Annotated in this window: 203 protein-coding genes and 1 tRNA gene (2 of these 204 cut by a window edge); 142 read left to right on the top strand and 62 right to left on the bottom strand. The window is 50.8% G+C overall.

Annotated features, from left to right (window positions below; all coding sequences use genetic code 11):
• Positions 1 to 1,258, top strand: the 3' portion of a protein-coding gene (locus tag H6624_06015; protein MCB9083878.1) for a PilZ domain-containing protein. 80 nt of this gene lie to the left of the window's left edge; the window shows 1,258 of its 1,338 coding nt (coding positions 81-1,338); its start codon lies beyond the left edge, outside the window; it ends in the stop codon at positions 1,256 to 1,258.
• Positions 1,259 to 1,400: 142 nt separating this feature from the next.
• Positions 1,401 to 2,336 carry a CBS domain-containing protein gene (locus H6624_06010; protein ID MCB9083877.1) on the top strand — a complete coding sequence of 312 codons (936 nt, stop codon included), beginning with the start codon at positions 1,401 to 1,403 and terminating at the stop codon, positions 2,334 to 2,336.
• Here the strand turns inward: H6624_06010 and H6624_06005 are convergent.
• The gene (locus H6624_06005; protein ID MCB9083876.1) at positions 2,333 to 3,226 is read right to left on the bottom strand and encodes a hypothetical protein; all 894 of its coding nucleotides are present in this window, start codon (positions 3,224 to 3,226) and stop codon (positions 2,333 to 2,335) included. The genes H6624_06010 and H6624_06005 overlap by 4 nt on opposite strands.
• A 342-nt stretch (positions 3,227 to 3,568) precedes the next feature.
• Here H6624_06005 and H6624_06000 point away from each other — a divergent pair, with 342 nt between their 5' ends.
• The 7 genes from H6624_06000 (at position 3,569) to H6624_05970 (ending at position 12,005) form a co-directional block, all read left to right on the top strand.
• Entirely contained in the window at positions 3,569 to 4,054 is a 486-nt protein-coding gene (locus tag H6624_06000; protein MCB9083875.1) for a hypothetical protein, read from the top strand.
• Between the two features lie 262 nt (positions 4,055 to 4,316).
• A complete protein-coding gene (locus H6624_05995; GenBank protein MCB9083874.1) occupies positions 4,317 to 5,234 on the top strand; it encodes a LysR family transcriptional regulator in 918 nt (305 codons plus the stop codon).
• Positions 5,235 to 5,470: 236 nt separating this feature from the next.
• The gene (gene mutS, locus H6624_05990; protein MCB9083873.1) at positions 5,471 to 7,957 is read left to right on the top strand and encodes a DNA mismatch repair protein MutS; all 2,487 of its coding nucleotides are present in this window, start codon (positions 5,471 to 5,473) and stop codon (positions 7,955 to 7,957) included.
• A 152-nt stretch (positions 7,958 to 8,109) separates the two neighbouring features.
• Positions 8,110 to 8,382, top strand: coding sequence for a hypothetical protein (locus H6624_05985; protein ID MCB9083872.1), 273 nt, complete (start codon positions 8,110 to 8,112; stop codon positions 8,380 to 8,382).
• Between the two features lie 72 nt (positions 8,383 to 8,454).
• Entirely contained in the window at positions 8,455 to 10,773 is a 2,319-nt protein-coding gene (locus H6624_05980; protein ID MCB9083871.1) for an HD domain-containing protein, read from the top strand.
• Between the two features lie 337 nt (positions 10,774 to 11,110).
• Positions 11,111 to 11,494, top strand: a complete 384-nt coding sequence (locus H6624_05975) for a helix-turn-helix transcriptional regulator (GenBank protein ID MCB9083870.1) — start codon at positions 11,111 to 11,113, stop codon at positions 11,492 to 11,494.
• Between the two features lie 79 nt (positions 11,495 to 11,573).
• A complete protein-coding gene (locus H6624_05970; protein MCB9083869.1) occupies positions 11,574 to 12,005 on the top strand; it encodes an acyl-CoA thioesterase in 432 nt (143 codons plus the stop codon).
• 11 nt (positions 12,006 to 12,016) lie between these two features.
• Here the strand turns inward: H6624_05970 and H6624_05965 are convergent, their stop codons facing one another.
• Positions 12,017 to 13,258: a hypothetical protein gene (locus tag H6624_05965; GenBank protein MCB9083868.1), complete on the bottom strand. Its 1,242-nt coding sequence runs from the start codon at positions 13,256 to 13,258 to the stop codon at positions 12,017 to 12,019.
• 306 nt (positions 13,259 to 13,564) lie between these two features.
• On the opposite strand from H6624_05965, the gene H6624_05960 reads away from it, so the two are divergent.
• From H6624_05960 to H6624_05920, 9 genes are all read left to right on the top strand, one after another.
• Positions 13,565 to 14,074, top strand: coding sequence for a TlpA family protein disulfide reductase (locus H6624_05960; protein ID MCB9083867.1), 510 nt, complete (start codon positions 13,565 to 13,567; stop codon positions 14,072 to 14,074).
• Between the two features lie 181 nt (positions 14,075 to 14,255).
• Positions 14,256 to 15,299: a hypothetical protein gene (locus H6624_05955; protein ID MCB9083866.1), complete on the top strand. Its 1,044-nt coding sequence runs from the start codon at positions 14,256 to 14,258 to the stop codon at positions 15,297 to 15,299.
• Complete coding sequence (locus tag H6624_05950) at positions 15,287 to 15,817, top strand: hypothetical protein (GenBank protein MCB9083865.1); 531 nt, start codon at positions 15,287 to 15,289, stop codon at positions 15,815 to 15,817. The genes H6624_05955 and H6624_05950 overlap by 13 nt, the downstream gene beginning before the upstream one ends.
• A complete protein-coding gene (locus tag H6624_05945; GenBank protein MCB9083864.1) occupies positions 15,805 to 16,287 on the top strand; it encodes a TlpA family protein disulfide reductase in 483 nt (160 codons plus the stop codon). Before H6624_05950 ends, H6624_05945 begins: the two co-directional genes overlap by 13 nt.
• Positions 16,284 to 16,952, top strand: a complete 669-nt coding sequence (locus H6624_05940; protein MCB9083863.1) for a sulfite exporter TauE/SafE family protein — start codon at positions 16,284 to 16,286, stop codon at positions 16,950 to 16,952. Before H6624_05945 ends, H6624_05940 begins: the two co-directional genes overlap by 4 nt.
• A 207-nt stretch (positions 16,953 to 17,159) precedes the next feature.
• Positions 17,160 to 19,238 carry a hypothetical protein gene (locus H6624_05935; protein MCB9083862.1) on the top strand — a complete coding sequence of 693 codons (2,079 nt, stop codon included), beginning with the start codon at positions 17,160 to 17,162 and terminating at the stop codon, positions 19,236 to 19,238.
• 230 nt (positions 19,239 to 19,468) lie between these two features.
• Entirely contained in the window at positions 19,469 to 20,152 is a 684-nt protein-coding gene (locus tag H6624_05930) for a hypothetical protein (protein ID MCB9083861.1), read from the top strand.
• Between the two features lie 117 nt (positions 20,153 to 20,269).
• Entirely contained in the window at positions 20,270 to 21,973 is a 1,704-nt protein-coding gene (locus H6624_05925) for an FAD-binding oxidoreductase (protein ID MCB9083860.1), read from the top strand.
• Positions 21,970 to 22,875: a hypothetical protein gene (locus H6624_05920; GenBank protein MCB9083859.1), complete on the top strand. Its 906-nt coding sequence runs from the start codon at positions 21,970 to 21,972 to the stop codon at positions 22,873 to 22,875. Before H6624_05925 ends, H6624_05920 begins: the two co-directional genes overlap by 4 nt.
• 5 nt (positions 22,876 to 22,880) lie before the next feature.
• Here H6624_05920 and H6624_05915 read toward each other — a convergent pair whose 3' ends face one another.
• The 5 genes from H6624_05915 to H6624_05895 all read right to left on the bottom strand — a co-directional run bounded on the left by H6624_05915 (position 22,881) and on the right by H6624_05895 (position 33,927).
• Complete coding sequence (locus H6624_05915) at positions 22,881 to 26,762, bottom strand: VCBS repeat-containing protein (GenBank protein MCB9083858.1); 3,882 nt, start codon at positions 26,760 to 26,762, stop codon at positions 22,881 to 22,883.
• 97 nt (positions 26,763 to 26,859) lie between these two features.
• Positions 26,860 to 28,416 (bottom strand): sigma-54-dependent Fis family transcriptional regulator, encoded by a 1,557-nt coding sequence (locus H6624_05910; GenBank protein MCB9083857.1) that lies wholly within the window; start codon positions 28,414 to 28,416, stop codon positions 26,860 to 26,862.
• A gap of 306 nt (positions 28,417 to 28,722) precedes the next feature.
• Positions 28,723 to 30,087 carry a hypothetical protein gene (locus H6624_05905; protein ID MCB9083856.1) on the bottom strand — a complete coding sequence of 455 codons (1,365 nt, stop codon included), beginning with the start codon at positions 30,085 to 30,087 and terminating at the stop codon, positions 28,723 to 28,725.
• 225 nt (positions 30,088 to 30,312) lie between these two features.
• Entirely contained in the window at positions 30,313 to 31,638 is a 1,326-nt protein-coding gene (hflX, locus tag H6624_05900) for a GTPase HflX (protein ID MCB9083855.1), read from the bottom strand.
• 12 nt (positions 31,639 to 31,650) lie between these two features.
• Positions 31,651 to 33,927, bottom strand: a complete 2,277-nt coding sequence (locus H6624_05895) for an NADP-dependent malic enzyme (GenBank protein ID MCB9083854.1) — start codon at positions 33,925 to 33,927, stop codon at positions 31,651 to 31,653.
• A 248-nt stretch (positions 33,928 to 34,175) separates the two neighbouring features.
• Between H6624_05895 and H6624_05890 the strand changes: the two genes are divergently transcribed.
• The 3 genes from H6624_05890 (at position 34,176) to H6624_05880 (ending at position 37,714) form a co-directional block, all read left to right on the top strand.
• A complete protein-coding gene (locus H6624_05890; protein ID MCB9083853.1) occupies positions 34,176 to 36,323 on the top strand; it encodes an enoyl-CoA hydratase/isomerase family protein in 2,148 nt (715 codons plus the stop codon).
• A gap of 150 nt (positions 36,324 to 36,473) precedes the next feature.
• Positions 36,474 to 36,965: a hypothetical protein gene (locus H6624_05885; protein ID MCB9083852.1), complete on the top strand. Its 492-nt coding sequence runs from the start codon at positions 36,474 to 36,476 to the stop codon at positions 36,963 to 36,965.
• Between the two features lie 32 nt (positions 36,966 to 36,997).
• Positions 36,998 to 37,714: a lytic polysaccharide monooxygenase gene (locus tag H6624_05880; protein MCB9083851.1), complete on the top strand. Its 717-nt coding sequence runs from the start codon at positions 36,998 to 37,000 to the stop codon at positions 37,712 to 37,714.
• Between the two features lie 94 nt (positions 37,715 to 37,808).
• Here the strand turns inward: H6624_05880 and H6624_05875 are convergent, their stop codons facing one another.
• The 3 genes from H6624_05875 to H6624_05865 form a co-directional block, all read right to left on the bottom strand.
• The gene (locus H6624_05875) at positions 37,809 to 38,822 is read right to left on the bottom strand and encodes an SPFH/Band 7/PHB domain protein (protein ID MCB9083850.1); all 1,014 of its coding nucleotides are present in this window, start codon (positions 38,820 to 38,822) and stop codon (positions 37,809 to 37,811) included.
• A 42-nt stretch (positions 38,823 to 38,864) separates the two neighbouring features.
• Positions 38,865 to 39,317: an NfeD family protein gene (locus H6624_05870; GenBank protein ID MCB9083849.1), complete on the bottom strand. Its 453-nt coding sequence runs from the start codon at positions 39,315 to 39,317 to the stop codon at positions 38,865 to 38,867.
• Between the two features lie 405 nt (positions 39,318 to 39,722).
• Positions 39,723 to 40,796, bottom strand: a complete 1,074-nt coding sequence (locus tag H6624_05865) for an amidohydrolase family protein (GenBank protein ID MCB9083848.1) — start codon at positions 40,794 to 40,796, stop codon at positions 39,723 to 39,725.
• Between the two features lie 224 nt (positions 40,797 to 41,020).
• Here H6624_05865 and H6624_05860 point away from each other — a divergent pair, with 224 nt between their 5' ends.
• The 4 genes from H6624_05860 to H6624_05845 all read left to right on the top strand — a co-directional run bounded on the left by H6624_05860 (position 41,021) and on the right by H6624_05845 (position 45,076).
• The gene (locus tag H6624_05860) at positions 41,021 to 41,887 is read left to right on the top strand and encodes a hypothetical protein (GenBank protein ID MCB9083847.1); all 867 of its coding nucleotides are present in this window, start codon (positions 41,021 to 41,023) and stop codon (positions 41,885 to 41,887) included.
• 354 nt (positions 41,888 to 42,241) lie between these two features.
• Complete coding sequence (locus tag H6624_05855) at positions 42,242 to 42,937, top strand: hypothetical protein (GenBank protein MCB9083846.1); 696 nt, start codon at positions 42,242 to 42,244, stop codon at positions 42,935 to 42,937.
• Positions 42,938 to 43,115: 178 nt separating this feature from the next.
• On the top strand, positions 43,116 to 44,210 hold the full coding sequence (locus tag H6624_05850; protein MCB9083845.1) for a TIGR04552 family protein: 1,095 nt from the start codon (positions 43,116 to 43,118) through the stop codon (positions 44,208 to 44,210).
• Positions 44,211 to 44,284: 74 nt separating this feature from the next.
• Positions 44,285 to 45,076 (top strand): 1-acyl-sn-glycerol-3-phosphate acyltransferase, encoded by a 792-nt coding sequence (locus H6624_05845; GenBank protein ID MCB9083844.1) that lies wholly within the window; start codon positions 44,285 to 44,287, stop codon positions 45,074 to 45,076.
• Positions 45,077 to 45,102: 26 nt separating this feature from the next.
• On the opposite strand, the gene H6624_05840 is transcribed toward H6624_05845, so the two are convergent.
• Positions 45,103 to 45,891 (bottom strand): hypothetical protein, encoded by a 789-nt coding sequence (locus H6624_05840; protein MCB9083843.1) that lies wholly within the window; start codon positions 45,889 to 45,891, stop codon positions 45,103 to 45,105.
• Between the two features lie 72 nt (positions 45,892 to 45,963).
• Here H6624_05840 and H6624_05835 point away from each other — a divergent pair, with 72 nt between their 5' ends.
• The 3 genes from H6624_05835 to H6624_05825 all read left to right on the top strand — a co-directional run bounded on the left by H6624_05835 (position 45,964) and on the right by H6624_05825 (position 49,405).
• A complete protein-coding gene (locus H6624_05835; protein MCB9083842.1) occupies positions 45,964 to 47,454 on the top strand; it encodes a hypothetical protein in 1,491 nt (496 codons plus the stop codon).
• A 148-nt stretch (positions 47,455 to 47,602) separates the two neighbouring features.
• Positions 47,603 to 48,205: a hypothetical protein gene (locus H6624_05830; GenBank protein MCB9083841.1), complete on the top strand. Its 603-nt coding sequence runs from the start codon at positions 47,603 to 47,605 to the stop codon at positions 48,203 to 48,205.
• Positions 48,206 to 48,412: 207 nt separating this feature from the next.
• Positions 48,413 to 49,405: an outer membrane beta-barrel protein gene (locus H6624_05825; GenBank protein ID MCB9083840.1), complete on the top strand. Its 993-nt coding sequence runs from the start codon at positions 48,413 to 48,415 to the stop codon at positions 49,403 to 49,405.
• On the opposite strand, the gene H6624_05820 is transcribed toward H6624_05825, so the two are convergent.
• On the bottom strand, positions 49,406 to 50,644 hold the full coding sequence (locus tag H6624_05820) for a hypothetical protein (GenBank protein ID MCB9083839.1): 1,239 nt from the start codon (positions 50,642 to 50,644) through the stop codon (positions 49,406 to 49,408). It lies immediately after the preceding gene.
• A gap of 312 nt (positions 50,645 to 50,956) precedes the next feature.
• On the opposite strand from H6624_05820, the gene H6624_05815 reads away from it, so the two are divergent.
• The 8 genes from H6624_05815 to H6624_05780 all read left to right on the top strand — a co-directional run bounded on the left by H6624_05815 (position 50,957) and on the right by H6624_05780 (position 62,976).
• Positions 50,957 to 51,814 carry a 3-hydroxybutyryl-CoA dehydrogenase gene (locus tag H6624_05815; GenBank protein ID MCB9083838.1) on the top strand — a complete coding sequence of 286 codons (858 nt, stop codon included), beginning with the start codon at positions 50,957 to 50,959 and terminating at the stop codon, positions 51,812 to 51,814.
• Between the two features lie 21 nt (positions 51,815 to 51,835).
• Positions 51,836 to 52,606, top strand: coding sequence for an enoyl-CoA hydratase/isomerase family protein (locus H6624_05810; protein ID MCB9083837.1), 771 nt, complete (start codon positions 51,836 to 51,838; stop codon positions 52,604 to 52,606).
• Positions 52,607 to 52,612: 6 nt separating this feature from the next.
• The gene (locus tag H6624_05805; protein MCB9083836.1) at positions 52,613 to 55,852 is read left to right on the top strand and encodes a cobalamin B12-binding domain-containing protein; all 3,240 of its coding nucleotides are present in this window, start codon (positions 52,613 to 52,615) and stop codon (positions 55,850 to 55,852) included.
• Between the two features lie 255 nt (positions 55,853 to 56,107).
• Positions 56,108 to 57,538 (top strand): hypothetical protein, encoded by a 1,431-nt coding sequence (locus H6624_05800; protein MCB9083835.1) that lies wholly within the window; start codon positions 56,108 to 56,110, stop codon positions 57,536 to 57,538.
• A gap of 357 nt (positions 57,539 to 57,895) precedes the next feature.
• The gene (locus tag H6624_05795) at positions 57,896 to 58,327 is read left to right on the top strand and encodes a hypothetical protein (protein ID MCB9083834.1); all 432 of its coding nucleotides are present in this window, start codon (positions 57,896 to 57,898) and stop codon (positions 58,325 to 58,327) included.
• A gap of 127 nt (positions 58,328 to 58,454) precedes the next feature.
• A complete protein-coding gene (locus H6624_05790; protein ID MCB9083833.1) occupies positions 58,455 to 59,303 on the top strand; it encodes an alpha/beta hydrolase in 849 nt (282 codons plus the stop codon).
• A gap of 172 nt (positions 59,304 to 59,475) precedes the next feature.
• The gene (locus H6624_05785; GenBank protein ID MCB9083832.1) at positions 59,476 to 62,163 is read left to right on the top strand and encodes a hypothetical protein; all 2,688 of its coding nucleotides are present in this window, start codon (positions 59,476 to 59,478) and stop codon (positions 62,161 to 62,163) included.
• Between the two features lie 129 nt (positions 62,164 to 62,292).
• Positions 62,293 to 62,976, top strand: coding sequence for a hypothetical protein (locus H6624_05780; protein ID MCB9083831.1), 684 nt, complete (start codon positions 62,293 to 62,295; stop codon positions 62,974 to 62,976).
• A 58-nt stretch (positions 62,977 to 63,034) separates the two neighbouring features.
• On the opposite strand, the gene H6624_05775 is transcribed toward H6624_05780, so the two are convergent.
• Complete coding sequence (locus tag H6624_05775) at positions 63,035 to 64,354, bottom strand: hypothetical protein (GenBank protein MCB9083830.1); 1,320 nt, start codon at positions 64,352 to 64,354, stop codon at positions 63,035 to 63,037.
• A 378-nt stretch (positions 64,355 to 64,732) separates the two neighbouring features.
• Between H6624_05775 and H6624_05770 the strand changes: the two genes are divergently transcribed.
• Both H6624_05770 and H6624_05765 read left to right on the top strand, forming a co-directional pair.
• Entirely contained in the window at positions 64,733 to 65,479 is a 747-nt protein-coding gene (locus tag H6624_05770; protein ID MCB9083829.1) for a glycosyltransferase family 39 protein, read from the top strand.
• A gap of 307 nt (positions 65,480 to 65,786) precedes the next feature.
• Complete coding sequence (locus H6624_05765) at positions 65,787 to 66,281, top strand: hypothetical protein (GenBank protein ID MCB9083828.1); 495 nt, start codon at positions 65,787 to 65,789, stop codon at positions 66,279 to 66,281.
• A 20-nt stretch (positions 66,282 to 66,301) separates the two neighbouring features.
• Here H6624_05765 and H6624_05760 read toward each other — a convergent pair whose 3' ends face one another.
• Genes H6624_05760 through H6624_05740 form a run of 5 tightly spaced genes read right to left on the bottom strand, consistent with a single transcriptional unit; the run spans position 66,302 to position 70,004 of the window.
• Positions 66,302 to 66,787 carry a hypothetical protein gene (locus tag H6624_05760; GenBank protein ID MCB9083827.1) on the bottom strand — a complete coding sequence of 162 codons (486 nt, stop codon included), beginning with the start codon at positions 66,785 to 66,787 and terminating at the stop codon, positions 66,302 to 66,304.
• A gap of 40 nt (positions 66,788 to 66,827) precedes the next feature.
• On the bottom strand, positions 66,828 to 67,274 hold the full coding sequence (locus H6624_05755) for a DUF2889 domain-containing protein (protein ID MCB9083826.1): 447 nt from the start codon (positions 67,272 to 67,274) through the stop codon (positions 66,828 to 66,830).
• Positions 67,271 to 68,059: an ATPase gene (locus tag H6624_05750; GenBank protein MCB9083825.1), complete on the bottom strand. Its 789-nt coding sequence runs from the start codon at positions 68,057 to 68,059 to the stop codon at positions 67,271 to 67,273. The genes H6624_05755 and H6624_05750 overlap by 4 nt, the downstream gene beginning before the upstream one ends.
• Positions 68,060 to 68,064: 5 nt before the next feature.
• Positions 68,065 to 69,288 carry a 2-hydroxyacyl-CoA dehydratase gene (locus H6624_05745; GenBank protein MCB9083824.1) on the bottom strand — a complete coding sequence of 408 codons (1,224 nt, stop codon included), beginning with the start codon at positions 69,286 to 69,288 and terminating at the stop codon, positions 68,065 to 68,067.
• Between the two features lie 41 nt (positions 69,289 to 69,329).
• Positions 69,330 to 70,004 carry an NTP transferase domain-containing protein gene (locus H6624_05740; protein ID MCB9083823.1) on the bottom strand — a complete coding sequence of 225 codons (675 nt, stop codon included), beginning with the start codon at positions 70,002 to 70,004 and terminating at the stop codon, positions 69,330 to 69,332.
• A gap of 224 nt (positions 70,005 to 70,228) precedes the next feature.
• Between H6624_05740 and had the strand changes: the two genes are divergently transcribed.
• From had to H6624_05565, 35 genes are all read left to right on the top strand, one after another.
• Positions 70,229 to 71,290 (top strand): 6-hydroxycyclohex-1-ene-1-carbonyl-CoA dehydrogenase, encoded by a 1,062-nt coding sequence (had, locus tag H6624_05735; protein ID MCB9083822.1) that lies wholly within the window; start codon positions 70,229 to 70,231, stop codon positions 71,288 to 71,290.
• Positions 71,291 to 71,320: 30 nt separating this feature from the next.
• Positions 71,321 to 72,400, top strand: a complete 1,080-nt coding sequence (oah, locus tag H6624_05730) for a 6-oxocyclohex-1-ene-1-carbonyl-CoA hydratase (protein ID MCB9083821.1) — start codon at positions 71,321 to 71,323, stop codon at positions 72,398 to 72,400.
• Between the two features lie 14 nt (positions 72,401 to 72,414).
• Entirely contained in the window at positions 72,415 to 73,194 is a 780-nt protein-coding gene (locus tag H6624_05725) for an enoyl-CoA hydratase/isomerase family protein (protein MCB9083820.1), read from the top strand.
• A complete protein-coding gene (locus H6624_05720; protein MCB9083819.1) occupies positions 73,191 to 73,850 on the top strand; it encodes a TetR/AcrR family transcriptional regulator in 660 nt (219 codons plus the stop codon). Before H6624_05725 ends, H6624_05720 begins: the two co-directional genes overlap by 4 nt.
• A gap of 14 nt (positions 73,851 to 73,864) precedes the next feature.
• Positions 73,865 to 75,022, top strand: coding sequence for a benzoyl-CoA reductase subunit C (gene bcrC, locus H6624_05715; protein MCB9083818.1), 1,158 nt, complete (start codon positions 73,865 to 73,867; stop codon positions 75,020 to 75,022).
• Positions 75,022 to 76,332, top strand: coding sequence for a benzoyl-CoA reductase subunit B (gene bcrB / locus H6624_05710; protein MCB9083817.1), 1,311 nt, complete (start codon positions 75,022 to 75,024; stop codon positions 76,330 to 76,332). The genes bcrC and bcrB overlap by 1 nt, the downstream gene beginning before the upstream one ends.
• 14 nt (positions 76,333 to 76,346) lie before the next feature.
• Complete coding sequence (locus tag H6624_05705; protein ID MCB9083816.1) at positions 76,347 to 77,708, top strand: benzoyl-CoA reductase subunit A; 1,362 nt, start codon at positions 76,347 to 76,349, stop codon at positions 77,706 to 77,708.
• A 19-nt stretch (positions 77,709 to 77,727) separates the two neighbouring features.
• Positions 77,728 to 78,564 (top strand): benzoyl-CoA reductase subunit D, encoded by an 837-nt coding sequence (gene bcrD / locus H6624_05700; GenBank protein MCB9083815.1) that lies wholly within the window; start codon positions 77,728 to 77,730, stop codon positions 78,562 to 78,564.
• Positions 78,564 to 80,324, top strand: coding sequence for an AMP-binding protein (locus H6624_05695; protein ID MCB9083814.1), 1,761 nt, complete (start codon positions 78,564 to 78,566; stop codon positions 80,322 to 80,324). The genes bcrD and H6624_05695 overlap by 1 nt, the downstream gene beginning before the upstream one ends.
• Before the next feature lie 13 nt (positions 80,325 to 80,337).
• Positions 80,338 to 81,294 carry a 2-dehydropantoate 2-reductase gene (locus tag H6624_05690; GenBank protein ID MCB9083813.1) on the top strand — a complete coding sequence of 319 codons (957 nt, stop codon included), beginning with the start codon at positions 80,338 to 80,340 and terminating at the stop codon, positions 81,292 to 81,294.
• 8 nt (positions 81,295 to 81,302) lie between these two features.
• Positions 81,303 to 83,309 (top strand): enoyl-CoA hydratase/isomerase family protein, encoded by a 2,007-nt coding sequence (locus H6624_05685; GenBank protein MCB9083812.1) that lies wholly within the window; start codon positions 81,303 to 81,305, stop codon positions 83,307 to 83,309.
• An 11-nt stretch (positions 83,310 to 83,320) separates the two neighbouring features.
• Complete coding sequence (locus H6624_05680; GenBank protein ID MCB9083811.1) at positions 83,321 to 84,580, top strand: thiolase family protein; 1,260 nt, start codon at positions 83,321 to 83,323, stop codon at positions 84,578 to 84,580.
• Positions 84,577 to 85,332 (top strand): SDR family oxidoreductase, encoded by a 756-nt coding sequence (locus H6624_05675; protein ID MCB9083810.1) that lies wholly within the window; start codon positions 84,577 to 84,579, stop codon positions 85,330 to 85,332. Before H6624_05680 ends, H6624_05675 begins: the two co-directional genes overlap by 4 nt.
• Positions 85,333 to 85,342: 10 nt before the next feature.
• On the top strand, positions 85,343 to 86,485 hold the full coding sequence (locus tag H6624_05670) for a thiolase family protein (protein ID MCB9083809.1): 1,143 nt from the start codon (positions 85,343 to 85,345) through the stop codon (positions 86,483 to 86,485).
• 16 nt (positions 86,486 to 86,501) lie between these two features.
• Positions 86,502 to 87,014 carry a (2Fe-2S)-binding protein gene (locus H6624_05665; GenBank protein ID MCB9083808.1) on the top strand — a complete coding sequence of 171 codons (513 nt, stop codon included), beginning with the start codon at positions 86,502 to 86,504 and terminating at the stop codon, positions 87,012 to 87,014.
• Entirely contained in the window at positions 87,011 to 89,392 is a 2,382-nt protein-coding gene (locus H6624_05660) for a molybdopterin-dependent oxidoreductase (GenBank protein ID MCB9083807.1), read from the top strand. The genes H6624_05665 and H6624_05660 overlap by 4 nt, the downstream gene beginning before the upstream one ends.
• The gene (locus H6624_05655) at positions 89,389 to 90,366 is read left to right on the top strand and encodes an FAD binding domain-containing protein (protein ID MCB9083806.1); all 978 of its coding nucleotides are present in this window, start codon (positions 89,389 to 89,391) and stop codon (positions 90,364 to 90,366) included. Before H6624_05660 ends, H6624_05655 begins: the two co-directional genes overlap by 4 nt.
• Positions 90,367 to 90,373: 7 nt before the next feature.
• Positions 90,374 to 91,147, top strand: a complete 774-nt coding sequence (xdhC, locus tag H6624_05650; GenBank protein ID MCB9083805.1) for a xanthine dehydrogenase accessory protein XdhC — start codon at positions 90,374 to 90,376, stop codon at positions 91,145 to 91,147.
• Entirely contained in the window at positions 91,131 to 91,571 is a 441-nt protein-coding gene (locus H6624_05645) for a hemerythrin domain-containing protein (GenBank protein MCB9083804.1), read from the top strand. Before xdhC ends, H6624_05645 begins: the two co-directional genes overlap by 17 nt.
• A gap of 18 nt (positions 91,572 to 91,589) precedes the next feature.
• Positions 91,590 to 91,883, top strand: coding sequence for a DUF2249 domain-containing protein (locus H6624_05640; GenBank protein MCB9083803.1), 294 nt, complete (start codon positions 91,590 to 91,592; stop codon positions 91,881 to 91,883).
• A gap of 3 nt (positions 91,884 to 91,886) precedes the next feature.
• The gene (locus H6624_05635; protein MCB9083802.1) at positions 91,887 to 93,224 is read left to right on the top strand and encodes a hypothetical protein; all 1,338 of its coding nucleotides are present in this window, start codon (positions 91,887 to 91,889) and stop codon (positions 93,222 to 93,224) included.
• Between the two features lie 172 nt (positions 93,225 to 93,396).
• Positions 93,397 to 93,681, top strand: coding sequence for a YfhL family 4Fe-4S dicluster ferredoxin (locus tag H6624_05630; protein MCB9083801.1), 285 nt, complete (start codon positions 93,397 to 93,399; stop codon positions 93,679 to 93,681).
• A 127-nt stretch (positions 93,682 to 93,808) separates the two neighbouring features.
• The gene (gene ndhC, locus H6624_05625; protein MCB9083800.1) at positions 93,809 to 94,159 is read left to right on the top strand and encodes an NADH-quinone oxidoreductase subunit A; all 351 of its coding nucleotides are present in this window, start codon (positions 93,809 to 93,811) and stop codon (positions 94,157 to 94,159) included.
• Positions 94,150 to 94,782: an NADH-quinone oxidoreductase subunit B gene (locus H6624_05620; protein MCB9083799.1), complete on the top strand. Its 633-nt coding sequence runs from the start codon at positions 94,150 to 94,152 to the stop codon at positions 94,780 to 94,782. The genes ndhC and H6624_05620 overlap by 10 nt, the downstream gene beginning before the upstream one ends.
• A gap of 2 nt (positions 94,783 to 94,784) precedes the next feature.
• Complete coding sequence (locus H6624_05615) at positions 94,785 to 95,249, top strand: NADH-quinone oxidoreductase subunit C (protein MCB9083798.1); 465 nt, start codon at positions 94,785 to 94,787, stop codon at positions 95,247 to 95,249.
• Positions 95,246 to 96,406 carry an NADH-quinone oxidoreductase subunit D gene (locus H6624_05610; GenBank protein MCB9083797.1) on the top strand — a complete coding sequence of 387 codons (1,161 nt, stop codon included), beginning with the start codon at positions 95,246 to 95,248 and terminating at the stop codon, positions 96,404 to 96,406. The genes H6624_05615 and H6624_05610 overlap by 4 nt, the downstream gene beginning before the upstream one ends.
• Before the next feature lie 12 nt (positions 96,407 to 96,418).
• A complete protein-coding gene (gene nuoH, locus H6624_05605; GenBank protein MCB9083796.1) occupies positions 96,419 to 97,501 on the top strand; it encodes an NADH-quinone oxidoreductase subunit NuoH in 1,083 nt (360 codons plus the stop codon).
• The gene (locus H6624_05600; GenBank protein MCB9083795.1) at positions 97,470 to 98,186 is read left to right on the top strand and encodes a 4Fe-4S binding protein; all 717 of its coding nucleotides are present in this window, start codon (positions 97,470 to 97,472) and stop codon (positions 98,184 to 98,186) included. Before nuoH ends, H6624_05600 begins: the two co-directional genes overlap by 32 nt.
• Positions 98,183 to 98,716 carry an NADH-quinone oxidoreductase subunit J gene (locus tag H6624_05595; protein ID MCB9083794.1) on the top strand — a complete coding sequence of 178 codons (534 nt, stop codon included), beginning with the start codon at positions 98,183 to 98,185 and terminating at the stop codon, positions 98,714 to 98,716. Before H6624_05600 ends, H6624_05595 begins: the two co-directional genes overlap by 4 nt.
• Positions 98,716 to 99,045 carry an NADH-quinone oxidoreductase subunit NuoK gene (nuoK, locus tag H6624_05590; protein MCB9083793.1) on the top strand — a complete coding sequence of 110 codons (330 nt, stop codon included), beginning with the start codon at positions 98,716 to 98,718 and terminating at the stop codon, positions 99,043 to 99,045. Before H6624_05595 ends, nuoK begins: the two co-directional genes overlap by 1 nt.
• Positions 99,046 to 99,049: 4 nt before the next feature.
• Positions 99,050 to 101,032, top strand: coding sequence for an NADH-quinone oxidoreductase subunit L (nuoL, locus tag H6624_05585; protein ID MCB9083792.1), 1,983 nt, complete (start codon positions 99,050 to 99,052; stop codon positions 101,030 to 101,032).
• A 10-nt stretch (positions 101,033 to 101,042) separates the two neighbouring features.
• On the top strand, positions 101,043 to 102,587 hold the full coding sequence (locus H6624_05580) for an NADH-quinone oxidoreductase subunit M (protein MCB9083791.1): 1,545 nt from the start codon (positions 101,043 to 101,045) through the stop codon (positions 102,585 to 102,587).
• A gap of 15 nt (positions 102,588 to 102,602) precedes the next feature.
• On the top strand, positions 102,603 to 103,991 hold the full coding sequence (locus tag H6624_05575; protein MCB9083790.1) for an NADH-quinone oxidoreductase subunit N: 1,389 nt from the start codon (positions 102,603 to 102,605) through the stop codon (positions 103,989 to 103,991).
• A 362-nt stretch (positions 103,992 to 104,353) separates the two neighbouring features.
• Entirely contained in the window at positions 104,354 to 105,895 is a 1,542-nt protein-coding gene (locus H6624_05570) for a hypothetical protein (GenBank protein ID MCB9083789.1), read from the top strand.
• Between the two features lie 464 nt (positions 105,896 to 106,359).
• Positions 106,360 to 107,136 (top strand): uracil phosphoribosyltransferase, encoded by a 777-nt coding sequence (locus H6624_05565; GenBank protein ID MCB9083788.1) that lies wholly within the window; start codon positions 106,360 to 106,362, stop codon positions 107,134 to 107,136.
• 15 nt (positions 107,137 to 107,151) lie between these two features.
• Here the strand turns inward: H6624_05565 and H6624_05560 are convergent, their stop codons facing one another.
• Positions 107,152 to 107,592, bottom strand: coding sequence for a helix-turn-helix domain-containing protein (locus H6624_05560; GenBank protein ID MCB9083787.1), 441 nt, complete (start codon positions 107,590 to 107,592; stop codon positions 107,152 to 107,154).
• A gap of 3 nt (positions 107,593 to 107,595) precedes the next feature.
• Complete coding sequence (locus H6624_05555) at positions 107,596 to 107,808, bottom strand: type II toxin-antitoxin system HigB family toxin (GenBank protein MCB9083786.1); 213 nt, start codon at positions 107,806 to 107,808, stop codon at positions 107,596 to 107,598.
• Between the two features lie 690 nt (positions 107,809 to 108,498).
• Here H6624_05555 and H6624_05550 point away from each other — a divergent pair.
• Together H6624_05550 and H6624_05545 are read left to right on the top strand one after the other, a co-directional pair.
• Positions 108,499 to 112,281 (top strand): hypothetical protein, encoded by a 3,783-nt coding sequence (locus tag H6624_05550; protein ID MCB9083785.1) that lies wholly within the window; start codon positions 108,499 to 108,501, stop codon positions 112,279 to 112,281.
• A gap of 287 nt (positions 112,282 to 112,568) precedes the next feature.
• The gene (locus H6624_05545) at positions 112,569 to 113,132 is read left to right on the top strand and encodes a hypothetical protein (protein MCB9083784.1); all 564 of its coding nucleotides are present in this window, start codon (positions 112,569 to 112,571) and stop codon (positions 113,130 to 113,132) included.
• 31 nt (positions 113,133 to 113,163) lie between these two features.
• Here H6624_05545 and H6624_05540 read toward each other — a convergent pair whose 3' ends face one another.
• Complete coding sequence (locus tag H6624_05540) at positions 113,164 to 113,973, bottom strand: TIGR02147 family protein (protein MCB9083783.1); 810 nt, start codon at positions 113,971 to 113,973, stop codon at positions 113,164 to 113,166.
• Between the two features lie 606 nt (positions 113,974 to 114,579).
• Positions 114,580 to 115,734 carry an acyl-CoA dehydrogenase gene (locus H6624_05535; protein ID MCB9083782.1) on the bottom strand — a complete coding sequence of 385 codons (1,155 nt, stop codon included), beginning with the start codon at positions 115,732 to 115,734 and terminating at the stop codon, positions 114,580 to 114,582.
• A gap of 117 nt (positions 115,735 to 115,851) precedes the next feature.
• On the opposite strand from H6624_05535, the gene H6624_05530 reads away from it, so the two are divergent.
• Positions 115,852 to 116,238: a cobalamin B12-binding domain-containing protein gene (locus H6624_05530; GenBank protein MCB9083781.1), complete on the top strand. Its 387-nt coding sequence runs from the start codon at positions 115,852 to 115,854 to the stop codon at positions 116,236 to 116,238.
• Between the two features lie 91 nt (positions 116,239 to 116,329).
• Here the strand turns inward: H6624_05530 and H6624_05525 are convergent, their stop codons facing one another.
• From H6624_05525 to H6624_05515, 3 genes are all read right to left on the bottom strand, one after another.
• Entirely contained in the window at positions 116,330 to 117,673 is a 1,344-nt protein-coding gene (locus H6624_05525) for an HNH endonuclease (protein MCB9083780.1), read from the bottom strand.
• Between the two features lie 351 nt (positions 117,674 to 118,024).
• The gene (locus H6624_05520) at positions 118,025 to 118,417 is read right to left on the bottom strand and encodes a hypothetical protein (GenBank protein MCB9083779.1); all 393 of its coding nucleotides are present in this window, start codon (positions 118,415 to 118,417) and stop codon (positions 118,025 to 118,027) included.
• Positions 118,418 to 118,890: 473 nt separating this feature from the next.
• The gene (locus H6624_05515) at positions 118,891 to 119,763 is read right to left on the bottom strand and encodes an RHS repeat-associated core domain-containing protein (protein MCB9083778.1); all 873 of its coding nucleotides are present in this window, start codon (positions 119,761 to 119,763) and stop codon (positions 118,891 to 118,893) included.
• 125 nt (positions 119,764 to 119,888) lie between these two features.
• On the opposite strand from H6624_05515, the gene H6624_05510 reads away from it, so the two are divergent.
• Genes H6624_05510 through H6624_05500 form a run of 3 tightly spaced genes read left to right on the top strand, consistent with a single transcriptional unit; the run spans position 119,889 to position 120,838 of the window.
• A complete protein-coding gene (locus tag H6624_05510) occupies positions 119,889 to 120,182 on the top strand; it encodes a hypothetical protein (protein ID MCB9083777.1) in 294 nt (97 codons plus the stop codon).
• Between the two features lie 3 nt (positions 120,183 to 120,185).
• Entirely contained in the window at positions 120,186 to 120,491 is a 306-nt protein-coding gene (locus H6624_05505) for an XRE family transcriptional regulator (GenBank protein ID MCB9083776.1), read from the top strand.
• 23 nt (positions 120,492 to 120,514) lie between these two features.
• Entirely contained in the window at positions 120,515 to 120,838 is a 324-nt protein-coding gene (locus H6624_05500) for a hypothetical protein (GenBank protein ID MCB9083775.1), read from the top strand.
• A 203-nt stretch (positions 120,839 to 121,041) separates the two neighbouring features.
• Here H6624_05500 and H6624_05495 read toward each other — a convergent pair whose 3' ends face one another.
• Entirely contained in the window at positions 121,042 to 122,391 is a 1,350-nt protein-coding gene (locus H6624_05495) for a hypothetical protein (GenBank protein ID MCB9083774.1), read from the bottom strand.
• Between the two features lie 131 nt (positions 122,392 to 122,522).
• Here H6624_05495 and H6624_05490 point away from each other — a divergent pair, with 131 nt between their 5' ends.
• Together H6624_05490 and H6624_05485 are read left to right on the top strand one after the other, a co-directional pair.
• Entirely contained in the window at positions 122,523 to 123,392 is an 870-nt protein-coding gene (locus H6624_05490) for a TIGR02147 family protein (GenBank protein MCB9083773.1), read from the top strand.
• A gap of 78 nt (positions 123,393 to 123,470) precedes the next feature.
• Positions 123,471 to 123,851: a hypothetical protein gene (locus H6624_05485; GenBank protein ID MCB9083772.1), complete on the top strand. Its 381-nt coding sequence runs from the start codon at positions 123,471 to 123,473 to the stop codon at positions 123,849 to 123,851.
• A 24-nt stretch (positions 123,852 to 123,875) separates the two neighbouring features.
• On the opposite strand, the gene H6624_05480 is transcribed toward H6624_05485, so the two are convergent.
• Together H6624_05480 and H6624_05475 are read right to left on the bottom strand one after the other, a co-directional pair.
• Positions 123,876 to 125,069, bottom strand: coding sequence for a hypothetical protein (locus H6624_05480; protein ID MCB9083771.1), 1,194 nt, complete (start codon positions 125,067 to 125,069; stop codon positions 123,876 to 123,878).
• 3 nt (positions 125,070 to 125,072) lie between these two features.
• Entirely contained in the window at positions 125,073 to 126,524 is a 1,452-nt protein-coding gene (locus H6624_05475; GenBank protein ID MCB9083770.1) for an HD domain-containing protein, read from the bottom strand.
• 177 nt (positions 126,525 to 126,701) lie between these two features.
• Between H6624_05475 and H6624_05470 the strand changes: the two genes are divergently transcribed.
• From H6624_05470 to H6624_05460, 3 genes are all read left to right on the top strand, one after another.
• The gene (locus H6624_05470; GenBank protein MCB9083769.1) at positions 126,702 to 127,340 is read left to right on the top strand and encodes a hypothetical protein; all 639 of its coding nucleotides are present in this window, start codon (positions 126,702 to 126,704) and stop codon (positions 127,338 to 127,340) included.
• Between the two features lie 12 nt (positions 127,341 to 127,352).
• On the top strand, positions 127,353 to 127,901 hold the full coding sequence (locus H6624_05465; GenBank protein MCB9083768.1) for a hypothetical protein: 549 nt from the start codon (positions 127,353 to 127,355) through the stop codon (positions 127,899 to 127,901).
• Positions 127,902 to 127,977: 76 nt separating this feature from the next.
• Complete coding sequence (locus H6624_05460; protein ID MCB9083767.1) at positions 127,978 to 129,378, top strand: cyclic nucleotide-binding domain-containing protein; 1,401 nt, start codon at positions 127,978 to 127,980, stop codon at positions 129,376 to 129,378.
• Positions 129,379 to 129,636: 258 nt separating this feature from the next.
• Here H6624_05460 and H6624_05455 read toward each other — a convergent pair whose 3' ends face one another.
• Positions 129,637 to 130,203 (bottom strand): hypothetical protein, encoded by a 567-nt coding sequence (locus H6624_05455; protein MCB9083766.1) that lies wholly within the window; start codon positions 130,201 to 130,203, stop codon positions 129,637 to 129,639.
• A gap of 157 nt (positions 130,204 to 130,360) precedes the next feature.
• Entirely contained in the window at positions 130,361 to 131,407 is a 1,047-nt protein-coding gene (locus H6624_05450; protein ID MCB9083765.1) for a DUF3592 domain-containing protein, read from the bottom strand.
• Positions 131,408 to 131,677: 270 nt separating this feature from the next.
• On the opposite strand from H6624_05450, the gene arsC reads away from it, so the two are divergent.
• The 3 genes from arsC to H6624_05435 all read left to right on the top strand — a co-directional run bounded on the left by arsC (position 131,678) and on the right by H6624_05435 (position 134,353).
• Positions 131,678 to 132,025, top strand: a complete 348-nt coding sequence (gene arsC, locus H6624_05445) for an arsenate reductase (glutaredoxin) (protein MCB9083764.1) — start codon at positions 131,678 to 131,680, stop codon at positions 132,023 to 132,025.
• Positions 132,022 to 133,476, top strand: a complete 1,455-nt coding sequence (locus H6624_05440) for a deoxyribodipyrimidine photo-lyase (protein MCB9083763.1) — start codon at positions 132,022 to 132,024, stop codon at positions 133,474 to 133,476. The genes arsC and H6624_05440 overlap by 4 nt, the downstream gene beginning before the upstream one ends.
• A gap of 73 nt (positions 133,477 to 133,549) precedes the next feature.
• Positions 133,550 to 134,353, top strand: a complete 804-nt coding sequence (locus tag H6624_05435) for an ion transporter (protein MCB9083762.1) — start codon at positions 133,550 to 133,552, stop codon at positions 134,351 to 134,353.
• Positions 134,354 to 134,440: 87 nt separating this feature from the next.
• Here H6624_05435 and H6624_05430 read toward each other — a convergent pair whose 3' ends face one another.
• Entirely contained in the window at positions 134,441 to 134,923 is a 483-nt protein-coding gene (locus H6624_05430; GenBank protein ID MCB9083761.1) for a hypothetical protein, read from the bottom strand.
• Positions 134,924 to 135,186: 263 nt separating this feature from the next.
• On the opposite strand from H6624_05430, the gene H6624_05425 reads away from it, so the two are divergent.
• The 3 genes from H6624_05425 to H6624_05415 all read left to right on the top strand — a co-directional run bounded on the left by H6624_05425 (position 135,187) and on the right by H6624_05415 (position 137,329).
• A complete protein-coding gene (locus H6624_05425) occupies positions 135,187 to 136,176 on the top strand; it encodes an IS30 family transposase (GenBank protein MCB9083760.1) in 990 nt (329 codons plus the stop codon).
• Between the two features lie 92 nt (positions 136,177 to 136,268).
• The gene (locus H6624_05420) at positions 136,269 to 136,856 is read left to right on the top strand and encodes an SCO family protein (protein ID MCB9083759.1); all 588 of its coding nucleotides are present in this window, start codon (positions 136,269 to 136,271) and stop codon (positions 136,854 to 136,856) included.
• The gene (locus H6624_05415) at positions 136,853 to 137,329 is read left to right on the top strand and encodes a copper chaperone PCu(A)C (GenBank protein MCB9083758.1); all 477 of its coding nucleotides are present in this window, start codon (positions 136,853 to 136,855) and stop codon (positions 137,327 to 137,329) included. The genes H6624_05420 and H6624_05415 overlap by 4 nt, the downstream gene beginning before the upstream one ends.
• Before the next feature lie 18 nt (positions 137,330 to 137,347).
• Here the strand turns inward: H6624_05415 and H6624_05410 are convergent, their stop codons facing one another.
• From H6624_05410 to H6624_05400, 3 genes are all read right to left on the bottom strand, one after another.
• Positions 137,348 to 139,744, bottom strand: a complete 2,397-nt coding sequence (locus tag H6624_05410) for a sodium:proton antiporter (GenBank protein MCB9083757.1) — start codon at positions 139,742 to 139,744, stop codon at positions 137,348 to 137,350.
• Between the two features lie 8 nt (positions 139,745 to 139,752).
• Positions 139,753 to 140,757: a potassium channel protein gene (locus H6624_05405; GenBank protein MCB9083756.1), complete on the bottom strand. Its 1,005-nt coding sequence runs from the start codon at positions 140,755 to 140,757 to the stop codon at positions 139,753 to 139,755.
• 249 nt (positions 140,758 to 141,006) lie between these two features.
• The gene (locus tag H6624_05400; protein MCB9083755.1) at positions 141,007 to 142,533 is read right to left on the bottom strand and encodes a radical SAM protein; all 1,527 of its coding nucleotides are present in this window, start codon (positions 142,531 to 142,533) and stop codon (positions 141,007 to 141,009) included.
• A 311-nt stretch (positions 142,534 to 142,844) separates the two neighbouring features.
• Between H6624_05400 and H6624_05395 the strand changes: the two genes are divergently transcribed.
• On the top strand, positions 142,845 to 143,669 hold the full coding sequence (locus H6624_05395; GenBank protein MCB9083754.1) for a hypothetical protein: 825 nt from the start codon (positions 142,845 to 142,847) through the stop codon (positions 143,667 to 143,669).
• A gap of 70 nt (positions 143,670 to 143,739) precedes the next feature.
• Here the strand turns inward: H6624_05395 and H6624_05390 are convergent, their stop codons facing one another.
• The gene (locus H6624_05390) at positions 143,740 to 144,981 is read right to left on the bottom strand and encodes a hypothetical protein (protein MCB9083753.1); all 1,242 of its coding nucleotides are present in this window, start codon (positions 144,979 to 144,981) and stop codon (positions 143,740 to 143,742) included.
• A 28-nt stretch (positions 144,982 to 145,009) separates the two neighbouring features.
• Here H6624_05390 and H6624_05385 point away from each other — a divergent pair, with 28 nt between their 5' ends.
• The 3 genes from H6624_05385 to scpB all read left to right on the top strand — a co-directional run bounded on the left by H6624_05385 (position 145,010) and on the right by scpB (position 148,594).
• Positions 145,010 to 145,681 (top strand): site-2 protease family protein, encoded by a 672-nt coding sequence (locus H6624_05385; GenBank protein ID MCB9083752.1) that lies wholly within the window; start codon positions 145,010 to 145,012, stop codon positions 145,679 to 145,681.
• A gap of 238 nt (positions 145,682 to 145,919) precedes the next feature.
• Positions 145,920 to 146,981 carry a segregation/condensation protein A gene (locus H6624_05380; GenBank protein MCB9083751.1) on the top strand — a complete coding sequence of 354 codons (1,062 nt, stop codon included), beginning with the start codon at positions 145,920 to 145,922 and terminating at the stop codon, positions 146,979 to 146,981.
• A 35-nt stretch (positions 146,982 to 147,016) separates the two neighbouring features.
• Positions 147,017 to 148,594 carry an SMC-Scp complex subunit ScpB gene (gene scpB / locus H6624_05375; GenBank protein ID MCB9083750.1) on the top strand — a complete coding sequence of 526 codons (1,578 nt, stop codon included), beginning with the start codon at positions 147,017 to 147,019 and terminating at the stop codon, positions 148,592 to 148,594.
• Here the strand turns inward: scpB and H6624_05370 are convergent.
• Together H6624_05370 and H6624_05365 are read right to left on the bottom strand one after the other, a co-directional pair.
• Positions 148,591 to 149,595 carry a hypothetical protein gene (locus tag H6624_05370; GenBank protein MCB9083749.1) on the bottom strand — a complete coding sequence of 335 codons (1,005 nt, stop codon included), beginning with the start codon at positions 149,593 to 149,595 and terminating at the stop codon, positions 148,591 to 148,593. The two genes, scpB and H6624_05370, sit on opposite strands and share 4 nt — an antisense overlap.
• Positions 149,592 to 151,148 carry a hypothetical protein gene (locus H6624_05365; protein MCB9083748.1) on the bottom strand — a complete coding sequence of 519 codons (1,557 nt, stop codon included), beginning with the start codon at positions 151,146 to 151,148 and terminating at the stop codon, positions 149,592 to 149,594. Before H6624_05365 ends, H6624_05370 begins: the two co-directional genes overlap by 4 nt.
• 92 nt (positions 151,149 to 151,240) lie before the next feature.
• Here H6624_05365 and psd point away from each other — a divergent pair, with 92 nt between their 5' ends.
• Positions 151,241 to 152,092: a phosphatidylserine decarboxylase gene (psd, locus tag H6624_05360; GenBank protein MCB9083747.1), complete on the top strand. Its 852-nt coding sequence runs from the start codon at positions 151,241 to 151,243 to the stop codon at positions 152,090 to 152,092.
• Here the strand turns inward: psd and H6624_05355 are convergent, their stop codons facing one another.
• Together H6624_05355 and H6624_05350 are read right to left on the bottom strand one after the other, a co-directional pair.
• Positions 152,093 to 152,329, bottom strand: coding sequence for a ferredoxin (locus H6624_05355; protein ID MCB9083746.1), 237 nt, complete (start codon positions 152,327 to 152,329; stop codon positions 152,093 to 152,095).
• A 130-nt stretch (positions 152,330 to 152,459) separates the two neighbouring features.
• Complete coding sequence (locus H6624_05350; protein ID MCB9083745.1) at positions 152,460 to 153,833, bottom strand: hypothetical protein; 1,374 nt, start codon at positions 153,831 to 153,833, stop codon at positions 152,460 to 152,462.
• A gap of 233 nt (positions 153,834 to 154,066) precedes the next feature.
• Here H6624_05350 and H6624_05345 point away from each other — a divergent pair, with 233 nt between their 5' ends.
• The 6 genes from H6624_05345 (at position 154,067) to udk (ending at position 160,329) form a co-directional block, all read left to right on the top strand.
• Positions 154,067 to 155,647, top strand: a complete 1,581-nt coding sequence (locus tag H6624_05345) for a peptide chain release factor 3 (GenBank protein ID MCB9083744.1) — start codon at positions 154,067 to 154,069, stop codon at positions 155,645 to 155,647.
• Between the two features lie 220 nt (positions 155,648 to 155,867).
• Entirely contained in the window at positions 155,868 to 156,452 is a 585-nt protein-coding gene (locus H6624_05340) for a PilZ domain-containing protein (protein ID MCB9083743.1), read from the top strand.
• A 110-nt stretch (positions 156,453 to 156,562) separates the two neighbouring features.
• Positions 156,563 to 157,819 (top strand): GTP cyclohydrolase II, encoded by a 1,257-nt coding sequence (locus H6624_05335; protein ID MCB9083742.1) that lies wholly within the window; start codon positions 156,563 to 156,565, stop codon positions 157,817 to 157,819.
• Positions 157,812 to 159,056, top strand: a complete 1,245-nt coding sequence (locus H6624_05330) for a DUF1688 family protein (protein ID MCB9083741.1) — start codon at positions 157,812 to 157,814, stop codon at positions 159,054 to 159,056. Before H6624_05335 ends, H6624_05330 begins: the two co-directional genes overlap by 8 nt.
• Before the next feature lie 8 nt (positions 159,057 to 159,064).
• On the top strand, positions 159,065 to 159,718 hold the full coding sequence (upp, locus tag H6624_05325) for a uracil phosphoribosyltransferase (protein ID MCB9083740.1): 654 nt from the start codon (positions 159,065 to 159,067) through the stop codon (positions 159,716 to 159,718).
• Entirely contained in the window at positions 159,718 to 160,329 is a 612-nt protein-coding gene (gene udk, locus H6624_05320; protein ID MCB9083739.1) for a uridine kinase, read from the top strand. Before upp ends, udk begins: the two co-directional genes overlap by 1 nt.
• Here the strand turns inward: udk and H6624_05315 are convergent.
• From H6624_05315 to H6624_05305, 3 genes are all read right to left on the bottom strand, one after another.
• On the bottom strand, positions 160,298 to 161,215 hold the full coding sequence (locus H6624_05315) for a hypothetical protein (protein ID MCB9083738.1): 918 nt from the start codon (positions 161,213 to 161,215) through the stop codon (positions 160,298 to 160,300). The genes udk and H6624_05315 overlap by 32 nt on opposite strands.
• A gap of 12 nt (positions 161,216 to 161,227) precedes the next feature.
• On the bottom strand, positions 161,228 to 161,890 hold the full coding sequence (locus H6624_05310; GenBank protein ID MCB9083737.1) for a hypothetical protein: 663 nt from the start codon (positions 161,888 to 161,890) through the stop codon (positions 161,228 to 161,230).
• Between the two features lie 62 nt (positions 161,891 to 161,952).
• A complete protein-coding gene (locus H6624_05305) occupies positions 161,953 to 163,011 on the bottom strand; it encodes a DUF3179 domain-containing protein (protein ID MCB9083736.1) in 1,059 nt (352 codons plus the stop codon).
• Between the two features lie 256 nt (positions 163,012 to 163,267).
• Here H6624_05305 and H6624_05300 point away from each other — a divergent pair, with 256 nt between their 5' ends.
• The 5 genes from H6624_05300 to H6624_05280 all read left to right on the top strand — a co-directional run bounded on the left by H6624_05300 (position 163,268) and on the right by H6624_05280 (position 168,007).
• Complete coding sequence (locus tag H6624_05300) at positions 163,268 to 164,098, top strand: flagellin FliC (GenBank protein ID MCB9083735.1); 831 nt, start codon at positions 163,268 to 163,270, stop codon at positions 164,096 to 164,098.
• Between the two features lie 112 nt (positions 164,099 to 164,210).
• Positions 164,211 to 165,404 carry a hypothetical protein gene (locus H6624_05295; GenBank protein ID MCB9083734.1) on the top strand — a complete coding sequence of 398 codons (1,194 nt, stop codon included), beginning with the start codon at positions 164,211 to 164,213 and terminating at the stop codon, positions 165,402 to 165,404.
• A gap of 178 nt (positions 165,405 to 165,582) precedes the next feature.
• A complete protein-coding gene (locus tag H6624_05290; protein ID MCB9083733.1) occupies positions 165,583 to 166,752 on the top strand; it encodes a hypothetical protein in 1,170 nt (389 codons plus the stop codon).
• A gap of 29 nt (positions 166,753 to 166,781) precedes the next feature.
• Positions 166,782 to 167,729, top strand: coding sequence for an aminotransferase class IV (locus H6624_05285; GenBank protein ID MCB9083732.1), 948 nt, complete (start codon positions 166,782 to 166,784; stop codon positions 167,727 to 167,729).
• Positions 167,730 to 167,752: 23 nt separating this feature from the next.
• Positions 167,753 to 168,007, top strand: coding sequence for a hypothetical protein (locus tag H6624_05280; GenBank protein ID MCB9083731.1), 255 nt, complete (start codon positions 167,753 to 167,755; stop codon positions 168,005 to 168,007).
• A 7-nt stretch (positions 168,008 to 168,014) separates the two neighbouring features.
• Here the strand turns inward: H6624_05280 and H6624_05275 are convergent, their stop codons facing one another.
• The 4 genes from H6624_05275 to H6624_05260 form a co-directional block, all read right to left on the bottom strand.
• Positions 168,015 to 168,482 carry a hypothetical protein gene (locus H6624_05275; GenBank protein ID MCB9083730.1) on the bottom strand — a complete coding sequence of 156 codons (468 nt, stop codon included), beginning with the start codon at positions 168,480 to 168,482 and terminating at the stop codon, positions 168,015 to 168,017.
• A gap of 76 nt (positions 168,483 to 168,558) precedes the next feature.
• Positions 168,559 to 169,080 (bottom strand): Hsp20/alpha crystallin family protein, encoded by a 522-nt coding sequence (locus tag H6624_05270; GenBank protein MCB9083729.1) that lies wholly within the window; start codon positions 169,078 to 169,080, stop codon positions 168,559 to 168,561.
• Between the two features lie 232 nt (positions 169,081 to 169,312).
• Positions 169,313 to 172,552: an efflux RND transporter permease subunit gene (locus tag H6624_05265; GenBank protein MCB9083728.1), complete on the bottom strand. Its 3,240-nt coding sequence runs from the start codon at positions 172,550 to 172,552 to the stop codon at positions 169,313 to 169,315.
• Positions 172,549 to 173,994, bottom strand: a complete 1,446-nt coding sequence (locus H6624_05260; protein ID MCB9083727.1) for a TolC family protein — start codon at positions 173,992 to 173,994, stop codon at positions 172,549 to 172,551. The genes H6624_05265 and H6624_05260 overlap by 4 nt, the downstream gene beginning before the upstream one ends.
• A 248-nt stretch (positions 173,995 to 174,242) precedes the next feature.
• Here H6624_05260 and H6624_05255 point away from each other — a divergent pair, with 248 nt between their 5' ends.
• The 8 genes from H6624_05255 to H6624_05220 all read left to right on the top strand — a co-directional run bounded on the left by H6624_05255 (position 174,243) and on the right by H6624_05220 (position 186,205).
• Positions 174,243 to 175,538 (top strand): hypothetical protein, encoded by a 1,296-nt coding sequence (locus H6624_05255; GenBank protein ID MCB9083726.1) that lies wholly within the window; start codon positions 174,243 to 174,245, stop codon positions 175,536 to 175,538.
• Positions 175,538 to 176,884: a Trk system potassium transporter TrkA gene (gene trkA, locus H6624_05250; GenBank protein MCB9083725.1), complete on the top strand. Its 1,347-nt coding sequence runs from the start codon at positions 175,538 to 175,540 to the stop codon at positions 176,882 to 176,884. Before H6624_05255 ends, trkA begins: the two co-directional genes overlap by 1 nt.
• A gap of 10 nt (positions 176,885 to 176,894) precedes the next feature.
• Positions 176,895 to 178,340 carry a TrkH family potassium uptake protein gene (locus H6624_05245; protein ID MCB9083724.1) on the top strand — a complete coding sequence of 482 codons (1,446 nt, stop codon included), beginning with the start codon at positions 176,895 to 176,897 and terminating at the stop codon, positions 178,338 to 178,340.
• 9 nt (positions 178,341 to 178,349) lie between these two features.
• Positions 178,350 to 182,540, top strand: coding sequence for a cation:proton antiporter (locus H6624_05240; GenBank protein ID MCB9083723.1), 4,191 nt, complete (start codon positions 178,350 to 178,352; stop codon positions 182,538 to 182,540).
• An 8-nt stretch (positions 182,541 to 182,548) separates the two neighbouring features.
• The gene (locus H6624_05235) at positions 182,549 to 183,322 is read left to right on the top strand and encodes a mechanosensitive ion channel (protein MCB9083722.1); all 774 of its coding nucleotides are present in this window, start codon (positions 182,549 to 182,551) and stop codon (positions 183,320 to 183,322) included.
• A 131-nt stretch (positions 183,323 to 183,453) separates the two neighbouring features.
• Positions 183,454 to 183,804 (top strand): hypothetical protein, encoded by a 351-nt coding sequence (locus H6624_05230; protein ID MCB9083721.1) that lies wholly within the window; start codon positions 183,454 to 183,456, stop codon positions 183,802 to 183,804.
• A gap of 192 nt (positions 183,805 to 183,996) precedes the next feature.
• On the top strand, positions 183,997 to 184,500 hold the full coding sequence (locus H6624_05225; GenBank protein MCB9083720.1) for a hypothetical protein: 504 nt from the start codon (positions 183,997 to 183,999) through the stop codon (positions 184,498 to 184,500).
• A 64-nt stretch (positions 184,501 to 184,564) separates the two neighbouring features.
• Positions 184,565 to 186,205, top strand: a complete 1,641-nt coding sequence (locus H6624_05220) for a hypothetical protein (GenBank protein ID MCB9083719.1) — start codon at positions 184,565 to 184,567, stop codon at positions 186,203 to 186,205.
• A 6-nt stretch (positions 186,206 to 186,211) separates the two neighbouring features.
• Here the strand turns inward: H6624_05220 and H6624_05215 are convergent, their stop codons facing one another.
• Both H6624_05215 and H6624_05210 read right to left on the bottom strand, forming a co-directional pair.
• A complete protein-coding gene (locus tag H6624_05215) occupies positions 186,212 to 187,240 on the bottom strand; it encodes an Ig-like domain-containing protein (GenBank protein ID MCB9083718.1) in 1,029 nt (342 codons plus the stop codon).
• 134 nt (positions 187,241 to 187,374) lie between these two features.
• Positions 187,375 to 187,989: a hypothetical protein gene (locus tag H6624_05210; GenBank protein MCB9083717.1), complete on the bottom strand. Its 615-nt coding sequence runs from the start codon at positions 187,987 to 187,989 to the stop codon at positions 187,375 to 187,377.
• An 83-nt stretch (positions 187,990 to 188,072) separates the two neighbouring features.
• Here H6624_05210 and H6624_05205 point away from each other — a divergent pair, with 83 nt between their 5' ends.
• Positions 188,073 to 188,450, top strand: a complete 378-nt coding sequence (locus H6624_05205; GenBank protein ID MCB9083716.1) for a hypothetical protein — start codon at positions 188,073 to 188,075, stop codon at positions 188,448 to 188,450.
• A 68-nt stretch (positions 188,451 to 188,518) separates the two neighbouring features.
• Here the strand turns inward: H6624_05205 and H6624_05200 are convergent, their stop codons facing one another.
• Positions 188,519 to 189,175: a hypothetical protein gene (locus H6624_05200; GenBank protein MCB9083715.1), complete on the bottom strand. Its 657-nt coding sequence runs from the start codon at positions 189,173 to 189,175 to the stop codon at positions 188,519 to 188,521.
• A gap of 79 nt (positions 189,176 to 189,254) precedes the next feature.
• The gene (locus H6624_05195; GenBank protein ID MCB9083714.1) at positions 189,255 to 190,046 is read right to left on the bottom strand and encodes an SDR family oxidoreductase; all 792 of its coding nucleotides are present in this window, start codon (positions 190,044 to 190,046) and stop codon (positions 189,255 to 189,257) included.
• A 62-nt stretch (positions 190,047 to 190,108) separates the two neighbouring features.
• On the opposite strand from H6624_05195, the gene H6624_05190 reads away from it, so the two are divergent.
• A complete protein-coding gene (locus H6624_05190; protein MCB9083713.1) occupies positions 190,109 to 191,296 on the top strand; it encodes a glycosyltransferase in 1,188 nt (395 codons plus the stop codon).
• Positions 191,297 to 191,580: 284 nt separating this feature from the next.
• Positions 191,581 to 192,186, top strand: a complete 606-nt coding sequence (locus H6624_05185; GenBank protein MCB9083712.1) for a hypothetical protein — start codon at positions 191,581 to 191,583, stop codon at positions 192,184 to 192,186.
• 30 nt (positions 192,187 to 192,216) lie between these two features.
• Here the strand turns inward: H6624_05185 and H6624_05180 are convergent.
• Positions 192,217 to 192,293, bottom strand: a tRNA-Met gene (locus H6624_05180).
• Positions 192,294 to 192,503: 210 nt separating this feature from the next.
• Between H6624_05180 and H6624_05175 the strand changes: the two genes are divergently transcribed.
• From H6624_05175 to H6624_05150, 6 genes are all read left to right on the top strand, one after another.
• Complete coding sequence (locus H6624_05175; protein MCB9083711.1) at positions 192,504 to 194,273, top strand: FHA domain-containing protein; 1,770 nt, start codon at positions 192,504 to 192,506, stop codon at positions 194,271 to 194,273.
• A 479-nt stretch (positions 194,274 to 194,752) separates the two neighbouring features.
• Positions 194,753 to 195,532: a DUF4382 domain-containing protein gene (locus tag H6624_05170; protein MCB9083710.1), complete on the top strand. Its 780-nt coding sequence runs from the start codon at positions 194,753 to 194,755 to the stop codon at positions 195,530 to 195,532.
• Positions 195,533 to 195,636: 104 nt separating this feature from the next.
• The gene (locus H6624_05165; GenBank protein ID MCB9083709.1) at positions 195,637 to 198,510 is read left to right on the top strand and encodes an alkaline phosphatase family protein; all 2,874 of its coding nucleotides are present in this window, start codon (positions 195,637 to 195,639) and stop codon (positions 198,508 to 198,510) included.
• A 139-nt stretch (positions 198,511 to 198,649) separates the two neighbouring features.
• The gene (locus H6624_05160) at positions 198,650 to 198,844 is read left to right on the top strand and encodes a hypothetical protein (protein ID MCB9083708.1); all 195 of its coding nucleotides are present in this window, start codon (positions 198,650 to 198,652) and stop codon (positions 198,842 to 198,844) included.
• Between the two features lie 784 nt (positions 198,845 to 199,628).
• Positions 199,629 to 200,189, top strand: a complete 561-nt coding sequence (locus H6624_05155) for a hypothetical protein (protein MCB9083707.1) — start codon at positions 199,629 to 199,631, stop codon at positions 200,187 to 200,189.
• 336 nt (positions 200,190 to 200,525) lie between these two features.
• The gene (locus tag H6624_05150; GenBank protein ID MCB9083706.1) at positions 200,526 to 202,145 is read left to right on the top strand and encodes a hypothetical protein; all 1,620 of its coding nucleotides are present in this window, start codon (positions 200,526 to 200,528) and stop codon (positions 202,143 to 202,145) included.
• A 42-nt stretch (positions 202,146 to 202,187) separates the two neighbouring features.
• On the opposite strand, the gene H6624_05145 is transcribed toward H6624_05150, so the two are convergent.
• Positions 202,188 to 204,005, bottom strand: coding sequence for a hypothetical protein (locus H6624_05145; GenBank protein ID MCB9083705.1), 1,818 nt, complete (start codon positions 204,003 to 204,005; stop codon positions 202,188 to 202,190).
• 31 nt (positions 204,006 to 204,036) lie between these two features.
• Positions 204,037 to 205,014 (bottom strand): HD domain-containing protein, encoded by a 978-nt coding sequence (locus H6624_05140; GenBank protein ID MCB9083704.1) that lies wholly within the window; start codon positions 205,012 to 205,014, stop codon positions 204,037 to 204,039.
• Positions 205,015 to 205,144: 130 nt separating this feature from the next.
• On the opposite strand from H6624_05140, the gene H6624_05135 reads away from it, so the two are divergent.
• From H6624_05135 to H6624_05070, 14 genes are all read left to right on the top strand, one after another.
• Positions 205,145 to 206,047, top strand: a complete 903-nt coding sequence (locus tag H6624_05135; protein MCB9083703.1) for an ABC transporter ATP-binding protein — start codon at positions 205,145 to 205,147, stop codon at positions 206,045 to 206,047.
• Positions 206,044 to 206,847 (top strand): ABC transporter permease, encoded by an 804-nt coding sequence (locus H6624_05130; GenBank protein MCB9083702.1) that lies wholly within the window; start codon positions 206,044 to 206,046, stop codon positions 206,845 to 206,847. The genes H6624_05135 and H6624_05130 overlap by 4 nt, the downstream gene beginning before the upstream one ends.
• 19 nt (positions 206,848 to 206,866) lie before the next feature.
• Positions 206,867 to 208,207: a signal recognition particle protein gene (gene ffh, locus H6624_05125; protein MCB9083701.1), complete on the top strand. Its 1,341-nt coding sequence runs from the start codon at positions 206,867 to 206,869 to the stop codon at positions 208,205 to 208,207.
• Between the two features lie 228 nt (positions 208,208 to 208,435).
• A complete protein-coding gene (gene rpsP, locus H6624_05120) occupies positions 208,436 to 208,687 on the top strand; it encodes a 30S ribosomal protein S16 (GenBank protein ID MCB9083700.1) in 252 nt (83 codons plus the stop codon).
• Between the two features lie 75 nt (positions 208,688 to 208,762).
• Positions 208,763 to 209,008 (top strand): KH domain-containing protein, encoded by a 246-nt coding sequence (locus H6624_05115; protein ID MCB9083699.1) that lies wholly within the window; start codon positions 208,763 to 208,765, stop codon positions 209,006 to 209,008.
• 80 nt (positions 209,009 to 209,088) lie between these two features.
• Positions 209,089 to 209,652, top strand: coding sequence for a 16S rRNA processing protein RimM (rimM, locus tag H6624_05110; protein ID MCB9083698.1), 564 nt, complete (start codon positions 209,089 to 209,091; stop codon positions 209,650 to 209,652).
• A complete protein-coding gene (gene trmD / locus H6624_05105; protein ID MCB9083697.1) occupies positions 209,652 to 210,470 on the top strand; it encodes a tRNA (guanosine(37)-N1)-methyltransferase TrmD in 819 nt (272 codons plus the stop codon). The genes rimM and trmD overlap by 1 nt, the downstream gene beginning before the upstream one ends.
• Positions 210,471 to 210,506: 36 nt before the next feature.
• The gene (locus H6624_05100; protein MCB9083696.1) at positions 210,507 to 211,085 is read left to right on the top strand and encodes an RNA methyltransferase; all 579 of its coding nucleotides are present in this window, start codon (positions 210,507 to 210,509) and stop codon (positions 211,083 to 211,085) included.
• Between the two features lie 35 nt (positions 211,086 to 211,120).
• On the top strand, positions 211,121 to 211,543 hold the full coding sequence (rplS, locus tag H6624_05095; protein ID MCB9083695.1) for a 50S ribosomal protein L19: 423 nt from the start codon (positions 211,121 to 211,123) through the stop codon (positions 211,541 to 211,543).
• Between the two features lie 102 nt (positions 211,544 to 211,645).
• The gene (locus H6624_05090) at positions 211,646 to 212,302 is read left to right on the top strand and encodes a ribonuclease HII (GenBank protein MCB9083694.1); all 657 of its coding nucleotides are present in this window, start codon (positions 211,646 to 211,648) and stop codon (positions 212,300 to 212,302) included.
• Positions 212,303 to 212,369: 67 nt separating this feature from the next.
• Entirely contained in the window at positions 212,370 to 212,708 is a 339-nt protein-coding gene (locus tag H6624_05085) for a YraN family protein (protein ID MCB9083693.1), read from the top strand.
• 67 nt (positions 212,709 to 212,775) lie between these two features.
• Complete coding sequence (locus H6624_05080; protein ID MCB9083692.1) at positions 212,776 to 213,219, top strand: hypothetical protein; 444 nt, start codon at positions 212,776 to 212,778, stop codon at positions 213,217 to 213,219.
• 104 nt (positions 213,220 to 213,323) lie between these two features.
• Positions 213,324 to 213,635: a hypothetical protein gene (locus tag H6624_05075; GenBank protein MCB9083691.1), complete on the top strand. Its 312-nt coding sequence runs from the start codon at positions 213,324 to 213,326 to the stop codon at positions 213,633 to 213,635.
• 125 nt (positions 213,636 to 213,760) lie between these two features.
• Positions 213,761 to 214,747 (top strand): M28 family peptidase, encoded by a 987-nt coding sequence (locus H6624_05070; protein ID MCB9083690.1) that lies wholly within the window; start codon positions 213,761 to 213,763, stop codon positions 214,745 to 214,747.
• Positions 214,748 to 214,788: 41 nt separating this feature from the next.
• Here H6624_05070 and H6624_05065 read toward each other — a convergent pair whose 3' ends face one another.
• The 7 genes from H6624_05065 to H6624_05035 form a co-directional block, all read right to left on the bottom strand.
• Positions 214,789 to 215,304: a hypothetical protein gene (locus tag H6624_05065; GenBank protein ID MCB9083689.1), complete on the bottom strand. Its 516-nt coding sequence runs from the start codon at positions 215,302 to 215,304 to the stop codon at positions 214,789 to 214,791.
• A gap of 195 nt (positions 215,305 to 215,499) precedes the next feature.
• Positions 215,500 to 216,564 (bottom strand): hypothetical protein, encoded by a 1,065-nt coding sequence (locus tag H6624_05060; GenBank protein ID MCB9083688.1) that lies wholly within the window; start codon positions 216,562 to 216,564, stop codon positions 215,500 to 215,502.
• A 110-nt stretch (positions 216,565 to 216,674) separates the two neighbouring features.
• Positions 216,675 to 218,063 (bottom strand): tetratricopeptide repeat protein, encoded by a 1,389-nt coding sequence (locus H6624_05055; protein MCB9083687.1) that lies wholly within the window; start codon positions 218,061 to 218,063, stop codon positions 216,675 to 216,677.
• Positions 218,060 to 219,748: a hypothetical protein gene (locus tag H6624_05050; GenBank protein MCB9083686.1), complete on the bottom strand. Its 1,689-nt coding sequence runs from the start codon at positions 219,746 to 219,748 to the stop codon at positions 218,060 to 218,062. Before H6624_05050 ends, H6624_05055 begins: the two co-directional genes overlap by 4 nt.
• 168 nt (positions 219,749 to 219,916) lie before the next feature.
• Complete coding sequence (locus tag H6624_05045) at positions 219,917 to 220,744, bottom strand: DUF4360 domain-containing protein (GenBank protein MCB9083685.1); 828 nt, start codon at positions 220,742 to 220,744, stop codon at positions 219,917 to 219,919.
• A gap of 84 nt (positions 220,745 to 220,828) precedes the next feature.
• On the bottom strand, positions 220,829 to 221,422 hold the full coding sequence (locus tag H6624_05040) for a DUF4360 domain-containing protein (protein ID MCB9083684.1): 594 nt from the start codon (positions 221,420 to 221,422) through the stop codon (positions 220,829 to 220,831).
• A gap of 334 nt (positions 221,423 to 221,756) precedes the next feature.
• Positions 221,757 to 224,153, bottom strand: coding sequence for an LPS-assembly protein LptD (locus tag H6624_05035; GenBank protein MCB9083683.1), 2,397 nt, complete (start codon positions 224,151 to 224,153; stop codon positions 221,757 to 221,759).
• Positions 224,154 to 224,446: 293 nt separating this feature from the next.
• Here H6624_05035 and H6624_05030 point away from each other — a divergent pair, with 293 nt between their 5' ends.
• From H6624_05030 to H6624_05015, 4 genes are read left to right on the top strand one after another with little or no spacing between them, the layout of a single operon-like run.
• Positions 224,447 to 225,061 carry a hypothetical protein gene (locus H6624_05030; GenBank protein MCB9083682.1) on the top strand — a complete coding sequence of 205 codons (615 nt, stop codon included), beginning with the start codon at positions 224,447 to 224,449 and terminating at the stop codon, positions 225,059 to 225,061.
• Positions 225,058 to 225,531, top strand: a complete 474-nt coding sequence (locus tag H6624_05025) for a hypothetical protein (GenBank protein ID MCB9083681.1) — start codon at positions 225,058 to 225,060, stop codon at positions 225,529 to 225,531. Before H6624_05030 ends, H6624_05025 begins: the two co-directional genes overlap by 4 nt.
• Before the next feature lie 13 nt (positions 225,532 to 225,544).
• Positions 225,545 to 226,069 carry a hypothetical protein gene (locus tag H6624_05020; protein MCB9083680.1) on the top strand — a complete coding sequence of 175 codons (525 nt, stop codon included), beginning with the start codon at positions 225,545 to 225,547 and terminating at the stop codon, positions 226,067 to 226,069.
• Between the two features lie 47 nt (positions 226,070 to 226,116).
• Positions 226,117 to 226,899 (top strand): hypothetical protein, encoded by a 783-nt coding sequence (locus H6624_05015; protein ID MCB9083679.1) that lies wholly within the window; start codon positions 226,117 to 226,119, stop codon positions 226,897 to 226,899.
• Between the two features lie 7 nt (positions 226,900 to 226,906).
• On the opposite strand, the gene H6624_05010 is transcribed toward H6624_05015, so the two are convergent.
• Positions 226,907 to 229,621, bottom strand: coding sequence for an adenylate/guanylate cyclase domain-containing protein (locus H6624_05010; protein MCB9083678.1), 2,715 nt, complete (start codon positions 229,619 to 229,621; stop codon positions 226,907 to 226,909).
• Positions 229,622 to 229,801: 180 nt separating this feature from the next.
• Between H6624_05010 and H6624_05005 the strand changes: the two genes are divergently transcribed.
• Positions 229,802 to 230,428 carry an STAS domain-containing protein gene (locus tag H6624_05005; protein MCB9083677.1) on the top strand — a complete coding sequence of 209 codons (627 nt, stop codon included), beginning with the start codon at positions 229,802 to 229,804 and terminating at the stop codon, positions 230,426 to 230,428.
• Here H6624_05005 and H6624_05000 read toward each other — a convergent pair.
• Positions 230,335 to 230,686 carry the 3' end of a hypothetical protein gene (locus tag H6624_05000; protein MCB9083676.1) on the bottom strand. It continues 1,142 nt past the right edge of the window, so 352 of the gene's 1,494 nt are visible here — the last part of the coding sequence; the start codon falls outside the window, past its right edge; it ends in the stop codon at positions 230,335 to 230,337. The two genes, H6624_05005 and H6624_05000, sit on opposite strands and share 94 nt — an antisense overlap.

Raw genomic sequence — 230,686 nt, 5'->3', positions numbered from 1 at the left:
CAAGCGCCTACCCGATGCGATTCAAGGAAAACTTATTCGCCGTCAGCTTCATCTACCCTTGGTCCTGCCAGGGGATATGGTGTTTAAGATTGCTGATACCAAGGAGGAGTTTGCCCAAGCCCTCGCTTTGGTCTACGAGGCCTACCTAGAGCAGGGGCTGATCTCCTGTAACCAACACGCCCAACGTTTCACCAAATATCATGCCTCACCCTTTTCCACGGTGATTGTCGGGAAGTGGCAGGATGAAGTGGTGGCAACGTTAACAGTGATTGTGGATAGTCCTTTAGGGCTACCCGCCGATGCGGGTTGGGATCTGGATGACTTAAGGCGCTGGGGCGATCGGGTGGCGGAGATTTCTTCCTTGGCCATCAAACGCGGCTGGCGACGGAAACGGGGATTCATTCTCATGCCGCTGGTGAAGTTTCTCTATGAGTACGCTATCAAGTACGCGGGCGTGGATCGCTTTGTTGCTGTTACTAACGAATCGGCACGCTTTTTCTACCGGCATATTCTTCTGTTTGAGGACCTGGAACCAAAATCCACCGGCAAGAGCTACCAGTTTGTCAAAACCAATTGCCCTTGGGGTATGACCTTGAATCTGCGTCGAGCGAGAGGGGACTTCCGCCGGGTCTCTGTTGGTAAAGGGGAGGGGCAAAACATATTTCGCTTCTTTTGCGAGCGACAGTTTGCAGGCTTTCACTATCCCGAGAGGAGCTTTTTTAAATCGCTCGACCCCGTACTGGCTCCTCATGACTTGCGTGAGCTTCTCAAGTGTGGAGTGCTTGGAGGCTTGGAGATTTCAGATCCGGATCGAGAGTTCTTGCGATCGGCTTACCACTTTCAAGAATTCAAACAATTGATTCCTATGGAGTCTCCTTCGGTGCAAAAGGATCGGCAACACCCAAGGTTTCCCGTTCGCATTAAAGGTCAGGTGAATAAATCTGGCTCGCAAAGACCAATTCCCATAGAGATCTTTGAGGTGAGCGAGAAAGGCCTGATGATTCGTCTTTCCGGAGAGTCTCTTCTCCTCTCCAATATGACTTTGCGCTTTTTAGTTTCACCCTGGCAATCCGTCGAAGTGGAGGCCCAGCCTGTTTGGTGTAAACCTGGAGGGATTATGGGCTTGCGGATTCATAAGGTGAACCGGTCCATCTGGGGAGCCTACATGCAATACCTGGAGGGTGATCTGAAAAGAGAAGCCTCACTTATTCCCAAACCTCGAAAGTCGGCGGAGAATAAATTGAAAAAGGCCGCATAGGAGAATCCACTCCCCCCAAAAATTGTGATTGAAAACAGTCGCCTGATGTCTTGTCGGCCGGCGCTTCTGTCGCCGTTTTGCCATAAAAGACACAGGGAGTTAGGACTCACGATTGGGTGCCATTTGGAACTAGAATTGGGGGATGAAAACAGCGAAAGACCTGATGACCAAAGATGTATTCACCATTGATGCGGCCGAGGAGTTGGCGGACGTGGTGAAAGACTTTGTTGAACATGGAGTTTCCACCGTCCCCGTTCTGGATCACATGGGCGATGTTCTTGGACTTATGTCTGAAATGTCCTTAGTCAGTGCCTTTATCAGGCAGAACTTGGGCGATGAAAAACACCGACGGGTGGGGCACCATTCAGAACAATTGGCGGACCCGGTTTTTGTAGTCGAAGAAACCCCGGTGGCCGAGGTGGTTAAGCAACTCATTCACTCGCCTGTTCATCGGGTGCTGGTCAAAAATAAAGCGGAAAAGCTTTGTGGCATCATTAGCCCCAAGGATTTGTTGTCCTTTCTCGCCGGCGAAGGCGATCGCATGAAGGACCTGCGTGATCAGCTAGATGAGGCCAACGAGAAGCTCCTCGAAATGATGAGTGAGTTGGAAGACGTGAAGAGTGTATTGGGCCAATACCAAAAACTCTATGAAAACACCCCGATCATGATGCACTCCGTGGACCAGGCCGGAAAAATCATCATGGCTAATAAGTTCATTCACAATGTTCTCGGCTATGACGAAGGGGAGATGTTGGGGAAAACCCTTGATGATCTCTACGTTAAGAGTTGCCTCCACGAAGCCCGCCAGGGCCTCAAGTGGATCATGGACAAGGGTTACCATCACAACACCTATACTTCGATGGTGGGTAAAGATGGCAAGAAGGTCCGGGTGGACATTGCCTCCTCGGCCCTGCGCTCACCCAAAGGTGAATTCATTGGCACGATCTCGGTGTCACGGGTGATTGATTCGGACAATCTTTTGCGTGCCTTACATGGGCTCCTTAATCGCGACAAGTTGGGCGAAGAGGAACTGGAAGAATTCTTGGCTGAAATCGGCGATCAAAAACGCAAGGCTTAAAACGGGATCAAGTCTCGGTAGTCGTTTTCGATATCAATGGCATTCCACAGAGTCTCGGAGATCAACTCCTGCCCCTCTTGACTGGGGTGAAAACAATCCACTGAGGAAACATGGCTGGCAGAGAAGGTTTGCCCAGCCAAGGCTCCATTGTCATAGACGATATGGCGATGATTGATTCGGGTGACCACCCGGGAAATCGCCTGGTTCATGGAAGCCCAGGTGGAGGCAAGCATGGCTCCCTGCCAATTGGGGCAGCCTAAATTCCAGGCCACCTGGCACTGGCTGTTGTCACGAAGAGCGGGAAGAGAAAACAGCTGGGAAACATCGGGGAGGGAGCTGACCAGCACCAAAGGTGGTGTGGGAAAGTGCTGAGGGTCCAAAAACAGTCTCAGCGAAGCCTCCATGCGTCCTTCAAAATCAGTTAAAAACTGCGCCTCAGTGATGTCGTCTTGGCAAAGATTGTTAATACCCATGAGAACCGTCGCATAGACCATGCGCGGTTGGCTTTTAAGCGAGAGAACTTGTTGCGGCAGGCTCTGAATTCTCGCCCCGGAAACCGCCACATTGGCAGCACGAATGTGAAAGTTGTTGGATGTAGCCAGATCAATCAGGCGGTTGAGATGGCTTTCCTTGTTGGTTTTGGCCAAGTCAATGCCGCTACTCCAGTTGAGCAGGGGCGCATCGGCGAGTCGGCCGTCAGCTAAAAAGGCCCGACTGATGGAGTCCCCCACGGTGCCCACGGAATAGGTCGGAGTGTCGTCGATACAAAGGGTCGCCGCCTGCAGAGACAAGGGCGAGCCCTCTTCCCAGTCCATGAGTTTTTTGTTGTGACAAAGGGGAACGGGGCCTGAGTTTTGCTTTTGTTCGAATGAATTTTGACAGGATGACAATAGGACGAGCCCTAGAAATGCGGCCCACAGTCTTCTCAAAATAAGACAGTTTAGCAGCTTAACCACCTAATCAGAGCCCTCCCCTGAGATTGAAGACTGCAACCTCAGAGCCAAAAATGAGGTTGTAATTTCAGCTACTTACAATAGTAGTATTGTTCACTCAGGTGACAGGTGGCAGGCCTTGTTCAGTTCTCTTGGTTCCAGCCTGGAACCAAGATTCATGAGTAAAACTAATGAATGTAATTAATATCAGATAATTTTTACTGAAGGGGCAAAGTGGTTATAACTCCTCTTGTTCCAAGCACTGGAACAAACGAACTCAAACTCAAAGGGGACAGGATCATGAAACAACTTATCGCCACAATCGCCGTACTTTTTACCTTTCAAGCTTTTGCCATCTCTCTTCCTGGCTGGAATCGCCCCGTTGAATCCGCCAAAATGGAAGTGCAAATGGCCAATGGAATGTTTGCCGAAGTTCAGCGCGTGGAAGTTGTTCTCACTAAGCTTGATGGTCAAATGAAGCCCTCCCAGATCAAGCTAAACCTCAACGGCATTTTCAAGCAGTACCAAATTATTGAAGACACTCTCAATATTGAAGGTGCTCGCGTGATCACCGCCGTCAATCCTGCCCACCTGACAGCTGAAGGCCCACTTCCGGAAACCACATTCATCACCATCGTCGACTACCGCAGCCACCTGGAGCAGCCAGAACTTCTGTGGGAAGTCCGTGTTGAGACTGTCACAGCCAACGACGCCATCATTGGTGAGTTGGTTCTTCAGGGATCTCCTGAGCCTGTTTTTACCATCCAGATTGAGCAGATCCTCTGATCCTTTGAGAGAATAAAAGAGACCCAATCCAGTTTGTTGCTTGTTTGAGTTCATTTAAAGCGCGATCCCGAGGGATCGCGTTTTCTTTTTTTCGGACGGTTTTTCCTTCCTTCAGGGGCCTTGTCACAATTCTGGCAAATCTGACAAGGGTAGAGCTTTGCCTCTTGGGGAATCCGCAGTAAAAATTATAGGAAATTGGTGGCTTCCATCAGTTTCACTAATTCTTTAACATTCGAAATACTGATTGTGATAGAAGGGGCCTATGCAAATCGACAGTATTAATCTCAATAACTTGCGTGTGTTTGAATGTGTGTACAAGACCCGTTGTATGACAACGGCCTCGAAAGAGCTTCACCTTACCCAAAGCGGTGTGAGCCAGCACATTAAAACCTTGGAAGAAACCCTTGAGGTCAAACTCTTCGACCGCATCAACAAGAAGATCTATCCCACGACCGAAGGGGACGAGCTCTACAAAGTGATCCAGCCGGCCTTATTCAACATTGAAGACGTTTTGAATGCGGTGACCAACCGTGAAGCGGAAATGAAGGGTGTGGTTAATATTGGGATGCCCATTGAGTTTGGCAACAACCGCATTGTGCCGATTCTAGGCCAATTAGGGCAGGAGTTTCCGGAGCTGCAGTTCCATTTGACCATGGATTTTGCAAACAAGATCAATGAGGAGCTGTTGAGCGGGCACTTGGACTTTGCATTTGTCGATGACTTTAATATGGACAAGCGCATCCACGTGGAAGAAGTCTCAGAAGAAATCCACGATTTGGTGGCAACTGAGAAATTCCTCAAGCGCTTTGGCAAACCGGGTAACACCAAGTCCTACTTTGAGTCTCTCGAGTATTTGGCCTACCAAGAGGGAGAGCCGGTGCTGCGCTCCTGGTTTAGCCACCACCTTAAGCGCAAAAACCTCATGCTCAATGTGCGCGCCCAGGTGATGGACGTTCAGGCCATCGCTCGCCTTGTGTTGTCGGATTTGGGTGTGGGTGTATTGCCTGATCACCTGGTACAAAAACTTCGGGATGAAGGCCACAAGCTTCATGTGTTTAAGGGCTGCGGAAGGCCGTTAAAGAATGGACTTTCCTTAGCTTACCTCAAAAACCGCAGTCGGCCGGCCCACGTGGGTCGAATTCTTGAGGAACTCAAAAGGGCCCTTGCTCCACAGTCCTAAATTGCACCCCATGTTTTCTCATGGGGTAGGCTCACCCTCCTCATATTTACGGAAGCATTGCATTAAGTCGACCCTACAGGTGCCGCAGTGTGCGCCTGACGGAGGTCGAGTGAGGTTGCCATTGACCCCAAATGGGGCTTGGGGTTTGGTGGGGCTCCAGTCTTAGGTTTGATGAAATCACGTTGTTTCGGGGGATTCCGGTGGCCACAAAAAAGGGCAAAAAACTCACGCCGTTGATGGAGCAGTATTGGTCGGTCAAAGAAGACCATCCGGACAAGGTGGTGCTGTTTCGCATGGGCGACTTTTTCGAAATGTTTCATGAAGATGCCTTGATTGCGGCTCCGATTTTGAACATTGCTTTGACCCAAAGAAACAAAAAATCAGCAGACGATACTCCCATGTGCGGAGTGCCCCATCACAGTATTGCCGGGCCCATTGGCAAGCTTTTGGCGGCAGGTAAAAAAATTGCCATTTGCGATCAAATTGAAGACCCGAGAGAGGCCAAGGGCATTGTTAAAAGGGCGGTCACACGTTGTTTAAGCCCCGGAATGGTCTATGACCCGGACACTCTGGATCAAATTGAGGCCAACTACATAGCCTCTTATGACGAGGACACGGTGGCCTTTTTGGAAGCCACCACGGGTGAGGCCTTTTACTACCGGGAGGCCAAGCCAGAAGAACAGCAAAGATTGATAAAGCTTTTATCTCCGGTGGAGCTGATCCTGGCCCCTCAGCAAAAGAGGGAGTGGTTTGATCGCCAGGCTCTTGAGGGCTTGGCCCTCAGTAGCCACGTGATCAACCCAGAGCTTCTGTCTGGTGAACAGGGTGCTTTGCCCGAGTCCGCGCACAGGCTTTTGAGTTACGCTCTCACTATGCAGGGCGTGGAACTTCGGACCACCCTTGGTCAATTTGAAGAGCGCCGCTTGCAAAAGCGCCTAGTGCTGTCGCCGACGGTGACAAGGCATCTGGAGATATTTGAATCCTATAAGGGTGAAGCCAGGGGCAGTCTTTTTCACGCTCTTAATCGCACCAAGACGTCGGCCGGTGCCCGCATGCTGAAGCAATGGCTGCAGTTTCCCTTGCTCGACGTGGAGGAGATCAACGCTCGGCAAATTCGGGTGGACCGCTGGCAATCAAAGCCAGGGGAGCTGGAGTCCCTGCGCAAAGTTCTCATGGGCATGGGAGATGTGGAGCGCCGTTTGGGTAAGATCTCGAACCCGAACTGTTCCCCGCGAGATATGGAGTCACTCAAGAATTCCCTGATGGTGGGCTTAAGACTTCGCGAATGGTGTGATGGCAAGGGTGATCCCACCAGTTGGCAAACATGTGTTGAGCTTGTCGGCCGAATTGATAACACCTTAGTTGAGGAGCCGCCAGTTTCCACCAAAGACGGTGGAGTGATCCGTCGTGGATTTCACCCACAGCTCGATGAGTGGATTCAACTGAGTGAGGACAGCCAAAGTCTTTTGCTGGCTTTGGAAGCGCGAGAAAAAGAAACCACCGGAATTCCGTCTCTCAAAGTGCGCTACAACAATGTATTTGGCTACTACATCGAAGTGACCAACACCCATAAGGACAAAGTCCCAGGTCATTATTTGCGCAAGCAAACTCTCACCAATGCCGAACGCTACACCACCGATGAGTTGCAGGAGCTGGAGCGCAAGGTCTTGGCCGCCCGGACCAAGCGGGTGGATTTGGAAAAGGAACTATTTGCCGATCTCCGCCAAGCTATTTTAGCAACCACAGCTGATCTGATGGCCCTGGCCAAAGAGTGGTCGGAGCTCGATGTGGTGAGCTCCCTTGCCTGGCTGGCCATTGAGTACAAATACCGCAGGCCGAGCTTTAGTCATGCAGGAGGGCTGCAAATCAAAGCCAGTCGTCATCCGGTGGTGGAGCAAGAGGTCAATAAACGCTTTGTCCCCAATGACATTCGGATCAACCAAAGTGAGTGTCTTTTGCTCACCGGACCCAACATGGCCGGTAAGTCGACGATTATGAGGCAAGTGGCGATCACGGCGATCTTAGCTCAGATTGGGTCTTTTGTTCCTGCTGAAAGTGCCATTCTGCCTTTGTTTGATCGGATTTTCACGCGCATTGGTGCCAGCGATTTCTTGAGTGAAGGCCTTTCAACTTTTATGGTGGAGATGCAGGAAACTGCTGAGATGCTCAAAGAGGCGGGCCATCATTCTCTGGTGATTCTCGACGAAGTGGGGCGGGGAACATCTACCTATGATGGTATGAGCCTGGCCCAATCCATACTTGAGTACCTGGTGGAGAAAAAGCAGGCCATGACTTTGTTTGCCACCCATTATCATGAGTTGACTCAATTGGAGGCTCGGCTTCCCCGCGTGAAGAACGCCCATATGACGATCACCGAGAAATCAGGTGAGATTCAGTTCCTGCACACTCTAGTGGGTGGTCCAGCCAACAAATCCTACGGGATTCAAGTGGCGCGCCTGGCGGGGCTACCCCGCGAGGTCACCCATCGTGCCGGTCAGTTGCTCAAAAAGCTAGAGTCCTTTCAGGCCAGCGGATCGGGACAAATGAGCTTTATGGAAATGGACACTTCGCCTGAAGATGTGGCTTCAGATCCTGTCTTTGAGCCATCCTTGAATCCTGAGGAAGTCGAGCTACTGAGAGAACTCAAAGACCTTTCAGTCACCGGCATGACTCCTCTTGAAGCCCTCAACCACATAGCCAAATGGCAAAAGAGTCTTTCGTAAGGTACCAAGTCCCTTTTTCAGATGCGGTGGAACAAATAACTGAAGAACCCTATCTTCAGTCATTTGTTCCACCGCATCTGAAAAAGGGACTTGGTACCTTACTGCCTTAGGTTTACCATGGATTCAATTGCGGGACACAAATAGGGGGTATAATGAGAGAGCTTCTGGCGGTTGGAGTGTGTTTCGCTGTTTGGTTTGTTCTCTACAAGCCATGGTTCAAAGATCACCAAGGTTTTGTCGATAGCCTCAGGTATTCTCTTCGCCCAGATATCATTTCTTTGATCAAAGGGGATTGGAGTAAAGATATGCTTGAGGAGTTTCGCTTGTGGTCCTTCTTTTTTATAGGCCTGGGAGCTGGCATTCTAGTTTACTGGAAAATCGGCGGAGACATGACTCTCGTGGCCCCATTATTTCAAAAGAAATAGCGGCCGACCTTGGCCAAATTGCTCCAGTTGGGATAGTCTGCAGAGGACGTCTTAACCTGGAATTCGGCAAACATGGCAAGTAAGTCCTTTCTCACTTCAGCAGAATTGGAAGAAGGCCTAAAAGGTCTTCAGCCCTCAGGGCTCATCGTGCCGCCCGAAAGGACGTTAATGGGTGCGGCCATTCCTTTTTCTCAGTGGCTTGAAGACAAGCTCATGGCCCGACTCTCTTCTCACCCCGAATGGGCCGAGGTGGGAGCTGTGGCTTTAGGCTCCTGGGCTCGAGGGGAGTTGAGTCCACGGTCCGACGTGGACATTCTCCTCACCGGAGACGAACAGAAGGTCTTTTCATTTGCCAGCAGACTCAATGAAGAAGGGGTCAAACTCAGGTATAGGGTACCGGAAGATCCTGAGGATTGGACAGTAGGTGTAGAGCCCTTTGATGTCCTGGCTGTTCTCCATGCCCGGTCTCTTCATCCCAAGGTTGAGAAAGCCCTTGCCGAGCAAAAAGCCAAGATCAAGGCCCGGGGGCGCAAGTTCTCAGCCCGCCTGATGCAGGCTATGCGCGAAGAAAGGCGGGCCCGGAACAAGCGCTATGACTCCATTTCCAACTATCTGGAGCCCAATCTCAAATATGGGCCTGGTGGACTCAGGGATTTGCAGCAGGCTCTTTATGTCCATGAGCTTTATCCACACAAATTTGACACCCAGGTGAGTGATCACTCCCTTGAGACCTTCGCCAAGTACCGACAGTTTTTCCTGACATTGCGTTGGCGTCTGCACCTGATGGGTCGAGGGGACGCGGTTCCCGCCGGAGATCAAATTGAGTTGGCCCAGTGGTTTGGCTACGAAAGTCTGCGCGAGTTTATGCGTGAGATCCAGCTGGGTTTGGGGCGAGTCAGTTTTTACGCCGATTGGATGGTGGAGAGGGCCCGGGCAACCAAAGCTAAGATTTCTTTGGTCGAAGAAGCGAAGCTCAACAAGCTTCTGGATGGATTTTCGGTATTGGAGAAAAACCCTTCCCGTCTCATGCAAGGGCGATTGCGGGCCCTGGTGGAGCCCTTTTCCAAGGAGATGCCGACCCGGGTGCAGATTGGCAAGGCCCTCAGTCGTTACCTGAACCTGGAGCAGTCTGAAGAATTCCTCGTGGCCTTATTCAAATCCCGACTATTGGAGTTTTGTGTTCCTGAGCTGAGCAAAGTGGCAGGATTGGTCCAACATGATCAATACCACCGCTACACGGTGAATGCCCATTTGCTTCAGGCCATTCGGGTTCTCCACCGAATTTACCGCAAGCCAGCCAGCTTGGGCCGACTTAAGGCCTTGGGTAAAGAACTGACATCCCAGGATTGGCAGATCCTCATATGGACGGCCCTTTATCATGATTTGGCTAAGGGCCGAGGAGGGAATCACTCCATCAAAGGAGCGGCCCTGGTCAAAAAAGATCTGGTGGCGATGAAGGTGCCTCTGCGATTGACCGTGGAGACGGCCTGGATGGTGGAGCACCACCTGGATATTTCCACCGCGGCTTTCCGTATGAATCCTCACTCCAAGGCGACCTGGCAAAGACTTCACGAGAAGGGCATCAAGGGGGATCGGCTGCGCAGACTGGTGATCTTTACCGCCGTCGATATTCAAGCCACCAATCCTGAGGCCTGGTCCGAGTGGAAGGAAAGACTTTTGATGGATCTCTATGATGTGGCCACATCCAAGAGGGCCAGTCAGTTTATGGAGCTATTGGAGTCGGCCGAATCAGAAAAGGTGAAACTCAGTGAGGAGTTTATTCGCGGCCTTGATCCGGCTCTGATTGAAGAAGTGCCAGTGCGGTTGCTTATTCAGGATTACCAAAAGCTCAAGCGTAAGAAAAAGAGCGACCTGGAAGTATTGGTGTGGCGCTCGCGAAAAAAAGAAACCTGGGTGCGCATGCACACCCGCAACGATAGGCCAGGACTGTTTTTGGAGTGGACAGGTCTTTTGTTTGCCTCCGGCTGCCAGATCCAGCAGTGCGCAGTGCAGACCTATGATGAGTTTGGGGCCTATGACTGGTTCAAGGTCAAAACCTCCCGCACGCCGGCCCAGTTGAAAAAATGGATGTCCTTAGTTGATCTCTCAAAGATCAATCGCCCTGAAGTGTATTTTGATCAGGTGACTTTGGTCAGCCAGGATGAAAAGGAAGATGAAGTGACTCTCAGTTTTCGTGGCAAAGACCGGCCGGGACTGCTGATGGCCGCGGCAGCTGCACTTGCCGAAGAAGGTTTTACGATCAAATGGGCGCGCGCTTTCACCTGGGGTCGACAAGTGGACGATGTTTTTGGTGTTAAAAGCCTTCCTGATCTCCAGGCAAAAGTAGAGAGCATAGCCAAAAGGCTGACAAAAAATCTGCTCAAAAACTAAGCAGGAATTTTCTCACTTGCGTCGAGGCCCGTCTAGAGTCCAGGTCACAAAATTTCCTATTCCAAAGGGCTGATTTTGAATTTTTGAGGGTTTTTAGAGACTTAAATTGACCTAGATTTTCGGTTAATAAAATCTTGGTCCAGTGAAAAATAAATATTGAGTCTGACAGAAACTAACAAAGGTCGGTCCAGTTTCAAAAATTCTGTCAAAAGAGGCTTGCGATATTAAAAAATCCTGGGCAGACTTTAATACAGGTGGTCAGTGAAAGACCGCTCGTTGATCTAGGAAGAGGATCTTAAAACTATACTAACAACCTATTTTGGGGGAGGGAGCAAGGATGCTCAGAGATGTCCTGATACAAAAAGGTTTGTCCAACCGCGAAGCCGAAGTTGCTGAGTTGGTGACAAAGGGCCTGTCCAACAAGGAAGTTGCGAACCAGCTTTTCGTCACTGAGAAGACGGTGAAGTTTCACCTGACCAACATCTATAAAAAGATGAACGTCAAGTCTCGTGCTCAGTTGATCGTGTGGTGTTTGCCACATCTTGGATTCGTGGAAAAGGAAGAACGCCAAGCCGCAGCCGAGAACCAGCAAATTATTGGTGGGTCTCAGAACAATGCCGATACAATTCCTGCAGGAAATCAGACCGTCGCGTCTGGAATGACTATTCCTACTGGAATCAATCGCGGACCTGGTGCTGACTCCTTTGGCGGCAACAACTGAGATATTGATAGTACTCGTCAATTTTTAACGGTGGGTTTGTGTGGTGGAAGGCCGTCCCGTATGTGACTCTTCCGTTGTCATGACGGAAATGGTTCTTCCAACTCACACAAATTCACTGAATAGTGTGTTTGGCGGCGTGATCATGTCTTGGATCGATATCTGCGCCGCCATTTCTGCCCAGCGCCACTGTTCCCGCCCTGTTGTCACCGCAAGCATAGACGCCCTTGATTTCCACCGTCCCGCCTATCAGGGCTGGGTTATTACCTTAAAGTCCTGCGTGAACTTTGTGGCCAAATCCTCAATGGAAGTGGGTGTTTCCGTCGAAGCCGAGCACCTGGTCAAAAAGCAAAAGTACAAAATTGCCTCAGCCTACCTCACGTTTGTCGCTCTTGATGACCATGGTAAGCCCATGGCTGCTCCTCCTGTGATTCCCCAGACCGAAGAGGAAAAGCGCCGCTTCGAGGCCGCCAAGAAGCGCCGCGAGCTCCGCCTCAAGCACCGCCAGCTGTAAGCTGCCTAACTCTAAAACTCTGCCTTGCACATGTCCCAGGTCAGTGCCGGATTACCCTGAATGGACTGAGGCTTTTGGGTGCTGCAGGCGAAGAATAAGGTTTTGGGGCTACGGTCGACCAGAGCACCATAGGAGTCGGTCAAAAAGCCTGGCTCCGTCTGCATATGATAGCCCACAACTGATGAAGTCTGAGCGACCTTTTGCCAAGTGTACTTGGAGTTGGTCAGACCAGCATGGGGAATGCGAAAAATGGAGATGGTTTGGTACTGATTGCTCACCTTTGCCAGGTAGTAATAGCCGTCATGTCCAGGGGCAATGGCAATGGCGGGGTAGGGGAGTGAGACTTGATCGAGGCCCTTGCTGTTGAGTAAGACGCGAGATCCAAAGTTAACTCCATCCTTTGAGTGGCGGACCCAATGGCGATAAACACCGGTATTGGTCACTTCAAAAAACACCATACGAACGCCAGATCCGGCATCGGTTGACATAGCCACCTGGGTGCCCACGCCATATTCCTCACGCCCGGGCGTAAAGCTCCCTTCGGGTTCAATGATGCGGCCATTGCGCCGGGGGCCGCAGTCGGAACATTTGTGCCAGTTAAATCCATCTTTTGAAAATGCCACCCGAACCACGTTCATCGCCCCGAGCCTATTCTCCACAGATCGCTCATTATTGGTGTAGTAGAGAGCGTAGCCAAAGGGACCTTGCTGAAGGCGCCCCTGGGGATCTTGAAAGGAGAAATTCCAGTACCCACGGATCACCGATGGGTCACATATATATTTGCCCTCGTCATAGCTGTATCCATTTTGTCCTGAATCAAGTTGACGGTTGGACAGGGCTCTGGTTTTGGGAGTCCATCCAATCTGGGACAAAGAGGAAGCCTGTCGGGTTGAGACCTGATCCCAGTCTGTCCCTCCACCGAGCTGGTAGTCACAGTACCAAAGCTTCACTTTGTTGTGATCCCATTGATCCACCATAATGCTCGGGGAGTATTGGGCGCTGGGCTCCGCGAATACCGCAGATGGGACCACTCCGGTGCTGTTGATCTGATTCTGGCTTTGTCCCGAATGTTGGTGATTCTGGGGATCTGCTTCCTTGCCACCCTCAGATGGCTGCGATTCAGATGATTGGAGTTCATTTGCTCCATCAATCGAATCGGCGCGAAAGGAATCACCACAAGAGATCAACAAGGTCGACAGAGCTATTGCGAGGATCAAGCTTTCAAATTGGTGAAGAAATGAATGACGGGGCATATACTTACCTCTCTTCCATAAGGTAATTTGTCTTCCGGAATTGTATTTGTGCAATCCCTGTTCCCAGTGGGAAAGCGGGGATCTGGTTACAAGGGACTCTTCTGTATCGGAACATCCCGTTCGACAACTGAGTGGGCGCAGTGGAAAGATATTTGGCATATTGTCAATTTGATCGACAAGGCTTGCTCATCTGGTGCAGGCGGGCGCCTTGCTGCTTTGCGATAAGTGGCGAAACTTGATACCTAACAGGGGTGATTATCGAGTATGGTTTCTCCAGAAAATTAGCCCCCAACAAGGAGACTCTTTATGCGTCAGTTTCTGGCAATGTGCCTGTTACTCGTTGTGGCCCCTTTGACCGCTTCAGCTCTTGAGGTGGGAGAAGCAGCCCCTAGTGTGGTTCTCACTCAGATTTCGGCGACTGGCATGGAAGCCCCCAATGACATTATTGCCAGGGAAGCCGGAACAACGACCGACTATAAGGTCCTGGAGTTTTTCTCCACCACTTGTCCTGCTTGTCATGAGAGTCTGCCGATATTTTCGGCTCTGGCCACAGAATTTGCTGGAAAGGTGACTTTCCGTCAGGTGGGCCTTGATCGTGATCCACAAAAAGTCAGAGACTACATCACCGAGAAAAAGGCACTGATCCATTACGATGTGGCTCTCGACAACAGCCGTGAGGCCGCACGCGCTTATAAGATTCGCTACACTCCCACTTTGTTTGTTGTCGATGGTAACAGCCAGATCGTGGTGAAAATTATTGGTGTACCATCTCCTGAACAGTTGGATGAACTCCGCCAACTTTTTAACGGCAACTAATCATGCAGAAGCTTTGGGCTGCTTTATTTTTCGTGGTCTTAGGAGGTTGCGCCTCCATGCAGGGGACGGATTTAAGTCTCTTGAATGCGCCCATGATGGATGTGGATAAGCAGTCTGATTTAAGGTCGGTGCCTCAACACACCGGCCTAAGATCCTTCACTCAGTCTTCAGGAGGCTCCGGATGCGGAACTTGCGCCCACTAGGCCTCCTTCTTTTTTTGACCACGGTGTTCGTAGTGAGTATCCCGTCTTGGGGAGAAGCTCCCAGTGTTGGCATGGTGGTTAGCAGTTTCTCCCAGACCGGGGCGACCCACCTGAACCTGTTGGAAAACGCCCAGGCTAGCGGAGGGCAACAGACCTCCATCAAGGCTTCAAGCGGATTGATGAAGCAGGGCTTGCGCTTGAATCTTTCAGCGATTCATCTGTCTCGGGACTTGGGCGATTATAGTTTGATGGAGCGCAATGGTTCCATCACAAGCCTTGGTGACCGTTTTGACGGTGAAGAGCAAATGGCGAGTTTCGGAGTCGACTATGTCAAAGGCCCTTGGACGGTTAATTCAGAAATCCGCCAGACCCTGAGCCAAAGCCCCTTGAGTCAGCGCCAGGGCTCCCTGAAGGTCATCTACCAAATGCCAAGGTGGGGGTCCCAGCTGAGCCTCTCCCACGTGCGGGCCATCCAGGATCAACCGGCCAGTTTTTATATTGATCCCGAGAGTTTTGCCACCAAGGCTCGGGCCACTCAGTTGAGGCCGGCGATCACTCGTTTGACCTACGATCAAATTCACAGTGAGCGGTGGAAGTCCCAGCTGACCCTGATGGGCGGTGAGCGGCCCGAAGATCGCCCTCGTCACTTGGGAGCTGGCTATCGGCTGGCCTATGCCATGGGCGATACTTGGGCTCTTCATGCTGGTGCCGAGGCCATCCGTGAGAGTCGTAGTGACCAGCTCAAAGACTCCCGTGGCTATTTTGATTTGGATGAGTTTGACATCGGTGTGGCGATTGAGCCCACTTATAATCTGATTATTCGAGCCTTAGTGGGAACTGCCATCGAGCGGGAAAGCAAAAGGGGCTCGGTTCCCAAACAAACAGTGGGGACGGACAAGATTGATTTACAGGTGGAATACCGCAAGGCCCGACTGTCCTTGTTTTTGCAGGGTAATCTCCAGGAGACCAATACCAAACTTAAGGCTTCGCAGCTGAGCGGAGGGGCCACATGGGAAATTTAATCTCTGCTCTGTGTGTCTCATTGATCTTAATTGCCTCCTTTGCTTGTGGGCGCTCCATTCCGGTCGCCCAATTGCCGCCGACCAAACCCGTGGAGAAAGTCAAAGGCGATATCTTGAAGGGTGTGTTTACCCTCATCGGTGGACAAAAGGTGGATTTGGAGGCTGAAACCCAGCCGGTGGTGTTGATTTTTGCTTCTGACACCTGTCTGACCTGTGCTGAAGAGACCGAAGTACTCGTTGCTCTGTTTAAAGACAAAGGCTCCCTCCCGACCAATGTGAAGCTCTACACCATTTTGGTAGGAGCTATTGAAGAAGACGCTGTGTTTTGGCGTGAGATGTTTGAGGTAACATGGCAAGTGGGGCTCGATCCCGGGGACTCCTTGTTTCGTCAGTATTGCCCTGAGGGCAAAACCCCCTGCACTTTGGCCTATCACCCAGACAACAAGAGTCTGGTGAAGTTTGTCGGGGCCAGCACCCCTGAAGGTTTGCAAAAGGAGACTGGAACATGGTTGTACTAAAATCCTTCATCGTGTCTTTATTCTTACTTGGCGCCACATTGGCGAGTGCCGCGGAGCTGACCAATAGTGAGCTGGATAGTCTTAAGCCCTTTGCCAACGCCGAAGCGGCTGAGGGCAAAGACGTTCGCTTTTTATATTTGTGGGCAACCTGGTGTCCAGACTGCCGCGAAAAACTTCGCGGGGACATCCCCAACTTTAAAAAGGAATTTCCCCAGGTCAGTGTGCAGACGGTGAACATGGACCGGCGGGCCGATAAGGCCACAGGCTTTATCACCGATGAAAAGGTCTCTCTTACCGTTCTGCGGGACGAGGAAAAACTGCTCACCAAAAAGCTGCAGCTCTACTCCGTTCCTGCCTGGGTGGTCATTAAAAGGGACGGGGAGAAGTGGACCGTTGTCGGCAAGGCCATGGGCTCAGACCTTCAGGATATTCGCACTTCCCTGGCTCAGGCCACAGGGGGCAAGCTTTGAACGTCATTCTTGTTCAAGCAGCCAGCGTCTTTGGCGCCGGACTCCTGACCAGCCTCACTCCTTGTATCTACCCCATGATACCTATCACTGTAGGTTACTTGGGAAGTGCTCAGCACCAGGATCATCGCAAGAAAACAGTGTTGGGCTTTTTTCTCGGTCAAGTGCTGACCTTTACCGCCTTGGGTGTACTCGCCGTTTCCTTGGGTGAGATCTTAGGTTTTTCTTCGGAGTACCAGTCGGTTCAGCTGGGTACAGCCGCCTTCCTTTTTGTCTTTGGTTACTTTTCCTGGAGGGGACGACTGCCCGGAATTGTAGAAAGGCTTAACAACCTACCAATACTTAAAACCAAAAACTCGGCCACCCTTTTGGGTGCTGTTGTTGTCGGTGCGATTTCAGCTTTGGTGGCCTCTCCCTGTGCGAGCCCCATTCTTGGTGGTGTGTTGGCCACCATTGCCCAGTCCGGAAGTCTCACTACGGGCATTTTCTTAATGTTGTTTTACTCCATCGGTGTGTCCATGATCTTTCTTGTCCTGGGATTGGGACTTCTTTCCGTCGGCAAGCTGCCTAAAGCCGGTCGGTGGATGATCTATGTCCACAAGCTCAGCGCTTTGCTCTTACTCGGCGCGGGTGTTTATTATCTCTTGCGTGGGATTGAATTGGTATAGGCGCCTCATCTGGGCTCACTACCAGGATGATCCTCCATCCGCTGCTGTGCCGACTGAGATCCTGGTAGAGGCTTCAGGGATTTGAAGACCATTTAGGATTTGAAATCCTAATTGGGTGGAAAATCTACCAAGAACACCAGGAGGTTGGTGACGGCCAACCTCCTGACATAGAACCCACCCAAAGGATTATTCTAAAAGGTGGTCGCAATGCTAAAGGGGTTCTTAACCTTCGTTTGTCTGGGGTTGTGTTTTGGGTTTTCTTCATGGGCCGAGGCTGCAAGTCCTCCAGATGCGGAAAAAGAGGGCATCCAGGCCGTAAAATCTTGGGCCAAAAACCTGGTGAGAGAGGGGGAGAAGAAGTTCAAAAGCTCAGGCTTTAAACGCCAGGGATCTCCCGACTTTTGGGGCCAGCAGATCATCTATCAAATCCAAGTGGATCGCTTTAATAACGGCGATCTGACTAATGACGATCAGAACCTTGAAGATCACCAAAAAAGAGAACTCGGTGGCACGGACCTTTGGAACGTTCTTTCCTATCGGCATGGTGGCGACTTAAAGGGAATCCTTCAACGATTGGATTACATTGTAGACCTTGGAGTGACTACTCTTTGGCTCACGCCAGTGTTTAAACACAATGGTTCCTACCACGGTTATTGCACAACGGACTTCACCCAAGTGGACCCGGGTTTTGGCACCAATGAAGAACTGAGACATTTAGTGGCAGAGGCCCATAAAAGAGGCCTTAAAGTGGTTCTTGATGTGGTGGTCAATCATATGTGTGATCCCAAGACCACCTACCGTCGCCCCGCCCGTCACCATCAGTGCGCTCAAGATCTTGCAGGTAAAAACTGGAGTGGCGCTGCGGGAGGCTCATCTAACCAAGGGGAGTTGGCGTTTTCTCAAGGGTATTTCGGCCCCCTCAAGTCCCAGCACTTCTTTAACCGCTGCGGAGCCAACAGCACGGAGGATATGCAGGGGACGGGGCCAGCCGCCGTTTATGGGGACTTTGTGGCCACCATGTTTGACTTTGATACCCGCAATCATGATTTCCAGGAGATCTTCACAGACCTCCACAAATATTGGATTGCCTATGCCGATGTGGATGGCTTTCGCATGGATGCCGCCAAGCACATCACCGAAGACTTTGTGGCCTACTTTAATACCCACATTCGCGCTTACGCCAACAGCATTGGGAAACATAATTTTTTTATCATCGGTGAAGTGGCCGGTCCCAGCGATTGGATTGGCCGGCGCCTAGGGAAGATGTTCTCAAATCCGCAGAATCCCAATGACCATGGCAATGTTCCTGCCACTTTGACTCAAAGACTGTGGGATCTGAAAGATGTTTATCTCAAGACGCCGGTAAACAAGTATCCGGGGCTCAATGCGGCCTATGACTTTGCCCACTCAGGTACAGCTCGGGCGGTATTGGCCGGCGAAAGACCTCCCTCTGCGGTGGAGGACTATTTTGGCAGCCAATACTTCAACGACATTGCTGCCCAGAATGACTATCGTTTGAGTTGGATTCTTTTGGAGATTCACGATTGGCCAAGGTTTGCAGCGAAACATAAGACTTCTATGGCCAAATCCATTGTTGGCATGTCCTATTTGGCTTTTGCCCAAGGGTCACCCGTTGTCTACTACGGTCAGGAGCAGGGCTTTAATGGTGACTGCCATTTTGACAAGATTCACGCGGGAAAAGCAGAACATCACATTCAAGATGAATGTAAAGGTGGTTACTCCCACGAGTTGTTCCGCCAGGATATGTTCATGGGCGGCATGACTCGCTTGGGTTCAACAGTGAAAGAGATTAATGATCTGGCCTATATTGGCAAGAGCCAGGGACAGCACCAGGGAGACTGGAAGTCGGATCCCTTTCTGGGGCGCGGACATGATCTGTATCGTTCAGCTCGCAAATTCTTTAGGATTCGCAAGTCCTGCGCTGCACTTTCCTATGGGCGTACTCAATTTCGTTGGCTGGAAGCCAACAAGCAAGATGGTATTCTCGCGTTTTCGCGTATAGATGAGTTTGGCAACGAAGCACTCGTGGTGCTCAATACTTCTTGGCATTCTCAAGGCCTTCCTGAGATGAATGTCGGTGATAGCTCCGACGCCCACAAGTGGGTGAATCTTTTAAACTCAGCTGAGGGGGCGTGGACCACCGGAAGAGGATCTCTTCACTTTGGTCCTCTGCAAATCCCAGCCAATTCGGCGATGGTCTTTGTTCCTGAGGAGAATGTGGGATCCTACAACTCGTACTTGGGCACGCATCTTTGCAGTCACTAACCGCACCGTGACACCCCAAAGGTACCGGTTTTCTTTTTGTATTGCTCTGCAATACAAAAAGAAAACCGGTACCTATTGCGAACTCACCATATTTCCCGGCCCGAAACGAATTACAGCTCTAATCGCATCAATCGGGAGAAAATTTGACAACCGGGGCGGGTGCCCTCGTGGTCGCTATGGGCCTTTGATAAACCAAGGGGTAATCAACAACCTAAGTGAGGAGGGTGTGAATGAAAGGTCTAATTAAACTATTGGTTCCTGTTGCAACATTGGCTCTGGTGTTTCAAGCCCAGGCGGCCACTTACAAAATCAGTCTGACGAAAGAAGTGACGGAGAGCAAATCCGTTTATCAAAAGCAAGATGTGACATCTGATGAGTATGATCTCATTTCTTCCTATCAGGAATCCAACACTAAGCTCCGTGGTGAGGGTCCTTTTTCGCGAATCAACCAAACCAAGTACGGCGAAGTGGATGAGGATGTGATTGGACTGGACATCAAGGGACATTCCAAGATCAAATTATCCATGGTTGGCGGTCAGCTCTATGTCACAGCCGATATGTTGGTGGACGATGTACTTGAAGGCGTTCACTTCTACTTGCCAGTCAAATTTAGCGCTCCAGCTAAGTTCGTAAAGGGCAACTGGGATGAGTTCAAGGCAGGTCAGGACGTGGAAGTTGAGTACACAGCCGAAGGCAAGAAGCTTGCCATGGAAGCAGTGGTGGAAAAGGTCAAGTATGCCTTTCGCATCGTCAACAAGGCTCTTAAGACCCAATTAGCCGATGCGGATTTCACTGATGTGACTTTGGACAAGATGGAGTTCACAGGATCAGGAAAGATCAAAGCCAACTCTCATCGTGTCGAAGTTATCAGTGCTCCCGTAACGATCAAAGTTAGCTTTGGCGTGAGTATGTAAGAGATCGGCACGGAACCGTGCTAAGGGCTAGGAGAGGTCCCACTTTTCTAGCCCTTTTGCTTTTTGGCCAAGGGGTCAAAAGGTATGATAGGAATGATCAATAAGAAAGGAGAGGGGATGGAAGCAGATAATCCTCCGAGTGGGCTCGTTCCGACCGCCATGAAATGGTGGGGATGGGGTGATCCCCAAATTCGTTTCCCCTTTGCTGAAAGGCCGGGTTTTCAGGACTATTTGCGTGAGCACCTGGCCTGCAGTGACTTCAGCCAGAGTTGGAGTCCCAATCCGGAAGAGTTTCAACTTCCTGAACCGCGAATTTCCACAGCCGTCCTCCATGAGTTGGCGGAGCATATTGGCCCTGGAAATGTATCAACCGATCACTTGGAACGTTTGCGTCATTGTTTTGGTCGCAGTTATTTGGATCTGGTTCACATTCGGCGTCACGAGGTCCCTCATGCCACGGATGCCGTGATCTTCCCCGAAACAGAAGACCACCTGTTGGAAACTCTCCAATGGGCGGATAGCCACAATATTGCCGTGGTTCCCTTTGGTGGGGGCACCAGTGTAGTGGGCGGAGTGTCTCCGGAAGCTGGAGGCAAACTGGCCGTCGTCACCGTGAGTTTGCGCAAGCTCAATCGGGTGGTTTACTTTGATCGGGTTTCACAAACCGTTACTGCGGAGGCGGGGATTCTTGGGCCCAATCTGGAAGCCCAATTGGCCGACTATGGCTACTGCCTCGGGCATTATCCCCAAAGTTTTGAGTTTTCCACTGTCGGGGGGTGGGTTGCAGCTCGCTCCAGTGGGCAGAACTCGGTTCTCTATGGAGGAATTGAGAAGTTGGTGTCGGCACTCAGGGTGGTTTCTGCCAAAGGAATTACCGCTATCGACCTTCAGCCCCGTCATGCGGTGGGGCCAGATCTACGCGAGATGTTCGTTGGATCTGAGGGAAGTCTTGGGATTATTAGTCAGGTGACATTGAATGTCTCACCTGCTCCAAAGTGGAAAAGCTACAAGCTTCTCATGTTTGATGGATTTGATTCAGCAACCACGGCTGCCCGTCAGTTGGTTCAAGAGCATATCCCTGTGGCCATGGTTCGGGTTTCAGATGAGTCCGAAACTGAGGTTCTCTTGAGTATGGCATTGGGGAAGAAGGGCTTCAAAAACAAGCTGGCCAAAAAGTGGGTCACCCGCTATCTGAACTGGAAGAAGCTGCCGACGGGTATTTGTTCCGCCATGTTGGTGGGCTTTGAAGGTGAGAAGAGCGAAATTCGCAGTGGTTGGCGGCAACTGAGAAAGTGTTTGAAGCACTTCAAGTATGCTTCATTGGGTAAAGGCCCAGGTCGCCATTGGCTTAAGGATCGGTTCTTCCTGCCCTATTTGCGCGATGAATTGTTGGATCAAAAAATCCTCATTGAGACTTTTGAAACCGCGGGGACTTGGACCAACTATCTTCCTCTGTATCAGGCCATTCAAGAGTGCATCAAAAATAGCCTCCCAGAACGCCATGTGCTTCTTTGTCATCTCTCCCACCTTTACTCTAACGGGGCCTCACTCTACTTTTCCGTGATTGGCAATCAGCGTGGCGACGGTGGAGAGGTGAGGCAATGGGAAGAGGTTAAGAAAAACCTAAACAAGGTGATCATGGAAGCCGGTGGAGTCATCAGTCATCACCACGGCGTGGGAGTGGATCATCGGGATTTTACTCGCCGCAGTCCATTGGAGAAGGAAATCCTTCTCGATCTTAAAACCACAGTCGACCCCAAAAATATCCTCAACCCAGGAAAGCTGTTTGAAGTTCCGGGTGCACGGGAGCTCCAGCCGTGAAGCGCCTGGTGATTCTCAACACCGCCTCCGGGCGACTGGGCTCTCTTGGGACTCGGCAAAAACTTGCCGATCATCTTCACCGCTGGGGACGGGTTGTGGCGCCGGCCTCCTGGATTGACTCTCGCGATCAGGTGAGGGAGTTTCTTCGTGCTGGTGGCGAACAAGTGGTCGTCTTGGGCGGGGACGGCACTCTAAATTCCGTGGTCAATGGTTTTTGGGACTCAAGTGGCAATCAAATCAACTCTGAGGCCTCACTTACCGTCACCAAACTGGGTACCGGCTGTGATTACTTTCGTACCCTGGCCCGCACCTATGAACGCCATGACTGGTGGAATTGGGTGGAGTCAGGACATGTGACCAATGTGGATATCGGACGTATTGAGTTTCTTGAGCCGGATTATGAGCCCCGTTATTTCATCAACGTAGGAAGCGTGGGATTTAATGCTCGGGTGGCGAGGCTTAAGGGACAAAATCCCAAATGGTTGCCTCGCCAACTGGCCTACGTATGGCCGACTTTGCGGGAAATGATTCGCCGGGAGCCGGTTCGTACAGAAATCAAGGCTACAGATTTTGAGTGGGATGGGGAGCTATTAGCTGCGACTCTGGCTCTAGGGCGCTTCGCCGGTGGCGGGATGAAATTTGGTCGCCATGAATTTCCAGATCGAGGTTCTTTTGATGTTCGCCTCATTCCTGAAGTGAATGCAAAAGAACTTCTACGACACTTGCCAAAATTATATCGCGGAGGTCTGGAGGCTGTGCCTGAGGTGGAAGCTTTTTACTCGGATCAAGTGGAGATAAAAACCAGAAAACCCATGGAAGTGGAGTTCGACGGTGAGGTCTATGGGACAACCGGGGTTTATTTCCGTGTTCTCAAACAGGCCCTGCGGGTGACCGTTCCCTAAGTATGTCAGGGGTTTCTGGTGATCGTATACCGAGTCCCGACTCCGAACTGTTCGTTGATCTCAGTCGTTTCTCCTGTCGACCATTGGACAGTTACTCGATCGACAATATTAGTTCCGCCCAATCCGAAGTAGGCCACGGGCTCATCAAAGGAGCCGTAACCTCCTCCGGCCTTGATCTCCCGAATTTGCTTGGCCGGTTGCCCCTTTGGATCTTTGTACTCGATGGTGATTTTGCTGCCAATGCCAAATCGATTGCCCTTCATGTCCCTGAGAGTAAATGAGATATTTGCACCATAGGTGGCACTCTGACTAAAAAACACTTGAGGTGGAGCGAGAGCACCGGTGGAAACCAAATCCAGATCCCCATCCAGATCCAAATCTACAAATGTGAAGGATGAGGAGTGGAGGAAATTCCCTAGGCCCATGTTGTGCTGCTCTTCGCGAAACTCTTTGCCGTCCTTACTATGAAAGAGCACATTGCTTTGGATGTCCTTCATAATGTTAGCCCCATTGGCCACGTAAATATCCTGCCAGCCGTCGTTGTCAATATCCGCGAACCGGGCATTCCACGCCCAAAAGCTGGAGCCAACGCCCATTTGTTTGGTCTGATCCTCAAATTGCCCTTGGCCTTTGTTGACGAGCATAATATTGGAATCCGTCTTTTGAGGAATTCCTTCATACCGAGGAGGTGTACCCATGTTCACATTGCGTGAAAACATCTCACACCGTTTTTTATGGCCATAGAGTTGGTCAGGGATTTTGGAGCAGTAACTCGAGTCGCGCATCCTTCCGGCGATCCGAATCAAGATAGCAATAGAACAGCCAATCTGCAATTCTCCACTTTCAAGAGCGAGACACCCGGGCATATCCAGGTCATTGACGGCCTTGTAGCCTCGCATGAATTCTTGGCAGACGGTCTTTGCGTTTCGGTCAGCAATGGGTTCACAGTAGTTCCGGTCCGGGCTCGGCGCAAAAGTCATTTCAGATATAAAAATATCCAGCAAGCCATCGTTATTCACATCGGCCGTATCAAAGCTCATGGATGCCTGAGGAGAAATAGGAATCCCTGAGCCAGGTCCGTGGGACATTTTGAGGGGCGACCTTAAGGGTCCCCAATAGACTGAATCGGGAGTGGTGAAATCATTGGCAGCAAACAGATCAAGATGTCCATCCATATTAGCGTCGGAAAGGAGAATGCTCAGAGTTTCTCCCAAATAGTCCTCTATTTCGAGAGACTTAAACTGGTTTGGACTTGTCTGCAGGAAAACTTCATTTCGAGATTCTGGATTCCAAAATGGGTAGGCATCACTAAACATGTTGCCTAGGACCACGTCCAAGAGGCCATTGCGGTCAATGTCTCCAAAAGTGGTACCAATAGTGTTCACGCGAATCCCGTCAGGCATAAATGGGTCGAGCGCAACTGAGCGAAAGAGATTTTTATCATTATAGATCGTAAAATCCTGGCCTCCCATGGTGGTGAAAAAGACATCCAACCAGCCATCATTGTTAAGATCGACGAGTCCGATGCTGAGAACCTGTATAGAGTGAATTCGCTTTAAATCGTCATCTTTGATGCCTAGAAACAGGCGGCGGAATCGACTACCACCCATATTCATGTAGATTTCCGGGCCATGCCAACCACCCAAAACCAGGTCGGGCCAGCCATCATTGTTGAGATCGCCAGAGGCAATTGGCTTTCCGGCCGATGGGAACATTATGTATAGAGTAAGTCCGTTAGGGTGGTTGTCGAGACCAATGGACCTGCCATCCACCAACTCAAAAGCTGTCTTTTGTTTGTTCTGAGCGGTCGACTGGGGATAGAGGTGGACGGCTGACACTTCGACTCCCTCGGCTTGAGCATAAGGTTCGACTTTGAGTTGAGGCAAGGCGGACAGCTCTTGGGACAGATCTTCTGGATCTTGTTTCTCTAAGGTTCCCGGGGAATCCGCTAACTTGAATTGATCCAATGAGGCCATAAGGCTGAGTCGTTGAATAATCTGTCCGACGATATTACCGTTGGTTAGGGCAAAGCAGTCGTCTTCCACCTCTGGATCGGTGTGGGCGAGGCACTCAGAGGGATTCATGGTGGTCATCGCCTTGACAATGGTTTTCCGCCTTAAGCATCCCAAGCGAACCTGCCGGTGATCTAGGGAGTCACAGCCTTTTGCTCCGGGAACGTCCAGCTCCCCCGTAGAGGCGACCTTTACGTAGCAATTGCTTTTGATCTTGTTGTTTTTGATGAGGTCACAAAGGTGTATGGCGTCAGGGTTGTAAAAGGAGCGAATTTGATCGTAAGCCCTGTGAAACAAACAGTTGTCCCGCCACTCATCTTCCTGTGGGATGGCCTCACACTCCTTAGGGTTGTCACTACGAATTGCGGCAGACAACTTGATGGCCTTGTTGCAATACTCATTGAGATCCGGGTCTCCGCTATCCCGACACTCCCAAATGACGGCACGGGTACCACTGGCGTAGCGAAGATAGATTTCTTTCTTGCACCTTTTGGGATTTGGGAACTGTTCGCAGCGACTGATATCATCAAATGCCAAGTTATAGGCAACTTTGGACTCGCATTCTTTCACATCCTCTGGCTTCTGCTGTAGCTGGCAAATTTCAATTTTGCCGGACTTCATCGCTGCCTCAAGAATGCCAACGACCTCACACTTGGCTTTCACATCGGAAGAAAAAGAGCGTGTTTTGGAGCCTAGGCATTCCCTTTCAACAATTGAACGGGTGGTTTCTTTTGGATCTTTTTGAAAATCTGCAATGCGATCAAGGAGAGTGGCATCATACAGAGAGAGAGCCCGATCCGTTTGCCGGACCTCCACCTCGTGGACAAAAGCTCCACCCAAAGAACCCATGGCCACGACAACGAGAAACAGGGTCAGGGCCACCTTGCGGGAAATATAGGTCCAAAACAGCATCAAAGGATAGATGCTGAAAATCCCCAATGTGAAGAGCAAAGTCATGGTCAAACCACTTGGCAGGCCCGAACTCATCAGTGAGCTCGCCATGACCACATCAAAGGCAATGGGTACGGGGAGGAGAGTGCCAAAGAGTGCGATAGCGACAAGCGACCAAGGAGTGGTTTCCACCTCGGTAAAAAAATCAAAGGGGAGACTCTCAATCAAGGCTGACCCCAGAAATCCAGCTAACAACATAAAGGGAACCGTTCGCACGGAGACGAAAACCAATTTGCGCAAGCTGTCCTTGAGAACATGATAGAGCGCAGTGACCCACGACTCCTCAATCACGGGCAGTGGTTCTGTAGGGATGGCCGTGGGAAGATCAAACAGATCTTGGGCAACAGGAGATTTGGCTAAAAAGTACTTTGTGATGACAGGAATGATAGCAAACAGAATAACAAATGTGAGAATCAATTTAGTAAGAGCAAAGTGGAAAGGGAAAAGGGTAAAGGCCATGGACAAGACAACCACATTTAGGGTGGGCGAACTGATTGCAGTGGCCAAGGTGGTTTCAGTGGAAGCCCCACTGTCCTTAAGACTCTGGGCAATGGGAGCCACGCAGTTAGCGCACACCCCCAAAGGTGCTCCAAAAAAAACACCAATCACCGAGTTGAGAAAGACGGATTTTGTGCGACGAAAGGAAAACAGGCCCAGCATCGTCAAAGTCACAGCGGCAAAGAGAAGACCAAAGGTCATACCCTTCCAATTTGTGTAGCACCAGTTACCCGTGGCGGCCAGAATCCGCTGCCAAAGTGGAGACGTGGCATCGTAATTCCAAATGATATCAAAGGCGATACCAAGGGCGGTTGTGCGATCGCCCATGGCGGCCTTGGTTCCCAAAGCTGGATACCGTGACTGAGTCCAGAAATAGATGGCGATCCCAGAGAAAAGAATGATGCCCCAAACAAGACGTTTTTTCACAGATGCTCCCCTTAGATTTATGGGGGGATTATACCGAATCTACGGGGATATGAAATGAAGAATTCTGGGTTATTCAGGTCACCCTGGATAAGGAGATTTAGGACGCGACATTTAATCTTTTGAGGATCTTGCGCAAGGCTTCTCGGGTGATTCCCAACTTGTGGGCGGTGTGGGTCTTGTTGAAGTCGCAAGACTTCAGGACTTCCATGACAAACTGCCTCTCAAACTCCTCTCGTGCATCTCTCAAGGTGCGATCGAAGGGAATGACGTTGGCCAGGGCTCCCACCCGGGGAACGGGTGTGGTTTCCTCCGGAAGATAGTTTTCCTCGACAGGGAAGGCCTCGGGGCCAATCAGGGAAGATTTATGGGCCAGGATGTACGCACCTTCGATGCGGTTTTGCAGTTCCCGGATGTTGCCCGGCCAGGAATAGTGTTTGAGTTTATTAATGGCTTGAGGAGTAAGCTGCTTAGATTTCCAACCGCGGTTCTGTTCCAAGTGGCGGCAGATGTTCTGGCAAATGAGCGGCAAGTCCTCTAACCGATCTCGGAGTGGAGGTAGAGTGATGTTCAGGACGCTTAAGCGGTAAAAGAGATCTTCCCGGAAGGTATTCTCACCAATCATTTCCTTAAGGTTACGGTTTGTTGCAGCAACCAGGCGAAAGTTCACTTCATGGGGGTGGTCGGGGCTGCCCACCGGCGTAATAGTCTTCTCCTGCAAGGCACGAAGAATTTTGGCCTGAACGGCCATAGGTAATTCGCCAATCTCGTCCAAGAAGAGGGTACCTCCGTCTGCCATGTCTAGTTTGCCCTTTCGAGCCTCTGTGCCCGTCGCCGCCCCCTTGGCCACCCCAAACAGCTCGGCCTCAAAGAGGGATTCCGGAATTGCGGCGCAATTGATGGCCACAAAAGGCCCGTCAGCCCTGGGGCTGTGACGATGGAGGTAGTGCGCGACGAGTTCTTTGCCCGTTCCGCTTTCACCTGAAATCAAAACCGTGCTTTCACTAGCAGCGAAGTGGGGGAGTTGCTGGTAGACCTCTCTTAAATCTGCGTACTGGGTAGTGAGGAATTGCTCTTCCTCTATCAGGCGGTAGCGTTGACGCTTTTCCTCAATCAAGAATCGCTTTTGCTCCTTTAAGGAGCGAAGTTCCAGGTTTTTCTCGAGAGCAACAGCAGCAAAAAGCCCCAGAACCTGCAGAACCTCAACGTCACTTTGATCAAATTTGTCCTGAGACTGTTTCTTGTTAAGAATCTCCAAGGCGCCCAACTTCTTCCCTGCCATTGTCTGCAGGGGCACACAAGCCAGACTCTTGGTAATGTAACCAAAGGTTTCGTCCACATCCTTACAGAAGCGATCGTCCTTGCTAACATCGTTGACCATTAGCGGAGTCTGTGTTGTATAACAGTGACCAGCCACTCCTCTATTGTCAGGCAGGGTGATGGACTTCCCGTCCAAGCCAGTGGCAACCAGAGTGGTGAGGACGTGAGCGTGTCTCTTGCCTTCTGAGATTGGCGATAGAAACAGACTGCCTCGGTCAGCACCTGTGACTTCAATCGCGGTTTCCAATATTTCGCGGATAAGATCCTCTCGGTTCTCATGGCGAAAAAATCGGCTGACGACACCTGCTAATACGTGCAATTTTTTGGCTTCATTCATGTCAAGATCAGTTTAGCTTATTGCTGGTTCAACCGCCAATTTCAGTTGGCTAGCCAACTCAAGTTGGCGCACATAGGGGACCAGAAGTTGGCGATTCATAATGGGAATTGAGGAATTCCAAGCGGTTGTTGTGCTGGCATCTGACTTGCTCTCTCAGAGTCGTAGATACCTCGGGCTAGAGAAGAGAGAGTTCCTTATCTCAAACGGTGACACCCCAAAAAAAGGCCCCGGCAGTGAAGACCGGGGCCTTGGGATTTTGAAGAAATTGATCCGTACATCCTCTGTCAGATGACATTGACATTCAAATCAGCGTAACTCCCATCCTTGTGCCCAGGCCTCTAAACTTTGGCTGGCCACCGGAAGGGATGAACTAATTGGATATCCCATCGGAATTCTCCATAATCCCATGTTACGTTTGATCATTGCCAGTTGTTTGATCAGGCCATTTGTATCCTGGGGGTTGGCCGTATCTCCTGGCATCTTATTCCAGATTGGTTCATAGTCGATGGCAGTGGACCAATTGACTAAAAGGTAGTTTTGCTTTTTTGCCTCCGAAATCAGGTCCTCAATCCATTGTTTTTGACTGATTTCCGATCCAACTATTGTCATGTCTTGGTAAAAGGGAGCCAGGTCTACGGGCAGGGTGGAGTAGCCGGTCTCAAGAATTGCGACCTGTTTGGTCTTGTTCAAGCTGGAAGCAAGGTCGTGGAGATATTTGAGCATGTCAAGCCAACCTTGACGTCCGTCCCCATAGGGGTCCGAAGTGTAAAAGCCCTGTGACATTTGACCGGAGTCGGGGAAGTAGCTGACACCCAGAAAATCCGTATAATCCTCGAGAAAGGGCTTGATGAGTTCTCCGTGGGACGGGCCACCTTGGCTTTTAGATCGCAGAACATAGGCATTTGTTGAAAACGTCAGCTGCACTTCCGGGTGGCTGACCTTGAGTTTGTCAAAGACATGGGTGTGAATGGCAACGTAGCGTTGCCAAATGTAAGGATCTTTTGCCAAATCAAATCCCATTTTGTAGCCCAGGTCGACATACTGAGGGCCAAAATATTCAATCATGCGTACGACATATTTATAGTAAAGATCCATGACCATGGGATCGTCGATCATCTTGGCTGAGAACCCGGGAGAAGCCTTCTCCAGCTCACTATAGCTGTTGCCCATAGCCTGACTTTGACAATCATTATTGAGCGCAACGCGGTTACCTTTCGTAGGAGTCAGAGTCAGCATTAAGGCGCCTTTAAACCCCGAAGTATCGAGGGCCGCTTTGATGGATGCCCACTCGGCGAGAGTGGCCGGGTTGGTCTCTGCATCCATTAACTCCTCCAACCAGGTGACGCAGGAGATGGCATGGTGAAAGTAAATAGTTGAGTGACTAAGACTTAGGGAAAGACCTTTGCCCAAGGTATTAGTCTCGGTATTCCCGGTCGCATCCTCGGTGTCGTCGTAGAGGAAGTTGGTAAAGCCATAGAGAACTTTGTGACTAGGTCCACTGGGTGGGCCACCTGTAGCATTTGGCTGCTCCCCAGTAGAGACTTTGCTTTGATAACCACTTTCACAGCCCAAGAGGGAGCCTGATATGATGATTGTCAGGGCAGATGTAACTAAAGATTTGAGGTTATACTTTTGAGATTGGAGACAGTCCTGTCCATCTTGTCGACTCATCCTGAGCCCCCCGTGATTACATGTTTTGGTATCGCCCAAGCATTGCCCCTGGAGGGGAATAGCTTCCCTGGTTTTTTGGACATTCAAATTCTGTGCTCAATCAAATCCAGGATTTTTTGTCTAAACTGATCAACCAACCATGGGTGGTGAGGGACTAGTCGAATTAGAGCGACTTTGTTTGTGGAAATTTGATACAATCAGGCCGCACTGACCTCGTGCCTCAGTCTACTCATCATCGGGAGTGTCTTCCGTCAGGTTGGGCTGTGGATGATGCTTGTTGTTAATTGACTCCTTTTTGACTAAAAAGTTTTGCCAACGGTGGAGTTGGTCAGGAGTCAAGTTGGCAAAACAAACAGTGCCGGCACTGTTTGGTTCGGTGCGGTTGATACTTGTTTCCCTGCCCAGTTCGTAGATGAGGTACTCTTCTGATTTGGGAAAAAATAACTCTGTCTCTTTGTGCAGGGCGCGTACCTGCTCCACCATTTGATTGCGGAGCTTTTCAACTCCTTCACCTGTCAAGGCACTTAAGAACACTCGAGGATGTTCCTTGACTTGGAACTGGCGTTCAAATGGTGCCTTATCCACCTTGTTGAACACATGAATGATTGGTTTGGATTGCCAACCAAACTCGTTGATCAGGTTATGAACGGTTTGCATTTGGCTTTGCATCTGATCGCTGCTGAGGTCTACCACATGGATCAAAACATCCGCATCGACGGACTCCTCTAGAGTGGCCTTAAAGGCTTCAATGAGCTCTGTCGGCAGTCGGCGGATAAAACCCACCGTGTCGGTGACGACAGCGTTTTTTACCTCAGGCAAAAACACCTTTCGGGTGGCCGGGTCCAAAGTGGCAAAGGGTTGGTCCTTGGTGAGAACTCGGGCATTGCACAACTGGTTAAGCAGGGTGCTCTTGCCAGAATTGGTGTAGCCAATCAAGGCGAAGCTGGGGATTTCGTACCTCTGGCGGGCCGCCCGATACTGGGCTCGGTTCTTTGTTACCGTAGCTAGCTTTTTCTTGAGCACCTTAATACGGCTGTGAATTCGGCGGCGGTCAATTTCCAAGGCCGTCTCACCAGGACCTCGGGTGCCAATGCCCCCAGCTTGTCTTGAGAGAGAGCCCTGCCAGGCACCCACCATACGTGGGAGCTGATCCAACATTTGCGCCAATTCCACCTGAAGCTTTCCCTCGTAAGTCTTCGCTCTCTGAGCAAAAATATCCAGAATCAACTGGGTACGGTCCAAAACCTTAACGCCAATCTCCTTTTCCAGATTTCGCCCTTGAACTCCCGAAAGATGGCGGTCGATCACGACTAGAGAGGCTCCCGCATTTTCTACCAATTCCCGGATTTCACTGACCTTGCCCGAGCCCAAGAGTGTTGCAGGATTGTATTGATGGAGTGTTTGCGCGACCGTTCCGACAACGTCCCCTCCGGCGGCGTAGACCAGCTCTTCAAGCTCGGCCAAGCTGTCCTTTAGCTCCACAAAAGAGTCTGTTTTGAGGCCTACGCCAACGACGATGGCCTTATCTTGAGTCTTCGCCTGCATTTGCATAGAGGGGTCGTATTACTCCTTTAGCACCTGGGCTTCAACTGCAGTCATAACAATCGTATTTACTACATCGTCAACTGAGCAGGTTCTCTGAAGCACATTTGCGGCCTTTTTGAGACCCATGATAAAGGGGCCTAAAACCTCGCCCCCCCCGAGCTGTTGGACAAGCTTGTAGCCGATGTTTCCAGCATCCAGGTTGGGGAATACTAAGACATTGGCTCCACCTTTGATATCGCCGAAGGGAAAGATTCTTTCCATAATCTGGGGATTCACGGCGGTATCAGCCTGCATTTCGCCGTCAACGATCAGGCGTGGATAGCGTTCCCGTACTAGTTCAGCTGCGCGCCTCATCTTTTTTGGACTCTCTTTTTCCGCGGTGAAGTTGGTGTAGGAAAGCATGGCTATTTTGGGATCGATCTTAAAGAACTTAGCCACCTGAGCCGCATGTACAGCAATGTTAGCCAGCTGCTCGGAGGTGGGGTCAATGTTGATTGTAGTGTCAGCAAAGAGAAGGATACGATCCTGCCAAAGAACAATATTGAGACCTGATGCGGTTCTTCTTCGTCCCGTGCCAATGAGTTCTAGGATGGGGCGTACACACTCTGAGTAGGGGTGAGTGGCTCCGGAAACAAGGCCATCTGCATCCCCTTCGGCCACGGCCATGGCAGAAAAATAATAGGGATCAGACATGAGGCGCTCTGCTTCGGCAAGCATCACACCCTTGCGTTTGCGTTTGTCGTAGAATTTCTCCACGTACTCGCTGAATCTAGGGTGCTTGGCCGGCTGCCAAATTTCGATTCCCTTTAGATCACTCAACTCCAACTCATCCATCCGTGCATGGACCGCGTCTTCGTAGCCGAGTAGAACGGGGCGGATGACTCTTTCCTGATGGACGGACTGGAGAGCTTTGAGGATTTTTGAACTGCGGCCCTCTGGAAAAACGATCAATGGAACCGCCTCTTGCTTGCGCCGGGCATTGTTTTTGACCTGGTTTATGTGAGAGCGGATAAACCCGCGTCGGTAGCTCTGCATCCCTTCCAGTTCTTCAATATACTTCTTGAAATCCTGAATTGGTCTTTTCGCCACACCCGAGTCCATGGCGGCCCTGGCCACTGCGGGAGCCACATGGATCAATACCCGAGAGTCAAAAGGCTTGGGAATAATATATTCCGGACCATAGTGAAAGGCCTGGTTCGAGTAGGCAGCTGAAACGCTTTCTGGCACATCCTGCCGGGCCAGTTCAGCCAGAGCATTAACCGCAGCGATCTTCATTTCCTCATTGATCGTGGTGGCCTGAACATCCAGGGCCCCGCGAAAAATAGAAGGGAAGCCGAGAACGTTGTTGACCTGGTTGGGATAGTCACTGCGGCCAGTGGCAACAATGACATCTGGTCGCACCTTTTTGGCTTTATGAGGGTCGATCTCGGGAACGGGATTGGCCATGGCGAAAACGAGGGGGTTTTTAGCCATGGATGTCAGCATTTCCGGAGTTACAGCGCCGGCTACACTCAAGCCAATAAAACAATCGGCTCCTTCCAGGGCTTCAGCCAAAGTTTTGCGTTCCGTCTCAACGGCAAACTCCTCTTTGTAACTGTTCATTCCGTCAGTTCGCCCCTTACGAATCACGCCTTTTGAGTCACACAGGAGAACGTTCTTTGCTTGGGCACCCATGCTGATGAGGAGTTTGGCACAGGCGATAGCGGCAGCTCCAGCGCCATTAAAGACCACTCGCGCGTCCGCGAGCTTGCGACCGGTCAAATGGCAGCCATTGATAAAAGCAGCGGCGGTGATAATGGCTGTTCCGTGCTGGTCATCATGAAACACCGGGATGGACATTTCTTCTTTGAGACGTTCTTCGATTTCAAAGCACTCAGGCGCTTTAATATCCTCTAAATTGATGCCGCCGAAGGTCGGCTCAAGAGCTTTAACGGCAGCAATAAACTCTTCGTTGGTTTTTGTATTTAGCTCAATATCAAACACGTTGATGTTGGCGAATTGCTTGAAGAGAATGCCCTTGCCTTCCATGACCGGCTTTCCGGCCAGGGGTCCGATATCCCCCAGTCCGAGGACAGCTGTACCGTTGGTGACCACCGCCACCAAATTCCCTCGGATCGTGTATTTGTAAACATCCTCAGGGTTTTTGGCGATCTCCTTACAAGGGGCGGCAACTCCTGGTGAGTAAGCAAGTGAGAGTGCGTACTCCGTCCCAACTTCTTTGCTGGCCACGACTTCGATTTTTCCGGGACTTCCTTTGGTGTGGTACTCAAGGGCTTCTTTGTCGACGTTCTTCATGTCATCTCTTTTCTTGGCAAATGGGCTGACAAAGGCACATCATAAACCTTCAACCCATTCTTTAGCCTTGTCAATGTGGAGAGATCACCCGGCATTGGGAAAAACTTTCTGCTCCCGGGCGTTTGATGCGCAACAACATTCGAGTCTCCTAGGGCCTTCATTGACAAAGGAGGTGCTTCGGAGAGAATCTCATACAATCTGCCGTCATAACATAGAGGGCTTTTTTCACGAAACCAGGAGTGAATCGGATGAGCATCGAGGAGAGTCTTAAGCTAGTAGCAAAGGGCGATATTGCTTATGTGGAATGGGATCTTATTGGCGAGAAGGTGAACAAGCTATCCTCTCCCGTCATGGCTCGGCTCAAGGAAATCGTCGATGAACTAAAGGGGTCTAAGTACAAGGCTGTGATTTTAATTTCGCGCAAGCCCGGTATTTTTATTGCGGGTGCGGATATTGACGAGATCAAAAAGCTCACTTCGCGTGAAGATTTTTTGGAGAAACTGGGTCCGGCCCATGAGATTCTCAATAGTTTGGAAGATCTGCCCATGCCGGTCATTGCTGCAGTAAATGGAGCCTGTATGGGTGGCGGCTGTGAATTGATCATGGCCTGTGATTATCGCATTGCTAGTGACGACAAAAGTACTCGCATTGGGCTTCCAGAAGTCAAACTGGGAATTATTCCGGGCTTTGGTGGCTGTGTGCGTATGCCAAGAATAATAGGTATTCAGGCGGCCTTGGATATTATCCTGGCAGGTAAGGCGGTGATCCCTGAAAAGGCCAGAAAAATCGGTCTGGTTGATCAGGTCGTGCCTGCGGACCAGCTGGAGTCGGCGGCCGAAGCCCTGGCTCAAGAGATCATTGCTGGCAAAAAAGGCAAACGTCAAAAGCGCTTTAAGCCCCGCGGTATTATGAACAAGATGCTCGAGGGTCCACTGAAGTCAGTGGTGTTTAGCCAGGCAAAGAAGATGGTATTAAAGCAGTCCAAAGGGTTTTATCCCGCTCCTCTTAAGGCTCTGGAGGTCATTAGGAAAACCATCGGCTACTCCAATCGTGACAAAGCCCTCAAAATTGAAGCCGAAGGTTTTTGTGAGGTGGCTGTCACTGAGATTAGCAAAAACCTCATCGATCTTTTCTACATCATGGAAGCTGTCAAAAAACAGACCGGCACTAGTCCTGAAATCAAAGGCCATAAGGTCAAGAAAATGGCGGTTCTCGGCGCTGGCGTTATGGGTGGAGGAATTGCCCAGGTGGCGGCTGATAAGGATATTGAAGTCCACATGAAGGATATCAATCACGATGCCATTGCCAAGGGATACAAACAGGCCAAGTCCATTTGGGACAAGAGGGTCCAGCGCCGCCGCATGGATAAGTATGAATTGGAAAAGCGCATGTCTTTTATCAGTGGCACTCTGGACTACCAGGGCTTCCAAAATATGGACGTGGTGGTGGAGGCCATCGTTGAAGACATGGGAATCAAAAAGAGTGTATTGGGTGAGACCGCCAAACACTGCAGCTCCGACGTGGTCATGGCCACCAATACTTCATCCTTGTCGGTCACTGAGATGGGAGCTGATTTGCCCCACCCGGAAAACTTTGTTGGGATGCACTTTTTTAATCCGGTGGATAAAATGCCTTTGGTGGAAGTAATTCGCGGGGAAAAAACCAACGATGAAGCCACGGCGACCATTTTTGAGTTGGCCAAGAAAATGGGGAAGACCCCCGTTGTGGTCAAAGACGGCCCGGGTTTTTTGGTCAACCGTTTGCTCTTGCCGTGGATGAGTGAGGCCCTGTTTTTACTCGAAGACGGGATGTCGGTTGAAACTTTGGACCGGATTTACACTCACAAGTTTGGTATGCCCATGGGTCCATGTCGGTTGATGGACGAGGTTGGTCTTGATGTGGGAATGAAGGTCTTAAAGATCTTCAAAAACGCCTTTGGTGATCGCATTCACGTTTCCAAACTGGTCGCCAACGTAGAAGGCTCCAAGCGATTAGGCCGCAAAGGTGGCAAGGGATTTTATCTCTACGATGAAAAAGGCAAGGAGACCGAAGTGGACCAGTCGATCTATAAGGAACTGGGTCTCGACACTCCCACGGACAAATTGGATGAAAAGGAAGTGATCGAGCGGGGCATGTTCGCCATGATTAATGAGGCCGCCTTGGCTCTGATCGAGGACCGTATTGTGGAAAAACCGGAAGACGTGGACCTGGCCATGATTATGGGAACGGGATTTCCCCCTTTTCGTGGCGGATTATTGCGTTATGCGGATTCTCTCGGCACTCCCTACATTGTCCAAGAGCTGGAGCTGCTGGCCACTCGCTACGGCAAGCGCTTTGCCCCGACGACACCCTTGCTGAATATGGCTAAGACAGATCGGAAGTTCTACGCCAAGTAGTGCGCCTGGTATTGTGGTACCAAAATACCAAAATCCCGGGAACCTGTCTCAGGTTGGAACAACAACATTGCGAATAAACTAGCCTCTTTATATTCTCGTTGTCGGTATCACCCGACCATGTGAGAATTGAATTGAAGGGGCGTAGCGTTTATGCGAAGGGCAATAGTGGGTGTCGGAGGACTAACGGTCCTTGCGATCCTCGTTTTATTTTTTCAAAACTGTTCTCAACAGGGGCAGCCCGGTTCTGGAGCTGGCTTTGAGGACGGTCTCAAGTACCACCGAAGTCAATCTGGAAAGCTCACTGCAAGTGCCTGTGTTGAGGCCTACCAATGTCGCGTCTATCGGTATGCTCCAGATCTAGATGACGGCAGCTCTTCCTACCAATCGTGTGTTTTGTTGTCCACGGGTGAAGAGGTTTGTGCCGATGTTGAGGAGATGAACTACGATTCCTCCAGGGCCCTACAACTATGTCCCGACTGTGTTGCCGCAGATGGGCGCCCCGGGGGTAAGTATAACTATGCTGAAATTCAGTGCGGACCAAAGCAGTCTCGGTCCAACGCTGTGTTGCGGGCTCAGGACGCCCGAGTGGAGCTGGGGACCTATTTGGAAGAATCCATTCATCATTGTCAAAGCACCTTGTAAGCGGGCTTGGATAAGCAATAGGGAGATCAAGGATGTTCATCAGAGGAAAATTTCTATTGGCAACTCTTGTTCTGTTCCTGGCTGTGGAAAGTCAGGCACACATTCGCTTGAACACGCCTCGTCCCCGTACGGGAACCACTGATGGAACCAAGTCTAATAGTGGAGATCAGGATCCTTGTGGGGGAGTCGCAAGGGGAGCAAATCCGCTGCAGTTAACTGCGGGAAGCACGATTAACTTCACCTGGGATGAGACCATCAACCACCCTGGACGCTTTTTGGTCCAATTCTCTCTGCAAAACGATCAGGGTTTTTCTTTGGCGCAAAACGAACTTTTACGCAAGGAAGACACTCAAAACCGTGGGTCGCACAACGAGAGTGTGCGCTTACCCAATGTGACCTGTGATCGCTGTACGCTGCGATTGGTACAGGTGATGAGTGATCAACCGGGTCAACTTTATGTTCAATGCGTGGATATTCGACTAGTGGCCGCGACTGGTCCTACGCCGCCGCCGACAGGCGGCGGTGGTGGAGATGGTGGTGGGCAGTCCTCTCAGGGGTCTCAGGAGGCCCAAAAGGACAACAAAGTTGAAATGCCTTCCGGGTGCTTGTTTGCCTCGGGAATGATCAAGGGACCCGGAAGTGGTTCTGGCCCTGGTGCTTCAGGCGGTCTCGCTTTAATTTCCTTGCTTATGCCACTGGGCTTATTGCTCTTCATGCGGCGCCGGCTGTTGAAAACGCCGATCGGGTAAAGTATTTTGTTACCAAAATACGGCAATAAAAAAGGAGAGCGATTGCTCTCCCTTTCTGTTACTGTGGATCCAAAAAATACGCCTGGCACTTTACCTACTGCGGGTTCACCGTACGGCTCATCTTGGTGTTGGGGCTTCCGCCGTTTCCAGAGAAGATTCTGCCACCAGACACCAGCTCGCTGATGGAGCCCAGCGTTCCCAAGGCTGTGGAGGCTTCGTAGGGAATGAAAACCTTGTCCCCCCCTTTTTGGGTGAACTGGCCGAACTTCTCCAGATAGGTGGAGGCAATCAAATACTGGGCGGTGAGATCTGAGGTCCCCAGAGCTGATTTGATTTTTTCAATGGCTTCGCGCTCGGCCTCAGCCACCTCTATGATAGCCTGGGCCTCACCCTGGGCTCTGCGAATGGCTGCTTCTCGTTCACCGTCGGCGAAGTTGATGTTCTCCTGGCGTTTACCTTCAGAGCGGGCAATCAAGGCCTGTTTGTCACCTTCGGCTTCCAAAACCTGGGCGCGACGCTCTCGCTCGGCCTGCATCTGCTTTTCCATGGCCAGTTGGATTTCTTTGGGAGGAGTGATGTTTTTCAGCTCCACCCGGTTGACCTTGGTGCCCCACTTATCGGTGGCTTCATCCAAAATGGTCTTTAACTTGGTGTTGATCACATCCCGCGAAGCCAGGGTTTCATCCAGATCCATTTCGCCGATCACGTTACGTAAGGAGGTCTGGGCCAACTGTCCAACCGCCATTGGAAGGTTGGCGATCTCGTAAGAGGCCTTCACCGGGTCGGTAATCTGAATGTACAACAGGGCATCGATGTTGATCGAGACGTTATCCTTAGTAATCACCGTTTGTTCGGGCACATCGAGTACTGTTTCTCGCAGGTCAATGCGGTTATCGAGAACCATTTGCCCATTGTGGACCCAGTAAACATCCAAAGTCTGTTCAATAAATGGGACGACAATATGAAAGCCGCTCTTCATGGTGCGGGAGTAGCTTCCCAGTCGCTCGACAATCATACATTCACTTTGTTGGACGATCTTAAAGCCGCGACTGATAATGGTCAGACCAACCACTGCCATCACCACAGCTAAGACAATTGAAATTTCCATGTTCTCTCCTTCGCTATGAGGGACAATATTATTTTCTATATCTCAAATCTTGCGGACTAGGACTTTGTTTCCGTCCAGCTGTTCAATTTTGACCTTTGAGCCTTTGCCGATTGTTCCATCTTCCAAATTTACCGCCCGCCAGCTGTCGCCGTAGAGTTTGACGTAACCGGCATTGGCATCGTTGTCGATGTCCACTTCTACGGTAGCCGTTTTGCCAATCATGTCGTCCACATTTGACAGCCGTTCATGGGGCTGGGTGCGGGGGATGAGTTTGTGAAAGATCACAAAGGTGACAATGAGCAAGCCTGCGAGGACTGCGATTTGCCCGGCAAAGCTATCCACCCATAGGGTGATCGGTGCTGTCGCCATAAAAGCCAGGCCGATGGGAAACATGACAAAGCCAGGAACAAAGACTTCGGCAATCATGAACAATAGGCCAATCGTCACAGCGACCTGCCAAGCCGTCATGTGAAAATCAAAAACATGGATGTCCATAGGTCCTCCTTTGTAGGTGCCAGGTTCCGAATATGCGTCTTTGTGCAACAAACTAATTGATTCTTGAATCAACAGGTTTGTTGCACAAAGACGCATATTCGGAACCTGGCACCTACCAGATGCTAACAACATCTGGATGGTTTGAAACACACATTCAACTTTTGTGGTGAAAACTGGGCGATTCCTCGATCTCTATCAGAGACCTGATCTGAGGTTGCATCCAGAATCATCACAAGACTAAGTGTATATATCGATATATATAAAATCAACAATAATACATATAATCGGAAAAACGACGTAAAGTCAGTTGGTTATATCGTGCCGGTTTGAGGCTAAATGGGTCCTTTGCCAGATTAAAACTCTAAGAGTGGGATTTATCCGCCCGGCTGGTGGGAAAGAGTGCTGCTATTTTTGGGGGAAAAGGCTTCTGGCATTTTCACGGAGAATCAGGGCCTTTTCACTGTCGTTCAGGTGAGGGTTGTGAAGAAGGTATTGAATGCTCTCCAGTTCCATGGCCGGAGCCGGACCGTCGGTGCCGAACAGCACACGGTCCAGACCGAGGGTTTTCCATGAGTTAACAATGGTTAGGCTGTCGGGCGACTTGAGAGGGGATTCAAGATTGGTCAGGCATTCTTGTGAATCTGTGAGTGGTGCCCACTCTTCATCTGCGAATACGAAGAAGGGCCTTTCCTTACTGGCGCACAGGCCAAAACCGAATCCGTGGACACCAATAGCAGAAGTTTCCAAATACACATTTCGCTGTTTGATTTGTCGAGCAAGCCACTCAATGTTGGCTGGGTTGAGCGAGGAGCCTACCCCTCCATGGGCGATGACAAACCGAGCCTGAGGATTTTCGTTGGCCACCTGAGCGAGAAATAGAGTCTCCTTGCGTTCCTCTTCCCACCCCGTGCCGTTAACATAATAGCCCTGTTGGGCGATGGGGAGAAACTCGGTGAAGTGGACAAAGTGGATGAGGATAAGGCCTTTTTTGGAGGCTACGACTTCAGCCACTTTTTTAAAGGTTTCGCCGTAGCCCTGAGCAATGTGGGGAGGGCAGTGACGTGGCTGACAAGCCTCATTGGAAAGCCGTGAGGAGCTGCCGTGGAGGTGGAGTTTCACTCCCACCATATGAGGAAGATCCAAGCAGCGCTCGACCTGTTCAGCGGCAATAGGGCTTCTTAGGCTGACGCCGCAAAGACCGTAGAGCTTCATACCAGTCCTGTCTCGAGCAATTGACTGTGAAACCATTTGCTGAAGGGAAAACAAGGCCTCTGGATTGTCTTCGTTGTAGTCGGATAAGAGTAGGGCCCCTTCGCGTAGGAAGAACTCTCCAGGCTTCCGCAGGCGACCCACGAATTCCAGGGTGGCGTCATCGGGGAAATGGTAGTGGGCATCGAAAAAGCGTAGGGGCTCCTGACCGGCGAGGGCCAACGTGCTGGTCAATAGACTGAGGACAATAAAGACAAGGGTCTTAGGCATTTTCATCTCCTGGTGCCAGGAGCAGATTCGATGCCAGGGTCTTCGGGGACTGGATAGGCTTTGAGGGAGAACTTGCAAGGCCCTTTGACAGTTGATGTCCCAAAATTGTCCATCCCGGGTGGCATTCGCTGAAACCCTGCCTATTGGCTTCTCAAGTCTCAAAATGAGACAAAATCTCGGCATCAAGCTTGTTATAGAAGGGTGTAAGGAATCTGGAGGAGATCATGAAGAGACTCGTTACCATCTATATTTTATTCGCCCTAGGTGGGGTGGCTCAGGGAGCCGAACCACCTAAGACCTTTTATGTCCTGGAAAAAGGAACATCAAATGTTCAGCTAGTTGTTGAGCAGGAAGATGGCTCTTGGGGCAAAACGGGAAAGCTTGAGTCTTTGGGTGCCCTTGCTGGCCGAACTCGGACTCCGGTGAATAAGTCTCAGCACACGAAATCGATCAAATGCCACCGGGAAGTCTGTGCCGGACATTATTTTAAGTCGACCACAGGCGTCCTGTGGAAAGCCCTGGCTGTCTTTCCGGACGGAAGCATCTACGCTTGGCACCCTGACAGCGGAAGGAAAGTTGTCGGGTCTTATGAGGCCGTCCAGGTCGTCCAAACAATGGATTGTCCTGAAAAGGGCAGACCATTTCATCGCGCCGACCTGGAGCACTCCTCGGAAACGATTGAGGCAATTAAAGGCCAGAGCGGAGACTATCAGCTCAATATCTACAATAATGGCCCTCTATCGAAACCGAAATACGCCATTGGAGCCGATTGTCTGAGTAACGGCCAGGTGGTGGTAGAGTACCATTCCAACTCCGGTTATATGGGAGCCTCCCTGATTCCTCATGCGGATGTATTGGATCGCGATGATGGCAGTCAATGGCGTGCCTTTGATGATTACGTGCACGTCAACGACAACTGCCAGAGTTGCAAGACTAAACACTACCAGTATCAAGCCGGCAGTGCCCGTCCCAAAAATGACGTTCTCACTGGCGGTGGGAGTGTGGGCGACAAAGTCCAAGTTCTTAAAGAGCGGACGGCGCCCCCCTGGACGCCCACAGGTCCCATTAAAGGAGGCCAGGGCGCCCAATAGAATTTGCCCAACCCAACCCAACGAGACCTTGACCCAACCCGAGGTCCAGCCCTCTCCCGCACACGGAGAGGGCTTTTTTTATGAGGTGCCAGGTTCCGAATATGCGTCCTCATGCAACAAACTCGCTGATTGCGAATCAGATAGTTTGTTGCATGAGGACGCATATTCGGAACCTGGCACCTCTTGTCCACTTCCTTGTCAGTCGTTGGCGCAAAAGCGGCAAAAGCCCCTTTGGACCGTGCCAAGGGGTCTCATCTCGAAATGGGAAGGGGAAGAACCCTGATTTTTCGGCATTGGCCTTGCCTTTAAGAAAGGTAAGCGAATCGACCAACAGAGGTCGAAGGAGAAGGACCGATGAAGCAGTTGTTGAATATATTCTTGATTGCCTGTCTATCAGTTGCGGTAAGCGGCTGTGGCAAAAAGGATAAAAGACAATCTATCCGTAGCGGACGAAATGCTCGTGGTCCCAGTGAAATCGTCAATCGTGGTGCCGTTGATCAGCATGGACAGCCTGTGAAATTCAATCCCGTTTCTGGAACCACATGGGGCGAGATTGTTGGGAGTCCCGAAGATGCCTTTCGTGATGCTGTCTATTATTTTGTGAGCGCCACCGTTGATCCGGCTGAATTTGGCTATGTCAGCGGTCAACCTGGTCAAGATACAGGTGTGCGCTTTTGGGGACGAGTGGAAACGGAGTCCTCATTCACCACTGGCCCGAGTAATCAGCGGATTCGCGGAGAAACAGCTGAGTTACGGGTGTCTATTTGGGACAGCTTTGCAGGCCAAACTGATGGTGCTGGCAATGTGATCCCTGAGTATCCCATCCATATTCGTGGTGCAGCTGACGGTTATGTCAATGGCAATCAGGCGGTGATCACCTTCTCGGATGCTTATGGAAGCATCACTTTGGAAGGTACCATCGGCAACGATTACTTCCATGGAGTGGTGAAGTTTGACAACAAACAGTACTGGGACGGAGTGGCTCCTGGTGCGACCGGCACACTCGGTAACTTTTATGTCGCCACTTGCGGCTTTTTCAATTGCAACTAAGAGGAGAGTCAACAGGAAAAGCTCATTGTAACTAACAAATGAACCCCCCCTTAAGCCCCCGGAGAGACCCTTAACCCAAAATACCCACCCTCTCCGGGGGTTTTTTATTGCTCCTCCCAATTCTGCCAGTTAGCCTTACACCGAGATGAGTTACAATTTTCATTTTGACCCGGGAGTCTTGCAGACTCTAGTGGGCGGAACACCATCCCTTGATATTCAGCGCCTCAACATCCGTGGATTGGATGAGGCCCATCATTTTGTCAAAGCCTACGGCTATGATTTGTCTTCAGAGAAAGACCTGGATCTTTTGTGGCGGTACTATCGCCGGGCGGTGAATTACATTCGCACCCATCTTCTCCAGGAAGGAGAGGAAATTCCCGAGATGCTGGCGGATCCCAATCAGCTCAAAAACCTCGCCTACCTGTTGATTTATGCCAGCACCCGCGAGGTGAAACAAAACTCGGTGCAGAATTGGGCCTGCGCGATTTTGCGGGTGATGCACGTTTTGGTACATTTGGAAAACGATTTGTTTTTTCAGTTTTCTTCCGACATTCAGGAGCAGATTCTCGAACCCTTCAGGCGTGAGATCTACAAGGACCCGGTTACAGGCATTTGGCTGGGCGGCCCCTCCGATCCGGGGCGAATCCGTCTGGAAAAATTCGTCGTTAAATCTTTTAAGAGTTCAGATTCCTCAGTGAACAAACTCTTAGCCAAACCCAGTGCCGTGGCTTTCACGATCTTGGATAAACTAGGTGTACGTTTTGTCACTCGCCATCTCTTTGATGTTTTTCGCGTCTTACGTTTTTTGGAGCAAAAGAATCTGGTGAGCTTTCCCCACGGAATATCGGATGAGTCCAACAACACCATCTACCCTTTGGATATCTTCTTAGAGGTTATGGAGAGTTTTACGAAAGGGCGTGAATACACCTTAGACGAGGTTGATCAAAAGCTTCATGAAAAGCTCCTGCAGGCAGGGGAAGGGGCTCATTACCTGAAGAAGCTCAATATGTTTTCCAGTGGCGAGTACCGCTTTCTCAAATTCATCACTCGGCGCCTCATCCATGTGGATATTCCAGGGGTTGAGAAGTCCAGGCGCCTGAATTTCTTTTATCCTTACGAGGTGCAAATCATGGATTATGAGACCTACACGCAAAATTTGAGTGGACCCTCTTCCCATGAGCAGTATAAATTGCGGCAGAAGAAATTCGCCCGGCGACGGATATTGGGCTTTTTGGACTCTGACAAGGGGTCCGAAGGTGACTCGGCAGAGTAGGGCGAATGGCAGTCGGTGAGGAGGCCCTATTCCGGGGTTGGTCCTCTGGTCACTAACTGAGGAGAATATAATCAATGGAGTCTGCGGAGACCTTGAAAGAGTCGCCCTTTTTTGTTTTCTTAAGCTATTTGAGATCGATCGTCGCAACGCCTTTGGCGGCCATTTGGACCCTGACCTATGGGTCGGTGGCGATCGTTACCCTCCTTCTCTTTCCATCCAATCGCATCCGTGATGTGATCTTTCACACCTGGGGCAAAGGCCTCTGTACCTTGTTTGGTTTGGATATTGAGGTCAGAGGCCTTGAGAACTTCCCCAAGCCTGGAACGCCAGGTGGAGTCTGTCTGTTTAATCACTCCAGCAATTTTGACATCCCCATCATCAATTCGGCAATCTTTGGGTCCATCCGCTGGGGAGCAAAGGTGGAGTTGTTTAAAATTCCGATTTTTGGTCCCACCCTCAAGAGCATGGGTGTTTTGCCCATTGCCCGCGCGAATCGGGAAGAAGTGCTGAAGGTTTATGAACAGAGTATCCCTCGGGTGAAAAAGGGCGAGTGTTTTGCTCTCGCTCCAGAGGGGACGCGCAAAGATGGAACCAAAATCTACCCATTTAAAACCGGCCCCTTTGTCTTCGCCACCCAGGCCCAGTGCCCATTGATCCCCATCGTAGTTCACGGTGCCTGGCGGGTGCAGAGCAAAGGCCAGGTCTTTGCCTGTTGGGGGCGTTGGAACAATAAGGTCATTATTGAAGTCCTGCCTCAGATCTCAACTCAAGGCTATGATTTGGAGAGGCGTCCTGAGCTACAGGACAAAGCCTATCATGTCATGTCTGAAACCTTTGAGAGGCTTTGTCGCGAAAACGGCCGCTAGCCTTGGAATTCGTTTTCGAGCCAGTTCTACGGCAAGATGTTGTTCATGATGCACACATCGGTGCGAAAAGTGCGTCGTTCGCCGTCGAGATCCAGCTCCATATTGCCCGAACGTAAGGGGTTGAGGATGATAGGCTTGTTGAGAGAGAGTAAAAAGTGAGGGTTGCTGGAACTATAAGAGTCCTGAGTGACACCGCTGCCGTCAAACAAACTCAGGAACTGAGGCAGTAAGCCGGTGAACAAAGTGAAATTGGTCTCAAATCGAGAGAAGAAAACTTGGGTGGGGTGCTCCTGGGTGTTGGGCATGGCCTCACGCAAAACCACTTGCAGATCCACGTATTCCCCAGGCAAGGCCCCGCCTGGGAAGAAGTAACAGACTTCGTGGATGTATTTGATAGTGTCGGTAACCAGAGGGATCTCTTCAGCCTTCTCAAAGCTTGAGGTGCCGGTGAGATAACTAAAGACCTGATTGTTGGCCTCGGACATCTTGAGTTCATCAGCGGTGACAGCTTGCGGGTTGTCGCCGTTACAGCCCTCTGAATAAGTCACAGTCTCATCTTTTTTGATTTCCATCATACCGCGAACAGGAGTGATTTTGCCGGTGTTTCTCTCAGTGCACTGGTGGCCTCGCTCGGTCCAGTAGTACTTACCCGGCCCTGGCTTACCGCCATAGCCCGCACCATTACCACTTCCGCCTCCGGCTTTGGAATTTTGTGGGCTGCTACCACTCTTGCCGGAACAAGCTTGGAAAGCGGTGGTTAAAATAAATGTGGTGGCCACCAAAATGGTGATGAGCCAAATGCGCCAGGCTTTCAAGGTCACTTCTCCCAAAGATGTTACCAGTATAATTGGTCCCCAGATAATTTAAAATCTGATATATTTGGAGAGATGGCAAAGAACTGGGGCCAACTCATTCAATATATGGAGACCGCCAGCCAGGCGGGGAGAGGAGACACAGTCCGCAAGGACTTGAAATCCCTCAATACATCCAAGGTCCCCAGGGCCTACCGCTCAACCTTGGCCAACCTGGCCCGCCGGAGTGGTCTTCCTTTGATTGGTATTCGGCTCCTTAATCCCATAATCAGAAGCGATAAACCCATGGATGAGAAGCCTCGTGCGGAGGAAATCAGTGAGTACGCTGTCTCATTATTAAACATTGGCGCTGTCGATGAGGCGCAAATTCTTCTTGAGAATCTGGATAGTCAAAAGTTTCCCAGTGTTCTTCTCTATCGAAGTTTTATTCGCTTTTCCCGCTGGCAGTACCATCTGACTCTCAATGATTTGGCCACCTATTGTCATTTGGTCGAAGATCCTTATCAGGTCCAAGTCGGAAAAGTAAATTGGGCGGCGGCATTGGTCTTTGCCGCGGAGTTTGCACAGGCAGAAGGGATTCTCAGTCAGCTGCGTGAGGAATTAAAACAAAGCGAGAAGTGGCGCCTATTAGGGAACGCTCTAGAGCTGTCGGCGCAAGTCGCACTGGGCCTTCGGCAGTGGGTTTTGGCAAAAAGCTATTTGGAGCAAGCAAGGTCCCTTCTCGGACAGGGCGAAGGTCTGAATGATTTTTTTGTGCGAAAGTGGGAGGCGCTGCTGCAGCTTCATGAACAGCCTCAATCCGTTCCTGCCAGATTCCTTGTTCACCAACTTAAGGACGAGGCCAAACGCCTTTATCATTGGGAGAGTGTGCGGGACTTTGATTTCTATCTGGCCACTTTGGGTGGAGATGAGGAGTTGTTTTTAAGGGTCTACTTTGGTACTCCCCATGCAATATACAGAGAACATATCCTGGCTAAGACCAAGGGACGATGGCAGTTGCCCGACAATTACCGGGTGCAACCAATAGCTGGCGACTGCACTTCGTTTCCAGTTTGGGACCTTGTTGAGGGCAAGTTAGTTGGTGGATCTAAGCCAAGACGAGTGAAGCCCGGTCAGTTGTTTCATCGCTCTCTTGGCCTCTTAGGCCAGGATCTTTATCACCCCAAACCCATGGCCACCTTGTTTGCGGAGCTCTTCCCCGGGGAATACTTTAATCCCAACACCTCACCTGATCGAGTTTACCAAGTTATTCGCCGATTGAAGGCTTGGCTGTCGAGATCCAAAATGGGGATTGCCATCGGCAGTCGTCACGGGGGTTATCATCTTATATTGAGAGGTCCGACCGGCCTTCTTCTTCGCAATTGCAACACCACTCAATCGGCGGAAGAGATTTTCTGTTCTCGCCTGAAGCAGCGGTGTCCTGAGGGCTTTAACTCGCGCCAGGCCAGTGAGGTTTTGGGCATCAGCCGTACCGCCTTTCAACGATGGTTGGACTGGGCCCATCGGGAAAGGCTCCTGGTCCGACAGTCGGCTGGGCCACACACCAACTATAAGTGGTTGAATTAGCACCATTTTTTTAAAATCCATATCTCTCCAATTTTGTCAGTTTAAGTAAAGGACCAGGGCCCGTAGGATGGAATCATCAGGAATTCGGGACGGCCATTAAGCAGCACGTTTTCATCTAGGCCCAAAAACAAATCAGAACGAGGAGGAGATGATGAAAGCGACAAACAAGGTTCAAGCAATGGTATTGGTGGTTTTGGCAGCGATTGCCAGTGGCTGTAATGAAACCAAATCAAAGCCAAATCTGTGTCATGATCTGAGCTTTAAACCGGTGGCCTTTTCATTCGACTACAACGGTGGTGCCTCAGGCGGACAAATCGTCATGAAGGTGGACCTACAAACAGACAAGGTGCAGATGGAAAAAAATGATGGTGCAGCCAATGTCTGCAGCTACACTTTGACTCGTGCTGAGTCTGATGAGCTTCGTGAGTTTTTTGTTGATCCTATCACGGTCTGTCAGGCCTATGCCGACCACAATAGTGCCACGCAAAGGGTGTTGGGCCTTGTCGGAGAACAACAAAATCAATCAGAGTCCGTTGCCCAGCCGGACAACAACGTTCTTAAAATCAAAGATGGCTATGACAAGTTAGAGGGAATACTAATTCAGTTGTCTGACAAGATTAAGAGAGAAGGTGACTGCACATCTTCCAGCTCAGTGCCCAGTAGCCCCAATGGAGGCCCTGACCAAAGTCCCGGCGGGTCCGAAATTCCTGGCGGCACTGATGGTGGAGGGGATTGGGAGCAGCACCTCTAAGTGCGCCCAAGAGGGAAGTACCCGTACCAAAGAGAGTCGTGACCAGAAAGACCTCGTCCCTAAGCCCCGGAGCCTACTCCGGGGCTTTTTTTGCGGCACTACTAACGCCCAGCCCGTGGTGCAATTTCTCCCCTCAGCGCCTAGAATAAAGGAGTGAACGGGCGCTTTTTTTGTCGAATAATCCTCTTGCTCTTAGGGCTGTGGTTGATGCCATTGGCTCAGGCTGAACAGTTGGGTGCGCTCGAATTAGATGAGTTGAGTTTAAGGGCGGCAGGTCTGGTCCGCGAAGGGCAGTATGCCGAGTTTGACTTGCGCGAATCCCTATTAGGTTTTCGTTGGTCCCTGGATCAAACCCTCGGGGCTAAAATCGCCCTTGGTTCACTCAGTTTGCTGAATGTTCCCGTTCACTTCCAGTCGACACCTTCCGATGAATTGGGAATTGTCGAGGCCTACGGGGAGTACAGCTCGCCCTATGGGGCCTTCCGTTTTGGTTTGATTCCATTAGAATATGGTGTTGAAGGCAAAACCCGCGAAGGGGATTTGCAGTTGCCGCGCAGTCTGATGTACTCGAACCGTGTTGTTGGCCTTCGAGACTACGGCATGAGGTTTCTCACCGAGCACAAGGGCTATTATACGCGCATGGCAGTTCACAATGGTGAAGGCGGTGAAAATCTGGATGGACGGGTGTGGTTCACCGCCAGCTGGGGTTGGACGGATCATGAAAAAGTCGACTTTGGATTTAGCGGCCGAACCGGAACAACCAAGCCAGCTTCGACGTCACTCAGTGGTGATACCTTGGCGGGTGTGGATCCCACCTTAGAGGCTAAGTGGCGCATGGGCACCACCTACATTCACTGGGCTCCCCACCGCTGGACCGTGACTCTGTCAGGAACCTGGGGCGAGGTGGAGCAGGACAAGAAGAAGGGCAAGAAGTTCTTAACCGGATTCTTTGATTTGGGATATGACCTGACCCCAAACTTTGGTGTGCTTGGCCGATTTGACTACTTTGATCCCAATGACAAGGTCAAAAAGGACGGCCAAAGGGAAATCAGCCTGGCCTGGGTGTGGCGCAGTCGCGAGGGCAATTCCCGTCTGTATTTTATTGGCACAAAAGTGGAAGAAGAAGGCGTGAAGGTCAACAATGACGAGTTCAGACTCATCTGGCAGCTGACCCCCCAATCCTTGAACAAGGTTCGCTAATCACTCCAGACAGGTGTAATCGACACGGACGCTGGTTCCCTCGGCGAGAGGCGGATCAAAGTGGACTTTGTTGCCCGAGACAGTCGGTACCGATCCACTGCTGTTAGGAGAAATACTGATGCCCTCGACGGAATGGGGAGAACACCTGAGAGTGACCGACTTTAGTGAGCGCACCGTTCTTTGTCCGATGGCCGTCAACTGACTGGCATAATCCCCGGCGCAAATGTTGCCCTTTTCTCCGTCGGTGATATCGCTCAATGTTTGAATCACATGACCATAAAAGGCCGGATGGATGCTGTCCTGGCTATCATAGCAGGCCCGGTCGTTACGCAAAATGGAAATGGAGTGGCCTGTAAATGCCTTGCCCGGCCACTTCTGGTGAATGCGAGTTGCCAGAGTGAGTGGATTGTTTTCCTGAGTCAAAGGCTGATACTGTTCTGTGTAGTCCTTTAACTTGTGATTCGGGTGAGGCGCGCCAATATCAGTTTCCGTTTGGCAACGAGATCCGCAGCTCCTTTCGTCTTCATCCGAGAGTACAACCATGGCCAAGGCGGCGTCAGGACGAAAGCACTCCTGATTGCTGGGAAGATCCACGGCCAGGAGGCCCGCTCTCACCGGTTGCTCGTAGCCACTGCCCGAGCCAAAGTCCCATAGGGCCAAAGTTAAAAGCGTATCTGAGAAGTACTTTTTAGCATTGGGATTGTCCTTGCGCAAAACTTTGGAACCGGTGGGGCGGAAATTGAGGAGATGGTCGTTATCGTACCACTCGCGAATGGCGCCCGCGTCGGTCTTTAGGGTGCCATCGGCCTTTTCCACATGGGTGAGAGTGTAGCAGATCTGCCAGTCCACTTGATTGGTCTCCAAAACATCCAACAAGCTGCTTAAGCGTTGAGAGAGCTTTTGATGTTCAGGTGACATGGACTGACTGTTGTCGAGAATCATCAGGATGTCGACCTTGTTCGGCGTGATCGGCAAGGTGAAATTGGAAGAGTAGGCGACAGGATTGAGCGGGTTGTTGCAGCTATCTCCATAACAAGGCTGACAACGCGAGCCTTCGCAGAATTCAGGGCAGTCAGGTCCCGAACAGCCAGGCGGAATACCGAAACCCTGGCGGGCCGCATTTGGATCTGCTTCTTTGGAAAACCGTGCTGGAGCACAAGAGTTAAAAGCCAGACCCAGAACAAATACACTAGATATGAGAAGGCCAATAATGACCTTCCAGTTCTTATATAATCCCATTTCGAAGTCCCCTATACCCTCTACATCCCAATATTGATGCCAAGACCAATGGAAATATAGCCAGTGGGGAGTGGGTCCTGGCGTCCAAAGATTTAGGAAACGAAAAAAAGTTGAACACCCGAGTGTCTCAAGTTGGGGCAGTGGCAAAAGGTACCGGGTTTCTTTGGCTGCGGCTGTGCGCCAAAGTCTCTCCCGATTCGGGTAATTTTGGCGCACAGCCGCAGCCAAAGAAACCCGGTACCTTTTGCCATTTGATACTCGTGCGGGTTATAAATCTCACTTTAAAAAGCAGTTTTAACGCAGGAGGCAATCGTGTCTTTCAAGAAAGTGGGAGTCATTGGTGCGGGACAAATGGGTAACGGCATTGCCCAGGTTGTTGCTGCCCACAAAGTGGAAGTGGTGATGATGGATGTTTCGGATGCGGCCCTTGAAAGAGGAGTGCAGACCATCGCCAAAAGCTGTGACCGCCTGATCAAAAAAGAAAAGATGACTGAAGGGGAGAAGTCAGAACTCCTGGGCCGTATTCAAACCACCACAGAAATGACGAATCTAAAGGCCTGTGACTTCGTGGTTGAAGCGGCGACTGAAAATGTAGACTTAAAGTTGAAGATCTTTAAGCAGCTGGATGAAATTTGCTCGCCCGAGACTTTATTGGCGACCAACACTTCGTCGATCTCCATTACCAAAATTGCCTCGGTGACCCGCCGGCCTGAAAAAGTCTGCGGTATGCACTTTATGAACCCTGTTCCCTTGATGGTTTTGGTTGAAGGGATTTCTGGTTTGCAGACTTCCCCCGAGACCTTTTCAAAAGTGAAGTCTTTTGCTGAGTATTTGGGAAAGACTTTTGTGGAAGCCAAGGACATGCCCGGCTTTGCGGTCAACCGCATTCTCATGCCCATGATCAACGAGGCGGTTTACACTCTTCATGAGGGAATTGCCTCCGTTGAAGACATTGATGCCGCCATGAAGCTGGGAACCAATCAGCCCATGGGACCTCTCACTCTGGCGGATTTTATTGGTTTGGACACCTGCCTGGCGATTATGAACGTTCTCCATGACGGATTGGGTGATACCAAGTACAGACCTTGTCCACTGTTGGTGAAATACGTTGAAGCCGGATGGCTGGGACGCAAGTCGGGTCGTGGGTTTTACAACTACGCTGCGCAATAGGCGGTAAAGGGGAATTTCAAGATGGAAACAATTCAGTTTGAACAACAGGGTGCCATTGGCATTCTTAAGATCAATCGTCCCAAAGCTCTGAATGCTCTAAATAACCAAATGTTGACAGAGTTGGAGGAGTTTTTTGACTCTTTCCCCAAGGGTATCCGTTGCTTGGTGCTTACAGGTGAAGGCGACAAAGCCTTCGTTGCTGGAGCGGACATCAAGGAAATGGAAGTCAACGATCCAGTAAAGGCACTGAAAAAAGCCCAGCGGGGACAGGCCCTCTTTGACCGCATCGAGACCTGCCGCACCCCCATTATTGCGGCGGTGAATGGCTTTGCTTTGGGCGGTGGATTTGAGTTGGCATTGGCCTGTGATTTTATCATTGCCAGCGAGAAGGCGAAGTTTGGATTGCCTGAAGTCACCTTGGGATTGATTCCGGGTTATGGTGGGACCCAGCGATTGGCAAGGGCGATTGGCAAGGGCAAGGCCAGTATGATCACCCTGACGGGCGATATCTATTCGGCTCAGGAAGCCTATAGCTGGGGAATTGCCACTCGTGTGGTGGCGCCTGATCAATTGATGCCCGAGTGTCTGCAGTTGGCTGAGAAGATCGCTTCCCGTTCTCCGGCAGCTCTGGGGCTGGCTAAACGCTCGATCCATGAGGGATTTGATTTGATCCAGTGGGAAGGTATGAAGCTCGAGGCCGAGCTTTTTTCTGAAACCTTCAAAACGAAGGATCATGCTGAAGGCATTTCCGCTTTTGTCGAAAAGCGACCCGCCCGGTTTACAGGAGAGTAAAAGTTCATGAGTCAGGCCACCCGTCATCCGGTTCGAATCGTCACCGCCGCTTCTTTGTTTGATGGTCACGACGCCAGCATTAATATCATGAGACGCGTGCTTCAAGAAAAGGGGGCTGAGGTGATTCACCTGGGCCACAACCGATCCGTGCGCGATGTGGTGGTGTCGGCTCTTCAGGAAGGGGCTCAGGGGATTGCCGTGAGCTCCTACCAGGGTGGCCACATGGAGTACTTCAAGTACATGAAGGACTTGCTTAATGGTGCCGGAGCTTCTGAAGTGAAAATTTACGGAGGCGGCGGCGGAGTTATTATCCATGAGGAGAAGGCGGAGCTGGAGAAGTACGGGATCGCCCAGATATTTCATCCCGACGACGGTCGTCGCCTTGGTTTGGAAGGAATGATCGGTGAGATCATCAAGGGCTGTGATTTCTCTCTGACTGAAAGGAGTCAGGGGAAGTCGGGCCAGAGCCCCGAACCGACCAATCCGATTCCTCACCGGGAGTTGGGGTTGGCGCTTAATGCATTGGAAAACGGAGAGGATCTTAAGCCCTACGAGGGTGCTTTGGCTGGATTTAAGAATCAATCGGGCCAGGCCCCTTTGGTGCTCGGGATCACTGGAACGGGCGGAGCAGGTAAAAGCAGCCTGATTGATGAGCTCTTGCAGAGGTTTCTCAACGCCTATCCTGGAATCAAGATTGGGGTGATTTGTGTCGACCCAACCAAACGGAAGACCGGTGGAGCTCTGCTTGGTGACCGTATCCGTATGAACTCCCTCAGCCGTCCGGGTGCCTTTATGCGCTCGGTGGCCTCCCGCGGCTCGGGAAATGAAATCTCCAAGGCCTTGCCGGTGTTCCTCGACTATTGTAAGGGCCTTGATTTTGACTTGCTCATTGCCGAGAGCTCGGGCATCGGGCAGGCGTCAACGGCCATTACCGAAGTGTCAGACATCACTCTTTACGTCATGACCTCAGAATTCGGCGCCCAGAGCCAACTGGAAAAAATCGACATGATCGATTATGCTGATTTGATTGCCATTAACAAAGCGGACCACCGTGGTTCTCAGGATGCTCTTCGCGATGTGGAAAAACAGTACCGTCGCTCGCGTAAACTCTTTGATTTCAAAGGTGAGCTGCCTGTCTATTTGACCCAGGCCTCTAATTTTAACGATCAGGGCGTGAACCAACTCTTCTTCGGCATTGCCGATGTTTTGGCCGACAAGTGTCCTCGTGGCGGATTCTGGAAGCTAACCGACAAGGAGAAGAATGAGCACCGGGGTGCCGACAAACAAACACTGGTGCCCGTGGAAAGACAGAATTATTTGGCTGAAATCACCTCTACCGTTCGCAAGTACAAAGCAAGAACAGAGGAAGCAGCCGGATGGGCCGCAAAGCTTGGGGCTCTCGAGCGACTAGGGAATGTTCTGTCAGGTGATGAAAGAACTCGCCTGGAAAAGGAATTTCGTGGTCACCTAAATCAAACCGAGCAGGAGCTACTGGCCTGCTGGGACGATCTTGCCAACACCTACAGTAAGTCAGAGTTGACCTATCAGGTTCGGGGCAAGGAGATTCGTTTGCCCATGACCCGGGAAAGTCTGTGTGGGTTGCAAATTCCCAGGGTGATATTTCCACAGTTGTCTGACTGGGGAGACCGTCTCAGGTTTTTGCGTTCCGAAAATCTACCCGGGTATTTTCCCTACACAGCTGGAGTGTTTCCGTTAAAGCGTGAAGGGGAGGACCCTATTCGCCAATTTGCCGGCGAAGGGCCACCTGAGCGCACCAATCGGCGCTTTCATTTTCTAAGTAAGGACTCGGAAGTTAAACGCCTATCGACGGCCTTTGACAGCGTGACTCTCTACGGTCAGGACCCTGATCCTCGCCCCGATATTTATGGCAAGGTTGGTGAAAGCGGTGTGAGTATTGCCACTCTCGACGACATGAAAAAGCTGTATGCCGGGTTCGACCTCTGCGACCCCAAGACCAGTGTGAGTATGACCATCAATGGTCCAGCGCCCATGATGTTGGCCTTCTTTTTCAATACTGCCTTCGACCAGCAGGTCGCCAAGAAAGAACAAGAGTTGGGACGCAAGCTTTCCGACCAAGAGAGGTCTCAGGTAAGAGCCCAGACTCTGCAAACGGTGAGAGGGACAGTACAGGCCGATATCTTAAAGGAGGATCAAGGACAGAACACCTGTATCTTCTCCATCGACTTTGCTCTAAAAATGATGGGCGATATTCAGGAGTATTTTACTGAAAATGGGGTTCGTAATTTCTATTCGGTGAGTATTTCCGGTTACCATATCGCTGAAGCGGGTGCCAACCCCATCACCCAGACAGCTCTGACCTTAAGTAACGCCTTCACCTACGTGGAGTACTACTTGAGTCGCGGCATGAAGATCGATGATTTTGCGCCCAATTTGTCCTTCTTTTTCTCTAATGGGCTGGATCCCGAGTACACAGTGATTGGCCGGGTGGCTCGCAGGATTTGGGCAGTCGCCATGCGCGACCTCTATGGGGCCAATGAACGCTCGCAGAAGCTTAAGTATCACATTCAAACCAGTGGTCGCTCCCTTCATGCTCAGGAAATTGCCTTCAACGATATTCGCACCACTCTTCAGGCATTGTTGGCCATCAATGACAACTGCAATTCCTTACACACCAATGCCTATGATGAGGCCATCACCACGCCCACTGAGGAATCGGTCCGCCGTGCACAAGCGATTCAGCTCATCATTAATCGTGAGTTTGGATTGGCCAAAAACGAAAACCCCAATCAGGGAAGTTACTTTGTGGAATGGCTCACCGATCAGGTGGAAGAGGCAGTTCTGGAGGAATTCCTACGTCTCAGCGAAAGGGGAGGTGTCTTGGGTGCCATGGAGACCCAATACCAGAGATCCAAGATCCAGGAAGAGTCCTTGTATTACGAACACCTCAAGCACTCAGGACAATTTCCCATCGTCGGGGTCAATACCTTTATCGATCCTGAGACATTGAAGGACGGTTACCTCCCACCCAAGATAGAAATGGCTCGGGCCACTCCCGAGGAGAAAAAACAGCAGCTTGATAATGTAGAAAAATATAAAGCTGACCATGAAAAGGAAGCGGCCCTGGCCCTTGAAAACCTTCGTCAGGGAGCTCTTGACGGCAAAAATATTTTTGCGGCTCTGATGGAAGCAGCTCGCCACTGTAGCCTCTACCAGATGAGTCAGGCCCTGTTCGAGGTTGGTGGGCAGTACCGTCGGAACATTTAACAAGGGCTCGCAACACTATCGGAACCGACTGTCAAATCAATGGTCTAAATGATGTCAGAAATCTAACATCACCCCCATTTGCCGGTTTTTTTGTTTCACCTTGAGACATTCAGTGTTCGCAAAAGTGTCACTTCGGCAAAACATTGGGCATACTGGTTGAGTCGTGATGGATTTTTCGCTCATGTTGCCGGTACGTCCAGAATAACTTTCAAACAATTGAATAGCATTAAGCATGCACGGATATAGGGGGATACTATGAGTAACCGTGACTGCCGGACTACCGCTAACTGGGGTCAGCGTCTTACATTTTTTTCTATAATCACTGCTTTGGTTTGCACCATTGGTGTTTTCCAAAACTGTAGCAAAAAAGGTTCAAACAACAGTGGCTCCAACACTCCTCTGGGAGGGTATGCTCCAAAGAATTTTAAATCCGAGGGATTTGGTTTTGGTGACCGAGCCCCTGCGAGTGTACAGTTTTTGCGCTCCTCGCATCGCGTGGTTGCCTCAGGTCTGTCGGACCTCGATGGTGACTCTCTTATAACTGGAACCTTTGAAGCCGGTGGCGATAAAGATGTCGCCGTCGTCCGTGTGGGACGAGATGGTTTAATCCAATCTGCTCACACAGTGGGTGGTGACGGACAGGAAGAGATCCGAGCTCAGGCATTGGCGGCCGGTGGTCGCCTCTTGGCAGTAGGTAATGTCCGTCAGAATTCAGCACAGGGTGGATTTAGCCGTGATGGCCTAGTCGTTGTTGGTGATGGCAGTGGACTTTCAATGAAGTCCCTGTCGGCAGGTGTGGTGACGGGATTGTCAGCTATCACCAGTGATAATGGAACCTTTGTTGCCGGTTTTACGTCGGACAGCCCTCGTGGCGATATCAAATCTCCTTTGATTGCTCAATTAGATGATAATCAAAATGTTGCTTGGAGCCGTCGCTTGAAGGGCGTGGAGTCAGGTGAATTCCTGGCTATCACAGACTCAGGTGATCAGGTGGTCGCAGTTGGTTACAGCAATCGTTCTAACTTTGGGCGAGTATCGGCATTGATTGCCCGATTTGCCAAAGACGGAGAGTTCCTGAGTGCAACGGAGATGAGTTTGGGTGATACCACTCAGGCATTGGCCGTTGCCGGAACCGACGATGGCGGACTTGTTATTGGTGGCTCAGTGACTGCCAGCGGAAACGAGCGCGGATTCATCGCCAAGATTTCGGCCGACAACCGTCTCCAGTGGGCTCGCTTGGCTCAAGAGGAGTCCCGCATTCAGTCAGTGAAATCTGCCGGTGGTGATATTGTAGCGGTTGGCAGTGGCACTCTTGCTAATGGTAACCGCAATGTGGTGGCCATCCGGTTAGCAACCAACGGTGTCCCCAAGAGTCAGTCGATTTTGGGTGGTGAGCTTTCCAGCTTTTTCTCTGGCCAGGCCTTGGCTATTGGAGCCGATGGTCAGGCGAGAGTCGCCTTTAACTCAACGGCGGCTGGTGGTTCTTACAACCCACTTGGTCTCGCCCGTTTGGGTTCAGCCAGTGATGATTGTGGATTGATTTCGTCGTCAGATAGTCGCCTTCTTGGATCAAACGCGAAAGTTGCCGCCTTCTCCGCAAATGCAACTCGCGGTGGTCTTCATGCGGTCGCGCAAGACGCCCGTTCGGCCGACATGAATCTCTCTAGCGAAGATCAGTGTTTCTAACCGCAGAATGTACGCAGTTGTTAGAGAGGTTTTGATTAGTTGAGACTTTGCAACAAAACAGAGCACACACACAGAGGATTTAGCAGCTAAGAGAACACACACTTAACAGAAGAAAGAATTCGCAAATGGATTCCGCAAGACCTTCACCTCCACGGGTGAGGGTTTTGTGTTTTGAGATGTTAAAACCTTAAACAGCAAAAATCAGTTAGACAGGTCGAGATCCAAGGCGCCAGGGAGACATCTCTAAGGCCCCAATATTTGGTAAGAAATTTCGCTTCATTCTGATGCACAGTGAGCCTGACTCAGGCCTACATCTTGCTTTTGTAAGTAGTGGGTATTTTAGACAGGGGTTTGATTGTGCTGAATTTGCGTTGCGCCTTAGCCGGGGCACTCTTTTTGTATCTTTGCGGATGTGATTCTGCCGCTCACTACCATTCTGGATCCGATATCAATTCGCTGGAGAATGTGGAGATCTGGGGAACTTGTGATCACACCAAACACGCTGACCCTGACAGTCGAACCTGTCGCGAATGGACGGGAATCTTTTGGGGGGCTGAGGACCTAGAGCAGAGCTGCACCAAGATCTCCAATGGTGCATTTAGCAAATCACCTTGCACAAAAAACCAGCTCATTGGTGTCTGTGTCGTCGATGGAGGTCTCTCCAGTGAGATTATTTTTTACTACTATGCCGGCGATTGGACTTTGAGCAAAGCCGCCGACAACTGTGCCGACAAGAACCTCAAGCAAAGAGAGCTTGGTGACACGGTTTCTGAGTGGTTTCCGAATTAGACAGTCCGGTGACAATCTTCCGCTTTTGGCACCTTGGCCTGCAGCGGGACTCTCGTCATATCAAGTACTTGCAGTGGTTTTGGAATTGCTCTCTTGATGGGTAACAGACCCATCTGAGGAGGTTCCAATGACAGCAGCACCTAAACTCAACCCCACCTACCTCTATTTCCACGGAGGCCCAGGGCTATCCAGTTTTCCTGATCAGGCTCTGATGAAGCATCTGTGTGGAGAATTTCATGTGGAGTATTGGAATGAACCCTCCAATCTCCGACCTCAGGTGGCCGATCACTTTGAAGTCGATCAGGCCTTCCGCAATTGGATGGCCTCGGCTGAGAATTTTGTTCTCAAACAGTGGATGAAGGAAACAGGACCCATCTACCTCGTTGCCCATTCCTTTTCCTGCCTTCCTATACTGCAAATTGCCAAGCGCCATGAAACAAAGATTAATGGCGTTCTCCTGATTTCACCGATTTTGGATTTAGCACGAACCTTTCGGCGCGCCATTCGCTGGGCACAGATTGACCTGGCAAAGTCCAAATCCCCTGTGGTGCGCGAGGTGGAGGATCATCTGAAGGCTTCAAAAGAGCCTTTTGACCCGGCCATGATTCAGGCTCTCGAATATGCCCTTGCCGATGGGGAGATGCTTCTTCATTACTGGAAAAATCGCGAGACCATGGAGAGTTGGCAGTCGGTACTTGTCTCCGACGCCCGAGCTGGTGTTGATCTTAGAGCATGGAAAGCGGTTCTGGAGGATCTCTACTGGGAGCATTCCTATCTTCGTGTGGAACCCTTATCAGTTCCGGTTTCCATCATTGCCGGCATGGATGATCACTTTAGCGACAGGCCGCAGATCGAGGAGTTCCTCCGTCTCAATCCTCACTGTCGCTATGAATCCTGGGCGGGTTGTGGGCACTTCCCTCATCTGGAGGACGCAGAGGAGTTTGGCCGTAGCCTCTATGGCCTGTACCGGATGTAAAGGGACTTGGTACCTAAAATTGTCACCAGTCTGTAGAATTCACCCACCTTATTGACTCAATTAGAATGAGTTTAGTCCCCTCTATGGCCCATATCCTGCTGTTTGGGGCTCCTTAAGTAATTGGTCAAATATAGAAATGAAGGTTTGTGACTTCTTAGAATTGGAGTATCCCATGTCTCTGTTCTCACGTTTGTGGTTTTTTCCCCTTTTATTCCTATTGGCTTTGGCGCCAATTGCCTCTCAGGCTGATCTCTCGGCCCGCTTCCGTGATCTTCGTGGCGATACGATTGAGTTTGCTGGTGATCTCAAAATAAAAAGTTTGGAAGGCCTCAATAAGGCAGGCTATTCGGTTTCAGAGCGGATTTGGGATCGATTTTCGGATCTCGATATTTACTCCTCCGATGTCGGCAAGCTTCATTTCGGCGTGAAACTTCAGCGCAATGTGGAAGATGACAACAACGGTGAAACATTCACTGTCGTCGACCGAATTGAGGTCCCTTTGGCCCTCCCTATATTCAATGCGAACATCGGGAACTTGGTCACTGCCGAGATTCCCGTGAGTTTTTCCATTGGCCTGAGCGGAGGAATCAAGATGACCAACATCCGTCAAGTCAGACGCGGAGATGCCCTTAAGCTCCGGGATAATGATGGTGATCTTAAGTTGGTGGTCGAAAATATCCGTGGTGAAGAGTGGTACAAAACAGCCAAAGATGAGTTCGGCATGGACGAGAAGTACCTTGTCAATCCACATCTGGAAAACCCCCAGTTGGGTTCAGTGAGTGTGGACCCTCTCCGTCACGCCCGTTACCACCGGGTTCTCAATCGCGTGGCTTTCCCCATGCGAATTCCTCTAAAGGCTGAATGGATCAATCGCATTGGCCTCAACGAGGTCATGAAGTACGAGGGTCACGGTGGTGTGAGTTTTGGCCCCTCTGTGGGCTGGAACTTTGAACCTCTTGATCTTCGATTGTCTGCCAGCGTGGGGGCTTTTCTTAATGGTCGTTTTGAAATCTCAATTATGAAGGTTCTCAATGGAGAAAAGAAGGAGCGAGTGTGGCTCAAAGTCAGTAGGGCTAAAACCAAAGGAATCAACGCAAATATCGGCGGACGAAGTACGACCGACATAGATGGATTTGTTTTGATGCAAAAAATTGGTGCCGACGCGGACGCCGTCAAAGCCAAAATGGGCAGTAAGATAGGTGGAGATAAGGTAGCTGAATTTATCGCCGATCTTTATACGGTAAACTTTGTTCCCATTCGCAAGTCTGTCACCAGACAGGTCTCTGACATTTTTGAAGTTGGCTATGAATTTGACTTATCCAATCCCGAGGCTCGGGAAGCCTATGAAATGGCGGCGATCGGTTTGACTCATTTTGCCGACCAGATCGCTCTTGAGACATTCAACCAGGGTGATAAGGCTCCGGTGCGAAAGATCTTCGGTAAAAAGGCCAAGCAAAAGGCCCGTATCGCCAGCAGTTCTTTTGAAGCCACCTTCTTGATGAAGCGTAGTCGTAATTGCCGAGATGATATCACCAACGCCATTGTCGAATTTCCCACGGGTAAACAGTTGGAGATTCGTGGTCAGGCCTCTTGCCGGATGGAAGAAACCGGTGCCCTGGGCTCGGTGTTTAACGGTGGATTCTTTAACGATGCCAAGGTCTATAGTTTTCACTTTGAAGGTGCCTACGTTCGCAACCTGGATGAGCCCGGACGCGATTCTGACCAATACGGAATGTACGCGGTTGGTTATTTGGAGGACAAAAAAACCAGCGGCTGGGAATTGGCCCGCTACTCGGGACTGGTTCGCAGATTGATCCATAATCCTGAAATCATTCCGTCCATGCCCAAGATTAAAGTAAAATTTAAAAAGAATCCCCCCTATCCTGTGGAAAGGGACGCCACCCCTCCTGATGAGCGCGGTTGGCCGGTCGAAGAGACCATCAATTATGGGCGTACCCGTCTTCAGTTGGCTGTCGGTTTTACCCGCGAGCAGCTCTCCAAATTTGTGGAGGTGGATGAGGACAAGATGATGGCGATCATGCAGGATGTGTTTGATTTCTACATTCACGATGACGTAAAGAATCTCTCCCCAACAGATCTAAAGGTTGGCCACTATGTGAACTCCTTTATCACCTTGCCCATAAGCCTGATCAATTCCAATTGCAAAACCTGTAAAGCCTGGGCGGCAATGGATGAGTTTTACCACAATTGGCTAGAGGCCAAAGACAACCGCGGAAAGCCTGAAGCCATTGTGCAAAACTTCCGAAAAATGTTCCGGCGTACTCAGTTTGGCTATGAGTTTGCCTTGACGATCATCAACTCTCTTGAAGGTGAAAAGCTCAACTACGAGTTGAACTTTCAGAGTGGTGCCTTTAGTAAACCTATCGTCGCCGGTGGCGAGTTTGACATCTATGGCATCAATGCTTTGAAAGACAAGTTCACCAAAACAAGAAACTTTGATATTCCACGCATCTATCTTGACGTGGACAATTCAGCCCATATGGGTGGAGTCAGTGCCAAGGCCCGTGAGGATGGCGCTGTTGATCTTGATCTCAGTTTTGGGCAAAGGCCCCAGATGGTGAGGATCTTCGTCAAAGAAGCCAAGGGCTGGACCTGGAACCGCGAAACTGTGAGTGAGGTCCTGGTCCGTAACGTCAAGGAAGCTGAAACAGGCAGCGACACCTTCCCCTCCGGTGGGCGGTTGTCAATCCTGTTGAAGCCCGAGTCGGGTGGCTTTGCAGGGGCCCTAGCGCGTGGTCTGAAGCCCGGTGGGTTTTACGAAGTGAGTGCGCAAGTCAGCACTGATGGTCAAAGGTTTGGTCCTTTGACCACATCCGGTTCATTTAGAATCCCTGAGTGATGAGTGATATGGGCTCGACCTCTGCTAAGGTCGAGCTACTAATCAGGCTGGGTGTCTGTTTTACAGTAGGAACCCGGCCAAGCTCCTGTTATCCTTGAGGAACAAACTCAATTGGCAACAGGGGTGCATATGTTGAAATCAGCCGGCGCGCACAGAGGTCGTCCCACTTATCGTTCGATATTAGTCCTTTCTCTTTTAACGCTGAGCCTGGCGGCTGAAGCCGGTGTTTCCATGGAGGAAGTGGCTCCCCAGTCGCCCATGAATTTGGCTCAGTTGAGTGATTCGCAAAACTCAAACCTACTGGCACAAAACAAGCGTCGAAAACGGCGCAAAGGCTCCAGGCGCCGCAAACGTGGTGACTCCTCCAGCACTAGCAGCAGTAGCCGGAGTGTGGTGAATAGTGGAATCAAAGCCGGAGCCGGTCTGGTCTTTGGCATTGATGGTGCGACTCCTTTTATGTTGGGGGGCGATTACACCATGCCCCTCGCGGCAGTGAATAACCTGCTATTGGATGTGGGTGGTAACTACTGGAGTTATTCTGTCGGTGGGGCTTCGGTGACCTTTATCACAATTGAAGGGGGTGTGGATTACCATTATCCCATCGCTTCATCAGGCAAAATTGTCGGTGGTGCTCGCTTGAGCTACGTCAACGCCTCTGGGTCAGGGGTTTCGGATTCCAAATTTGGTCTGACTCTCCTCGGAGGTTACGAACACAACCTTGGAGGAAGTGCTGTCGGTGCTGAATTCCGCATCCCGATGATTTCAGACGTCGATGTCACCTACCTTTTTGGCTACTACAAGTTCTTTTTGTAAGAGCGACTAGGGAATTTGAGGAGAGTTCAAGCAGCGCTTGAACCCTTCTCTTCAATAATCAATCTATGCGATAGGTTTTTGTTCCCCAGAGAAAACGCTTTCCATCAGTGGTGACCACCCAAACTTCGATCTCATAGTTGCCCGGAGTAACGGCGGTTTTGATTTTACGCCCCCAGGTTTGGCTGTTGAGTTGGCCATTAATGTACAATTGATAGCGAACCTTGGGGCGAAGGCAGCGCTCCTCATCATCAGCATCTGAGCGGACCGAGGAGCACCTGTGCTGGCGATGGAGGTTAAATCGGTTCCATTTGATTTTGATCCACCTCTTGTTGCTGCGAACTCGGATGGGCGAAGTGCCTGAAGGTGGAATCACCACAGAAGGAGGGCTCACTGTTGGTGGCTCCACGGTCGGCGGTTCAACTGTGGGTGGTAGGGTCACAGTTGGTGGTTCAATGGGAGGCGGCTCCACGGTTGGCGGTTCTACAGGTGGAGGAGATACCGACGGTGGCTCGACTGGAGGAGGCTCCACGGTGGGAGGTTCTACGACTGGTGGAGGTGTCACGGTAGGTGGCTCGACAGTCGGTGGCTGCGAGGGATCTATGGTGAGAAGTGCTGTTGACTGAGCACTGTGATTGGCGAGTGTTGAGTCACGGACCATAAAGGTAAACTGATAATCTCCTGGCGCGAGACCGGAGTCAGAAGTGACTCGCAGTTCAAGGGAGCCGGAGCCCTCAGGGGCCAAAGTCAGGCTGCCCTGACTGAGTTGACCACTGAGTCCCTGCGACATTTGGGTAGACAGATCAAAAGTGGTGGCCCCGCAGACGGCGCTGTCATTATTCGAAACCGTGATATGATAGACAACTTCTCCGCCAGCCCCGGTGTGATGAATCCCCGGGTTAATGCTAATGGCGGGTGGGGAGTTCAAACATCCGGGGTTGCCTGTGATTTCATATTCACCTTGACTGGTATTGACTGGTTCTTGCACCTGGGGGTCCAGAGCCTCGACCAAAAAGGTGTGAACCCCATCCGTGGTCTGAGCATCCGACCACACCCAGACATTGACGTCGCCGGCTTGTCCCGGTCCCATGGAGACCATGGGGTGGCTGACCTCTCCCATAAGTGGGTTTCCCGCATGGACAAGCATATAGATCTGTCGGTCTGGGCAGTCCATGGAGTCGTTGTTGCGAATATTCAAGTTGTAGTATTTGGTTTCGCCGGAGAAGGCGAGTTGTCGAGCCGGTGTCAGGGTTAACATCGGAGTGGCGCGCACACATCCAGGCGGTGAGGTCTGCGCCCAAGTTTCAAATGTGGCGAGCATGAGAAAGAGAAGAGAAACATAGAAAAATACAATTGGCCTGAAAATGAAATCCTTTTCCATATACGCTCCCGTCCATTAGGATTCTTATTTTCATTTGGCCCTAGGCAAACACCATCCACTTCTTATTGCCTTTTCCTACTATAAAACAAAGATTCGAGATTTTGTTGAGAAATGCGACGAGTGACAATAGTATTTTCACAAGAAGTCGTACATGTCTTAATTCGATACCTTCTGCCCCCATTAGATTCGCCCTGCTTCAGATCTAGCCTCAAAGTAGGACGTTTCAAAATTCAACGGTGAATAGGGTGGGGTGGTAGGGTTGCGCTTGACTGAGCGCTGGATGGGTCGGCCGCAAGGGTGAGGGTACTGAGATTCTGGGCCTGACACAAAGTTTGGATTCCAGTAGGCTCAAGCCAAAGAGGATAGGGAACCGAAGTAATGGATCAGAACACAAATAGAAGACAGATCTTGAGGTGGCTCGCCCTGGTCTTTCTTGTCAGTTTGGTTTTTCGTGTTCTGTGGGTCTTTTTGACCGAGAGCTATTCTCATGTGGATGGAGACAGTGTTTGCCGTCTGTCGGCCACAAAGGCCTTTGTCGTAGGGGAGCTAGATTTTTTCACCAGTGTCCATTGGCTACCCTTGCACTTCACTATTTTAGCCATTCCAAGCTATTTGGGGGTACCATTGGAGCTTGGTGGGCGTTTGTTGACCGCTATTTTGGGAGCCGGTCTTTGTCTGTTGAGCTATGTGTGGAATCGTCAGTTCCTTTCCTCAAGGACGGCGATCGTGGCGGCACTTTCTTTTGCTCTTTGGCCTCAGAGTATTTACCTGTCATCGATGGCTCTTTCGGAGATTCCCTTCGTCCTGTTTTTGCTTGGTGGGGTGTTATCATTGACCCGAGTGAGTCCCTCATCCCGCCCTTTATTTTGGCTCTATGTTTCTGCCATTCTATTTACGGCATCCAATATGATTCGCTTCGAGGGGTGGTTGTGGTCGCTGGTGTTTTCCTTCGCCCTGTTGGTCCCGTCGCCCCACATTCCCCACACTGAGAAACGAGATTCCTGGCTCAGGTTAGCCCTACTGTGGGGATTAATTGCCATTTATCCCCTGTATTCCATGATGATAAGCGCCTGGAAGAACCAGGGGGATCCCACTCTTTTCCAAGACCCTAAACGCATTTATTAGGGATTCCGAGGTCCAGGTTGCCCCTTGGGGGAACACAGTCGCTCAGGCCTTTCAAGACACTTGGAACCTTTCATTGGTCGACAGTTATAGTTGGTATCTCTTCCCTTTGGTGATCGCGATTGGCTTGGCAATTTGGAGAAGATACAAGTGGCGGATGACCATACCAATTGGCCTCCTGTTTGGTGTTAAATTTTACAGCATTTTCTCTGGGACTTTGCCGCCAGCTCCGAGATACTTTTATACCAGCCTCCTGTTTTTGTGGCCGATGGGGTTTTGGCTTGCCGGCAAGATGCCTCTAGGTCACAAGATGAAAGCAGCATTGGCGGGCCTGCTACTCCTTACGGGCTTGGCAAAAGGATGGGAAACTCTGCGGGACCACCAATCTATAACCCTGGCAGGACTGCCAGAGCTGGTGTCCCATTTGGGGCCCCGATATAAAAATGGAGAAATCGTTTATGTGGACTCGCCTGATTGGCTCCACTGCCACGTTAATGTGATGATCCCCCAAATTCGTCGGAAGCAAATCCTCCACAATATGAAAGACTACAAAAACCTTCTTGGCATGGAGCCGAATCAAAGATGGCAAGAATTTGAGAGTCGTGTATCCGGCATAGAACTATCCTGGCTGATCTACACGGACCAGGGTATTTTTTCTCACTTGAATGACCAAGAGATCTCTCAGCGCCTTCATCGGATGAAGTATAGAGTTGAAGGCCGTCAGTTGTTTGGACTCTATCACCTGCTAAGATTAGAGCGGGAGTCCCCTGCTGATGGGTTCCAGGAGCAAAGCCATCAGAACTGATCAAAGTCCCTCGGTTGCGATTAGTCTGGGGCCCTCATGTCTATGGAGACATCATTGATATGCCAGACTCCTTTTGATTTAATCCATCCCAGTTGGTTAGGGTAGAGGTCGTAAACGGGCCCCTCTGATTCCGAATCATAATCCAGGCGAATCGTCGCCGTGGATGAGGCGGCGGTTTTGGTTTTCTCGACGGTAATCCTAACATTTTGAAATCTCACTTTGAGTTTAGGGTATTTAAACTTGAAGGGAACAAGGGCCTCGCGGATTCTCTGCTTGTCTTCCACATCGAAATCCCGATATGCCTTCTCATGGTCTCCTTCCAGACGTAGCTGAAAAGGGGGTAAAAAAAACTCCAAAGCCTGATGAACTTTTTTGGTGGCATCAATGATAAATTCATCTTTGTCTTTGCTAATTAGCTCAGCCAATTCATCCATTCGGCGATGAATCTGATCCTCTTCAGCGGGGAAAAAGTATTTTTTGCCGAAATAAAGACCCAGGATTACCAAGGGTAGGACCACAAGAAGAAGATTGGAGTTGGCTGACTTCTTACTTGAAGGGATAGCAACTTCCTTTGAGGTGGGGAGTGGCCTGCTTGGTGAATTCATCATCTGAAAGGGACCGGGACACCCACTGCTCCCAATCATAACGGAGACCCATCAGAACATTAAAGGTCAGGCGCACAGAAGTCAGTGCCAATTCATAGAGGTGGGTGCAGCCATCGCAGCCACCGAGAATTTGAATCAGCTTGCGGTTGATTCCGCGCTCAATCTTAAGGCCAATAATGTTATTAATATGCCCCTGAGGGACATCGCAGGCCTTCAGCGGTACCTTGGTGGTTTCCGAAACGGCATTTTCGATCACATTGGTCTTGGTGTTGACGAGAATCTCTACCCTCATGCTGTGGTTGAGATCCAACAATGAAGTCTCAACCATAATATGATCTTCATCTACTTTGCGCACAGAGGAATTCAAGTTTCGTTCGTAGATCTTCACCCTTCATTCTCCTCGTAATCCTCAATGGCATAAAGGGCCGCCCCCAGAGCGCCGACAAACTGGGGGGAATCAGGGACCTGTATGGTGTTCGGAATCTTCTCGCGAAATAGGTCCACTAATACGGGGTTATTGGCAATCGCCCCGCCCGTCAGAATAACCTGGTCATCTAAAGTCGCCATTTCCAAAATTCGCTTGGTCACGGATTCATACACTCCGCGCATCAGGCCATCCGTATTTTCGCCGGCCCTCAGGTGGTGGATGATCTCGGTGCCGGCAAAGACGGTGCAGAAGCTGCCCACAGCCACAGGTTCAGAGGCCTTTTGGGCCATCTCATTCATGTCCTGGGTTTTCATATTGAGTTTGAGGGCGATTTCTTCCAAAAAACTGCCCGTCCCCGCCGCACATTTGCGGTTCATGCGAAAAAAGACCTGTTTGCCCTCTTTGTCGAGCTTAATAATCTTATTGTCCTGGCCGCCAATATCCACAACCGTGCAGGGGCCGCCAAAGAGAAAATAGCTGCCTTTGCCAAAACAATTGATTTCTGGTTTGGAGAAGCGAATGCCCTCCACATTGTTGCGACCGATTCCGGTGGTGACAACTGAGATTTGCTCGGGCGTTAATCCCGCCGTGCGGGCCATCTGACCTAGAATTTCTTTTCCTACTTCGGAGAAGTTAATCCCTGTTCTTTCCACCGACCGGGCAAGGACCTGTTTGTCCTCATCGAGGAGAATCCCTTTGGTAAAGGAAGAGCCGAGATCCAAACCGGCAAAGTGTGTTGTTTCCACGGGTTTTATCCTCTCTTCGCCTCTTTGATTTGATCGACAAATGATTCCACCGAAGTGATGGTTTGCTCTTCTGAAAAACAGCGCAAATCGTTTACGTCCCCGTCAAAAATCAAATGGGGGATGCCGTATTTGTCCGAAATTCGCTGGGGGAGTCCAAATCGGCTGTTCGAGTTGTAAGGACAGGTTTTAGCGTCGTGGTAGATGATGCCATCGACTTGATACTCCTGAGCCATGGCCGAGAGGACTTCTTCCTTTTTGTTTTCAGACCGATTAATAAAAATCTTGGTGTAGGCTTTAGCCATACTGTTAAAGGGATCGGCAGGGTCAAAGTCGGTAAAGATCCATGAGTCACAATAGGTGGAGGCCACGGCATTGGCTTTAAATCCGCTGAGGAGATCTGAGAAAAAGCGTAGTTTCCCCCACACCGGCATTCCTTCCCAGTAGAGGCGGACTTCCTCGCCAGGAACAGCGGCTTCACCACGGGAAACGTGTTCAGCGATCTCCTTGTTGAGGAGTTCATAGTAGTCCACTGCCACCTGGGTGCCACGCAAAACCACGGCCGGGGCCATTTGGATGCAGCCGTCGAAAAAGGTGATGGGTGAGGGGCGGTTACGGGCCGAGTTCAAAAACTGTAGCCACAGATCACTGGTCTTCCGTGAGAGAGCGACCACCTCTTTGAGCTTGTCCAAATCAAACTTTTGTCCACTGATTTTTTCCAGTTCAGGGATCATGGCTTCAATCTGCCTGGCCACGTAACCCACCTGCTCGCTGTTGAGTTCGTCAACCTTCCAGGGGGAAAACACACCTAAAGAGGGAACCTTGAACTCTCGGGCATAGTAGGCGAACCAATCCTGAACCTCACGGCATTGGTTGGTGTTGTAAATCAAAACATCGGGTGGAGGCACCGAAGGGATGCCGTAGGCTTCCTTTAGTGGAGTTTCATTCATTTGGTGTGCGCCGATATCAGATGTCAGGTAAGAGCAGATCTCGGGTGAATAACCTGAGGCATTGGCTCTGGGGATGTATTTCTCAGCTGCCCGAGTGGCTCCGAGGAGAGCGCCATGATTTTCCGGGTAGTACACTTGGAAGCCAAGGGAGATAAGGAGTTCCGCAGGGCCAACACTCGTGCACCATGCGACTTTTGGTTTTGGTCCCTCACTTGGGAAAAAGCTCTGGAAGTAATCCTTCAGGTTTTCTTTAAGCACCTTGTTTGCTTCAATTCGCGCCATACCATATCCTTAAATGAAATCTCATCCCTATTAGGTATCAATTATTCTTCCTTGGGGCAATGGCTTGTCCGCGAGCAGTAGGCCTGCCACTGGTCAGGAGTGTTGAGGTTCATCACCACTTGAGGGTCATCGACTGGCACGCGCACCCGAAGCTGGTCGGCGAGAAGATACATTTGCCGATCCAAACGAGCCTCAGGGTTGTCCTGTAGAGGAACCTGAAGTAGGCGCTGAATGAAGTCGTGTTGGAGAAGAACCGGGTGTCCACCCTTTGACTCAAAGGTGGGAAGGGCCACCTGAGCCTGGAATTTGTTCATGTACTGGTTTAACTTTTGCCACACATCAGGCTGTGGACAGGGAGTGTCGATCGGCAAGACAAAACAGGGGCCCATAGGTTCGCTGGCGGCCCAATGTGTGAGCCCCATTTGCAGAGAGGAGAAGGGGCCCTTTTCCACTTCAAGATTATGGACCACCTTCACTCTTAACCCGCTGTGACTCAGCTCGCCCTCATGCGCCTTGGCAAGCCAGGGAATTTGCCTTTCGTATTCCCGGAAGTTGGGGCCTAATACCAGAACAAGCCTGTCGATTGGGCAGTGGCTCAAAAGCTCCAGTTGTGCCTCCAGCCAGGGCTTGCCGCCGTAACTCACCAATCCTTTGGACCGCCCCATGCGCGAGGATTTGCCACCCCCCAGGAGTAGGCAGGATAAGCTGTTTTTCACCTTACCTCCGGAAAAAATACTCGATCATCATAACCTACCCATATAGGGCTTGATCAAGCCTATTTATGTGAAAATATTAGGCAAATTTAACACTTCCTTAAGGAGCTGTGGCCTACCACAGCATTTTCAAACAAAGTATTTGCGAACGAACGTTCGCTGCTATTAAGCTTCCGGATTGAATAGATATTGATAAAGGAATTTCGCCTGCCAAAAAAGGAGCGGAGATGGAACCAATCAAGGCTTCAGGTTATTTCCTGAGCGAGTTTAACAAGCCACTGGAAAAGCGGGACTTCGTGATCGACCAAGTTGCTGATGATGAAGTGGTGGTCAAAGTTGCCGGCTGTGGTCTTTGTCATACGGACATCACCTTTTACACCGGTCAAGTGACGCCCAAGCATGAGATGCCGCTGATCCTCGGGCATGAGATCTCTGGAACAGTCGTGGCTACTGGATCTATGGGTCAAGGCTGGATGGGCAAGTCGGTGATTGTCCCTGCGGTGTTACCCTGTGGTGAATGTGAGTTGTGCAAAAACGAAAGGGACAATATCTGCCAAAAGCAACTGATGCCCGGAAATGACTTTCACGGTGGATTCGCCACTCATTTGAAGGTGCCTTTTCGAGTTTTGTGTGAGACTCCGGAGAATCTGGGTGATTTCAAACTCCCGCAATTGTCAGTGATCGCTGACGCCATCACAACTCCTTATCAAAGTCTTAAGCGCAGTAAGCTCAAAAAGGGTGACCTTGCTGTCGTCATTGGCGTGGGTGGGATTGGCATCTACATGGTTCAGCACGCCAAAATCGCTGGAGCCACGGTAATTGCCGTTGATGTGGATGACAAAAAACTGGCAGCTGCCCAAGAGCAGGGGGCTGATTATATTTTCTCAGCCAAAGGGAAGTCTGAAAAGGACCTTAAGAACGAAATCCGTGAAACAGTTAAAGCCAACAAACTCCCTCGCTACTTCTGGAAGGTTTTTGAAACCAGCGGCACTGGTGCTGGACAGCAGACCGCATTCTCCTTGTTGAGCTTTGGCGGTACATTGGCAATCGTGGGATTCACCATGGAAAAGGCTCCGGTTCGCCTGAGTAACCTAATGGCTTTTGATGCCGAGATGTTTGGCAACTGGGGCTGTCGTCCTCAGTACTACACCAATGTGGTGGAGGATGTGCTGAGCAAGAAGATTAAACTTTTGGAAAACATCCAAGAGTACCCCTTAGACGACATCAATAAAGTGATTGGTCTGGCCTTGGAGCACAAGCTGGAAAAGCGGGCCATTTTTGTTCCCTGATCTTAATCTTTTAAGTACGAGGTTTTAAGTATGAAAAATCACAATTTAGTTAGCGACCACAAATACAGTGAGATCCTGGTTGAAAAACGCCCTCTCCTTGACCCTAAAGGGCAAGAGATCAAGGGTTTGTTTAACTACTGGATCCTGCTGAATAACCCCAGCCAGTACAACAGCTACACCACCGAAGCCGTGAAAGAAGTGATTATGGCTTTTCGCCAGGCATCCTGTGACCGCAGTTGTGTTGCCGTGGTGTTCTCAGCTGTCGGTGACAAAGCTTTCTGTACAGGTGGTAACACCAAGGAATACGCAGAGTACTATGCGGGAAATCCCCAGGAGTACAAGCAGTACATGAGGCTATTTAACGACATGGTGACGACCATTATGATGACCGACAAGCCGGTCATTAACCGGGTGAACGGCATGCGTATCGGTGGTGGTCAGGAAATCGGTATGGCCTGCGATTATAGTATTGCGGCTGACACCGCTCGCTTCGGCCAGGCGGGTCCCAAGCATGGTTCGGCACCAGACGGTGGTTCGACTGACTTTCTTGATCTCTACGTGGGCTTCACGCTGGGGATGGAGTCTTGCACTCTGTGTGACCACTGGTCCGCTCACCGCGCTGTCAGCATCGGTCTTCTCAATAAGATTGTGCCTGTGATGAAGAATAAGAATGGCGAGTTTATCTCCAATCCATTTGTCGATCTGACTCCCTATGATGATTGGGGAAACCCCAGTTACGGTGCCTTTAAGACTGGAACCGAAAGGGAAAAGGCCAAGCAGTTGGCGGCTGAGTGCACCACTGATCTGACATTGCTGGATCAGGAAGTGAATAACATGGCCTACCGTTTGGCCATGACCATGCCCGATTGTCTCCATAAGACCATTGAATCTGTGCGCAAGAAAAAGATGGCTCACTGGCAACAGAATTCAGAGACCAACCGTTCATGGCTGGCTCTCAACATGATGACTGAAGCCCGGGCCGGATTCAGAGCCTTTAACGAGGGGCCAAAGGACAACCGGGAAGTGGACTTTCTGGAACTGCGCCGTAAGCTGGCCGACGCTCACCCATGGAACGACGATCTTTATCGTTCCATCATGCCGACAAAATAAGAGGGGGCTGAATTGTGGCTTACAATCTGATTAGAGTTGAAAAGAAACAGGCTGGCCAGGTGGGAGAAATCGTCCTGGCCTCACCGCCGGCGAACATCATCACGGCAGAAATGATGAAGGAACTCAGTCAAGCTTTGACTGAATTCCAGGCAGATCCCAAGTGTAAGCTGATCACCATCGAGGGCGAAGGCAAGCACTTTAGCTTTGGCGCTAGTGTGGAAGAACATAAGCCTGAATTGGTCAATGATATGCTTCCCGGGTTTCACAAACTCTGCGGTCAAATTCTCCAGTCGCCAGTGCCTACGCTGGCAAAAGTCAAAGGTCTTTGTCTTGGCGGCGGTTTTGAAGTGGCCATGGCCTGTACGTTTGTATTCGCAGAAGAAAAGGCCAAGTTTGCCGTGCCCGAGATCCAATTGGCGGTATTTCCACCCGTGGCCTGTGTGCTGCTTCCCTTGAAGGTCCCTGAGGCCATTGCCAATCGGATCATTCTTGGCGGTGAACAGTGGACATCCACAACTCTTGATCAGTACGGCTTGGTGAATCAGGTGGCCGGGGACGGGGGCATGGACGAAATGGTGGCCAAATTCTTTGAGACGGAGTTTGCCAAAAAGAGCCCCCAGTCCTTGCGCATTGCCCATCAAGCCAGTCGCTTTGTGGTGACAGATCACTACAATAGGTACATTGGCGCATTGGAGAAGCTCTATCTTAAAGACCTTATGAGTACGGAAGATGCCAAAGAAGGCATCCAGGCATTTTTGGATAAACGCGAACCCCAGTGGAAGGATGCCCATTGAAAGAAGGACTTGAAGAGATTCTCAACCGCTGCAGTCTGCTGATGGCCAGGAAGGGCTATTACGGCACCAGTATGCGGGATTTGGCCAAGGAGACTGGTTACAGTTTGTCCGGTCTCTACAATTATTTTAAGAGTAAAGAGGAACTCCTCTTCCTGATCAATCTTCACGGTTTTTCGGCCATTTCTTCCACCTTGCGCGTGATGTTGGAAAAGCTGGATGAGCCAGAGGAGAGGATGTACGCCCTGATTTACAACCACATCAAATATTTCCTGGCCCACATGAATGAGATGCGGGTGTTAATGCTGGGTACACAGAACCTGGATGTGGAGAGGTCCGCCACCATTCGGGACCTAAAAGAGGAATACCGTCAGCAAGGTCAATTGATTGTGGCGGATTTGTTTCGTGCAAAGACTGGCAAGAAACTGTCGAAGAAGGAATTGGAAAAAAAGACTCTGCTCCTTTTTGGCATGATGAACTGGGTTTTTGGGTGGTACAGCCCGCGGATGCACGGCACGGCCGACGACCTGATCGACGACATCTATTCTCTGTTTTTAAGGGGATTATTGGTTGAGAGGGAGAAGGTCCCTAATGTGGATGGAATTAAAAAAGTATATGAGGCCAATAAGACCAAGTTCTTTTTGGCGGAAGCTAATTAGCAAGAGGTGATAAAGTGAACGTGAAAGAGATCATTTCGTACTGTGAAAATCTGTACAATGACCTGGACTTTACCTATGTCAAAGACTGGAAGAATCGCACGGGTGGCAAGGCCGTTGGCTATCTGCCAGTCTATGTGCCCCGCGAGGTGATTCATGCAGCGGGAATGTTGCCGGTGGGAGTCATGGGTGGTGGATCTGATTTGGAGATCATCAAAGGCGATGCCTACTTTCAATCCTATATTTGCCATATTCCCAGGTCGACGATTGAGTTGGGTGTGTCGGGGCGTCTGGATTGCATGGACGGCATGCTTTTCCCCGCCATATGTGATGTCATCCGCAATCTGAGTGGTATGTGGCAAATGTTGTTTAAGGACAAGTTTGTCAAGTACATGGATTTGCCTCAAAATTTTGACAAGGCCATTGGTGGCGAGTTCTATAAATTTGAAATGCGTACCTTGGCGGCCGACCTGGAAAAGCTCGGTGGCAAAAAGGTGACGGAAGAGGCCCTCAATCACTCGATTCAGCTCTATAATGAAAACCGTCGCGCACTGGCTGCACTCTATAAGATGCGCTCCGAACAGCCCCACCTGGTATGGACAAGCGAAGTTTATCTTCTGCTTCGGGCTGCCAACATTATGGACGTCGAGGAGCACACCAAGCTTGTGAAGCAATACATGGAGCAGGTGGTTCACGAGAAGCGCAACAAAATGGACAACATTCGCGTGGTCGTTTCAGGGGCTTTTTGTGAACAACCACCATTGGCACTTATTAAAGGTCTTGAACAATCGGGTTGTTATATTGTTGAAGATGACTGGGTCTTGGGTGTCCGCTTCATTGAAGGTGACATCAAGCCCTCGGCGGATCCATTGGAGAGTTTGGCCAGCGCCTACCTCTTTCACGGCGTGGAGACGGCCAGCAAGTACGAGGACAAAGCCGAAAAGGGAGCCTTTTTGGTCGATCAGGTGAAGAGGCTTAATGCTGAAGGGGTGATCTTCTGTGCACCCAGCTTCTGTGACCCCGCTCTTCTGGAGCGGCCCATGCTGACCGAGGCTTTGACCAGGGCCAACATTCCTTTTACCAGCTTTAATTATTCAGAAAACACCGGGCAGTTCAGTGTGTTCAAGGAACAGACTGGAACTTTTGCTGACTCAATCAAACTGTGGGGTTGCTAATGAGCGATACAAAAGATCAAACCAAAACAGTGGAAAAAGAAGAGAGTATGCTTCTGCAGAAGAAGATGATCGGCGATCACTTCAAGGCCTTGACCACGGCCAAGCAGGACAACAAAAAGGTGGTTTACACCTTTGTTCCGGGCAACCTCAATGAGCTGATTTGGGCCCTTGATATGCTACCGGTCCACCCTGAGATCAATGCTCTGCAATCGGCAATGCGCAAAAAGACCGGAGCCTATGTCCTAGAGGCAGAGAAACACGGCCATTCGGAAGACGTCTGCACCTATGTGAAAGCGGATATCGGAATGCTCCGTCGGGGAAATATCGGCCCCACGGGTGATCCTTTACCGGAGCCTGATCTTCTGCTTCTGAGTTACACAGGTTGCTTTACCTTTATGAAGTGGTTTGAGCTTCTCAAACAGGAATACAACTGCCCGGTGGTCATGCTTCATGTGCCCTACCAGGCGGAGGGCAAGGTCACTCCCGAAATGCGCGACTACGTGGTCAAGCAGCTGAAGGATGTGGTGATTCCCAAGATGGAAGAGATCTCTGGTAACAAACTGGATATGGATCGCTTGGGTGAACTGCTCAACTCATCAGGTCGTGCCGAAAACGATCTGGTCGCCGTGTGGGAATCAGCCAAAAACAAACCTTCTCCCATTGATGCTTACTTTGGTGGTGTTTACTATATCGGTCCTATCTTCTCCGCTTTCCGTGGTCTGCCGCAGGCTGAAGAGTATTACAGAACTCTGCGTGGGGAAGTGGAAGAGCGGGTCCGCCAGGGCCTGGGCCCTATCACTCCGGATGGGGTGATGACGAAGGAAAAATACCGGCTGGTGGTGGAAGGTCCTCCCAACTGGACCAGCTTCCGCGAGTTCTGGAAGATGTTCTACGATGAGGGAGCGGTGGTTGTCGGTTCAACTTACACCAAGGTGGGTGGCTACTACTCGGACGGCTTCCGCCACAATGGAAGTTACCCCCTGGAGAGTTTGGCCGAGTACTGCTTGGGTTGTTACACCAATCACAACCTGACCGACCGGGTGGGGATTTTGGAGAAGTACATTAAAGACTACGATGCGGATGGATTTGTTATTAATTCGATCAAGAGTTGTAACTCCTTTTCCGCCGGTCAGTTGATGATGCTTCGTGAGTTGGAAAGCCGCACCGGTCGAGCCGGTGGATTTATTGAATCCGACCTGGTGGATCCCCGCTACTTCAGTGCGGCCAACATCAAAAACCGCCTGGAAAGTTACTTTCAAATGATTGATGCCAAACGGGATGGCCGTCGGGCCCCCGAGTCGACACTTTAAGGAAGGGAGAGGTCATGGATTGCTATATTGGAATTGACCTGGGCTCGACAACGACCAAGGCCATATTTATTGATACCGATGAAAAGATCTTGGGCCGCGGGATCACCAACTCCCGCAGCAACTACGATATCGCCTGCCAGGTGGCCAGCGAAGAGGCGGAGATCAACTCCCGCTTTGCATTGCTTCAACGGTGGGTGAAAGAAGACGCTGGATTCAAAGGTGTGGCCGATGATCTGTTGGCCTGGCTTGAGGCCAAGTACAAACTGGCCCAGCATCTGAAGCAGCTGACGGCTCTGACTGAGGCCTGCTACCTGGACCCACTGGTGGTGAACAAAGATCCTGAGTGGAGTCATGTTCCGGGACTTCTTGCCGAGATTTTTGAGCGCATGGAGAAAGATGCTCACGAAATCTTTCTCCCCAACGTCAAATCGCGCAGCGATTTCTTCCGCGACATTGCCTCCAGTTGCTTCATGACCTGTGTGGAGGAGTTGGCCAAAAATGACTCGCGGTTATTCGATAAATTGATCGGCATTTACGACCGGGCCATTCTGCGAGTGGAAAGCCAAAGCTACGCGAGTTTCTTTGATGAGTACATCCACTGGGCCTGTGAAGAGATTGTCAAAATGCCTCAGTTCTCCAAGTATGAAGGACAGATTCGGGCGGTCACCGATCGAGTGGCTTCGCTGGAATTCAACCCGCTGAACACCATCGGCACGGGCTATGGTCGTCAACGCCTGCCTTTTCCCAAAGAGCAAATTCGTTCCGAGATCCTCTGTCACGGATTGGGGGCCCACTATATGTTCCCCAATACTCGCACGGTTTTGGATATTGGCGGACAGGACACCAAGGCCATTCAGGTCGACGGACAGGGAATTGTCACCAACTTCCAGATGAATGACCGCTGCGCCGCTGGTTGTGGCCGTTATCTGGGATATATTGCGGACGAAATGAATATGGGCGTTCATGAACTAGGCCCCATGGCCATGAAGTCCAATAAACAAGTGAAGATCAATTCCACTTGCACCGTGTTTGCCGGAACCGAGCTGCGTGAGCGCTTGTCTTTAGGTGAAAGACGGGAAGACATTCTGGCCGGTCTTCATCGGGCCATGATCCTTCGCGCCATGTCTCTTTTGGCGCGAAGTGGCGGTATTGACGACGAGTTCACCTTTACAGGTGGCGTGGCCAAAAACCAGGCGGCGGTCACAGCTCTTGAAAAGTTGGTGGAGGAGAACTACGGCAAGCGGATTCTCAATATCAGTGCCGACAGTATCTACACCGGAGCACTGGGAGCGGCCCTGTTTGCCAAGCGAGACAAGAAGGGCGAAATGGCCAAATTGGATTTAAAACAGCTCAACAAAAAAGTGGCGACCCACTGAGTGTGAAAGGAGAATGATCATGTTTCACACCGTAGGAATAGATGTTGGTTCAAGCGCGATTAAGTGTGCCCTGATGTCCTTTGACGAGGATGGCAAAAACGAGAAATTAATCGGTACGACTCTGAACAAGATTCGCAAGCGGGACACCCAGGAGGTCATTCGCATGACCTATGATCACCTGCTTGAGAGCCACGACATGAAACCCGAAGACATTTGTTACATTGCCACCACCGGCGAAGGGGAGATGGTCGATTTTAGAAGTGGACACTTCTACACCATGACATCCCATGCTCGGGGAGCCATTTTTATGAATCCCGATGCCAGGGCGGTGGTGGACGCCGGGGCCTTGCACTCAAGGGCCTTGATCATGGACGACAGATCCAAGGTCTTGGGTTATCGCATGACCTCCCAATGTGCCTCTGGTTCTGGACAGTTTTTGGAAAACATCTCCCGGTATCTGGGGATTGGTATTGAAGACGTGGGCCCTAAGTCCGTCGGTGCCGACAACCCGGAAGTCGTCTCGGGAATCTGCGCGGTGCTTGCGGAAACCGACGTCATCAATATGGTGAGCCGGGGAATCAGCGCCGGAAATATTCTTAAGGGAATTCACCTTTCCATGGCCCGTCGATTGGTCAACCTGCTGCGCATGATTAAGGCTGAAGGTAAGGTTTTGGTCACCGGCGGATTGTCCCGTGATGTGGGCTTGACCACGGCGATGCAAGAGCTGGCCACCGATGACAAAAAAGGTGCAGACGTGCAGATTTGCTCCCACGAATTAGCTCCCTTTGCCGGAGCCATTGGCTCCGCGATTTGGGGTGGCTTCCGTCATGTAAAACTCAGAGAGGCCAATGCCTAATGGAAGTCCTGAAGAGTTCTCGGTCCTTAGGTGAAGTCAAATACACCATTGGTCAGATGCTTCTGGCCAATGGGGAGAAGTTTGCTCAGCGCCCGGCCTTTGCCGAAAAGGAAAATGGCAAGTACCGGTATTGGCAGTGGCAGGAGGTCAAAAAAGATCTCACGGCCTTTGCGGGATTCTTGTTGCAGCAGGGGTTTAAGGCCGGTGATCGCATTGGCTTTGTCGCCGGCAACAACTATGCTCGTCTGATTGCAGAAATGGCCACCATGTCCATTGGCTGTGTGTCTGTGCCCATTTTTATTGGTTACGCCAAGGACTTTCTCAATCAGCTGGTTGAGTTTTCTGATCTTCAGGGCCTGGTGGTCGAAAATGGGGCAAAGTTCAAGCAGGTTCAAAATGCTCTGTGGCCAAAAGAGGTTGTAATTCTCAGTGGCCCGGTTGAGGAGAAGTGGAACAGTGGCAAGACCACGGTTCGTAGTTTTGGGCAGGTTTTGGAGCAGATTCAACAGGTGGACTCAGCGGCCGTTGAAGCCGCCATTTCTCAAGTTAAACTCGATCAACAGTGCATGATCATGTTTACTTCTGGAACCACCAACTTCCCCAAAGGGGTGATGCTCTCTCATCGCAACATCATGTCTCAACAGACGGCTCTGGAAAGCCTTTGGCAGCCCGAAGAGGGAATGCGGTTTCTTTGTTATTTGCCCTGGCACCATAGCTTTGGTGGATTGTTTGAGCGCTTTTTTGCCCTCCACTCAGGGGGCTGTCTGGCCGTCGATGATTCCGCTGGCAAGGACATTGACCTTTTATTTGAGAATTTTAAGACCATAAAGCCACATGTTTATTTCAGTGTTCCCAAAATCTATCAGGAGATTATTGGTCGGGTTTTGACTTCAAAGGAGGCTGAGGCCACCTTCTTTCATCCCGATCTCAAGTTTGTTTTTACGGCGGCAGCTCCACTGCCATTGAGTGTTTCCAACGTCTTTACCAAAAAAGGTATTCCCGTAGCGGAAGGCTGGGGACTGACAGAGACCTCCCCCTGTTGCACCCTGACCGAATTGTCCCTGCAGAGGGAGCTGGGTGTGGTGGGCTTTCCCATTCCGGGTGTCGAGGTCAAGCTCGACCCAGAAGGGGAGATTCTCGTCCGTGGACCGAATGTCATGTCTGGCTACTTTCGCAACCCTGAGGCCACTGAACGAGTGCTGGAAAAAGACGGCTGGTTTCACACGGGAGACGTGGGAGAAATCACCCCTGGAGGAGTAAAAATTCTCTCGCGCAAGGATCGGGTGTTTAAGTTGAGTAACGGCGAAAAGGTCTTTCCGGCTGGAATCGAAGAACGGCTGAGGACACGATGCAAGTTTATCAAACATGCTTATGTGTTTGGTAGCGGGCAACAGGCACCCTTAGCCTTACTGTTCCCCAATATGGATTTGGTAAACGCCGAGTCCGTTGGTGATGTGGACGCGGAGGCTTGTAAAAACCCTTGTTCAAGTCAGGCGCTCTCAGGGTGTTTGCGCACTTGTATTGATCAAGTCAACGAGTCCAATCCCATTCGTTTCGAAAAGGTCAAACGGGCCCTGGTTGTGCAGCAGGAGTTGAGTTTGGACAAAAACGAGCTGACGCCCTCGTTTAAATTGGTGCCTAGAACGGTTGAAAAGAATTTTGCGCCCTATATTTTATCTCTTCAGAAACAGGACAAGGAAGTTCCGGAAGGCTCCTATTTAGTGAGCGTGGACGAAGAGGGCGAAAAAGGGTCTGAGTAAAGGAGAGTTTGGTATGCATTATGGCATTGTGGGCTTGGGACCCGTGGGTGCGATGTTTGCGGCTCATCTTAAACAAGCAGGGCACCGGGTGTCTTGTTTGGACCAGGTGACTCATAAATTAGAAGTCTTGCGCCGCAACCCCCTTCATATTTCGGGTCAAAAGGAAGCGACAGCCCAGTTAGAGGAACTGTTTTCGGATATGGGCGAGTTTGTTGCCACCCAGCCGGATGTGGTTTTGTTCTGTACCAAGAGCTGCACAACCAAAGAGGTGGCCCGGCAGCTTAAAGCCCATGGCATTAAAGATTCCACCTTATTTGTCTCCTGCCAAAATGGCCTGGACGTGGAAGAAATCCTCGCCCAAGTGTTTGGGAGTGATAAAACCTTGCGCATGATCCTCAATTTTGGGGTTCAGTTCGTCAACCGCACCGATGTGTTCGTGGCCTTTTGTTACGATCAATATCTCTCGAAAAAATCTGAGTGCGGCCCCATCGCCGAAAAGCTGGCGGTTGAGATGTCTGAGGCCGGATTGTCGGTCAAGCTGGTGGATAACTACAAGGAAGAGGTCTTTAAAAAGGCGATCTTGAACTCTGCCCTGGGTTCGGTGTGTGCCCTCACCCGCATGACCATGAAGCAGGTCATGGAAGAGCCAGAGCTTGTGCGTTTGGTAAGAGAGCTTCTGCGCGAAGCAATATTGGTGGGAGAGACCCGGGGCTACGATTTAAAGAGCTTTTTTGAGCCAGCGATGACCTATTTGGCCAAGGGAGGGGATCACAAACCTTCTATGCTCATGGACATTGAGCGGGCTCATGTGACGGAAAATGAATTTCATTGCGGACAGATGTTCCGCTATGCCGAGGAAAATAAGGTCGAGGTTCCGGTGATTCAGACGATTTATTATCTGATCAAGAATTTGGAACGGGCGATCATCCTCGATAGCTATGTATCTAAACATTACGAAGTAGGAGGCTAAAGGTGCTCATGAGTAAAGATATTCGCAAAGTGGGTGTCGTCGGTGCGGGAAACATGGGTGCTGCCATTGCCCAACATTTTTTGATGAAGGGCCTTCAGGTTCACCTGGTAGACGTGAGTGAAGAGGGGTTGACGAAAGGGCGTGAGCGCATTGACTCAAGTCTTGAAGAAGCAGTCAAAAGACGGATCATGAGGCCCGAGGATAAAGCCTCTCTGTTCGAGCGCCTGGTGACAACCACGGACTTTAAAACCTTCGCCGAGTGCCAGTTGATCGTTGAAGCGGTATTTGAGAACTTTCAGGTCAAAGTGGATCTATTCACCAAGCTTGAAGAGTATGTCGCCGACGACTGTGTCCTTGCGACCAATACCAGCTCTTACTCGGTGGCGGATCTGGCAAAGTGCCTCAAAAAGCCCGAACGCTTTATTGGCGTTCATTATTTTTATCATGCGGCCAAAAATAAATTGGTGGAAGTGATCCCTGGAGAAAAGACCGATCCTCGTTTGGTGGAGGTGCTCAGGGATTTCTACAACTACTATGACAAGATTCCCATTGTCGTCAAAGACGCAGCCGGATTTGCCGTCAACCGCTTCTTTGTGCCCTGGCTCAATGAAGCCGTTCGCCTCTATGAAGAAGGCTTGGGCTCACCGGCCTTTATCGATGAGACGGCTGAAAAACTGTTCAAGATCGGCATGGGTCCCTTTAAGCTCATGAATGCCACTGGAGTCCCTGTGGCCCAACACGCCTGCGAAGGTTTGGCCGAAAAGTTTGGCGCCTTTTATGCTCCGGCAGAAGGTTTGAAAAAACAAGTGGCGACCAAAACCGATTGGGATTTGGCGGTGGCCTACTCAGGAAAAAATGATGAAAAGGCTGTAACTGATCGCCTGCTCGCGGCCAGCCTTGGTGTTGCCGCACAGATGGTGAGTGAAGGTGTGACCACGACCAGCGAAACCGATTTGGGAGCACGCATGGGCCTGAGATGGTTTCAAGGGCCCTTTGAGCTGATGAACGCCATTGGTGTGGATCGGGTCAAAACGGCGACGGGGGAGCTTTTCAAAAAGTGGAATCTTCCCATGCCCAAGCTATTGGAACAAACTCCTCAAGGTGGGCGAGTGGCCCTGGATTTTGTTAAGGCCACGGTACAGGGGGAGTGTGGATTTCTTCAGTTTTACCGTCCGGACAGCATGAATGCCTTGAACGAAGAGGTGGTTCAGCAGTTGTCGGATAAGTGGGATGAGCTTGAGAAAAATAGCCAAGTCAAAAAAATCGTTCTTTTGGGCTCAGGTAAGGCCTTTGTGGCAGGCGCCGACATTAAGTTCTTTATCGACAACATGGACAAGGGAGATGTGGACCGCATCTACAACTTCACAGCCTTTGGCCATGAGGTGCTCAAGAAGATTGAATCCAGTGCGAAACCGAGCATCGCCTACTTGGATGGTCTCACGCTTGGCGGTGGTTTGGAGTTGGCTTTGGCCTGCAAATTCCGCTTGGGAACTGCCCGAAGCCTACTGGCATTTCCGGAAACTGGCATCGGAATCTACCCAGGTCTTGGCGGCACCCAAAGAAGTACAAGGCTCATGGGCAAAGCCGCCGCCAAATATCTTGTCGCCACCGGCAAAATGATTAAGGCGGAAGAAGCCTTGGCTCTTGGCCTGATTGACCAGGTGATTGAGAGAGTGGGTTCATGGACAGAGTTGGAGAAAATGGATTTCCCTCAGTCGGCTTCAGGCAAAAAGGGCCAGCCGGAACTGGATGCTTTTGCCGAATTTGATGGAGTACTTACTGATGACCTTCTGGCCCAGCCTGCTTTTGCCGCTCAGGAGAAGGCTCTGAGAAGCAAAGCGCCGTTGGCCTTGAGTAAAGCTATGGATCTAATTGATCAAGGAGAGAAGTTGGATCTGAACAAAGGTTTGGAAATGGAACTGGCGGGATTAAGGGAGATTTTTTCCACCGCCGATGCCCGTATTGGACTGGGTAGTGTGATTAAACGCGAACGGCCTGCATTTAAAGGCGCTTAAGGAGAACGAAAATGGCAGTATCAGCAAAAGGATTTCATACAAAAGAAGGTGCAGGAACTCTATTTGAAGGCGTGATGTTTGTTGAAGGACAGCGCACCCCCTTTGGCAAATACACAGGTGCCCTGTCGACGGTGTCGCCGACGGATCTGGGTATTCTCGCTTCAAGGGCTGTGATCAAAAAAGCCGGAGTCAAGGCGGAAGACATTGCCCAAGTTATTGTGTCCAATATTGGCCAGGCCAGCGCGGATTCATTTTTTCTTCCCCGCCATATCGGCCTATATGCCGGAGCCCCGCTGGAAGCACCGGCGTCTTTGGTACAGAGAATCTGTGGATCGGGAATTGAGGTCATTGGCCAGGCGGCGGAACAGATTGCTCTCGGCAAGGGCAACTTGATTCTCGGCTGTGGCACAGACACCATGAGCCGTTTCCCCTTGGTTTCTTTTACCGCCCGTCAGGGATTTCAACTGGGGCGTCCCGAGTATGTGGACCTTTTGTGGGAGGCCCTCAACGACACGGCGGCTGTGCCCATGGGAATGACTGCCGACAACGTGGCCAAAAAATACTCTCTGACTCGTGAAGAGGTTGACGCCTTTTCTTTGCGTAGTCAGGAACGCTACCAGGCGGCCAAGGCCAAGAACTTCTTCGCTGACGAAATCACCGCTGTTGAGGCCACAGAAATTGAAATGGCGGGCTACAACAAACGCAAGGTGAAATTAAACCGGGTTAAGGACATTGCCGAGGACGAACATCCTCGTCAGACCTCCTTAGACCAGTTGGCAAAGCTTCCTTTTGTGTTTTCCAAAGAAGGACCAACCACCGCCGGGACAGCTTCCGGTATTGTGGATGGAGCCTGTTCGGTTTTGGTGGCCAGTGAAGACTACGCCACCAAGAATGGTCTGAAACCTATGGGAAGAATTCTCGGTGTGTGTGCTTCAGGTCTTGATCCCAATGTCATGGGCTTGGGGCCGGTGCCGGCAATTAAAGCCTTGCTTCAAGAATTAAAGCTCAACATCTCGCAAATTGACCTATTTGAAATCAACGAAGCCTTCGGCGCTCAATGTTTGGGTGTGGCTCGTGCTCTGGAGTTGGATGAAGAAAAACTCAATGTCCACGGAGGAGCCATAGCCATTGGTCACCCATTGGGGGCGACAGGACAACGCCTGGTCACGACTTTGTTGAAGGGCCTTAAAGCCCGCGGCGGAAAATTGGGTGTGGCCTCGGCTTGTATTGGCGGGGGACAGGGAATTGCCATGGTGGTGGAAGCCCTATGATCTCACTGAAGGGCAAAGTAGCCATTGTCACCGGTGCGGCTCAGGGAATTGGTCTGGCCATCAGTCAGGAGCTGAGCCGCCTGGGAGCATTTGTCGCTCTCGTCGATCGGGACGAGAGCGGCCTTAGCCAGGCGGAAAACCAGCTCGTGAGCGATGGGGGTAAGGCCCAGAGTTTTGCAGGTGATGTGACCGATAGCTCTTTTTTGGACGAAATGGTGAAAACCCTGGTCGCCGATCACGGTCACGTGGATGTCCTGGTCAACAATGCCGGTATTATTCGTGATAATTTTCTCACCAAACTCAGTGAGGAAGACTGGGATCAAGTGATGGCGGTCAATCTTAAAGGCCCCTTTCTCTGCTGTCGCAGCGTGATCCCAAGGATGCGCGAACAGAAAAGCGGCAAGATTGTGAACATCATTTCCCGCAGTTGGTTGGGCAACGTAGGACAATCCAATTACTCAGCAAGTAAAGGGGGCTTGGTGAGTTTGACACGCACCTTGGCCCTGGAGTTGGCCCGCGATCAAATCCAGGTCAATGGGGTTGCGCCAGGATTCATTGACACCCCCATGACTCGCGGAATGCCCGAAAAGGCCCGCGAGCGATTAATAAAGATGCAGCCCACGGGAAAAATGGGAAAACCCGAAGATATTGCCGCAGCCGTGGCCTTTTTGTGCTCGGACCGGGCTGAGTTTATCAGCGGGCAGATTTTGCACGTGGATGGGGGCAAGAGCTGCGGTCTGTTGTCTTTGTAAGGAGATGGAAATCATGGACGCCTATATTGTTGAAGCCAAACGAACTCCCATCGGTCGTGCCCATAAGGACAAAGGCATTTACCGCGAGGTGAGAGCTGATGAGTTGATGGCCCATTTGCTGAAGGACTTCGGCCAACGTGTCCTTTCCCCTGAAAAGGTGGACGACGTTATGGTGGGTTGTGTGGGCCAGCACCTGGAGCAGGGGAAAAATATTGCCCGTCTGAGCTCCTTGTTGGCTGGCTACCCGGATGCAGTTCCAGGTGTGACCATTAATCGTCTGTGTGCCTCAAGTCTTCAGGCCTTTCACTTTGCCTCTCAATCCGTGGCTCTCGGCCAAAATCGGGCCGTGTTGGCTGGCGGAGTGGAGCATATGCACCATGTGCCTATGGTGGCAGCTCTCGATTACAATCAGGAATTACTCAAGCGGTATGAGTTCCCGTTTACCAACATGGGATTAACGGCTGAAAAGGTGGCTGATCAGTTTGGCATTAGTCGTCAGGAGCAAGATGCCTTTGCGGTTGAGAGCCATCGAAAGGCTGTGGTGGCGCAAAAAGAAGGCTATTTTAAGGCGGAAATTGTGGCGACACCGGCCGCTGGTGAAATGATTGAAGCCGATCAAGGACCACGGGCCACCACATCCATGGAAGCCTTGGCTGATCTCAAGACGGTCTTTAAAGAAGAAGGCGGGACGGTGACGGCCGGTAACAGTTCGCAAATCAGCGACGGCGCGAGCCTCACTTTGCTGGCCAATAAGGAAAGCTGTAGCGAATTTGGTCTCAAGGCAAAAGCGCGAGTGGTGGACTTTGCTGTCGTGGGGCTTGATCCCTTGACCATGGGACTTGGACCCATCCCGGCCATCCAGAAGTTACTCAAGAAACAAAACAAGACTGTGGCCGATATTGATTGTTTTGAACTCAACGAGGCCTTTGCCAGCCAGGCCATTGCCTGTGTCCGGGAATTAAATCTAGACGAATCCAAAGTGAATCCGACAGGGGGGGCTATCGCTCTGGGGCATCCTTTGGGGTGCACGGGGACCCGATTGGTGGCGACCTTGCTGAACAACCTCACTCGCCTTGATAAGGAGTGGGGTGTGATCTCCATGTGTATTGGCCACGGCCAGGGGATTGCCACTTTGATTCAAAGAACAAGTTAAAGATTGGGATCATTCAATGGAAGTCTCGAACACGAAAGAACAAAAACAACAGCATTTGACCTTGGAATTGGAAGTTAATGGCCATCGCTACATTCGCTCGGTGCCGGCCATGACGACACTGGTGGAGTTTTTGCGCGAAGAGCTCAACCTCACCGGTACCAAGAAAGGTTGTGATCTGGGTGACTGCGGTTGCTGCACGGTTTTAGTGGATGGAGAGCCTTTGTTGTCCTGTTTGGCCCTGGCCGCTGATATGGAAGGACGAGTGATCACAACCATCGAAGGTGTGGCCAAGGGTGCTGAACTTCACCCCGTGCAGGAGGCCTTTGTCGAGGAAGGTGGGCTTCAGTGCGGTTACTGCACCCCTGCCATGGTTCTCAACGGCGTGGCCCTATTGGAAAGTAACAACAAGCCCAGTAAGAACGAAATCAAAGAGTGTATTTCGGGAACTATCTGCCGCTGCACCGGTTACACCAAAATTGAAGAGTCCATCGCCCTGGCGGCGGAAAAATTGGGCGGGGGTGTTCAGTGAGTTACAAGATCATTGGCAAAAAAACTCCCTATATTGATTCCGTGGACAAGGTGACTGGTCGGGCCAAGTATGCCGATGATTTTCGTTTGCACCATGCCCTGAGGGTGAAGATCCTGCGCTCTCCTTATGCAAATGCCAAACTCTTGTCTGTCGACGTGAGTGAAGCAAAGAAATATCCAGGCGTGGTGGACTTTGTCTTGGGAGACGACTTTCATCGCACCTTTGGGGTTTTGCCCATCAGCAAAGATGAGCCGGCCATGGCCAAAGAGCGGGTCAGGTATGTGGGCGAGCCAGTCGCCGCGGTGATTGCCGAGAGTGAACGGGCGGCGATTGCGGCCATGAAGCTCATCCGGGTCGAATATGAGGTGAAAAAGCCCCATTTGGATTCGCAAAAATCCTTGTTGGAATCCGATGATTTGATTCATCCGGAACTGGGCAAAAAGGCCAATATCCACAAAACAGTGAAGCAGACCTTTGGCGATGTGGAAGAAGGTCTGAAGTCGGCTGAGCTGGTGGTGGAAGGCAAATTTGATTTTGAGTCCGTCACCCATGCCTTCACTGAACCCCATGCCACCCAAGTGGAGTGGGACGGGGACAACTTGACGGTGATTTCGGCCACCCAGGTGCCTCACTATCTGCACCGGGCTTTGTCTGATGTGCTGGAGATCCCCATGCACCGCCTGCGGGTGATCAAACCCCAGTTGGGCGGTGGATTTGGTGGCAAAAGTGATCCCTTTCCCCATGAGATGATTGCCGTCAAAGCGGCGCTTAAGACCGGTCGCAATATTCGGTTAACATTTGAGCGTGAAGAGGTTTTTTACTCCCATCATGGACGTCATCCCACCAAGATCAAAATGAAGTTAGGTGTGAGTAAAGACAAAGGCATTCAGGCCCTCGACGGCTATATGCTGATCGACGGTGGGGCCTATGGCAGCTTTGGTGTGGTGACCACCTATTACAACGGTGTTCTGCTCCAGGGGCCTTACACCATTCCCAATTTTAATTTTCACTGCGACCGGGTTTATACGAACAAACCCATGTGCGGCGCCATGCGAGGTCATGGGGGCGTGAATCCTCGATTTGCCTCAGAGGTTTTACTCGATGAGGCCTGCCATCAGTTGCAGGTGGACCCTTGTGAAATGCGTTTGGCCCATTTTCATCAGCCGAACTCCAAAACCACCAACGAGTTCCGCATCACTTCGGTGGGAATTCACCATGGACTCAAAAACGCCATGGCGGCCTCTGAATGGAAAAGCAAATACGGCAAACTTCCCTATGGCAAAGGCATTGGAGTGGGCTGTGGTTTTTTTATTAGCGGCAGTGCTCTGCCCATTCACTGGAACGAAATGCCCCAGTCCACCGTGCGTTTGACCATTGATTTTGACGGCGGAGTCACTCTGTATTCAGGAGCCTCTGATATCGGCCAGGGCTCCAACACCATGTTGGCGCAAATGGCCGCCGAGGTCTTGGGTCTACCCATGAATTGGATCAAGGTGATTGCCGCCGACACCCGCACCTGTCCCATTGATTACGGAAGTTACAGCTCACGGGTGACCTTTATGGCCGGCAATGCCGCTCGCAATGCCGCCATTCGTATGCGTCGCCAGTTGGTGGAGGCGGCCTGTCAGTTGTTGGAAATGGACCCGCCGCCCAAGACCAAGCCTGGTGATGCGGAAAGCTTTTTCCGTCAAGGCGGGCGAGCTCCTGACTACGACAATCTTTATCTGGGCGCCAATCCCAATTATCAAGATGGATTCACCTTTGTTGACGAGAAAGTCGTGTCCCCGGACGGGCGTGAACTGGCCTATATGGATGTCGTCCGCAAAGGTTTGGACTTTCAAGGAGCCTTGCAAAGTAAAGGTGGCTACGTCTCACCCAAAATGGGCGGAAGCTTTAAGGGTGCCGGTGCGGGTTTGAGTCCCAGCTACAGCTACACGGCTTTTATTTCCGAAGTCACCGTGGATGCGGAAACGGGCTTCGTCAAAGTGGACCGTGTGACCTGTGCCCACGATTATGGCCAGGCTCTAAATCCCTTGGCAGTGGAAGGGCAACTTCAGGGCTCCATTCACATGGGCCTGGGCCAGGTGTTGATGGAAGGTATGCGCTATGAAAATGGTGCGGTTCAAAACTCCAGTTTGTTGGAGTACAAAATCCCATCACCCTTTGAACAACCAGAGATTGTCATTGTGCCTGGAAGCGGGGATGAAAACGAAGGTCCCTTTGGTGCTAAGGAAGTGGGCGAAGGGGCTTTGGCTCCCTTTAATCCTTCAGTGGCTAATGCCATATTTGATGCTGTCGGTGTCCGTCTGCACAGTCTTCCCATAACGCCAGAGAAGGTTCTTCAGGCCATCCGCGAAAAAGAAGGGGTGAAGCCATGATTGTCGAGAACAGTCGATTCTTTCGTCCTGTGGATATGGATAGTCTGACCAAGTTGTTGGCAGATGAATCTCTTGGGCACACCATGTTTATGGCCGGCGGTACGGATTTGATTCCAGCTCTTAAGCGCCAGGGGCAGAGTCCCCAGTCGGTGATTGCTCTGTCGCAGATTGCAGAACTCAAAGGAATTCGCCTGGCGGCTCAGGAGAAGGCCCTTCATTTGGGACCTCTCACGCGATTGGTGGATGTGGCGAAAGACCTTTTGATTAAAGAGCATTTTCCGGCCCTGGCTGAAACCGCAGCCCTGGTGGCCAGTCCCCAGATTCGCAATCAGGCCACCATCGGTGGCAACATCATGGTGGACAATCGCTGCAAGTACTACAATCAAAGTGATGTGGACCGGGTTTCCCATGGTGCGTGCTTTAAGGCGGGAGGTGGAATCTGTCATTTGATTCCCAAGGCCACACCTAAAAGTGTTCCTGTGTGTCGGGCGCGCTTTGTCTCGGATCTGGCGCCGGTGTTGATATTGGCCAACACTCAGTTGGTGATTCAAGGCAGAAGCGGTGAGAGGTTGCTCCCCATGAAGGACCTCTACGAGCAAGAAGGGCTTTACGGTGCTCGCCTCAACCCAGGTGAGGTGTTGGTGGGCATTGAAATCCCCCTGCCGCTTCCGGGAATGATTCGCTATGACAAGCTGCGGATCCGCCAGGCCATTGACTTTCCCTCTTTGGGAGTGGCAATGCTCAAGGAGAAAAGGGGTGATAAGGAGATCCTTCAGGCCTGTTTGACTGGCGTGGACACCCATCCGGTGCATTTGGAATTTGTCAGACAGGACTACGGATCGGATGAGGAGTTTTGGCAAACAGTGGCCCAAGTGGCGATGAAATCAGTGACTCCATTAAAGCAGGACTTTTTCCCACCTCAGTACAAGCGTCAGATGATTCCGGTTCTGCTCAAGAGGCTTTATAAGGATTGATGGCTCCATGTTGAAGTGGTGGGACAAGTATCAGGAACTCAGCCAAGATGGGCGTCCTTTTGTGCTGGCCACAGTGGTGAAGAGTGTGGGCTCCACGCCGCGAAAGCCAGGCACAAAAATGCTCATCGAGTCCAGCGGTCGCTTTTGGGGAACCATTGGTGGCGGGCAATTGGAGGTCCTGGTTTTGGCAGAAGCGGCCAAGGCCTTGGCCGCTGGCGAAGGCCGATTGGCCCGCTTTGATCTGTGCCCCCGCACCGGACAGTGTTGTGGGGGATCGACGGAGGTTTTTTTGGAAGTGCAAAATCAAAACCCGAGGGTTTATGTGTTCGGTGCCGGTCACGTCGGGCAGGCCTTGTGTCGGACTTTAGCTGAAACGGCCTTTGATGTTCATGTTATTGATGATCGACCCGAGTGGATCGACTCCAGCCGCTTGCCCATGGAAGTGACTCGCCATTTAATGAATTGGGAGGCCTTTCTTCCGGAAACGCACTGGTGTGACAAAAAGACCTACGCCATTATAATGACTCCCAGTCATGAGGAAGACCGCAAGCTTCTCAAGGAGCTTCTTGCCCGGCCAGCTGCTTTTGTCGGCCTCATAGGCAGTCGCACCAAATGGGCCCGCTTTCAACAACAGCTCATGGAAGAGGGCGTGCCTGCGGAAGCATTAAAAAAGGTATCTTGCCCCGTGGGTCTGGACATCGGAGGCGAAACTCCTCAGGAAATCGCCATTAGTATTGCAGCTCAACTTTTAAGGAGATCTAATCATGAACCAAATCAGTGACTTTCTCACCGGTGACCACCGTGAATGTGATGATCTGTTTGCCAAAGCCGAAAGTGTCGTGAGTAAAGGCCTTTGGGATGAAGCGCGCATGGAAATGGAAAAGTTCACCAATATGTTTTTCCGTCACCTCAATATGGAAGAAGAGGTTCTTTTTCCAATCCTGGAGGACAAAATGGGCGGACCTGTTGGACCCACCATGGTTATGCGCAGCGAGCACCAGCAGATGCGTGGCCTGGTCGAGGAAATGGGATTGGCCGTTCAGGATCAGGACCAAAGTGCTTTCTTGAGCGCTTCTGAAACCTTGATGATTTTGATTCAGCAGCACAATATGAAGGAAGAGCAGATTCTCTACCCCATGTGCGACGAAGCCTTGGCTGAAGAAGGTCATGAAGTCATTGGTAAAATGCAGGAAGTAAAGATGTAATTCCAACTGGAGGGAATCATGGTCGATGAAACCTTAGTGGATGTCCGAGAACTGGCACCGCCCGAGCCATTGGAAAAAGCCCTGGCTGCCATCGACCAGTTGGTGCCGGGAAAGTACATTTGCCTTCACCATCGCCGTGAGCCCTGTGGACTCTTGCCACGGTTGAAAAATCTTGGCTGTGAGCATTGGATTTCCCGGGACGAAGACGGATTCTGTGAGGTCTTCGTATGGCTCTATGGCGATGAGGAAAGTCGCCGGGCCATCGAACAGAAAGTGGGGCGTCCCATGGACCAAAAGCCCCATGCCGGGTAGTTGATGTTTCAAGGACTTTCTCTCGATCAGGCACCACCCCTATCGGTGCCCCTGCGCTTTTTTCTGACCGCACCTATCATGGCCGGTCTTGCCGGCCTGCTTTTGGTTTTAGCTCCCGAGGGTGTCTTAGTGACCCGATGGTCTCCTCAATGGCTGGCGGTGACTCATCTGTTTGCCTTAGGCTTTGCCGCCATGATCATGATGGGGGCACTTTTTCAAATGTTACCCGTGGTGATCGGTGCCCCGGTGGTGAAGCCCCAGCTCTTTGGTGGGTGGATCCACTTAGCGATGACCGCAGGGACCTTGGCACTGTCTGCCGGCTTCCTCAGCGGTGAATCTTGGCTATTGGGTGCTGGAGGACTTTTTCTTTTAATGGCAGTGGCGACCTTTGTGACTATTACGCTTGAATGTTTTTACCGCTCTCGATCTGCCTATGAAACATCAGTGGCCATGCGCTGGGCCGTGGTGTCTTTCGCCATCACGGCTCTCTTTGGGTTTCTCCTCGTCGGTGGCCACGCCACATGGTGGTCTTTGCTTCGTCCCTGGCTGACCCGTCTTCACGTTACATGGGGATTTACGGGCTGGATTTTTCTATTGATCGTGGGTGTGAGCTACCAGGTGATTCCCATGTTTTATGTGGCGGCACCATACCCGAAGTGGATCAAAAAATATTTGTCTCATGTGGTGTTTCTCCTGCTGGTGCTTGTCTCCGCTGTCATTTGGTGGGGCGTCCGGGCGAACTCATCTTTTGACGCCTCAGTTGTGGATAGCGGTGGACTGGCGACCATTGGTCTGGGTGGGGTGGCCTACGCACTGGTGACGGCAAAGACCATATTCGAGCGCAAGCGCAAAATTTCAGATCCCACTCTTTGGTTTTGGTATTTATACTTGGGGTTTTTGGCCCTCATTGGTCTGAGTCTCGTGGCTCTGCTCTTTGTCCCGCGCCTGTGGGAACACTTCCCGCAAATGGAGTTGGTGTTTGGACTGTCGGTTCTATTTGCGGCGGCCGGCTCGGTGATTCAGGCCATGCTCTTTAAGATTGTGCCGTTTTTGGTGTGGTTTCATTTGCAGTCGGCCACCATGTCTCATCCAAAATTGATGGGGAAGAAGATCCCCCACATGAAGCAAATCATTGGCGACGGAGTCATTCGCCGACACTTTGGCTTCCATATAGTGAGCCTTTTAGCCTTATTACTTGCGCCATGGGTTCATGAGAGTCTTTTTCAATTAGCAGGGGTTTTGGTGATGGTCCAAAGTCTCCACCTGGTTTATTGGCTCGGGAGAAGCTATCGTCTGGAGCGTAAAACCCGCTCCCAGTGGGCCATTGAGAGCACCTCCTGAAACCATCTTCAGTTGAAGCGCTGCTTCAATCACCCCGGTGGGCTAACCCCGGATTTTGGTCCTAAAGAAGTGCTTGGTCCTCAAGTCATCTGCTGCATAGAATAACTTTTGATTCGGCTATCAAAATGCTGTTAGAAAAGTCAAAACTTACACCTATTTCGAGGAGTTAGCAGTGGCTCTCAAGATTACAGATGAATGCACCAGTTGCAGTGCCTGTGAACCAGAATGCCCAAACGGGGCGATTACCGAGGGTGATGGGATCTATATCATTGATCCTAACCTTTGCACCGAGTGTGTGGGTTTCCACGATACTATGCAGTGTGCGGATGTTTGCCCTGTGGATTGCTGTGTTTCGGATGAAAATCACCCTGAGTCGAACGATGATTTGATTTCAAAAGTAAAGAAGATCCATCCTGACCAGGATTTTGGTGACGCTCCTCCCTCTCATCATAATTAATTGGGTGAAGTCACGAAGCTAGATGCCTTGTTTGGTCTTCGAATCATGAGTTCGAAGACCTGATTTTTTACGTCTCTTGTTTTGGCCCATTAGCACTCTCGTTGCGAAGACGAGTAGGAATCACCGAGTGGAATACATCCTCATTTTTTTGTTCCTGATCCTTTCCGCCTTGTTTGTGACGGGCGGATTGGTTGCGTCTCGTCTGATCGCTCCCCATAAGCCGGGTCGGGTGAAGAACCGCCCTTACGAGTGTGGAGTCAAAAACGTGGGGACGGCCTGGGTGCAATTCAATGTGGCCTATTACCTGATTGCCTTATTGTTTTTGATTTTTGATGTGGAAGCCGCTTTTTTGTTCCCATGGGCGGTGGCCTTTCGCTCAGCGGGTTGGATCGGACTTCTTGAAGTGGGCATCTTTATCGGTGTCCTGGGTGTTGGCTTGATCTATGCCTGGAAGAAAGGGGCCTTGGAATGGGTCTAACCGGGCAGAGCTCTTATGTGCTGACCTCCATGGATCGGATGATGAATTGGGCCAGGGCCAACAGCCTTTGGCCTCTGGCATTTGGTACCAGCTGTTGTGCCATTGAAATGATGATGTCCTCCATGGCCTCACGTCACGATTTGGCGCGCTTCGGGGCAGAGGTCGTGAGACCCACTCCGCGCCAGGCCGACCTTTTAATTTTAGCCGGCACCATTGTTAAGCGTATGGCAAAACCCTTGCGCGTACTCTATGAGCAAATGCCCGAGCCTCGTTATGTGATTGCCACTGGTGCTTGCACCATTTCAGGCGGCCCTTTTACTTACAACTCCTACACCACTGTGCGCGGAGCCGATGAAGTTATTCCGGTGGATGTGTTTGTGCCCGGATGTCCTCCAAGGCCTGAGTCTTTGATCTATGGACTTTTGACCCTGCAAAAAATGATTAAGACTGGTGAGGCCATGGGCCAACCCTATAAGCGCAAGCGCCCGGTGACGGCGGCTCTCCCTCCGGGGATCACCCAGGAACAGCTGCAAAAAGAAATTGCTGAATTCCTCGACGCTCACTCAATCATCGATGTGGAGGCTGCGGCCAACAATCAGCGATGGGAAAAGGAGCGGTACTAGAAATGACGAATGAAGTCCTGTGGGAAAAACTGCAAAAGCTGGAGTCGGAGGTGGTGCAACTTCCTGACTGTAGCCCTATGGCTGTACAGATTCCGGCAGGAAAGCTTTTGCCCTTTCTTGAGCACCTGAAGGTGACTGAGGGACTGAAGTTCGTTCAGCTCTTGGATCACACGGCCATCGATTGGCCGGAAGAAAACGAATTTGAGTTGGTCTATCAGCTTTATTCATTAGCTCAGGATTGTTTCTTAGCGGTTCACAGCCGTATTCCACGCAACGAACCCTATGCTCCCACCATGAGTCGGCTGTGGGCCATTGCCGAGTGGCAGGAGCGGGAAGTCTACGATTTGTTCGGCGTCCTCTATGAAGGTCATCCGGATTTGCGACGTTTGTTTTTGGAAGACGACTGGGTGGGGTTTCCCCTGCGCAAAGACTATAAAGACGACTTTATGTTGGAGCTTCCCAAATGAGTGTGGAGATCAAAACCCTTGATGGCATTTTGAATCCTCCTGATTCTCCTGATAGTCCGCTGTCGACCCAGGAGTATTTTGTCAACATGGGTCCCCAGCATCCCGCCACGCACGGGGTTTTGCGTCTGGCTTTGCGTATGGATGGAGAAACCATCCGCGAAGTGATTCCAGTACTTGGCTACATTCATCGCAGTATCGAGAAAATGGCGGAGCACCTTCACGGGCGGCAAATTGTGCATTTGACTGACCGTATGGACTATCTGAGTGCCTTGGCCAACAATTGGGCTGTGTCCCGTGCTGTGGAGCAGGCCATGGGGGTTGAGACCAACCCGCGCATTGAAACCATTCGCACCTTGATTTGTGAACTACAGAGAATCCAAAGCCACCAGTTGTGGTGGGGTGTTTTGGGCATGGACTTGGGAGCTGTAACTTCTTTCTTTTACGGTTTTCGCGACCGGGAAGAGATCACCGATATTATTGAAGAGACCACTGGGGCCCGTCTGACCATGAACTACATCCAGCCAGGTGGCTTGATGTTTGACCTTCATCCCAACTTTGTTCCACGGGTGAAGGAGTTTATTAAGTACTTCCGGCCCAAGCTGGACGAGTATGAAACCTTGCTCAGTGAGAACGTCATTTTGCAGGAGCGTTTGCGCAATGTGGGACGCCTTTCGGCTGAAGAGGCGATCGCCTTTGGGGCAACCGGCCCTGTGCTCCGCGCCAGTGGGGTGCCTCTGGATTTGCGCAAGCAACATCCTTACGGTGTTTACGACCAGGTGGAGTTTTCCATTCCGGTGGGTACAGTGGGGGATTGTTGGGACCGCTACTGGATTCGCATTGAGGAAATGCGCCAGTCCTTAGGCATTATTGAACAGCTCATAGATAATATCCCTGACGGCAAATACATGGAGATGAAGCCCGCGGCCAAGCTCAAGCTGCCTAAGGGGTCTTTTTATTCCCAGATTGAAACCGCTCGGGGAACTCTCGGTGTGTTTTTACAGGGAACAGGGGAAGACATTCCCCATCGCTGTCACTTCCGCAGCCCTAACTTTAACAATCTTTGGAGTGTGACGCGAACGGCGGTCGGCGGGAAGCTGGCCGATTTGGTGTCGGTGGTATCAACTTTGGATTTGGTGATCCCCGACGTGGATCGTTAAGAGAGAATTTGAATGGACGCATGGCAGGTCACAACAATTGCAGCCCGAGCCCAAGAGGCCTTTGCCGGTGAAAACTGGTTGATGGCCGGTGCATATTTGGCGGGAGCCATGGGTGGGACCGTGGCGGCTGTGTCCCTCATGGGTTTGATTCTGATTTATGCCGAACGCAAAGTGGCCGCTCACTTTCAATGTCGCCTGGGACCCATGCGCGTGGGCTGGCACGGCATTCTTCAGCCGATTGCCGATGGCATTAAGCTCTTTATCAAAGAAGACATCATACCGGCCGAAGCAGATCGCTTGCTTTACTTCCTAGCGCCATTCTTTTGCATCATGGGAACTTTTTTGGCCATTTTGGTTTTGCCGGCTTCGCCTTTTGTGCAACTGATTGACCTCAACGTGGGCGTGATCTTTTTGGCCGCCGTCAGTGGCTTTGGTGTCTTTGGCGTGCTTTTGGGCGGCTGGAGTTCCAATAACAAATGGTCGATGCTTGGAGCGATGAGAGCCGGGGCGCAAATGGTGTCCTATGAGATCTCTCTAACGCTTTCGCTTTTGGTGGTGGTGTTGTTTTCGGGATCACTTAAAATGAGTGAGATTGTCGCCAGTCAGGCCCAGGGCTGGTGGATTTGGCGGGCCCACGGAGTGGGACTGATTGCCTTCATGGTTTTTGTCATTGCCTCCGTGGCGGAACTTAACCGAGCCCCCTTTGATCTTTCCGAAGGGGAGAGTGAGCTGACCGGCGGCTTTCATACGGAGTACTCAGGTCTGCGCTTTGCCCTGTTCTTCCTGGCTGAATTTATCAATATGTTTTTGGCTTCGGCATTCGCCGCCACCTTTTTCTTAGGTGGTTGGATGCCCTTTCATATTGGCGATTGGGCGGCCTTTAATGGAGTGATGGACGTCATCCCTCCTGCGGTTTGGTTTTTGGCCAAGACCTCTTTTTTGGTTTTTGTGATTATGTGGTTCCGCTGGACTTTTCCCCGCTTGCGGGTGGATCAGCTGATGGCTTTGGAATGGAAAGTTTTGTTGCCTGTCAGTTTGGTGAATCTGTTTGTGGGAGCTGTGGTTGTGCTATCGGGATTTTATTTCTTTAGTTAAAGGTGTTGTTAGAGTGGCCTTGTTTGATCGACATGGTGGAAAAAAGAGTGAGCTGACCATCGGCGGAAAGTCGGTGAAGGTCATTCATGCGCCGAGACCGCAGCGCACCAGCCGCGGCAGTACAGCCTTTGGGGCTTTGCGCTCCCTGTGGAACGGCATGAAGGTCACCTGGCGCTACTTCTCGCATCCTTCGACCTGGGTGACCCGCCAGTATCCGGAAAACCGCCAGACTTTGAAGTTGCCTGAGCGCTTCCGCGCCCAGTTGCGACTCAAGTACGACGAAAACGGTGAGCACAACTGCACGGGCTGTAAAATCTGTGATGTCCAATGCCCCAATGCTTCCATCAAAGTCATCGATATGCGGGGAGAATCCGGAAAGAAGGAAATCGACCGCTTTATTTGGCGCATGGACATTTGCACCTTTTGCAACATCTGCGTGATGGTCTGCCCCTTTGATGCCCTGGAAATGGCCAACGACTTTGAAGCCTCTGTGTACGACAAAAAACTTCTGACCTATCAGCTCAACCGCTATGCCGGTCCGACCAAGAAGTTCTTCGATAAGATGGAAAACAAAGAGGACAAGCCCAAGATGATGTTCCCCCGGGTCCCCTATGAGGGCCCGACGCCCTTGGGCCGCGATGTGTTTGGTGATGTTCCAAGTCCAGAAGGAGAGCAGCCCACATGACAACAGCGGTGAGTTCTCTGTTCTTTTATCTTCTCGCCTTTACGGCCTTGTTTTTTGCCTGGCGGGTGGTGGCCTCGGCGCGGATTTTTCGGGCTGCAGTTGCCCTGATGGCCGTACTGGGTGCGACGGCTGGGTTTTATCTCTTATTGGGAGCTGAGTTTTTGGCCGGTATTCAATTGTTGGTGTATGTGGGCGGCATCGTCGTCCTTATTGTCTTTGTGGTGATGCTCACTGGATCATTAGGGCAAATGGAGGACTCCACAAGTTTTGCTCGCAAGGCAGTGGCGGCCCTTGGGGCCTTGAACTTTTTTATCCCTGTGGCTGGTGTGTTTTACTTTTCCGATTTGCCGCTGATTAATGTCGAACAGGCGGAACTCCCTGGAGCCAATACCCTGGGCGAGTTGTTCTTGAGTACGGGGGGCGAAGGCTATGTTTCAGCCTTTGAGTTGATTTCGATACTGCTTTTGGCGGCCCTGATTGGTGGCCTGGTCGTTGCCCGCAAGGTGGAGCCCAAGGAGGAAGGTCTATGATGGAGCTTCTCGTTTCCGTTGCGCCGACCTTTAAGCATTGGTTGATTCTATCAGCCGCTCTTTTTGCGATTGGTCTTTACGGAGTTTTGGCGCGCAAGAATGCCATTAGTATTTTGATGTCGATCGAGTTGATGCTCAACTCAGCGGTTTTTAATCTGGTGGTGTTTAATCGCTATGTGGCACCCGAGGGAGCAGACGGGCAGGTGCTGGCTATTTTTGTTATTGCCGTTGCCGCTGCTGAAGTGGTGGTCGGTATGGCGATCTTTGTGACCTTGTTTGGTCGGCGTAAGACTTTGGACGTCACCCGCGTGGCAAGCTTAAAGGATTGATCAGGTGGAAGAAAGTTGGAAACTCTTATCGGAAATCAGTTGGCTCATCCCGGCCCTGCCTTTTTTGGGTTTTCTGCTCGTCGGCCTGGGTCGTAAATGGCTCGGCGACACTCTCTCCGGATGGACGGCCACTCTTTTAGTGATGGGCTCGGCCACATTGGCCATCCTCACAGCTTGGCAGTACTTTGCTTTTTTTGGCACAGGTGGCGACAAGGGACCAGCCATTGTTGCTTGGTCCTTACCCTGGATGTCCTATCAGGAGTTACTGACGGTCTCAGCTGGAGTCTTGCTTGATCCCTTAAGTCTGATGCTTATGGTGGTGGTGACCACGGTGAGTTCCTTGGTTCACCTGTATTCTATTGGCTACATGAAAGGTGAAGAGGGCTTTAGTCGCTATTTTGCCATTCTCAATCTCTTCACCTTTTCCATGCTCGGTTTGGTGTTGGCCCCGAATCTCTTGCAGATGTTTGTGTTTTGGGAGTTGGTGGGGGCCAGTTCTTTTTTCCTCATTGGTTTTTATTTCAGCAAACCCTCAGCGGTCTCGGCTTCTAAGAAGGCTTTTATTGTCACTCGCTTTGCTGACCTTGGCTTTATGTTGGGGATCTTGTTTTTAGCCTACTACGGGTTTCTCCACTTTCAGGATCTGGACGCCCTCGGCGGAGGCAGCTTTAGCGCTGCAGGGCTACAAGTTCTGGATTTTGAGTATTTGACCTCGGCCGCTGTGGTCAACCGTATGATGGAAATTGGCGGAGGCTCCATTCTGACAGTGGCCCTTATTCTTCTCTTCATGGGTGCGGCCGGAAAAAGCGCCATGTTCCCTCTGCATATTTGGCTCCCTGATGCCATGGAAGGTCCCACTCCTGTTTCCGCATTGATTCACGCGGCGACCATGGTGGTGGCCGGTGTCTATTTGGTGGCGCGGATGTTCCCTTTGTTCGTTGGTTCGCCTGTGGCTCTCGAATTGGTGATGGTGGTCGGCGCCTTCACTTGCCTGTTTGCTGCCGTGATTGCCTGTACCCAGGACGACATCAAACGGATCTTGGCTTTTTCGACTTTGAGCCAATTGGGTTACATGATGCTATCTTTGGGAGTGGCTTCGCCTTCCTTTCCTCTGGGCTATACGGCTTCGGCCTTTCATCTTTTCACCCACGCCTTTTTTAAGGCCCTACTGTTTTTGGGTGCAGGCTCCGTGATCCATGCGGTTCACAGCAACAATATTTGGGACATGGGTGGCCTGGTCAAAAAAATGCCTTTCACCCATTTGTTTGTTCTCATTGCCACCTTGGCCATTGCGGGCGTGCCGCCCTTGGCGGGATTTTATTCAAAGGATGAGATCTTGTTGGCAGCACTCACCAGTGGGCACACCTGGGTCTTCGGGGTGGCCCTGCTGGTGGCAGCCCTCACGGCTTTTTATATGTTCCGTCTTTATTGGGTGACCTTTTGGCGCAAGCCCGCCACCCACGGGGCCGAACACGCCCATGAAAGCTCCTGGCACATGGTTTTACCCATGGGGATTTTAGCTGTGCTGTCGGTGGTGGCGGGTTGGGTCCATTTTGGTGATTACATCCATGCGGGATTTCAGTTCTCGGTGGATCACGATTGGCGGGTGCCGGTGATTGCCAGTGGTGCGGCGGCGATTGGCATTGGCTGGTCGTCCGTGATGTATCTTGGAGCCAAGGTGAAGGCCAAAGGGGTGGCCGAGGCCCTTGGAGTTTTCTATTTGTTGGTGAAACGCAAATTTATGATTGATGAGATTTATTTGTTCGTCACCCACAAGATCATTTTCAAGTTTATTGCCACTCCCGTGGCCTGGTTTGACCGCCAGGTGGTGGATGGAGCCATGAACTTGAGCGCCTGGCTTACGCGGGCGGCGGGTCTTGGTCTTAAGCAACTTCAGACCGGTCAGGTGCAAACCTACGGGCTGTGGTTCGTGATGGGGGGGATGTTGGTGATTTTGTCCATTTGGATGACCTTTAGTCCTTATTAGTAGGGTGTAAATGGGATTGTTAAGTGTTTTAGTTTTTCTCCCTCTGCTCACTGCCTTCGCAGTGATCATGGTGCCCGAGCAAAAGTGGCAGCGCATTCGCTGGATCTGTTTGGCATCAACGGGAATTCATTTGGTCCTAACGGCTGTCATGACCTGGGAGTTTTGGCAGGAGGCCAGCCGTAATCTTGAAGCGGGCAAGGACAGTCTTTTGACTCAGCTCTACTTGGTGGAGAAGTTCGCTTGGTTTGAGCGCTTTGGGATTGATTACTACCTAGGCGTCGACGGCATGTCGGTAGCGATGATGATTCTGACCTCAATCATTATTTTCACCGGGGTTCTGGCCAGCTGGGAAGTGAAAAACCGCACTAAAGAGTTCTTTGCTCTTCTATTTGTGTTGGTGACCGGCGTCTTTGGTGTCTTTGTGAGTTTTGATTTGTTTCTGTTTTTTGTTTTCTACGAAGTGGCAGTTCTCCCCATGTATTTGTTGATCGGGGTGTGGGGGACAGGGCCCAAAGAGTATTCGGCCATGAAGCTCACTTTGATGCTGATGGTGGGATCGGCCTTGATTTTGGGTGGTCTTTTGGCCGTCTATCACTACTCAGGCATTGGCACTTTTGATTTGATTCAGCTCTCCCAAGTGGAGTTCCCCAAAGAGATGCAGCAGTGGGTGTTCCCTCTGTTCTTTTTGGGCTTTGGTGTTTTAGGGGCACTCTTTCCCTTCCACACCTGGTCACCCGATGGTCATGCTTCGGCACCAACCGCGGTGTCCATGCTTCACGCAGGTGTCTTGATGAAGCTCGGCGGCTATGGAATTTTGAGAGTGGGGGTCTACCTACTTCCCGAAGGCGCCATTCAATGGGCCCTGTTTTTTATGATTCTGACCACCATCAATGTGATCTATGGGGCTTTTGGTGCCATTAGGCAAAAAGACCTTAAGTACTTCACCGCTTATTCGTCTGTGAGCCACTGTGGTTTCGTTTTGTTCGGCATTTGTGCTCTCAATATGATGGGCATGAAGGGCGCGGTCTTACAGATGTTTAGTCACGGCATTATGACCGGATTGTTCTTTGCTTTGATCGGCATGGTCTATGGACGCACTCACACCCGCATTTTGCCTGAAATGGGTGGATTGGCAAAAGTCATGCCCTGGCTAGCCGTGTGTTTTTACATTGCTGGTTTGGCCTCTTTGGGGCTTCCGGGCTTTAGCGGATTTGTGGCTGAAAGCCATGTCTTTCTTGGCGGATTTTTTGGCAATCAGTGGTACTCGGCCAACATCACCCGGGTCTTGACGGTGATTGCCACCATGTCGATTGTGGTCACAGCGGTCTATGTATTGCGAGGTCTCGCCCAGGTGTTTCAGGGGCCTCTGACGAATCAAGAATTTGAGAAGTTGTCTGACGCCCGTTGGTTTGAAAAGTTCAGCACGGGGACTCTGGTTTTGGCCCTGGCTGTTGTGGGCATTGTCCCCTGGTTTTTGGTGCAAATGGTAGAGACCTCCATTTATCCCCTTTTGAATCGATTGGTTCAGGCGGGATCAATGATGGGATTAAATTAAGAACGGATTTGAATTATGGCCATGTTGCCTGAAATCACACTTTTGGTTCTCGCCTTCGTCATTTTGTTGACGGATCTCTTTGTGCCCTTGGCGACAATGAGAAAGTGGGCCCCTCTGGGAGCCATGCTTGGTTTGGCTGTGAGCTTAGTTTTATTGTTTGCTCTGCCCACCGAGTCCTCTTTGTTTGGCGGCCGCTTTGTCATGGATGAGGTGACCTGGTGGTTTAAGTTGGTGTTTTTGGTTTCCGGTTTTCTGGTGGTGGGTTTTTCCGCCGATCTCATGTCGGGAAAGCACATTCGGAAGGACCAACTGCTGGAATCGCCCTCTGAATTTCTAGTTGTGCTCCTCTTCACTCTGACTGGGATGCTCTATCTGGTGTCCAGTCGGGACATGGTCACCATGTACGTCAGCCTTGAGCTGGCCACCATTCCTTTGTTTGTCTTGGCCGCTTGGAGAAAGCGGGACGAGCTGTCCGAAGAGGCGGGCATGAAGTACCTCATTTCAGGTGCCTTGGCTTCGGCTTTCATGATCTACGGTCTTGGTTTGATCTATGGTGTGACCGGTGTCATGGAACTCAATCAACTCAGTGGCGATTTGGCCACTCACCCCATGATCTGGGTGGGCTTGGCGCTGGTCACGGCTGGAGTCGGCTTCAAAGTGACTCTTGTGCCTTTTCATATGTGGGCCGCTGATGTCTACCAAGGCGCACCGACTTTAGTAACAGCCTTTTTGAGTGTGGCCTCCAAGGCCGCCGGGGTGGCTGTGCTCTTTCATTTGTATTTCAGAGTCTTTGTTGAGCTTCTTCCGGATTGGTCCCCCATGTTGGCGGTGGTGGCCTTAATCACCATGAGTTTGGGAAACCTGGTGGCTATCGTCCAAGAGAATATCAAACGCTTTATGGCTTTTAGTAGTGTCTCTCAAGCCGGTTATATCCTGATGGGATTTCTTGGGCCCACCCAAGAGGGTGTTCAGGCTATTTTGTTTTACTTGTTGGTCTATGCGGTTTCTAACCTGGCCGTGTTTGGCGTGATTATTTTGTTTTCTTCCACCACAGGTAAGGAAAACATTGGCGATTTCCGCGGCTTTTCCCGCACCCATCCTCTGTTGGCTTTGATCATGATGTTGGCTCTGTTTAGCCTGGCGGGCATTCCGCCCCTCTCGGGATTTACGGGGAAGTTCTTTCTCTTTAGTGCTGCCGCCAAGGCCGGTTACTATTGGTTAGTGGTTGCAGCCGCAGTGAACTCCACCATTTCTTTGTATTACTATCTGCGCATCGTGCGCCAGATGTACATTGAACCTGTGGACGGCGTCGGCGACAAAGTCACTATGACCTGGGTCCCCCGCTTCGCCCTCGGCCTTTCTATCCTGGCCACCATTTTATTGGGCGTCATACCCGTGATATAGGGGCGCCTGGGCGCTGAAGTTCTTTTGCGAGGCCGCCCTCTTCCGATCGATTTGATCTGAAAACTGACCTATCTGATTGTTGATCCGCAGAATCCTTTTCCTGTTAATTCGGTCACTCAGCCTCCCACCATGCGCGACGGTGGAGGATTCGGATTGACGGGAATGGCTCGGCAATCGGACCGATCCCCAGGCAAAGGCGAGGCACAGTTCTGCAGATCAGCAGTTAATTAGTCGGCTTGTGCGGGTTCGGTCTCTAAAAAGACCACAGACGACTGTCGGCCCGCGACTGTCGGTATCTCAGAACGGGGCACGGGATCATAAATGATGCCTATTTGGCGCAGGAGGGGTGAATAGTTGAGGGAGTGGCTGTTTTTATTGATGGATTTGTGTGGCAGACTTACGGGATGGCAGACAATTCTCCAAAGGGTCCGATTCATAGCGAAGCGAAGAATGAGGAAAGCGACAAGGGCTTTACCACGGGACAAAAGCTGGTCTTTTTGTTGGAGGCCATCCTCCTTGTTGGGGTTTGGTGGCTAATGGATTGGAAGGGTGGCGTTGTGGGAGGAAGGCCTCTAGGGAAACCAACTGAAATTGGCGGATTAATGTTTGCTGCCGAAGACCGTCGATCTTATGGCGATTCAGTTTACACGATATCATCTACAGAGAATCACGAGTACTTGGGAATAAACTGGGCTTCTGGCACGGAATTCATGATCATAGGGGATGCAATATCATCGATCAATTCTAGCGGGCCCGTTGAAGCCTTTGGGGTCCATTGGCCGAATGAGAGTCGATTCGGTGTCGGTGATAAACGATTGAGATCGGTGACTGTTGGCTGGGGCTTCAACCTCAATATGGTTGAAATTCTCAGTGGAGCCTTGTTTTTGGTAGATGAGGATGAAACTTTATCGGGAGGGGATTGTCGTTATCCTATGGAGGAGACTGAAAGTGCTGATCAATCATTTACCTGCACGATTGAAAACGGTGAAGTTCGCACTGTAACGACAAAGAACTATTTGAAATTTCAGGGAGCCTTCCTAGGCCCAGGGTCTCAACTTTTACTCGGTGAAAAAGGAAAAATCGAGAGAGTTCGGTTGACCCAGAACCACCTAATTGAGGGTCAAAATCGAGTGGCTGGAGATGTTTTTGATGTGAAGCTAGGGAACTTCCATTTCTCTCACAATTCCCCCGAATCTCGATTGGGCCGTTGGAAAGGCGAAAATGAGGAGGCTCAAATTCAGGCCCATCGAGAGTACCTCGGTGATGCCAAGTACCTGGGGGTGAATCCGGAAGTTACCAATTGGCGAGAAAATCTGTTTCTACTACAGGCAGATTTGATGTGGGATGGTGTTAAACTGGCCCGAGGAACAAAGGTCAGTATCTGTGGATCTTCCTGTGTTGAGGTGACGGCCGAGTTTCCAGATGGATTTACCTATAGAGGTAAAACACTTGGGGGTCCCGCGAGCGTTTTTTTCAAAAATAAACAGGTGGAGCGCATCCACTACACTTTGGCAGAGAACGAAGAGTTAAAGGGAGTTCACTGGCCGAAAGGGACTCAAATAACGACCTTCGCCAAATTGACTCCTATCGAAGCGAGTTTTGTTGATGAGGTGGAGTTCGAACATGGGACGCGAGGTTCTTCTGGGATCTACAATTTCAGAAATCGGAAATTGAAGAGGTTGGTCGTGTCGGGTGATTCCACCTCTCTCGGAGGGATCTTGTGGAAAGCGGAGTCAGTGATTTTGTTTGATGACAGAGGGCGGCTTTCTATTGTCTTTACCCGTTCAGGGCAGAGTTTGGAAGGTGAAGCTCTGGTGGGTGAGCGAATCATCGAATTCGGCAAAGACCAAAAGCCCAAAAAAATCCATGTCCTTTCGGAACTGAGAGGATACCCAATTCTGTGATCTAAATGTTCCCGGTTAAAACTTGAAACGCGAAGTGACAACGGAGCTGCTCTAACGCCGCTCCGTTGTCACTTCGCGTTTCAAGTTTTAACCGGGAACATTTAGATAGAATAGGCGATCAGGCCGCTGATGAGGATGATCAGGCCGAAGATCAGAATGTACTCGAATTGGGCCATGAGGTATTGGGCCAGGGGGCTGGTGGAGAATTGATTCTGTTTTCGCGGAATCATGAGTTCTCTTTTCTTGCCCCTAAACTCCCATATTAGAGGTGAGGGGCCGGGAATTCCATATTGAGATGGATTCTGTGTCATATTGAGACGAGAAGAGCCCCCTAGGCCGGTTAGAGGTGGGAGGAAGGCCGGTTCAGGGGTCAAAAACCTGGAGGGAGAGGGCCAAAAACCTTACCCGCTGAGGCATTAGCTGTTATCTTGGGCGGGATTTTGGGAACCAAAAAAGGGGGAGTGATGGAACTCAAGCACCATTACGGCAAACAGATTCATATTCTGGACAGCGATTATCTGACCACTCTGTTGTGGAGACTTTGTTCACCCGAGACCCATCAGCCCCTAGTCAATCAACTGGTCGAAGTCCTTTACTCAGGAATTGTGAAGCGAGTGATGGACAAAGAGTTTCCACAAATGGCCATTGAGGCTCCGACCCGAATGACGGCTCTTCACCCGGGCAAGGTCTATACCGGTAGTGTGTTGGATCAAAATCAATCGGCGGTAGTGGTCAATCTGGCCAGAGCCGGCACTCTTCCCAGTTACGTTTGTTATCAAACTCTCAATTTTTTGCTCAACCCTCAGGGCGTACGCCAGGATCACATCATGGCGGCACGCAAGACCGACGCCTCAGGCGCCGTTATCGGAACTGATTTTGGTGCCAGCAAGATTGGCGGACCAGTTGATAAAAGTGTTGTGTTGTTTCCCGATCCCATGGGCGCCACCGGCGGGACGATTGTCTCCGCACTCGATTATTACAAATCCACCGTCGAAGGAAAGGCTGCCAAGTACGTGGCCCTTCATTTGATCGTCACTCCCGAGTACCTGAAGCGAGTGACCGAAAGCCATCCTGATCTCATCGTCTACGCCATTCGCCTGGATCGGGGACTCAGCTCCGACGAAGTCCTGCGCACCGAACTCGGCGCCCGCTGGGACGAAGAGCGTGGCCTCGACGATCATCATTATATCGTCCCCGGCGGCGGCGGCCTGGGCGAAATCATGAACAACTCATTTGTGTGAATTGGGCCTTTGGGATCAGATGTCCAGAAATAAGGTGGGGGAGACGGAAAAGCGTTTGGCCAGCTTTTTGGCCGCTTCGATAGTGATCTTTCTTTTGCCGTTTAGCACTTCAGACACAATGCTTTGGGAGCCAAAGTCAGCTGCCAGATCATTCTGTTTGAGACCAAAATCAGCCATAAAAGATGCCAGTATTGTCGCTGAATCCTTTTTGCCACTTGTGTAGAGGTTTTTTTCATAGGCTTCGACGAGATTGGCCGTGTGCTTAATGGTATCAGAGATGATCTTTTTGGCCTGCTTTGAGGTCACTTGATCCTTAGCCTCATAGAAGCTTTCAAGGGACTCTAAATGAGCCTGATACTCCTTACTGGAGCTAATTTCCGACAAAGGAGCAGAAGCTTTGCAGCTATAGGCCAATTCCAAATCGGGATCTTCCAGGATCTTCTTTAAATTGAGCATCTTCTAGGACCTCCAGCTGTATTCTTCATGAGTAAGGATCTCGACGACGGTGAGAATTCCTTCCTCAAATCTGACTCTGGCAATAAGTCTGAAGTTGTTGCCGGCGATATCAAAGATGAACTCATTGCCCCTAATATCGACTGAGTTAAAGGTCTTTCTGACGTCAGAAAACTTCTTCCAGTCGGCTGCTTCACACTTTTGAAGCCAAATATCCAAGGAAGGTCGACTTCTGGCGTGTTTTCTCTTGAACCTGTCAATGACCTGCCGCCCGAGGATAATCATAAGAGAGTATATCGCAAAATGCGATATTTCTCAACAGGTAAGTATCATTGTTTTCGAGGTTGTGGACAGATTATAAGTGATTCTCAGTAGTTGCCCCTTGGGGGCTGGGGTAGAGGTGTTCCGCTCAATCGGTCAGGTACTGGATCCCTTTGATTTTGATCCGCGAAACCGACGGACACCATTAACCGTGAAGACGGTCCGAGTGCCGAGCCATTCCCGGAAATCCGAATCCTCTGCCGTCGCGCATGGGCGTATCCGAAGGGCGGCAGCTAGCTGACGCGCTCCGTTCGGCTGAGCCTATTCCCTTCGGTCACTCAGCCTCCTGCGCCTGCGGCCGAAAGGCGCGTGAGGATTTGCGGAGAATGGTCGACAGAGGACCGACGACAACTTGAATGGATTTTGGGGATCAAAAAACTAAGGAGGCCATTCCGACTTGCTCCCAGTATTGAAAAGGAACGCAAAGCGGCACCTGAAGATCTACAGCGATGATCGGTTGTCGCCTTGCGTTTCAAGTTTTAACCGGGAACAGTTCTTGTCAAACGGGTACGCAAGTTGCAGTGTGCACCTCATCGAGGGAACTAGGTGTCAGTTTGATACCTAAAAAATCACATGAGGGGTGGGGATATGAGTCGCAAGTCTCTTGTTGCGTACGTTTCTGTTTGTTCAATGCTGATCGGATCAGCTTCGGTGTCATTTGGCGCCGGCGGAATTCCGGATCATATAGATGTGCGCAAGTACCGGGCGGAATATGAGACTGCTAAACAGGACTCAGATCAAAAGCGCTCCGTCGCCTCTTCTCATCGCCATCGGGCCGAAGACCTGGATCGGGAGATCAGCCAAATCAACTCCCAGATTCAGGATAATCAATCCAAGATTGCCTCTAATCATCGGGAAATCAATGAGCTGGAAGCCGGCATTCCGCGCATGGAGAGTCAAATCTCCCAACGCCGCCGTGAGGTCGGTGAGTTTGAAAGTGCCATCCGCCAAAACGAGTACCGGATTCAGGATTTGCAGAATCAGATATTCCCCATGCAGCGTGAAATCCGTCAGTACGAGGACCAGCGCCGTCAGCTTCGACAACAGTTGGACAACATTAATAACCGCCTGGCAGAAGTGCAAAGGCAGATGAAGGAAGCCAAGAAGGCCAAGGAAAACGCTGCACAAAAGCTCAGCCAGCTGCAAAACCGCCAAGCTGAAATCAACAACCAAATTTCTGAAGTCGACCGCAAGATTCCAGCCCTCAGCCAGGAGCTTCAGGAAAAAAACCAACAGCTTTCTCAGGTCGAGCAGAGGATTGGCAACATTGAACAAAGAATCCCACGACTGCAAAACCGCGTGCAGGCTCTGCAGCAGGAAGTGAACCAACTTAAGAGGCAGGTGGAACAGGCCCAAGGCCAGGTCAACCAGGCCCAGAAAAAGGCCGATCAAGCCCGCGGAGCTCTGCAAAGCGCCAATCAGAAGCTTCAGCAACTCCAGTCTCAGGTAGAAAAACTCAAATCCCAGATTCAGCAAAACCGTCAGCAAATTCAAAACCTCAAAGCCCAACTTCAAGGGATTGATCAAAAAATCTCCCAAGCCCAAAACCAAAAGCAGGCGGCTCAGGCCAAGATCCCCGGTCTGCAAAATCAGGTTCAAGGTTTAACCTCTCAGATTCAGTCTCTCAAAGGGGAGATGGAGAATCTCACCAGGCAGATCCAGGAAAAGAACGCCAAAATCGAGGAGCTGCGTAAGAAAAGCCCAGTGCCCAAAGAGCAAATTGAAAGGCTCAGGGCTCAGATTCAAGAGCACCGTCGAGACAGAGACGCAAAAAAGAATCAGATTGCCCAGTTGCAGAATCAGCGCAAAGGTCTTCAGGATCAGATCCAGCAGGCCAAAAGTGATGTGCAAAAGCTCCAGCAACAGATTCAAAATCTCCAGGCGCAAAAACAGAACATTCCTGGACAGATCCAGCAGCTCCAATCTCAGGTGCAACAAGCACAAAGCCAAATGCAGAACGGCCAAGGACAAATTCCGGGTGTGAAACAACAAAGGGATCAAGCTCAGCAGCAGCTTCAACAGGCCCAAGGAGAACTCAATCAGGCTCAACAACAACTTCAGACGGCTCGCCAGGCCATGCAGGCGAAAAAGCCAGAATTGGATAAGCTCCAATCAGAATTACAGACCGCCCAAAGCAACTTGGCGCAGGCTCGTGAGCGCAGGCAAAACCTTCAGCAGAGAATCGCCGCCATCAACAATCAGCTGCCGAATCTGCGTCAGCGAAGGAACCAACTTGCTCAGGAACTTCAGCAAGTCCAAAATCAGATCCCGCAAATGCAACAGCGCCTAGCTGAAGCACAAAGAGTTCTGGAAGATGTCAGAAGCCGCCAGCAAAAGATTTCCGAACGCCACGAGAAGGTCAGACGGGAATTGGCTGAAGTCGATCGCTACATCGATCAGCTTCAGGCGCGCATAGACCGGCTGCAGTGGGAGATCTCTAGCCTCAATGATGAAAACCGTCGTCACTTGGATCAGATCTCTCGCCTTAATCAGGATATTGCCAGTCTAGAAGACAACATCCGCTACAGCCGCGAACAGATTGTATACCTGCATAACGAAAACGCCGCTCTACAAAACAATATCAACAGCCAACAGTCTCGCGTCGCCCAGCTGGAAGTGGAGTCCCGTCAGACCTGGGGTGATTACCAGTCAGCAGATCAGATCGCTCGGGCGGCAGAGCAGGTGACTGAAGCCAAGTACGCCAAGTACCTGGAAGTCAAAGCCACCTACGATGGTCTTCTCGCCCAAGCTCAGGCCGAAGGACGCCAACAGGGAGAGAGCCAAGGCCAGGCCGAAGGACTGCGCCAGGGTGAAATCGATGGCAAGGCCAGTGGAACCTCTCAAGGCTCACTTGATGGCGAAAGAGAAGGTCTCTTGGCCGGATTTAATCGGGGCAAAGTGGCCGGCGAAGCTAAAGGGAAAGAAGACGGCTACCAGCATGGTTTGAATCTTCCTGAGAACTATCAACAAGGTTTTGATTTGGGTTCAGAGCAAGGCAAAAAAGACGCCTATGCCGAAGCTCATCTGGTTGATTTCCCCAAAGGCCGCAAAGCCAAACGGGATGAAATGATGGCCGTATTGCCTTCGCAGCTGGTTGACCTGGACAACACCACAGGGCTTCCTTTGTTTATTCCTCACAATGTCCTGCCCATGGCAATGGTCAGCCGACAGCCAGCCATGATGCTCAATGAAGTGGCACCGGCCTTTATGAGCATGGCTGCCAATGAAAACATTGAGATGGTAACCGTGGATCTCATTAATGAGCCCAGCTTGCTCGTGCCCATTCACGCCGCGGCTCTTCAGCCCAATTGCCAACAGGGTTACATTGATTTTGAGAACGCTTGTAAAGAGGCTTACCACCAGGCCTTTGAGTCTTCCTATAAGTCGGCCTATGCCGGGTCATTTGAATCTGCATCTAAGGCAGCCTATGAGTTGGCCTATGCCCAAGCCTTTAAGGCCCACGAGAATGTGCGTTACCAGGAAGGCTATGACCAAGGTTACGCTCAGGCCTATGCCAAGTGGGATGCCATTGGTGCAGGAGAAGCTCAGAAGAAGGGCTACACCGATGGCCAGGCGGCTGGATTTGCCCAGCACATTGCCACCGCTCGTGCCCATGAGTTTTCCCAAGGCCAATTGGCGGAGCAGGAGTTCTTCCAAACCAATCCGGTCATGGAACTTCTGGATGCAAGCATCAAGAACGTCACCCCAGATCGTCTCAGCGACGACATTGTGGCCGGAAGTATTTTGAGCTTAACAGTTAAGATGGCCAACTTCGGTCATAAAGAGTCCGGTAAAGGTGGAGTCAAAGTGCGGGTGACACCTTTGACTTCCAACATAGCCGTCGACAACGGGGTGATTGATCTGGTTTCTATGCCCGGTGAGAGCATCGCCCAGGTTCATAAAGTGGCCGTGGCCAAGATTTCTGAAAACGCCACCGGTGCCGAGCCCGTTCGACTGCAAGTGACCACCTACTTGCCCTCAGGAGAAGTTCAGGAAAAGATCCTGGAGTTTGAAACCAGTCTTTTGGTCTTCACCGAAATCGACTTCGGTTGGACTTCGACTTCGCCCTATATCGGGGACGAAGAAGAGGTGAACGTAAAGGTGAAGAACACCTCCAAGTTTGATGCCTCTCGCGAATTCAAAGTGGTGCTCAAGGCCGAAGGCTATAGCCCCGCTCAGATTCGCATTGATAAGCCCGAAGACACCATCAAGGCTCTTAAGTCCGGTGATAAGGACAAGGCCACCTTGAAGTACACGGTTTTGGATAAGGGGCTTAAGGGCAAGAAAGTGAAGTTGAAGGTGATTGTTTACCATGGGGGGACGATTTCATCGACGGCGACTCTCGAAGTTGAACCCTGGAAGTTCTTCTAACGGGGGGGGATGGTGAAAAGGGCCCGTCTGCAGCGTTAGTCGGGCTCTCTCTCGCTCCAACATACAAGTGAGTATGCCTTCACTCGTGAGAGCCCTCCCGCCTTGCATCCGCACCCTTTTGACCATCCCCCGAGTAGGGGAGTGTTGGGTGAAAAGGGCCCGGCTGGGCTAGTCTGATATCGGATATCTGATATCCGATATCAGATATCCGAGTTTGGTTGGGCCTTGTTGCCTGCGCTAGGGGTTTTGTGCCAGAATTGAGTTCAAATCACCTCGGAGTGACGTGAATGAAGATTTTGGTGGTCGGTGGGACTCAGGATTTTGGTAAGGGGCTGACCGAGTTTTTTGGTGATGAGGCCTACGGCATTGGCCGCACCAATGGCTATGATATTTCAAATCCAACCGACGTTAAACGGATTGTGGCTCTGTCCCGAGACTACCAAGTGGTTGTGGTTGTGGCTTTTTGTGACGATCACCAGGCAGAGCTGGTGGAAAAGCTGGCCGTTGACTGGCTGGAGAGAAACCACGATGGGTATTTGATTTGCTTGGGATCGACAGCCGTTTACCATGTTAAGTATCACCGCGCCCCTTCGATGTGGAGTTACCTGCGAGCCAAGGAAGGGTTGCGCCTTTTGGGCGAGTACATTTCTCATCAAACGAGAAAAGACGAAGTCAAAATGCGATTCACCAATATCCAGGTGGGCAATTTGGATAATGAGAAGTCGCGCAAGAGCAAACCACATTTTAAACGGGGAATTCAGCCATCCGAACTAGGTCAAGTCATCCATAACTTAGTCCACAGCCCACCTCATTTATGTGTCCATGAGATGGTGTTGGACATCAAGCAATGATAAGTGCCCTTAAGGGCTTCTGGGACACTCCTCAAAAACTCAGTGGGTAAAGATCAAGGGACATAAAGACAAGGTCCTCGCTGCGGGATTCAGAGATCTCATTGCGGAAGCGGGCGAGAATTTCCACAATTTCAGATTTCAACTTGCGATAGGTCTTGGCATCCATGGCGTGAATACCTGAGTAGTGGGTGCCATCCAAGGGGCTGGAGAGAATCTTGTTAATCGTACGGTGGCGCCAGTTGACGTGAACAAAGGGGGCAACTGGTGATTCCTTGGGAATATGTAAATCCGCCTCCCCAGGCACCCATTCGCCCTTCACCTGTTGGGCCAAACCAAACTCCTTCAGGTCCGACAACACCTTGAGGGCCTGAGTTTCCGGAATATGGAGGAGTTGAGCCAGGGCTTCAGGCTGACGAAAGCGGGGAATGTTAATGGCAATGTGAATGGCCGGATAGGACCAGTGCCGGGAGTAGATCAGAGCCCCACGGTCATCCAATTTCACCGGCTTGCGGTTGAGCCGCATGGAAACCTGGTTGTGCTTTTCTTGAAGCTTCACCAGCTGATCCATAAAGAAGTCCCGGAGCTCAACCGTCCCGGCGCGAGCATATTGCACCATCATCAGCAGGTACTGAAGCTCCACCTCGGTGAGAGCCAAATAGGCCCCCAGTTTGTGGCTGTGCTCCAGGGTTAAGTGAACGGAACCATTGAGGCATTGGGAGAGCAGAGAGTTGCTGCAGCCCATGGCCTGGCACATGCGGGACTGGAAGCCGCGCTGGCCCCGATTCGTCTTAATCACCTCACGGAGGTAATTTTTATAGTCTAAGTGGTTATAGATACTCATGTTTTTCTTTAATAATCTTAAAAAAAGTAGTTTATCTTTTAAGAAAAAATAATTGGCAAGTCAAGTCATAGCCTTTAAGGTTGGCCTTCATTAGGGAAGACCGTCTTAAGTTTTTTCGGGGTACCAAATAAGAAGGTCTGACAAAGGGTTGGTTCCGGGGACCAAAAGGAATCACTAGAAAAGTGAATAGGCATTATCGCTTTGCGGGACCAAGGTTCCGCGAGATTCCTATCTCCGTACCATCTGCAGCATTTGGACTATGATGGTGAGTTGTTGATTGCGAATGTGGCGTAAGGCTCAAATTGTTCTGCCTCACCGACGAAGGGCAATGGGTCTTGCGTTCATCCCTAATCTGCATCGTGAAACCAAAAGGTGCAGGCCGTTTGGGGCACAGTTGGGTTAGTTGCCAATGCATCAAGCGGCCTGTTTTTTTAGATCTCGCAATGTGCCTCTTAGTTTGGTAGCCATTGCCCGCCAATTCCATGATACCCCGGTAAATTGGCGGGTAGGCTACCAAATTAAGGGGCACATCCATTTTTGGGATAAGCTTTGATCCCGCCAGGGGCAAGGTCATTTCTCCCGCCCCCGTGGTATTAGGAATATTTTTTAGGAAAGCTCCATTTTAGCCACGGTCTGTAGCTGCATATTGCTGGTTCCTTCGTAGATCTGGCCAATCTTGGCGTCCCGCCAGAATTTTTCCACCGGGTACTCTTTGGTAAAGCCATTGCCACCAAAAAGGTCGATCGCCAAAGAGCAGATTTTTTCGGCCGATCTGGAAGCAAAAAGCTTGGCCATGGCGGCCTCTTTAACAAAGTTTTGACCTGCATCCTTCAGGCGAGCGGCGTTGTAGACCATCAGGCGAGAGGCTTCAAGGGCTACGCGCATTTCAGCGAGTTGAAACTGCACTCCCTGAAAACTACCAATGGCTTTGCCAAACTGCTCGCGAGATTTAATGTAATCGCGAGTGGCTTCAAAAGCCCCCTGGCCAATACCCACCATCTGGGCGCCAATGCCGATGCGGCCTTCATTGAGAGTTTCAATGGCGATTTTGTAGCCCTTGCCCACTTCACCGAGCACGTTTTCCTTGGGAACTTCACAGTTGTCAAAAGTCAGCTCGCAAGTGGAGGAGGCACGAATCCCTAGCTTGTCCTCTTTTTTACCGACGGCAAATCCAGGCATGTCGCGCTCAACGATAAAGCCGGTAATCCCTTTGTAGCCCTGAGAAGGGTCCACATTGGCAAAGACCAAAAACAAATTGGCTTCGTTAGCACTGGTGATCCACAATTTGTGGCCGTTCAAAACATACTTGTCGCCCTTGTCTTCCGCACGAAGTTTAAGGGCAAAAGCGTCGGAACCACTGGAGCTCTCGGAAAGGGCATAGGCGCCGACCCATTCACTGGCCATGCGGGGGAGGTATTTTTCTTTTTGTCCCTCATTGGCCCAACGTAAAAGTGCGTTGGTGACCAGGGTGTTTTGCACGTCGACCATCACGCTGACCGAACCATCGATGCGTCCCAATTCTTCCACTGCCAAGCAAGCCATGACAAAACTGCCGCCGGCCCCACCGTATTGCTCGGGGGTTTCAATGCCCATCAGACCCATCTCAAACAATTGCTTGATGAGGCCTGGGTCGAGCTTGGCTTCTTCGTCCATCTTTGTGACCAGGGGCTTGATTTCGCTTTCAGCAAAGCCACGGATCGCTTCGCGAAAGGCGTTTTCGTCATCAGAGTACATGGAAAGTGCGGGATGAACTTCGGACATTGAACAAGACTCCTAGTTTGAAATTCATTAGTTTAATTAGGGGATTGTGACGCTAATCGCAATGAAAAAGTGAACTGGAGCTTGAGGCCGGACGCACTCCGGTATAAACATGGGGACATGGGAAAAATCATTCGCGTTTTAATGGCAAAGCCAGGCTTGGACGGGCACGACAGGGGAGCCAAAGTGGTGGCCCGCGGTCTGCGCGATGCGGGCTTTGAGGTCATCTATACCGGTCTTCACCAAACCCCAGAAATGGTGGTTCAGGCCGCCATCCAGGAAGACGTGGACGTGGTCGGTCTGTCGATTTTAAGTGGAGCCCACCTACCCCTGGTGAAAGCGGTGATGAAGCTCTTTTCAGATGAGAAGATCGCCAAGCCCATCTTCGTCGGCGGCATCATCCCCGACGATGATGCACAGCAACTGCTCAAAGAAGGTGTCATCGGCGTCTTCGGTCCTGGTTCCCCCATCGGCGACATCGTCAAAAAGATCGAAGCCACGGTGTAGTGCCCGGACCGGGTTCCAGGTCCTATTCGTGGTCACACAGCGTCCATAAAGAGTAGAGGGTCCCCAACGAGTTGTCTCGGGTGGGGCACGTTTAGTTCACAGAGATATCTGCCTTCAGATGTTGGGCACGGTGGTGGCCAGAGCACAACAGAGTTAGGTTTTCCAAAAGGTTGCTTCCGCCAAGTGAAACCGGCGTGAGGTGATGGATTTCCAAAAACCTCCTCTCCCGACACCGTTCTCCCTGGTGATTCACATGGCTGCATCTTCCGGCAAATTTGAGCATGACTTGATGTTTAGTGGCGGCGGGAAGAGGTCTTCGCCGAATTTGTTTGTTCATAGGTAGGGGCTTGGCTCCGTTGGTCGTATCGTGTTCTCTCTTCCCATGTGTGGTTGGGTTTGCTTCTTCTTTTTCTGAACCGACTTCATTTTTGATTTCTTCCCTTTTTCCTGTGGATGAACCCTGCCGGCCCAAGGGAACTATGCCATTGTCTACCTTTCGGTCCTGCAAGTTTGTAGTCTTCGGGCTCCCCTTTGACGCGGGCATTTCGGTAACTTGTCTTAAGACAAGTTCCGGACATGATTGCGTCATAGAACGGTGATTTGATTTCCCATTCCCATTCCCATTCCCATTCCGGGTCTCATTCGGTTTCGAATCTCTTTGATTTTGGGCACCTGCGTTCTTATTCTCATGTTGTTTTGAATCGTTTTGATCTTTGGGGCTGGTGTTATGACTCCCGCCCGCGAGTTTCCCGCGGATCATTTGCCGTTTGGCTTTTTCGACGGGGTCATATTTCTCCAAGTAGAGGTCGACCAGGGCTGCGAGGGTTTCTTCAAGGCCGGCCGGTTTCTTCGATTTTTGACCCACCAAATCTTGGGCTCGGCGGATTTTCATCATGAGCTTCTCCGATATTCCCACCTGAAGTTGAACTCGCACGACTGAGGGCTGCTGGCGAATGGCCACCTTTTCTTGAATCTCATTCTGGGGATGAACAAAGTCCATGCGACCTTTACGCGCTTCCTGGGGGTTTTCTTTAGCCACCTCTCGCTCCACTTTGGATTGGGGCGCAGTCTTAGCCAGTTCGATCCAGTGGTTTTTGTTTTCAGGATTTATGACAGCCGTGATCTTCCGCGCCTTTGAGACCGTCAAAGCGCCCTTTGTAATCTCTTCTTTCAGTTCCGGAACCTCGCGGGATTTGCGAGTGACGTTAATAAAAGTGTAGGCCACATTATCCGCAAGGCCCAGGCCATGAACAGCGTATTGAAATAGAGAGTTAAATCCATAGCGTAGATAGACTCTGTAGAGATCCACTTGATCTAATATGTTCATCAGATCAACTTCCGCCGCCTTGTATCGGGCCGAAGCCTGCAGGGCCTTGTGGTGAATGTCCCGTATCTTTTGTGGCAAATGCTTTTCAAAGTCATTCCTCTGATTCAAATAATATCCCCCTGGTAACGAATTGAGATCTTATAGCATGGGTTTTTAAGAGTACTTTTGTAGGACTTGCCTAACGCAGAATAAATCGCCCGGGAGGCGCACCAGTAGGGGCGTTGATGGATTTAAATGACGATTGCGAGTGAAAAATGAAAATCAAAAAATGAAGAGAGTATCAAGCGTCCTCGTGAGCCGAAAAGTACGTCAACAGGTTTTTCAGTCGTCCAGCTTTTGTTTCGAGCGCCAAACAGCCTGCAAAGGTTCAGTGAAGGCTAGCATCCAATAAACACGTTTGACACTTTAATTCCAAGAGTCCGTCAAGTGGGTAAGCCAGATTGGGGATGAGTTAAGCGCTTAACTCCCCGCCACTCGCAAGTACTCCAACCATGATCTCCAGCTCCAGAGTATCAGCAAAAAATCGACTGACAGCTTGATGGCTCCTTTAAGGACGCTTGCATGAGTGTAAACCAGGATAAGCATAAGCAGATCATTCGCAACCTGCAACAATGGGAACGCGGGTATTAAAAAGAAGAGGATTGATGGCGCCTTTTCTGGAATATTGTAAAGCACGACCACTAAAATCGGAAGAATCGTCGAGATTTTTGCACCTAAGGAGCCCTGGTGGTATGTCATGTCCGAATCGAAGTAGGAGAGGACCGCTGCGGAGAGAATTGAGATCGTCATGTACGTCTGAATTCCTTTTTTGTCTGATTTCGGCAGTTTTAAAAAGGCTTTCTTATAGATCATATTTTCCCCACAATTCCCAGAGGGTCGGGTCAGGATAAAGGTGGGTTTCATAAGTACTTTATCGTGTAAAAGGTATTTGTGATTGCAAAGGCAACCCAAATTGCTAACCAGGGATAAATCAGTACCCCAATTGACCCTAATGCAAATTTATATAGAGCAAACCCAGATGAGTATATCGATAGAAAGAAAATAATTTGAGAAACGGTCCAAAAGAATGCGCTCAAGATCATATGGAAAGAGATGAGATATTTGACAATCGCGAGTCTCTTAACCAAGAGTGTTATCACAAAAAGCTCGAACCCCAACTGCAAAAGATAGCCAGTTTTAACTCCTAGGTCATTTGAGTCAAAAAAATGTCCGAGCCCGCCTACAATAGAGTAGAGTGAAATGATGGCAAGCAAGGCATATAAGATTAGGTTGACAAGCCAGATTCTGGATTTCATTCAATTTGATCCAATCTACAGGTCATCCGTTCAATATAGAGTGGAGGCACATGATTTTTCGCACTCAACGTGAATAGAGATCTCGTGCTTTACGAATTCATTAATTTTATTGCCCTTGTCCTCGCAGGCACTATTGTAATTGCTGTTGTTTTCATTCTCTTTTCGTTGTAGGCAAGCCCTCATACAGTTCGACGGATCAGAGTTTGGGAATCCAGGAAGCAGGTTTTTGCAGAGCTCGGGCGCCGCTGTACAATAGTACATATTGTTGTCGCTTACACATTTGTGCCCATATGCTATTTCACTAGTTTCAGGACCGGCAGGTACATTCCCGCCGCCCTCATTGGGACCCTCTGGAGTAGCAATCAAGCCATCTTGGTCTGTCAAAATCATTGGTGCGTTCCGAACATAAGAATACAGATTAGTGTCCTCGCCCTTGAACCGGATCGGATCCTTAGCCGTCCACCTTCCAACGGAGGCCATATAGTCTCTGGCCCCAAACCTCACAAGCTGAGTCTCATGGTCATAATGCCCACCCGCAAAGCCAAAGGGCTGAAAGCCGGGATTGGAATCTGTCATAACAACACCAAACTCATCGTAGCTCATTCGCTGCTCAATCACTCCTGTTTGCGAGTTTACCACAGCTCTGATACTTCCCAAGTGATCTTTGACAAATCTGTACTCGGTGGCATTTTTAATCATCATGTCTGGCGAGTGGCTTTGGGTGACGTAAACGAACTGAGCCGTGACACTGCCTGCAGGATTAAGCTCTGCAATGAGCCTGCCGTTAAAATCATGGACGAAGTACTTTTCAACTAGACCATTTACTTTCTTGGCAAGCCGCCTGCCTTCGCCGTCGATCTGGTACTCGATGTTTTTTCCACTGGGCAAATTGACTTCGATCAATTGCTCAAGGGCAAATAGAGGGGCCTTATATGTCTTAGCCGCACCACCCTAATTTCACGATGAGAAAATCCGTAAAATTCAACAAAAAACTTGCAATATATTGCAAGATTGAGTATGGTTTTAAAATGAGCCGACGGATCTACCCACTGAAGTTAAGCATCAACGGCAGACAACTAGAGAGAGTCGTCATCGATCCTCACTACGAGGAAAAGCATGCCGACTCAATAACGGATGAGGTTATTTTGGCTCTGGTGAGGCAGCTTGATGGAAAGTCATTTGGACCTATTGATCAAGACGAAGAAGGTTTCCAATACTTCGTCAACGACAGGATGGAGTTCGATCAGAAGTTTTATAAGTTGATTTGGCTGCTTCACGATGAAGAACTATACGTCGGCATCGTCAATGCCTACAGGAGGTAATCCGTGCGTTATCCAAGCAAGAAGACGTTAAAAGAGATGGATAGGAAGCTTAAAGGAGCTGAGGGCACATTGATGGTCGGCCCTAGTTCGTCTCCCGCAGAAAAGTTTCGTTGGGAATTATGCCAGATTCTTGTGAAGTACATGACTGAGAAGAATCTTTCCCAGGTGGAGTTCGCCAAACTGTTGGGAATTGATCAATCTCGAATCAGCGAGATCGTGAATCATCGGATCGACAAGGTTTCGACCGATAAGCTGATCGCCTATAACGAGAAGATCAACCCAAAAGTAGAATTTAGGATAGCCCGTTAGACTCATCCAGAAGACAAAGGGTAGTGGGAGTTGGTGGGATCGCCACCGGAGAAGAAACTACTGTAGCGGTTCAGGGAGGTAATGATCATGGCTTCTTACATAATTTCATTGGTCGTGTCGCTTTGATGTTAACTAACCTTGGGCACTCTTCTAGCTGTAAGCAAGTTCCTCTTTACGATGCTTTGGCGAGTAAGAATACTGTCCTCTTTGGCAAGATTGCGTCTATCAAGGAAGTTCCAAGCAATGGCGGGTTTTGGCCAAAGAAGAAGTATCAGATGGAATTCGAGCTGACGGAGGTCTTAAAGGGAGAGTCTGAAGCAAAAGGAGTTGTTGAGATTGGCTTCTAGATCCGTTCAACTGCAGGGACGTCAGTTTATTTTCGCGAAGGGGAGCTTTGGGTCATTGGATTCGATAGCTCGTCGTCAATGGCTCCGGTGGATCTCGGACCCATCAATTGTTACCAGCCAGCAGTCCGTATTGAAAGCCCTGCGGATATTAAGCTTTTAGATTTGAAATCCAGGTTGCGCAAGTCTTCAGGATAGATAGGCACTTAACTCGTCCCCGAACTGGCTTTGCCACTCGGTGCGCTTTTGGGTTTGTGTCCACTTCCTCGCGCCTTCATCAAACAATCGATGCGATTGGAAATGTACTCCATCATTTGCGGGGAGCTGGCGTCGTCGCTGGCGCAGCGGGAAGGGATGTCTTTGGGGCGGCCCTTGGCGGGGTTTGCAGTCAAACGTAAATCATTGCAGATGGCAGTCACGGCGTACTTGGTGCCGTTTTTGTGTTCGATCAAGGCACTATCACCGTAACAATGACGTTTGCGATCGCCGCCGAGAGGAACGTGAAAAGAACCACTCTTGCGGTAGATGTTTGAGGGTGTCGATTTATCCTCAGGCTTTGCCGCGGGATTGGGTTCGCACACCCCTTTGACGAAGCGATTGTAGTTGGCTTTGTTGCGAGCGATCTCGCAAGGGTAATTCATCACTCGGCGAATAAGATCGGAGGTCTGAGGGTCTTTCACCTGATCGTGCTCAAGAGCGGTGTAAAAGGAGAGAATCCCCATTGAGGAGGCGACTTGAGTTCCCGCGCCAAGACCTCCTCCCGGAAAGATGTAACCTGGGTTCCACACGGGGCCTCCACAGTGGCAAAAGCGAGGGGAGAGTTGCTTCAATTCTTTGCCCTTGGTGGCATCACAGTTGGGGCGGTAGGATTTTCCCAGGTAAAGAACTTTAGCAAAAGGGTCTTGGTCGCCACCGCTTTGCGGAGCTGTGCCCGGGTTGAGATCCTCACTGATTCCCATGTCCCGCACTCGCTCATTGATGTAGCACTGGCTTTTTCCCACCACGGCGTCTTCCCAGGCGGCTCCTTGGATTTTCTCCGCCACGTCAGCGGTGTTTGAATTGCGCGAGAGAACAGCCATGGCTCTCATCTCGTCCATGTAAAGGTAGCGCTGAAGATCGGCAATGCGGATGTAGCGATCTTTAAGGCCCCTCTCGGGAAGAGACTCAATGTCGACCAGCTTTTCATTATAGGCCGGAGCCATAGAGGCAATGATGGCAATCTTCGGGATACTGGCCGCACAAAAGGCGGTGCCCGCATGGTAAGAGGCGAGTTTGGGTTTTCCTTTTTCGCTCAGGTCCACCACTCCAATTGTCAACTGACGGGAGTCGATCAGATCCTTCATGTCCTTAAAGGTTTTGGGCGGCATTTTTTTGATGCAGGATTGGTCGCTGAGGTCTTTGTTTTCAGTCAGCAGCGCCTTTTCAAAGTCAGCTTGAAAGCCAGGATCGTTGGGCCCCTGAAGAAGGTCTCCAGGGCGCGTCTGCCCCCAGGTCGGGTGAGGGGAGAGGAATCCTGCAAGAATCAAGAGGCTCAAGAGCCAGGAGGGGATGCTCATCCCTTGATTTTAGGGCTTTCTAAGCCCGCGGCCTAGCCCAGATCATGTAGATTCTATCCGATTTGCAACCAAGGGTTGTGCTGGATCAAAATCTGGGCAAATGATGTGGGTGGTCGAAAGGATGGATTGTCATGGGCGCAAACTGCGTTTTGCCGTCTCTATTTCAATTCGGCTCCTATAGGGAGTATTTAAAGCAGTTTTACGAGTACTCCAAAAAAGTGACGCCGGGGTTTTCATACGCCTATTTTTCAAATCGGGCAGGGCTTCCTTCGCCCAATTACCTGCAGATGATTATGACGGGAAGGCGCAACCTCACCGTCGACAATATTCATCGCTTTGCCACGGCATTGGACTTTGGCGAAGAGGAAAGGGAGTTTTTTGAGACTCTCGTCCACTGGGAGCAAACCGAAGAGCCCACCGCCAAGGGTTTTTACCGCAGGCGACTAGATCGCTTGCGTCCAAAAGACCAGCCGGAAACGAGGGCTCTGACCCGAGCCAATGCTCTGTTTCGCGAATGGTACCATCCCGTAGTATGGGTGGCGGCCGAAGGTAAAACCCGGGACGAAGTGGTGGAGCTGGGTGGTAGCCTTAAACTCTCACCTGAGCAAATGTCACAGGCCTTGGATCAATTGGGTGAAGAAGGCTTGCTAGTTGAAAATGCCGAGAGGAAATACCAGTTGGTTGCCGATCATTTACAGGCTCGGGATTCGAATTCCATGAAGTTGCTGCAGAAAGAATACTTAGGCAAACAATTGGATCTTTCCAAGTGGGCTTGGCGCAATCGCTACGGAAAAGAGGGGGTCTTTCTCTCTCATACCTTTACTTTGGATATAGACGACTACGCTCAGTTTAGCTCGCAAATGACCGAGTTCTTGAGCTCTCTGGTGGCCCAGGCGGACCAGAAAAAATCCAATAATATTAGCCAGATCAATGTTCAGATGTTTTCCCTTTCAGGGCAAAATCTGAACAAATTGTTCAAGGAACCTGAAGGGAACTGTTGATTCAAATTGAGGGATTTGAATCAGGGGAGTTAAAAAAGGGGTGTAGGGCCAATCAGGGCCCAACAATGAGGGGGAACCATGAAAAACACAAAAGTGAAAACACTGATGGGAGTGATTGCCATGACCGTCACACTTGCTGCCACGGCTGCTTACCTGAACAACATTGAAGATGTGCGGATGGTGAAAGACGCCTACACCGCCGACTTTTTTGCCTTAGAGGGAGTGAACGGCGTGGGCATTACCGCCTGTGAAGCCGACAGTGGATTGCCGGTCGAGGACTTTGGGGCAGCCGGGGACAAAGTCTACTGCATTCAAGTTTACACCGAGAATGACCTTGGCCTGGCAAATATGGAAGCCACATTTGGTCCGGCACCAGTTCTTCTTGATGGAGTCTTCATGAACTACAAAAAGATTGGCGTGATTGGACCCCAGCCTGGTGTTACGATTGGAAACAATTGATTTGTTAGAGGGTCAACCACCCCTCTACCAGAGACCCGGTATCAGACGGTACCGGGTCTTTTTTTTGTATTCCCGGTATTCTTCAAACTGAGAGAGAAAGCGCTCCTCGCAAATGGTGCGGGCCACGTAGATTCCTGTCCACAGCAAATAGGCAAAGATATTGATCGCCGTGTAGGCAATCGAAAATTTAAAGGTGGCAATACCAAAAAAGCCTACTTTGCAAAAGGTGGCTGGGTGGCGAACCAGGGAGTAGGGGCCTTTGGTTTGAATGGCCTTATAGGTCATATTGGAAGTGGCAAAGTAGAGTGAGGCACCGGAAGAAATATATCCGGCCAGAAAGGTCAACCCTACGATATCAGTGAGCACTTCGAACCAGGCGCCATCAATGATATGGACCACAGCTGTGTTGTGATCCATCAGTGCCGGCAAAAAGGTGGTGGCCCAAATGGTAAAGGGCATATAGCAGGCCATGGTGATTATCCAATGAATAGGATTGGTGTCCATGGCTTTAAACCGGGTTTTGGTAAAAACTGACTCCCAAAAATAGCCAATCGAGGCGTTGTTGGCATCAATCGTCCAAACCAATGAAGTCAGCGTGGCCACAATCGCTGTGTAGGTCCAGGTGTTTTCTCCAAGTGAGCTGGCGATATCTCTGTTGGTGAAATAAATCTGATCCACCATTAGAGGAATAAAGTGAAGTCTGAGCAATGAAGAGATGATAAATGTCTGGTAGGCTCTAACACGGTAAAGCCTTTTGAGGCTTGACCACTTTCTACGGGCAATTTGGCGAAAAATTGAGAGAATCCTCAGGTAAGGGTCGTTGAGGAAGTTCTTGGCCGAGTATCGATACTTTTCGGCCAACACAAAATAAGGAAGTCCCGCCCACAGATAAAGATTAAAATAGAAATTGAGGAAATACTCGGCGTGAGAAAAAGCCTGGGTGTAAAAGGAGTGGCTGGAGTAGGTGATTTTGGCCACGTAAATAAAGCCACCCCAAAATAGGTATTTGCCGATGATCTTGATGGGGCTTTGCAACCACCGCCTTTTCCAGTAAGTGTCCCTGTCGCGAACCATGGCAATCAGGGTATAGATAGCGATGAGGATGAGAATGCTGATAAAAAAGTAGTCTTCCACATCCACTGGCGTCAGCATAAAGATGCCAAAGGTGATGGCAAAGGTGAGAATGATGCTGCTGATGGCAACCAGTGGATGAATCATTGTCTATTTGTGGTTTGAAAAGTTTTGTTCACGCATTTTTTCAAGAATCTTTTTTTGTTTTAAAACTTCATAGACCTTTGGACTTAGGTAAACCCGGGGAATAAAGTTTCGGTACTGGCTTAGAATACTCATCAGGGAGTTGGGGATTTCCACAAGCAGGCGCGGTTCATCGTGACGAGTGAGGACCTTGGCCGGGTCGCGGGAGGAGAGAACCTCCTTGCCTGATTTAAAGCGCCTTCGCAAAGTGTCCATATTTTGGGTGAACATCACATCGCGAGTGGGAATATCGCAAATGACCCAGGCCTCGGGATCGATTTGCTTGATTTCATTAGTGAGCCAATCCATTGCGGATTGGGTCTCCTTGACCAGTTGCTTGCGGTGGTCTTCGCTCTCAATGAGGGTGGGCACCACGGGGGCCACCTTGACCTGGGCCGGAGGAATCCGCCGGGCGAGCATTTCGCTCAGCTCGCGGATCATGGGGTGCATGATACGGCCGGCGAGGTACTCGTGGAGTTTGGCCATAAAGTAAGAGTCATTGAAGGTAAAATACTCGTTGGGGTGTTGGATGACTCGGTCCATCAAGTGCTCAAAGGAGTAAGCCAAACCATTTTCCAGAAAGTACTCAAAAATCTTGGCGGCGATCAGGTCAAATTTGTACCCGGTTCCGTCATTGATGATTTGCGAATACCAAAGGTAGCGAGAGATCAAAAAGGAATCGACCACATTCATGGCGTCCTCTTTGATACATAATATTTCTTGCCCCTTCTCTTCATGAAGAGTCAGAGAACGAATCAGCATATCCATATCGAAAATGCCGATTTTAACTCCGGTGTGCAGGGCATCGCGGGTGAGGTAGTCCATTCTGTCCGCATCCACATCTGAGTGCATGAGCTGGTTGGCCAGAAGGCGGGAGCTTTCGCCGGCAATGACTCGCGAAAGCTCTTGGGGGTCAATGCCTTCTTCTTTGAGGATTTTGGTTACGCCACCTTCAAAGTCGGTGTTTTGGATGATGCGGCTGCCAAGGTTTTCATGATTGGCGACATACTTGGTTTTTCCCACTTTCTGTTGATGTCTCCAATGGGCGATATAGGCAATTTCGGTGGTGTGAGAAAATGGGAAGGTGCCAATATCGTGAAGCATGGCTGCCAGCCGCATCATGCGGTGGAAGGTCGTCTTTTCATCATGGGCCTTGGGGTTAAAGAGTTTGTCTTCTGGAACGGCCAAACCAATGCTCCTAAGAATGCGATCCATGACGTGAAGTACGCCAAGGGCATGAGCGTGTCGGGTGTGAGTGGCACCGGGGAAAATGTAAAAGCTAAATCCCAACTGGCGAATCCACCGCAGTCTTTGGTAATAGGCGGATTCCAGAATGCGGGCTTCCACCCGATTCAAAGTGATATAGCCATGGATGTTGTCAAAGATGACTTTTTTGTAGAGCTGAGCCATGACAACCATTTATCGGAATATTCTCTTCTGAATTTGATGGCTTAGAAGGGAACTGGACGAAAGTACTGGAGACGAGGCAGGTTGCGTAATTGAATTTGAGGCGGAAATTCCCACACTCTCTTTGCTGATGACAAAGGAAATCTTCACAAATAGAGTGTCCCTCTGATGTTTTGGTGGAGGATTAGCATGAAAGGTATTCAAGTATCCCTATTGATGAAGAGATTGGTCGTAGGGATTTGGATTTCGGGGATAGCGGCTCCCGCTCAGGTGTGGGCCGGGACAGCGGAAGGCCTTCGGGACTTTTACCCAGTTACGACTTTGGTGGCGCAGAATGAAAAGAAGTCCGATCTGGATCTGGAGTCCCTTGGCTTTGAAACTCATGAAATCAAAGGAGATCCCAAAGCTCAGGCGATGCTCAATGAGAGAAGTAGTTCTCTTCAGCTTCACCAGTGGTTTGGATTTGGAACATTGGGTTTGTTGCTGGCCACATTGTCGACGGCACCCGAAGGTGAGAAAGCGAGTAGTGCCCACGAGACACTCGGGTATTTAACGGCTGCCAGTTATGCCGGAACCGCCTATCTGGCGCTGACAGCTCCTGAACCACCCAACATGGAGAGAAAGGGTTGGAATATTCGTCTGCATCGGGCCTTGGTTTGGATTCATTTGCCAGGCATGATTTTGACTCCAATTGCTGGGGCAATGGCCAACGGTGATCTAAAAAAAGGTAAGAAACCGACCGGACTTGGCAAATATAAGGCTGAAATTGCTGGGACGACGGCGGCGTCGCTTGGCTTAGCTGCCCTCATGATGACGATTGATTTTTAAAGGGAGAGAGTCATGGCAAAATCGATTAGTGGAATGATCGTTTTCTGTCTCGTATCGCTGGTTTTTCAAACGAATGCGAAAGCTGATTCCGTATGGGAATTGGAATCGGGTCAAGTCACATATACAGTAACTCATCTTCTCCATGACTCACAAGGCACGAGTCGTGCCGTTAAGGGTAGGGGCCATTGTGGAAAAGAGGGCTGTGAGTTTTTGGTGGCGGCTCCAGTGAAGTCGTTTGAGAGTGGAAATGCCAATCGAGACACGCATATGCTGGAGGTGGTGAAAGGAGCTCTTCATCCCATCGTTTCTGTTCGCATTGACCTGAAGGGCGGGGCTGTTGCGGGTGATCACCAGCTGACGGCTAAGGTTCAATTTGCCGGTCAGGAAAAGACCTACGAGAATTTGAAAATCTCCTTAGTAAAAGAGGCCAACAAGATTGTCACCAAGGGGCACTGGGATCTCGATCTTGATGATTTCAAGATCGAAAAGCCGGCACTTTTGGGTAAGAGCATCGACAAGAGGCTAGGCTTGGATCTGACAGCAACCTGGATTGGCGGCTAGTCACCAGGTCTGGAAAACTCCTGACAATTTCATTGAAACTGTGAAATCATTAAACCTCAACGGGCGAGTGGGGGTGATGATGGAGTTCAGTTTTGTCCATCTTTTTTGGGCGTTTTTTTTGGGCCTAGTGAGTGCTGCGTCTCTGCCATTGGGTTCATGGGTTGGACTCATTACTCAGCCAAAGAGCAAGATGATTGGCCTTCTGGCAGCGTTCGGGGCGGGCGCGTTATTGGCAGCCTTGTCCATTGAATTGGTTGCGCCGACGGTAAATGCCCTTGTCGCCTCAGCACATGATGGGGGAGGGGGACACGGCCATGGAGATGGGAGTCCCTTGGCGGCATTTTTGTCCATGCTCTTTGGAGCCGGAGTCGGTAGTGTCCTGTTTGTTGTTCTCGATCAACTGGTCAATGCCCACGGCGGGTTTTTGCGTAAATCCGCGACCACCATGGCCTACTTCACAAAGCGTAAGGCGAAACGGCATTATGAAGTTCTAAAAGAGCTGTCGCGAATTGAAGTTTTCCAATCTATTCCCAATGAAGCCGTCCAGGAGTTGGTTGAATTGGTTCAGCCCGTTCTTTTCAATCCGGAGGAGATTCTTTTTAATCAAGGGGAGCCCGGCGAGGAGTTGTTTTTTATCCAATCTGGGGAGGTGAGCCTCCATCAGGATGGGGTTTTGTTTAAAACTTTGGGAGCAAATTCAATTCTGGGTGAGATGGCGTTATTTACGGGAGAACATCGATCGGCGATGGCCAAGGCTGAAGCCGCGGTTAGCTGTTTGATGTTGCGCAAGGTTGATTTCGATCGATTAAGGCAAAAGTTCCCTAAATTGGATCAAGCCCTAAGGAAAATGGTTTTAGACCGTTTGGATGAGCTTCGGGAAATCCGTGAACATCGCGAGCGGGAAAATGAAAACTGGGCTAGAGAGGCAGCTGCGGCATTAAGAACGGGATCTGAACTTCCTTCGAGACAGGAACTGCGTACTGCCCATGAAGAGCATAGTGGAGCCCCCATGGCGATATGGCTGGGCATCCTTCTTGATGGAATTCCAGAGAGTTTTGTCATCGGAACGGGCCTGCTTGCCATTATGGCAGGAAAGCAAAGTGCTGGTGTGGAGATTGGCTTTTTTGATGTGGTTCCTTACACTCTTATTGCTGGCTTATTCCTCTCTAATTTTCCTGAAGCCTTATCGAGTTCTGTCGGCATGAAGGACCAAGGGATGAAGTCCTCGCGCATTTTGATGTTGTGGCTTTCTTTGGCCATCATGACAGGGGTCGGGGCGGGAATTGGCTATACAGTTGGCGAATCCCTGTCACACACATTTGTCATCGGGATCGAAGGTGTAGCAGCAGGGGCCATGCTCACCATGATTGCGGCAGCCATGGTGCCTGAGGCCGCTCACCGGGGAGGTGGGAACCTCACCGGGGTGGGGACTCTGCTTGGCTTTGTGGCGGCGATTTCGTTTAAACTACTTGAATAAAACTGGCCTACCTAATTGTTGATCCGCAGAATCCTTTGTCAGTTGATTCGGTTCTTTGCCGACCATTCTCCGTAAATCCTCACGCACCTTTCGGCCGCAGGCGCGTCTTCGGACTGCGTCAGCGTGCTGCCGCAGTTCGGATACGCCCATGCGCGACGGTGGAGGATTCGGATTCACGGGAATGGCTCGGCAATCGAACCGATTCCCGGACAAAGGCGAGCTAAAGTTCTGCGGATCAACAATTAGGTAGGCCAGTTTCTAGCGACTGAGGCGGGAGCCGACGGTGTGGCGTCCGGTGATCTCGCAAGTGCGGGACAAAATGGGGCCATTGTTGTTGACTGGGGGATAGCGCCAGTCCCAGGCGCACACGTAGTCCATATTGTAGTAGGGATCATAGCAGTAGAGGGGATAGGGGCGCTTCTCTCGGGGGGTGCCCCGACGGACCGTGCGGACCTTAAAGTTGATCTTGGGCAAAAACACGTCGATGGCCTGATCAGAAATCACACGAATAGAAGCCTCGCCGTTTTCAAATGAACAGGCATAGTGGGAGTCAAAAGTTCTCAGGAACCCCTGGTAAGTGAGTGGGGTGGAAGAGGTGTCAGTTTGAGAAAACTCAAAGTAGTAGTCGATCTTTTCGCCCGTGCCGCGGCCAAGGGTGTCCACATAATCGATGGCTGTGTGGGCAATATAGGTGTTTTCATCCTTCTTGAGAATGCGCACGGGCCGTTGATCCTCGGTATACCATAGCCCATCCAGCTCAAAGCCTGAGGCCGGTAATGAAAATAGGCAGAGTGACAAGGCCAATGATAGACAGATTTTTCCCATGATTCCCCCCCTCACAAGCCAACCGCAGATTCATCTCAAGTTCGATCTTTCAACGGTTAGCTACTGAAGGCTCAACACTTAGTGAGATGAGGGCAGGAGATCAAGTCTTTTTCGCTGACTCGGCAGGAGGAGGGCCTGGGGTCCTTTTGGCGGAGATTTAGGCGGCTCGGCGGGGACGGTGAGCCCCTGGGGGCTGAGATCTTTTGCGCCGATTCGACCTTGCGAACAAATTGGCCCAGCCAATGAGAAAGAACAAGGCGGCCATTCCACCAATAAGAATGGGAAAGAAGTACATCCACAGCCCGTCTTCCATTATGGCCTTTTGCGGATCAAAGGGATCGTAAAGAACCACGACTTGATCGCCCACTCGCCAACTCGGATGGGAGGTGCCAAAGTCACCTTTAAAGCGAATCGATTCCTGACTTCCCTGGGGGTAGAAATCGATTATTGGGTAATAGACATTGGACTTACTACCCGATGATCTCTGTGAGGAGACGATCTTGCCAGGTGCCTTGGCGGCAGACTCAATAAACTGAGCCCGCTTCTGGCCCCAAATAATTGAGCCACTAAAGCCAGCGATGGCTAAGGCCATCATCACGGCACCAGTGGCCCGATTGGGTTTCCACTTTCGCCGAGCTTGGGCCGCATCTGGGTGACGGCTGAGGCGAATGAGTTGGCTCAGTTCTTCGTCTGAGAGGAATTCGCTATAGAGAGTGAAGTCTCTTTGCGCTTTCTGCCAGGCCTGTTTGGCGGGGCCCATCTGGCGTGACTTCTTCCATAGGGAGTAGGCGAGTTGGGCTAATATCACTCCGGCAATGATCAAGGAGAAGCGGTCCCATTTGAAGGTAAAATAAAATCCAGCGAGAAAACCAAGAGACATCACAATCAGGATGGGAGGTAGAGCCTCCAAAAACCGACTGTGCACATAGACTTTGTTGGGGTGTCTTTTGTTAATGAAGACAGTAATGGGATCTCCCACTTCTCCGGATGGGGGGCGTGAGGCCACGCTCGACAAACAGAAGCGACCGTCGACCTCAATCAGTTGTTTCCAGGTGGTGCGATGTTCGGCCTCGGGCTTTTTCACATGATCGACAATGGTGCCGATGGCGCGCTTGCCCTCATCGGCCACGCGTTTTAGATAGTGGCGGAGAATGAAGCCGAACACCAAAAAGGGAAGTCCCACAATGAGAAATGCGATTTCCATCTTACTGGCCTATCGGAGTTTATGGCTTCATTTCTGAGCTAATTTGGCCCCTCTTCTGTGATTTCCGCAAACTCTCGGCATTCGGACGCTGTATCCAGACAATGACTGGCAAGATTTTGCGAAAACACGTGATGAGGATCTGGCACTCCCCAAAAAGGGCCGGCCGCTTGTGGGGAAGAGGAGGCATATGCGCATTTTTCCATAATGACGCCCCTATGTCACCAGCGCTTGTTCGTGAAACTTTTGTTGGGATCATGTTATTAAAGGTCCATGTCTAAAATAAAGATCTATCATAATCCCAGATGTTCCAAGAGCCGAGAGACTTTGGCTCTGCTGCAGGACAAGGGTCAACAGCCAGAGGTCATCGAGTACCTAAAGGATGCGCCCACTGCAGGCGATTTGCTTGAAATCATCGACATCCTTGAGGGCGAGCCGGCCTCCTTGGTACGAACCAAGGAAGACAGGTATCGGGAGCTCAAGTTTGATCTGACCAGCAAAGAGACCATCGCTGAAAATCTCGCTCAACACCCAGAGCTCATCGAGCGCCCTATTGTGATCTACAAGGGGAGAGCCGTGTTGGGGAGGCCGCCAGAGAAGGTTCTGGATCTGTTTTCATGACCTATAGCAAGAGTTTGGTATGGTTCCGGCGGGATTTAAGACTCCAGGATCATCGGGCCCTGAGCGAAGCTTGTCGGCAATCGAAACAAGTCTATGTCGTCTTTGTTTTGGACACGAATATTCTGAATCGACTTTCGGAAAAACAAGATCGGCGGGTGGCTTTCATTCATGAAGCCCTGGTTGATTTGGATAAAGGCCTCATGTCCCATGGGGGCAGGCTGATTGTTCTTCATGGAAACCCGATCGAATTGATCCCTCAGCTCGCCCAAGAATTGGCAGTGGAGGCCGTCTTTACCAATGAGGACTACGAAGCTTACGCTAAAACAAGAGATCATCAGGTCGCAAAGGCTTTACACAATTTGGGAGTTGATTGGCACAGTTTCAAGGACCATGTGGTCTTTTCTGGTAGTGAGATCCTCAAGTCTGATGGCACTCCCTATCGGGTCTTCACCCCTTACAAAAAGGCATGGCTGAGGGCTCTCAAGGCCGACCATGTTGCAGAAGCAAAGCCAAATTTCAAGAGACTAGCCTCAATGAGTCCCGCTATGGCCAAAAAATGGTCTTTGCCAGGGCTCCCGGCGCTTGGTTTTAAAGCTGTCGATTCGGGCATGGAAGCAACGGTAAAGGCGGCGAAAAAGGCTTTGGCGGATTTCAAAAAACAGATGAAAGCCTATGCCGATCGAAGGGATTTTCCCGCTGAAAAGGGCACCTCTCAACTGTCGGTCTATTTACGCTTCGGCCTGATTTCGATACGCTCTTGTGTGCGCGCGGCGAGGGAGACTCGGTCCAAGGGGGCACAGACCTGGCTGTCGGAGTTGATCTGGCGGGATTTCTATCAAATGATTCTGGATCAGTTCCCTCACGTTGAATCCGAGGCTTTCCAGGAAAAGTACCGGAATATCAAATGGCCGGGAAAGCCCGCCCACTTCAAGGCCTGGTGCAAAGGGCAGACGGGCTACCCATTGGTGGATGCGGCCATGAGGCAGCTCAACCAGGCCGGGTGGATGCACAATCGTCTGCGCATGGTGGTGGCCAGTTTTCTGGTCAAGGATCTGCTGATTGATTGGCGCAAAGGGGAGGAATACTTCGCCACCAAGCTCCTGGATTTTGACAAGGCAGCCAATAACGGCGGCTGGCAGTGGTGCGCTTCGACCGGCTGTGATGCTCAACCTTACTTCCGTATTTTCAATCCGGTCTCCCAATCAAAAAAGTTCGATCCCGAAGGTGAGTTTATTCGCCAGTGGGTTCCCGAGTTGGCTTGGTTTGAGGACAAGGATATTCATTTTCCCTCTGACACCCCAGAATCCCGAAGGCCTCAAGGCTTTCAGATCGGCAAAGACTATCCGGCTCCAGTGGTCGATCACCAGAATCAGCGCTACCTGGCTTTGCGACTCTTCGATGGTACCAAGTACCTTTTTCGGAAGCATCGCAAAACAGGGAGCGCCATCTGATGCTGTTCTTTTTTTTTGCGATGTTTCCGAAAAAGGTACTTGGTACCATTAGAATGCATGGTAGGCTGAAGCCATGAGGGAACTTCGGGAAAAACTTCACCGCATCATTTTTGAGGCCGAAACGTCATCGGGCCGTGCCTTTGACGTGACCCTGATCATTCTTGTAGTCCTCAGTGTGGCTGTGGTCATGATGGAGAGTGTGGATTCCGTTAGGAGGGAGTACCTGTTTGAGCTGACGGTTCTTGAGTGGGTTTTCACCATTTTGTTCACTGTCGAGTATTTACTTCGCCTATTTTGTGTCCATCGACCTCTGCGATATGTTTTTAGTTTTTTTGGTTTGGTGGATTTCTTTTCAATTGTACCCACCTACCTTAGTTTGATCTTCCCAGGTGTGCAGGGACTCCTCATCATAAGGGGATTGAGATTGTTAAGAGTCTTTCGCGTCCTGAAACTCCAACGCTACACCCATGCCGGAGGGATTTTGCAGGCGGCCCTCCACCAGAGCCGACATAAGATAACGGTGTTTCTGGGAGTGGTTGTGACCATGGTGTTTATTATTGGCACCATTATGTATCTGGTGGAGGGCCGGGAGAACGGCTTTACCAGTATACCCAAGTCGGTCTACTGGGCGATTGTGACGATGACGACGGTCGGTTACGGAGACATTGCTCCGCAGACGCCGTTGGGACAGCTGATCTCTTCGCTGTTGATGATTGCTGGATATGGAATCATTGCCGTGCCCACGGGAATTGTTTCGGTTGAAATGGCTAACGTGACTCGCAAGAAGGAATTTACCCGCACCTGCCGTCATTGCACGAAAGAGGGCCATGATTATGATGCCAAATTTTGCAATGAATGTGGGCAGGTTTTAGACTGAAGACCCCTGAAAAAACTAGTACCTTCAGAAAACAAAAATGGCTGCCCAGAGAGCAGCCTTTTTTGACATTCAGGTATTTGTACCCGATTAGTACATGGGCATAGAACCCCAGCCGATTTTCACGTCGGGATTTCCGAACTGAAGCTTAAAGGTGCCGGCAGGGATGTGAAGGACGATTGAACCTTCCTTTTTGTTCCAGGGAACCAAAAAGCGAACCTTGCGCTCGAACTTGCGATTCTGGTTTTCCTGAGGGCAGAGTCTCATGGCCGCACTAGGACGGTCAGGGCGCTCAACGGGGTACATGTAGAAGGGGCCATTATAAGACATGTCGTTGCTGTTATCGACTTTGTAAACACCGGGAAGAACTTCAATAACGCGCTCATAAACAACATCTTGTTCAACGCAGTACTCAGTTTCCACTCCAGTGACTTCAACCAAGACTTGACCCCAATTGCGCTCAGGTTGATCGGGGATTTCCAGGGTGAGGGTGACATCTTCTTTCCAGTTCAGGTCAGCAGCGAAAGCGATGGAGCTAACGGCCATCATGCACAGGGCTAATAGAGATTTCATGAAAGTCCTCCTAGACGGGATTTAAGGGTTGGTGGAAATCTAGGCAAGGCCAAGGATTTTCGCAACTTAAGATCCGGTTTCAAGAAAACCATTCATGTTGGCGGGACAAGAAATACAGGGCGTGTAAAAGGTACCGGGTGGTTCTTGGTATCGCGCATAACTGGAAAATGCGCATTTGGTGGGGCTTTTTGATGTTACGCAATACCAAAAGATACCCGGGTGAATACTAGATTTTAACGCAACACTTTAATAATAGGAGTGTTGTGAAAAAATTCAAACGAATCTCGCTAGAAGAGAGAGAAGAAATCAGTCGTTTATTGTCGAAAGGCCTGGGGGTTCGAGATATTGCTCAAGAGCTTTCCCGTGCTCCAAGCAGCATTAGCCGAGAGCTCAGGCGCTTCAAGGAGCAGATCAATTACCGGGCAGTTTGGGCAGATAAAGAGGCTCAGCGAGCCTCACGCAGCCGCCGTTTAGGCAAGCGCAAGATATTGAAAAATCAGCGTTTGTTAAGGGTCATTCGGGCTAAGCTCAAGCTTTACTGGTCTCCCGAACAGATTGCCCAGCACTTAGAATCCCGGTATGAGGATGAATCCATGCAGGTCTCCAAAGAAACGATCTATTCCTACATCTACATTCTTCCTCGGGGAGAACTTCGTGCTGAACTGACTAGGTGTCTTAGGCAGGCCCACAAAAAGCGTCGGACCCGAGGGCGAAGCGCGAAAGGGCAAGTATCCAATCTTGAGGACATGATATCAATCGAGGAAAGGCCGTCAGAGGTTGCTGATCGCTCCATACCGGGACACTGGGAGGGAGACATAATCATTGGCGGGCAAAGGGAGCAAACAGCCCTGGGAACTATGGTAGAGCGCACCACGAGAACCACTATCCTTGTCCCCCTGAAAAGCAAGAAAGCCGAGGATGTCAGAAGAGCATTTGCGAAGGAGATCAAGAAGTTACCAAAGGAGCTTCGGCTAACCCTGACATATGATCAAGGACGAGAAATGGCTCAGCATAAACTCTTCACTAAAGAAACCCAAATGAAGGTGTATTTTGCCCACCCACAAAGTCCTTGGGAACGAGGAACTAACGAGAACACTAACGGTTTGATCCGGCAGTTCTTCCCCAAAGGAACTAACTTTACCAACATTACTCGCAAGGAGATCAAACGAGTCCAACGGCTACTCAATGATAGGCCCAGGAAAACCCTGGGGTGGAGAACACCACGCGAAGCTATGGCGGAACTGTTGCGTTAAAACCTTGACCCCGCACCGGTACTTTTTGAGGAGGATTGCATAGGGCTCCTTGTTTTGATATAGGAACATAATTCCTGAATAACGGAGAATTGGTGGAAAAAAGTCAATTTAGCATTCCGGCGAAGCTCTTTTTTGTGTTCACCTTTGTTGTGACCCTGGCATCCCTGTGGATGTTCCTGCAGGAACGTCGGCATGAGAGTTTTTTAGGCGGTGATTTCACCTTGAATCATGGTGGCGAGGCCTGGCAGTTTTCGGATCACTCTAAAGACCTCAATCTGCTCTACATTGGTTACACCAAATGCCCAGATGTGTGTCCCTTGCGCATGATCAAGATCCGTGAAGCCCTGGCGGAGCTGGGAGCCCAGAACCTAGAGGATGTGCAACCCATTTTTATCAGCGTGGACACGGATAATGACAAGCCGGAGGAGGTTTCTGCCTATGCTCAGTACTTTCTCAAGGGCTTTGTCGGCTTGACCGGTACTCAAACCGAGGTGAACAAGGCGATTTCGCTTTTTGGAGCCACCTATTCGAAAAGCGTCGAACCCAATTCCGAGCTTGGGTATTCCTATATTCATACAGATCGTTTGTACTTTTTGGATCGGAAGGGGCGAGTTCTGGATAGCTTGGTGGCGCCGACGGATGCCGCTGAGATTCTTGCTAAAGTGAAGGAGTTGTTGTGATGACAAGAATTGTGACCAAGACCTTGATTTTGGTGTTGATATCGAATCTGGCCTGGTTGGCGGTCGCGGGTAAGGGTGGGATCGGAGTTAAGCAATCCAAGATATTTTTGCCTTTGCCTGGCAGTCACATGACGGCGGGTTATGCTCACATAGAAAATCAGTCGGCGAAGGCGATTAAGGTTTCTGTCAGTCGTGTGGATCATTTTGCAAAGGCTGAGCTCCACCGGACCTATGAAAAGGATGGGCGAGTGGGAATGGAAAAGGTGGACGAGGTGGTCATTGAGGCCGGTAAGGCTCTGCACCTCATGCCAGGGGGTTACCATCTTATGCTGTTTGACCCTCAGGGAGAACTTAAGGATGGGCAAATAGCAAAAGTTCATCTACTGGTTGATGGTTTCCCAGCGGTTTTTGAGTTTAAACTCGAAAACCGGGTGTCTGACAGGAACGTCGAAGAGCACCACAGTCATCACTAAGTGAAGTGGAAATTTGATCTAGGCGACGGGCATGAGTTGGCTTGGGTCTACCTGACTCTTTTCAAGTGGTACTTCCACTGTTTCGGTGTTGAAATCGACGATAATCTCCATGTTTTCGGTTGAGCGGAAATACCGTTCCCCGTTTTTTTCAATCAAAAGCCACTCACTAGATGAGTGAGTAGAGTCAATTCGTAACAAGGTATCGCGTGGGCCCAGCTCAAGTGTGGTTTGATCCTTGTTTAGGAAGGGGCCCGCAAGGTGGACCTTGCCTTCAGCAATGACAATGGCGGCAGCGGAGTGGATATCCTCGCGATGAAGTGTTCGCCCAGCTGGCCAGTATCCTTGACTTACATACTGTTCCAAGGATTCCAGTTCTGATTGTTTTCGTTCGCGGAATAGCCGGACGCCCATCAAGAAGTGGTGTAGGTGTAGGCTGAACGTCTGTTTTGCCTGTCGCATCCAGAGCTGGTGGGCCTGCTGAAGAGCCTCCTCTGCCTGCGAATATATGCTCTCAGAGATGACCTCAGCCTCTTTAAGCCCCTCCAGTTGGTGGTGGGTTCCGGCGGCGATCACTCGGATCATGAAATGGTTTTGGATACCATTGGCCCACATGGGATAATGAAGGTAGAGATCACGAAGCTGGCTTCGAGATTTTTCAAGCCACTTGTTCCCAACATGGGCCACATCCGAGGCAGGGGCAACATGTCTGAGTCCTGACTCCAATCCAAAGATTAGAAACAACAAGATCTCCAAATCCATTCCCAATCGGGCAAATCGAATTCTCCGGTGCCAGGCAGGAAAGGTGACGGCGAGAAGACGGACAAATCTCGTCTCTGGCCGAAGAAAGGACGATTTGTAGATGGTGATATTATGGATATCCTTATGGGAATCCAGTCGGCGGCGAACATCTTGGCAAAGTTTGCGATAGGCCGGCTTGGTAATCTCCCGATTTTCCAACATTTGGTGGTAAAGTTGACGTTCGAACAATAAAAGCTGATGGTAATCGAAGTTCTGTTGAGTGTCGGCCTTTGAGGTGTCGTCCAAAGTCTGCAAAACCTTTTTTTCGAATTGCTCCACCAACAAGGGTGAAAGTACACCACCTTCGGCGGATCGCCTTAATGAGGCAAACAAAGGGTGGTGAATCATGTTTAGGACATGACTATAGGTCTCCTGATCAATGCCCTGTAGGCGATTCAGATCGAAAAAGGCCATTACTTGAGTGATGGTGAGTGCATTGAGCAGAAGTGTAGAAAGCACCACGGCGGTGGTGAGCGCCAGAAACTCCGCTTTGTAGGGAAAGGTCTCTGGGAGGAGCATGACCAAGGCCAATGCCAATCCCCCACGCAGGCCTCCCCACATGAGTATTGTCTGAAAGGAGAAAGATGTTCTTTCGCTTGGACGTACCTTTTGAGCGGCCCATAGGACAAGGGGCACAGCCGCACATCGAGCGCCGTAGACAAAAACCAGTGTGGCGGGGACCAGTGCCAGACTTTTCCATAGAATGGAAAAGTCGACAAAAAAGCCGACGGCAAGAAAAACCAAGGAGTTGGCGCAGAGGGAGAGAAACTCCCACAAGCTGTGCATACCGTGAAGAGCCTCTTTGTTAAATTCCAACCTTGCCCGGTGGCCCAGATAAACACCGATGACCAACGTCGCAAAGATACCGCTGACGTGAAGAAAGTGATCGGCGACAATAAAGCCAATCGACGAGGCTGCAACAGTGATGCCCATTTGTGCCGCGGCAGATCTCCGGGTGAAGCTTAGCAGTCCAGAAGTCATCACTGCCAGTCCAATTCCCACGCCGATCCCACCAAAAGAAACAATGGCGAAGCTCAAGGCTCCTGCGCCAAGAATTGAACTGTCAAGCATTGGCGATGCCGCTGCCGCAACTAAGACTCGGTAAAGAACGATGGCCGTCCCATCATTAAACAAGGACTCGCCTTCAACTAAAGTGAGTAGCCGCTTAGGAGCTCCCACTTCCTTAAATAGTGCCACCACGGCGACCGGGTCAGTTGCTGAAATGAGTGCCCCAAAAACCAACGAGGGAATGAGTTCAAAGCCAAAGGCCCAATGCAATCCCAATCCCACTAGACCCGTGGAAATGATCAGACCAATAATGGCCAAGGCCAGTATCGAAACAATGTTGTGCTTGAGTTGATCCACATCCAGATTGTAGGCGGACTCAAACACTAACGGAGGAAGGAGGATAAAGAGGATGATGTCGGCAAAGGAGTCATTGACGGCAGCAGGCAGAACAATGCCTGCATACTGGAGACCACCACCACATATCAAACCAATCAGGACCAAAAACACTGAATGCGGTAGCGAAAAGGTTCTGGCCAGCCTTGTGGCCACAAAACCTGTCATGAGAATGAGGGCTAAAAGCAGTGCGCCATCAGCAATCATGGTCGCCAATTACCTCACTAGGCATCCTGTTGGGCCTGTTTGACTTCTTCAAAGGACTGAGGAGTACTGAGGGTGACCAAAGTGTCCCCTTCGGAAAACTCATATTGGGAGTCCGGGGCAAAGGTAAACTCACCGTCTTTGTGACGAATACCGACGACGATCACTCCTTCTCTTTTGAATCCGCAGTTGATAAGGCTTTTTCCTTTGAGCTTTGATTTTGCTGTAATATCAATTTCCGCCATCTGTACCCTGCGGTCGGCCTGTAGATCCACGCCTTCAATGTCCAACAGGCCTTCAATGGCGGGATTGAGAACTGACTGAGCTACCTTGACCCCAGAAACCACAACCGGAAGGATCACTTTGTCGGCACCGGCTCGGAGAATTTTCCGCCTGGCTGATTCATCCGAGGCACGGGCAATGATGTAAAGATCAGGGTTGAGGGTGCGGCCGGCGAGAGAGATGTACAGGGAGTCTGCGTCGCAGTCGACCATGTTGACCAAGCAGGCCGCCCGCCTGATTCCCGCTCTTTCCAAATATTCGTCATGGGTGGCGTCGCCTTCGACGAACAAGTAAGGGGTTTGCTCAAGGTCGTGGAGGTTCCTTTCATTCTTCTCAATGATAGCGAAGTCCCTCTCAGCCCTGTGAAGCTCGGAGGCGATCACTCGCCCGATTCGGCCGTAGCCACAAATGATGGTGTGGCCAACTAGGCCTTCGAGTTTTTTCTCCATCTTTTTCCTCCGCTGCAGTTTGAAGTTGATGGAAAATAGGTCTTGCATAAATTGGGTGATGGAGAAGGCGACGGTTCCCATCCCCACTATCAGCAACACGATAGTGAAGGCCCGGCCTTCAGGTGAAAGGGGCCGCACTTCTTGATAACCCGTGGTTGTCAGGGTGATAGCGGTCATATAAAGGGAGTCAAACAGCCCCCAGCCCTCGATGTAGGAGTAGCCAAACACACCGCCGACAAAGACCAGCACCACGAGTATGGCGACAAAAAACGTGCTTCGGCGGATGGATACCATTAGTTGCTTTCCCTCAGAACCCTGCTGGTTTCATCAAGTTGTTGAATTCCTATCGGCCATAATATGGAGGAGAGAGAGTCTGGGATGAGATTGGGCCTAGAGCATGGTCGGGAAAGCAGGACGAAGAGCCCTGCAGCAAACGAAGGTGATTAAAACTGGCCCCCTTAATTGTTGAGCCACAAAGGTCTTTATCAGTGAAGTTGGTCCTTTGCCGACCATTCTCCGCAAATCCTCAGGCTTATATTTACGTTACTTAAGGCCCGGACTATCGTGGCGTCTGGGCTGGGCGATATAGAGTTTCTTGAGCAATCGGCCCAGTGATTTGTCACCTGTCTTGTTCTGACCACGCAATCGATCTCGCTCTCGATAGTACTCGTGAAAACGAATGCGGGAAAAGACATAATCCATGATGTCGCGGCGAAACTTGCGAACCTTAAAGGTGTTTTTGCCGTCAATTGTCTGCCAGTTGGAAAAGAAATAAGGATCTTTGGGGTCAAAGGTAATGCCGAACTTTTCAGGATTTTGATGGAGGTCCGCACCAGGGATCACATCACAGATGGCCATATTGGGTTTGCTGTTAATAAACTTGCGGTGGCGAATGATGAACCAAAGGGTCTTCAACCACTCTTTGGTAGTTTCTCCCGGGTAACCAATCACCAAGTTGATCGACATGCTAATGCCTGCATTGTGAGTGTCGATGATACAGCGGGAGGCTTCCCGGTAGCCGTACCCCTTGGTCATGAGTTTCAATACTTTGTCGGAAGCTGATTCCAGGCCGTAGTTCAAATGAAACAAACCCACTTCGCGCAGATTCCTCAGCAACTCCGGGGTCATGTTTTTGGAAATTCGACCATGGGAGTGAAAGGGAAAGTGAAGACCTTCTTTCTTCATCTCCGCTGCGTACTCGCGCACCCACTTGTGGCTGCCATTAAACAGTAGCTCCACAAAGAAGTACTGCCCGGCCCCATACTTGTCGCGGAGATATTTGAGTTCCTGAACAAAGGCCTTGGCACTCTTAAAGCGGTAGCTCTGCCACATTTTGTAGTCCATACAGAAGTGGCATTTGGCCACACATCCGCGGGAAGAGTAGACGGGGACTTCCAAGAATTCCTTTTTGCCACCATAGCTGTCTTCGTCGGTATAATCAGCAAGATCAAAATCCTCAAAATCAGGTGGAGCCAGGGAATCTAAATCTTTTACTCCCGGGCGAAAGCCACCATCGACAAATTGTCCCTGGTAATAAACCGATGCGCCCGGCACGGGGACAAACTCTCCGTGATCCCGGTATTTGTTCATTAGATCGAGCAGGGTTTCTTCACCTTCGCCATCGACAACCGCATCACTGACGGTTGGATCTTTGTAGCTGTCATCACCATAAAACTTGGAGCAGGTGGGCCCGCCGTAGATAATCTTGACCTGGGGAGATCGTTGACGGATCTGCCGGCCAATGATTTTGGCCATGGGTGAGGCGGTGGCAGAAATCCCCACCACATCCGGCTTATGCTCTAGGATCATTGAAACCCAGCCACCCAGATTGGGCTCCACCAGACGCGGAAATAAAATAGCGTCGAAAATATCCTTCTCAGCCCACTGGAAGCCTTGCGTCATCTTCCAGTATTTCTTTAAGTCTTCCGGAGCAGCCTTGTAGGCCTCGATATTGAGATCAACCGAAGCCACCTCAAAGTCGTTCTGCCGAAGGTGACCTGCCAACAGGGCAATTGAAAGGGGTGGAATACGAGTATTGATGTACGGAACTCCAACCAGTACGACTTTCATTCGCTCTCTCCCCCCTAACCTCTTCCCAAATCATCCCCGAATACCCCGGCCCAGTCAAATTTACGCGGATCCGGACGACGCCAGAGGTCCTGTGTCGGCAGCCTTCACTTCTTAACCTCAGGCCAACAATTGTGGATGGCTCCCCTGGAAGGCTTACAGGCCTTTGAAAGCGGGGAGGTGGGGCAGGTCAGAGATCTTTTCAAAGCGGGGCTCAGTCCTGCGGTTTGGCGGCAACCCGCATTAAATTGGCCGGGTTCAGAAAAACAAAAGTAGAAGAGGTCTTTCTTTTATTAACGAAGAGGAGTGTATCTATGAAAAAACTGATGCTTGTGTGGAGCATTTTTGTTGGATTGTCGGCTCAAGCTGTGACCTGGCAAGACATGAAGGTGTCTGTCGATAACGGACAGGCCTACATGGAGCTGTTTGATGAGCAGGGAAGTTATGTTGGCAAGGCCGGCGTCTTTTCTGAAGAGTGGAAGGGCGATGAGTTGTCCAAGTATGTTGTTCGCTACGTACCTGGAACATTTTTGGTGGAATTTAACTCCTATGAGTTTTACGGCTGGACTTACTACTCCCAACAAGATGCTTTTTATGGCGTGACTCAACAGGGCGTTGAGATCTACTGGGGAACGTCCCTTGAAGTTTCAGCACAGGCTGTTGGTGGTCAATTTGTGACGGGCCTTAAAGGAAAGCTTGAAAAGTGGGATCTGGGTGGAGACAAGGAACTCTATCGTTTGGTCTTCCGCAAAGCTGGAAAGTTTGTGACTTGGGCCAAGGCGGACGATCAGTTGACTGAGGGCTGGAACCAAACTGCCAATGGAATTCGCTACGAAATCCGTTGGGCTAATGGCAAGTTGGCGGACAGCGCTTTGGCCAGCAAGCAGATCTACAGCGGCGGCAAGTTGAACCCCAAGGCATTCATGTGCTTTGACAATCAGATTTGTCCTGCTCTCGCCATTCGTGACACAGAGAGTGGTCCTAACAACGGCAAGTTCCTGACTGTGGTTTACGGAAAGCTAGGCAAAGACCTGCGCTGTTACTACCATGCTAAAGCTGAAAAGAGCTTGGACAAAGAGACCAGTGGTGATGTGATCACTCACCAGTCTTTCCGCAAGCTGAACAAGCTTTGCGATTAAAAGTTGTCGACTTGTCTCACAACTGAAAAAAGGCCGCATTCGACTGCGGCCTTTTTTTATGGTCCCATTTTTAAAATTGGAAAGAAGTTCCGACGAGAAAGGAAAAGATCTGCACGCTCTTGGGGATTTTGCTGATCTTCTGCCCCACCAATTGAGAACTGTAGCCTTTGCCGCCCGAGTAGTAGCCACCTAAAGTAACGGTTGAACGATTGGTGGTGAACAGAGCAAAGTTGGTGGAAAATCCCCACATATCCAGGTGATCCCCCTGGCGACTCTTGACGTTGTCCGGAATGTCTCCATGGGAGGCAAGATTGGTGTAGAGTCCAAACCTCCAGGCTGCCCAGGAGCGAACAAAGTATTCACCACCAACGGCAAGATTCCAAGTTTGACGATGGCGAATTCTCTCCGCGGCATCCACGTCCTTCATATCATCGTAAGATTCTCGCCCATGATAGGTCACATCGGCCGTGGCTGCCCACTTTCCGGGCTGTTGGTAGCCGATGCCCATGTTCAGCCGTGGGGGAATGCGAGTTGAAGCCGGCACTTTAAGTTTATTGATAGTAGGAGTGGCGCCGCCCCCGGTGTCGATGGTGGTGCGCAAATAGGAACCCTGGCCACTGATGCTGAGAGAGGGCAGTCGGTAGCTAAGCCCCGCCGTCCAATTAGCATTGATCTCATGGTAATAGCCCAAAATGTAAACCAGGGCGTTGTGGGTAAAGAGCTTTTCCTCGTTGGTCACCTGGGTGATGCCACCAGTGGTGAGTTGGTCGGTGAGGGAGCGGGAAAATGTGCGCGAGGTGTAGTACATGGTCAAACCGATGGCGTCTTTTTCTGTCAGGTTCAGACCCAAAGATCCACCCACCCAAAGAGACTGATCCTGAAGGTTCATGTAAGAGATCACGTCATTACTGGTTTTGACCTCTCCCGCGTAAGCATCGTAGTCGGGAAACATAATGGAAAGCCCGACGGCAAAATTTCCAAAGGAGTACACTGTGCCACTGGAGGCGGGGATGGGGACAATGGATCCGCGGTTGACCCGCAAGGCAGCGGCTTCCAGCGCGTCCAAATCTCCGAACTGGGTGTCGTACTTGTGGTAGACGTTGACCGCAGCACTCAAGGTGGCCCCATCCATGCGCGCAATGGTGGCCGGATTGTAGTAAGCGCAGGCAGCGGGATCGCCTGTGAAGGCGGTGTAGGCACCACCCATACCGGCGGCTCTTTCGCCGATCAAGATAGAACTGTAGTTGGAATAGGCAGCCAGCGCTCCGCAGGAAGAAAAAAGGCAAAGAAGAGTACAAAGGTATTTTGTCATGTGGCCTCCCATAGTATAACGTCAGGCCATGAATCATTTCAATCTGGTGGAAGTAGGGGCTAAAGTCGCGGTTTTCTTTGTTCCCTTCCTGTTTGCCCTTTGCTTTCATGAATTTGCGCACGGTTGGGTGGCTCGACGTAAGGGCGACCGCACAGCAGAAATTATGGGTCGGTTGACCCTGAACCCCTTTGCCCATCTGGATTGGTTTGGCACTGTCATTTTGCCCATCATGGCTATCGCCTTTCAATGGCCCCTTTTTGGCTGGGCCAAGCCCGTGCCGGTGAATTCACGTAATTTGGAGAACCCCAAAAAAGATATGTTTTGGATTGCTCTGGCAGGACCCTTGTCTAACGTGATTTTGGCGGTGGTGGGTGCTGTTGCGCTGGGCTTAGTGCACCCCTTTTTGTCGGAGTCTCTTCGCGATCCAGTCTCCAATATGTTGGTGGGCTTTATATGGATCAACCTTTTGTTAGCCATCTTTAATATGATCCCCATGCACCCCTTGGACGGGGGGAAGGTATTGGCGCGCTTTCTTCCGGAAAGTGCTAACCGCAAAATGGAGGAAAACCAAAGCACCATGAATATGATCTTGATCGGGGTGTTCTTGATGGGCGGGTTTCGCTACCTGGCTTATCCCGTGGGCTTTCTTCGTGACATCTTGATTGGGGTGGCCGAGACGGTGGCTCGGCTTATTTCTTAAGCATTCTTGCCGTACAGCGCCATGGGTTCTCCTGGAAAGCTCCTTGTTAGGGGAAAATATCATTGATCTTAGGGTCTTAGTCAGCAATATGGGAGACCTGGTTAAAAGTTTGGTTGCAACTTCTCAGGGCCCTTGATTCAATGAGTGCCAAGAGGTGTCATCCGACTTTAGTCAAGGACACCGGGAAGATTTCAGCTGGCTGCGGAAGGGAAGTCTGCGGCCGAGATGGGGAATTGGTTTGAGCCTAGTTATACAACTGGAACGTTTTGAGGGGCCATTAGGGCTGCTTCTTCACCTGATTCGTCGTGAGGAAATGGATATTTTTGATATCAATATCCATGAGATCACCCGCCAGTATTTGGATTTCATCAAATCCATGAAGAAGTTGGATCTGGAAAATGCCGGCGACTTTGTCAGCATGGCGGCCAGCCTCATTCAGATTAAGTCAAAGATGCTTCTCCCTCAGTACAACGAGGACGGGGAAGAGATTGAACAAGAAGACCCTCGCAAAGAGCTGGTGGCCAAGCTTCTGGAGTACCAGAAGTATCAGGATGCCGCCCATCGCCTCTACGACCGCCCCCTTGTTGGCCGCGATGTTTATTTGCGTGGCGAGCGGATGGATTTGGAGTCTGAAGAAGAAGGCGAAATCATTGTCGAAGACAATGCGCTGTTTGCTTTGATCTCAGCTTATCGCGCGGCCATTCGCGGGATGAAAAAGGGCATTCACAAGGTTTCGGAGGCGCTGCAGTCCATTTCGGAAAGGATTCTGGAAATCAAAGACCGGCTGGTTGTCGGTCGTATGCTTGGATTCTTTGAGTTCATCGATGGAGAGAAACGGGGAGAGGCACGGTCGAGCCAGGTCTTGGTGACCTTCATTTCTCTGCTTGAGTTGGCCAAGATGGGTTTTGTGTCTTTGTTTCAGGCGGATGACAAGTCGGAAATTCGTATTGAGGCCAAGCACATGGTTGATGGGGATGTGATTTCCACCGTTGAAGACTACGACAATGCCCATGCCAGTGAAGTAGCTATGCATATTCTGGAAGAGGCCGAGGCTGAACATGAGGTGCCCATTGACTTGGAGGCTGCTGCCGAAAAACTCATGGAAGAGGCGAGTGCGGAAGTGATTCAGCAGCAAGAAGACGAGTTAGCTGACGCTGCCACCGACGAGGAAATTCTCGCCGAAGAGATGAAGCTAGATGAAGAAGATAGGCAGCGTGGACATGAGCTGGGTGAGGAATTGGGCGAAGAGATCTTTTTGCCAGTTGAGGCAATGGAACCGACACAGGATGGTGAGCTGTGAGTGATTTAGAGAAGGAAGATCTTCTGGAAGAGAACATGGGCGAGGCTCAAATGGATGTCGAAATCGAGGAAGAAGAGCATCTCGCAGCCGCCGATTCAGACGACTGGGCCCAGTTTGAGGAAGAGGCGGCAAGGCTTGCGGGCGAAAACCCGGTGGCCGATGAGGAGATGTTGGCCGCAGCCGATGAAGAACGGGTTTTCGATGAGTTGGAGGACAGTGAAGAGAATCATTTCTCGGCCGAAGGCACTGAGCTGGAAGGCTATGAGTCCGAAGATGTTGAGGATGCCGAGTTTATCGAGGACGACCAACTGGTGTCTATTGTGGAAAGCGTGTTGTTTTCCACTGATAAGCCCATGTCTGTGGCTCACATGAAGCAAGCCTTTAAGGGCACGAAGGTGAAGGCCAAGCAAATCCGTAGGGCCCTGGATCTTTTGGCGGTGGAGTATGCCGGCGCCAATCGCGGCGTGACCCTTGAGGAAGTCAATGGCGGCTACCAGCTGCGCACAAAAATGGACAATATGACCTACTTGCGGCGCATGGTGAAAGCCCGTCCGTTTAAGTTGTCCGGACCTGCATTGGAAGTGATTGCTATTGCGGCCTATAAGCAGCCGGTGACCAAGTCAGAAATCGACAGCATCCGCGGTGTGGAATCCGGCCACTTGTTGCGGGGCTTGATGGAGAAGGGTCTGGTGAATTTCGCTGGCAAGAGCGATCTGCCCGGCAAACCCATGCTCTATGCCACAACCAGGAAGTTTTTGGAGATTTTTGGTTTGCGCAACATCAGGGAACTTCCTTCTTTGACGGAAATCGATGAGCTGATCCCAGAGGGTATTGGCGAGGTCGAAGAGAAGAAAGAGAAGTTGGAAGACATCACTGGAGATCTCTCCATGCAAGTGGCAGATAGCTACTCTGAGGGTGAAGAGGAGTTGCTCAAGATTTCCAGCCAATTGGAGACTATCACGACGAGCTCTGACTTTTTTGAAGACGAAAAACGTCGACAGAAGGAAAAGAGGGACCGTGAGAGGGCCGAAGACATTCGCGATGCTTTGGCCGTTGGCGAGGAAGTGGACCCCAAGGACGCCAAGTGGTTGGCGCGCTATGAAAAGGCCCTAGAGGAAAAGGCGGCAGCTGCATCCTCAGCTGCTGAAGCGGCGACGGCACCGGCGAGTGAAACCTCAGAGACCACCGAAGCCGAAGATGTTAAAGAGATCTCAGAGACCAAGGAAGCTGGAACTCGCACTCTTGAAGAAGAAGTGGATCAGGCCTTTGAAGCTCTTGTGTCCTCTCAAGGCGAAGAAATTGATTCTATAGATGGATTTGGCACCGTGGCCGATATGGAAGCTGCAGCCGATGCCCGTGATGAGGCGAGATTGAAGGCTGAGCCCGGGGCTGAAGAGGTCCCTTCACATGATTTTATGGATGAGGAAACAGTCACCCAAACATTTGCTGCGGCAGACCTTAGCTTTGAGGGCGAAGACGAGGCTCTCAGCAGTGGAGCCAAAATTGGCGAAGTGTCCTTTGGCAAATTGGAAAAGGACATGGAAATCTTCGATGAAGAGCAATTTGTCGAAGAGGAAATCAGCCAGGAACCGGAGCCGTCGGCCGAAGTCTAAGGGGAATCAGGTTTAGGATTTTCTGCCAAATAGGACGTAATTTTCCGGGCGATCATTTCATTTAGTTTGGAATTGGGATGGGCATCCAAGGGGTGGATAATCTCCTCGTCGAAGGGCAGATCGCTGAGGTCGAGGGTCTCGATCCCTTGACGGGTGAGTTCAGCAAACATTTCGCGGTCCCTTTCGGTTAAATGGGGGCCCAAGCCGACAATAAATCGCCCCTCGGGAAATGACTTGAGATACTCATCACGTATGGCTGGAAAGCTGTGGTGAACCGCTTGATGGACATCTTCATTCATCAATCTCCCAGTCATGCCCGGGAGGCCCCTCAAGGAGCGTATTCCAAGATCAAAGTTCCATCGTTTGAGTTTCTGCAAAATCCAGCTCAAGGCGGGGTGAACTTCAGACCAGGAACCCAAAAATCTCAATTGATTGTTCTGCCATCGATACTGTGGGGTCCATTCCATATTTGGTGATTTAAAAAAGGCCCCGCCGCTTCTCTGCCGATGAAAGGGGAGGTACAGGTAGAAGGCAAAGCCAGGGGGCGCGGCTCGGCGATATCGCGAGAGGTCCAGTTCCATTTGTCGGAGGACGTCGAAGACTCCGTATCCACTGATACCAAAATTTGCACTCCAGTAGTCAGGGTTTTGCTTGGCAAAATGAGAGGGGAGAGTGTCTTCATCATTGAGTTTGGCACCAAAGACATAAGAGCATCCAAAAAACAGGGCATGTCTTGTTCCATGGTCGATGTCCTTGGAGGGGGTCCGTCTATGGCCAAAATCGTCGAAGATGTAGGTGACGGTCAAAAGAGGTGAGCCATCAGGCAAAAACACCTCATGGAGGACTGTGTTGTTGGGTTTCATGAATCTGTAGGCGAGCTCTTCATTGACAGCATTAGCACCCTTTGGGGAGGTAAACTTGTTCATCAGTTGATTCGCTCCCAATGCTGGGAGAACCACGAAAAAGACAAACCCGATCAGTAGGGCGGGTTTCAGTTTCATCGCACCTCCAAGGTCTGCGATGCCAAACTTTTCGCCAAGGCCTCGGCAACTTTGACTCCGTCACAGGCAGCACTCGTGATACCACCCGCATATCCGGCACCCTCGCCAGCCGGGTAGAGTCCCTGGTGAGAGACAGATTGAAGAGTTTTTTCATCGCGAACCACTCTCAAGGGGCAGGACGTGCGTGTTTCGACACCGTAAAACTGGGCTTGTTCAGAGGCAAATCCCTTGAGTGAGCGATTGAATTCAGCGATTCCCCAGCAAATGGAATCAAAAATCGAGGCTGGAAGAACTTGATCGAGGCGCAAAGCCACTGTTCCACTGGGACAGGAGCCGGGCAGGGCTTCCCCTTGGCGACGCTCCAAAAAGTCTGTGACCCGTTGCACGGGGAGTTCGCGTGTTCCGCCGACCCTTTGGACGGCAAGGAAAGCCTTCTGCTCTATTTGCCGGCGCCAGCTCAGGCCAGCAAAGGTGTTTTCTTGGCCAAAGCTTTGGTTGTGATCGACGGTGACAACAATCGCCGCGTTAGCGTAGGGTGAATTACGTTTGTAGTTGCTCATGCCATTGCAAACCAAGCCATCAGCCTCGGTGCCCGAGGATAATACATAGCCTCCCGGGCACATGCAAAAGCTGTAAACTCCAGTGTCAGATTCCCGATTGTGGGCAGCCAGTCGGTAATTGGCGGCACCAAGTTTCGGATGTCCCGCATATTGGCGATACTGAGATTGGTCAATCCAATGTTGAGGATGTTCAATGCGCAAGCCAACGGCAAATGCTTTTCCTTCCATAGCCACTTGTTTTTGAGCAAGGTGATGAAAGATATCCTCAGCGCTATGACCAGTGGCGAGAACCACGTGGGGGCTATGAAATATATCGCCTCTATCTGTCTTTAGTCCGTTGATTTGCTTGCCTTCAATGAGCAAATCAGTCACTCGGGTTTCAAAGTGAATTTTGCCACCAAGTTGGAGCAGCCGGTTTCGCAGGTGAGGAATCAGGCGACGGATGCGATCTGATCCCACGTGAGGATTGGCCAAATAGAGGATTTCTTGAGGGGCGCCGAAGTCAACCAACCTCTGCATCACATAGGGGATGTAAGGTGATTTGATGCGAGTGATGAGCTTGCCATCAGAGTAGAGGCCAGCTCCCCCTTCTCCAAAGCACACGTTGTTTCGTTCGTCCATCTCACCATAGCGCCAGAACTTATTGATTGCCTTGAGTCGGGTCACGCAATCTGAGCCTCTCTCGAAAATCTCACAGGGTATCCCTCTTTCAAGAAGGCGGAGGCCGGTAAAAAGACCGCATGGCCCTGAGCCAATAATCAAGACCGGCGGACCATGGTAGGAGACTTTGTCCAGTGTGAACGAGTTTTCTGGCGGGATCTCCCCTTGGGAGAAGACTTCAATCGAGTAGACCAGATGTGGTTCATGTCGTCTGCGGGCATCAACGGATTGGCGAAGAATGTGATAGGTGGAATAGTTGGGGACAAGCCAGGCGAGCTTTTCCTCCAAGTCCTCATCCAGGCCCAATTTGACGTTGTGAAAAATCTGACTCATGGAACAAAAAATACCACAGCACCCGGGAAGGATCATGGTTTTTCCCCTTTTTCATTGACTGTCCGGGGCCCCACAAAGAATGCTGTGTGGCCATGAGTCTTAAGGAAATTCTGCTGGGGTACCTGCTCTATTTGGTGCCCAAAAACCTGATGAGTTATTGGGTGGGGCGTTTGACCTGCCTGAAAATGCCCGGCATTCTCGGGCCTGCTCTTGTTGCCTGGTTCGCTCGCCGCTACAAGCTCAACATGGACGAGGCAGAATTCCCCTTAGAGGCCTACCCGAGCATTAATCAGTTGTTCACTCGTAGATTGAAGCCCGGGGCCAGACCCCTGGGAGAGGGTGTCGTCCATCCTGCTGATTCCTGTCTCACCCAGCGTGGGGAAATTATTCTAGGTTCTCTCTACCAAATCAAAGGCTGGGGTTACTCGGCTCAGGAACTTTTGGCTGAATCGGACGTCTCCCATTGGGAGCATGGCCACTATTTGACTTATTACCTGTGCCCAACCGATTACCACCGTGTCCACTCTCCCGTTGCCGGCAAGGTGGTCAGAATCACCCATATCCCTGGCGCGTTGTGGCCGGTGAATCTTTGGAGTGTTCACAATATTCCCCACTTGTTTGCCCGCAATGAAAGATTGATCTTTTACATTGATACGGCCTTGGGGCGGGTCGCTCTTGTCATGGTGGGCGCAACCAATGTTGGGAAAATGACTCTTTGTTTTGATTCGGACTGGGTCACCAATCAACCCAACCAGCGTGAGATTAGGCGCAAGGACATGGAGCCGGCCTTTGAGGTGCAAAAGGGCGAGGAACTGGGGATTTTTAATATGGGAAGCACAGTGGTGATGCTCTATCCGCCCGGGTTTTTGGATTCATTTCCTGAAGATGGTGGAGTCGAGATTCCCGTCAGGATGGGAGAAAGTTTGTTCCCCACTAGTCACTGATTAGGCCTCGCCATCGCTGCCAATGGCTTCCACAGGGCAACCGTCCATTGCCTCCTGGCACAGGTTCTCCTCTTCTTCGCTGCCGGGTTGCTTGATAACGAATGCATGACCATCATTTTCGTCCATGCCAAAATGATCGGGAGCTGTTAGGACACAGGCATCACAAGCGATGCATTCAGAATCAACGTAGAATTTGCCATCTACGTTTTCGTCATACTTGTTGTTCTTGTCAGCCATTGCCACCAATGCCCCCTCGGTTTTCAGCGGGCCTCCGTCATGCTTTAGTCCTGTCGTTATTAACAATAGGCAAGCCATGGGTCACGAGCAATCTCCAACAACACGCATTAAGAGGTGGGAATTCCGTCTTTTATTGCAGTTGGATGCGCAGATTTCCGTTCAGACGAACCCCATTCTTGTTCACTTCGACGGCCTTTTCCTGGGCAGTCAACTCAGCAATGACTTGATTGAGACGGCGAACGGCAGTGCGAATGCGGGGGTAGTAGCTTTCGTTGTAACTGGCCTCCCACAATAAATGGGTGAGGGCGCCCAAGCCAATCTCTTCGGTCTTTCCGAGGGCGAGAGTTAGACGGTAGAGGTTCTTTCGCGTCTTGAGAGAGAAGGATTTACCTTGAAAGGAGATCATGCCCGATTTGCTCTCAACTCTCAGTTGCTGAGTTTCTGGGCCTGAGCCGACTCGGCCACGCCACAATGACTGAGAGGCTTCATCCAGAGCAGCCAAACATAGAGCCCACTGGGACTTGATTTCTTCCCTAGTTTGCGAGTGGTGGGTGACTCGAACGGCAATAGAAAGAAGATACAGGACAGAGGTCAGGGGCAGTCCGGCCAATGCCTTCATCAGTGTTTGTAAATCGGGCGATTCAGTTCCTGACAAGCTTAAGAGCCCGAGCAGTGCGGACTCGGCCTGTGTCATTTGGCTATTTTCCAGGTCGCCCACTGTTTTCAAAAAATGAGATTGAGAGAGCAGGGGAGTGCCTCCCATAAGAATTGATTCCCCGTGAAAGGAGAGCAAGAGGCTGAGCTTATCCGCGCCCGACAAAAAGTCATTCTCCAGAATACTCTCTAGGCGAGCCTTGGCTGCAGTGATATCCCCTAGCTGAAGCTCAGCCAAGAGCAGTGCTTCCTGAAGGGCAAAGTTTTCCGCCGAGAGGGGATGAAAGTTCTCTCTCATCTTGAGCTCGCGGTAGTCCTGGGCAAGATGGGCTTTGATGCGAAAGCAAGCCTCCAGTCGGACGAGATCTGGCAGGCAGGAAACCGTCAAATCCTCAAGACCGGCTTTGGCCAATCGGGAAAACACCAAACGAAAGATTCCAAGGGCCCGGTGGGCTTGTCCTTCACGCTCAAGGAATCGCCCCAGTCTTTGGCTGGCGCGGAGAAAGGTCTCAAAGCTGACAAACTCATTCGTTGCGCGGAAATTCTCCTCCAGCTGTCCTAGAGTTTCACGGAAGCTACTTTTATGACCGAGAGCCAGTTGGCAGTCAGCGATGTCAGCAATCAGCATCAGGTGGTCGCCAAGTGAAGCTCGCGTAATCGTGAGATGTTCCAGTGCCTGTTTCCATTGTCCTTGGCGCATCAAAACCTGGCCAAGCAGGTTGTCCCGACGCCGTCTTTCGGCTGTGGTTTGACTTGGGCTTTTCAATAGGAGGCTCTGCGCCTCCTGAAATCGGCCTCGGTCAATCAAAACATCGGCACGTTTGGAAACCATATCTGCAGGACTCAGCATGTGGGATCTCCTCGGTCAGTAGCCCTGGTTGTCCAGGGGTTGAACAGTGGGACCAATTTGGGCACGAACCAGCGAAAAAGCGGCCCTAAACCCATTATTCCTTGGGGAGGGCGCTGAAATTCCTGCCTTTAATCCTTGAATTAGCAAGGTTTGGTCCAGGCTAGGACTTCATCTCGGGACCAACCTGTGATAGGAAATGGGCTTTCCCCCTATTCCAGCAGACAGGATCAGTCATGAGTTCAGGTACCATTGGTGAAGAAGTGCAGAAGAGACGAACCTTCGCCATTATCTCCCACCCCGATGCAGGGAAGACCACAATCACTGAAAAAATTCTCTATGAAGGGGGAGTGATACGGGAGGCCGGTGAGGTCAAAGGTAAGGCTGGGACTAAGGCGGCCACCTCTGATTGGATGGTTTTGGAACAGCAAAGGGGTGTCTCGATCACATCGAGCGCGTTACAACTGGAGTTTAATGGACTTCACATCAACCTTTTGGATACGCCTGGCCACAAGGACTTTGGTGAGGATACGTATCGAACCTTAATCGCCGCCGATTCAGCGGCCATGTTGATTGATGCGGCGAAAGGGGTTGAGGCCCAAACTCGAAAGCTCTATGAGGTGTGTCGACTGCGAAAAATCCCAATTTTCACCTTTGCCAATAAGATGGACCGCGAGGGCAAAGAGCCTTTGGAATTAATCGATGATGTGGAAAACACACTCGGGATGCGATGTTATCCCATGACCTGGCCAATTGGCATGGGTGATCGGTTCCGCGGGTTGTTTCACCGCCAGCAAAACAAGGTCTATCTGTTTACTCGCGGAGTGGAGGAACCAACTGTTCACGATGTGACGGGATGGGAAGACCCACAGATAGGGCAATGGGTTGAGGAGGAATTGTTATTGAAATTTCATGAGGACATGGAGCTCTTGGAGGGAGCACTCGGGCCCTTTGAGTCCGAGGAGTTCTTAGCCGGCGATGTGAGTCCCATGACTTTTGGCAGTGCCAAGTTTAATTGGGGAGTGGACCTGTTTTTGGAGTTGTTCAGCCAATTTGCTCCACCTCCGGGGTCCCGTCATGTTTCTACTGGTGAGGTGGACCCCAAGGATGGTAAATTTTCCGGATTCGTATTCAAGATTCAGGCGAATATGGACAAGAAACATCGGGATCGTATTGCCTTTATTCGTGTTTGTTCAGGGAAGTTCGTTCGCGGCATGAAGGTCAAACACGTGAGACTGGGAAGAGACTTGCGATTGGCCTATGCCAGTCAATTTCAGGCTCGAGAAAGGGAAACGGTCGACGAGGCCTTTGCTGGAGACATTGTCGGGATCGTGGATACTGGCTACTTTCAAATTGGAGACACCATTACTGAAGGCCGTGACTTTGAATTCGACAAAATTCCTCGTTTTTCGCCGGAAATCTTTGGTCGACTGTCGGTGAAAGATCCCTTGAAGCGCAAACAACTTCAAAAAGGTGTCCAGCAGTTGTCTGAAGAGGGAATGATCCAGAAATTCTTTGATCCAGTGGTTGGCCAACAGGACCCAATCCTGGGCGTGGTGGGGGAACTGCAACTGGATGTTCTCATGTTCCGTCTTAATGATGAATACAAACTGGATGTCAAACTGGAAAGGCTCCCTTACTCGGTGGCCCGGTGGCCACGCAAGGAAGGACTGCCGGCTAAAGACCTTAAGGGCGGGGCACGGATTTTTCATGACGACAATGAGGAGCCAGTTCTCTTGCTGGAAAAGGAATGGGATTTGCGTTGGCTGGAAAAGGAAAATCCCGACCTCAGTTTTCACATTTCCGGGCGGGTTTAAGGCCTTTCGCTTTGTCGAGATGCCTGTCTCAATCTGAGGCATTCAAGACTTCATAACTCTGAGGAAGTGTTGGATTTTTTGTCTCCCAGCTCTCCATGGGTGATCACTTTGACAGTTTCGGGGACTTTGGGAGGCTTTTGGCCCTCTCCTATGGTCTATCCTTTGCTCCAACAAATGTTGGCAGCATCTCTATTCGGGATTCAGAAGGGTTTGGTGCGTAGTGAGCAAGAAGGCAATTGATCCAACAGACCAGATGATTGAAGTTGAACCAGATGAAACCGACGGTGACACCATCACCCAGGTTCCCTTGCGCTCCTTGCTGGTTGATGACGAGAAGACCGCCGATATTCCGGTTCTAAATTCAGAGCCACCTAGACCTCCCCGGCCCGTGCTCAACGCCGCAGCCCTACAGAAGGCAATGACAGTTTGTCGTCGGCAAGTGGCGCGGGTGCCAGTCGTCGGCCCGATCATGATCCTTGATGGAGATGGCACGATTATCTGTAAGGGTACCGGGCATAACATTAGCCAAAAGGGAATGGGCGCGCAGATCTATCACCGGAAACAACGTATTGAAGTTGGACAAAAGGTGGTTTTGGAAATCTTTGGCAATAGGGGTCTAAAACCCTTTCGCGCAGAAGCGGAAGTCCTTAATCTATACTCGCGACATAAGCAGGGTAAGCTTGCCTACTGGGGCATTGGATTGCGTTGGACGAACTTGAGCGCATTGGTAGTGAAACTACTTGAGGATTATACAAGGGTCTCTGGGACTACATTAGGTGGTTTCGATTACCGCGAGCGCGTCTAGATCTTTGATTTCTGGCAATGCATCGAGTCAGCAGAACCGGCATTGGCCGGTATTTTCCTTGATCCCGCTTAATCCTTGTTGGGAAACTGAAGTTCTAGGGAAAAGACTTCATGAAGAAACATCCACTCGCCTCTCATGTTATTTTGACCTCTCATCCCAGTCAGAAGTTTAAGCATGTTCTGCCGGTCCACTGGGGAGAGCGGGACCCGAACCAGCGTGGACCAGTGGTCGCCACATTGACGAATCCATCCTTACGGAACGCCATTGGCACCCACAGTGGGAGCTATTCGGTCTATCGTGCTTTGGCCACCGCGGCGGGCCACCTGCCCCGTGATTTTCGTCCTGACCTCACAAACACCTCTCCGCCGGTGGCGATTGGTCCCTACGATTCCTGGTGGTCCCCTGAGAAGATTGTTTCCATTGACCCTTGGGGAGCTGTTGTTTCTGATGTATTTGCTGAGCAGATAAAAGGCGGGCTCGATGTTCGCCCCACCATCGCTGTAACCCGGGCGCACATCTATCTGCCGGAAATGAAGGAAGCCATTGAGCAAGGACGAGTGAAGGTTGATGGCAAAATTGTCGGTAACCATTTTGACGTCAGTGTCACCAAGGCGGCGGTCGAACCGGTTTGGTATTTGCCTGGCGTAGCTGCGCGCTATGGAATCACCGAAGGGGATTTGCGCAAGGGACTCTTTCAGGATACGGGGGGGATGTTCCCCGAGCTCATCACCCGCGAGGATCTAAAGGTATTTCTTCCTCCAATTGGCAGTACCACGATTTATTTCTTTGGTGATCCGGCAAAGGTGGCGGATAAGAACTTCGAACTCACAGTGCGTGTTCACGATGAGTGTAATGGCTCTGATGTTTTTGGTTCAGACATTTGCACCTGCCGTCCCTACCTTGTCCATGGAGTAGAAGAGGCCATTCGTACGGCTCAAAACGGCGGAGCCGGGCTTATTGTTTATTTTCGCAAAGAGGGTAGGGCCCTTGGCGAAGTGACCAAGTTTCTGGTCTACAATGCCCGTAAAAGGCAAGAGGGTGGGGATTCAGCGGCCACTTATTTTTATCGCACTGAGTGTGTGGCCGGAGTGCAGGATATGCGTTTTCAGGAATTGATGCCCGACATCCTACAATGGTTGGGGATTCAGCGGATCGATAACTTTATCTCCATGAGCGACATGAAGCACGATGCTATTGCCGCAAGTGGTATCGAGATTGTTAATCGTGTACCCATTCCCGACGATCGTATTCCGGAAGATGCCAAGGTGGAGATTGAGGCCAAAAAGGCGGCAGGTTATTTTTCTCCTGAGGGACATTTGCAGGATGAAAAACTTAAGAATGTGAAGGGGCGAGGCCTGGATGAGTGATCAGGTTTTGCCCTTTACTCAGGCGGGTCTGGACGAGGTGTTTTCACCCTCACGTATTCGCAGCCAGGCGCAAAAGCTCAAAGATTTTTGTGAAGCAGGTGAGGGGAGTTTTGTTCTTCACGAAGAAAAGCTTCCTCAGGTGATTGAGTATGTCAATAAAGTGATTGATACCCGCCATCCGAAGGGCGAGATTCCTTACCACTCGCGGGAGGGGCATTTTCAAGTGGGCGGAGTTGACCGCTTAGCTCGGCTTAACGAAGTTTTAAAGGGTATCGATCGCTTGGAAAAGGTGCGTGCCAAATTGGATCTGATGATCGTGTCAGTCTTGCTGGATGCCGGAGCAGGAACCCAGTGGCAATATCTGGAAACTGCAACCGGAAAGCTGGTGTCCCGCTCTGAGGGTCTGGCTGTAGCATCTCTCGATATGTTTTTGCGTGGGGCTTTTTCCAGCGAGCCGCAGACTAAATGGCAGGCAGATGGAGGTGGTCTTCTTCATCTAACCAAAGAGCGGTTGTCAGAGGGTTTTCAGGTTTCTGTCGGCAATCCGTTGGTGGGGGTGGATGGGCGACTGAGTCTGATGCATTCTCTGGGTCACGTGGTTGAAGAGGACAAAGAAGTTTTTGGCGGGTTTTATTCTCGCCCAGGGCATATTCTAGACCTCCTGATGCGTAAGTATCCCAACCAAAAACTACCGGCATCAGATCTTTTGAAGCTCTTGTTAAAGTCACTCAGCCCCATTTGGCCGGATCGCGTTCGCATGGGGACATTTAATCTGGGAGATGTGTGGCACCATCCCGCCTTGGGTGGCAGGGATTCTTGGGAGGGCCTCCAGCCCTTTCATAAATTGACCCAGTGGTTGACCTACTCCCTTTTAAGTCCCCTTGAAGAGGCAGGATTTGAGGTCATAGGTCTTAATGATTTAACCGGCCTGCCGGAGTATCGCAACGGTGGTTTGCTGGTTGATTCGGGCCTGATCAGTTTGCGAAAGCCGGAGTTGCTGGATGAAACTCACCGCCCCGGTAGTCCCTTGGTTGTCGAGTGGCGGGCATTAACGATTCATTACCTGGATTCCATCCACAAGGGTCTCTGCCAGCTCAGAGGAACAAGTCCGGTGGACTTTCCCCTAGTCAAAGCTCTGGAAGGGGGAACCTGGTGGGCCGGTCGGAAAATTGCCAATGAAAAACGTCCGGGCGGAGCGCCGCCGATTAAGCTGGCGAGCGACGGCACTGTTTTTTAGGAGTCATCATGAATGATGTGAAGACAAAAGAATTTTGCCGGGTGGTCCGGCACCCAGTTCTTCAGCACAAGCTGTGTCAGTTGAGAAACAGAAAGACCACGCCATGGATGTTTCGTGATTTGATGGAGGATGTGAGTCAGTTGCTGGCTTATGAAGTAGCTAGGGATCTGAACTTGAAGGCCGTGGATGTTGAGACTCCCATGCGTGAAACCAAAGGCTATAAGATTGCCGATAAGTTGGTTTTGGTGGCTATCATGCGCGCCGGAACGGGGATGTTAAACGGCATGCAGCGTCTAATGTCATTTGCGGGCGTGGGTCACATTGGAATTTACCGGGATAAATTCGTCAAAAGTACGGTGGAGTATTATTTTCGGCTTCCTAAAGATGTTGAGGGGGCCAAGGTGATCCTGCTCGACCCCATGTTGGCCACAGGAGATACAGCAGTCGCGTCCATCACTCGTCTGAAGGAATTTAATGTCTCGGAAATCAAGTTTGTTACGTTGATTGCCTCCCGTCCGGGGCTGGAAAAGGTCCATGAGTGGCACCCTGATGTGGAGATCTACACATTAAGTGTTGAACCCGAGTTGGATGAAAATGGCTATATTCTGCCAGGCATCGGCGATGCTGGTGATCGTTTGTATGGAACGGGAGACGACGTCTAATGCCCGACCAATCGGGCGCCTGCATCCTCGGCATAAGTGGCGGGAGCGGTTCGGGCAAAACCACCCTGGCACGGGAACTGGTTCGCCGGCTAGGGGAGCGGGGGACCATTCTTTATCAGGACTGGTATTATCGTGACCAAAGCCACCGTTTTGATTTTGATGGAGGGCAGGTAAACTTCGATCATCCGGACGCCCTAGAATTCGAACTTATGGCCCAACATTTGACAGCCTTGAGACGAGGCGACCCGATTGAAGTTCCCCAATATGATTTCGCCACTCATCGGCGGTTGCCAGAAACCATGAAGTTTCCCTGTCGCCCGGTTGTGATTGTCGATGGAATCTTGATTCTTCACTCTGAACTGGTGAGGCCCTTGTTTCATCTCAGCGTTTTTGTGGAAACCAGTGAGGATGTCCGATTTCAGAGGCGGTTAGCCCGGGATGTGGCGGAGAGAGGGCGAACTCCTGATGGGGTTTCCAATCAGTTTAAACTTCAGGTCAAACCCATGCATGATCAATTTGTGGAGCCTTCTCGCTTCCATGCCGATCATTTGATTTCAGGGGAAAGGGATTTTTCCGAAATCATTGCCGGGATTCTTCAGTCCCTTCCTTAAGGGAGAGGGCAAAGCTCTCAGCTTTTTTGGAGTAACTTGTGCTCAGAGCTTCGACTTGTTGGCGGGCGGAGTCGTAATCCATTTTGACTTCTTCCACCTCTGCCCAATCAGGGTCAATGCTGCGAATGATGGATTTACCTTTATTCTTTTTGGCAAAGTCATCGCGAATTTGCTCTAATCGGTGGTTTTTAAGCTGGATCTGCTTGCGGATCTCGCTCATGTCTTCGATTAGAAGAAACATTTCGCGCTCGCGCGCCGCTTGGGTAGGGCCCTGTCGGGTTTTAAACTTGTTGTAAGCGACCTCTTTACCATCTAAGTCCTGGGCCAATCGAGCGTCGACCTGGGCGATAAGACTTATGGCCTCATTAATGCGGCCAACGACGTCACCAGGCTTTACCTGTGTGAACAACTGGTTCTCAGTCAGGGTTTGGGCGAAGGCATTGGACGAATCAGAGTACTGGGCAAGTGCCAAATTCAACTGTTCTGCTTCTGATTTAAAGTCCTCGCGAAGGTGGGTGACAGAATCCCAGCGCCCCTCGGTGGAAGTGATTTTTTTACTGTTACCCGCCAAATGAACAAATTGATTGTGAAGGACATGAAGCTTTGATTGGTGTTTTTGCAGGAGTTCCAGCTTTGATTTCATCGATTGGTGATAAGTTTGAGCGGTCTGCAAAGGGCCATCCTTGTTGGCGGGTGGCTTCGCCGTTATCCCCGTCCAAATCGCAGATTTGTTCTTAAAATCAGTCTGGGCTTTGCCCAGAGCTTGATCAGTCTTGAGGAGGGCCTGATCAAAGGCGGTTTTGGTTTCTTTGACGTCGTACACACGCAAGACAGCACAAGAGGGGAGGAGGATGAGGGTGAACAACAGGGGCAACCAGGTATTCATTGGAGCGACCTCCTAGGAAATCTCCAGATTTTTCATGACTGTTGTCACGGCCTTTTCACTTAGCTGGACATTCATGACAAGGATAACAACATCTCCCTGATAGGTGAAGAAGGCGTGTTCGAGCATGGAGTTGAAGAAGTACACCCGGCCCCGATGGAGAGACTGCTGTTTTCCTTCGAGTAGGAATGTGTACTGCAAAGGGTCCCCTTTAATGATTGAGAGGAAGCGAAATCCGTTAAAAGGATACCCATAGGTATCGCGGTGAGGAGGGAAGAACCCGCCGGTCTCAAATTTTAAAAAATGGCAGCGTCCCAGTTCCCCTTGAAAAGTCTCAAAAAGAGGGGCCATCGACCGGCAGGCGCGAAGCACCTCGGTGGGTTGATTGAAGTCCATTTCATCGTAATTGGTGTTATTGATTCTGTTGTATTCCGGAACAGAATCCAGGTCGGGAACTCCTGAAAGTCCACCGTCCATGCTCGTCAAACTGAGGCCAAATCGTTTGTACCCTGGCTTTCTCGGATTATAAGGCTTCCAATCCCCGACAAAGGGTTCGAGCTCTTTAATGACCTCATGGGCTGGCAGGCGGATGTTAATTGTGTAGATGTTCCCGAGATGGCAAAGTAGGGAATAGAGCTTCATCAACTCCATTCTTTCTTCTCTTGGTACCTTATCCATGTCCGTCGTCCCTTCCTTGGCTTAACATATAGACTAATGGACATAAGCCAGGCAGGCAATGGCTATGGGTTGGTTTCGTCAGGCTTATGACCAAAAAGGGGTGACTCAGGGTAAGAGGAGACCCATTCGTACCACTCAGCGATATAGAAATCGGCTCGTTCCAGAGGTTCCTGTTTCGATAGTGGTTCTCCTACCAGAGACCAGCGCAGTTCGCCATTGCGAATGTGCTGGCTGCTCTCGTCAAAGCTCCAGCCCTCGATAGTCAGACCATTAAGCCAGAAGACAAGCGCCGAACGCAATTGGCGCGGGATCACTAGGATTTGACCGCCATCAAGCTCAAAAATTTTAGGTTCAGGCGAAAGATTAATATCACGGAGGGGAATGGCGATTTCGCCTTGGCCATGCTGTGGGGGCATGCCGACGACAGGAGCATTTAATGGTAAGCGTAAGTCATTGGTGTTCGAAGTCGGGAAGAAGTACTCGGGAATATACGGGTGACCAAAGGCAGTTCTCTCATCCGTGCCATGTTCGCGAAGGAGCAGTTCTCTTGAGGCGACAACGACCTCAGAATCTGGGAAGTTGGACTTCCAATCCTTCCATGTTGCCACTTGAGTGCTCAGTCGCTCAAGCTTGAGGCCTGAAAGTCTTCCTCCGCCCGCGACACCACGGAAGGGGTGCCAGGTAGAGAGGGTTTGGTGGTCACAGATCTCATAGGTTCCTTTGGCAAAGCCACAGACCTTAAAAGTTAATGTCGTGTCGTCCTCTAGCTCTTCGACGGTGGCGATAAAAGCGCTGGCGCCACTGCATACCTCACAAAGGGTGACCAAGACAGGCAATCGTCCATAGGAGTCATTCACCACATGGTAGCTCACCAACACCCACCAAGGGTAGGCCCGACCCCCATGGGGAGTGATAACACCCACAACAATATCTTCGTCCTCCATATGAGTTGCAGCCGCAACTTTGGTCGTTGAGGGGTTATTGAGAGGCAGGGAAAACGGGCGGGTATTGACTGGTACAGGCAGGTGAATTTCCGGTGGGTCCTGATCCCTTTTTAAACCGGTACGCAAGAGGGCAATACTGACAGCTACAATGATCAGTCCAGCCAGGAATTTAGGCATGATTTGTCCGAGCAAGATCCACCTCAAATTATCTTGTCTTTAGGATAGTATTTAAGATCGAAACTCGACAAAAAGGAAGGCCTTCTTATCGGAGGGCTTGATAAAGGACCAGTCTCGCTCCGCTTTAGTCTTAAGCGCAAAGACCAGATTCCCCTACCAAAGGGGTCTTCCCGCATAAAGTCCTGTCAAAATGCCGCCAGGACTTCCGATTGAAGACATAAGTCTCCTTGACCTAAGGGGAATAGAAGAGGGCAGTATGGGATTGAGAATATCAACCAATATTTCCGCTCTTCAGGGACGAAGACAGCTATTTAAGACATCTTTGGCCATGGATAGTGCGACCGCAAGGTTGGCCAGTGGAGATCGAATTAACAAAGCTGCAGACGATGCGGCCGGGCTCTCTGTTTCGGAAGGGATAAAAGCCACGATCCGCTCAATTCGCCAGGCCAACCGCAATGCAAATGACGGGATTTCTATGGTTCAGGTGGCCGAAGGAGGCCTGAATGAGGTCGCTAACATTGTGACACGACTCCGGGAGCTCGGAATCCAGGCGGCGAGTGATACGGTGGGGGACACGGAGCGTGGATTTATTCAAAAGGAAGTAAATCAGCTCAAAAACGAAATCGACCGAATTGCACTGGTCACCCGCTGGGGAGCCACCCACTTATTGGATGGGACCGCCCAGGAATTGGATTTTCAAGTGGGTGTGTTTAACGACGACTTTGAAGATCGGATTACCTTTGATTCGTCAGTCAATAATGCCCGACTGGAAAGTTTAGATCTTGCTGATCTCAATTTTGCTGAAAAAGCCGGGGCTCAGGCAGGGTTAGAAGTCCTTGATGATGCTCTGGTTCACGTCAATGAAATGAGGTCCAACCTAGGGGCATTGGATACCAGATTGCACCACTCGCTTGCCAATATGCTGATTTATGAAGAAAACATGAGTGCCGCAAAAATGCGCATTCGGGACACGGATTTCGCCGAGGCCTCTTCGGATATGGTCCGTGAACAAATTCTTCATCAAGCGGCAATAGTGACCATTGCTCAGGCGAATCAATCCGCTGGCGTAGCATTGAAGCTCCTCTGATGCGGCCACCCGATTCTAGGGTGAGCCTAATGCGCCGCATATCCCGGCGTGACTCTTTGATTTCACCTCTGTCTATGGTTCAATTCAAGAGATTGTAACAGGAGAGGATGCCATGAGAATGACTTTGAGTTTAGTTATCAGTTTGTTTTTTGTCGGGCAGGCAAGTGCTTCGGGCCTGGCCGGAGTGGGAACTGAAGTTTCCTATAAATGTAAAAGTGGTCCGGGGAAGACACGCACCGTGCTTTTTTATGGAGATCGAGGATCTCTGTCGAGCCTCTACATGCAGTTTGGGTCTGGAGGTAAGGGTGATATTACCATCGAGTATGATGCGGAGCTTTGGCAGTACCTTTCAGGTATTGGAGGCTGGAACCAAGAGGGGGATTTGCTCAAGATTCTCACCCCTAAGTCGGGGAATTTGACGTCGGCCAATAACTTAAAAGAGGGCTCCACCTATACCGGTGTCGTCACCTACTGGGATCGTCGGATGTCCTACGACATGAAGATGTCGATCCAGGTGGGTAAAGCGACCAGAGAAAAGACCGCCCTGGGGGCTCAGAACCTTATTCCTGTGACCACCACTATTGAGAATGCAGATGGTAAAGGCGGGAAGGCGACAGTATCGGTCAAATTCAGCCCGGTTTTTCGCTTTAATGTCGAGGAAAAGATCGCGGGAGCCCTGCCTGAACGAGGCTGGGATTGTGTCACTGCAGGCATAAAAATGGATAAGGAGCTGGCCAAATCTGCGGGTACTCAGTTCGCATGGCCGGACAAGGGGACAGTGCTCAAATATCAGTGCAAAGGAGACACCAAAGAGCTAGAATACACCATTCAAAGCGCGGGAACGGGAAATTCAGTTATCAAGCTGGTGAAAGATGGCAAGGCCACTGAGGTGGAAACGCCGCCGTGGCTTTTTTACGCCGGCCTCGTGAAGAAGATTTCGGCCAATGGCAAGGTGATTCGCACCTTTGATACTGGTGGGAATGGTTTGACTCCCCTCGCAGGGGCCGGGGTGAAGCCGGGAGCCTATCATGGAACAGTGAATATCCCTCAAGTTAAGGATGGAAAGTTCACCATCCGCGTGGCCATTCATCCAGAGACGACCTACAAGACAACGCCATTTGGATTGGTCGACATTGTGCCGGTTGTGACTTCCCGCTCGTCAGCGACTGATTTGGTTAACTCCAAGTTCTTTTATTCCAAAGAGCTCAAGGCGCCGGTGTGGTTTTCTTTGGATCAGAAATTTGGTGGGGCACTTAATCGGGAATGCACACTTATGACCCACAGTACCTATAAGAAAAAGGGCTAGTGAATCTCTGCCATTCTTAATAGACAAAACGAAGAGCGATCCCTCAAGGGATCGCTTTTTTTATGAGTAGTTGCCGCCTCGCAGTGAAAGTGGGGCAATTGACCTCAAGGCCGGATTTTGAGAAGACAGTGACTCTGGATAAGGTTACGATATTGGTAAACTTTTAGGGAAGGCGTGTATGAAAAAGACGGTCGTTATGTTTGCTCTCATGCTTTTGGCACTACCTGTTGCCTGTCAGCAGGCTGAAAAAAAAGGGGAAAGTGAAAATTGGCCCTCGCAAATGCAAAATCTGGAGCAATCGCTAAACCACATGATCCCACTCATTTATGATCGTGCAGAGTTTACTGACTCCCGTAATGAAAAGAAGATCCGTGCGGGGATGGAGTCTTTCTCTAAAAGTGTTCACAATATTTCACCGGACAAATCAAAAGAGCTTGTAGGGCAGGACCCATTATTCACGTTTACCTTAAATCGGTTCCGCGGCGATTTAAATCGTGCCGTTGAAGGCTTTGACTCTGGCCATAAGGAGTACAGCCGCAGCGTGATGAAGTCGGTGGTGGGTCATTGTTTCCGTTGTCACACCCGCAATGCTGTGGGACCTGAGTTTAAAGGTGGCGGCCTGGACTTGGCGGGACTTAAATTAAATCGCTTGGAGAAGTCCGACCTATTGGTCGCCAGTCGGCGCTACGATGAGGCTCTGACAACACTTGAATCGGTCATTGACGACAACAAAGAAGGCCGTGATTTTCCTTTTGAAGTGGAAAGAGCCCTGCGTCGTTACCTTTCCTTGATGGTGAGAGTGAAGAAAGAGCCCTCACGAGCCATCACCAAGTTGGATCAATTCTTAGAGCGGAAGGCCGTGCCCTATTACCTGATTGAAGACACTCGCAAATGGAAAAAGTCTTTGGAGTCCTGGTCCAGCTCGATTAAGGGTGGGACTTCGGCTAAAAACCCGATCCGCACAGCAAAGAACATGATTCAAAAGGCACGCAAAGGGCAGGAGTACCGCAAGGATCATAGCTCTGATGTGGAATATTTGGTAGCTACGACGATTCTTCATGACGGATTAACCGGAATGAAGCGCGCCAGCCAATTAGCCGAGGCCTATTTCCTCCTCGGTGAAAGTTATGAGGTCCTCGGTGACTTGGGATACTGGAATCTTCATGAATTCTATTTTGAATCCTGTGTCCGTGAGTGGCCCAAGGGCCCCTTGGCCCGTAAGTGCTACGAGCGTTTGGAAGAAAGTGTTTTTGTTGGTTATTCCGGTAGTTCGGGGGTTCATGTTCCCTATCACGAGAAGAAGCGACTCAACGAACTGAAAAACCTGATTAGTGTAGACCCCATGTAATCAAAGATGGGGTCTCCGGAGGCGGTGACATGGATGTCCTCTCCACAGATAAAGTCCTAGAGGTTCTTCGCCTCAAGACGGCTTATGCCAATGACAAGTATCTTGCCATGTACTCCACCTGGTTTGGTGGAGTGGTGACGGAGCCAGCCTTGATGACGGTTCCGGTGGATGATCATATGGTTCATCGTGGCGATGGGGTGTTTGAAGCCTTTCGGTCTCGGCAGGGAACACTGTTGGAGATGGATGCTCATTTGGACCGACTGGAGAGATCGGCAGGTTCATTGGGAATTCACCTTCCCCATGGCCGAGAGGAGATCTTCCGGATCTGCGTGGAAATGATGAATTTGGCTCCAGGCCAGGATGTTCTTTTTCGCCTGTATGTTTCACGGGGGCCTGGAGGTTTTACCACCAACCCCTATGAATGTGTGGCCAGTCAGCTCTATATTGTCATGACTCTGTTTAAGCCTTATCCCGCAGAGAAATACGCAGAGGGCGTGTCAGCCGTTACGAGCCATGTGTTAGCCAAGCCAGCACCTTTTAGCCAAATCAAGAGCTGTAATTACCTGCCTAACGTCATGATGAAGAAAGAATCCGTGGATCGCGGAGTGGACTTTACCGTTTGTTTTACAGAAGACGGCTTCTTGGGTGAAGGCTCCACAGAAAATATCTTGATTGTAACTGACATGGGAGAGGTGTTAGCCCCACTTTTTGATTATACTCTTCAAGGGACAACCCTGTTGCGAGTTCTGGAGTTGGCGCGAAACCTCATTGGGCCCGGTACGGGAGTCAGCCGGGTGGACCTGGAAAAACTACGACATGAGGATTTGGCTCGAGCCAAAGAAGTGATGTTGGCGGGCACAACCATCGGGGTTTTACCCGTAACAAGGTGGGAATCCAAAACCGTGGGTTCAGGAAGGCCCGGGCCTGTGTTCCAGTTATTGCATACCGAACTCAAGAAGCTTTATGGTGACTTTTAAAGATGCTGTGCAGGAGAAAAATCATGCGGGGACTTTTGGCTCTACTTTTAGTTGGAACACTCATCACTTTAGTGCCGGGTTGTAAGTGCGGGCGTGAGGCAGAGGATGATCCCAATGACACTCTTGAGCAGGTCAGCGAAGAAGTGGAAGAGGGAGACCCCAGTATGATGGATGAGACCGAAAGCGTGGGTCCTGATCCAGCGCTTGAGGAACTTCCCCCAGAACCCCTTGAGGCCGACGAATCCAGTGATGGCGCCGGCCTTTCTGAAGGGGAGTAGTCGCTAATTAAAAGTGTGTTGCAGTGGGTGCCTGTGCGTAGACAGGTGCCTGGCTGTACACAGGGGAAAATGCTGTGGCCTGAGACTGGTGCCAACGCTGACGCTCCACGAATTCATTGGTCCAGGGAGCCTGGTGACCAAAAGTTTGAAAATTGACGGGAGCGCTTACTGCGGATCCGTAAAAAGGCAGATTCTGGCCGTAGAATGGCTGTTGCACCAAGTAGGGATTTTGCACCCCATAGAAGGCTTGCTGAGCGAGATAGGGGTTTGGTGTCGTGAAAACGGGCTGGCCATAGAAAGGCTGGGAGCCGTAGATCGATGTTTGCGGGTAAATGGCGGGCACATTGTGACCCATGCCATAGCTGATTCCATGCATAGACATGCGCACCTGATTTAAGGCATCAATGGTTTGGCAAATGCGGTCATTGAGCAGTTGCAGTTTTTGTAGGTCGATTTTTGCTGTCGCTTTTTCCATGGGGTCCTCCATGATTGAGTTGAGCTCCTTCGAAATGAAAGAGCCGGATTTTTAAAAGTGTCTGACAAAATTGGTTTTAGTGTTTTCCGGTTTTGGCAGAGGAAGTCGAATTCTCGTCTCCACCTTTGGGAATTTGAATTTCCAACACTCCGTCGATGACTTGAGAGTGGAGGCGAGCCGTGGCAACTCCGAGAGGGAGAATGATTTCCCGCTGAAAGGGGCCTACGGTTTTCTCAGTCACACGCAGGGTGTAACCGGCTTCGGGAGCCCGCGGTTTGCGTGAACCCGACACAAAGAGGACGTTGCCCCGAATCGACAGGTCGATATCCTCTTTTTTGACTCCGGCAAGGTCCAGCTTGATCAAATACTCTCGCTCGTTTTCCCAAACCGACATGGGTGGAGTCCAAATTTGGGCAGGCGGGATCACTGCCGGATTCTGCAGGAGGGTCACCAAATCTTCAATACGACGTTCGATGGTAACAACTGGATCAGTCTCTGGGTGAAGAGGAGCATAAGTCCCTTGATGTTCACTTGCCGAGCGACCGGTTACAACGTGAAAGAGTTTTTCAATCTGTTCAATGCTTTGTTCAATGGTCATACTCTTGCCCTCCTTGGCAGAAAAATCGTAATCGAATTTTTGGGGACGTCGCGAAGAAAATCTTGTGTTGAGAAAGTGATATTGTGATCAATTTGAAAGACTGAATAGTCCCAATTTATTCAATGACGCAGTCATTTGTGCGAAAGCGAATTGGATTTGATTTGGCCGAATAATCTCATCCTAGGTCCTGGTTCCAGTTTGGCGCCGCTGAGTAGCCAGCGCCAGGATTCGGCTAGAGATCTGGATGTTGGTTGTTGGCGGGGTCTTCCCAGTTGTGTTCTTTCATTGCAACCAGTTCAGGCGACTCGATGAGAGACGGTTGTGTGAGGTCCTCACTCATTGAGGGAATTGTCTTTGCTACTGCGGATCTCCCTTTTTGCCAATTCCAAATTCTATCCAATAGTTTGAGCACATCCCCACGAATCTCTAGGAGTGCTGGAAGAATGAACAAGGTGAGGAGGGTGGAAAAGCTCAAACCCCATCCCATAGAAAAAGCCAGGGGTTGGGTAAATCCAGATTCTCCGCCAAAGGAGTAGGCCATGGGGAAGACGCCACCGAGAGTGGTGATGGTGGTGAGAAGAATCGCGCGAAACCGAGACGAAGCGCCGTTGATGATATGCTCTCGGTCTAAGGTCTTTCCGGCTTTTGCCGCCAGGTGATTCATGTGGTTGACCATTATGAGTGAGTCATTCACTGAGACTCCCACAGTCCCTACCAAACCAATTATCGCCATCAGACCCAAAGGCAAATCGTGCAGATAGAGAGCCCATATGATGCCAATCAAGCCAAAGGGAATTGGCAGGCCCACCAACAAGGGTTGAGTCAGACTGCCCAATATCAAAGCCAGGATCAATAGTACGGCACTCACAGCAACAGCTGCAACCTTAAGAGCCCAGGCACGATTTTTGGCTTCCTCCTCGTTGGTATCGACGACAGAAATATCATAGGTGGGGAACGTCTGTTGCACCGATTCAATCGCAGACCTGATGTTGCCCTTTGCAGTCGTGGAATTTGTCTTTTGCGGATCAAACTTAAAATCCACCTTAAGCTCTCTTCGACCATCCAAATGTTGGATTCTATTGAGGGTCGTCTTTTGTTTCCACTGTCCCAAAAAACGCAAGGGAACATCAATGCCACGAGGTGTGACCACGGACAAATGGCTCAACTCCTCAAATCTTGGCGGTCTGTCGCGGAGGCTTTGGGTGTAAATGTACACCCGTTCCCCCGAAATGCGCGTTTCAATCAGTTCATCAGGGACAAACAGGCCGCGCAGCTGGTTGGCAAGTTCTGTCGGGCTCAGGTTGTGCTGGAGAAGGGATTTGGGATCAGCCATAAATTGCCATGACGTGCGGTAGCGATCGGGATCTTCTACCACTTCCTTGATTCCTTCCACCTTTAGGGCCGCTGCAGCGAGAGACTTTTCAATTTCATGGAAGTCCACCTCTTCGCCGCCGCGAATCTGCACGGTGACCATTGAGCTTTTGTCTTTGTCTAGGTTTTCCCTGCTCGCCTTTGAGTAGATCTTTTCAAACTGTCCTGACTCTTTGAACGGAGCCAGGAGCTTTTCGGTGTGTTCCTGAACCTTGTCTCTCAGTCGAGTCGGGTAGTCGGTGTTTTTGTCCAGATAGAGGTCGAAGCGTGCAAATCGGTAGCCCTCCTGCATGCGACCGTCCATCCACACACTACCGATTCGCGAATAGACTGTCTCGACCTCGCTCTTGGGAAGTTTGAGTAGTGTTTCCTGAAGCGGAGCCAGTTGCTTCATTGAGTCATCCAGGGAGGTGCTTTGATTGAGGGCCGCAAAAACTGTGACCCGCTCAAGATTGATCTGCAGGTTAAAGTCATGGCGTAATTTCTTTGCCGCCCAGTAACCACTGGCACCAAACAGAACAAGGAGGACGAGAATGATGGGGTAGCGCCCTTTAAGGGTCCAGCGCAAAAGAGACTCGTAACCCCGGCGAATACGATTGAACCAAGAGTCCTCTGATTGCTTGGGCGCAGACTTGACGAAGTGGGCGAGGTGATTGGGCAGAATAAAAAAGCTTTCCATCCAACTGAACACCAGAGAGACAATGATCACCAGGGGGACGGCAAACAGTACTGTTGAGATCTCACTTTTGATGAGGAGCATGGGTGCAAAGGCCACGATAGTGGTGAGAACAGTTCCTGTCACCGGAACAAGCAGATCCCTTGCCGCACGGTAAGCCGCCTCGCGAGGAGGAAGACCCTCCTGCAAATTCTCCACATAGCGTTCGCTGACGATGATGGCGTCATCAACAAGAATTCCGATGACCAAGATCATGCCGATAATGGAAATCAAATCAATCGCCACGCCCATTTGCTGAAGAACCACTAGGGTGCCCAGGTAGGCAACTGGAAGTCCCAATACCGTCATGATTGAGGTGCGCCAGTTGAGCAAGAGAACCAAAATCAAAATGACCAAAGCCAGGCCGAGGAGACCATTGCGGTTGAGGACCTGGATCTGCTTTTCAATAAAGGCCGGCCCATCAGCAAAGACGGTGGCTACTAGGGGAGTTGGCAGAGTTTTGTTGTAATCGGCCACAACCCTAAGAACCTGCCCCTTGAGGTCGATGGTATCCGAATGAGTGTCCTTTAGAATTCGTAGGGTGACGGTGGGCTCACCATTGTATTGGACAATACGATCCCGATCTGCAAGTCGGTAATGGACTTTGGCAATTTGTCGCAAAGTAACGGCATCGCCACGCAGGTTGGAGGTGATGGGGAGGTTTTTGAGGTCCTCAAGCGAAGTGTCAGCCTTGGCCAGTTCCACGGAAAAGCGGGATTCGTTGTCGGTGACCTGGCCAATCGGGGTGAGTCTCAGTGACTCAAGCACTGCGCGCCGGGCCTGAGTCGCCGAAATATCATAACTTTTGAGTCTTTCGGGAAAAAACTCGATGTAAACGTCCCTGGCCCGGGCATGAACCTCAGTTCTTACCACGCCACGGATTTGTCCGAGTTTTTCCTCTAGTTTCTTGATGTAGAGCCGATGGTCGGTGTTGTCCTCTTCAAAATTCTCCAAGGCGAGAACAAACAGGAAGACCTCGTTAACCCTGACCCGTTCGACTTTAATGTGACGGATGGACTGAGGCAGGCGCACTCTTTGGGCTTCGATGCGTGAGCGAACGGTTTCCGTGGCTTCAGTCATTTTATTGAAGCTGGCATCATAAAAAAGATTAATTTCTGCGCTACCTGGAGAGCTTTTTGACTCCACTTTTTCCAGGCCGGGCAAGCCTTTGAGAGACTCCTCCAATGGGAAGACGACAAATTTCTCCATTTCCTCGGGTGTTGCTCCCGGCAGTGAGATGTGGGCTTGGATCATCTGGAACTCAAAGGGGGGTATGAGGTCCCTCTTCATGGATGTGAGAGTGATGGCCCCAGCTAGACAGATAAAGCCTGCGATCAAATTCACAACAAAGGAACGGTCAATAAAGTACTTAATTATCCGGCTCATACCCCACCTTCCAAACACAAGGCCTGAGTCCGGTGACTCAGGAATTGCCATCGGGACCAGGCTTCCCACATCTGCGAACGCAGTCGATGTCTGGCGATGCGCTCGTTGAGAAGAGTGTCCTGATAGCGAATAAAATCATTGAACTCCAGTTTGCCGACGCGCAGCAAGCGAAAGGCTTCCTTGAGTTGCTGATCATAAAGTTTGATTTTGCGCTCACTTAGATTCAGTTGCTCGGATTTGGTGGCGCGATTGATCCGCTGTTGTTGAAGGTCCTCTTTCCACATGCGTTCGGCAGCTGCCTGGCGGGCGAGTGCTGCCCTCTTTTCAGCTCGCTTCCTTTCGATCTCGGCTGAGAGGTTGGTGTCTCCAAGGGGGATGGTCCACTGGAGGCCAACTTTGTAGAAGTTTTCGTCGTAATCCAATAGGTCAGCTCCGGATTCCACTCGACCTTCCATCTGTCCGGCCTGTAGTAGAAGGTTCAGTTGGGACTTGGCCAGATCTTCGGCTTTGGCGATGGCCTTTTCCCCGGCGGTAACTTCCTTGAGGCTGGCAAGCGCTTGGGGGTGACTGGACCACTGTGGGTCCTCAGAGGGAAGAGCCTGTAAGAGGGAACTCGGGTCCGTCAGCACCAAGGCGGACAAGGCCTTTTCATTGTAGGATGCGAGAACCGTAAGAGACTGACTGAGCTCCTGGTCAGCTTGGAGCTTCAGTCCTTGAATGCGCAAAAAGTCAGCTTGTGCCGCCATGTAGTCAATGGGTCTGACGAGTCTTTTCTGGTAAGCGGATTTAGCGATCTGAAGAGCCTTTTCTGCTGAATTCAAAATGAGGGCATGGTCTCGCTCCGCCTCTTGAGCTGCGTAGGCCGTAAAGTAAAGATTTAATCCCTTCTCGCAAGCGACTAATTTGGATGCAGCAATAGAAGCCTGTTCGCCTTCATAGGAATCGAGGGCCCGATCCCTCTCCAAACGCCATTGACGGCCGAAGGCATTCTGCCAAAGTGGTTGATTGAGGGTGAGAGTGTATTGTCGATCAATGCCACCGAGGGTGGGGTTGGTTCTTTCCATGTAGCCCTGGGCTTTAAATTCCAGCTCAGTTCCTGAGGGGAAAGATTGCACCAGGCGTCCCGTGACCTCGGAGCTTTGATCATCGTAGGTAGATTTGCCGGCGCTAGAGGAGAACGTCTGATCCTTCCAGTTGGCTGTTGGCGAGACTGACAGTCGGCTGGTATAGAGGTCATCGGCTCCCAACCAGATTTGACGGCTCACCTCAAGCCGGCTTTGAGCCTGAACAAGATCCTCGTCAGCAGCCAGGAATTGGCTCAAGAATTCTTTTGCTGTCCATTGCTTTGCGGAATCTGTTGTTTGTTCTTGAGTTGCTTCTGCTTGAATCGCCAACGTTGTAATCACAACTGCCAGCATTCTCGTCATCATCCTCACTGTCACCCTTCGACCTCCTGAGACCGGAAGAATCTAGGTTCAAAGCTGGGGATTAGCCAGAGATAGGCGAACTTTGTAAAGAATATTGCTTCTCAAGGGGCTTCCACAAAGAAGCCTATTGGGACGATGCATAATTTATAGAAAACAAAGAGTTAGGATGATGTTCATGGACTGGCCTGGTTTGACACCAGTCTTTGGGCTTGAAACAATTAAGCGTAAATTTTGGCTGGCTCTGCGAAAGGATTTTCAGCGCGATGGTCAACACCACAGTGGCCCTGCTCCTCTTGGTTGTATTTAGTTTTCTCATTAGTGCGACACTTAAAAAAACCAAGTCCAACCTGATCTCGGTCTCGGGATTATTGTACATTCTTTTGGGTGCGGTTATTGGCCCCAAAGTAGGATTTCATCTCATCAATGTCGAAACATTGTCGCAATTTCAGCCTTTTTTAAGTCTATTGATTGGCTTGGTGGGTTTTGTTCTAGGATTGCATATTCGCGACACCCTGAAGTCGCGGGAAGTTTTCTGGGCCGGGGTTTCAGCTTCTTTGGTCGTCCTTTTGGTGGTTTCCGTCCTGATGGGTGCAATGACTTTGTTCATTCTCTCAAGTGAGGTGGGCCATGGCGTGGTTTTGTGGAGCTTCGAGTGGGTATGGCCATGGCAGGAGGTCAGCAGATTTGAATTTTGCGATACCCATTTGTGGATTGCCCTGACCTTAGGGGCCGGGGCGGCTTCGGCCTCGACCATCTTGCTGAACAATGCCCAAAGCCTCTATCGCAACAGTGGACCGGTGACGGAGAGGTTGCAGTTACTGGCCCGAGTCTTCCAGATGGTGGCGGTGTTGGTCTTTGGATTTGCCCTTTCCTCTTCCCGCGCAGTGGAAACTGCGGGCAGCATGGGAATTACGGTTTCAGAGTGGGCATTGACAGCAATTGCCGCCGGAGTGTCCTGTGGATTTTTGTTTTCTTTGTTTATCGGACGGGAATCTCAAGAGGATCGCCTCTACCTGGCGTCCTTCGGTGGTGTGGTGTTTGCCAGTGGTGTGGGCACAGCACTTGGGATTTCCCCTTTGTTTGTGAATTTTATTTTTGGCGCAACACTGGGGCTGGCCTCTCAATATGCGGTGGATATTCGACCGGCACTTGATCGGATTGCCGAACCAATTTTTGTGATGTTGTTGATATTTGCCGGAGCCCACTGGGAACCTGTAAGTGGGCTAGAATGGGTGTTCCCATCGGCCTACTTCGCCATTCGCTATTGGGCGATGAAGCAAGTCACGCCTTCAATCTTTCGGCAACTGGCGGGAACCCATGGGGAGAGGGGGCCCAATTTAGGTGCTGGCCTGATGGGTCAGGATTTGATGGCAATTGCCATCGGCTTGAGTTTTTTGGAGCGATTTCCCGCGGGGGGGAATCTCGTTTTGTCGGCAGTCTTAGGAGGAGTGCTCCTCAATCAGCTTTTGGGCTATGTGGAGTTGAGGCGCCTGCTTTTGGATGCCGGCGAAATCCAGGTAAAGATTGATTTACCTGCTCAAACGGAAGGGGATTCCTGATGAGAGTCGTGGTTGTCGGTGCAGGTGATGTGGGAACTTTTTTAGCGGCTAACTTCAGTGCAGCAGGCAATGAAGTGACAGTGATTGACCAATCACCCGAGGCTCTAAAGCGAGTTGAGGAAAATCTGGATGTCATGACTCTCTGTGGGAATGCCACCTTCCGGCCGGTACTCAAGAAAGCGAGGATCGAGAATTGTGATTTGTTTGTGTCCGTGACAGGCATTGATGAGGTCAATATGGTGAGTGCCTCTTTGGCACGCGAGGTGGCAGTTAAAAAATCTGTGGCGCGTGTTGATGCCCCCGCTTTTTATCTCAACCCCCGTGGAGTAGACCGAAACGTCCTGGGTGTCTCAGCAATTTTGTGTGCTTCTCGCCTGGTGAGCAGCGAGCTGATTCGTCGAGTTCGTCAGCTGGACTGCGAGTTCGTGGGCAATTTCGCCTTAAATTCTATCAACATCGGGGTGGCTGAAGTGGCGGATGGATTTCGCCACTTGGATAAACCTCCGAGTGAGATCGAGCTTGGGAAGCAAACCAGAATTGCCGGTGTCCTGCGGGAAAACACATTTCGCCGGGTCGAAGAAATCAGCCGGGTTTATGAAGGCGACAGGCTTCTCGTGTGCGGGTCTGCCGAATCCTTTGGCGTGGCCTTACGCCGACTGAGTGACCGCTTTGGTGGCAAGCGGACTGTGATCATTGGCGGTGGGGATGTTGGATTTCAATTGGCCCAGGGTCTTCAGGCCGAATGTGGCAAGATGATGGTCATCGATGTTAATCGCTCCCGCTGCCAGCGAATTTCTGAAGAGTTGGAAAGCGTCACCGTTGTTCATGGCGATGGAACCAATATTTCCATGCTTCACGATGAGCATGTGGAGGCAGCCAATTGTCTGCTTGCTGTGACTCGTGCCGACGAGGTGAATTTGATGAGTTCTCTATTGGGAAAGGAGTTGGGTGTTGCTGCTACATTTGCTCTGGTTCACCGCCCCGGCTATGCCCAGGTGTACGATCGCCTCGGCGTCACCGGGACCGCGAGTTCCCATGAGTTGGTGGGTAAACACATCCACATGCTGACCACCCCCGACTGGATTGTACAACGCAAATCTCTGCCTTCGTGCCATCACGAGATTGCCGAGGTCCATATTCCGGAAAGTTGGCATGGAGGAGAGGTTCGTCTTGGAGATTTGAGTTGGCCCTCTGACTGCCACCTTCTTGCTGTTTCTCGCCACGAAGAATTCGCGCCATTAGAACCAGCATTGCGGTTGGCTCCCGACAGTCATTTGCTATTTGCGGTGGATTCCGCAAAGATCAATGAACTCAGTCGCACTCTAAAACGGGTTCTAGGATCTTAGGAGTGAGAAGTTGAATCTAAGAGTCGTTTGTTTATATGTGTCTTCTTTGTTGATGCTATTGGCTTTGTTTTTGGTGGCCCCTCTTGCAGTGGCCGTCATTGACAACAATGGTGATGGTGTTTTTGCCTACGGTATGACCGCAGTGCTGGTTGTGATCGTGGCTTTGGTGTTGAGAAAGGTAGGAGGCAGGGCAAAGGCGGAGATCCACCGCAAAGATGCCTTTGGCGTAGTGGCTTTTATTTGGATTGCCCTGGGCTTTTTTGGTGGATTGCCTTTTTATTTGGAGGGCGCCATCCCCTCCCTTTCCAGCTCCATCTTTGAGGCAGTCTCTGGCTTTACTACGACTGGCGCGACGGTTGTGGCAGATGTGGATGGCTTGAGTCGGTCGACAAATCTGTGGAGGTGTTTGTCTCACTGGATTGGCGGCATGGGGATTGTCGTGCTGTTTGTGGCCGTATTTCCTCAAATGGGAGTCGGGGCCAAACAGTTGTTTCGCACGGAGGCTCCAGGCCCCGTGTCAGAGGATTTGAAGCCACGTATTCGGCAAACAGCTTTGCGGTTATGGTGGATTTACGCCGGGTTAACCAGTATTTGTCTTGTCCTTCTTCATTTGGCTGGAATGAATCTTTTTGAGAGTTTTTGTCATGCCTTTTCGATTTTATCGACGGGTGGGTTTTCCACGCGTGGGGCAAGTATTGGGGCTTTTAGAAGTCCGGTTATTGATTGGATCTCTATTGTGTTCATGCTGCTGGGAGGTCTTAACTTTGGTCTTTACTATGGTCTCATCAAAGGACAGCTAAGATCCTTTTGGCGTAATTACGAATTGCGATTTTTCCTTGGGATCAATCTGCTGGTGGGTGGAGTGATCACCCTTTTGACCTTAGACCGCCATGGCGGTTTTTTTGAGTCTCTCCGTTACAGTTTGTTTCAGACTGTCGCTGTTACTACGACCACTGGATTGATGACCGAAGACTTCGATGCCTACCCAAATTTGGCTAGGTTCCTGCTGTTTGTGTGTATGTTTATTGGGGCAAGTGCCGGATCAACAGCTGGTGGACTGAAGGCCTCCCGGGTCTTTGTCATGTATCGGGCAGTTCTTCACGAACTTCGCTCAGTGCTTCATCCTCAAGCAGTTTTTTCGTTCCGCCTAGGGGGAGCAACAATTCCGGGCTATGTGGTTAATGGCATTTTATTGTTTTTTTGCGCTTACTTTCTGCTCTTTGCGTTTGGGTCAATCTTAATGGTTTTTTTGGGATTGGACCTGATGACGGCCATGAGTTCGGTTGTGGCTTGCTTATCGAGTGTAGGTCCCGGACTCTCCGGTGTCGGGCCACTGCAGAACTATGAGTTTATCCCTGCCTTGGGCAAGATGGCCTTAAGTTTTTTGATGATTGCGGGACGTCTGGAGATATTTGTTTTGTTTGCCGTGTTTTATCCGGAGTGTTGGCGGCGTTAGGAGTAATTGGTGTTTAGACAAGTCGTGGTACTTGGAATTCTTCTCGCGGCAATGATTGCCTTGAAGACCTTGGGAGTGGCGCAAACGGGAGGGGTACCCTTGTTTTTGGCCAGTGTTGGCTTTGTGCTCCTGGCGGCCTATTCGGCCTCTGAAATTGCCGGCCGGTTTAAATTGCCGAAGGTGACGGGTTACATTTTGGCAGGTGTCATTTTGGGCCCTGGAGTGATGAATGTCCTCAGTACATCAGTCGTTGAGGATATTAAGATGTTTAGCACCCTGGCTTTGGGGCTCATTGCCTTGAATGCTGGGTTGGAGTTGCGTTTTGAATCTTTGCGTCAGGTTTCTAAGACTCTGCTGGCGACCATTGGCTTTAAGATCATCACTCTGGCATTACTGGTGGGCGGTGGCTTTTTCCTTGTACAGCGGCAGTTTCAAATCATTGCCACTGGCAGTGCTATGGCGGATTTGGCCTTGGCAATGATCTTTGCGGCTCTCTCCATTGGCACGTCTCCCGCAATTGCTTTGGCGGTTACCAACGAGGCTCAGTCCAAGGGGCGAATGACCGATTTGGTCTTGGGCATGGCAGTAGCCAAAGATTTGATAGTGGTGTTGGTGTTGGCCTTTGTATTGGCGATGGCGGGAGTGCTTACTGATGATGATGGAGGTCAAACCGCGAGTCATGCCTCGGTTGTGGTGCATCTTTTGATTGAACTCGGCCTATCTCTGCTTGCTGGCGGAGTATTGGGTGGACTGCTGATGCTTTATTTGCATTTTGTTCGCCGAGAGATGCTGCTGTTTGTGGCAGCAACCATTCTTGGTGTGGCCGAGCTGAGTGCTGCCTTCAAGCTGGAATTACTTTTAGTGTTTATTATTGCAGGCATGGTGGTGGGGAACTTTTCCAAGTGGGAGGGTGAGCTTCATCGACCTTTGGAAAAAATCAGCCTTCCTGTATTTATCGTGTTTTTTACCAATGCCGGAGCCGCCTTGGATTTGAGTGGGGTTAAAAGTGTGGGGCTCTTGGCTCTGCTGCTGTTTGCTCTGCGGGCAATTTCCTACTATTTTTCATCCCGGTGGGGATCGAAGTTGGGTGGCGAGAATTCCAAAGTTACAGAAAGTTCATGGTTGGCCTATCTGCCTCAGGCGGGGGTGACTCTGGGCCTCGTCGGAGTGGCGGCCCATGAGTTGCCCGCTCTGGCAGGCCCCATTGAATTGGTTGGAATGGGCATGGTGGCATTGAATCTGTTAGTGGGCCCGGTGACGCTGAGACAAGCCCTTCAGGCGACGATACCCCGGGTCGCCACTGAGGATCAATCTGCCCACGGGGAAAGGACAGAGCTGGCCCCAATTGAAGTCTCAGATTTGCACCCTTCCCTCGATTTAAGGGATGTGCATGATGAGGAGGTTCGCACAAGAGCAAAGGATTTGTTCGCGCAATTGGAACAGGGTTTTGAGGACCTAATGGGAGCGCGTTTTCAGCCTTTGGTTTCTGGCGTGATCGAAGATCTTCAGAGTCATATTGGCAGCAAAGGAGTATTTAATGATGAGATTTTGGATGCCATGGAGGAGCAGACCTTTCGTTTGAGACAAAGGGCAAAAGCGGTATTATCTCTCTATCAGAAGCAAGACGGTTTGCTCCTGCAACAGTCCTCGGTAGTGACGGTTCCCTTCCGAGAGGAGCATTTTCGCTGGCAGACGGGAGACAGTTGGTCCATTCGAATCAAAAAGATGGGATTGCGGTTCAAACTGTTTTTGAACCCTAAGCATCGACCTCTGCGCCGTGAGGTTCCCCTCCAATCCATTGTCCGCTATCACCTGTGTCCGGCATTGTCTCAGTTTAGTTGGACCTTTTCTAACAATTGGATTCGTGCGGTATATCTGATCACCGAGGAGGTTCGTCGTGGCTTGGTAGCAGGCAATGTGGAGGAGAAGGAGATCTGGACAAAATGTCAGGAGTTGTTAAAGGGGAGCCTGGACCTGGCGCAGTCGGATTTTCGTTTTATGCTTTCAAAGGCAGGTCGGGGGTTGAGCTGGTCACTAAATAATGTGGGCAGTCCATTTTTGAGAAGTGATGAGGTGAGGTTTTCCCTGGCTGAACCAGAGGTCAGTCGTTATCTCCACGGTGCCGAAGCAGACGTGAAACTTTGGGAAGAAAAGTTTCTCTTTGTTAATAATACTCTACGAGCTCACCTGATGACGGGCTATATCCAGAAAGTTGTGGACGAGATTATCGAGGGCCGATGTCTACAACCATTGGAAGGTGCACGGGAAATGGTCCATCACGTCTGTGGGGAATTAAAGGGACATTTGGCTGAAGTCAAAAAACGTCTTGCCACAATCACTCCCGAAACTCAGGTTGATGTCAAAGCTATGGAAAACAATATCCGCGCCGTGGGAGCGGACTGCTTGCGGAAGCTGAGATTCAGATCTCTTTCCCTCGGTAGCAATCGACTTCTCAATCGCGATTTGACCCATGCCATCCGTGAGCGCCTGCCGGTCCATCAGCGAGAGCTCGAGATTTTGACTGAGGATTCCATTGGTCGAGATGTCTATAGGCCTCAGGAATTGGATGTCATCAGTATCAATCTGGACAACAACTTCCACGAGTCGGTTTTGATTGAAGTCCTGCCTCTCATTGAGTCACGAATGGAAAGGGTCTTTGGATTTAATGAGTCCTTGGCAGTGGAGTGTGAGGACGCTCTTAATGTTCTTGAATACTCCTTGGAGTCAACACACGGAAGTGCAGCCGAAGAGTTTGCGGAGGCCAAATCCAATGCTGAAGGTGCGGTGGCCAGGGCCATTGATAAGATTTCGGATTTGGAGAACGACTTTCTGAAGCAACTGTCTCAAACCGAGGAGGATGTTCACCAGTTTATAGGTGAGGCCAATACGGAACTTTGGAAAGGCCTCCATCGTGCTGGCGTTGTTGATTCGGCCACCACGCGGATTCGCGGGGTTCAGGGGTGGCTAGCGCAAAAGTGGGAAGTCCGCAAAAGGGTGATCGGGGAAAAAACAAGGCGGGTGGGCAAAGATCTGCGAAGGAGTCTTAAGGTACTGGAGGGCCATCAAGCAGCCACCGCCTTAAGGGAGAGGATTCATGAGGGTCGTCTGGATGCCCAAGTTGTGAGAAGTTATCTCGAAGATCATTATCTCGCCCAAACCAGAGAAGAGTTGCCGCGGCTTTACCAGAGGCTTTTTTCTTTGGACCCTCTACAGGATCGGAGATTCTTTTCGGCCCACCGGGAGGCCTTAGATGTGGTCTTGGGGCAAGGGCGACAACAAAACATTGGACGCAGACTCTTGGTGACGGCGGAGCCCGGAATGGGGCGAACCTCACTGCTGAACATCTGTCAGTTGGAATTCCCTAATGCGCGGATCGTCCGCTTAGAGCAGGATGTTTATCACACCACAACCCGAATTCTCCCTGCGCTGGGGGCGGAGCTGGGAACTGACGCCTCAATCAACAACCTTCTGCGTGAGTTACGCCGGCAAAACATGGTTGTGATGATCGACAATCTGGATAACTGGCTTCAGCCCTCCGGCTATGAGGGCATGGAGCGATTTTGCGATCTTGTTGTCCGGGCCCCTGAGAATGTGAGTTGGATCGCCACGATTCGTGACCCCAATTACGGACTCTTTCAAGATGCCTTTGATTTGCGTTCGGTCTTCACCGAAGTGGTTCGACTCAAACCTTTAGATGGTGAATGCTTGAGACGAGTGATTTATGATCGGCACAAATTAAGTGGCTTGGAGCTTGAATTTGCCAGCTCCCTCGGCCTGGATCGGATTAAGCAAATTTGGAAGACTGGGGATGAACATTTGTTCTTTAGCACTCTTAAGAGTCGCAGCCATGGCAACCTGCGCTTGGCCTTGGCTCTGTGGGTCCATAGCCTGGAGGGAGTTTCCGGCGATCGATTGCAAATTTCGCTACATAAATCCATGGTTGAAGGCTTTGGATTTTTGGACGCCTTTAGTGAAGGCTCTTTGATTCTCCTCAAGGAGCTCTATCGCTATGGCCCAAGGACAATTGGTCAATTACGGGAATCCCTGATCTGGGATGTCCGCATCTTGCGCCGTGAGTTGAATTCCCTTGAGGCTACTGGCTTGGTGGCACGTTGTGATCGGGATGGGCGCATATATCAGATTCCTCCAGATTTGACTTTTTCCATTGGTACTCACTTTCAGGACACCCACTGGGTATAGGGGGAAAATTGGAAGATAAATCCTATCTGCTCGAAGAGATTGATCGTTCACTGGCCTGGTTTTCTTGGTATGGATTGGCCGCTCTGTTTTGGATTATTGCTGTGGGCTTTGCCGTGTTCTTCACTGTACAGGCCCTCTTGCGTCACCTGGAAAGGACGGGGTGGTCGCGACGACTTCACGTGCCCACCCTGCGCGTGGTTTTTAACCTCATCTTTCCCTTGTTTTTTGTCATTAACGCCACCTTTTTCATGGCCCGTAGGAGTGTGCTTTTCGAATTGGCGGGTCTCGTGGCATTGGTTGCCATGCTCATCGTCCTACTGGTGGAATTCAGTCGCGGACTCATGCCGGCTGTGGCCATGTTGGTGACGGCCGGCCTGGGAGAGGGGGATTGGATACAGATCGGTGGTTCTAAGGGTCGTCTGCAGAGAGTTGGCCTGTTCCGCTGTCAACTGCAGAATTCTGAGGGGGAGTCTTACTTTGTACCCACACGCACCATCAGTCGCCTAGGACTCAAAAAACTAGCTAAGGGAATGATTCATCCGTTGGACTTTCATGTGTCGCTGGGGGATCGGTCGCCATCCCCGGATTTTGTCATGCGTTTGGAGAAGCATCTTTACTTTTCGCCCTATAGGGCAAAGACAGGCAAAATTAGGGTGAGCATGGATGAGAACAAAAATGTGTTGATCTCTATGGAACTCCTCTCCCAACTTCATTCGGATCAAGCGGAGGCTTATGCCAGGAAAATGCTTGATGCCAGCCTCCAGGAAGACTTAAGAGTCTGATTTCTCTCGATTTCGGCACGAAACCTGCTTTTTAGGCTTCCTGTGCCCTTGAATGGGGTTTAGACGGTCTAAAGGCGTGAAAAAGTGCCCCTTTTGGTCCTTGTGTGCCTGAAAAACGTCGGGAGAGTGATGTGAGAACCTTAGCCATGATGTTTATTGCGCTTCTCTGTTTTCCTGCTGGGGCGTCCGCCAGCAGTAGTGAAATCGCCAGCGAAGTGGATAGTCTACTTTTGGAAGTGGATGAAGAGCAACGAGTTGGACAGGCTCTTAAAGTGGAGGTCCGATACCAGTCTCCTGCCTGGAGGATTAAGAGGCAGGGTGAGGGACTCAAACTCCTAGGTATGTCCCCCGGAGTGGTGAAAGAACTCCATGCCCTCAATCGTGAGGCGGAGTATCGTTGTTACGCCGAGGGTACCTTTAAGTCTCAGGGCATACAGTTGGAACGTCTGCGCAACTGCCGATCCATCTGGAAAAACAACTAGACGGCTCCTAGGGTTGCCGATCTTTTTGACACTTCGTCAATGTCTTAACGTGAGACAAGAAATCAAACGCTTTCGAAGGGCTTAGACAAGCTTCGGTGTCGATCTATTCTCTATTGGGCCCAAAAGTGGCACATCCGTTGCTCACATAGAGCTTAGAATAACCCCGATGGTTGGGGTTGGTTGGGTGGAGCAATGAGAGAAAAGATCAGGGACAAGATGTTCAGACTTTATATTTTTGGGATCAGCTTTGTTGTCACTTTTGCCGTCGGTTTCCTTTTCACCAATGCGGGTGATGTGGGCATCGTAGAAAGTGGCAGTCGCTTGGTGGTGTCGTGGCTGGGATCGGAGAGCGTGTTTTCTGGCGTATCCGAAACAGGTCCTGTCTGCGATAACGAGGCCGGGGCATGGGTGGTGTTATTCGATTTGGAAGGTCGTGAGTCTGGTGACACGGCAGAAATGGAAATCACCAAAGTGGATACCGGGGAGAAAATCGACCTGGGAATTCAGCGGCTACCGGCCACTATAGGCGACTGCGAAACTCCGGCTTCAGGTGGCCAGGTGAAAGTCTGTTTTGAGAGTGAATCGGGATATGAATACCGAATTGATGTTGATGCGGAAAAGAAGGTTAGCTTTATTCGCGAATTGGGCTGTGAGGGTTGGCCCCAGAAAGTGAGAGTTGCCAAATTAGATCAATAGAAAGTGATTCGGGGTTGTTGTCGTTTTAAGGACAGCGAGCGGTTGTCTTAATTATGGGTGGGGGATGAGTCCAAAGAAGTGCTCAATTATTATAATCCAGGTCTTGCCAGCATTGGCTCTGGCGGGTCTCTTTGGTTGCTCCGATGTGAGGCTTTTCCAAAAGGAGTCCTTTATCGCGGCATCCGAGGACGGATTGGTGTGTACGCAAACGCCCAATTACCTTGAGAATCTGAATCGAGTGATCTTTATTACCGACATGTCTCAGAGTATGGAAGGTGTGGACCCCCACAACGCCACGACGGGCACCACTCGTCGGGTCGCAGGCCTGCGCAAGCTTGTCGACGAATACAAGGATGACGACAATTTCACGATTACATTAGGCGCTCTTCATCAGGATGTTTTTGGTTTTCTTCCGGATGCGAGCACCAATCCGCCCACGCTCCCTCAGCTGAGAACCGCCTGTCAGTTTCTCAAGTCTCGGGTGGACACCGATTACAATCAGCTACAAAAGGCCATGAACCAGATGGACACCCTGAGTAATCCTCATCTGGGGAACTCGCCCTTTAAAGCTATCTTAGAAAACACCAAGCGCTGTATCGAAGACGATTTGGCCACCAATACTTCAGGCCGCTACAGTGTGGTCATTGTCACTGATGGTGCGCCCACCGATGTGACACCCAAGGAGCTGAGCGATAAGGTAGTCGAATTGATCCACACGGGGAAGGTCAACCCAAAAGATCCTGTTGAGGCCAGTCGGGTGAATGTCTATTTTTATTTTATGGATAATTTCAACGGCAACCCAGACGGTGGTTTGATGATGCACAGAGCGGTGTTGGCAGCCCAGGCCGCAGGTGGCTTCGGCAGCCGCTCCATTGTGGCGGATGACACCGGGCCGGTTGATTACAATGCGGTGGGGATATTTGCCAATCGTAAATATGTCCTACGTCATTTTGCGGCTGTTAACATGAATGGAGCCATCTCATCATCAGGAGCCCTGGCCACCGACTCAGACAGTGATGGCCTGCCTGACGCCGAGGAGATTGCACTGGGACTGAATCCTTTGATTCATAGCACTCACAAGGATTGCTCTGACAAGATTTGGCTGAAAAACGGGGGGTTCTGTCCGGCCGCTTGTATTGAAGGTATGGCTTACCTGGATTCGGACCAGGACGGTTTAAGTGATTGCGACGATCTTTCATTGAGTACGGACCCCTACAACTTTGATCGAGATGGGGATTTGATTTTTGATGGCCTTGAGTTCCGCATTGGCTCTAACCCCTTGGATCCACGTGATGCCACGGCTGATATGGGCACCGATGGTTTAACCAGCTTTGAAGAGTCCATCCGCCATACTGGTGTGTTCATGAATGACCGGGAGGTGAAGCATGGACCGCTCATCGATGTGAGTGTTCAGGAAGCTCCCCCTCAAAATGGCCAACGCTGCTATCGGGTGTCCTTAAAGAATGTACCCTTGTTTCCAACCGGCGATCCGGGAGCAGAAACCATGTTGCCCCTTCGTCATGAAGCCGGCGGCAATGTCATCAAGCTGATGTTCTTTCAGGTCTTGGAAGACAACCCATCGGCCCCGCCGGTTCTCCTCTACGCCCACCGCACCCTGTATTATGAGGATTTCGACCAGGGCACAGGAAGCATTGGCAGCTTCCTCAGTCGGGACTTTCAGATCTTTAATCCTGACCATCCCTAAGGTGTCTTACTGCTTAGCCCCATTGATGATCCATGTGCTGAGTGCATTGAGCTGATCACTGGAGAGCTTTCCTGAGTTCTTCGGCATGGAACCATTTTGGCAAGTCGTATAGAGCTTACTGGCGCCCGGATTTCCAGATACAACACCGCCAGTACTGATGGTTTTCGCATAGGTGGAGTAGTCCACGCCTTTATAATGGGTACTTGCACTATGACAGGACAAGCACTTGGGGACGAGAATGTTTTGCGAAATCCAGGTGTAGGAGTCCTCGGCCACGGGTGGTGGTGGCGGCGGTGGGGGCGATGGAGTTGATGCCACATTATTGACCGTTACAGTGACGACAGTGGAGGTGGCAATATTCCCAGCCCCATCTTTGGCTTGAGCCGCAAGGGTGTGAGTGCCATTTGCCACCTTGGTTGTATCCCACGGCCAGCCAAAGGGCGGCTGGGTCAGCTCCAGTGCATTTAACACCTTGCCATTGAGAACGAGGGTGACTGATGTGACGCCGACGTTGTCCGTTGCCGAAACGTGAATAAACAAGGAGCCACTGACAGTCGCTTGGTCAAGGGGTGAAATGACTCGGACACTTGGGGCCTGATGGTCTTTGCTCGGGTCCATCAGCCCGGCCCAGTCCCGGATGGATCGTTCCAAATCGTTGTTCAGGCTCGTGTTCACCGATTGGTGACCACTTCCGATTTTACTGAGTACTGACGAGGTGGATGGATCCTGGAGGTTGACCAGGTTGTAGCTGATAACCGCATCGTGAGCAAAACGGATGTCGCTAACTGCAAACAGTGGGTGAACATAGGTGCCGTGGCAGGATCCGCAATTGGCTTTCAAAACCGGATAAAGAGTCGTTGAAAACGAAGTGACTGACAGAGACTGTTGTGTCCCTGGCGTCGCTTGTCCGAGCGAATTGGTATCTGTTCTGTCCCTTTCCGCTGCGTGAAAGGGCGAACAACTAAACGACAAGGCCCCACTCGTCAGGCACAGCACTGCCATAACGAGGTCTTGAACCCGTTTCCTTTCCCCCATAAAATTCTCCCACGTTCTGAACTGTGCAAGATTCAGCTCGCTCGAAACTGTCCAGTTTCTTCTCTGTCGTCGAGTCGCTTGTCACTGTAAAGTATCTATTCAACCACCTCATACGGGTGAGGTAGATAGGCGCCTTACCGCAGAAAGATAAAAATGGGGCCTGTGGTGGTCAGAGAAATAAGTCCTCGAGACTCGTTGGACAGTCCACGGCTATCGAGAGGGTGGAATTCAATTGGCAGATCGACAGGGAACTCCACTTCTCCTTGAATCTGCACCTGTACATGAGCAAGGCTCAAAAGGGAAAATACGCCTTCATGTTCCAATTGCCAGGTGCCCGAGGAAAACCCTAAAACCGACTGGTCCATGTGAGCGACTCGGCCTGACTGAGCCCCAAGAAAGCGGTGAATCTCGCCCAGGTTGAAAAGCTCATGATCCCTGTCGCCACCAAGGAAGCCCACCAGCTCCAATAAGCGCACAGTCAAAGGCAGACTTCGCAGCACAAACCCCAAATCGGAAACATCCTTGTCGGGGTAAAGAAGTACCTGTGGGATCTCATCCCAGGAGTCGCCATCGCCGATACTGATGCCAGGCTCGCGAAACCACCGGGCTCCGCCGTCCACATAGATGGTCGGTCCTGAGTTGGCTGGTGGTGACGCGCAGAGAGGCCCGACAAGAAAGGCATTTGGCCCAAGTTCAGCCAAAAACTGCGACCATAAATCGGCACCCATTTTAAAATCTGCATGACTCATAGCTCAGTTGTCCAATCGGGCGTTTTTCTTGCTCCCTCAGTCATGATATAGGTGGGGTATAGATGGAAGGCGAGGCAGGGTCAATGGATAAGCTAACAATGGTGGTCAGGGGAGATGGCGTGAGTGAGGCGTCGACTTTGGAAGTTCAAATTCATCGATACTCCTCAGCTGAGAGGCTGAAAAAGACTCTTAAATGGTTTGGGATTTTCCTTGGCATAGGATTGGTTTCAGCCCTCATTCCTGTGGTTCACTTCGTTGCGGTTCCAACGTTTGCTCTTTTGGCCCTAGGGTCCTTGGTATTTGTTCCTTTGAATAAGCAAAAAATTCTTTCCGCACGAGCCAAGTGCCCCTATTGCGGCAAGGATAGCAATTTGACCAGGGTTCAATTGACCGGGACCTTTCGCGATAGCTGCGAGCACTGCCGGCAACTGTTGTATGTGGAACCTCTGCGGTCATCATAGAGGGGCCAGATTTTTGACCATTCTGTTTTGGGTTTCTTTGGCCATTGGCAGTGCCATTCTTATAGAGGCTAGGCGGCCATCAAAACGTCTCCACTTGGGCATGGATTCATAAACCAGGGTTCGGGCATGGGTAGATTCATAAAACTGCTACGTATCGCGGACAGCTGATCACTCTCCTCATTGAGGCCAAGGGGGCCATATCCAAGGCGGCGGATCAGTCTTGCGGTTTCTTCGTCCAATTGGTCAAAAGTGCGCTTGCGGGCATGGGCTAATTTATTCCAGAGTCCGCGGGCAAGTCTTTCCGTTTTGCCGTCAATGGAGGCCCCTAGGGCAACAATGAGCAGGCGATTGGTGTCGCGAAAGATTCGTTCGGCTGCTTCAAGAGGAACAAGGATTTTGCGGTTTTCGGTGAAATAGTTGGGATCATACTTTGACTTCTCCAGTTGCTCCATTCGCCGCTGTTCTTGCTTGTCGATAATGTCGCGCAAAATGGTCTTGAGGCCAAAGTAGTAATGGTAGCGTTCTTCAACTGTGAAGTCCGGCCCGCGCAAGATACAGTTTGCCAATTCCTCGTTGAGGTTGGCGCTGAGGTCCCTCATGACCTTTGCTGTCGTCAAGGCGATCAGGGCCAACTCGGTATCCTCTAAGGAATCAAACCGTCGATCCAGCCATCGGCCAGCGCGGCGCACGCGGTGCCGCTTTATGGTGTCTTTAATGATCTTCAATTTTCCGCCATACCAAAAAACGAGATTACAAACCTACCACCTAGACCTATCGGCAGGTTGGTTCATTTAAGCAAGCGTCTCAATTCGATACTGACTTTCGCATCAGACGTTTTGCCACCCAGGCATTAAGGGAATAGGGGAAAAAACGGGGGAGCAATGTCATCAGGTAGTTCCGCCAGTCGGGGATGCAGATATATCCGCGCCTAAACAAAGAGTAGTATCCCTGTTGGGCCACCTGCTCAGCCGAAGCTCTGAGCCGGGGAGAAAAAAAGAACTTTGCTTCTTTACCAGTCTTCTCAAAGAAACTGGTTTCTGTAGGCCCGGGGCAGAGGCAACGAACGATCACGCCATGATCCTCTAGCTCTTTGGCAATCGATATAGAAAAGCTCTTTATAAAATGCTTGCTGGCAATGTAGGTAGCCATATAGGGAGCCAAAAGAAATCCTGCCGTCGAGCCGACATTGAGAATATAACCCCGTCCCATCTTCTTCATCTCCGCGCCAAACAGGGCGCTGAGCAAGGTGAGAGAAAGCACATTGAGCTGAATCATGTCTTTTGTGCTGGCAGGGCTGATATCCACATGTTCACCCATCTTGCCCATGCCGGCGTTATTCACAAGAACATCAATCGTTAGATTCATTTCTTGGCACTTTTTAAAGACCTCCAGGGCTGCGTTCGGCTCGGATAAATCTTGAGTTAAGATTTCGACCCGACTGGGGTCAGAAAAACCAGCCCGGACCTGGCGGAGCTTTTGTGGATTTCGGCTGACAAGCACAAGAGGGTGCCCTTGCTCGTAAAACACCTTTGCCAACTCCAGGCCAATTCCTGATGTTGCTCCGGTAATAAGGACTGTGAGGTTGCCTTTGTTCATGACTAAAACTACTATCACATCAGGCCAGGGTTTGAAGACGGTTTTTTTTCAGTGGGGCAATCATGTCTGTTGTCATTCTCATGCTCTCCTTATCGGCCATCCTGATGTGGATTGTGTATCATCGACTGGTTGACAGCCAGGTGAAGGGTATTCCTCTTTTGCGCGACGTGGATGTGGTGCAGAGGTCTGAGTGGCCTTTGGTGAGTGTGGTGATCACCGCCAAAGATGAAGAAAAGAACATCCATAAGTCGCTTTCAAATACCCTCAGTCTCAATTACCCCAATCTTGAGTTTATCGTCGTCAATGATCGGTCCACTGATCAAACTCAGGAGATCATTGACCAGTGGCAATCCCGGGATTCTCGGCTTCATTCCGTCCAGGTGAAGGAACTTCCATCTGGTTGGGTGGGCAAAGTACATGCCCTGCAAAAGGGGCTTGAGCACGCGCGGGGAGAGTGGGTTTTGTTTTGCGATGCTGATGTCAAACTGAATACTCACACTTTGGAGAAGGCCGTTTCTTATTGTGAGCAAGAGAGTGGGCAGCACCTGGGAGTGATGTTTGACAACCCAGCCTGTCTTCGCTCGTTTTGGCTCTCAGTAATGACACTCGGCTACGGAGCCCTGGCCGTAAACCTTTTGCGCACGCGGAAGATCGATTCGCCTGATGAGAAGTACTTTTTTGGATCTGGAGCTTTCAATCTGGTGAAAAAATCGGTATTGGATCAAGCCAAGGACTTGAGTTGGCTGCGACTTGAGCTGGTGGATGACATGGGGCTCGGGATGATGGTCAAGCTCTATGGAGGAAAGAGCCTGATTCTAAAGGGGGTCGACGAGATTGGCATCGTTTGGTACGGGACAGCCCGTGACATGATGAAGGGATTGGAGAAGAATGTCTTCGGCTTTGTGGGAGGATTTAGTCTCCTTAGGGTATTGGCAATGGCAAGTATCTGCCTGTTCGTTGTGTTCTTTCCCCTGATCGGCAGCTTGTATTTTTCGAGTTTTGCAGGTGTGGCTGCATGGGTGAGCGTCTATTTTGTTTTACCTGGCCTCATTACGATGATTCACAATGAAGACTTCAATCTCCATCCTTTAGCGGTTTTCTTTTTCCCCTTGGCTCACCTGTCAGCACTATTTGTGTTAGTCCGTTCCGCCTTCATTGTGCTCAAAAACCAAGGGGTCTCCTGGAAGGACACCTATTACCCCTTGAGTGACCTTCGCCAGCACCAACGAGCAAAAACGCGTTTAATGTGAAACATGGTTACCTTGGCAGGTTGTCAATAAATCCAGCAACTTAGGGGCCTCGGCAAGTGGCCATTGCTTCGACCTCGGTGGGATCAGGTCGATCGGGAAGTCTCAGTTGTGGCATTGGGATTGCAATTTAGTTGCAAGTGCACCTCAAAGACGGTTTTTCACTCTTATCTCTTCTCTTTCTTGCTGTCCAAGGCTTGGTCATATGTTTCCCAGCTTTTGGATCAGATACCTGTATTGATCCTAACGCACATCTCATTGATATCTTTAATTCAAGACAGGGCTCAATGGTTTCACAAACGAAATTGGAAGGAACGAGGATTGTCGTTAAAGGCAAGATTCAGCCTTCAATTGCAGACGACATACTAGAGCTCCTAGACTCCGCTGTTGGAACCAACATTCAGGTGATTGAAATAGACAGCACAGGTGGAAGGCTAGATAGTGTTGACCATGCGATGAAACTTATTCGTGATCGACAATTGACTGTCATGGCTAACAATGTCTGTGCCTCGGCGTGTACAAATCTGTTTATCGCCGGTTCACATCGTGTTGCTTATGAAGACACGATTTTTATGGTTCATCGCCCGCGATTCGAGGATGAGCAGTTCAACGATGGATTTACGAGAGTCTTCTTGGAGCCTTTCCTTGAGAAATATGACTACCCAACGGAGTTGTTTAATCGATCCGTGAACTGTCGAAACGATTTTTACTATTCAGCTCATGACTTCATGAAGATGGGCATTGTCGATGAGATTGTTTCTCGTCCAAGCCCGGTCTTTTCAGGCAAAGGGCCGCTGAGTTGTCCGCAGTTGAAGATGCTCATTCGACGCCAATATCCAAGTCTTTCAGAATCCGATATCGATCTGAAAATAGAATCGCATTGTAGTCTCTAGTCTAGAGACTCTCAGGTTAAATTTGAAAATTGGTTGCGGGGAGAGGATTTGAACCTCTGACCTTCGGGTTATGAGCCCGACGAGCTACCAGGCTGCTCCACCCCGCGCCAGGAAAACTTGCGAGAAACAAACGTTCAGATTGCAAGAGTGGACCAGGTGTACCCCTGGTCCCGACCTCAGTCAAGGGATGCTTTCCACAAGATCAAAAACATGGCGCGTCAAATCCATGGAAAAACCCATGAATTCCCAGGCTATAGAGGGCCTCGTTCCTCATCCTTTGGGCAATAAAGGCCGATAAGGGATTGGGCTGGAGTGAGATGAAAGCATTTATTGTCCATCAGGGCAGCAAGAAAAAGCTGCGAATCAAAAAAGAGTTCGTTATCGGCCGTATGGACGGTGACAGAACTTATCCGAACGACGGTCGGATGAGTCGCTCCCACTGCATTCTACGCTTTGATGGAGAGTTATTAACAGTCGAGGATTTGGGATCAAAGAACGGAACACAAATCGCCGAAATGAACATTACCCCGCGAACTCCAGTGGAATTGGTGGAAGGGGATGTGCTCACCGTTGGCGATCAGAATTTTGAAATCCTGTTTAAAGGCAAAGCTAAAGAAGTAAACAAAGCCGCGGGTGAAGAGGGAGATGCTACAGAAATCCTGGAAGCAGCTCCTGGGGAGGAGTACGCCTCACAACATGACTCCTCCTTAGATATGACGGAGCCACCGACGATTAAAGCACCTGATTTGAATTTTGGACCTCAGGCCGATGATCTGTCTCGAACCGAGGTAGTCCCGGAAAGCATGGATCGCACCGTTGTTGATAGCAGCCCCAGCATTGCGTTTGGCAAGACGGGGAATTGTGAATTTGTTAATCATCCTGACCTTCCCAAGCCGGACGACGAAGTGAGTCTGAACTCTTCACCGTCAAGCGCCCTTCCTGGAGATCAGCCCAAACATGGAAAATCTCGTGGGTTGGATCCGATGAATGAATCGACATTCGACCCTCTTTCATTTGAACAAGAGGAAGTTGAAGGTCTTCCTGAGCCAGAAAAGAGCCGTGAACTCAGCGAATCCCTTAAGTCCATGAAGCCGCAAAAGGCTGCCTCTCGAGAGGCCAAACCAGCAGCCCGCAGGGCCGACCCCGGGGATTTGGATGAGGAGGAGAGGAGTAGCACCACCAATTTCCTATCCAATATTCTTCGCGGGTTTAAGAAAGAGGAGAAGTCAGGCTCGGTAAAGAAAATGCAGAACAGCGAAAAAAAGATGGAGCAAAGTCGGATCAACATTCCGAGCCCGAAAAAGAGCTCCTCGCCGAGCAGTGAAGAAGTGGTTTTTGCGCGTTTAGAAAAGCCCAGCATTTTCCGCACGATTCTTATGCTGCTGCTGTTTTTAGCCGTGGGCCCCATGTATCTCATTGCCGACCCGATTAAGTCCAAGATGTTGCAAAGCCTCAGTGATCCAGTGGAAATCGTCCTTTGGGTCCTTGCTCTCATAGTACCTCCCTTTCTCATCGGAATTCCCATTCAGACGGTGCGTATGCGTACGGGATGGACCAAGGGGACAAAGTCCTTTTACCTGACTGCGGTCACCTTCGCGGCCATTCTCTTTGTACAAATGGTTGCAACTCAAGCAATTGAAACGGAGACGGGGTTTGATAAGAAATATTTTTCGGCCAAGGTGAAGGCCTTGTGCATCGATGCCTATAAACCTGATCTTTGTGCGCAAGTGGTCTTTCAGTGTCCGGATTGTCTTCTCGATTTTAGTTTCAAAGATCGCAAGGAATTCCTCGAGTCCATTTACCCGACGGTTGAGGCTCTAACCCTAAATGATGAGGGGGCGGCTAAGGAACCACGTACTCCCGCATCAAAAAAGTCTCAGGAGCCGGTAAAACAAAAGCCAAAGCCTCCGCCATTTGCCAAGCCTGTCAAGAAGGCCCCTCCTCCAGTGCCGCCTGAGCCCACGTCGACGGCGAGAGAGCCCTCTAGTGAGGACCCGGTGCCGCCGCCACCGATGCCCGATCCTCTTCCGGTGAAAGAGGGTGAGTATCCTCCCCCGACCATTTTGCCCGAAAAGGAGCAAAAATAAATTGGGGTCCCGGGCTCTGGCAAACCCGGGACAAAGGATAAAATGGTCTTGGGACAAAAGCGAAATATGGGGCGACTCTCTACAAAGGAATCACGGCGGAGGCGATCACTCCAAAGAACAACAGAGCTGTCACAACATAAAGGACGAAATCCTGGGGCTTATGATAGGAAACTCTTACTGTCTTAAAATGATCCACGGAACCCTCCCAAATCAGTTTGTAGTTCGTCGTGGTATTTGTCCTATCAGACGAGGCCACGGCCTCAATCGTTTCAAATTAGTTTGAAAAGATTCGGAAAGCGTTCAAAAGTTAAACACTCCCAGATCTAATCGAGACAAAGCTGAATATTTTTGCCTATCAACTTTTCAGTAACGCTGCGCTTCGGTAAAATAAACCATCCTGCCGAGCTTCTCCTGTAAGCTCCCTCGGCACATTTAAAAATCATTCCTCTAATTTTGCTGGACGTTTTTAGGAGAGGCTTATGCGTGTGCGTGAAGACCACCTACAGGTGGTGCGCTTTATTGTTGTCATTGTCTTGGTCATTTGCTTTCCCATCCTGACGGGTTGTGGAAGTGGTGACTCGTCAAATTCTCTCGACAATCAGGTGGAAAAGATCAATAGCGGGAATTCTGCATGGCTCAAACTTTCTCTGACTGATGCTCCCACTCCTGATTTGACTTCAGTGGTGGTGAATGTCTCCCACCTGGAGGTTCTGCTTGAAGGACAGGGGAAAAAGGGCCGTTTGATTGTCGCTGAAAATCTTGGCTATGTGGATCTCTTGACCCTGCAAAACGGCGTCACCCTGCCTTTGGCGGACGTGGCTATCCCAGATGGGGTCAGGGCCACGCAAGTTCGATTGGTGCTCAAGAGCGAGGGTCATTACGGAATCAAGGGTAGTGGCGACATTTGTGAATTGGCCACGCCTAGCGGGCAACAAAGTGGGGTGAAGATTGTCTTCTCATCGCCAATTCGCTTTGATGCCGGGAACACCTACTCTTTGCTCATTGATTTCGATGCCCTTAAGTCGGTGGTGGTGAAGGGCAATGGCGGGTGTCTCCTTAAGCCCGTATTAAAACTAAAAGAGGCCACTGTCCAAGAGCCGGGTGACGATCCCGATGCGGAAGAGGACGGCATTGTCGTCAAACTCCCCAACGAAGGCGAGGAAAATGAATCGGGTGTGAACAATGGCTGGGAGCCAGAGGGTGAGGGAGAGGCCCTTGAAGAAAGTCTTTACGACTGGGAACTGGAGAACTTCTTTTAATCCAGTCCTGGCGTGGACTTTGGGCCGTAGGAGTTGGGTCTTGAAAGCTTGGTAGGGGGCAGCCGGAGGTTGCCCCTTTTTTGTGGAGGCTCTACTCTGGAAGTATGACAAAAAAGTGGGTCTTCTTTTCCTTATTCGTGGGTCTTGCGGCCCTTTCCTTTCTTCACCTCCAGTCCTATCGTCCGGTTGCCCGTGACCCCCAGGGAATAGGTACTCCTCTCAAGGCCACGTTTAAAAATGTCACTAGTGACATCTACCAGACGGCAGCCACTCTGGCGAATATCCCGGGGGCCCTGATCAAGGAGTTTGCCATTGAAGTGGCCCTGCCGGTCTATATCCGCACCTTACCACTTGAAGCCGAGCTGCGGGATCGGGTCCTAAAACGTCTTGATGAGGACCGCTATATGAGGCAGCTGGTCCCCTTTGTTTGGTCCCTCAAGGAACACTATACACCGCCTGAGGAATTTGACAAATTGACCTTTGACCACTACATGAGGGAGACATATCCCAACCGCCAGGTGCCAGGTGGTGAACACGATTACTTCAAATGGAGCCCTCCGGCTAAGGAGGAGAAGAGCGGCGGTTTTAAATTTTCCAAGGAAATTGCGGCAAAGCTCATTGAACTCTATGACATTCTTTTTGTCCGCGATGACTTTGATCTCCACTTGGCCTCAAATCTGACTGAGCCCTACAAAAGGGTCCAGTCGGTTGAGGAACCCGTCATCGCCGCAGCCAAACCCCTGGTTCGGGAGCTTTTGCAGCAACTGTTGGGGGAAGGGAAGCAGGAATCGGCTGAGGGGGAGAAGTCCTCTTCGGAGATTGCTGACGCCTTTGGAGTTATATTAAAGAACGAAAAGAAGCTGGAGGCCATGACCATTTCTTTGGTGGATTTTGTGCGCATGATGGCTCACAAGTCCTATCGTATGTTTGCTCTGCGTTTTGTCCGCCAGGCTGATTTCGAAAAGTGGGCGATGGAAAAATTCAAGGCTGGAGATTATGCAGCCCTAGAAAGCTATCTGGATTATCATATGAATCAAAAGCGATTCGCTGTCCATGTCGCTGTGGATGGATTGCAGGGGGAGTTGCTAAGGGAATTGGTGCAAGGTCAACGATCCAGCCAATTCCTGAATGTCGTGGCCAGAGACTTTGAGCAGACGGATCAGTTAAAGCCTAAGCGGGAGAAGGTGGATCCCCCTCAACATCCTCACACTCTCAGCTTTTTGCAGCATTTCCTTTCTGCAGACTATCAGGACCCCCTGTACCTGCCCTTCTTTAAGGGGATTTACGCCGGCAACGGAAGGACTATTGCCGAAATGGGAGTGTCCACCACGCCCACCATCAGTGTGCGCAACCTGCCCATTGTTAAAACTGGAGCCCAAGTGGCTGGTAGTGGGGGGACAGGCATCCCCAACTTCCACTTTGTGGATCGCAAAAAAGATCGGGCTTACTATTTTTTCGGTAACGATGCACTACTATTGGATGAACTAACAGCCGAAAAGGGCATGCGTTCTATGTTTGAACGCTTGGCCAAGACCACCAGTATGAACTGTTTTGCCCAGTATGACTGGTTTTCCCAGGCCAGCTATGATGGGCTACTAAACCTAGGCGTTGGCGAGGCCATACGCGACTTTGGAGAAGTGCTGTGTCTGCGCGATCTCTCGACCCGCGCCAAGATGGAAAAAGACATTCGGGTGAAGCAGACTGAACTATTGGCCGCCCTGGAAGCTTACCAAAAGGCCAAGGGCTATGAGGTCTGGATCTATTATCCGGTGGCTAAGCAAATCGAATCGGCCATTAAGGCCCTGGCAAAGATTCAGGATCAAGGTCTTCCCCAGTATCTATTGTACTATTTGCCCTGGCCCGATCACTTTGCTCACTTTGTAGGGCCCTTCAGTGATGAGATCATTGCTCCAACTGGCGAGCTAAATCGCCTGGATTATTGGTTGGGGCGGGTTCAACAGCAGTACCAACAGGCGGGCCTTCAAGATCGAACTCTTTATGGCATGGCCGGTGACCATGGGCTCGCCCCGATCTTTCATCAGCTCAATCCAGAGGTGGAAGTCCTGGCCCGTATGGAAGAGGAAATGGGTCGCACGTTTGTGGTCGAAAAAATCTCCTCGGATGAGGGGGAAGGGCCCAAGATCAACCATGCCATAGAGCCCGAGTCGATGAAACGCAAAGACATTGTCATTGCGTCAACTGCCGGGGGTAATTTCATGATGGATTTTTTTAGCCATGCAAGTGATGAGGAGTGGCAGCAACAGCCCTTGTACCGAGATTTGACTTATTGGGTCCCTCTGGCAGGAGGTCCGCCCATTGATATGATTCAGGAGTTGGCAAAGCGCCTGTCGGAGACTCTTGAATACTTGGTGGTTCGCGAAGAGCCCAGCGATGTCAGTGGATCCTTCGTGCGGTTGGTGGGTCATCGCAAGGGCCGTCGGTATGATGAGTTTATCATGCGCAAGGCGGATCATATTTACTACAAAGAGTCTCAGGGCCGTCTTCTCGGCATCGACCGTGTCTCTCGCTATCGAAGTTCGGCCAACGCGCTAGAGTTGGTGCGATGGAGAAAGAAGTGCATGACAGAGCCCAAGCCGGATCAGGTTAACACCTGGTGTGATGAGTCCGAGTGGCGAGAGTTGACTTACCACACGGACCGACCCGATGCCCTTGTGCAACTGGCTCACATCTACGACGAGAGTCGCAGTGGAACCGTCAATCTCTTTCCCTTGCCGGGGATGGGCTACAACACCAAGGTGCCCGGGCGCCACGCGGGCGAACACTTTTATGAAAAAGACGCATGGGTGGGCTTTTGGGGAGAGCCGGCTAAGGCCGCACCTGAGCAGATCAAATCGGCAGTCAATGGTTCCGTCGCTCCGACGCTCTACCAATGGCTTACCGGAGAATCGGTGCGCAAGGGGGAAGTGGGCTGGGGATTTCCAGCCCTTCCGGCAACCGGTGATTTGAACTCCAAATAAACGGCAAGCGGGTTAGACGATCCTGTAAAATTCACTGCTCCTAGAAGGCAATTTGGCCTAGTGCTTGGCATTGGCTCCCTCATGTGCGACTGTTCCCCCTCAATCACAAATTGGGGTGGGTCAGCTAAAGGAGCAAGGCATGAGCCGGCTGGTACACATTACTTTTGTCCTCTTGGTTTTCACCATCCTGAGTGCCTGTTCTCATGTTTCGATCAGCACGACCGGGCAGGGCAGCTGGAACTCTCAGTCCGCCACCCCTCAAGTTGAGGAAGGCGATGAAAAGCCCCAGGCTCTGGTGTTTCGCCTGCCCATCGATCAAAAATTTCCCAGGTAGTCGGTAGTAAACTGCCTAGGAGACAGAGGAAAAGAAGAAGGAAGAGAGATAAGGTAGGGAATCGGATTACGACCTTCAAATGATGTCTTTCCTCAGATGTCTCCTAAGCAGCTGAATCGTTGGCGGTGAGATCTCCGGTCATGTCATTGACTGGCAGTCCTGACCATGTGCGGGCAGGATCGACAACCGAAGTCCCTTCGTAAGTTCATCCTCTGTTGGTCTCCTTTCACGCCATTGGCTTCGTCATCATTCCATTTTTGAGCAGCCCTGGTGACCAACACCAAGTCAGTGCCCAGGTCACGGTACCCGCTCATCAGAAGACTGATAAGAAAGACGCCGCTCAAAATGAAATTAAACTTCCTGTGCTTCATGATTTTATTTTAACTGCGGCGGCGTCAAAAATGAAGATTTTGGGAGGTCTGTTAGGGGGAGGTCACGGGCAAAACTCCAGTTCGCATGAGAGGTCGCAAAACCGCGACGATTCGCTCAACAACAAAACGACTGTCAAAGAGGGAACACAATAAATTGAGACTTTTGCCTGGTGCATCCTGCAAATCTTCACATTTTTCCTCCATCCAGGTGAAGATTGAAAAAGAGTGAACAAAATAGGTGCGAATTCCTCACTTTCGTCGATAAGTTGTGCGGAATAAACTCCTTTCACTGCGCCGTGAAAGGAGTTTAGAGATTGGGCGCATAGAATTGATTGCATTGATTTGATACCGGGAACACATCTTGCTCAGAGGTGAGGCATCAAAAATGAATTGGGGTATCAAAGGAGTCAAGAATGAAAAGTCTACTGCTATTGGTGGTGATTTGTTTCACCACCCAAATGTCTTTGGCCACCCCACAACTGACCCCGATTCCTCTCGCCATCAGTGACGCCATGGCCATGGGTGCTGATGGAAGTCAGTTGATTATGAGACCCGACGGGGCTCAGTTTATGATCGCTGGGGAGCAAATGTCCTATTCACTCATCATGTGGGCTTCCCCCGCCTCTGATGCGATCAAGCCGCAAATCACGGCGCGTTTCGGTGAGAAGTCCATTCAAGACTTGATTGATGGCCTTCAACAAGGTGAGTTTCTCTTTGCGGCCCTTATTCAGGATATGACCCGCTACACTCCTGATGCCGCATCCTTCGGTGTAGGCAAAGCCAAATGCGATGAAGGAAAAAGGCAGTGTGAGTTCCAACTCTCGACCACCTGGATCTACGATGTTGCCTTCACCATGTCCGTGACGGACGACAAGGTCGAACTTGATGTCAGCTACAAAAAAGATGGGCAGCCCTATGATGTGCCTGATAGAGGGCAAGGCTTGAGCCTCGAATTGGATCGAATGAAGATGTAAGGATCGGCCCAATTGTGCGGGGTTTGAATCTTCATAAAAACCCTCCGGGCGGGTGAGAAGCCTGCCCGGCTGTCGGGTGGCTCGCCAGTCGAGCCAGGCGTCTATTGACCTGACACTTACAAAGAAATTTAGTCAGACGGGTAGGCTCGTAACATTCGTTAGGTATTCCCCCCTCAGTCGGGCCCCGCGGGGCCCTCATAGGGAATAGCCCTTGCAGATGTTTGAGTTGGGTTGGCAAATTTTGAGAAATGCCGTGGATTTGAGGTTCTTTTGTCGGCGACCGAAGAAGTGGTCGGCCCTGGAAGGCCAGATGAAAGACCACGGATGGTGTTATGTATGGGTTGGTTTAGATTCGAGTTGATCTTAATTGGCAGTCTTATGTTCCTCCTGAGTTGCTCGGGGGAGTTTAGGGCCAATGACACTCCTCAGTCTCAGGATGGGTTTTCCACCCCGCCGCCAACGAACCCACCCAACCCTCCTGGACAACCACAGCCACCACCTCCGACGCCTCCGTCACCACCTTCTGGTCCTGCGGAGCCCAATTGCTTGAAGGGCTTATTCAATGGGAATTCAGGCGCACTTCGACAGTTTGATATCCCCATAGCTTTTAACGGTCGGATCACTTTTGGTGATCTCACCAATGATGGCTTTCCTGACTTTGTAGTGGCTCAAAGAAATCGTATTGCCGCCTACTCCCTTTGCGGTCAGAAGCTCTGGGATGTGAATGTGGCCACGAACTGGGATTGGAAGCCCCATTACTTCTGGAATTACACCACATTTGGTGTGGTGGGCGATGCCGACGGCGACGGCAAGGGAGAGTTCCTGCATATTGGCGGTGACTGGCGTACCGTGTATGTCCGAGATGGAAAGACCGGTCAGGTAAAGCAGCAGCACCAGATGCCGGCGATCCAGGAATGGATGTTTGTGGCTCTTGCCAGACGCAGTGGTGAAACCAACATGGCCACAAGAGTCGTGGTCCTGGGTCCTGCTAGTGGCAGTAACTATGGGTCCATTGTCGATGCCGTGTCATTTGATATTCGCGGTGGATCCTTTAAACAAGAGTGGAGCTATCGACGAAACATGAAAGACGGGGGACGGTTTATCTATCCCCCTCCGCAAATTGCCAACCTCGATGGCAAAGGGGGCGATGAGGTCTTTCACGGTACTCATGCCATTAGTGAAGGCGGGCAAAACATTTGGCTGGTCAATGCTGACGCCGTGGCCGTGGGTGGAATTCATGCTCTCACCATTCGCGATTTGGACCCCAGTCGTGCGGGTCTTGAGGCGGTCTTTAGCGCCTATGGTCCTCATGCCGGTCAGCCCTCCTTGTTGGGCTATGGGTATTCCACTGGGCGTAATGAGATGTGGCGGGCTTACTCGCCACATAGCGAGCGCCATCCCCATCAGCACACCACAGGAGACTTTTTTCCTGAAAAGCCGGGTCTTGAAGTATTAGCTCGCAATGCCAACGGCTATAACCACTGGTTCACCGACACTAAAGGAAAAATTGCTCGCGCCAACTGGCGGGTAAACCCCGGTTGGAATGGCGATGGGGAATATGTCCACAGCATTGAATGGGATGGCAAAGCTGGAACCGAAGTCCTCTATCTTGAGCGCCATGTGACTCAGGTGAACAACAATGCCGTGCGCTCTCGCTTTGTCGTGGTCTCGCCCATCAACGATCAACGGCTGACCGATGCCTTTGGTGGAGGAGTGATGGAAAACCCAAGCGGATGGACCGGGTACAACAGTCGGGGTGGTTTTTTTAACCCTTATGAGGCAGCCGGTATTGCGGTGGACCTGATCGGTGACGGTCGAGAAGAGGTGCTCACTTGGGGTGGTGGAAAGATCACCATCTTCTACAATTCCGGCAATGAGAACGTGCCTAGGCGCTGGACCGACCTGGGATACCGCTCCTTTAAGAGTATCAACGGCCCCCTCTATAGCCCTCGGTAGCCAGTCCCGCCTCGGATAGTATTATGGGAGCCCCATTTGGACCTAAGTGATAGGCAATCCTTCGGCCGCCATGATCTTGAGGGCGTTGGTGGTTGGGCAGGGCCCGGGATGATAGAGATAGGAAAAGTGCAGCCCGCTGGAGCCCTCTTTGACTTCGTCACGAAAGTGTCCGTTAGCCAATTGTGGAAATTCACTCTCCAGCTGCGTGAGTTCCAGGTCGTGGGTGGTGATCATGCCCAAAGCGCGCGGCGACTCAAGTAGTTTACGGATGACGGCCTGGCTACCCAGCAGGCGCTCGCGGTTATTGGTGCCGCGAAAGATCTCATCGATCAAATACAAAAACGACTGGCCTTCTGTGGCTTGCTCAATCACCTGTTTGACCCGTTTGACTTCATAGTAAAAAGACGAGTAGCCATCTTCCAGTGAGTCACGAATCTGCAGGCAGGTCACCACCGGCCCCACAAAGGTCGTCATCTCATCGGCGAACACCGATGCACCGACCATGGCCAAGTGTTGATTGATACCGAGTGTTCTCAGGAAAGTGGACTTGCCCGACATATTGGATCCAGTGATGAGGCCCAATCGTGTGGGGCTCTGGAGAGAGAAATCATTGGACACGACTTGTGAACGCACAATCAAGGGGTGAAACAGCCCCCTGGTTTGAATCTCCGACGAGTCTGTGAATTGTGGGAAGACAGGTGTTTGGTAGCAGTGGAATAGTGCTAAAGACCCTAGGGCCTCCAGCTCCTCCACCTCACTTAAAGTCTGCAAGAACTCGTCAAAGTGTCTTTGCCGCCAGCGCTCCAGTAGTCCCGCCCACAAATAGGTCCATGGAAACAGGCCATTGACGATGAGAAAAACCAAAGGGTGGGCCTGGATACTCAAGCAACTCAGGCAAAGTCTCAGCCACTTCATTTGTCGCGTGGGTTTGAGTTTCAATGTTGTTGGCGCCAATTTTTGGGTAATGCCCTGGTGTTTCTCCAGCCACTCATAGACGGGGAGAAGGGATTCTAAGTAAAGGCCCAGGCTTTCCCCTTGGGTAAAGCCCTTGGCCGCCTTTCCCAGGCTGGCCAGGCTAAAGAGGAAGTAAATCCCAAGAGCCAAATGGGGTGGAAAAACTGTGCGCCCGGAAAGCCAACTGGCCACAATCCACACAAACAAGGAATAGAGGATGAGGTGCAGGATTGCATAGGCCTTAAAGCCCGGAGAAATGAGTGGCTTCTCCAACTCCAGTTTGAGTTGCCTGGAGTCCGGCTGGGTCTCGCCACTTTGTCCAAGTAAAAACAAGCGGGTCAAGGGCCAGCGACGCGAAGCCAATTCACGGATTTGCTGTTGACGATCAAGGATCTCTTGTTTGCCGCGCAGGGGGTTTATCAGTATTTGCGCCAGACGATTTTGTCCACCGGAAGTGAAGCATTCGTTCATGAGTTTAAACAGGGAGTTGTCACCAACAAGGTAGAGATCGCGGGCAAGAATGGCCTGTTCGCTGTCCAATGGGTCGAGAGGGTGCTCGGGTAGATGGAGTTCCAAAGTCTTGCCCCTGAGGCGGGCCATTTGACGGATTTGAAAGGCCTTCCAGGTCTCCAGTCTTTTGTGCCACCTCCGCACCCGTCGGGACTTGGCAACAAGCCAAACAAAAAAAGCCACGAGTCCCAAAAACAAAATTCCCCAATTGCGGTATTCCCGGCCCGAGGCGACGAGCAGTCCCACGCCAATGGCCAGGGCGGCGACGGTTAGGCGCCAATTGAGAAGGACAAGGATTTGGCGATTGGCCTTATGGAGTTTTTGTTCCAGGCGAACCAGGCGGCGAGCCAGTCGCTGTAAGTGAGTCTCATAGTAGTCCTTAAATTGTTCCGTCATGACCTGCGTGTTCGTCTATTCCAAGTTGTTGTCAGGCAGAGCGCGTGCCGCGTTTTTCTGTTTCTACGATTCGCTTCAAGCAGCGGAAGGCTTCTTTGTTAAATGGTTGTCCCATAGCCAACTCAATGTAGTCTACTGCTTCATGAGCTGTTTTCGGCACCGGGCAATTGGGGTTGGCCACGGTGAGGTTCACAAAGGCATCAGCTAGGGCCACGATGCGGGCAAAGGGATGGGTCTTCAAATCTCTGAGGCGTTGAGGGAACCCCTGTCCCAACGAATTCTCGTGGTGCTGGTAAATCATGGCCACAATATCATCCGGAATGAGTCCCAAGCCTGTGGCCATATCCATACCTTTAAAGGCATGGGTTTCGTAGAGCTGCAGTTCTTCAAAGGTCATGTGAACCCGGGCTTTTTTAAGAAGATCATCGGGCAGGGCTTTTTTGCCAATGTCATGGAGAAGGCCCCCGAGGGCCAGCTTCTCCATGGTGCCTTTGCCTTGCCAGTTGTGTGCTTGGCCGAGCATTGTTGAAACCGCGCTTACCGCCATAGAGTGGCGAAGCAGATCGTCGCTACACTGATTGAGGCTATCCATCAGTTGGGATATGCGACTGTGGCACTCCACCAGTTGCACGGTCACATCGGCCACCTGTTTGGCCTGACTAAAGGCTATCTCATCAAGGCCCAAGTGATCCAGATGGCGAAACATGGTTTGCGCAGCGGCGGTTACCACCTGAGTCTTCTTGCCTGAATCCAGATCCTTTTTGCTAAGGACAATGCCGGCCAATTGAATAGTCTGATTGGAGATCTTATGATAGGCGGCCTTTTCCACCCACAAATATTCCACGTCTTTTTCTTTGTAAGAGGTCAGGTGGTCCTTTTGGGTTTTGGTTCCCTGCTTGGCAATGAGAACAAACTTGTCATCCCCCAGCTTTACGTAAAGATCGACCGGGACGGTCAATCCGCTGATGAACTCGCGAATGGGAATGGGGATCATGTCCTGGGTATTCATATCACTAACTTTTCGGAAATATTTGAGAAATTCTCAAGCGAGGGGGCTCACTATTGACTGGGGTGGGCCCGCATCATTCCTTTTCCCCGGCACTCGACCTAGGTTATAGTGTTGGACTTTTGAGGTCTTAATGTCGTTATCACCCCTGATTGTGGAAAATTTGGTGAAGGATTATGGCTCTTTACGGGCTGTCGACGGAGTGAGCTTCAGTCTCAAGCCGGGCGAGATCTTTGGTCTGTTGGGGCCCAACGGGGCGGGAAAGACATCTGTCATCTCGACCATCGTCACATTGGAAAAGCCCACTTCAGGTCGGGTTCAGGTGTTCGGCCACGATGTCACCCAAGAGCCGAGACTCGCCAAGGTTCGGGTGGGTCTGGTGCCCCAGGAGCTGGTCAACCACGGTTACTTTAACATTGAAGAGGTTCTGTCTTTCCACTCCGGTTATTATGGTATTCGCAACAACCGGGAGCAGGAGCAATACCTCCTTAAGCGCCTTGCCCTGTGGGACCATCGTCATAAAAGGGTGAAGCAGCTCAGTGGTGGAATGAAGCGCCGCCTGCTGATTGCCAAGGCTCTGGTTCATCGGCCAAAGCTTCTGTTGCTCGACGAACCCACAGCCGGCGTGGATATTGAGTTGCGTGCGACCTTGTGGGACTTTGTTAAAGAGTTGCGAGAACAGGGGATGACCATTTTGTTGACCACTCACTACCTAGAGGAGGCTGAACGCCTTTGTGATCGGGTGGGGATGATCCACATGGGGAGACTTCAGCGCCTTGGCAATACCGCGGACCTCATTACCGAATTCACTCACCGCCAAGTGCGCTTGCAATTCAAAGGGGCACTGAGAGACTTTAATCACCCTCTCTTGATCCGTCAGGAAGAGCAAGTTGTGGAGTTTCGGGTTCCATACCACATGGGATTGGGAGACTTGCTCCAGGAACTTCAAGTGGAGCTTAATGCCATCGAGGACCTTAAGATTGAAGAGGGTAATTTGGAGGACGTCTTCCGCCAGGTCATTGGAGGCCACTTATGATTCCAGAGCTGAAGCAAGAAATTAGGTTTACCCCTTTTTTCGTTCTTTTTTGCCGTGAAATCAGGCGTTACCTGAAGGTTTTAATTCAAACTCTGGTGGCGCCGATGATTAACTCGACTCTCTACCTGCTGATTTTTGGTGTCAGTCTTGGAGCCAGTATCAGTGTTCCAGGTGGAGTGAGTTATTTGGCATTCTTGATTCCCGGTCTGATCATGATGAGCTGTTTGAACAATTGTTTTCAAAATAGTTCCAGCTCTATTGTCAGTGCCAAGTTTGGCGGCGATCTGGAAGACTTCCGCGTGTCACCCCTGAGCGACCAGCAAATCATCTGGGCTTTTGCCTTTGGGGGCCTCACGCGCGGGCTGACTGTGGGAACTATCACTTTTGGAGTGGGTCAACTTTTTTACCACACCACCCACGGGGGGTGGTTGGTGATACAGCATCCGCTGTGGCTGTTGTACTTCTTGGTGCTCGGTGGATTGGCATTTGCCAAGCTGGGGGTTTTTGTCGCCTTTTGGGCCAAAACCGTGGACCAGCTGAGTGCCGTGTCCAGTTTTGTCCTCCTGCCCTTGCTCTATTTGGGCGGGGTGTTTTTTTCCATTGAAAATCTTCACCCCTTTTGGAAAAGTCTCTCCCAAGCCAACCCATTGTTGTATTTGATCAACGGTGTGCGCTATGGGATTTTGGGGGTGTCCGATGTACCATTGACCACCTCTGCACCGGTGGCGATTTTAGCCCTTTTGTTTTTCCATGGAGTGGCATTGGTAAGTCTTCGCAAGGGTTCTTTTTCGCGTTGGTAGTGAATGAAAGGTTTTAGGGATGTTTGATAATCTTCAGGATAAATTGCTCGGCAGTCTTAAGAAAATTCGCGGTCAGGGGCGGATCACCGAGAAGAACATCCAAGATACCATTAAAGAAATTCGCATGAGTCTGCTTGAAGCCGACGTGAATTTTAAAGTGGTGAAAAGCTTTGTCGATCGTGTGAAGGAAAAGGCCCTGGGTGAAGAAGTTCTGACCAGTATCACCGCGGGTCAGCAGTTTGTGAAGATCGTCCATGAAGAGTTGGTTCGGGTTTTAGGTGAAGAGGCAGTTGAGCTTAATGTCCGCGGCAATCCAGGTGTGATTTTTTTGGTGGGCTTGCAGGGAACGGGAAAGACAACCAGTTCGGCCAAGCTCGCCCTCCACATCCGACAAAAACTCGGTAAGAAGCCCGGTCTGATTCCGGTGGACGTCTATCGTCCAGCCGCGATTGAGCAGCTCAAGACTTTGGGTAAGCAAAACAACTTGCCCGTTTTTCCCTCTGAGGCTGGCAAAAAACCGGAAGAGCTTCTTGAGGCGGCCAAAAAGTGGGCAGCTGATGAGATGGTCGACGTGGTCATTGTCGATACCGCCGGTCGACTGCAAATTGATGAAGAACTGATGGAGGAACTCAAGCGCCTGAAAGGCGTGTGGGAGCCGAAGGAGATTCTCCTGGTTGCCGATGCCATGCTCGGTCAGCAGTCGGTCAATGTGGCTGAGGGCTTTCACGAAAAGCTCGGATTGAGTGGTTTGATTCTCACCAAAGTGGATGGTGATGCCCGTGGGGGTGCGGCTCTGAGTATCCGCGAAGCCACGGGAGTGCCCATTAAGTTTCTCGGCGTGGGTGAAAAGGTGTCGGCCCTTGAGGTTTTTCATCCGGATCGTCTGGCCAGCCGAATCCTGGACATGGGCGATGTGTTGAGTCTTGTCGAAAAGGCCCAAGAGGTGATCGACGAGAAGTCGGCCATGGAATCAGCCAAGAAAATGGCCAAAAACCAGTTCACCATGGAGGACTTTCTTCAGCAGATTCAGACCATGAAAAAGCTGGGTTCCATGGAAAGTCTGCTCAAGATGATCCCCGGGGCGGGCCAGATGATGAAGAAGATGAAGGATATGACCCCGCCGGACAAGGAACTCAAGAAAATCGAAGCCATTATCCGCTCCATGACTCCAGAAGAACGTGAGAACTATAAAATCCTGAATGGTTCCAGACGCTTAAGGATAGCCAATGGCTCGGGCACCCGGGTTCAGGATGTGAACAAGTTCGTGAAGCAGTTTGAGGGGGCCAAAAAGATGATGTCCCAAATGATGAAAATGGGGATGGGCCGAGGTGGAGGCCGTGGCATGGGCTTTCCCTTTTAAATCCCCGGAGGCCGTGGGAAATTGCCGATTTCCCTCTCCGGAATTTGAAAAACATAAATTCTTTTCAATCTTTACCCTTGCGATTCAAACCCAAAGCGAGTAAATGTCTAGGGCTTAGACCGCCTGCGAAAAGGCCGTTTGAATGGAAAACCCGGAGGCATTTGTTGTCTCGGGGGTCTTCTACGTATCTGAACTTGGATCAGAACTGAGTAATAAGGAGTTATCTCAATGGTCGTGATTCGTTTGAATCGTGTTGGAGCAACACACGCACCTAAGTATCGCATCACTGTGGCAGACCAGCGTCGCCACCCCCAGGGACGTTTCCTGGAAGTTCTTGGCCACTACAACCCGAACCCTTCAGGTAAGGAAAAGGGCTTGGAGTTGGACCTCACTAAGACCCAAGAGTGGATCAAAAAGGGCGCCCGCCCGACAGATCGGGTCAAGAGTCTCATTCGCAAAGCGGAACAAGGGAAAAATTAACATTACTGGCTAGTGTGCATGAGCTACACTGGCGCCGCTGAAGTTGAATCTGAGTCAGTAGTGAGTGAGGTGAGAATGGATCCGTCAAGCTTGAAAGACCTGGTTGAATTCATGGCCAAGAGTCTGGTGGACAAGCCCGAAGAAGTGGAAGTGAACGAAGTCATCGGTGAGCAGACTACAGTTGTTGAACTGAAAGTGGCCAAAGAGGACTTGGGTAAGGTCATCGGCAAACAGGGCAGAACCGCCCGTTCCATGAGAACGATTTTGAATGCTGCCAGCACTAAGTTGCAGAAGCGTTCTGTTCTGGAAATTGTCGAATAAGACCAGTAAGAAGAATTGAATGATGGGCGGCTGTGGGGAACCACAGCCGTTTTTTGTTGTCAAAAGAGAGATCAATCAGAATGAGCGGAACAAAGGTAAAGTCTCAACATCCCCCCCAGGAGGCGCAAGAGCGGGGTTTACGCCTGGTGGGCAAAGTCAAAGATGCCCATGGGATCCGTGGTGAGCTTTATGTGCTTATCTTTTCGGGTGAGACCAGTTGGTTGCAGGACCTCAAGGTTGTTCAGCTTTATCACACTGGCCGAGGTGGCTGGTTGGAGATCCCGCTGAAGAATGCCCGGGTTCACAAGCAGGGCTTTATTGCCAAGACCGAGACCATTACCGATCGCAATCAGGCCGAGGAGCTTAAAGGGGCCGAGTTCTTTATTCCCGAAGAATTTCTCGTGTCCGAACCGGGGGAAACCATTTATTTGGCCGAGATCGAAGGTTTCAGCGTGATCCAGAAGGGCGGGGGGCCGGTCGGACAAATTGTCGGCTTTTCCAGTAATGGCCCCCAGGACATCATCCGTGTACAGGCGGGTGATGCCGAATTTGAAATCCCTCTGGTCGAGGAGTTTATTGTCGAAATTCGCTTTGCGGCCAAAGAGATTGAAATGGACCTTCCCGAAGGGCTGATGGAGGTCTGATGGGGAAGAGGCAATTCAACGTCATCACCATTTTCCCTGACATGATTCGCGGAGCTCTCAAGGAGGGGTTGGTGGGCCAGGCCTTTCATTCGGGCAAGGTGGTTCTTGATGTGGTCAACCCCCGTAGCTTCACCCAGGACGTCCACCAGTCGGTGGATGATCGCCCCTTTGGTGGCGGTGATGGGATGGTGTTTTTGGCCGAGCCCCTCAGACAGGCGGTGGAGAGCCTAGGGGAAAAGCGGGGCCGGGTGGTCTATTTGAGTCCTCAAGGGCGGGTGTGGTCAGACTCCCTGGCTCGCGAGTGGGCTCAATCATCAGAGCCCATCACTCTGGTCTGTGGCCGCTATGGTGGAGTGGACCAGCGTTTTATCGAAACCCTGGTGGATGAAGAGATCTCTATTGGCGACTATGTCCTTAGTGGCGGCGAATTGGGCGCTCTGGTGTTGATCGACTCAGTGGTCCGCTTGTTGCCTGAGGTTTTGGGCAATGCGGACAGTCCCGATAAAGAGAGCTTCGCCGAAGGGCTCCTGGAATGTCCCTTGTTTTCTCGCCCTCGGGAGTTTGGTGAGTTGCCAGTTCCTGAAGCCCTGCTGAGTGGTCATCATGGACGGATCGAGGAGTTTCGCCAGGACGTGGCCTGGGTACAGACTCAGCTCTTCCGCCCGGATTTGCTGGCCGGAAGAGGGGAGGCGGCTGGGAAGCTTCTTCAAGCCCTACCGCGGCTCTTGAATTTGTCGGAGAAGGAGTTAAAGTCCTTGGGACTTGAGCGGACTCAGTTGGCAGATCTTTTAGAGCATCTTGAGAATCAAAACCCTTAGCTGATGTCGAGACAAGGTGTTGGGAAAATGAGTGGTATGGGACACAAACTAGGGATCAATATTTCAGTCGGATTGGTTCACTGGCCGGTGCTGGACAAGCCAGGCAATGTGGTGGCCACCAATGTGACCAACTTCGATATTCACGACATCGCCCGTACTTGCCGCTCCTATGGGGTGAACAAATATTTTATCATTCACCGCCAGAGAGAGCAGCTGATGTACGTGAGCCGCATTCTCGACCACTGGAAAGTGGGCTATGGATCCCGCTGGAATCCCAATCGGGGGACGGCTCTCAACATTGTGAATCTCCAGGAGACCCTGCAGGACGCCCTTAAGACCTTTGATGAAAAGCCCCTTTTGATTGCCACCGCAGCCCGGGAGTTCCCCGGAGTGGAGCGTGTGACCTTCCAGGGGCTCAAAAACCGCATGCAGGAGGAGCCTAAAAGGCCCTATTTTATGATTTTTGGTACCGGATTTGGCCTCACCCAGGAGGTGCTCCAGAGCTGCGATTTGCTCCTGGAGCCTATTTGGGGGGCGGCTGAGGACAACTTCCGCCACTTGCCAGTTAGATCGGCCGTAAGTATCTGTCTTGACCGGCTCCTGGCAACATGGTAACCCTACACGTTCTTGAATTTTGCGGAGTGAGTCATATGGATATCGTACAACGCTTGACCATGGGTCGGACAAAACAGAAGAAATTTCCACGCTTTACACCTGGTGATACGCTTAACGTTCACGCCAAGGTGAAAGAGGGAGCCAAAGAGAGAATTCAGGTCTTCCAAGGTGTGGTTCTCAAAATCCAAGGGAAGGGCACAGGCCGTTCTTTTACCGTTCGTAAGATTTCGGCTGGAGTGGGTGTCGAGAGAACTTTCCCCTTTGCCAGTCCTGCCATTGATAAAATTGAGCTTGTGAGCCGTGGTAAAGTCCGTCGCGCTCGCCTGTTTTATCTGCGCGACCTGAAAGGCCGTGCGGCTCGTCTGTCCACTGAGCGTGTGAGTGAAGAAGAGCGCACAGTGGCTCAGCCAGAAGAAACAGCTCAGGCTGCTCCAGTTGCAGAGACCAGCGAAAAGTAAGGCGATCAGCCGGATAACAAAAAGCCGCCCATAAAGGAGCGGCTTTTTTTTTGCGTCCGCGTGGATCTATTCAGCATAGAGAAGTAACATCTTAGAGGGAAAATGGTGAGCGAAGCCAAGCAGTCGTCAAAGACAAAGTCCAAAAAACGCCAACAGATTTGGGAGAAATTTCCCTGGCAGACATTGAGCACATCCCTACCGATCATTGGCGTGGACGAGGTGGGAAGAGGTTGTTTGGCCGGGCCGGTCTACGCCGCAGCTGTCATCATTAATCCCAATAAACCTTGGCAGCACTACACAGACTCGAAAAAATTGTCCGAATCTCGGCGCGAAGAATACGCCGAACAAATCCTGGCTGACCATCAGGTGGGAATTGGTTTTGCTACGGTTGAAGAGATCACCGAGCTGAATATTTTGCGTGCCGCCCTCTTGGCGATGAAAAGGGCGGTCGAACAGTTGGGCTTGCATGCGGGACATATCATTGTCGACGGGAATCAGCGCATTCCTGGAGTCAGTGAACGCTTTGAACAAACGACTCTGATTAAAGGTGATCTCAGGGCTGAGCCTGTGGCGGCGGCATCAATTGTGGCCAAAGTCACCCGCGATCGACTGCTCAAAGAGGCGGCAATTAAGTATCCTAACTATGGTTTTGAGGAGCACAAAGGCTATGCGACTCCGGTCCACAAAGAGGCGATACAAAAGCTGGGACCCTGCGCTCTTCATCGACCCACCTTTGCAGGGGTGCGAGAGTATCTCTAGACTCCGTCAAAGACTAGACGGGCTGATAAGGGGTGGGCCCGCAGGTTACACAAAAGCCGACAGCCAAATGGTGGATCGCAACCTACGGGGGCAGTACTCCGAGGATGTGGTTGAAAATCATTTGCGCAAAAGGGGCTGGAGTCCTCAGGTCCGCCGCTGGAAAACCCCTTGGGCCGAAGTGGATGGAGTGTATGTTCGGCGAGGACAAATCCTCCTCGTAGAGGTGAAGTCTCGCAGAAGCCTCTCCCACTTGGATCGGGCCATCAGCCGAAAGCAGAAACACCGACTCTTACGGGTTTTGGAGAATCTGGTGGAAGTGTATCCGGAGAAAGAGATTCTCTTTCATTTGGCTGTGGTTCTTCCCTCGGGCCGTATCCATTGGTGGACCGACTTTCTTGCCGAGTGACGCCGCGCAAGCCTGGGAGATGGCGGCTAATTCTTGACTCTGCGCGAGGCTATGGAAGACTAATCCTATGAGTGAGGGTGGGATGATGATTGTTCGGTATTTGCTGTTGATGACGTTGGCCCTCGCTCCCTTGTCCGTGCGCGCCCAGGTGCCTCAGCCAGGTCAGCCACCTCCGGCTACTCCCATGAAGGAATTTATCACGGCTTGCACCTATGGTGTTTTAGCAGGGGCTTTGGTGGGGACAGCCACCTTGGCCTTTGAAGACAAGCCGGGTGATAATTTGCAGAACGTGGCCCGCGGTGCATCTATTGGTCTCTATGCCGGCATTCTCCTGGGACTTTATGTCGTCTATGTTGTCCCAGGGCAAATCGAACAAGAGAAGCTTGATTTGTATGAACAGCAAGGGCTTCCTCCTCCCGAAGGAGCTCTCAATCGGCTACAGGTATATCCGCTGATCTCTCACAATGGAATTGAAGGCGCAGCTGCGACTTATAAGGTCCTGTCCTTTTAACTGCGAAATAATCACAAAAATCAGTGCAGTGTTTTTCTCCCAATAGGGCTGGGGTACAAGGGACATCAAGAGGACTGAAGTCATTAGCCAAAAGGAGAAATCACATGAAAAAAACTATTGCTGCCCTTGTGGGCGGATTGATGCTGAGTGTGGCTGCCCAAGCCTCTCTTATCACTGATCTCACAGGACAGGAGATCCGTTCGATCAACGCTCTACTTGAGTGTCCCACTGAGTTGGCCGAGATGACCAAAATCAATGCCCGGTTGGGTTCAGGACATCTATTTACTGATCGCCCTGGCTACAAATACACCTTTATGTTTGTGACCAAGTCTCAACCTCATATCAATTTGGGCTGGATCGAAGTCATTAAGCTGCGCGGACAGGAAACTCAGTGCAAGATTGATTGGGTCCACTAGGTCTCTATGACGTTCCGGAAGACTGAGAAAATGGTCAGGTCGTTCCTGGCCATTGTTTGTGGGCTCCGTCTATATGATTTGGAATATGAGTGTCGTGAGTTCACCTTTTAGGTTAGAATCCTTCTATGAAAGCCCTGAAATCCATTGCTCTGCTCCTCTTTGTTTTGGTCGGTCTCCTCTACGCAGTGGCCTTCTGGTATTTGCGCAATCCTTCCATGGGAATTGGAAGTAGCGTCCAGATCAAGCACCGGGCAGATGCCTCGCGTTTAAAGACTCATGTGGAGTTTCTCTCGGGCATTGTGCCCAATCGGAGCTATCAAAATGCGGACTCCATGTTTCGTGCTGAGAGGTATATTTCAGATTACCTGACCTCTCTGGGATACAAGGTGTCTCTGCAGGAGGTCTACGAGGATAAAACCGTTTATCATAATGTCATTGTACGCTTGGGGGCGGAGACGGGTCCTTTGGTTGTCATTGGAGCCCATTACGATGTGGCTGAAGAAGACAATCCGGGAGCCGACGATAATGCCAGTGGCGTGGCGGGGCTTTTGGAGTTGGCACGGCTACTCAAAGAGAATGAGCCTGAACTCAAGAGTCCTGTGGAGCTGGTAGCCTACACACTGGAAGAGCCTCCTTATTTTGCGACATTTGGGATGGGAAGTGTTTACCATGCCGACCAAATCAAAGAGAGGGGAGAAGAGGTCAAACTAATGCTGTCCCTGGAAATGATTGGTTACTATTCAGATGAATGGTTCTCGCAGAAGTTCCCAATTCCGCTTCTTTATGCCCTTTATCCCTGGAGAGGGAACTTCATATCTTTAGTGGCCAGTCCGTCAGAAAGAAAAGAAGTGCGGATGGTGAAGGACTCTTTTTCATCCATTGAAGGCCTGAAGACTTACTCCATTAATGCACCGACGATTTTGCCTGGAATTGATTACTCGGATCACCGCAGTTACTGGGAGCATGAATGGCCGGCCATTATGGTGTCCGATACGGCCTTTTACCGAAATCTTGAGTACCACAAGCCAGGCGATACAGCCGGTCGCCTGGACTTTGAAAAAATGAAGCTGGTGGTGGAAGCTCTCTACACCACGGTGGTGAATGTCCCTTAAGCGCCATCCTCCAGTTAGGTGCCGGGCGCTCAAAAAATCAATTACTTTGAGTAGTTGCAGGTTTGGGATTTAGCCGATTCAGCGACCCAGCCCTTAAAGTTCTTGTTCGACTCCTCAAAGACAAGTTGGTCGTCCCCCTTTTTTACCATCCGCACTGTTTTGATCTGGCGACTGACAGTAACACCCCAGTGGCGAGTGGTGGAGGTGACTCGCGAGAGAACGGAATCACTATTCAGCAGTGACTGTTGGGTCTTCCACACTTTGCAGCCAGGGATCACAGGGCCAGCCGTGGGGCATTCCTCGATTTCCAAGGTGCCCATTTGTTTCAGATTGGCCAAGACCCCATTGCCCCTGAAGTGACCCGCCCGATTCTGCTTGGTGTACCAAAGGCAGGGTTGTTGATCCGCGAAGTGGGCGTTACAGGCCTCAACAAGCAAGACCTCAGAACAAGAGCGGTCTCCCTGCTGAAGGTTGTATGTGCCATGAAACTGCTCGACTTGAGCCTGGGCCGAAAAGGCTCCTGCCGTGATCGCCAATAGAATGCCAATTTTCTTCATAAGTTCCCCCCGATTAGAATTGCAGTGATATGACAGCATTGACAGCCTTGCCACAAGTGCTTTTGCGTCAGAATAATTTGTCTGATTAGTCCAACTGACGGGAGGGTGGGATTAGCAAATTTTCAGGGGGGGTGGAGATTTGGACAAAATGAGTGAGGCAGAGGGGGCTTGCCTCACTCAGCAATGGTAGAGGTATTAGGGTTGTGAGGAGGCATAGGCCTTGGAAAAGCGCATGCACTCGGAGTAGAGTTCTGATTCGACCTTGGTATCTTTCGTATCTTTGCAAATTCCATTAATTTTAACAGCGTAGGTGTAATAGCTGGCTGCCGCTGCCTTTTTGGCAAATCGGGAACAGAGCTCCTTGTCGATTTCCGGTGAGCCAAAAATCCTGAATTCCTCAGGCCTGGTGATTTCATAGCTTTTGCAGTCGGAGCTACCAAAGGCCTGGATGGTGACTTCGGGCTTCGCCGTCGGAATCGAGTTTTGAGAGGCCGCCAAACACAGAGCGGTCAGATCCTTGGTGGCATTGATGGTGCTGCAGGCGCCGTTGACTTTGATGCCCATGAGATGACTGGTTTTGATCGCTGACATATCGGTCTCCTTGGCCAGGTCCAGGCATTTGCCTAAATCAGTCGCGTAGTTGGATGTTAGTTCGAAGGGGTGGGCCACCATGCGGGTGTAGGAACAACCGGCATCGCCAAAGATCTCCACGATCATTTGTGGGTCATGACAAGTGAGGTCCGAGCTTTTGAGGATTTCCAGCTCCTTCGCTAAGGCATCCCTTTGCAGTATGCAGGTGTCCAGTTCCGGGTTTGGATGGGGACGGTCCGGGCCGTCGATGGGGCCTCCGCCCCCGTGACGTCCTTCAGACAAAACAGCAGCCACGCGAAAGAGTGTGACATCGCCAAATGCCAATTGGGCATCCAGTGAACTCAGGCGGCCTAAGCGCAGGGCGATCTTTTTTCCCCGCAATTGCTCGCCCGATTCATCGGTAAATGTAATGACGGCTTGTGGTCGGCCATTGACCCGAATGGTAACGGAGCCTTTGCCAATACCCTCAAAATAGAGAGATTCCAGGCGCCCACGGGCCTGACTCAGGTCCAGGACCTGGTAAAGGTCCACCACGCGGGTCTGACCATCAACAGCCACATGGGCTGGGTCCACAAACTCCCAGATCAAGTCAGATTGATTAACCGCTTGGGCGGCAAGACTACAAAAAACAAACGAAGCAAGACAAAACCATTGTGCCAAGGGTTTCATAGTGATCTCCCACAAGAGTTCAATGAGTGAAAAATTCAGTGCCTACGATTCACGTGGGAGTAGACTTAATGAAGATTCGTCCATCTTGCTATGTACAATTCCGTACAATTTCAAATAGCGGTGGATTCGCCTTCCACGAGTCGGGAATTGGCAGACACCTCTAAAGACTCTGAGGACACCAGAAGGAGTTTCTCTTTCCATCCTGATTTTTGAATTTCCTGATTGAGTCGGTGAGCAGAAATGCGCAGGCGTTCAAAATGACTCGGGCTATACCCAGTTCCCCAGAGCTCCTGAATCGCAGTCTCGACGGGGATGCGATTGCTTCTGGAAAGAATCCTCAGAAGATGAGACAGGGCCTTGCGCCTCTTGAAGCTAACGGACTTGTGGCTTGGCAGACGCAGTTCTCCGGTGTGGGAGTTGAAGATAAAGCGGTTTTGACTTTGGGATTGGGCCAGTCGCCCGCTCCAGGCTTGGGCAGAGGCGGGGGACAGAGCCCCCATCAACAAGTGCCAGCGGTGGGTGAGCTCGGGGTTACACTCACTGTTTAGGGAGAGGCTCAATAGGCGCAAGTAGCATCCGGTGGAAACCTGGCGAGGGAGTTGAATCCAGTCCTGGGAGGAAAGCACCTCATTGTCGGCCAAACGAAGCAGTGTGGCTTCGTAGGGGTCAAGATGGGAGAGGGAATGCTTCTGGGCCCGTTCTAAGAGTGGTGTAATGTCCAATCGACGGAGAAGAAACTCGTCCAGCAGGTCAAATAGGATCAGCCTACGATCTGATTGATCAATATCCAGACGTTGAAACTGGGACTCCATTCGTGCCAAGGCCGCGTTGGGGCCAATTTGGCGCACTTCGGCCAGCATTAAAGCGTGTTGGATTTCAATATCGAGATAGAGTTGGGGGTGGAGCTCTTTAACGTGAATCAATTCCCGATAAGTCTCTGCCAAGAGAGGTTGATCTTGCCCCAGGCTCAATACGCGGAGCAGTTGAGCGAGGAGGGAAAAGTAGGGAAGCGAAGTCTTATCCCGATGTTGATCACGAAGCCTCAGGTAGATCTTTAGGGCTTCGCTGATTTCGCCAAGTTCTTCTTTAAATTTGGCAAGGCTCAGCTGAGCATAAAGCGAGCTTTCCTCACACAGGAGATGTTCACCGCGCAAAGTCTTCTCAAGCAGTACCACCCGTTGCTCCCAGGCATGGTTGTGACCCAGTCTGTAACGGCAATTGGCAATGTCTACCGTTAAATTGATGTTGGGGCCGAAACGACGTTCGGCCTGCAAAAAGAGACTAAGAGCTTCAGTAAAGTCCCCACGGTAAAGATAAACCCGACCCAGGTAATGGGCATGAGTGCGCATTTGGGATTTTGAAACTGGATTGAGACGGGTGAGTGAAGCCTCGGCCAGAGAGAACTCACCCCTCTGTAAATACTGTTTGACCTTATGGACACGCTCGCTAAAGCCAAGTCCTTTAGGGATCGGCCAGTTGGATTGTGTGTGTACGCTCATTTGTCACTTCCTTGAAAGACAGGAAATTGCCATTTGCGGGTTTTCTTTATCATCTTTATCGGATCAAAATTTCCATCGCCCTTGATGCGCGGACGGGGGCCCGATTGGAATGCCAGATTAAAGCCACTCAAACGTGGGGTGGCAAGGAAGACACAGAGTGATTCAGGTGATCCACCTTCAAATGAAATGCTCAAGTTTTCTAAGTCAGCCCACTGTTGGTCGGTGATTTCAATTAGGGGCTTTAAGGCCGAGTTCTCATCGAGTTTAAATCGGCTCAAGTCCATTGCTGCCAAAAGATCGAGGCCAAGGCTGCGTCCATACTTGACGGCAAAATCAAGATTGAAACGGTTGATCCTATGGGCAACGGAGAGCAACTCCACCTGGTCCGCTTTGATCGGCGAGCGCAGCAAGCGGGGGACGTTGCGCATGGCTAGCGGCAAGCTAATGGGAGCCAATGCCTGAGTCAGGTTCTTCATCGTTTGGATGCAACTCCTTGCGGTTAAGGCAGACCCATTAGGGACGGGGCTTTGATAGTCAGGAAGGAGTGTTGGCTGGCTGGTGAAGACGTCTCTCTCAACCGCAAAGGCACGAAAGGCCACAAATGCATCTTGGATGAGGGGGTGAGAGAGGAGTTCTTTGGCCCGAGTTTCGCCGAGTGCTCCAGAACCGGCTCCGGAAATCTGAAATGATCCCCCCGGGTTCTGAAAAAAGTTAGTTTTGGAATCAAAAAAGACCGCCAGAGTTTCGTGGGTCAGCGCGGAGACAACTAAGTGTCTGAGACGGGCAATTTCGCTGGAAAAATCAAAACGGCTGTCAAGTAAAGGCTGGGCCCAGGACGGCTCAACGCGGCCGTGTTCTCGTTTGGGTTGAATGGGGACCACCAGATAGGTCTGGTGGCCAACGCCATCAGTAAAGCTATCAATGGGAGATGGATTGTCCTTGGAGACAAAAAAGGTGTACTGCCGCGGCTCACTCAATAGTTGTAGAAGTCTTTGTCTTTCCGCCTCCACCTGGGGAGAGAACAAGATCTCAATCGAGCCAAGCCCTGTGGATTGGTGTTTTTGCGCCAACTGTAACATCAATCCCCAATTTTCTTTGGGCAGAAGATAGAACCAGGGAAGATCAGCAATGGCTTTGGCTAGGCTTTGTTCGATTTCCTCTGCCCGGCTGGGGCGGACCCAGGGGTGGCTCATGTCAGAGCGTCGGCAGATCTCGGCCAGGTATTCAGCTGGTGCGGAACGAATGCCAAAATGGCGTTGCAGGCGGTGGCTGGAGCAATCGAGAACTTGTCTGACCAGGCTCAGTCCCAAAGGCGTCTTTAAGACCTCAACCAAGGTTTGTTCGATGAGGTTTAAGGGTTCATCACAGCGGCCGATGAATGTCGGATCAATGACTTTGTAGGCTGAATAGTAACGTTTCCCAAATTGGTCTTCGAGCAACAAGGTGTCTTGATCAAACAGGGTGTAGCCATTTCCAGCCATATTGGCCCGGCGGTAAAGGGTGACAAAGGTGTTGGACTGGGCAGAAGTGAACTGGCTGTATTGTCGGTAGGAAGGAGCAAGCCCCACGGAGGAGCAGAGGCCGGGACTGTAGTTGGACCAGGCATTGCCCCAACAGGGCAAAGACCAACAAAAAATGGCAGTCCCCAAGAAGAGAGCCTTAAACAGTCTGGGCTTTAACGGCATTTCGACTTCCAATCACTGGTCGCTCAGAGAGCTAAGCCCTCGAACTTCAAGGAATATGCCAGGTCAGGGGAGTCAGCTTGCGGAGAAAATAAGCCCGTCGCAAGGTGGTAGGGTGTGCGCATCATCAAGGATGAGCGACGGGCTGAATGGGTCAAATACAAAGAGACTTTAGCGTCTCGGGCGGCCAGGTCCGTTGGGTGGTCCATTGCCTCGACCGGGCCCAGGGCGGCCTGGGTTTCGCGGATCAAAGCGGGGTGGACGACTGGGCGGTGCCATCGAACAAGCCCTCCATACCAGGTGGTAATCCACATACTCTTCAACGTTGGAGTCAATGGAATCCAAAGTCGCCAAGGCATCCTCTCCTGTTTGGCTTTGTACCCAAATAGAAGTGTTAATGTTCAAATCGAAGCTGCGCCCACAGGCTGACCAAATCTCTCTTTTGTTGATCTTAGAGCTCATGGCGTATTCTTCTTCCACGGGTCCACGGAATTCCTTTTTACGGCGAAACTTCTTTCGGTATTTATGTCCGGTTTGGGTGTCGGTGAAAAAGTAAACCGCATCGTAACGAGCGACGGCTTTGTTGGGAAGCAGGTTAAACCCGCGGTAATCAAGTTTCACAACCGAAACTTGGTATCCGTTAGGGACATCCACTGGTATGACGAGCTGGCAGTCCAACATGGACCTTCTGGTGCCTGAGCTGTCGCCAGCCTCCACCATGTAGTTATCAAATAACATGGAGAGAGTTTTGGCATCTGGGCTCAAGGTTGCCGAAAGAGTGCCGGCCGGGCAGCCACTGCCCGCATGGCGAGGCATTCCCACCTTCACACCTGTGACGCGAACTGAGTCAGCGTTATCAGGAGCCCCACCCAAACCATTGGCAAAATCCTCAGTGTCTTCAGTGGGCGATCCGGGTCCGAAATCATTGGCCTGAGCAGAAATTGAAAACACCAAACCGCAGGCGACGAGCAAGCTCAGGAATGTCATGTGCAATTTCATAGGTTCCTCCTTCAGAACATGAAGGTGGCGAAGGGTTGAGTCTTGCTTCTCAACCCAATCGCCGAAAAAATGCAAAGTCCAAAATTAACGGCAGGTTCTCCAGGCCAGGTGATAGACGATACCTGACTTAATGTCGACAGAGTCAACAGTCATCAGGGCATCTTCAGAGCGGTTACGAGTGTTGTTGACCATAATGCTTGAGTTCACACGCAGATTTACGTCGGCTCCGCAAGCAGACCAAACCATGGCTGAGGCGACAAGACCATCCTGAATCAAATATTCTTCAGCCTGCTCTCCACGAAAACGACGAGTCATCTTTGGGCCGCGCTGACCAGCAAAGAAGTACTCAACGTTGAAATCAGAATATGCGCCACGAGGAAGCATGTTGAATCCACGATAGTCGATCTTCATCAGAGAAACGCTGTACCCTTGAGGAACGTGAACAGGAACAGAAATGTTACAAGATTTACGAGCAAACTTTCTCGGAGCGGCTTCAGCCATGTACTGGTCGAAAAGAATCGACAAAGTAGAGGCATCAGGGCTCAAAGTAATAGATGCAGATCCTGCAGGGCAGCCGTTTCCGCCATAGCCCACGTTTTCGCCCAGGCGAATGCCATCGGCAATTGCAGCGCTGGAGAAAGCAACAGTAAGCGCAAGAACAAGACTCTTGATAGACATAGTGTACTCCTTCGAGTAGGGGGTTAAACACTTTTAGTGTGTTGTGTTCTTAGCCAAAAGTGCGAACAGGAAGGGTCACGGAAGGCGGATGGATACACGACGGCCTTCATAAGTCCGTTTACAAATGGACTCAGGCCGATACCCGCTATCTCGAATCGGGGAAATCTCCCACAACTTGCGACCAATCACGATTCGCTTGCGCCGGGGAATTAGCCGGAAAGCGGGTGTGTCACAATAAAATCGGTGATTCCGAAAGCAAATGTCAGAATTTCAGATGAACTAATTTTGGAACCATGTAATTGGGGAAGGCGGGTAAAAGAGATCTGGGGTGAAATTAATCCCCACCAAACTGGAAGTTCACTCCGAACTCAAACTCTGGCTTTCCTTCAGGAAGTTGGAATTGAGCCAGGCGAATATCCCAGCAATTACCAGGGGGTTTTATCTGCGCTTCATACTTCCATGAAAAGATTTTACTGGTAATTCGCGAATAATCAAAACCACCAGTGAGATTAAAGTAACGCCCGACCCAGCCCAGGGATAGACCCAAGTTGTCCGTTTTATTGGATGGGTCGATTTCATTATCTTTGTTCACTAACACCGAACGGGTCAATGCCAGCTGAACAAAATTGCCCACCTGGTCCTTAAATTTAAAACGACTGGATGAGTTGGTGACCCGAGCATAGGGGTAGTACACGGCAGTTGAGTGGGTTTCAAAGTGATCCAGGCGGACATCGACAAGAGCGTTGATGGTTGACCAGGGCTGAGGCGACTCTTCACGGTTGGCCTCGTTCATATCGAAACTCTGGGAGAGCCTAAAAATCCCCAAGGTGTGGTAGTCCTCCTGATCTCCACGCCAACGTTTGCGGATAATGCGATTGGTGACCCCGAAGTCCACCAGACGTCGGTCGAAAATCCGGTCATTGTAGTCAAATTGAACTTTGTTAAAGCCAAAGAAGTCGTCGTCACTGAGGGGCTCATTGGTTTGCGAATAGGGTTGGCCCTCAAACTGACCGAAAAAATAATGATTGGGGCGGCGAATCCACGGAATGGTTGAATAGCGAATCTCCGGTTCAATGATGTGTTTGTAGCGAGTGCCTTCTGCAGTTTCCAGATCCCCAAAGATCGAAGAGAGGCGAGTCTTGGCTCCCACATCCAACTCCAAAAAGCGACGGGCAGCCGTTGGGCCATAAAGGGTGTCCTGCTCCAGGGTATGGGCGGTAAAACGATACTGAGTTTCGCGATAGGAGAGTGAGGGAAGGACTTCGAGAAAATTTCCCAGGCGAAAAGGGAGAGTTAACTTTGGCTTAAACTCAAAGCGATGCCCGGTGCGGAGAATGTCGCCCTTGCTGGGTTCGAAGGCGCCGTCACGAATGCGCGAAATACACTTGTCGCTTTCAGGCGGACAGAAAAAGCCGTCGCCGATGGCTGAACCGGTGGTGACGACATCGTCATAGGCAAAATGGCGACGGGTGAAGTGCACGTAGTGGGAGTCAAAGCCGAAGTAAATGGGCGTTTCCCCCAATTGCTGGTCCATCAGGTTAAAGTGCACTTCAGGAAAGCGGTGTACAGAAGTGCGGTTTTCCTCCAAGGGGTCTTCAATCAGTTGATTGACGTAGTAATCGACCTCCCCACTCAAGTGAGTGTTGTGGTGGTTTTTGGTCACCGATATACGGTTTTCGAGGGCGGGTTCACCGTCGGCATCGAGATCGCGGGGGAAGTCTCGGGCGTATTTAACGTCGCTTACCATGTTAAGATTTGCTCTGTGAGTGACCTGTTCGGGCATTTCATAAAAGTGGTGATAGTTGAGAAACCAACGTTCTTGCTTTTGTTGAACCGTCACCGGGTCATCCGGGGCGGCAGCTGTGCGCACCCGGCGTTCGAAGACCTTGTCCTCAAAAAATGAAGTGCGCAAAGACCCCTTGGAATTTTCAGAAAGAACATAGCGGTACTCAATATGGGGTTTTAGACCCCTCTTTTCAAATTTGGTTAAGGTGATGGTGGCGTCCTGGCTGCGGGAAATAGCCCAAAAATAACTGACAGCAAAACCCAATTTGCCGGCATCGTTGAAGGAAAACTTGGGTACCAAAAACCCAGACTGACGGGCTGACTTCAAGGGCACCAAAATCCAGGGCAAAATAAAGATTGGCACATCGGCGATGCGCAAAATCGGATAGTCAATGTAAGCGTATCCGCCAATTTCAGCTTTGATCTTAGACCCGGTAAAGCTCCAGGCCGGCGGGCAGGTGGCACAAGCTGAGTAGTAGGCCTTTTCCGCCACGTACTCGTCCTCACCGGTTTTCTCGATGACTTCCCCTTCGAAAATGACCTGGCCAGCTTTGACAAATCCCTCGTAAAGAGTTCCGAGGTTGGTGTCATAGTTGAGCTTGAGTCGGGAGCCTTCGGAATAGACTTTGGGGTTTTGCAAAACCACATGGCCTTCAGCCTCCACCTCCCGTGTTTTCAGGTTAATGGTCGCTTTATCACAGGACAGATGTTGGCCTTGAAAAATCACCTGGACGTTGCCGGACAACTCAATCGTGTTGTGGGCCGTGTCCCGGCTCATTTTGTTGGCATTAATTGAAATGCCTTCTAAGGAGGTTTGAGCTTGGGCCACATCAAATGCTTGGAGAGCGGCAAGGAAGAGGCACAGGAATGCCATTTCCCGAAGTCTCGAAGCCCATCCTGGGGCGAATAATTCCCTGAGTAGTGGCCGCATGAAGTGAGTTCTCATCCCCGATCGACTCCCTGCATCCTACAGGAAGGCTGTGTGTTGACTGCACTTATTAGACCTTGGGCTGGCTTCAGTTGTCAATTTGACCCTGCTTACCTTGTGAGTCGTGGCCTGTGGCAGATCAGATCTGGCGAGAAGATAACGCGGCGAATATTTGGCAATTGCGGGCAGTATTAGAGAAATAATTTGCCCGCTGGAGCTCTCCTGGACATAGGGAAATTTCATTTTCCACAAACTGAGTGACATGTGCCCTCGGCGAGGGTTTGTTCCAGTCTTCCATAGGGGGGAAGAACTTGAGGTATTCTATATATTGCTGGGCAGTCTGCCTGGCGCTGACGTCGTTTGTTTTAAGTGGGTGTAGCAAAAAGAAGGGATTTCGGGCCTCGTCTCCTGAAGCCCAGCAGCCGGCGAATCCCAGTGATCCCGGTGACGGACCCTGCGGACCGGAGTTCAATATTGGTCTGGCTTGGGACGCTATTCAGGGAGATCATCAGCCGGTCAATTTTACCGTTTATTACGGCAACAACTCCCGGCAGGATGTGCCCTATTCCCACAGTGTCGAGGTTCAGGGACCGACGAACACCACCACGCACTTTCCTGTCCAGCGAGGGTTGTTTTGGTTCTTTGGTGTTACCGCCACATACACCAACGGCGAGTCTGATTACTCCAATGAAGTGTCATTGGATGTTCTGAATTGCCGCTCTTTGATTGAAAAAGGGGTGGAACCATTGACGGAGGTGCTGATTAACAGAGAAGGGAAAATCGTTTTTGGCAAAAACCAGGTCAGGGTGGTCCCATTAAGCCAGCGACCGATGAAACAAAAGGCAGGGAAGTCTCGGCCCGTCGTCTACCAAGAGGTGATGGCCAGACTGAGGAAATCCTTAGGAAGACAAAGGGGGATTGAGTGAAGAAAACTATTTTATTCCTGGCGGCCATGGCTCTCGCGGGGGCTGGAATTGGCTGTGGAAAAGACAAGGACAATGGAGCAGCGCCGCCTCCGGCCGAGGAGAAGCCGGTCGGACCCTGTTTTGAAGACATTAGCATTAAGGTGAATTGGAGTTTGGAGGATGCACCGGCTCATAGCATTCAGCACGTGCAACTGGACTGGGGTTACAAAAAGGACCAGCTCGCCTTTGTGGAAGAAGTAAATGTCCCGGCCACATCAATTGAATTGGGTCCCCTTATTCGCGGGATCAATTACTACTTTCAGTTGAAGGGTTTTAACCGTCGTGGGGAGGTGACCAGCACTCCAGTTAAAGAACTGGGGCCGCCCACCTGTAAGGAGCTTGAAACCATTCGCCAGACCAAGCCCGGCTACGATTATCCACTTGAAGTGAATATGAAGTGGCACGGGACCCAACATGATGATGAAGACTAAAGGGAGAGCAAAGATGAAAAAGGTTTTTACATTGGTAGGAATGATGATGGCGATGAGCCTGGTCTTCGCGGATGCGCAGGCCGAAACCATGTTTGATTTGGTGAAAGACTATTATAGGTCAGCACGGGAAATTCCCGAGGTTACCGACTTTGATTTTCCGGGGCAGCCCAAAGAGCGTCTGTGTATCGAAATCAAAGAGTTTCGGCCGGATGAGTTCGCCTATACTCGGCTTAATAAGTTCCAAAAGACCTATGCCGCTCGTGGGCCATTGTTCCCAGAGCGCAAAGTGACAAAGGCCATCTTCGGGCGCAATGCAGATATCCGTCAGTTTGAGGCCGTCACCAATGATGTAACCATTCGTGATTTTGTTATCACCCACAACATGTCCGAGAATCACACCCTTACCGCCTATGTGCGCAAAAAAGAAGACACATTGGTGGCAAAAGTGGTTGAAGTCACTGAGCGTGAAGACGAAGATGATGACCGGGAAACTTACTACAGCTACTGCTACCCCAATCAGGATGAAGCTGCCCAATAGGCAAACCTTCTGATCGTGGGTAGATGTGACGGCAAAGGGGTATCTTCATGGCCTGGATTAGAATTATCGTCCGTTTAAAGTTCGTTGGAGTGTTGTCCTTGGCCCCGATGACCATCGGGGCCCTGGCTCAGATCGAGGAAGGCCAAAATCCGACAGGTGACAAAACGCAAACCCTAACTGCTCCCACTGGGATGTCGTCTGGCCGTCAGCAAAAGACAAAAAGACAGAAGCAAGACATCCCGCTGTTGGTCAATGTGGGTTTTGGACTCAGTCAATACAAGTTGGCTGAGCTCTATGGCGATCATGATGGTCTGATATTTGGAACAGAGTTAAACCTGTCGGCGGTGGCGGAGCGCGAGGTATTGGATCGGTTTAAAGATCGGGTTCCGCCCAAGTTCCGCAAGGCGGCTTCAAAGCTCAATGAGGTGAGTGTTTCCCATCTGCTCATCCCTAAATCCCTTTACATCCAGCCCTTGCACGATCATCGAGAAGCCTACGGAGTCACTTGGGGGCTGGTGCCCACCATTATGCTGGGTTGGCCATCCTTCAAATTTGTCATCAACGGCGGCATTGTTTTAACCTATCTCTATTATCGGGATGATCGTCTGCCTGAGGACAAGCAAAGCGTTCATTTTATTCGCCCTGGACTGCGCGGCGGCTTGGGCATTCGGTTTCCAGTGTTTACCAAGTACCTATTGTTTGAGGCTGGCGTGAAGGGTGACGCCTACATTCCTCAGGAGTTTTTTAACCAACAGGACGTATGGAATTTTAAAGGGGTTTACGGAATGCTCCACTTTCGCTTTCCGATTACGGTGAGTGCCGCTATCTAGGATGGGTCTACTTAGTGGTCATAATAAAAACCCCGTCCCAGTCAGAGGCGGGAGGATTGTTGTGGTAGTCCGTTGATCTTTCCAGATACAACTGGGAAACCGGATCGGCAGGATTGATGTTGAGTGCCTGGCTGAAGGACTTGATGGCCGCAGCCCAGGCCATTTCGTGGTAATAGGCATAGCCTTCATCAAACCATCTAAGCATTTCACGCACTTTTTCCGGAGGGGCCTTTTCACAAATCAACTCATAGATTTTGACCGGCAAGACCTTACCTTTTACTCGCACCCAATCAATCTCACGGCAGGTGAAGTCGTCTTTGACATCCTGGTAGGTGAATTCAGATATAATAATGCGTGTGCCGTATTGTTTGTTAATGCCCTCAAGGCGAGATCCCAAATTTACCGCGTCTCCCATGACTGTGTAGCTGCGGACAGTCTCCGAGCCCATGTTGCCAACGCTCATTTCACCAGTATTGAGTCCAATTCCAATATCGATGGGGGGAAGGCCTTTTTGCCGATATTCCTCCTGTAACACTTTAAGTGTTTCGAGTTGTTGCAGGGCCGCCCGACAACCGTACTTGGCATGGTCAGGGTAATAGATGGGGGCGCCAAAGAAGGCCATAATGGCATCGCCCATGTACTTGTCGAGTGTGCCACGGTTTTTGAAGACGATTTCAGTCATGGGAGTCAGGTAGCTGTTGAGGAGATCGCTCAAGGCCCGAGGATCCAGCTTCTCCGAAATGGTGGTGAATCCGCGAATGTCGGAGAAAAAGACGGTCATTGTGACTTTGCGACCACCGAGCTCAATGTTGTCGGGGTCAGAGAGAATCTCTTCCACAATAGCAGGTGAGACGTACTTTTGGAAGGTGCTGCGTAATTCACGTTTATTCCTCTCTTCAGTGAAGTATTTGTAGAAGGTGAGAGAAACATAGAGGGTCAAAACTAGAAGAATAGGGTGGATAATTGTGACGACAAAGCCATTGGCAAAGAGGTAGTGCTTGTCAAACAAGAATATCGCCACCATGGTCAGGGTGGTGAGGAGCAGTCCCCACAGGGCCCCCAGCTGTGCGATGGCAATGGACAGAACAATTCCCAGGGCCAAAAGCACCAATGGCATGCGAATGTCCTCATCTGGATGAGGGCGGAGAAAATCCCTGCGCACCAGATTGTCGATCACGTTGGCATGAGTTTCAGCTCCCGGGTAGTTTTCATCGAAGGGGGTGACTCGAAGGTCAAAAATGCCAATTGCCGTGGCTCCAAAGACAAAGATCTTGTCCTTAATCCATTCTGCCTTGTTGACCTTGAGGCTTTGCTCCCTATCCCATCGCTTTGTTTCGCGGTTCCAGACTGTTTGGGTGACTTTGGCCGATGGGCTGTCAGATAGAAGCTCGGCGACACTCATGTAAGGGAACATTTTTTGTGGACCGGCGTAATTGATCATCAGCCGTCCCTGAGGATCAACCGGAACGTCGAAGACCGGTTCTCCATTGTCGTTAGTAATGGTGAACTTTTTTATCCCCTTTGCCGCGTACTTTGCATCTTCGGCCAATTCGATCTGGGCGTTATAGCCATTTGCCACCAGGAATGACTTTAGGGCAATGGAGGGCATGTAGTGGCTGCCAGTGCGGTAGATGAGAAGGCTTCGGCGAATGGAACCATCTTCGTCCAACTGAGCATTAAAGTAGCCCGTGTGTTTCGCGCTGGCTGAAATGGTATCGGTGTTCATCACCCAGTTATCGGCGTAGGGGATGAGGTTATTCAGGAAGCGGGATTTAAATGAGGCGACGAAATCGTCGAAGGTGTTGAAAGGAAAGGTCTCGGTGTCTTCGTCGGCCTTAATGTGAGGCCATGACTCCTGTATCGTGGGGTAGAGTTCGTCGTCCTTTGCAGAAAGCCAGGTTTGGCAGTACTCCTCCTGGGCTTCGCGGATCCGCGCCTGGAGATCGATGCGTTCCTTTTGACTGCGGGGTTTGGGGCTGTTCTCCCGGACGGCCAGGGCGATTTCACCCAAGTGCCCCTTATAGGCTTCGCCCATAATTTCTGGCATATAGATGTCATGCTGGTCCACCACAGCCAAAAAGGAGTCTTCATTTTCCCAAATGGAAAATGGCTCGGAAAGCTCATAGATGAAATTGTAACAACGATTAAGATATCCAACATGCAGCATGGGAGCGTTTTCGCGTTCGGAGAAACTCCCCATGACAACTTTTTTATTGTTGCGTTTAAGAGTGTCAGCAAAACGCTGGTCTGAGTCCAGTCGAGCCATCTCTGTTCGGAAGGTTTGATCCAGTTGGGGAGAAAAGCCAGGAAGTTCCTTGATCTTGAGGTAGAGATCCTTGGTGGGATGGGTGGACTCCTCTGAAAACACGGCATCAAAGGCGACCACTTTGGCGCCCAGTGAGACGGCCTTGTCAATCACCTGCCCGATGATTTCCCGGGGCCAGGGCCAGCGGCCGATGGAGAGAACCGCCTGTTCATCGACCGTGAGGAGAGCCACGTCTTTTGAGCTTTCTCGGGGTCCACGGTTTTGGAGTCTGAAGTCGACGGTTTTTTGATGGATGACCTGCAGGGTCTTAATCAAAAAATTATCAACTCTCTCGCCTTCCTTCAGGTGAGTGGCGTTGTAGTAATTGAAGGCAATAAACACATAGCTAAAGGTGATGACCAGGCCGAGAGTGTAATGGGAAAAAAAGTAACTCAACCACGTCCAAAGGCGCTTCATACAGGTCTTCCGTTGTGTTGATCAAATATGCAGGTCTTTGAAAAGTGTAGAGTTTGTTGCCAATGGGATCAATGCTCTCACGGCTTAGGGCTAGATTTTGTAGGATCAGCTGGCTGGACGCAGAAAAGCCAGAAAGACCGCTTTATAATGATTCTAGATCTGACATTTCGGGAGGCTCTGATGGAGGCAAAGTTTGAGGAAGTGGGTGAGGCCATGATGGTGGTTCACCTCAGAGGTCGCATTGATTTGGAAACTATCGAAACCTTTGTAAACTGCCTCGACCATCTGCGGAACTACGAAGTGATCTTCAATATGAGGGATCTAAGCTTTGTTGGCTCTAACGGCATTACCACCTTTGTCGATTCCATGAGAGACCTTGCTAAAAGAACCACCAAGGCAGTAAAGTTCTGTCATGTGAGTTCGGAATTCCGCAGGATATTTTCCGCAACATTGGCCCAGGACATTGAGATTCACGAAGACATCTATCGGGCTCAATTGGCTTTTCGGCCGCCACAAATCCAGGTCGAACAGCACCAGGCGCCAGGTGGATTTCGCAGTTACTTCAATTCGGGGGCATCAGCGCCATCCAATCAGCAGGCGGCCCCACCTAGCTCTGTAACGGGAGAAGCCTTTGTCTATCCGCAGGCACCACCTCCTCCGCCAGCGGAAGAGGTGTCTACTCCATCAGCAAGCCATCAGGGCGAGCAAAGAACCTACAGTGAGGGTGGTCCTGATGGGAGTTCAGGAGGCACATCGGCGCATTCAGGGGCTGAGTCCTCGCCCGCTTTCATGGAAAATCCAGACTGAATTTCCGCAATTAGATTTTCAATCCGGGAAATGGCTTCGCGCCGGGCGTGGAGGTCCTTTTCGCGGCTACTGTCCTGATCCTCTTGTAGCTTGACGTTGGTTTCAGCCAGGGTCTTTACCTGCCCCTCAAGCTCGCGAATCTTATCGGAAGCCCTAAAACCATGGCTGTCCATTTGGCCGCGCAGGGCCTCCACCTCTTTGCGTCTCTCATTAAGTGAGGTGCTCAGCTGTTGGTTGAGCTTCTGGAGAGAACGGTTT

The sequence above is a fragment of the Pseudobdellovibrionaceae bacterium genome (assembly GCA_020635075.1).
GTDB lineage: Bacteria > Bdellovibrionota > Bdellovibrionia > Bdellovibrionales > UBA1609 > JADZEO01.
The sequence above is the reverse complement of the archived record's forward strand: the minus strand, read 5'-3'. Positions and strand labels throughout refer to the sequence as shown.

What these genes read in the sequence shown, in the direction of transcription:
- H6624_05190 (MCB9083713.1), top strand. Translation starts at nt 190,109, where the DNA reads ATGTCTGTTGTCATTCTCATGCTCTCCTTATCGGCCATCCTGATGTGG.
- H6624_05490 (MCB9083773.1), top strand. Translation starts at nt 122,523, where the DNA reads ATGGGCGCAAACTGCGTTTTGCCGTCTCTATTTCAATTCGGCTCCTAT.
- H6624_05430 (MCB9083761.1), bottom strand. Translation starts at nt 134,923, where the DNA reads ATGAAATCTCTATTAGCCCTGTGCATGATGGCCGTTAGCTCCATCGCT.
- H6624_05160 (MCB9083708.1), top strand. Translation starts at nt 198,650, where the DNA reads ATGAGCCGGCTGGTACACATTACTTTTGTCCTCTTGGTTTTCACCATC.
- H6624_05865 (MCB9083848.1), bottom strand. Translation starts at nt 40,796, where the DNA reads ATGCCTAAGACCCTTGTCTTTATTGTCCTCAGTCTATTGACCAGCACG.
- H6624_05895 (MCB9083854.1), bottom strand. Translation starts at nt 33,927, where the DNA reads ATGAAGAACGTCGACAAAGAAGCCCTTGAGTACCACACCAAAGGAAGT.
- H6624_05135 (MCB9083703.1), top strand. Translation starts at nt 205,145, where the DNA reads ATGTCGTTATCACCCCTGATTGTGGAAAATTTGGTGAAGGATTATGGC.
- H6624_05880 (MCB9083851.1), top strand. Translation starts at nt 36,998, where the DNA reads ATGTTCATCAGAGGAAAATTTCTATTGGCAACTCTTGTTCTGTTCCTG.
- H6624_05995 (MCB9083874.1), top strand. Translation starts at nt 4,317, where the DNA reads ATGCAAATCGACAGTATTAATCTCAATAACTTGCGTGTGTTTGAATGT.
- bcrD (MCB9083815.1), top strand. Translation starts at nt 77,728, where the DNA reads ATGTTTCACACCGTAGGAATAGATGTTGGTTCAAGCGCGATTAAGTGT.
- H6624_05400 (MCB9083755.1), bottom strand. Translation starts at nt 142,533, where the DNA reads ATGAAAGTCGTACTGGTTGGAGTTCCGTACATCAATACTCGTATTCCA.
- oah (MCB9083821.1), top strand. Translation starts at nt 71,321, where the DNA reads ATGAAAAATCACAATTTAGTTAGCGACCACAAATACAGTGAGATCCTG.
- xdhC (MCB9083805.1), top strand. Translation starts at nt 90,374, where the DNA reads ATGTTGAAGTGGTGGGACAAGTATCAGGAACTCAGCCAAGATGGGCGT.
- H6624_05930 (MCB9083861.1), top strand. Translation starts at nt 19,469, where the DNA reads ATGAAAGGTCTAATTAAACTATTGGTTCCTGTTGCAACATTGGCTCTG.
- H6624_05830 (MCB9083841.1), top strand. Translation starts at nt 47,603, where the DNA reads ATGATGAAAGCGACAAACAAGGTTCAAGCAATGGTATTGGTGGTTTTG.
- H6624_05945 (MCB9083864.1), top strand. Translation starts at nt 15,805, where the DNA reads ATGGTTGTACTAAAATCCTTCATCGTGTCTTTATTCTTACTTGGCGCC.
- H6624_05810 (MCB9083837.1), top strand. Translation starts at nt 51,836, where the DNA reads ATGGAAACAATTCAGTTTGAACAACAGGGTGCCATTGGCATTCTTAAG.
- H6624_05330 (MCB9083741.1), top strand. Translation starts at nt 157,812, where the DNA reads ATGAGTGATCAGGTTTTGCCCTTTACTCAGGCGGGTCTGGACGAGGTG.
- H6624_05210 (MCB9083717.1), bottom strand. Translation starts at nt 187,989, where the DNA reads ATGAGTCATGCAGATTTTAAAATGGGTGCCGATTTATGGTCGCAGTTT.
- H6624_05890 (MCB9083853.1), top strand. Translation starts at nt 34,176, where the DNA reads ATGAGCATCGAGGAGAGTCTTAAGCTAGTAGCAAAGGGCGATATTGCT.
- mutS (MCB9083873.1), top strand. Translation starts at nt 5,471, where the DNA reads ATGGAGCAGTATTGGTCGGTCAAAGAAGACCATCCGGACAAGGTGGTG.
- H6624_05450 (MCB9083765.1), bottom strand. Translation starts at nt 131,407, where the DNA reads ATGGAAATCGCATTTCTCATTGTGGGACTTCCCTTTTTGGTGTTCGGC.
- H6624_05140 (MCB9083704.1), bottom strand. Translation starts at nt 205,014, where the DNA reads ATGAATACCCAGGACATGATCCCCATTCCCATTCGCGAGTTCATCAGC.
- H6624_05130 (MCB9083702.1), top strand. Translation starts at nt 206,044, where the DNA reads ATGATTCCAGAGCTGAAGCAAGAAATTAGGTTTACCCCTTTTTTCGTT.
- H6624_05550 (MCB9083785.1), top strand. Translation starts at nt 108,499, where the DNA reads ATGAGTCGCAAGTCTCTTGTTGCGTACGTTTCTGTTTGTTCAATGCTG.
- H6624_05875 (MCB9083850.1), bottom strand. Translation starts at nt 38,822, where the DNA reads ATGGAAATTTCAATTGTCTTAGCTGTGGTGATGGCAGTGGTTGGTCTG.
- H6624_05635 (MCB9083802.1), top strand. Translation starts at nt 91,887, where the DNA reads ATGTTTCAAGGACTTTCTCTCGATCAGGCACCACCCCTATCGGTGCCC.
- H6624_06010 (MCB9083877.1), top strand. Translation starts at nt 1,401, where the DNA reads ATGAAAACAGCGAAAGACCTGATGACCAAAGATGTATTCACCATTGAT.
- H6624_05575 (MCB9083790.1), top strand. Translation starts at nt 102,603, where the DNA reads ATGGCCATGTTGCCTGAAATCACACTTTTGGTTCTCGCCTTCGTCATT.
- H6624_05045 (MCB9083685.1), bottom strand. Translation starts at nt 220,744, where the DNA reads ATGAAATTGCACATGACATTCCTGAGCTTGCTCGTCGCCTGCGGTTTG.
- H6624_05440 (MCB9083763.1), top strand. Translation starts at nt 132,022, where the DNA reads ATGACCTATAGCAAGAGTTTGGTATGGTTCCGGCGGGATTTAAGACTC.
- H6624_05855 (MCB9083846.1), top strand. Translation starts at nt 42,242, where the DNA reads ATGAAGCAGTTGTTGAATATATTCTTGATTGCCTGTCTATCAGTTGCG.
- H6624_05175 (MCB9083711.1), top strand. Translation starts at nt 192,504, where the DNA reads ATGAAAGCATTTATTGTCCATCAGGGCAGCAAGAAAAAGCTGCGAATC.
- H6624_05790 (MCB9083833.1), top strand. Translation starts at nt 58,455, where the DNA reads ATGACAGCAGCACCTAAACTCAACCCCACCTACCTCTATTTCCACGGA.
- H6624_05460 (MCB9083767.1), top strand. Translation starts at nt 127,978, where the DNA reads ATGATGGAGTTCAGTTTTGTCCATCTTTTTTGGGCGTTTTTTTTGGGC.
- H6624_05305 (MCB9083736.1), bottom strand. Translation starts at nt 163,011, where the DNA reads ATGCCTAAATTCCTGGCTGGACTGATCATTGTAGCTGTCAGTATTGCC.
- H6624_05870 (MCB9083849.1), bottom strand. Translation starts at nt 39,317, where the DNA reads ATGGACATCCATGTTTTTGATTTTCACATGACGGCTTGGCAGGTCGCT.
- H6624_05280 (MCB9083731.1), top strand. Translation starts at nt 167,753, where the DNA reads ATGCGGGGACTTTTGGCTCTACTTTTAGTTGGAACACTCATCACTTTA.
- H6624_05220 (MCB9083719.1), top strand. Translation starts at nt 184,565, where the DNA reads ATGAGTCCAAAGAAGTGCTCAATTATTATAATCCAGGTCTTGCCAGCA.
- H6624_05435 (MCB9083762.1), top strand. Translation starts at nt 133,550, where the DNA reads ATGAGGGAACTTCGGGAAAAACTTCACCGCATCATTTTTGAGGCCGAA.
- H6624_05485 (MCB9083772.1), top strand. Translation starts at nt 123,471, where the DNA reads ATGAAAAACACAAAAGTGAAAACACTGATGGGAGTGATTGCCATGACC.
- H6624_05770 (MCB9083829.1), top strand. Translation starts at nt 64,733, where the DNA reads ATGGATCAGAACACAAATAGAAGACAGATCTTGAGGTGGCTCGCCCTG.
- H6624_05545 (MCB9083784.1), top strand. Translation starts at nt 112,569, where the DNA reads ATGAAGATTTTGGTGGTCGGTGGGACTCAGGATTTTGGTAAGGGGCTG.
- H6624_05675 (MCB9083810.1), top strand. Translation starts at nt 84,577, where the DNA reads ATGATCTCACTGAAGGGCAAAGTAGCCATTGTCACCGGTGCGGCTCAG.
- H6624_05310 (MCB9083737.1), bottom strand. Translation starts at nt 161,890, where the DNA reads ATGGATAAGGTACCAAGAGAAGAAAGAATGGAGTTGATGAAGCTCTAT.
- H6624_05845 (MCB9083844.1), top strand. Translation starts at nt 44,285, where the DNA reads ATGGAGTCTGCGGAGACCTTGAAAGAGTCGCCCTTTTTTGTTTTCTTA.
- H6624_05925 (MCB9083860.1), top strand. Translation starts at nt 20,270, where the DNA reads ATGGAAGCAGATAATCCTCCGAGTGGGCTCGTTCCGACCGCCATGAAA.
- H6624_05225 (MCB9083720.1), top strand. Translation starts at nt 183,997, where the DNA reads ATGAGAGAAAAGATCAGGGACAAGATGTTCAGACTTTATATTTTTGGG.
- hflX (MCB9083855.1), bottom strand. Translation starts at nt 31,638, where the DNA reads ATGCAAATGCAGGCGAAGACTCAAGATAAGGCCATCGTCGTTGGCGTA.
- H6624_05070 (MCB9083690.1), top strand. Translation starts at nt 213,761, where the DNA reads ATGAAAGCCCTGAAATCCATTGCTCTGCTCCTCTTTGTTTTGGTCGGT.
- H6624_05470 (MCB9083769.1), top strand. Translation starts at nt 126,702, where the DNA reads ATGAAAGGTATTCAAGTATCCCTATTGATGAAGAGATTGGTCGTAGGG.
- H6624_05785 (MCB9083832.1), top strand. Translation starts at nt 59,476, where the DNA reads ATGTCTCTGTTCTCACGTTTGTGGTTTTTTCCCCTTTTATTCCTATTG.
- rplS (MCB9083695.1), top strand. Translation starts at nt 211,121, where the DNA reads ATGGATATCGTACAACGCTTGACCATGGGTCGGACAAAACAGAAGAAA.
- H6624_05075 (MCB9083691.1), top strand. Translation starts at nt 213,324, where the DNA reads ATGAAAAAAACTATTGCTGCCCTTGTGGGCGGATTGATGCTGAGTGTG.
- H6624_05965 (MCB9083868.1), bottom strand. Translation starts at nt 13,258, where the DNA reads ATGCCCCGTCATTCATTTCTTCACCAATTTGAAAGCTTGATCCTCGCA.
- H6624_05050 (MCB9083686.1), bottom strand. Translation starts at nt 219,748, where the DNA reads ATGCCGTTAAAGCCCAGACTGTTTAAGGCTCTCTTCTTGGGGACTGCC.
- scpB (MCB9083750.1), top strand. Translation starts at nt 147,017, where the DNA reads ATGGGCGAGGCTCAAATGGATGTCGAAATCGAGGAAGAAGAGCATCTC.
- rpsP (MCB9083700.1), top strand. Translation starts at nt 208,436, where the DNA reads ATGGTCGTGATTCGTTTGAATCGTGTTGGAGCAACACACGCACCTAAG.
- H6624_05315 (MCB9083738.1), bottom strand. Translation starts at nt 161,215, where the DNA reads ATGAATACCTGGTTGCCCCTGTTGTTCACCCTCATCCTCCTCCCCTCT.
- H6624_05385 (MCB9083752.1), top strand. Translation starts at nt 145,010, where the DNA reads ATGAATCATTTCAATCTGGTGGAAGTAGGGGCTAAAGTCGCGGTTTTC.
- H6624_05405 (MCB9083756.1), bottom strand. Translation starts at nt 140,757, where the DNA reads ATGGTATCCATCCGCCGAAGCACGTTTTTTGTCGCCATACTCGTGGTG.
- H6624_05820 (MCB9083839.1), bottom strand. Translation starts at nt 50,644, where the DNA reads ATGGGATTATATAAGAACTGGAAGGTCATTATTGGCCTTCTCATATCT.
- H6624_05560 (MCB9083787.1), bottom strand. Translation starts at nt 107,592, where the DNA reads ATGCTCAATTTAAAGAAGATCCTGGAAGATCCCGATTTGGAATTGGCC.
- H6624_05145 (MCB9083705.1), bottom strand. Translation starts at nt 204,005, where the DNA reads ATGACGGAACAATTTAAGGACTACTATGAGACTCACTTACAGCGACTG.
- trkA (MCB9083725.1), top strand. Translation starts at nt 175,538, where the DNA reads ATGAGAGTCGTGGTTGTCGGTGCAGGTGATGTGGGAACTTTTTTAGCG.
- H6624_05480 (MCB9083771.1), bottom strand. Translation starts at nt 125,069, where the DNA reads ATGATTCATCCACTGGTTGCCATCAGCAGCATCATTCTCACCTTTGCC.
- nuoH (MCB9083796.1), top strand. Translation starts at nt 96,419, where the DNA reads ATGGACGCATGGCAGGTCACAACAATTGCAGCCCGAGCCCAAGAGGCC.
- nuoK (MCB9083793.1), top strand. Translation starts at nt 98,716, where the DNA reads ATGGAGCTTCTCGTTTCCGTTGCGCCGACCTTTAAGCATTGGTTGATT.
- H6624_05960 (MCB9083867.1), top strand. Translation starts at nt 13,565, where the DNA reads ATGCGTCAGTTTCTGGCAATGTGCCTGTTACTCGTTGTGGCCCCTTTG.
- H6624_05980 (MCB9083871.1), top strand. Translation starts at nt 8,455, where the DNA reads ATGGCAAGTAAGTCCTTTCTCACTTCAGCAGAATTGGAAGAAGGCCTA.
- H6624_05535 (MCB9083782.1), bottom strand. Translation starts at nt 115,734, where the DNA reads ATGTCCGAAGTTCATCCCGCACTTTCCATGTACTCTGATGACGAAAAC.
- H6624_05905 (MCB9083856.1), bottom strand. Translation starts at nt 30,087, where the DNA reads ATGAGTCGACAAGATGGACAGGACTGTCTCCAATCTCAAAAGTATAAC.
- H6624_05620 (MCB9083799.1), top strand. Translation starts at nt 94,150, where the DNA reads ATGGGTCTAACCGGGCAGAGCTCTTATGTGCTGACCTCCATGGATCGG.
- H6624_05860 (MCB9083847.1), top strand. Translation starts at nt 41,021, where the DNA reads ATGAAGAGACTCGTTACCATCTATATTTTATTCGCCCTAGGTGGGGTG.
- H6624_05335 (MCB9083742.1), top strand. Translation starts at nt 156,563, where the DNA reads ATGAAGAAACATCCACTCGCCTCTCATGTTATTTTGACCTCTCATCCC.
- ffh (MCB9083701.1), top strand. Translation starts at nt 206,867, where the DNA reads ATGTTTGATAATCTTCAGGATAAATTGCTCGGCAGTCTTAAGAAAATT.
- udk (MCB9083739.1), top strand. Translation starts at nt 159,718, where the DNA reads ATGCCCGACCAATCGGGCGCCTGCATCCTCGGCATAAGTGGCGGGAGC.
- H6624_05580 (MCB9083791.1), top strand. Translation starts at nt 101,043, where the DNA reads ATGGGATTGTTAAGTGTTTTAGTTTTTCTCCCTCTGCTCACTGCCTTC.
- H6624_05645 (MCB9083804.1), top strand. Translation starts at nt 91,131, where the DNA reads ATGAACCAAATCAGTGACTTTCTCACCGGTGACCACCGTGAATGTGAT.
- H6624_05805 (MCB9083836.1), top strand. Translation starts at nt 52,613, where the DNA reads ATGAGTCAGGCCACCCGTCATCCGGTTCGAATCGTCACCGCCGCTTCT.
- H6624_05295 (MCB9083734.1), top strand. Translation starts at nt 164,211, where the DNA reads ATGAGAATGACTTTGAGTTTAGTTATCAGTTTGTTTTTTGTCGGGCAG.
- H6624_05885 (MCB9083852.1), top strand. Translation starts at nt 36,474, where the DNA reads ATGCGAAGGGCAATAGTGGGTGTCGGAGGACTAACGGTCCTTGCGATC.
- rimM (MCB9083698.1), top strand. Translation starts at nt 209,089, where the DNA reads ATGAGCGGAACAAAGGTAAAGTCTCAACATCCCCCCCAGGAGGCGCAA.
- H6624_05395 (MCB9083754.1), top strand. Translation starts at nt 142,845, where the DNA reads ATGAAAAAACTGATGCTTGTGTGGAGCATTTTTGTTGGATTGTCGGCT.
- H6624_05540 (MCB9083783.1), bottom strand. Translation starts at nt 113,973, where the DNA reads ATGAGTATCTATAACCACTTAGACTATAAAAATTACCTCCGTGAGGTG.
- H6624_05465 (MCB9083768.1), top strand. Translation starts at nt 127,353, where the DNA reads ATGGCAAAATCGATTAGTGGAATGATCGTTTTCTGTCTCGTATCGCTG.
- psd (MCB9083747.1), top strand. Translation starts at nt 151,241, where the DNA reads ATGAGTCTTAAGGAAATTCTGCTGGGGTACCTGCTCTATTTGGTGCCC.
- H6624_05520 (MCB9083779.1), bottom strand. Translation starts at nt 118,417, where the DNA reads ATGATCTATAAGAAAGCCTTTTTAAAACTGCCGAAATCAGACAAAAAA.
- trmD (MCB9083697.1), top strand. Translation starts at nt 209,652, where the DNA reads ATGGGGAAGAGGCAATTCAACGTCATCACCATTTTCCCTGACATGATT.
- H6624_05510 (MCB9083777.1), top strand. Translation starts at nt 119,889, where the DNA reads ATGAGCCGACGGATCTACCCACTGAAGTTAAGCATCAACGGCAGACAA.
- H6624_05300 (MCB9083735.1), top strand. Translation starts at nt 163,268, where the DNA reads ATGGGATTGAGAATATCAACCAATATTTCCGCTCTTCAGGGACGAAGA.
- H6624_05100 (MCB9083696.1), top strand. Translation starts at nt 210,507, where the DNA reads ATGGGACACAAACTAGGGATCAATATTTCAGTCGGATTGGTTCACTGG.
- upp (MCB9083740.1), top strand. Translation starts at nt 159,065, where the DNA reads ATGAATGATGTGAAGACAAAAGAATTTTGCCGGGTGGTCCGGCACCCA.
- H6624_05265 (MCB9083728.1), bottom strand. Translation starts at nt 172,552, where the DNA reads ATGAGCCGGATAATTAAGTACTTTATTGACCGTTCCTTTGTTGTGAAT.
- H6624_05090 (MCB9083694.1), top strand. Translation starts at nt 211,646, where the DNA reads ATGGTGAGCGAAGCCAAGCAGTCGTCAAAGACAAAGTCCAAAAAACGC.
- H6624_05640 (MCB9083803.1), top strand. Translation starts at nt 91,590, where the DNA reads ATGGTCGATGAAACCTTAGTGGATGTCCGAGAACTGGCACCGCCCGAG.
- H6624_05150 (MCB9083706.1), top strand. Translation starts at nt 200,526, where the DNA reads ATGGGTTGGTTTAGATTCGAGTTGATCTTAATTGGCAGTCTTATGTTC.
- H6624_05695 (MCB9083814.1), top strand. Translation starts at nt 78,564, where the DNA reads ATGGAAGTCCTGAAGAGTTCTCGGTCCTTAGGTGAAGTCAAATACACC.
- H6624_05370 (MCB9083749.1), bottom strand. Translation starts at nt 149,595, where the DNA reads ATGAAACTGAAACCCGCCCTACTGATCGGGTTTGTCTTTTTCGTGGTT.
- H6624_05275 (MCB9083730.1), bottom strand. Translation starts at nt 168,482, where the DNA reads ATGGAAAAAGCGACAGCAAAAATCGACCTACAAAAACTGCAACTGCTC.
- H6624_05665 (MCB9083808.1), top strand. Translation starts at nt 86,502, where the DNA reads ATGGAAGTCTCGAACACGAAAGAACAAAAACAACAGCATTTGACCTTG.
- H6624_05005 (MCB9083677.1), top strand. Translation starts at nt 229,802, where the DNA reads ATGGAGGCAAAGTTTGAGGAAGTGGGTGAGGCCATGATGGTGGTTCAC.
- H6624_05255 (MCB9083726.1), top strand. Translation starts at nt 174,243, where the DNA reads ATGGTCAACACCACAGTGGCCCTGCTCCTCTTGGTTGTATTTAGTTTT.
- H6624_05835 (MCB9083842.1), top strand. Translation starts at nt 45,964, where the DNA reads ATGGCAAAGAACTGGGGCCAACTCATTCAATATATGGAGACCGCCAGC.
- H6624_05615 (MCB9083798.1), top strand. Translation starts at nt 94,785, where the DNA reads ATGACGAATGAAGTCCTGTGGGAAAAACTGCAAAAGCTGGAGTCGGAG.
- H6624_05655 (MCB9083806.1), top strand. Translation starts at nt 89,389, where the DNA reads ATGATTGTCGAGAACAGTCGATTCTTTCGTCCTGTGGATATGGATAGT.
- bcrB (MCB9083817.1), top strand. Translation starts at nt 75,022, where the DNA reads ATGAGCGATACAAAAGATCAAACCAAAACAGTGGAAAAAGAAGAGAGT.
- H6624_05455 (MCB9083766.1), bottom strand. Translation starts at nt 130,203, where the DNA reads ATGGGAAAAATCTGTCTATCATTGGCCTTGTCACTCTGCCTATTTTCA.
- H6624_05115 (MCB9083699.1), top strand. Translation starts at nt 208,763, where the DNA reads ATGGATCCGTCAAGCTTGAAAGACCTGGTTGAATTCATGGCCAAGAGT.
- H6624_05270 (MCB9083729.1), bottom strand. Translation starts at nt 169,080, where the DNA reads ATGACCATTGAACAAAGCATTGAACAGATTGAAAAACTCTTTCACGTT.
- H6624_05985 (MCB9083872.1), top strand. Translation starts at nt 8,110, where the DNA reads ATGAGAGAGCTTCTGGCGGTTGGAGTGTGTTTCGCTGTTTGGTTTGTT.
- H6624_05065 (MCB9083689.1), bottom strand. Translation starts at nt 215,304, where the DNA reads ATGAAGAAAATTGGCATTCTATTGGCGATCACGGCAGGAGCCTTTTCG.
- H6624_05775 (MCB9083830.1), bottom strand. Translation starts at nt 64,354, where the DNA reads ATGGAAAAGGATTTCATTTTCAGGCCAATTGTATTTTTCTATGTTTCT.
- H6624_05055 (MCB9083687.1), bottom strand. Translation starts at nt 218,063, where the DNA reads ATGAGCGTACACACACAATCCAACTGGCCGATCCCTAAAGGACTTGGC.
- H6624_05205 (MCB9083716.1), top strand. Translation starts at nt 188,073, where the DNA reads ATGGATAAGCTAACAATGGTGGTCAGGGGAGATGGCGTGAGTGAGGCG.
- H6624_05690 (MCB9083813.1), top strand. Translation starts at nt 80,338, where the DNA reads ATGCATTATGGCATTGTGGGCTTGGGACCCGTGGGTGCGATGTTTGCG.
- H6624_05780 (MCB9083831.1), top strand. Translation starts at nt 62,293, where the DNA reads ATGTTGAAATCAGCCGGCGCGCACAGAGGTCGTCCCACTTATCGTTCG.
- H6624_05215 (MCB9083718.1), bottom strand. Translation starts at nt 187,240, where the DNA reads ATGGGGGAAAGGAAACGGGTTCAAGACCTCGTTATGGCAGTGCTGTGC.
- H6624_05080 (MCB9083692.1), top strand. Translation starts at nt 212,776, where the DNA reads ATGAGTGAGGGTGGGATGATGATTGTTCGGTATTTGCTGTTGATGACG.
- H6624_05745 (MCB9083824.1), bottom strand. Translation starts at nt 69,288, where the DNA reads ATGGCGCGAATTGAAGCAAACAAGGTGCTTAAAGAAAACCTGAAGGAT.
- H6624_05085 (MCB9083693.1), top strand. Translation starts at nt 212,370, where the DNA reads ATGGTGGATCGCAACCTACGGGGGCAGTACTCCGAGGATGTGGTTGAA.
- H6624_05390 (MCB9083753.1), bottom strand. Translation starts at nt 144,981, where the DNA reads ATGACAAAATACCTTTGTACTCTTCTTTGCCTTTTTTCTTCCTGCGGA.
- H6624_05705 (MCB9083816.1), top strand. Translation starts at nt 76,347, where the DNA reads ATGGATTGCTATATTGGAATTGACCTGGGCTCGACAACGACCAAGGCC.
- H6624_05165 (MCB9083709.1), top strand. Translation starts at nt 195,637, where the DNA reads ATGACAAAAAAGTGGGTCTTCTTTTCCTTATTCGTGGGTCTTGCGGCC.
- H6624_05010 (MCB9083678.1), bottom strand. Translation starts at nt 229,621, where the DNA reads ATGAAGCGCCTTTGGACGTGGTTGAGTTACTTTTTTTCCCATTACACT.
- H6624_05685 (MCB9083812.1), top strand. Translation starts at nt 81,303, where the DNA reads ATGAGTAAAGATATTCGCAAAGTGGGTGTCGTCGGTGCGGGAAACATG.
- H6624_05035 (MCB9083683.1), bottom strand. Translation starts at nt 224,153, where the DNA reads ATGAGAACTCACTTCATGCGGCCACTACTCAGGGAATTATTCGCCCCA.
- H6624_05020 (MCB9083680.1), top strand. Translation starts at nt 225,545, where the DNA reads ATGAAAAAGGTTTTTACATTGGTAGGAATGATGATGGCGATGAGCCTG.
- H6624_05530 (MCB9083781.1), top strand. Translation starts at nt 115,852, where the DNA reads ATGGGAAAAATCATTCGCGTTTTAATGGCAAAGCCAGGCTTGGACGGG.
- arsC (MCB9083764.1), top strand. Translation starts at nt 131,678, where the DNA reads ATGTCTAAAATAAAGATCTATCATAATCCCAGATGTTCCAAGAGCCGA.
- H6624_05565 (MCB9083788.1), top strand. Translation starts at nt 106,360, where the DNA reads ATGGAACTCAAGCACCATTACGGCAAACAGATTCATATTCTGGACAGC.
- H6624_05495 (MCB9083774.1), bottom strand. Translation starts at nt 122,391, where the DNA reads ATGAGCATCCCCTCCTGGCTCTTGAGCCTCTTGATTCTTGCAGGATTC.
- H6624_05935 (MCB9083862.1), top strand. Translation starts at nt 17,160, where the DNA reads ATGCTAAAGGGGTTCTTAACCTTCGTTTGTCTGGGGTTGTGTTTTGGG.
- H6624_05475 (MCB9083770.1), bottom strand. Translation starts at nt 126,524, where the DNA reads ATGGTTGTCATGGCTCAGCTCTACAAAAAAGTCATCTTTGACAACATC.
- had (MCB9083822.1), top strand. Translation starts at nt 70,229, where the DNA reads ATGGAACCAATCAAGGCTTCAGGTTATTTCCTGAGCGAGTTTAACAAG.
- H6624_05365 (MCB9083748.1), bottom strand. Translation starts at nt 151,148, where the DNA reads ATGAGTCAGATTTTTCACAACGTCAAATTGGGCCTGGATGAGGACTTG.
- H6624_05290 (MCB9083733.1), top strand. Translation starts at nt 165,583, where the DNA reads ATGAAAAAGACGGTCGTTATGTTTGCTCTCATGCTTTTGGCACTACCT.
- H6624_05950 (MCB9083865.1), top strand. Translation starts at nt 15,287, where the DNA reads ATGGGAAATTTAATCTCTGCTCTGTGTGTCTCATTGATCTTAATTGCC.
- H6624_05170 (MCB9083710.1), top strand. Translation starts at nt 194,753, where the DNA reads ATGCGTGTGCGTGAAGACCACCTACAGGTGGTGCGCTTTATTGTTGTC.
- H6624_05955 (MCB9083866.1), top strand. Translation starts at nt 14,256, where the DNA reads ATGCGGAACTTGCGCCCACTAGGCCTCCTTCTTTTTTTGACCACGGTG.
- H6624_05610 (MCB9083797.1), top strand. Translation starts at nt 95,246, where the DNA reads ATGAGTGTGGAGATCAAAACCCTTGATGGCATTTTGAATCCTCCTGAT.
- H6624_05800 (MCB9083835.1), top strand. Translation starts at nt 56,108, where the DNA reads ATGAGTAACCGTGACTGCCGGACTACCGCTAACTGGGGTCAGCGTCTT.
- H6624_05970 (MCB9083869.1), top strand. Translation starts at nt 11,574, where the DNA reads ATGACGGAAATGGTTCTTCCAACTCACACAAATTCACTGAATAGTGTG.
- H6624_05345 (MCB9083744.1), top strand. Translation starts at nt 154,067, where the DNA reads ATGAGTTCAGGTACCATTGGTGAAGAAGTGCAGAAGAGACGAACCTTC.
- H6624_05595 (MCB9083794.1), top strand. Translation starts at nt 98,183, where the DNA reads ATGACAACAGCGGTGAGTTCTCTGTTCTTTTATCTTCTCGCCTTTACG.
- H6624_05040 (MCB9083684.1), bottom strand. Translation starts at nt 221,422, where the DNA reads ATGTCTATCAAGAGTCTTGTTCTTGCGCTTACTGTTGCTTTCTCCAGC.
- H6624_05185 (MCB9083712.1), top strand. Translation starts at nt 191,581, where the DNA reads ATGGTTTCACAAACGAAATTGGAAGGAACGAGGATTGTCGTTAAAGGC.
- H6624_05195 (MCB9083714.1), bottom strand. Translation starts at nt 190,046, where the DNA reads ATGAACAAAGGCAACCTCACAGTCCTTATTACCGGAGCAACATCAGGA.
- H6624_05060 (MCB9083688.1), bottom strand. Translation starts at nt 216,564, where the DNA reads ATGAAACCCTTGGCACAATGGTTTTGTCTTGCTTCGTTTGTTTTTTGT.
- H6624_05015 (MCB9083679.1), top strand. Translation starts at nt 226,117, where the DNA reads ATGGCCTGGATTAGAATTATCGTCCGTTTAAAGTTCGTTGGAGTGTTG.
- H6624_05825 (MCB9083840.1), top strand. Translation starts at nt 48,413, where the DNA reads ATGCCATTGGCTCAGGCTGAACAGTTGGGTGCGCTCGAATTAGATGAG.
- H6624_05355 (MCB9083746.1), bottom strand. Translation starts at nt 152,329, where the DNA reads ATGGCTGACAAGAACAACAAGTATGACGAAAACGTAGATGGCAAATTC.
- H6624_05285 (MCB9083732.1), top strand. Translation starts at nt 166,782, where the DNA reads ATGGATGTCCTCTCCACAGATAAAGTCCTAGAGGTTCTTCGCCTCAAG.
- H6624_05155 (MCB9083707.1), top strand. Translation starts at nt 199,629, where the DNA reads ATGAAAAGTCTACTGCTATTGGTGGTGATTTGTTTCACCACCCAAATG.
- H6624_05910 (MCB9083857.1), bottom strand. Translation starts at nt 28,416, where the DNA reads ATGAATGAAGCCAAAAAATTGCACGTATTAGCAGGTGTCGTCAGCCGA.
- H6624_05975 (MCB9083870.1), top strand. Translation starts at nt 11,111, where the DNA reads ATGCTCAGAGATGTCCTGATACAAAAAGGTTTGTCCAACCGCGAAGCC.
- H6624_06000 (MCB9083875.1), top strand. Translation starts at nt 3,569, where the DNA reads ATGAAACAACTTATCGCCACAATCGCCGTACTTTTTACCTTTCAAGCT.
- H6624_05350 (MCB9083745.1), bottom strand. Translation starts at nt 153,833, where the DNA reads ATGCTGAGTCCTGCAGATATGGTTTCCAAACGTGCCGATGTTTTGATT.
- H6624_05765 (MCB9083828.1), top strand. Translation starts at nt 65,787, where the DNA reads ATGAAAGCAGCATTGGCGGGCCTGCTACTCCTTACGGGCTTGGCAAAA.
- H6624_05680 (MCB9083811.1), top strand. Translation starts at nt 83,321, where the DNA reads ATGGCAGTATCAGCAAAAGGATTTCATACAAAAGAAGGTGCAGGAACT.